At 73.6% G+C, this 228,317-nt stretch carries 101 protein-coding genes, 3 pseudogenes and 2 riboswitches (1 of these 106 only partly in view); of the genes and pseudogenes, 43 read left to right on the forward strand and 61 right to left on the reverse strand.

Annotated features, from left to right (window positions below; all coding sequences use genetic code 11):
* The 12 genes in view from ACH4DX_RS07120 to ACH4DX_RS07175 are tightly spaced (at most 35 nt apart) and all read left to right on the forward strand, a layout consistent with a single transcriptional unit that may run on beyond the window.
* Nucleotides 1-249, forward strand: the 3' portion of a protein-coding gene (locus tag ACH4DX_RS07120) for an O-antigen ligase domain-containing protein (protein ID WP_398154329.1). It extends 1,062 nt beyond the left edge of the window; the window shows 249 of its 1,311 coding nt (coding positions 1,063-1,311); the start codon falls outside the window, past its left edge; the stop codon is at nt 247-249.
* Nucleotides 250-284: 35 nt separating this feature from the next.
* On the forward strand, nt 285-1,562 hold the full coding sequence (locus ACH4DX_RS07125; protein ID WP_398154747.1) for a glycosyltransferase family 4 protein: 1,278 nt from the start codon (nt 285-287) through the stop codon (nt 1,560-1,562).
* Nucleotides 1,559-2,833 carry a class I SAM-dependent methyltransferase gene (locus ACH4DX_RS07130; protein WP_398154330.1) on the forward strand — a complete coding sequence of 425 codons (1,275 nt, stop codon included), beginning with the start codon at nt 1,559-1,561 and terminating at the stop codon, nt 2,831-2,833. The genes ACH4DX_RS07125 and ACH4DX_RS07130 overlap by 4 nt, the downstream gene beginning before the upstream one ends.
* A 13-nt stretch (nt 2,834-2,846) precedes the next feature.
* On the forward strand, nt 2,847-3,641 hold the full coding sequence (locus ACH4DX_RS07135) for a glucose-1-phosphate cytidylyltransferase (protein WP_398154331.1): 795 nt from the start codon (nt 2,847-2,849) through the stop codon (nt 3,639-3,641).
* Nucleotides 3,638-4,285, forward strand: coding sequence for a PIG-L deacetylase family protein (locus ACH4DX_RS07140; protein ID WP_398114197.1), 648 nt, complete (start codon nt 3,638-3,640; stop codon nt 4,283-4,285). Before ACH4DX_RS07135 ends, ACH4DX_RS07140 begins: the two co-directional genes overlap by 4 nt.
* Nucleotides 4,286-4,288: 3 nt before the next feature.
* Nucleotides 4,289-5,314 carry an NAD-dependent epimerase/dehydratase family protein gene (locus ACH4DX_RS07145; protein ID WP_398154332.1) on the forward strand — a complete coding sequence of 342 codons (1,026 nt, stop codon included), beginning with the start codon at nt 4,289-4,291 and terminating at the stop codon, nt 5,312-5,314.
* On the forward strand, nt 5,311-6,615 hold the full coding sequence (locus ACH4DX_RS07150) for a DUF4910 domain-containing protein (protein WP_398154333.1): 1,305 nt from the start codon (nt 5,311-5,313) through the stop codon (nt 6,613-6,615). The genes ACH4DX_RS07145 and ACH4DX_RS07150 overlap by 4 nt, the downstream gene beginning before the upstream one ends.
* 5 nt (nt 6,616-6,620) lie before the next feature.
* Nucleotides 6,621-7,931 carry a hypothetical protein gene (locus ACH4DX_RS07155; RefSeq protein ID WP_398115998.1) on the forward strand — a complete coding sequence of 437 codons (1,311 nt, stop codon included), beginning with the start codon at nt 6,621-6,623 and terminating at the stop codon, nt 7,929-7,931.
* Nucleotides 7,928-8,875 carry a glycosyltransferase family 2 protein gene (locus tag ACH4DX_RS07160; RefSeq protein WP_398114200.1) on the forward strand — a complete coding sequence of 316 codons (948 nt, stop codon included), beginning with the start codon at nt 7,928-7,930 and terminating at the stop codon, nt 8,873-8,875. Before ACH4DX_RS07155 ends, ACH4DX_RS07160 begins: the two co-directional genes overlap by 4 nt.
* Nucleotides 8,872-10,074, forward strand: a complete 1,203-nt coding sequence (locus ACH4DX_RS07165; protein WP_398114201.1) for a polysaccharide pyruvyl transferase family protein — start codon at nt 8,872-8,874, stop codon at nt 10,072-10,074. The genes ACH4DX_RS07160 and ACH4DX_RS07165 overlap by 4 nt, the downstream gene beginning before the upstream one ends.
* Nucleotides 10,071-10,622 carry a dTDP-4-dehydrorhamnose 3,5-epimerase family protein gene (locus ACH4DX_RS07170; RefSeq protein ID WP_398154334.1) on the forward strand — a complete coding sequence of 184 codons (552 nt, stop codon included), beginning with the start codon at nt 10,071-10,073 and terminating at the stop codon, nt 10,620-10,622. The genes ACH4DX_RS07165 and ACH4DX_RS07170 overlap by 4 nt, the downstream gene beginning before the upstream one ends.
* A 7-nt stretch (nt 10,623-10,629) precedes the next feature.
* A complete protein-coding gene (locus ACH4DX_RS07175; protein WP_398154335.1) occupies nt 10,630-11,955 on the forward strand; it encodes a glutamate-1-semialdehyde 2,1-aminomutase in 1,326 nt (441 codons plus the stop codon).
* Between the two features lie 147 nt (nt 11,956-12,102).
* Here the strand turns inward: ACH4DX_RS07175 and ACH4DX_RS07180 are convergent, their stop codons facing one another.
* The 3 genes from ACH4DX_RS07180 to ACH4DX_RS07190 form a co-directional block, all read right to left on the reverse strand.
* Nucleotides 12,103-12,786 (reverse strand): phosphatase PAP2 family protein, encoded by a 684-nt coding sequence (locus tag ACH4DX_RS07180; protein ID WP_398154336.1) that lies wholly within the window; start codon nt 12,784-12,786, stop codon nt 12,103-12,105.
* Nucleotides 12,787-12,935: 149 nt separating this feature from the next.
* Nucleotides 12,936-14,045 carry a hypothetical protein gene (locus ACH4DX_RS07185; RefSeq protein ID WP_398154337.1) on the reverse strand — a complete coding sequence of 370 codons (1,110 nt, stop codon included), beginning with the start codon at nt 14,043-14,045 and terminating at the stop codon, nt 12,936-12,938.
* Nucleotides 14,042-15,142: a hypothetical protein gene (locus tag ACH4DX_RS07190; protein ID WP_398154338.1), complete on the reverse strand. Its 1,101-nt coding sequence runs from the start codon at nt 15,140-15,142 to the stop codon at nt 14,042-14,044. The genes ACH4DX_RS07185 and ACH4DX_RS07190 overlap by 4 nt, the downstream gene beginning before the upstream one ends.
* A 180-nt stretch (nt 15,143-15,322) precedes the next feature.
* On the opposite strand from ACH4DX_RS07190, the gene ACH4DX_RS07195 reads away from it, so the two are divergent.
* The gene (locus tag ACH4DX_RS07195; RefSeq protein WP_398154339.1) at nt 15,323-15,553 is read left to right on the forward strand and encodes a hypothetical protein; all 231 of its coding nucleotides are present in this window, start codon (nt 15,323-15,325) and stop codon (nt 15,551-15,553) included.
* A 27-nt stretch (nt 15,554-15,580) separates the two neighbouring features.
* Here ACH4DX_RS07195 and ACH4DX_RS07200 read toward each other — a convergent pair whose 3' ends face one another.
* Nucleotides 15,581-16,609 carry an ArsR/SmtB family transcription factor gene (locus tag ACH4DX_RS07200; RefSeq protein WP_398154340.1) on the reverse strand — a complete coding sequence of 343 codons (1,029 nt, stop codon included), beginning with the start codon at nt 16,607-16,609 and terminating at the stop codon, nt 15,581-15,583.
* Between the two features lie 137 nt (nt 16,610-16,746).
* On the opposite strand from ACH4DX_RS07200, the gene ACH4DX_RS07205 reads away from it, so the two are divergent.
* Nucleotides 16,747-17,151 (forward strand): peptidase inhibitor family I36 protein, encoded by a 405-nt coding sequence (locus ACH4DX_RS07205; protein ID WP_398114214.1) that lies wholly within the window; start codon nt 16,747-16,749, stop codon nt 17,149-17,151.
* A 180-nt stretch (nt 17,152-17,331) separates the two neighbouring features.
* On the opposite strand, the gene ACH4DX_RS07210 is transcribed toward ACH4DX_RS07205, so the two are convergent.
* Nucleotides 17,332-18,579 carry an MFS transporter gene (locus ACH4DX_RS07210; protein WP_398154341.1) on the reverse strand — a complete coding sequence of 416 codons (1,248 nt, stop codon included), beginning with the start codon at nt 18,577-18,579 and terminating at the stop codon, nt 17,332-17,334.
* Nucleotides 18,580-19,053: 474 nt separating this feature from the next.
* On the opposite strand from ACH4DX_RS07210, the gene ACH4DX_RS07215 reads away from it, so the two are divergent.
* The 6 genes from ACH4DX_RS07215 (at nt 19,054) to asnB (ending at nt 26,088) form a co-directional block, all read left to right on the forward strand.
* Nucleotides 19,054-19,794 (forward strand): TauD/TfdA family dioxygenase, encoded by a 741-nt coding sequence (locus ACH4DX_RS07215; RefSeq protein WP_398154342.1) that lies wholly within the window; start codon nt 19,054-19,056, stop codon nt 19,792-19,794.
* Between the two features lie 128 nt (nt 19,795-19,922).
* Nucleotides 19,923-20,357, forward strand: coding sequence for an aspartate 1-decarboxylase (gene panD / locus ACH4DX_RS07220; RefSeq protein ID WP_398114220.1), 435 nt, complete (start codon nt 19,923-19,925; stop codon nt 20,355-20,357).
* Nucleotides 20,357-21,727, forward strand: a complete 1,371-nt coding sequence (locus ACH4DX_RS07225; RefSeq protein WP_398154343.1) for a DUF6002 family protein — start codon at nt 20,357-20,359, stop codon at nt 21,725-21,727. The genes panD and ACH4DX_RS07225 overlap by 1 nt, the downstream gene beginning before the upstream one ends.
* 9 nt (nt 21,728-21,736) lie before the next feature.
* The gene (locus tag ACH4DX_RS07230; protein ID WP_398154344.1) at nt 21,737-23,020 is read left to right on the forward strand and encodes a GNAT family N-acetyltransferase; all 1,284 of its coding nucleotides are present in this window, start codon (nt 21,737-21,739) and stop codon (nt 23,018-23,020) included.
* Nucleotides 23,017-24,108: a hypothetical protein gene (locus tag ACH4DX_RS07235; protein ID WP_398154345.1), complete on the forward strand. Its 1,092-nt coding sequence runs from the start codon at nt 23,017-23,019 to the stop codon at nt 24,106-24,108. The genes ACH4DX_RS07230 and ACH4DX_RS07235 overlap by 4 nt, the downstream gene beginning before the upstream one ends.
* 150 nt (nt 24,109-24,258) lie before the next feature.
* Nucleotides 24,259-26,088: an asparagine synthase (glutamine-hydrolyzing) gene (gene asnB, locus ACH4DX_RS07240; RefSeq protein ID WP_398154346.1), complete on the forward strand. Its 1,830-nt coding sequence runs from the start codon at nt 24,259-24,261 to the stop codon at nt 26,086-26,088.
* Between the two features lie 42 nt (nt 26,089-26,130).
* Here asnB and ACH4DX_RS07245 read toward each other — a convergent pair whose 3' ends face one another.
* Together ACH4DX_RS07245 and ACH4DX_RS07250 are read right to left on the reverse strand one after the other, a co-directional pair.
* On the reverse strand, nt 26,131-27,327 hold the full coding sequence (locus ACH4DX_RS07245; RefSeq protein ID WP_398154347.1) for a winged helix DNA-binding domain-containing protein: 1,197 nt from the start codon (nt 27,325-27,327) through the stop codon (nt 26,131-26,133).
* Between the two features lie 109 nt (nt 27,328-27,436).
* Nucleotides 27,437-28,060 (reverse strand): TetR/AcrR family transcriptional regulator, encoded by a 624-nt coding sequence (locus ACH4DX_RS07250; RefSeq protein WP_398154348.1) that lies wholly within the window; start codon nt 28,058-28,060, stop codon nt 27,437-27,439.
* Between the two features lie 118 nt (nt 28,061-28,178).
* On the opposite strand from ACH4DX_RS07250, the gene ACH4DX_RS07255 reads away from it, so the two are divergent.
* Entirely contained in the window at nt 28,179-28,904 is a 726-nt protein-coding gene (locus ACH4DX_RS07255; protein WP_398154349.1) for an alpha/beta fold hydrolase, read from the forward strand.
* A gap of 79 nt (nt 28,905-28,983) precedes the next feature.
* On the opposite strand, the gene ACH4DX_RS07260 is transcribed toward ACH4DX_RS07255, so the two are convergent.
* Complete coding sequence (locus ACH4DX_RS07260) at nt 28,984-30,435, reverse strand: S8 family peptidase (protein ID WP_398154350.1); 1,452 nt, start codon at nt 30,433-30,435, stop codon at nt 28,984-28,986.
* A 415-nt stretch (nt 30,436-30,850) separates the two neighbouring features.
* Complete coding sequence (locus ACH4DX_RS07265; protein ID WP_398154351.1) at nt 30,851-33,907, reverse strand: LuxR C-terminal-related transcriptional regulator; 3,057 nt, start codon at nt 33,905-33,907, stop codon at nt 30,851-30,853.
* 176 nt (nt 33,908-34,083) lie between these two features.
* Between ACH4DX_RS07265 and ACH4DX_RS07270 the strand changes: the two genes are divergently transcribed.
* Both ACH4DX_RS07270 and ACH4DX_RS07275 read left to right on the forward strand, forming a co-directional pair.
* Complete coding sequence (locus ACH4DX_RS07270; protein ID WP_398154352.1) at nt 34,084-34,665, forward strand: ATP-binding protein; 582 nt, start codon at nt 34,084-34,086, stop codon at nt 34,663-34,665.
* 129 nt (nt 34,666-34,794) lie between these two features.
* Entirely contained in the window at nt 34,795-35,469 is a 675-nt protein-coding gene (locus ACH4DX_RS07275) for a TetR/AcrR family transcriptional regulator (RefSeq protein ID WP_398114241.1), read from the forward strand.
* Nucleotides 35,470-35,528: 59 nt separating this feature from the next.
* Here ACH4DX_RS07275 and ACH4DX_RS07280 read toward each other — a convergent pair whose 3' ends face one another.
* The 3 genes from ACH4DX_RS07280 to ACH4DX_RS07290 all read right to left on the reverse strand — a co-directional run bounded on the left by ACH4DX_RS07280 (nt 35,529) and on the right by ACH4DX_RS07290 (nt 39,222).
* Entirely contained in the window at nt 35,529-36,740 is a 1,212-nt protein-coding gene (locus tag ACH4DX_RS07280; protein ID WP_398154353.1) for an alpha-hydroxy-acid oxidizing protein, read from the reverse strand.
* 113 nt (nt 36,741-36,853) lie between these two features.
* On the reverse strand, nt 36,854-37,879 hold the full coding sequence (locus tag ACH4DX_RS07285; protein ID WP_398114243.1) for a cytochrome d ubiquinol oxidase subunit II: 1,026 nt from the start codon (nt 37,877-37,879) through the stop codon (nt 36,854-36,856).
* Between the two features lie 5 nt (nt 37,880-37,884).
* Nucleotides 37,885-39,222, reverse strand: coding sequence for a cytochrome ubiquinol oxidase subunit I (locus ACH4DX_RS07290; protein WP_398154354.1), 1,338 nt, complete (start codon nt 39,220-39,222; stop codon nt 37,885-37,887).
* Nucleotides 39,223-39,425: 203 nt separating this feature from the next.
* On the opposite strand from ACH4DX_RS07290, the gene ACH4DX_RS07295 reads away from it, so the two are divergent.
* The 3 genes from ACH4DX_RS07295 to ACH4DX_RS07305 all read left to right on the forward strand — a co-directional run bounded on the left by ACH4DX_RS07295 (nt 39,426) and on the right by ACH4DX_RS07305 (nt 42,259).
* The gene (locus tag ACH4DX_RS07295) at nt 39,426-40,370 is read left to right on the forward strand and encodes a LysR family transcriptional regulator (RefSeq protein WP_398154355.1); all 945 of its coding nucleotides are present in this window, start codon (nt 39,426-39,428) and stop codon (nt 40,368-40,370) included.
* A gap of 309 nt (nt 40,371-40,679) precedes the next feature.
* Nucleotides 40,680-41,003 (forward strand): 2Fe-2S iron-sulfur cluster-binding protein, encoded by a 324-nt coding sequence (locus ACH4DX_RS07300; RefSeq protein ID WP_398154356.1) that lies wholly within the window; start codon nt 40,680-40,682, stop codon nt 41,001-41,003.
* Nucleotides 41,003-42,259, forward strand: a complete 1,257-nt coding sequence (locus ACH4DX_RS07305; RefSeq protein WP_398154357.1) for an NAD(P)/FAD-dependent oxidoreductase — start codon at nt 41,003-41,005, stop codon at nt 42,257-42,259. The genes ACH4DX_RS07300 and ACH4DX_RS07305 overlap by 1 nt, the downstream gene beginning before the upstream one ends.
* Here ACH4DX_RS07305 and ACH4DX_RS07310 read toward each other — a convergent pair.
* Both ACH4DX_RS07310 and ACH4DX_RS07315 read right to left on the reverse strand, forming a co-directional pair.
* Nucleotides 42,237-42,677, reverse strand: a complete 441-nt coding sequence (locus ACH4DX_RS07310; protein WP_398116001.1) for a hypothetical protein — start codon at nt 42,675-42,677, stop codon at nt 42,237-42,239. The two genes, ACH4DX_RS07305 and ACH4DX_RS07310, sit on opposite strands and share 23 nt — an antisense overlap.
* Nucleotides 42,602-44,176, reverse strand: a complete 1,575-nt coding sequence (locus ACH4DX_RS07315) for a carboxylesterase/lipase family protein (protein WP_398154358.1) — start codon at nt 44,174-44,176, stop codon at nt 42,602-42,604. The genes ACH4DX_RS07310 and ACH4DX_RS07315 overlap by 76 nt, the downstream gene beginning before the upstream one ends.
* Nucleotides 44,177-44,546: 370 nt before the next feature.
* On the opposite strand from ACH4DX_RS07315, the gene ACH4DX_RS07320 reads away from it, so the two are divergent.
* Both ACH4DX_RS07320 and ACH4DX_RS07325 read left to right on the forward strand, forming a co-directional pair.
* Nucleotides 44,547-45,719 carry a trypsin-like serine peptidase gene (locus tag ACH4DX_RS07320; protein ID WP_398154359.1) on the forward strand — a complete coding sequence of 391 codons (1,173 nt, stop codon included), beginning with the start codon at nt 44,547-44,549 and terminating at the stop codon, nt 45,717-45,719.
* A 102-nt stretch (nt 45,720-45,821) separates the two neighbouring features.
* Nucleotides 45,822-45,908: riboswitch (ZMP/ZTP riboswitch) on the forward strand.
* A 90-nt stretch (nt 45,909-45,998) separates the two neighbouring features.
* The gene (locus ACH4DX_RS07325; protein ID WP_398116003.1) at nt 45,999-46,835 is read left to right on the forward strand and encodes a bifunctional 5,10-methylenetetrahydrofolate dehydrogenase/5,10-methenyltetrahydrofolate cyclohydrolase; all 837 of its coding nucleotides are present in this window, start codon (nt 45,999-46,001) and stop codon (nt 46,833-46,835) included.
* 51 nt (nt 46,836-46,886) lie between these two features.
* Here the strand turns inward: ACH4DX_RS07325 and ACH4DX_RS07330 are convergent, their stop codons facing one another.
* The 6 genes from ACH4DX_RS07330 to cobN form a co-directional block, all read right to left on the reverse strand.
* A complete protein-coding gene (locus ACH4DX_RS07330) occupies nt 46,887-47,540 on the reverse strand; it encodes a DUF5825 family protein (RefSeq protein WP_398114257.1) in 654 nt (217 codons plus the stop codon).
* Between the two features lie 71 nt (nt 47,541-47,611).
* Nucleotides 47,612-49,531, reverse strand: coding sequence for a RiPP maturation radical SAM C-methyltransferase (locus ACH4DX_RS07335; protein WP_398154360.1), 1,920 nt, complete (start codon nt 49,529-49,531; stop codon nt 47,612-47,614).
* Nucleotides 49,532-49,635: 104 nt separating this feature from the next.
* Nucleotides 49,636-49,764, reverse strand: coding sequence for a hypothetical protein (locus ACH4DX_RS07340; protein WP_263972716.1), 129 nt, complete (start codon nt 49,762-49,764; stop codon nt 49,636-49,638).
* 22 nt (nt 49,765-49,786) lie between these two features.
* Nucleotides 49,787-51,604, reverse strand: coding sequence for an alpha/beta hydrolase family protein (locus tag ACH4DX_RS07345; RefSeq protein ID WP_398154748.1), 1,818 nt, complete (start codon nt 51,602-51,604; stop codon nt 49,787-49,789).
* Between the two features lie 59 nt (nt 51,605-51,663).
* Nucleotides 51,664-52,920 (reverse strand): MFS transporter, encoded by a 1,257-nt coding sequence (locus ACH4DX_RS07350; protein WP_398154361.1) that lies wholly within the window; start codon nt 52,918-52,920, stop codon nt 51,664-51,666.
* A gap of 421 nt (nt 52,921-53,341) precedes the next feature.
* Entirely contained in the window at nt 53,342-56,968 is a 3,627-nt protein-coding gene (cobN, locus tag ACH4DX_RS07355) for a cobaltochelatase subunit CobN (RefSeq protein ID WP_398154362.1), read from the reverse strand.
* 29 nt (nt 56,969-56,997) lie between these two features.
* Nucleotides 56,998-57,143: riboswitch (cobalamin riboswitch) on the reverse strand.
* A 55-nt stretch (nt 57,144-57,198) separates the two neighbouring features.
* Here cobN and ACH4DX_RS07360 point away from each other — a divergent pair.
* The 3 genes from ACH4DX_RS07360 to ACH4DX_RS07370 are packed head-to-tail and all read left to right on the forward strand — an operon-like array spanning nt 57,199 to nt 60,919.
* On the forward strand, nt 57,199-58,806 hold the full coding sequence (locus tag ACH4DX_RS07360) for a cobalamin biosynthesis protein CobG (protein WP_398154749.1): 1,608 nt from the start codon (nt 57,199-57,201) through the stop codon (nt 58,804-58,806).
* Nucleotides 58,803-59,435, forward strand: a complete 633-nt coding sequence (locus ACH4DX_RS07365) for a precorrin-8X methylmutase (RefSeq protein WP_398154363.1) — start codon at nt 58,803-58,805, stop codon at nt 59,433-59,435. The genes ACH4DX_RS07360 and ACH4DX_RS07365 overlap by 4 nt, the downstream gene beginning before the upstream one ends.
* The gene (locus ACH4DX_RS07370; protein ID WP_398154364.1) at nt 59,432-60,919 is read left to right on the forward strand and encodes a precorrin-2 C(20)-methyltransferase; all 1,488 of its coding nucleotides are present in this window, start codon (nt 59,432-59,434) and stop codon (nt 60,917-60,919) included. The genes ACH4DX_RS07365 and ACH4DX_RS07370 overlap by 4 nt, the downstream gene beginning before the upstream one ends.
* A gap of 48 nt (nt 60,920-60,967) precedes the next feature.
* Here the strand turns inward: ACH4DX_RS07370 and ACH4DX_RS07375 are convergent, their stop codons facing one another.
* On the reverse strand, nt 60,968-61,792 hold the full coding sequence (locus tag ACH4DX_RS07375; RefSeq protein ID WP_398154365.1) for a cobalt-precorrin-6A reductase: 825 nt from the start codon (nt 61,790-61,792) through the stop codon (nt 60,968-60,970).
* 18 nt (nt 61,793-61,810) lie between these two features.
* On the opposite strand from ACH4DX_RS07375, the gene ACH4DX_RS07380 reads away from it, so the two are divergent.
* Complete coding sequence (locus tag ACH4DX_RS07380) at nt 61,811-63,004, forward strand: cobalt-precorrin-5B (C(1))-methyltransferase (RefSeq protein ID WP_398154366.1); 1,194 nt, start codon at nt 61,811-61,813, stop codon at nt 63,002-63,004.
* Nucleotides 63,005-63,029: 25 nt separating this feature from the next.
* Here ACH4DX_RS07380 and cobM read toward each other — a convergent pair whose 3' ends face one another.
* The 6 genes from cobM to ACH4DX_RS07410 form a co-directional block, all read right to left on the reverse strand.
* On the reverse strand, nt 63,030-63,779 hold the full coding sequence (gene cobM / locus ACH4DX_RS07385) for a precorrin-4 C(11)-methyltransferase (RefSeq protein ID WP_398154367.1): 750 nt from the start codon (nt 63,777-63,779) through the stop codon (nt 63,030-63,032).
* Entirely contained in the window at nt 63,776-65,152 is a 1,377-nt protein-coding gene (cbiE, locus tag ACH4DX_RS07390; protein ID WP_398154368.1) for a precorrin-6y C5,15-methyltransferase (decarboxylating) subunit CbiE, read from the reverse strand. Before cbiE ends, cobM begins: the two co-directional genes overlap by 4 nt.
* A 231-nt stretch (nt 65,153-65,383) precedes the next feature.
* Complete coding sequence (locus ACH4DX_RS07395) at nt 65,384-66,580, reverse strand: NAD(P)/FAD-dependent oxidoreductase (protein ID WP_398114276.1); 1,197 nt, start codon at nt 66,578-66,580, stop codon at nt 65,384-65,386.
* Between the two features lie 213 nt (nt 66,581-66,793).
* Complete coding sequence (locus tag ACH4DX_RS07400; RefSeq protein ID WP_398154369.1) at nt 66,794-67,009, reverse strand: MbtH family protein; 216 nt, start codon at nt 67,007-67,009, stop codon at nt 66,794-66,796.
* A 9-nt stretch (nt 67,010-67,018) separates the two neighbouring features.
* A complete protein-coding gene (locus ACH4DX_RS07405) occupies nt 67,019-84,580 on the reverse strand; it encodes an amino acid adenylation domain-containing protein (RefSeq protein ID WP_398154370.1) in 17,562 nt (5,853 codons plus the stop codon).
* Nucleotides 84,580-91,197: an amino acid adenylation domain-containing protein gene (locus tag ACH4DX_RS07410; protein ID WP_398154371.1), complete on the reverse strand. Its 6,618-nt coding sequence runs from the start codon at nt 91,195-91,197 to the stop codon at nt 84,580-84,582. Before ACH4DX_RS07410 ends, ACH4DX_RS07405 begins: the two co-directional genes overlap by 1 nt.
* Nucleotides 91,198-92,419: 1,222 nt before the next feature.
* Here ACH4DX_RS07410 and ACH4DX_RS07415 point away from each other — a divergent pair.
* Nucleotides 92,420-92,776 (forward strand): DUF779 domain-containing protein, encoded by a 357-nt coding sequence (locus ACH4DX_RS07415; RefSeq protein ID WP_398123933.1) that lies wholly within the window; start codon nt 92,420-92,422, stop codon nt 92,774-92,776.
* Between the two features lie 72 nt (nt 92,777-92,848).
* The gene (locus ACH4DX_RS07420) at nt 92,849-94,138 is read left to right on the forward strand and encodes a phosphodiester glycosidase family protein (protein ID WP_398154372.1); all 1,290 of its coding nucleotides are present in this window, start codon (nt 92,849-92,851) and stop codon (nt 94,136-94,138) included.
* A 356-nt stretch (nt 94,139-94,494) separates the two neighbouring features.
* On the opposite strand, the gene ACH4DX_RS07425 is transcribed toward ACH4DX_RS07420, so the two are convergent.
* The 13 genes and pseudogenes from ACH4DX_RS07425 to ACH4DX_RS07485 form a co-directional block, all read right to left on the reverse strand.
* Nucleotides 94,495-94,689 (reverse strand): hypothetical protein, encoded by a 195-nt coding sequence (locus ACH4DX_RS07425; RefSeq protein ID WP_398123931.1) that lies wholly within the window; start codon nt 94,687-94,689, stop codon nt 94,495-94,497.
* Nucleotides 94,690-94,823: 134 nt separating this feature from the next.
* Nucleotides 94,824-95,725, reverse strand: a pseudogene (locus ACH4DX_RS07430) (phosphatidylinositol-specific phospholipase C/glycerophosphodiester phosphodiesterase family protein).
* 594 nt (nt 95,726-96,319) lie between these two features.
* Nucleotides 96,320-96,994: an ABC transporter ATP-binding protein gene (locus tag ACH4DX_RS07435; protein WP_398123929.1), complete on the reverse strand. Its 675-nt coding sequence runs from the start codon at nt 96,992-96,994 to the stop codon at nt 96,320-96,322.
* Nucleotides 96,987-97,904: an ABC transporter ATP-binding protein gene (locus ACH4DX_RS07440; RefSeq protein WP_398154750.1), complete on the reverse strand. Its 918-nt coding sequence runs from the start codon at nt 97,902-97,904 to the stop codon at nt 96,987-96,989. The genes ACH4DX_RS07435 and ACH4DX_RS07440 overlap by 8 nt, the downstream gene beginning before the upstream one ends.
* 44 nt (nt 97,905-97,948) lie before the next feature.
* Complete coding sequence (locus ACH4DX_RS07445; RefSeq protein WP_398123928.1) at nt 97,949-98,881, reverse strand: ABC transporter permease; 933 nt, start codon at nt 98,879-98,881, stop codon at nt 97,949-97,951.
* Nucleotides 98,874-99,866 (reverse strand): ABC transporter permease, encoded by a 993-nt coding sequence (locus ACH4DX_RS07450; RefSeq protein ID WP_398154751.1) that lies wholly within the window; start codon nt 99,864-99,866, stop codon nt 98,874-98,876. Before ACH4DX_RS07450 ends, ACH4DX_RS07445 begins: the two co-directional genes overlap by 8 nt.
* On the reverse strand, nt 99,863-101,452 hold the full coding sequence (locus ACH4DX_RS07455; RefSeq protein WP_398154373.1) for an ABC transporter substrate-binding protein: 1,590 nt from the start codon (nt 101,450-101,452) through the stop codon (nt 99,863-99,865). The genes ACH4DX_RS07450 and ACH4DX_RS07455 overlap by 4 nt, the downstream gene beginning before the upstream one ends.
* Nucleotides 101,453-101,593: 141 nt before the next feature.
* Nucleotides 101,594-102,700, reverse strand: coding sequence for an acyl-CoA dehydrogenase family protein (locus ACH4DX_RS07460; RefSeq protein ID WP_398154374.1), 1,107 nt, complete (start codon nt 102,698-102,700; stop codon nt 101,594-101,596).
* On the reverse strand, nt 102,697-103,878 hold the full coding sequence (locus tag ACH4DX_RS07465; RefSeq protein ID WP_398123924.1) for an acyl-CoA dehydrogenase family protein: 1,182 nt from the start codon (nt 103,876-103,878) through the stop codon (nt 102,697-102,699). Before ACH4DX_RS07465 ends, ACH4DX_RS07460 begins: the two co-directional genes overlap by 4 nt.
* On the reverse strand, nt 103,875-104,852 hold the full coding sequence (locus tag ACH4DX_RS07470; RefSeq protein ID WP_398154375.1) for an NADPH:quinone oxidoreductase family protein: 978 nt from the start codon (nt 104,850-104,852) through the stop codon (nt 103,875-103,877). Before ACH4DX_RS07470 ends, ACH4DX_RS07465 begins: the two co-directional genes overlap by 4 nt.
* 110 nt (nt 104,853-104,962) lie before the next feature.
* Nucleotides 104,963-105,598, reverse strand: coding sequence for a helix-turn-helix domain-containing protein (locus ACH4DX_RS07475; RefSeq protein ID WP_398154376.1), 636 nt, complete (start codon nt 105,596-105,598; stop codon nt 104,963-104,965).
* A gap of 102 nt (nt 105,599-105,700) precedes the next feature.
* Nucleotides 105,701-106,459, reverse strand: a complete 759-nt coding sequence (locus ACH4DX_RS07480) for a PIG-L deacetylase family protein (protein ID WP_398123921.1) — start codon at nt 106,457-106,459, stop codon at nt 105,701-105,703.
* 45 nt (nt 106,460-106,504) lie between these two features.
* Entirely contained in the window at nt 106,505-107,806 is a 1,302-nt protein-coding gene (locus ACH4DX_RS07485) for an alpha/beta fold hydrolase (protein WP_398154377.1), read from the reverse strand.
* Nucleotides 107,807-107,943: 137 nt separating this feature from the next.
* Between ACH4DX_RS07485 and ACH4DX_RS07490 the strand changes: the two genes are divergently transcribed.
* The 4 genes from ACH4DX_RS07490 (at nt 107,944) to ACH4DX_RS07505 (ending at nt 112,129) form a co-directional block, all read left to right on the forward strand.
* Entirely contained in the window at nt 107,944-108,699 is a 756-nt protein-coding gene (locus tag ACH4DX_RS07490; RefSeq protein ID WP_398154378.1) for a (Fe-S)-binding protein, read from the forward strand.
* Between the two features lie 80 nt (nt 108,700-108,779).
* Nucleotides 108,780-110,276, forward strand: a complete 1,497-nt coding sequence (locus ACH4DX_RS07495) for a lactate utilization protein B (protein WP_398154379.1) — start codon at nt 108,780-108,782, stop codon at nt 110,274-110,276.
* Entirely contained in the window at nt 110,273-110,914 is a 642-nt protein-coding gene (locus ACH4DX_RS07500) for a lactate utilization protein C (RefSeq protein ID WP_398154380.1), read from the forward strand. Before ACH4DX_RS07495 ends, ACH4DX_RS07500 begins: the two co-directional genes overlap by 4 nt.
* 51 nt (nt 110,915-110,965) lie before the next feature.
* Entirely contained in the window at nt 110,966-112,129 is a 1,164-nt protein-coding gene (locus ACH4DX_RS07505) for a betaine/proline/choline family ABC transporter ATP-binding protein (RefSeq protein WP_398154381.1), read from the forward strand.
* Between the two features lie 27 nt (nt 112,130-112,156).
* Here ACH4DX_RS07505 and ACH4DX_RS07510 read toward each other — a convergent pair whose 3' ends face one another.
* From ACH4DX_RS07510 to ACH4DX_RS07520, 3 genes are all read right to left on the reverse strand, one after another.
* Entirely contained in the window at nt 112,157-113,140 is a 984-nt protein-coding gene (locus ACH4DX_RS07510; RefSeq protein WP_398154382.1) for an ABC transporter substrate-binding protein, read from the reverse strand.
* Between the two features lie 5 nt (nt 113,141-113,145).
* The gene (locus ACH4DX_RS07515; protein WP_398154383.1) at nt 113,146-113,823 is read right to left on the reverse strand and encodes an ABC transporter permease; all 678 of its coding nucleotides are present in this window, start codon (nt 113,821-113,823) and stop codon (nt 113,146-113,148) included.
* 82 nt (nt 113,824-113,905) lie between these two features.
* A complete protein-coding gene (locus ACH4DX_RS07520) occupies nt 113,906-114,586 on the reverse strand; it encodes an ABC transporter permease (RefSeq protein ID WP_398123913.1) in 681 nt (226 codons plus the stop codon).
* A 124-nt stretch (nt 114,587-114,710) separates the two neighbouring features.
* Here ACH4DX_RS07520 and ACH4DX_RS07525 point away from each other — a divergent pair, with 124 nt between their 5' ends.
* Nucleotides 114,711-114,845: a hypothetical protein gene (locus tag ACH4DX_RS07525; protein ID WP_398154384.1), complete on the forward strand. Its 135-nt coding sequence runs from the start codon at nt 114,711-114,713 to the stop codon at nt 114,843-114,845.
* 128 nt (nt 114,846-114,973) lie between these two features.
* On the opposite strand, the pseudogene ACH4DX_RS07530 reads toward ACH4DX_RS07525, so the two are convergent.
* The 3 genes and pseudogenes from ACH4DX_RS07530 to ACH4DX_RS07540 form a co-directional block, all read right to left on the reverse strand.
* Nucleotides 114,974-116,102: pseudogene (locus tag ACH4DX_RS07530) on the reverse strand (GDSL-type esterase/lipase family protein).
* A 34-nt stretch (nt 116,103-116,136) separates the two neighbouring features.
* A complete protein-coding gene (locus tag ACH4DX_RS07535) occupies nt 116,137-116,709 on the reverse strand; it encodes a TetR/AcrR family transcriptional regulator (protein WP_398123911.1) in 573 nt (190 codons plus the stop codon).
* 154 nt (nt 116,710-116,863) lie between these two features.
* A complete protein-coding gene (locus ACH4DX_RS07540; protein WP_398154385.1) occupies nt 116,864-118,318 on the reverse strand; it encodes a glyceraldehyde-3-phosphate dehydrogenase in 1,455 nt (484 codons plus the stop codon).
* A gap of 179 nt (nt 118,319-118,497) precedes the next feature.
* Here ACH4DX_RS07540 and ACH4DX_RS07545 point away from each other — a divergent pair, with 179 nt between their 5' ends.
* Nucleotides 118,498-119,889, forward strand: coding sequence for an NADP-dependent succinic semialdehyde dehydrogenase (locus ACH4DX_RS07545; protein WP_398154386.1), 1,392 nt, complete (start codon nt 118,498-118,500; stop codon nt 119,887-119,889).
* A gap of 31 nt (nt 119,890-119,920) precedes the next feature.
* Nucleotides 119,921-120,928 (forward strand): PHP domain-containing protein, encoded by a 1,008-nt coding sequence (locus ACH4DX_RS07550; RefSeq protein ID WP_398154387.1) that lies wholly within the window; start codon nt 119,921-119,923, stop codon nt 120,926-120,928.
* A gap of 93 nt (nt 120,929-121,021) precedes the next feature.
* Here ACH4DX_RS07550 and ACH4DX_RS07555 read toward each other — a convergent pair whose 3' ends face one another.
* The 13 genes and pseudogenes from ACH4DX_RS07555 to ACH4DX_RS07615 form a co-directional block, all read right to left on the reverse strand.
* Nucleotides 121,022-122,227, reverse strand: coding sequence for a cytochrome P450 (locus tag ACH4DX_RS07555; protein ID WP_398154388.1), 1,206 nt, complete (start codon nt 122,225-122,227; stop codon nt 121,022-121,024).
* 60 nt (nt 122,228-122,287) lie between these two features.
* The gene (locus ACH4DX_RS07560) at nt 122,288-122,500 is read right to left on the reverse strand and encodes an MbtH family protein (protein ID WP_398154389.1); all 213 of its coding nucleotides are present in this window, start codon (nt 122,498-122,500) and stop codon (nt 122,288-122,290) included.
* 16 nt (nt 122,501-122,516) lie between these two features.
* On the reverse strand, nt 122,517-140,180 hold the full coding sequence (locus ACH4DX_RS07565) for an amino acid adenylation domain-containing protein (protein ID WP_398154390.1): 17,664 nt from the start codon (nt 140,178-140,180) through the stop codon (nt 122,517-122,519).
* A gap of 1,462 nt (nt 140,181-141,642) precedes the next feature.
* Entirely contained in the window at nt 141,643-143,415 is a 1,773-nt protein-coding gene (locus ACH4DX_RS07570; RefSeq protein WP_398154391.1) for a serine protease, read from the reverse strand.
* Between the two features lie 312 nt (nt 143,416-143,727).
* Nucleotides 143,728-144,444 (reverse strand): TetR-like C-terminal domain-containing protein, encoded by a 717-nt coding sequence (locus ACH4DX_RS07575; protein ID WP_398114284.1) that lies wholly within the window; start codon nt 144,442-144,444, stop codon nt 143,728-143,730.
* 211 nt (nt 144,445-144,655) lie between these two features.
* Nucleotides 144,656-146,146: a rifampin monooxygenase gene (gene rox, locus ACH4DX_RS07580; protein ID WP_398154392.1), complete on the reverse strand. Its 1,491-nt coding sequence runs from the start codon at nt 146,144-146,146 to the stop codon at nt 144,656-144,658.
* 320 nt (nt 146,147-146,466) lie between these two features.
* On the reverse strand, nt 146,467-147,225 hold the full coding sequence (locus tag ACH4DX_RS07585; protein ID WP_398154393.1) for a thioesterase II family protein: 759 nt from the start codon (nt 147,223-147,225) through the stop codon (nt 146,467-146,469).
* 80 nt (nt 147,226-147,305) lie between these two features.
* Entirely contained in the window at nt 147,306-148,073 is a 768-nt protein-coding gene (locus tag ACH4DX_RS07590; protein WP_398154752.1) for a thioesterase domain-containing protein, read from the reverse strand.
* Nucleotides 148,074-148,160: 87 nt separating this feature from the next.
* Nucleotides 148,161-158,852, reverse strand: a pseudogene (locus ACH4DX_RS07595) (type I polyketide synthase); the annotation flags it as partial.
* A gap of 13 nt (nt 158,853-158,865) precedes the next feature.
* Complete coding sequence (locus tag ACH4DX_RS07600) at nt 158,866-174,696, reverse strand: SDR family NAD(P)-dependent oxidoreductase (RefSeq protein ID WP_398154394.1); 15,831 nt, start codon at nt 174,694-174,696, stop codon at nt 158,866-158,868.
* 4 nt (nt 174,697-174,700) lie between these two features.
* The gene (locus ACH4DX_RS07605) at nt 174,701-194,581 is read right to left on the reverse strand and encodes a type I polyketide synthase (RefSeq protein WP_398154395.1); all 19,881 of its coding nucleotides are present in this window, start codon (nt 194,579-194,581) and stop codon (nt 174,701-174,703) included.
* Between the two features lie 124 nt (nt 194,582-194,705).
* Entirely contained in the window at nt 194,706-209,636 is a 14,931-nt protein-coding gene (locus ACH4DX_RS07610) for a type I polyketide synthase (protein ID WP_398154396.1), read from the reverse strand.
* A gap of 53 nt (nt 209,637-209,689) precedes the next feature.
* Nucleotides 209,690-223,543, reverse strand: a complete 13,854-nt coding sequence (locus tag ACH4DX_RS07615; protein WP_398154397.1) for a type I polyketide synthase — start codon at nt 223,541-223,543, stop codon at nt 209,690-209,692.
* Between the two features lie 1,697 nt (nt 223,544-225,240).
* Between ACH4DX_RS07615 and ACH4DX_RS07620 the strand changes: the two genes are divergently transcribed.
* Nucleotides 225,241-225,486, forward strand: coding sequence for a hypothetical protein (locus tag ACH4DX_RS07620; RefSeq protein ID WP_398154398.1), 246 nt, complete (start codon nt 225,241-225,243; stop codon nt 225,484-225,486).
* Nucleotides 225,487-225,520: 34 nt separating this feature from the next.
* On the opposite strand, the gene ACH4DX_RS07625 is transcribed toward ACH4DX_RS07620, so the two are convergent.
* Together ACH4DX_RS07625 and ACH4DX_RS07630 are read right to left on the reverse strand one after the other, a co-directional pair.
* Complete coding sequence (locus tag ACH4DX_RS07625; RefSeq protein ID WP_398154399.1) at nt 225,521-226,651, reverse strand: aromatic acid exporter family protein; 1,131 nt, start codon at nt 226,649-226,651, stop codon at nt 225,521-225,523.
* Nucleotides 226,652-226,869: 218 nt separating this feature from the next.
* Nucleotides 226,870-227,766 carry a SigB/SigF/SigG family RNA polymerase sigma factor gene (locus ACH4DX_RS07630; protein WP_398114300.1) on the reverse strand — a complete coding sequence of 299 codons (897 nt, stop codon included), beginning with the start codon at nt 227,764-227,766 and terminating at the stop codon, nt 226,870-226,872.
* 200 nt (nt 227,767-227,966) lie between these two features.
* Between ACH4DX_RS07630 and ACH4DX_RS07635 the strand changes: the two genes are divergently transcribed.
* The gene (locus ACH4DX_RS07635; RefSeq protein WP_398114302.1) at nt 227,967-228,140 is read left to right on the forward strand and encodes a CsbD family protein; all 174 of its coding nucleotides are present in this window, start codon (nt 227,967-227,969) and stop codon (nt 228,138-228,140) included.
* The last annotated feature ends 177 nt before the right edge of the window (nt 228,141-228,317 follow it).

Genomic DNA, 228,317 nt, shown 5'->3' on the forward strand with positions numbered 1-228,317 from the left:
GCGCTGGTCATGGTCACTCTCGGCGGCGTCGCGCTGCTGCGGCCGCCGTCGCTGGAGCGGGCCTGTGCGATCTTCCTGATCAGCTACTGCGCGATCTCCTCGTACACCGAGGCCGGACTCGGCGACGCCTCGCCGTACCTGCTGCATCTGGCCCTGGCCGCCGCACTCCTCGCGGTACCCGCCGCGGCCCCGCCCCCGACGGCGGCCGCAGCCCCTGGACGACGTATCCCGCGATGGGCACGGAGGTGACCTCGAGCATGCACGGCACACACGACCCGCAGGAACTGAGCGTCCTGGTGGTGCACAACCGCTACTCGTCGGCGCAGCCGAGCGGCGAGAACGTGGTCGTCGACGAGGAGGCGGCGCTGCTGCGCGCGGCAGGACACCGGGTCGACGTCTTCGAGCGGCGCAGCGACGACATCGCCGCCAGATCCCTCCTCGGCAAGGCCGCGGTGCCGCTCCTCGTGCCGTGGAACCCCGCGGTCCGCACGCGGCTCGCCGCCCGGCTGCGCGCCGAGCGGCCGGACGTGGTGCACATCCACAACGTCTTCCCGCTCCTGTCGCCCGCGGTGCTGGCCGCCTGCGCCGACGCCGGGGTGCCCGTGGTCGCCACGCTGCACAACTACACCCAGGTCTGCCCGCCGGGCACGCTGCACCGGGACGGCAGGGAGTGCACCGAGTGCGTCGGGTCGCGCGCGTCGCTGCCCGCCGTCCGGCACGGCTGCTACCGGGACTCACGCCTCGCGACGGTGCCGCTCGCGGTCAGCCTGTCGGTCAACCGGCGGCGGTGGTGGTCCGGCGTGGAGCGGTTCTTCTGCATCTCCGCGGCGCAGCGCGACATCCTCGTGCGGTCCGGCATGCCGGCCGAGCGCCTCGCGGTGAAGCACAACTTCGTGCCCGACCCGGGCGCGCGCCGCGAGGGCGCGGGCGAGCACCTGCTCTTCCTCGGCCGGCTCGCGGAGGCCAAGGGCGTGCGGCTGCTCATGGCCGCGTGGGACGAGATCGCCGCGAGCGGCGGTGTGGGCGTGCCGCTCGTGCTCGCGGGGGCGGGGCCGCTCGCGGACGAGGTGAGCGCCTGGGCCGCGGGCCGTGACGACGTGCGCTACGTCGGCCTGTACGACGCGGAGCAGTGCCGCCGAGCCCTCGCGCGATCGGTCGCCGTGGTGGCTCCCTCGATGGCCAAGGAGACGTTCGGCCTGGTGGTCGCCGAGGGGATGGCGGCCGGGGTCCCGGCCGTCGCCGCCGCGCACGGCGCCTTCGTCGAACTCGTCGACGACGGCGTGACCGGGCTCCTGCACCGGCCCGGCGATCCGGCCGCGCTCGCCTCCTGCCTGCGTGCGATCACGGCCGACCCGGTCCGCAACCGGGAACTCGGCCGGGCGGCCCGGCGCCGCTACGAGAAGGGTTTCAGCCCGGCCGTCGGCCTCGAGCGCCTGGTGGACGGGTACCGCACCGCGATCGCGGGTCGGCCCGGCGGCGGGGACGTCCCGCCGCCGGCAGGGAACAGAGGCACTGGCTCGCGGTGGGGGTACCGCGCGAGCAGAGATGGGGGAAGCAGATGACACGATGCCGACTCTGCGGCTCGGCGGCGCTGGAGAGCGTCGTCGACCTGGGGGCGACTCCGCCGTGCGAGAGCTTTCTCGCCGCGGACCGCCTCGACGAGCCGGAGGCGACGTACCCGCTGCACCTGCGGGTGTGCACCGACTGCTGGCTGGCGCAGATCCCGCCGCTGATCACGCCGGAGGAGACGTTCAGCGAGTACGCGTACTTCTCCTCCTTCTCGACCTCCTGGGTGGAGCACGCGCGCACCTTCGTCTCCGACGCCGTGCAGCGGGTGGGTCTCGGCTCCGACGCCTTCGTGGTGGAGGTCGCGAGCAACGACGGGTACCTGCTGAAGCACGTGGTGGACCGCGGGATCCGCTGCCTCGGCATCGAGCCGTCGGTGAACGTCGGCGCCGCGGCGCGGGACGCGGGCGTACCCACGCTCACGAAGTTCCTCGACCCGGACACCGGCGCGGCCGTCCGCGCCGAGCACGGACCGGCGGACCTGGTCGTGGCCAACAACGTGTACGCGCACATCCCCGACGTGGTCGGCTTCACGAAGGGGCTGCGCGCCCTGGTCGCCGACGACGGCTGGGTCTCCATCGAGGTGCAGCACCTGCTGACCCTGATCCAGGAGAACCAGTACGACACGATCTACCACGAGCACTTCCAGTACTACACGGTGGCGTCCGCGATCCGGGCCCTCGCGAGCGGCGGACTCGCCCTCGTGGACGTCGAGTTGCTGCCCACGCACGGCGGCTCCATCCGGCTGTGGGCCCGGCCCGCCGAGGTGGCGGGCGAACCGTCCGACGGGGTGTCCCCCGCTTCAGTGGAGCCGGCGGCGGGGGGAAGGGTCACCGACGTGCTGGCCCGCGAGAAGGCCGCCGGGTTGCAGGAGCTCTCCGGGTACACGGAGTTCTCCGCCCGGGTGGCCAAGGTGCGCAGGGACCTCCTGAAGTTCCTCGTACAGGCGGCCGAACGCGGGGAGACCGTCGTCGGCTACGGCGCCCCCGGCAAGGGCAACACCCTGCTCAACCACTGCGGCATCCGGCCCGACCTGCTCCCGTACACGGTCGACCGCAACCCCTACAAGCACGGCAGGTTCACCCCGGGCACCCGCGTCCCGATCCTGTCGCCCGAGCGGATAGCCGCCGACAGACCGGACTACGTGCTCGTCCTCCCGTGGAACCTGAGGGCCGAGCTGGTCGAGCAGCTGTCCTTCGTGCACGAGTGGGGTGGCCGCCTGGTCTTCCCCATCCCGGAACTGAGCATCGTCGAGGTCACGTCGTGAAGGAGAGCGCAGCATGAAGGTCGTACTGTTCTGCGGCGGCTATGGGCTGCGTATGCGCAGCGGAGCGTCCGACGACATACCCAAGCCGATGGCGATGGTCGGTCCGCGGCCGCTGATCTGGCACGTCATGCGCTACTACGCGCACTTCGGGCACACGGAGTTCATCCTGTGCCTCGGGTACGGGGCGCACCACATCAAGGACTTCTTCCTCAACTACGAGGAGACCACGTCCAACGACTTCGTGCTCCGCGGCGGGCGCACGGAGCTGCTCTCCACCGACATCGCCGACTGGACGATCACGTTCGCGCAGACCGGCATCGAGTCGCCGATCGGGGAACGCCTGCGCCGGGTGCGCCACCACCTGGACGGCGACGAGATGTTCCTCGCCAACTACGCCGACGTGCTCACCGACGCCCCGCTGCCGGAGATGATCGAGCAGTTCTCCCGGCGTGACGCGGGCGCGTCGATGACGGTGGTGCCGCCGCAGTCCTCCTTCCACTGCGTGGACCTGGGCGAGGACGGCCTGGTGGGAGGCATCACCGCGGTGAGCGAACTGCCGCTGTGGGAGAACGGCGGCTACTTCGTGCTCCGCCAGGAGGTCTTCGACCACATACCGGAGAACGGGGACCTGGTCGCCGACGGCTGCGCCGAACTCGCCAAGCGGGGCCGCCTGTTGGCGTACCAGCACCGGGGCTTCTGGAAGCCGACCGACACCGTCAAGGAGCGGGCCGCCCTCGACTCCGCCTACGCCGTGGGCGACCGCCCGTGGGCCGTGTGGGAGCGGGACACCGCAGGGGTGCGCGGGTGATCCGGCTCGGGTCCCGGCGACTCGACGGGATCGCCGCGGTGGGCGCGCACTGCGACGACATCGCCATCGGCGCGGGCGGCACGCTGCTGACGCTGTGCCGCGCGCGGCCCGGCATCCGTGTCGACGCGCTCGTGCTCTCCGGCGGCGGCGGTGAGCGCGAGCAGGAGGAGCAGGCCGCGCTCACCGCCTTCTGCCCGGGCGCCGACCTGCGCCTGACCGTGCTCAAGCTGCCGGACGGCAGGTTGCCCGCGCACTGGGACGAGGCCAAGGCCGCGGTCGAGGAACTGCGGGAGCGGACCGATCCCGGCCTGGTCCTCGCCCCGCGCACCGAGGACGCGCACCAGGACCACCGCGGCCTGGCGAAGCTGATGTCCACCGCGTTCCGCGACCACCTCGTGCTCGGCTACGAGATCGTCAAGTGGGACGGCGACCTGGGCCGCATGACGGCGTACCAGCCGCTGACGCCGGAGATAGCCGAACAGAAGGTGCGGCTGCTCCAGGAGCACTACCCGTCGCAGCGGCACCGGCCCTGGTACGACCGGGAGGCCTTCATCGGCCTCGCGCGGATCCGCGGCATCGAATGCCACGAGCGCTACGCCGAGGCGTTCGCGGCCACCAAACTCACGATCGACCTGGGGGATTGAACCTTGCGCGTACTACTGACCGGGCACCAGGGCTACTTGGGCACCGTGATGGCCCCGGTGCTCACGGCCGCCGGGCACGAGGTCGTCGGCCTCGACTCCGGCCTGTTCGCCGACTGCGTGCTCGGCCCGCCGCCCGCCGACCCGTCCGGGCACCGCGTCGACCTGCGCGACGTCACGGCCGAGCACGTGGCGGGGGTGGACGCCGTGGTCCACCTGGCCGCGCTGTCCAACGACCCCCTGGGCGCGCTGGCACCGGACCTCACCTACGACATCAACCACCACGCCTCGGTGCGCCTCGCCCGCCTCGCCCGCGAGGCGGGAGTGCGGCGCTTCCTGTACGCGTCGACGTGCTCCGTGTACGGCGCCGCGGGCGGCGGCGACCTGGTGGCCGAGGACGCCCCGCTGCGCCCGGTGACTCCGTACGCGGAGTCGAAGGTGCGGGTGGAGGACGACCTGCACGCCCTGGCCGACGGCGACTTCACCCCCGTGTATCTGCGCAACGCCACCGCCTTCGGCTTCTCGCCCCGGCTGCGCGCCGACATCGTCCTGAACAACCTGGTGGGCCACGCGCTGCTCTCCGGCGAGGTCCTCGTGCTGTCCGACGGCACGCCCTGGCGGCCCCTCGTGCACGCCGCCGACATCGCACGGGCCTTCGCGGCGGCCCTGACCGCGCCGCGCGACGCGGTGCACGACCGGGCGTTCAACATCGGCAGCGAGGTCAACAACGTCACGGTCGCCGAGATCGCCGCGCAGGTCGCGGAGGCGGTGTCCGGCGCCGACGTGGTGATCACCGGGGAGACGGGCGCGGACCCGCGGTCGTACCGGGTGGACTTCTCCCGGTTCCGCGCGGCGATCCCCGGCTTCGACTGCGAGTGGACGGTCAAGCGGGGAGCGCTCGAACTCGCCGACGCCTACCGGAAGCACGGGCTGACCCGGGAGGGCTTCGAGCGGCGCTTCACCCGCCTCGCCGTGCTGCGCGCGGCATCCGACGCCGGTGCCGTGGACGACACCCTGCGGTGGCGCCGATGACCGCGGTGGGCCGGGACGCGCTCGGCGAGAGCGCGGTCGGCGCGGAGATGCACGCCCTGGTGGAGCGGCTGTACCCGCTGTGCCGGAGCATCACGGGGGACGGGGTGCGCGCCACCCTGGAGATCGTCGGTGAGTACGTTCCGCTGCGCGTGCACGAGGTGCCGACCGGGACCCAGGTGCTCGACTGGACGGTGCCGCAGGAGTGGAACATCCGGGACGCCTACATCGCCGACAGCGCGGGCAACCGGGTCGTCGACTTCGCCGCGTCCAGCCTGCACGTGCTCGGCTACAGCGTGCCGGTGTCGCGGACCATGCCGCTCGCCGAGCTGCGGGACCATCTGCACACCCTGCCCGAGCACCCGGCCTGGGTGCCGTACCGCACCAGCTACTACCGTCCCGAGTGGGGGTTCTGCCTGGCCCAGGAGACGCTGGACGCGCTGCCCGACGGCACGTACGAGGTGTGCGTCGACTCCACCCTCGCGGACGGCCACCTCACCTACGCCGAGCACGTGGTCCCCGGGCAGGTCCCCGACGAGGTGATCGTCTCCTGTCACGTCTGCCACCCGTCGCTGGCCAACGACAACCTGGCCGGTGTCGCGGTGGCGACGTTCCTGGCCCGGGCCCTCGCCCGTGGGACGCCGTACTACACCTACCGGTTCATCTACGCGCCGGGCACCATCGGGGCGATCACCTGGCTCGCCCGCAACGCGGAGCGGATCGACCAGGTCAAGCACGGCCTCGTGCTCGCCTGCGCCGGGGACCCGGGGCAGCTGACGTACAAGCGGAGCAGGCGCGGCGACGCGGAGATCGACCGGGTGCTGCGCCACGTCCTCTCCGCCTCCGGACGCCCGCACCGCATCACGGAGTTCACTCCGTACGGCTACGACGAGCGGCAGTACTGCTCCCCCGGGTTCGACCTCGGCGTGGGCTCGCTCAGCCGTACCCCCTACGCCGGCTACCCCGAGTACCACACCTCGGCGGACAACCCCGACTTCGTCTCCCCGGAGGCGATGGCGGACACCCTCGCCGTCTGCCGCGAGGCATGCGCCGTGCTCGACGGCAACCGGCGGTACGTCAACCTCAGCCCCTACGGCGAACCGCAGCTCGGCCGCCGCGGGTTGTACGACTCGCTCGGTGGCCGCAGCGACGCGAAGCAGGCGCAGCTTGCCATGCTCTGGGTGCTCAGCCTCTCCGACGGCGAGCACGCCCTGCTCGACGTCGCCGAGCGGTCGGGCCTGCCGTTTCACACCGTCGCCGCCGCGGCGGACGCCCTGCGCACCGCCGGGCTGATCAAGGGATGACCACGGTGCCCACCGAGGGGGAGAAGCCGACGGCGCCCGCGGACGCGTCCGCCACGTCCCCGCGGACCGCCAAGCGGGCCATGGTCGGCCGCCTTTCCTGGGGCCTCGCCGACCAGGCGGCGTCCAGCATGACCAACTTCGCGGTGGGCATCTACGTGGCACGCTCGCTCGGCCTCGCCGCGTTCGGCGTGTTCAGCCTGGCCTGGCTGACCTACGGCGTGGTACTCAACATCGCCCGCGGCCTCGCCACCGATCCGCTCGTGGTGCGCTTCAGCGGCGTCCCCGACGCGTCCTGGCGCACGGCGGCGGCCCGCGCGTCGGGGGCCGCGCTCGGCGTCGGTGCCGCCGTCGGCACGGTGTGTCTGGTGGTCGGCCTCGGCGTCGGGGGCGACGTGGGGTCCGCGTTCGCCTGCCTCGGCGTCGCGCTGCCCGCGCTGCTCCTCCAGGACGCCTGGCGGTTCGCGTTCTTCGCCGCCGGGCAGGGGCGCAAGGCGTTCGTCAACGACCTCGTGTGGGGCGTCGCGCTCGTCCCCGCCATGGTGGTGGCGGCCCGTGTCGGCAGCGTCGGCGCCTTCGTGCTGGCCTGGGGCGCGTCCGCCGCGGTGGCCGCGGGGTACGGCTGCGTGCAGTCCCGCATCCGGCCCCGGGTGGGGCGGGCGCGCGGGTGGCTGCGCGAGCAGCGCGACCTCGGCTACCGGTACCTGGTCGAGAACGTCAGCCTCAGCGGCGCGAGCCAGCTGCGGGCGTACGGGCTCGGCGCGATCGTCGGCGTCGGCGCGGTGGGCGCCGTCCGGGGCGCCGAGCTCCTGCTCGGCCCGTTCCTCGCCCTGCTGATGGGGCTTTCGCTGGTCACCGTCGCGGAGGCGGCACGCGTGCTGCGGCGGGCACCGGAGCGCCTTCGCACGTTCTGTCTCTACCTCGGCGGCGGGCAGGCCGCCGCCGCGCTGCTGTGGGGCGCGGCGCTGCTCCTCGTGCCGGACCGGGCCGGTGAGCTGGTGCTCGGCGGCGTCTGGACCTCCGCGTCGGAGCTCATCGTGCCGGCCACGCTCGGCGTCGCGGGCGCGGGGCTCGGCAGCGGCGCCGCGGCGGGCCTGCGCGCGCTCGCCGCCGCCCGGCGCAGCCTGCGCTGTCAACTGTTCGCCTCCGCCTGCTACGTCGGCGGCGGGCTCGGCGGCGCGGCCGCGGGCGGCACGGTCGGCTCGGCCTGGGGCGTCGCCGCCGCGACCCTCTGCGGCTCGGCCGTGTGGTGGCTGCACCTGCGGTCCGCCCTGCGCGAGCGCCACCGCCATCCCATCCCCGAAGTGAGGACCTCATGAACGCCCATCCCCGGCTGAGTGTCGGACTGCCCGTGTACAACGGCGAGGAGTACCTCGCCGAGGCGTTCGACGCCCTGCTCGGCCAGACCTACGAGGACTTCGAGCTGGTCGTCTCCGACAACGCGTCGACCGACGGGACCCAGGACATCTGCCGCCGGTACGCCGCGAAGGACTCCCGGATCCGCTACCTCAGGCTGCCCCGCAACGTGGGTGCCGCCCCGAACCACAATTACGTGTTCACCGAGTGCCGCGGCGAGCTCTTCAAGTGGGCGTCGCACGACGACCTGTACGCACGGGACCTGCTGCGCCGCTGCGTGGACGCACTCGACGAGCGTCCCGACGTGATCCTCGCGCACGCCGACCAGGCGGTCATCGACGGCGACGGCAAGGTGAAGGTCCCCTACGAGTACACGCTCGCCACCGCCTCGCCGCGCGCGCCCGAGCGCTTCCGCAGCATGCTGTTCGAGCCCGGCGGCGACGACTTCTACGGGGTCGTGCGCGCCGACGTGCTGCGCCGGGTCAAGCCGCACGACAGCTACCACCACGCGGACCGCACGTTCGTCGCGGAGATCGGCCTGCACGGGCCCTTCCACCAGGTGCCGGAGCTGCTCTACTTCCGCCGCGACCACCCCACCCGCGCGGAGCGGGCGAACCCCTCCAAGCGCTCCCGGTGCGTCAACCTGGACCCGCGCCGGGCGGGTCTGCTGCACCCGACGCCCCGGCTGCTCGCCGAGTACGTGTGGGGCTTCGTCGCGGCGATCCGGCGGGCGCCGCTGTCCGCGGCCGACCGCAGTGCCTGTTACCGCCACCTGGCCGCGTGGGCGGCGAGCAGGTCCCGGCCCGGCGCGGGCGAGCGGGTCGAGGACCGGGCCCCCGTCGACCCGGACAAGCTCACCGTCTCCGTCGACGACCTCGTCGCGGGGCGTGCGGGGCGGCGGGCATGACGTCCCCCACCCGGGTCGGGGTGTTCGGGCTGCTCGGCTCCGGCAACCTCGGCAACGACGGGTCGCTGGAGGCCGTGCTCGGCCACCTCCGCGCCGCGCACCCGGAGGCGGTGGTGGACGCGCTGTGCGGTGGGCCCGAGGTCGTCGCGGCCCGGTACGGCATCCCCGCGAGGCGCCTGCACTGGTACCGCGGGGAGTACCGGACCGCGTCGCGTGCGGGCGCCGTCGCGGGCAAGGGCATCGGCAAGCTCGTCGACGTCTTCCGCACCGCCGCCTGGGTGCGCGGGCACGACGTGGTGATCGTGCCGGGCATGGGCGTCCTGGAGGCCACGCTTCCGCTGCGGCCCTGGGGCTTCCCGTACTCGCTGTTCCTGCTCTGCGCGAGCGGCCGCCTGACCCGCACCAAGGTGGCGCTGGTCGGCGTCGGCGCCGCCCCGATCCGCGACCGGCCGACCCGGGCCCTGGTGCGCTGGTCGGCGCGGCTCGCCGCCTACCGCTCGTACCGTGACACCCTGTCCCGCGACGCGATGCGGGAGACGGGCGTGGACACCGCGCGCGACGAGGTGCACCCGGACCTCGCGTTCGCCCTGCCCGCGCCCGCGGCGGCACCCGTGCCGTCGGGCACGGTCTGCGTCGGCGTCATGGACTTCCACGGCGGCAACGACGACCGCGCCCGCGCCGAGGAGATCCACCGGCGCTACCTCGAGGGGACGACCGCCTTCGTGCGCGCCCTCGCCGACGAGGGCCGAACGGTCCGGCTGCTCACCGGCGACGCCTGCGACGCGCCGGTGGTCGAGGCGATCCTCGACGCGGTGGACTCACCCCTGGTCACCGCCGCCGGAGCGGGCTCACTGACCGACCTGATGAAGGAGACGGCGGCCGCCGACGCCGTGGTGGCGACCCGCTACCACAACCTCGTCTGCGCCCTGAGGACCGGCACGCCGACGCTCGCCCTCGGCTACGCGGCGAAGAGCGACGCCCTCATGGACCGGATGGGCCTCGGCGCGTACTGCCACCCGGCCCGCGACATCGACGCCGACCGCCTCCTCGAACAGTTCCGTTCCCTGGAGGAACACGCGGCGGAGTGCCGCCGGACCCTCACCGAGCGCAACGCGGCGGCGGCCCGGCAACTGGAGCGCCAGTTCGCCGACTTGACCGCGGCCCTGTTCCCGTCGACCGCCCCGCAGGAGATCCGATGAGAGCGACCGAAGTCCCCACGATCGACGGCGCGTACCTGTTCGAGCCGACGCCGTACGCCGACGAGCGCGGCTTCTTCTGCCGCACCTTCGACGCCGACGTCGTCCGCTCGGTGGGCCTCGACCCGGGCGCCTTCCTCCAGGACAGCGTGTCCCGCTCGGCCCGGGGCGTGCTGCGCGGCCTGCACCTGCGCGCCGGCGCCGGCGAGGCCAAGCTGGTGCGGTGCTCGTACGGGAGGATCTTCGACGTCGTCGTGGACCTGCGGCCGGACTCGCCCACCTACCTGAGCCGTGCCTTCTTCGACCTGTCCGGCGACACCCAGGCGACCCTGTACATCCCCGCGGGGTGCGCGCACGGCTTCCAGGCGCTGACGGAGACCGCCGACACCTCCTACCGCATCGACCGCCCGCACGATCCGGCCGAGGACGTGACCATCGCGCACGACGACCCCGAACTCGCCATTCCGTGGCCGCTGCCGGTCACCTCGATGTCACCACGGGACCGCGAGGCGCCGAGCCTCGCCGAAGCCCTCGCGCGGGAAGGGAGCTGAGGGCCGCGTGGACACCGAGGAATTCCTCCTGCCCCGGTCGCGCCTCGCGAACGAGCGGCTGCACGCGCTCGTTCCCGGCGGCGCCCACACCTACGCCAAGGGCGACGACCAGTACCCCGAGGACCTGGCCCCCGTCATCAGCCACGGCCGCGGCGCCCATGTGTGGGACGTCGACGGCAACCGCTACGTCGAGTACGGGTCGGGGCTGCGGTCGGTCAGCCTCGGTCACACCCACCCCCGTGTGATCGAGGCGGTGCGGCGGGAACTCGACCGCGGGAGCAACTTCGTCCGGCCCTCCATCGTGGAGGTCGAGGCCGCGGAACGCTTCCTGGCCACCGTGCCGACCGCCGAGATGGTGAAGTTCGCGAAGAACGGCTCCGACGCCACCACCGCCGCGGTGCGCCTCGCCCGCGCCGCCACCGGGCGCCCGCGGGTGGCCCTGTGCGGCGACCACCCGTTCTTCTCCGTCGACGACTGGTTCATCGGCACCACACCGATGTCCGCGGGCGTTCCGGACGCGACCACCGGGCTCACCGTGGCGTTCCCCTACGGGGACCTGGCCGCCACGGAGGAACTGCTCACGCGGTACCGCAACGAGGTCGCCTGCCTGGTCCTCGAACCCGCCACCCACACCGAACCCCCGCCCGGCTACCTCGCGGGGCTGCGCGACCTCGCCGACCGGCACGGCTGCGTCCTGGTCTTCGACGAGATGATCACCGGACTGCGCTGGTCGGAGGCGGGCGCCCAGGGCCTGTACGGCGTCGTCCCCGACCTCTCCACGTTCGGCAAGGCACTGGGCAACGGGTTCGCCGTGTCCGCCCTCGCCGGGCGCCGCGACCTCATGGAGCGGGGCGGCCTCCGGCACTCCGGGGAGCGGGTGTTCCTGCTGTCCACCACGCACGGCGCGGAAACGCACTCCCTGGCGGCCGCCATGGCCGTGCTCACCACGTACGTCGAGGAGGGCGTCACCGCGCGGCTGCACGCCCTCGGCGAGCGGTTGGCCGCCGGTGTCCGCGACGCCGCCACCACCATGGGCGTCGGTGACCACCTCGTCGTCCGGGGCCGGGCCAGCAACCTGGTCTTCGCCACCCTCGACGAGAACCGGCAGCCGTCGCAGGAGTACCGCACCCTGTTCCTGCGCCAACTCCTCTCGGGCGGGGTGCTCGCCCCGTCGTTCGTGGTGAGCAGCGCACTCGACGACACCGACATCGAGCACACCGTCGACGTGGTGGCGCAGGCGTGTGCGGTGTACCGCAAGGCACTGGACGCCGGCGACCCCTCACCCTGGCTGGCGGGACGCCCGGTGAAGCCCGTGTTCCGCCGCTCGGTGTGACACGGGTCGGCGTGGCGCAGGCCGATGTGGCACAGGCCAAGGTGGCTCGGGCCGAGGTGGCTCGGGCCGAGGTGGCTCGGGCCGAGGTGGCACGGGCCGACGCGGCACGGACCGACGGGGCGCAGGCCGGCCTGAGGTGACGCCGCGTCAGCGGGGTGTACGCGGGCGGGTGTCGGCCGCCCGGTCGACGAGCCGGGCGGTCGCGGGCACCACCGCGAGGGCGGTGCACCAGCCGCCGAGTACGTCGGTCGGGTAGTGGGCGCTCAGGGCGACCTGCGCCCAGCCCATGGCGGCGCCCGCCAGCAGGGCCGCGGCGAGCACGAGCGCCGTGCCCGCCGCCCTGCCGAGGCCGAGGACGCCCGTCGCGAGCAGCGCGAGGACGAGGGCGAGCGCGGTGGCGAAACCGGTGTGCCCGCTCGGGAAGGACAGGTTGTCCGCGCCGTGGATGGTGCGTCCCACCGCGTGCTTGAGCAGCGTCGTCGTCACCACTGTCGCGCCGGTGCCGACCACGACGAGCACGGCCGCGCGCAGGCGCCGCAGCAGCAGGCAGCCCGCCACGGCGGCCACGACCAGGAGTGCCGCTCCGGCGGGCTCCCCCCAGAAGTCCGTGGCCAGCGCGGCGTGCCGCCACGGCGTCCGCACGCTGTCCGCCGTCGGCCGGACGAACCACCTGTCCACCGTGCCGGACTCGCCGTCGCCCGCGTACGCGACGCCGAGCACGACGACCACGAGCGCGGCGAGGGCCCCGACCACCGCGAGGCACGCGCGCAGCGACGAGGGCAGCGCCGCGGACCTCGTCGGCCGTTCGGTCGTATGCCGGTTGTTGACCACGCGGCCACCCTAACCACCCTCAGGTCGCGGTGGCCCGCCGTCGGTCCGCGCGGCCGAACTCCGTGACCCCGCAACGGAGTCGGGGCCGGACGTGCTAGGCCCGGGTGCCCGGACGGCCGGGAACCGTCACCGGTGCGGTTCTCGTCCTCTCAGCCGAACCGCAGGACGCGCGGGGCGAAGGCGCCCTCGGGGCCGGCCGCGCGGCCGACCGACCACACCGTCTCCGTGCCCGGCACCGGCGTGAGGCGCAGCACCCAGGAGTCGCCCTCCCCCGCCACCGCCGGTTCGCTGTGCTCGGTGAACGACCGGCCGTCCCAGGCGAGGAAGTCCGGCCCGGGGACGAGGGGCGGGGAGCTGCCCGGCGGGCCCCACTTCTGCGAGCGGGCCACCGAGACCCAGCCGAGCGCGCCGGACGAGGTGGGCGCCAGTGAGTGGATGGAGCCGAAGTCGGTGGGCAGGGTCACCCGGCTCCACTCCTTGCCGTCGAAGCGGACCAGGAGCGGTGGGATCGGCCGCCCCGGCGGGCCGCCGACGAATCCGGCCGTGCCGCCCGCCCAGACCTCCGTCGGCGACACCGCGAGCACGCTGCTGACGCCCGACCGCGGGAATCCGTCCACGACGGTCTGCTGCCACGTCTGCCCGTCCCAGTGGGACACGGTCGCACCGGAGTCGGTGGCGCCCGCGGCCCAGACGTCGTCCGGCGCGAGGATGTGCAGGCCGAACACGGATCCCGGCGGCACCGGCACGTCCCGCCACTCGCGGCCGTCCCTGCGCAGCAGCACCTGCGCGCCGTCCCGCGAACCGATCAGCCAGGTCTCACCGCCGCCGGTGACGACCTTGGTCAGCACGACACCGCGCGGCGCGGGGCCGGTGCGCCAGGCGGTGCCGTCGTGGTGCAGCAGGCGGGCGCCGCCCGCCGCGTCGCGGCCGACCGCCCAGACCGCGGTCGGCGAGGTCGCGGCGACGGACAGGAGTTCGCCCTGCCAGCCCGCCCCGGGCAGCTTCTGCCGCTGCCAGGCCTTTCCGTCCCAGCGCAGCACCAGCGGGAAGCCCGGTGCCTCGCGGCCGACGGCGTCGGCGCCCACGGCCCACGCCCGGTCGGGGCCGAACGCCACGGCCTCGTTCAGACCGGCCTGCGGGCGTACCTGGGACGGGACCGGGACGTGTCGCCAGGAGGTGGTTCCCGCGGCGGCCGAGGTCATGAGGGCCACGACGGTCAGGGCGGCGGCGAGGGCCGCGGCGAGGAGGCGGCGTGTCATGGCCTGCCTCCGAGGCGCTCGCTCATCACGTTCGGTTTCGAGCCGTAGATCTCGGCGGTTCCGAAGGACAGCAGGGCGGACCCGGCCCTCGTCAGCGCACGCGGCCTGACGTCGATCGCGTTCGGGCGTTCCGGGCCGTAGGAGAAGGTGGCGCGGGAGCCGTCCACCCGCGCGTACCTCGACTGGAACCCGCGGTCGCTGCGCACCGGCAGCCACAGCGCGCCGTCCGGGCCGCGCACCAGCGCCTCGGTGTGGGTGTCGCCGAGCGGCGGGCGGTCGGTGCGCCAGGTGTGCCCGTCCCAGGTCATCAGGTAGGTGCGGGGCACGCCGTCGGTGTGGTCGCTGCCGCCGACCGTGGCCCGTCCCCGCGGTTCGAGCAGGATCGTGTGCACGTTGCTGTCCGGCGGCAGCGGCACCTTCGCGTCCCGCCACGCCGTGCCGTCCCAGCGCAGGACGGCGGTGCCGGTGCTGGTGTCCGCCCAGGCCCAGGCGTCGTCGGCGGTACGCGCGGTGACGCCCGCGACGAAGTGCACCCCGTCCGGGGCGGACTGTACCGTCCAGCCGGAGCCGTCGTAGCGCAGCACCTTCAGGCCGGTGTCGTCCTCACCGACCACCCACGCGGCACCCGGTACCGCGGTGAAGTCCTGATGGATCCACAGGGGCCGCGGCAGCGGGAGAGCGCTCCACTCTCCCCGGGCCGACCGGCGCAGGATCTCGCCACGGCCCGCGCGGTTGTGGAGGATCCACACCTCCTGCCCGACGAACTGCACCTTGCCGAGCCAGCCCGACTCCGCGGCGCCGGGAAAGGTGGTGTCCCGGCTCCAGGCCCGCCCGTCCCAGCGGTACAGCATCGGGCGCACCCAGTCGGCGGTGTGCTCGTACCCGGTCGCCCACGCCTCGCCGGGACCGCGGGCGGCGAGATCGGACACGGTCACCGGCGGGGCCGCCGCCGGAACGGGAAGCGCCGACCAGCCCGGCGTCGCGGCTGCGGGCGGTGTCACAGCCGCTGTCGCGGGCGGCGACGCCACCGCGGTCGGCGGGCCGACCACGGCACATGTGATCACAAGGAGGACGACGACCGCACGGAGACCGTTCACTGGACCCCCCAGAGCGCGAAGGTCGCACAGGCTATGACGTTCCCCCAACGGGCGAACAGGTGCTATCCGGCCGAACGTTCGGGGCCCGCCGCGGTTCGCCGCCCGAGCGGTCGGCGTGAACGAGGTGCCGCCCGCCGCTCGGGTACGTGCCCCGCACACGCGTACGCGTACCGTCGCGGCATGGAGCTACGCACGCTGCGCTACTTCGTGGCGGTCGGCTTCCTCGGGGACAGCACCGACGCGGGCGCGATCCGCCTCGCCGACGCCTACCGCCGACGGCACCCGCACGTCGAGGTCCGCAAGGGACTCACCGCGGTGCCGCTGACCGACATGCCGCCGTGGCCCGCGGGTGACACCGATCCCCTGATCCGCTCGTTCGCCGAGATCGCGGTCGCCGCGTACGGGAACTGAGCGCGCCCCACCGCCGGTCGGGGGCGGTCACCACGGAGGGGCACCGGGGCCGCGGCCGCGGCGCAGCAGGGCCGAGCCCAGGGGGGTCAGCGAGTGCCGCACGGACTGGCCGTGCCGCACCGAACGCACCAGGCCCGCGTCGCGCAGGACCGCGGTGTGCTGGCTCACCGACGACGGCAGGACGCCCACGCGCCGGGCGAGTTCACCGGTCGACGAGGTGTCCACGAGCGCTTCCAGGACGGCCGCGCGGGTGTGGCCGAGCAGTGCGCCGAGGGAGCGCGGGTGGCCGTCGCGCCCCACTGGCGGGTCCGGCGGCCGGTGCTCGACCGGATGGACGAGTACGGGCGTGGCGTCGTGGTGCAGCAGCGTCACCCCCGTACCCAGACAGAAGAAGGACGGCACGAGCAGCAGTCCCCTGCCGTCGAGGCGCAGGTCGCGCGACACCGGGTAGTCCACTTCCAGGACCGGTCTGCGCCAGCGCATGCTGGGCGGCAGCAGCCCGAGCATCCCCTCGGTGCCCTCGCTGAGCAGCGCCCTCGCGAGCCGTGCGTGGCCGCGGCCCACCTCGTCCCTGACGGCCTCCCAGTGCGGTGCGACCGCCGCCGCGTGGTACGCCGTCATCGCCGCGCCGAGCCCCTTCAGCGCTGCCGTGTCCCCGTGTCCGAGTGCCGCGGCCCACCGCGAGGGCCTGCGGTCCTGCGCCAACGCGGTCAGGTCCCTGCGCAGGGCCGCGCGCGGGCTGCTCAGTACGAGGTCGACGGCCTCCTCCAGGCGGGCGGCGGGCGCGGCGGGGGTGAGGAAGTCGGGGAAGTAGCCCTGCGGTGGCACCAGCGACGCCAACGCGCCGAAGGCGCGCGGCAGCGCGGCCCGTGCCTCCCGTCGCCAGCGGGCGTACGGGAGCCCGCCGTCGCCCCGCTGGAGCCGGTGCAGGCTCAGCACCGTCTCCCAGGCGGGCAGCGGTCCCGGGGCCAGCTTGGTGCGCCCGAGGTCGGCGCCCGTGAAATGGATGCGCAGCACGCCGTCCCCCTCGTCGTACGAGCGCGTCTCCGCCCCCATTGTCGGCACCCGGGAGCCGGAGCGAACCCTCTTTTCAGCCAGGACTGAAAAGCTGGCGGCGGGGGGCGGGTGACGGCAGCGTGTCGGGGTGACGGACCGGCAACCGACGCAGTTCGGGGGGGACAAGCATGACGAGCGTGACGAGCACGAGGAACAGCAGGATCGCTGCCATGGCGGCAGGGGGCGTACTGGCGCTCACGGCGGCGCTCGGCTCGGGAGCGGGCGCGGCGTCGGCGGGCGAGCGGGCGTGGGCCGGGTGCGAGCGGGGGGAGATCTGTGTGTACTCGGGGCCCGGGGGCACCGGTACGCGCTGCGACTGGTACCCGGACGACCCCGACTGGCTCACGGGCGCCGAGACCTGCACCATCCGTGTGCGGTCGATCTGGAACAACGGGGAGGCCGGCGGGTTCGATGACGTCAAGTTCTACTTCGACACGGACTACCGCAACTATTACGCGTGCGCGCGCAACCAGTGGCGGGGGGAGACAGGGCCCGACGCCGGTGTGAAGCTCCGCTCGCACCGATGGTCGAAGACCTGCTGACCGCCCCGCACGGAGAGTGACCGCCCGGCGTCGGGGGGGCGAACGCCGGGCGGTCCGCCAATCGCGGGGAGGGGCGGCGATTGGCCGCCCTCACCGTAGACCCATATGACCTCATGTGCCCCCGTCAGGAACCACCCTATTTTGGTTCACGAACTGACATTTGCTCAGACCACGCAGTGTTCACGCCGCCGAGCGCTCCCGTGCGCCCGCCGGATCGGCCGCGCGCCGCAGCGCCGGGCGGCACAGTCGTGCCACCGGCAGGGAGCAGAGAAGGAAGACCAGGGCGAGGACGCCCCAGCCCGTGGCGCCGGCGCCGGTGACCAGGGTGGTGACGAGGGCGGGGCCGACGGCGACGACCCCTCCTTCCGTACTGGCGGCGACCGCCTGGTACTGGCCCTGGGCCCCGGGGGCCATGAGGGAGAGGGAGAGGCCCCACCGGGCGGCGACGTAGTACAGCTCGCCCACCACGTGCAGACCGAGGCCGCCCAGGATCAACAGGCAGGCGACCAGCGGGTTCACGGGCCAGGCCGCCGCGGCGAAGACCAGGCAGCAGCCCGCGAGGGCGAGGCCGGCCCGCCGCGACGAACGCACGGCGCCCACGAGGCGCTGCCCGCTGCGGGTGACCCGGATCTGGAACAGGGCGATCAGCAGGGAGCTGACGAGCACCGCGAGCGGTGCGATCCACACCGGCGCGACGGTGTCCTCCTTGAGCCACAGCGGCAGCCCGCTGGACAGCAGCGCCCAGCACAGGGCGAGCAGCGCGGTGCTGCTCATGATGGTGACGAAGGGCAGGTTGCGCAGCGCCACCGTCCCGGCGGGCCTGCGCGCGGCGGGCACGGGCGGCACGTGCGGCAGCCGCACGAGGACGAGCGCCGACGCCACGAACGTCAGGCTGTTGACGACGACGGCGCCGTGGTACGGACCGGCGTCCGAGCGGGAGAGCACCCAGGCCGCCGCGCCCGCCCCGGCCGCGTACAGCAGATGCTGCACCACCCGGGCCCTGGCGAGTACCGGCATGCACGCGCCCTCCGGCATCAGCAGGTACACGAACGCGACCTTGGTGCCCTTGGCCGCGGTCTCCATCGAGGTGAACAGGGCTGCGGCCACGAGCAGCGGCCAGAAGCTGTGCAGGAACAGGAAGGTGAGGGAGAAGGCGGCGCGCAGGACTGTGACGGCGAGGAGCACCTCGCGGGCCCCGAGGCGGTCGGTGAGCGTGCCGATCGGCAGCGCGACGAGGAGGCCGATGCCGCCGCCGATGCCCATGGCGAGGCCCATGGAGGCCGCGGGCAGGCCCTGGATCGCCGTCAGGTAGACCGCCCACATGCTGAACCAGAGGCCGTCCCCGAACGCGGTCACGCCTTCGCTGAGCAGGAGGCGGCGAACCGTCGGCCGGTCGCCCGTGACTTCCTGCGCGGGTTTTTGGCTCAATGAATGCGCCCTTTCTCCATCGTCCGCGCATGGCGATACCGCCGCCACCGCGATGTCTGCCGCAACCCCGGGAGCACGAGGTCATTTTCACGCCTTCCCCGTCGCATTGTTACGTCCGCGGGAAGGCGTCATCGCGTACACGGCCACAAATAACGGAGCGCGGGTACCCAGCGCCTCCGGCAGCAAACAGGACTACTTTCCGTTCGCATTTCTGGCCCCCAAGTTACTGTGGAGTACCTCGCTGAGCAGTGCATTCTACGGAATTGAGGATTCCGAAATGACTGCGTGCATACGCCTGGTGAGAATATGAGGGCAGCTTGACAGGAGCGCGTTAAAGCCCGCTATCGTGGCGACGCAGCACAGAATTGACAGGAAATGATCAGGCGTTCGGCAGCCGGTCATCCGCCCTGACATCCCCCCACCCCTCGCTGCGTGCCACGCAGTGCGCAGCCCTGCGTTCTCACCGGAGCAGAAATGGCACACTCTCCGATCAGCATTCTTTCCCAGGTCGATTTCAATGGTGAGCCGCTCACGGACGAGCTGCTCATGAAGACGTTCCACCAGCTCATGGACGAGCACGGATACGTCCTGATGTGCAACGTCCCCGACGAGTTCGACCCGGTGCGCTTCTGCCGCCGGCTCGGCAGGTTCGTACCCAACTACACCGGCGCCGTCGTCGGCGACGTGCGCCCCGAACCCGGCATGGACGACGTCTACCACGCGGGCAACACACGGCCGCTGACCCCGCATTCGGAAGGGTACGACTTCGCCGTCGTCCCACCGCGCTACATCGCCCTGTGGTGTGTCACCCCGGCCGAGGGCCCCGGCGGTGAGACGACGCTCGCCGACACCAGGCCCTGGGTCGAGTCCCTGACCCCCGCCGAGCGCGAGCGCATGACGGCGCGGACCTACGACTGGAAGACCACCGAGGGCGTACAGCGGCTCGGCCTCGACCTCAAGACCCGCCACCCCCTCCTGGAGGAGAACGAACGCGGGCTCATCGTGCGCTTCAGCTGCAACAACCTGATCCGCGACGACGACGACCCGGCCGTGGAGCTGCAACAGCGGTGGCACACGGCCTTCGACCGCGAGCACGTGGCCGTCGACTACACCGAGCGCGACATGCTCGTGTGGGACAACTGGCGCCTGCTGCACGCGCGCAACGCGTTCAGCGACCGCAGCCGTCATCTGCGCCGCATCCAGATCGCCGCCTGACGCGCCGCCGCCCCACCCCCCATCCAGCTGTCCCCCAGCTGTCCCCCAGCTGACCCCTTCACCCAGCTGCTCCCCAGCTGCCCCCTGATCCAGCTGCCCCCAGTTGTCTCCCCCCAAGGAGAAACCACGTGTACCGCACCATGCTGCACAGCAAGGTCCACAGGGCCACCGTGACCCAGGCCGACCTGCACTACGTCGGTTCCCTGACCCTCGACCGCGATCTGATGGACGCAGCCGATCTGCTGCCGGGCGAGAAGCTGGACGTCGTCGACATCAACAACGGCAACCGGCTGAGCACGTACGTCATCGAGGGTGAGCGCGGCAGCGGTGTCGTCGGCATCAACGGCGCCGCGGCCCGGCTGATATCGCCCGGCGACCTGGTCATCCTCATCGCCTACAAGACCGTCCCCGAGGAGGCGGCGCGGCGGTTACGGCCGCACATCGTCTTCGTCGACGAGAACAACCGCCCCCTGGACATCGGCACCGACCCCGCCCACGTGCCCGACTCCCCGGCCGCCTCCCCGCTGCTGCGCGGTGACACCCTCGCCCAGGAGGCCGTCTGATGACGACCACCTACTCCCGGCCGGAGACCACCGCGCCCCGGGCCGGCGAGGAGAACCTCAGCCCCGTCCTCGTCCGGTACTACGACGAGCTCTCCCGCACCCTGGACGCCACCGCCGTGCGCAGCCGGAGCGACGCCTTCAGCCCCGGCTGGCAACTGCCGCCCCTGACACCCGCCCTGGAGGCCTTCTTCGCCCCGGGCGTGATCAGCGCCCAGGACCTGGGGACGCACCGCGACACCCGTCTGACGTTGTTGAACCTGATGCACAACCCGGCCACCCGGACCACCAAGACGCTGGCCTCCCTCATGATCGTGGCCCGTGCGGTCACCCACATCCAGCGCACCGGCGAAGCCGTCATGATCATCACCCCGTCGAGTGCCAACAAGGCCACCGCGCTGCGCGACGCCGTCCGCCGGGCCCACGAGACCGGCCTCACCGACCCCGCGCACCTGCGCATCGTGTGCGTCCTGCCCACCTCGTCCAGCCACAAGGTGTGGCGCTCGCCCCTGACCGACGACGCCGGCCTGCGTGCCAGGAACCCGCTCGCCGTGCGCGACAGCGCGGGGTCCCAGGAAGTGAAGGAGCTCGCCCGCGCGGTGGCGGACCACGAGGCCGACGCGGTGTTCGCCCGGCACGGGATACGCCTGTGGCACACCCTGGACCTCGACAACTACGTCGTCGCGGACACCGCGAGGGCCCTGTTCGAACGCGACCGGCTGCCGTCCGTCCCGCGGGTCCACGCCCACGCCGTGTCCAGCGCGTTCGGGCTGCTCGGGCACTTCTACGGCCAGCAGCAGCACACCGGGCGCGCATGGCCCGACACCGGTGCCCAGTACTTCCTCGTACAGCACCTGGACACGGCCGACATGGTGGCCAGCTACTACCACGGCGCCTTCGACCACCGCCCCGCGTGGCAGCACGGCGACGGCGTCTACACCCAGGACGCGGACCCGCACTTCCCGCAGCGGACCTACGCCCCCGACGAACGGCTCGACCCCACCTTCTACACCCGCACCCCCGCGACGTCCCCGCGCATGAACGAGATCATCCGCAAGCAGGGCGGCGGCGGCATCGTCGTCTCCCTCGCCGAGTGCCTCGACCGGTACCCGCACATCCGGCGGCTCCTCGAGCCCGCAGGCGTCGATCTGCCCGCCGATCCGCGGCAGTTGCGGGAATGGTCCCTGGTGATGGCGGTGACCGGCGTCCTCAACGCCGTCGACCGCGAACTCCTCGACCTGCCGGAGGTGCTCGTCCACGGCTCCGGCTCCTACCACGCCGACCACTACCGGCCGCCGGAGAGCCACCACCTGCACCCGGTCGCCGGCTACGACAGCCTGCGCGACCTCGTCCACGCCGCGGCCGGCAGCTGAGGGCACCGCATGACCACGCAGCACGACGCCGCGCGCCCCGCGCTCGCGGCCCCGCCGTCCGGTGCCGCGACACGGCACGGCGGCGGGGCCGCCCCGGCGCCCCCGTTCCGGCCCGCGCGGGCCCGGCTCGCCTACTGGTGGAACAACACCCCCTCAGCGGCGGGGCGCTCCGTCCGCCGCGCCGCCGACAGCCTGCCGGGCACCGTACCCGCACTCGTCTCGCACGCCCGCAGCGGCGGGGTGAGCATCGCCTACGCCGGGCTCGGCATCGGCCGCACCAACATCCTCCAGCTCCTCGAACAGCAGCGAGCGCTGCTCGGGGCGCCGACGAGTCACCGCACGGCCGCACACGTGCACCGGCGCGACCTCGCCGCGGGCCGCCTGCCGGACGCCGATCTGGTGGTGCTCGGCGCCGAGGAGCACACGCTCCGCGGGCTGCCCGGCCACGGCGCCGTGCTCGCGCCCTTCCGCCTCCATCTCGTCGTGGACGTACCGGCGACGCAGGAGGAGTTGCAGCGGCTGATCTCCAAACGCGAACGGGGGCAGTTCCGACGCGATCAACGCGCGCACGACTGGGACCTGGACGAGGACCCCTCGCCGGAGGCCCTCGCGTTCTTCTACGAGCGTCTGCACACGCCGACCATGCGGCGGCGGCACGGCGAACGCAGCCGCACCGAACGCTTCGACGTCGCCCGCCACGCCGTGCTCCCCCGCGGCACGCTCTTCTTCCTGCGGCAGGCGGACACCCGGGTGGCCGGGGTCCTGTGCCACTGGTCGAAGGACCGCCGCACCCTCACCACCCGGCTCCTCGGCGTCCTCGACGGCCTGGACGAGCACTACCGCAGCGGCGCGTTCAAGGCGCTCTACCACCACCTGCTGCGGTGGGCCTGCGACCGGGGCGTGCCCCGCGTGGACTTCTTCGGCACCGAGGCGTTCCTCAGCAAGGGCATCTTCCAGTGGAAGCGCAAGCTGGGTGCCCGCCCCGAACTGCCCCCCAACCACTTCTCCACCAAGCGCGTCCGGGTCCAGGCCACCCGGGACACGCCCGCCGTCCGCGACTTCCTGGTGGCCAACCCCCTGCTGCGGACCGGCCCGCAGCGCCGGGGCCACGGCGCCGGGGTCCTCACGCCGGTCTACTTCACCGACGACGACCGCCCGCCCCGCCTGGACCTCAGCTCCCGCTGCCCCGGCCTGCCCGCACCGGAGATCGTCCACCTGGACACCTTCCTGAAGGACGCGCTCCCGACGGCGGCGGCGCGGCGGCACCCCGAGTCACCGGGAGTCCTGCCGTGAACCAGGACCACGACATCGTCGTCCTCGGCACCGGCGCCTTCGCGGGCGCCCTGGTGCGGGCCCTCGCCCAGCGCGCGAGCGGCCCCACCCGGGTGCACCTGGTGAGCCAGGACCGCGAGCGTGCCGAGCACCTCGCCGGGGTCGCCCAGGCGCACGCCGTCATCGCGGGGCGGCCCGTCCGGTTCTGCCGGCACCGGCTCGACGTGCGCGGCGGCGCCGATCTGCGCCCCCTGCTCGCCCGCCACCGTCCCCGAGTCCTCGCGATCTGCACCTCCGACCTGTCGCCCGCCGAGACCCGCGGGCCCGCCTCCGCGTGGACGGACCTCGTCCGTGCGGCCGGGTTCGGCGTGACCCTGCCCCTCCAGGCGGCGACCGCGCTGCGGGCCGCGACCGCCTGCGCCGAGGCGAGCCCGGACACGGCCGTGGTCAACGCCTGCTTCCCCGACGCCGTCAACCCGCTCCTGCACGCGGCGGGCCTTCCCGTCCTGTGCGGCCTCGGCAACGTCGCCACGCTCGCCGGACTGCTCCGCCGCGATCTGCTCCTCGCCGACGAGTCACGGCTCAAGGTCCTCGCCCACCACGCCCATCTGCACAGCCCGCCCACACCCGCCGAGGAGGCGCGGGCCTGGCTCGACGACAAGGCCCTGACCCCGACCCACGAGATCCTCGAACGGGGCCGCCGCCACCCCCGCGCCGACCTCAACGAGATCGGCGCCAACGCCGGCGCCGACGTCGTCGACGCCCTGACGCACCCGCGCGACCACTACGCAGGACACGTACCGGCACCCAACGGCCTCCCCGGCGGCTACCCGGTCACCCTCACCGGCCACAGCATCGCCCTGCGGCTGCCACCGGGAACGTCCGAACGCCAGGCGGTCGCCCGCAACGAGCAGTGGTCGGGGCTCGACGGGATCACGGTGGACCGGCGCGGCAAGGCGCAGTTCACGCCCGCGGCCCTGCACGCCCTGCGGGACCGCTGGCCCGACGCCCCCGCGACCTTCACGGCACAGGACGTCGACGACCTGCGCACGCTCCAGCTCGCCCTGCGCGACGATCTGCGCGGGCTGCCCGCCGCGTCCGCTCCCTGACACCGGCGACACCGGCGGGCACCCGCTCCCCGTGCCGGGAGCCGACCGACGCACCGGCACCTCAGTCCCTGGCACACAGCATTCGCCACACCGCCTTTGACACACAGCCACACAGCGGCCGCCGGTCCGGCTGCCGCGGAAAGGACGCGCATGTGCGGCATCGTCGGCTGGATCGACTTCACCCGCGACCTCGGCCGGGAACAGGCCACCCTCCAGCGCATGACCGACACCATGGCCCTGCGGGGCCCGGACGACACCGGCACCTGGCTCGGCCCGCACACGGCACTGGGCCACCGGCGCCTGTCCATCATCGACCTGGAGGGCGGCACCCAGCCCGCCGTCGCCGCGGCGGGACCGCACCGGGAGCCCGTGGTCCTCGTCTACAGCGGCGAGGTCTACAACTTCCGCGAACTGCGCGAGGCCCTCAAGCAGCGCGGTCACCGCTTCACCACCCGCTCCGACACCGAGGTGGTGCTGCGCTCGTACCTCGAGTGGGGCGCCTCCTGCGTCGACCACTTCAACGGCATGTTCGCCTTCGCCGTGTGGGACGCCGCGCGGGAGGAAGTCCTCCTCGCCCGCGACCGCGTGGGCATCAAACCCCTGTACTACTACACCTATCCCGGCGGCATCCTGTTCGCCTCGGAGCCCAAGGGCATCTTCGCCAACCCGCTCTTCCGGCCCGTCGTCGACGAGGACAGCCTGCCCATCCTCTTCAACGCCCGGCTCGCCCTGCCCGGCGAGACGCCTCTGCGCGGGCTGCGCGAGCTGCGCCCCGGGCACGTCCTGCGCTTCTCCCGCGGCGGCGCCCACGAGTACCCGTACTGGCGCCTGGTCAGCCGCGAGCACCGCGACGACCTCGACACGACCGTCGCCACCGTCAGGGACCTCATGGAGGACATCGTCGAGCGGCAGCTCGTCGCCGACGTGCCGCGCTCGGCGATGCTGTCCGGCGGCCTCGACTCCACCATCATGTCCGCCCTCGCCCACCGGGACCTGTCCGCCGCCGGCGAGGGGCCGCTGCACACCTTCGCCGTGGAGTTCGCCGGTGACGAGCGGGACTTCAAGCCGACGGAGCTGCGGCCCGAGCGCGACGCCCCCTATGCCCGGCTCGCCTCCCGGTACCTGGGCACCCACCACCACAACATCATGCTGCACACCGACGACGTGCTCGCGGCCCTGCCCGCCGCCCGCCGCGCCCGCGACCTGCCCTCGCTCGGCCAGTTCGACACCTCGATGCATCTGCTGTTCAAGGCCATCCGCGGCGAGTCGACCGTGGCACTGTCCGGCGAGGCCGCCGACGAGATCTTCGGCGGCTACCCCTGGTACCACGACGAACGCCTGGTGTGGCGCGACCGCTTCCCCTGGATCGGGGACGCCCCGCGCCTCGCCGACGCCTTCGCCCCCGACCTGCACCGCCGCGTCCGGCCCGCCGACGCGGAGAACGACCGCTACCTCACCCTGAAGGCGGAGGTCCCCCGGCTGCCCGGTGAGGACGGTCTCAACGCGCGCATGCGCGAGGTCATGTACTACAGCCTCAAGGGCCCGCTCGCCTACCTCCTCGACCGCAAGGACCGCATGAGCATGGCGGTGGGCCTGGAGGTGCGGGTGCCGTACTGCGACCACCGGCTGATCGAGTACGTGTGGAACGTCCCGTGGGACATGAAGAACGCCGACGGCCGGTGGAAGAGCCTGCTGCGCCTCGCCTTCGCCGACGTGCTGCCGCAGGAGACCCTCGACCGCCCCAAGAGCGGCTACCCGGGAACCCATGACCCGGCCTACGACGCGGACGTCATGCGCTCCATCGACAAGATCCTCAGCGATCCCTCGTCACCGCTGCACGGAGTCTTCGACCCCGAGCGCGTCGAGGGCCTCACCCGGGCCGGATCGAAGACGATGACCTGGCTCAACTCCAGCCATCTGCTCCTGCCCATCCTGGAGGTGGACACCTGGATGCGGGAGTACGGGGTCACGCTCGCGTGAGCGCCCGAGCAGGTCCGGCCCGCTTCCCGAACGGGTCCCGCGTCACCCGGGGGCCACTTCCACGCGCTCGCTCCCGCCGTCGGAGAGGAACGCCGCGAGGGCCTGCCCCTCCTCGGTGACGGCGGCGTGTTCGGTACGGGAGAGGCGCCGCAGCGGGGTGACCGACACCGTGCCCGCGTCGCACCGGCCGCCCCGGCTGCTCGTGCTGCCCGTGCCGCTCCTGCCTCCCTTGCCGCTCCTGTCGCCCTTGCTGACAGTCCAGGTCGCCGCGACCCGGCCGTCGACCAGGACGACACGAGCGCCGTCGACCGACAGGTGGCGGTGGGCGTCGTCGATGATCCGGGTGCGGTCGTCGTAGCCGAGGATCGCGTTGTCGAACGCGGGCAGGAAGCGCACCGGCGCGGGCACGTCGGGGTCCGGACGCGGCGCGTCGGGGAGGTCGAGCAGCTCACGGCCCCGCTCGTCCCGGAAGGCGACCAGCTCCCCGCGCGTCGCCGCGACCGCGGCCGGCAGCCCGGCGAGACCGCTCCAGGCCCGCAGATCGGCCGTGGCCGCCGGGCCGTAGGCGGCCAGATAGCGGCGTACGAGGACCTGCCCGACGGGGTCGGAGCCGTCGTCGGGCAGTGGGTCGACGTCGCGCCCCAGCCACAGGGCGAGCGGGAGGTTGCGCACCCCGTCCTTGGTGCGCCACAGCCCGCGCGGCGGCACCTGGGCCATGGGCAGGACACCGGCGATCAGCATCTCCCCCAGGGCGCGGGGGGCCGCCCCGGGCCAGCGGTCGGCGACCGCCCGGACGAGCTCGGCCATCGTGCGGGGCTCGCCGTCGGCCAGCGCCTCGCGGCCCGCCGCCGCCAGTTCGTCGAGGTCCACGCCTTCCAGGTCACGGCGGTAGACGCCGAGCACCCGCTGGCGCAGCATCGCGTCGTGCCGGGACCGCCAGGCCAGGACGTCGTCGGCGGTGACGAGGTGCACCGTGCGGCGCATCAGATGCGTACGCACCACGCGCCGCTCGACGAGCAGGTCGCAGAGCGAGTCCGGCGCGAAGCCCCGCAGCCGTGACCAGAGGCCGGTGAACGGCTCCTGGGGCTCCTGGGCCTGTAGGCCCCCGAGGTGGGCGACGGCGTCGACGACCGGTGTGTCCGCGCGGTCCAGGAGCAGCTGGCGGGCCAGGGTCGCGCGGTTCAGGGCGCGGGTGTCGAGCACGGTCCCCGGCTCACCGCCGGGTGCTTGGGGGCGCATGGGACTCCTGAGGGGCTCGCGGTTCGACTCGTCGGTGGCTCGCGCCGGGGAGCCTTGGCCTGCCCCGGCGGTGTCCACCGTCCCAGGCATTGCGGTCAGGTTCTGTCCGCTACCCGCCGTGGCGCTGCTCGGCGGCGGGCCGGGGCGGCAGCCGCAGTCCCGTGACGAGGAGCCCGACCAGGCGGCGCGTGTCGTAGCGGGGGTTGCCGCCCGCGCCCGCGCACAGGCTCGCGACGCCGCGCAGGAGTTCGTAGGCGTCCTGGCCGGAGCGGATCTCGCCGGCGGCCGCCGCGGCGCCGAGGAGGCGGTCGCACTCGGGCAGGAGCCGGTCGAGGAAGTAGGTGTGCAGGGGGTCGAAGCAGGGGTCGTCGGACTGGAGCACCGCGGCGAGTCCGTGTTTGGTGACGACGAAGTCGACGAAGAGGTCGATCCAGCGCGCGAGGGCGTCGTGCGGGGACGCCTCCGCCGCGAGGAGTTCGGGTCCCGCTTCGGCGAGGGCCTCCACCTGGTGCCGGTAGACGGCGACGATCAGGTCCGCCCGGGTCGGGAAGTGCCGGTAGATCGTGGCGGTCCCGACGCCCGCCCGCGCCGCGATGTCGCGGATCGGCGCCTCCACGCCCGACGCGACGAAGACGGCGGCGGCCGCGTCGAGCAGCGCCGCCTCGTTGCGCCGCGCGTCCGCCCGCTTGGGCCGCCGCGCCGTACGCGCGAGATCCCGTCCACCGGCCTCCATCCGCACTCTCCCCTCGCCCCGCCCACATGAACGGGACGGCGTTCCGTATCGTCATCTCAAGCGGGACAGCGTCCCGCTTTTCTCGTCATCCCGCACTCTGCGAAGGATGGAACGAAGTATGCCGACTTATCTTCTGGTGCACGGCGCCTGGCACAGCGGACGGTGCTGGGACCGGGTGGTGCCGCTGCTAGAGGCGGCGGGCCACCGGGTGCTCGCCCCGTCGTTGACCGGCTACGGCGACAAGGCGCACCTGCTCGGCCCCGAGGTGGGCCTGGACACGCATATCGCCGACGTGGTGGGGCTGATCATCGAGCAGGACCTCACCGACGTGGTGCTCGTGGGGCACAGCTACGCCGGTCTCGTCGTCTCCTCCGTGGCCCATCGGGTTCCGGACCGGATCGCACACCTGGTCCACCTGGACGCGATGGTCCCGGAGGACGGCGAGACGGCGGTCGACGTCCTGCCCGCCACCCGGGCCCTCGTCGACCTGGCCCGCCGGTCCGAGAGCGGGTGGCGGGTGCCGCCGCCCGCCGAACTGCCGCCGCCCGCGGGCCTGTTCGGCGTCACGGACCCCGCGGACGTCGCCTGGCTGCGCTCGCTGCTCTCGGACCAGCCGGTGCGCTGCCTCGAGGAGCCCGTGCGCCTGGACAACCCGGCCGCGCGCGCCGTCCCGCGCGCACACATCCACTGCGTCGTGGGCGTCCCGGAGGGCATCACCCGGCGCCCCGTCCCGGCGGTCCAGCCGAACGGCTCCCCGTCCCGGGTGTGGGAGCTGCCGACGGGCCACGACTGCATGATCACAATGCCCGCCGAACTCTCCGGGCTGCTGCTCGGGCTCGCCTGAACCGCCGCCCCGGTCCCGGGTACGCACGGAGGGGCCCGGTGCCGTGACGGCACCGGGCCCCGAGCCGTACGACCGCCGATCAGGAGCCGAGTGCCGTCAGGGTCGCCGTCGCGTCCGCCAGGCCCGCGCCGCACCCTCCGGAGCAGGACCCGGCAAGGGGGCGGGCGTTGCTCTTGACGGTGGACTCGACCTGGGCCGGGGTGATGCCGGGCCTGGCCTGGTACATCAGCGCGGCCAGGCCCGCGATGTGCGGTGCGGCCATGCTGGTGCCCTGGTACGGGACGTAGTTCTCGCTGCCGACGCCGCGGGTGCCGGAGTTCAGCGTGGACAGGATGCCGTTCGCGGTGTTCGGCGACGTCTCGCCGCCGGGGGCGGTGACGTCCACGACACTGCCGTAGTTGGAGTAGGACGCCCTGTTGCCCTCGCGGTCACCGGCCGCGACGGCGATGACGTTCTTGCAGCTCGCGGGGTTGAAGTTCGCGGCGTTGGCGTTCGAGTTCCCGGCCGCGACGACCACCGTGGTGCCGCGTCCCACGGCGGCGTCGATGGCGCTCTGGGTGCCCGCGTCGCACGCGCCGCCGCCGCCCAGGCTCATGTTGATGACGTCGGCGGGGTACGGGTTGTTCGTCACGCCGCGTACGGTGCCGCCGGACGACCAGGTGATGGCGTCGATGATGTCGGCGGTCGTGCCGCCGCACTTGCCGAGCACGCGCACGGGCTGGATCTTCGCCTTGTGGGCGATGCCCGTGATGCCCTTGGCGTTGCCGCCGACGGCTGCGACGGTGCCGGCGACATGTGTGCCGTGCCAGGAGTTGTTGGTGTCGCGGGCGGGGACGGGCTGCCCGTTGGCGTCCGTGCCGCACTCGCCGCGGTTCATCCAGTCGCCGGGGTCCGCGGCGCTGCTGTCGCGGCCGCCGCCGTCCTGGGCCATCCAGGGGTCGGAGACGAAGTCGTACCCGGAGACCACGTTGGCGGCCAGGTCGGAGTGCGCGACGTAACCGGTGTCGATCACCGAGACGTTGACGCCCGCGCCCGTCACGCCCTTGGCCCAGGCCCCAGGGACCCTCATGCCCGCACGGCTCTCGAACAGGTCCCACTGCTGGGAGTACAGGGCGTCGTTGGGGTCGGCCGCGGCGTACATACGGCCGTCGGGAACCACATAGGCGACGTCGGGGTCGGCCGCGAAAGCGCCCATGACCTCCTTGACGTCCTTGCTGTCGAGCTTGTCGCCGAGGTCGACGAGAGCCGCGCCGGTGCCGAGGCGCCGGTCGAAGTCGAGGCTCTCGCCGACGTCCTTCGCCTTGGCGCGGACGTCCTTGTCCGCGTCGGTGTTGGACTTCGCCTCGTCGGTACCTGCCCGGTAGCCGACGATGACGCGCTCGGTCGGTACCGCCTTCGCCACGGAGGCGCCGGGTGCGTCGGCGCGGTCCGGGCCCGGGGCTGCGAGGACGGTGGTGACTCCGGTGCCGAGGACGGCCGCGGCCGTCGCCGCGGCCAGGAGGGATATGCGTGTGCGTGTGGAACCCTTCAAAAAGCTGCCTTTCACGGGCCGGTCCAGGACGCGCCGGACCAGCGGTTCGTACCGTGCATGACAAACGTCCCGCGCCTGCTGAAGGGTGGAACCGGGGTGTGTGGGGGTTCAGCAGGCGCGGTGGTGCGCGGGCGACGCACGGTTCGGGTGCCGGGTCATCGGCGCCCGAGCCGTGCGCGGTGACGGCAGAGCCCCCCGCCTCGCCGTCAGGTGGGCGAGGCACTTGGCTGGATCCCTGCTGCGTGCCGTTGCACGACACCGGTCGGCCGAACGTGCGTCCGTCAGGCATGGCCCGCGTCAGATGAACGTTCGACCAACCGGATGGCAGGGAACTTATGGCCGAGCGGACACCGCGCCTATCCGGAGGCCCCAACCTACGGATACGCAATTAACCAGCGCTTCCCGCCGGGTTGGTCTAGTCCTGACCTGGGGTTTTGATGGTCATGCCGGTGCCGGGGCCGTCAACGGCGCTTGGCTCCGGGGTGATTGCACGCTTCTCGGCCGCGGCGGCTTCGGAGGTTCCAGCGGCCTTGGCGGCCTCGGCTTCAGCGACTTCGATCGTTGCAGCCGCTCCGGTCGCCTCGGCCGCTCCGGTCGCCTCGGCCGTCTCGTTCACCTCGGCCGTCTCGGCCGTCTCGGCCGCCTCGTCGGAGTAGCTGCCGACGATCGCCAGTTCCTGCCGGGTCGCGGTGCCGAGCTTGCGCATGGCCCGGGCGACATGCTGTTCGACGGTGCGGGGCGACAGGTGCAGCGTGGTGGCGATCTCGCGGTTGGTCAGGCCGTTGCCCGCCAGCTCCGCGACCTCGCGCTCCCGGGGCGAGAGCTGGTCGCGGTACGAGGGCCGCCCCGGCCTGCGCCGGTCCTTCTCCTTCTCCGGCTGGTGGGCACGGGACACCGCGCGTACCCGGGCGGCGTCCCAGGCCGCACCGAGGTCGCCGAACTGCCGGGCGGCGAAGGCGAGTTCCGCCAGGGCCCGGTCGCGGCGTCCGCCGTGCGCGCCGCCGTCCGCGGCCCCGGGGCGCGCGCCGCCCCCTTCCGTGCCCGCGCCCCCGTCGTCGCCGTACGTCCCGAGGTCCACGAGCTCCAGGCCGCAGCGCCCGGCACCCTCGGCCGTCAGGGCCCTGGCGTAGGGCCGGGGCAGCGCGGCGAACGCGGCCCCCGCCTCCTGGTAGCGGGTCACGGCCTGCTCCAGGTCGCCCGTGGCTTCGGCGAGCACGGCTCGGGTCCACACCAGGGACGCCTCGGCGGCGGGGGACTTCAGGCCGCGCAGACCCCGGGCGAAGGCGTCCACGATGCAGCGGGCCCCGGGCGCGTCACCGTCGCGGGCCAGCGCCTCCACGGCCCACGGCGCGAGTTCCGCCGCCCATACGAAGACGCCCTTGGCCAGGATGTTCGCCCATGCGGTACGGGCCTGCTCCGCGGCGCCCGCGAAGTCCTGCCGTGCCAGGGCCAGCCGGATGAGGGCTCCCGCGAGTGTCGCTCCGAGGGGCGCGGCGGCGTGCTCGGCCAGGGGCGCGTCCTTGCCGGACAGCCATGACGCCGCCGGGCCCCAGCCGCCCCTGGCGAGGTTCAGCAGGCCGAGGACGGTGCGGGCGTCGGCGGAGATGACGGGCATGTCGTCTGTCTCCCTGACGAACTCCGCACAGCGTTCGCCGAGGCCCTCCCACCGTCCGGTGGCCCATTCCAGCAGCAGCCGGGTGCCGAGTGCCGTCCGCTCGGTGTAGGGCGCCCCGCTGCGGGCGGACAGTTCGAGGCCGTCGGCGAGGAGTTCGCGCGCCCGGTCGTAGTAGCCGAGCCAGACCGCGGAGTCAGCGGCGTTGCACAGGCCGCGCGCCACGTGCCTGCGGCAGCGGGGGTCCGGGCTGTCGAAGGGCAACGCCTGCAACAACTGCCAGCCTTCGGGGTTGCCGTAGCTGAGGGCGAGGCCCGCCCGGTTCGCGGCCACCGCGGTCTCCACGACCTCGTCGCCGCTGTCCGCGCTCGCCGCCTCGGCGTCCCGCATCCAGGCGAGGTGGACCTCCAGGGAGTTCCCCGGCCAGTAGGGCATCGCGAGCGCCGACATGGCCCGGGCCGCCAGCTCCGGCCGCTCCTCGCGCAGCTCCGCTGCCGACTGCTCCAGTTCGGCCCAGCCGTGGGTGCTCATGCCGACCTGGTTGCACAGGAGCAGCCCCAGGTCCAGGCGCATCTCGCCGCGTACGGCCGTGGGCAGCCCCTCGTCCCGCACGATCTGCGTCAGGACCTCGACCGTCTGGTCCGAGCGCAGGCCGACGACGGCGCTGCCCGCGAGCACGGGGGCGAGGCGCGCCCGCGCGTGCTGCGGTACGAGGGGGGACGCGAGGGTGCCTTCGAGCAGGGTGATGGCGTCCTGGTGGCGGCCCTCGGCGGCGGCCTGCCTTGCCGCCTCCTCGACGGCCCGCAGCCAGGCCACCACCCGGCCCCCGGCCCGGTGGTGGCGGGCGAGGGCCGCCCAGGGCACCGGCTGCCGGCGTTGCAGCACGGCCGCCGCCCGGCCGTGCAGCTCCTGGCGTACGGGCCCCGGTACCGTCTCCAGGACGGCCGCCGCCGCGAGCGGGACCGGCAGGGCGTAACGGTGCTCGGCGTCCTCCACCAGGGCGGCCCGCGCGAGGGCGCCGAGCAGCGCACCCTGGCCCGCACCTCCCCCAGCCGGAGCCACCGGGGCACCCTGTCCGCCGTCCTCCGGCCCTGGGAAGCCCTCGCGCTCCGGCCCCGGGGCGCTCGGCGCACCCGCGCCACCGTCCTCGGGCCCCGCCACCTCCAGCAGGTCCTCGGCGGTCGCGGGCTCGCCGAGGACCGCCGCTGCCCACACCACGCGCCGCGCGGGCCCCGGCAGGGCGTGCGTGCGGCTCAGTATCAGCTCGGCGAGGCGGACGGGGACGCCCGCCGCGTCGACGTCGGCCGGGGTGCAGCGCCTTCCCGCGCTGTCCCGCAGGACGGCAAGGACATCCGTCACCACCCGCGCCACGCCGCCCGACCGCTCGTGCAGCCGCGCCACGGCCTGGGGCGTGCACCCCTCCCCCAGGACCTCCTTGGCCGCCTCCTCCACCTGCCCGGCGTCCCACGGCCGCACCACGTGACGCAGCACGACGAGGTCGTCCCCGTACCGGAGCGGGGCAGGGCCGAGCGGCAGACCGGGGCACGCCAGTTCCTCGGGGCGGTAGGTGACGACGACGGCGAGCCGCGGCCACGGGTTCCGCAGGAGACCCCGTACCCGGGCCAGCTCCTCGTCGTCGGCCCGGTGCACGTCGTCCACCAGGACCAGCGCGGGCCGCTCGGTGTCGATCACCGGCGGCTTTCCCTCGCCGCACCGCCAGGTCGCCACCGTGCCCGCCGCTTCCGGCAGCCCGGCCAGGCGGCGCAGCAGACGGCTCTTGCCGGTGCCCGCGGCTCCGCCGACGAGCACGAGCACGGGGCCGGCGCCCTTTTCGGTCAGCGTCCGCCGGATCCGACCCACCCAGAATGCCTCACCCTGTGTGACCACATCGCTCCCGACCGCTGTCCACCAGGCCTTCCGGGTTTCTTTGCGTATCCGTATTTCGCCCGGCACTGATTGTTTTTGGCCCCTGCCGGTTGTCAGCGTGAGAGGCACCAGCGTTGCGACACCGCGGGCCAAGCAAGCGGGAGGACCGCATGATCACCGCCCAGCACGAGCACCAACCCCGAACGGGCACCGGTGCGGCCCCGGCCGACGCCATGGCGTTCCCGGGGCGGAGGGGCGCGCAGCGTGAGGCGCTCACCAGCCTGCCCGCCACGGCGGAGGCCGCCCCGGCCATGCGCCGCTTCGCGACGACGTCCGCGCGCGCCTGGCACCTCGGCGCCGACGCCCGCGAGGCACTGACGCTCGTCGTCACTGAGCTGGTCACAAATGTCATACTGCACAGCGGCAGCCCCCGTGTCACCCTGCGGCTCCGGCTCATCCCCGACGCCCTCCAGATCGAGGTCCACGACACCGGCTGCTGGCACCGCAGCGTCACGCGGCGCACCGGGGCAGGCGGCCCCGGCCGCGTGGACAGCCTCGGCCTCGTGGAGAGCCCCGACCGCGCGAACGGCACCGACCGCGTGCACAGCACCGACCCCGCCGAGGACCCGGCGGACCTCCTCCACGCCGAGTCCGGGCGCGGCCTCGCCCTCGTGGAGGCCTACACGGCCCACACCACGATCCGCCCCTCCCGCACCGGCACGACCGTCCTTGCCGAGCTGCCCCTCACCTGAACCGCGACGACCGCGACGATCAGGGGTCCGGCGAGAAGCACTCGTCAGTAGCCCTCGGCAATAGCCCTCGTGATAGCTTCTCACTAGAACATGTGCCTATAGCTGACGAGGGAGGGAAAGCGGCCCGCCATGGCGACGACGAGCAGCACGACGACCCCGCGCGAGCGCTACCGCGCCCAGATCCGGGCGGAGATCAAGCAGCACGCCCGGGAGCAGATCGCCACCGCCGGAGCCTCGGCGCTCTCCCTCAACGCGATCGCCAAGCAGATGGGGATGAGCGGCCCCGCCCTCTACCGGTACTACCTCAACCGCGACGAGCTGATCACCGAACTCATCAGGGACGCCTACCGCAGCCTCGCCGACGCCATCCGCGCGGTCTCCGGACCCGGCACCGGGCTCGGCGTCCTCGCGCATGCCCTGCGCCGCTGGGCCCTGGACGATCCCCAGCGGTACTTCCTCATCTACGGCACCCCGGTCCCCGGCTACCACGCGCCCGACGACACCACCGCCATCGCGGACGAGATCATGACGGCGCTGCTCGACGCCTGCCCCCCGGCGCTCCCCGGCGCCCCCGCGTCCCCGCTCGACGCCCACCTCGAAGAGCACCGGACCTGGGCCGTCGAGCACCCCGCACCCCCCGCCGCCCTGCGCCGGGCGCTGTCCTTCTGGACCAGGCTGCACGGCGTCCTGTCCCTGGAGCTCGCCGGGCACTTCACCGGCATGGGGTTCGACGCCGCCCTGCTGTTCGCGGCGGAGCTGGACGACCTGCTCGCCGATGCGGGCGGGCCGTCCGGCCCCCGGTGACCCAGCCGCTCACGGCGACGCACCCGTGCACGGTGCCTCATCCGTGCACGGTGCCGCGCTCATCGGTGCTCGCGGCCGCCCGCACCGCAGCACACGCGGCGCAGCGCGGACGGGACGAGGTCCGCGACGGCGGGGTAGCCGTCGACCGCCATGGTCAGGTCCGCTTCGGCGAGCAGTGAGCGCAGCACGTGCACGACGCCGTCCGTGCCGTTCAGGGCCAGACCGTAGACGTAGGGGCGGCCGACGCCCACGGCCGTGGCGCCGAGGGCCAGGGCCTTGACGACGTCGGCGCCGGAGCGCACCCCGGAGTCGAAGAGGACGGGCAGTCCGTCGACGGCTTCGACGACCTCGGGCAGGACGTCGAGCGCGGGCAGCCCGCCGTTGGCCTGGCGGCCCCCGTGGTTGGAGACGTAGACGCCGTCGGCGCCGAGGTCCTTGGCGCGCCGCGCGTCGTCGGGGTGGCAGATGCCCTTCAGGATCAGCGGCAGCGTGGTCAGGGACCGCAGCCAGGGAAGGTCGTCCCAGGTGAGGGGCTTGCCGAAGATCCGGGCCCAGGTCAGGGCGAGGTCACCGGGGTCGTTCTCGCGTCCCGGGGTGCGCAGGGCGCGGAAGGCGGGGTCGCTGGTGTAGTTGGCCAGGCAGTGGCCGCGCAGCTGCGGGAAGTTGGCGGTGGCCAGGTCACGGGGGCGCCATCCCGATATCCAGGTGTCGAGGGTGACGACGATGCCCGCGAAGCCCGCTTCCTCGGCGCGGTGGACGAGGCTCTCCGCCAGGGCCCGGTCCGTCGGGGTGTAGAGCTGGAAGTAGCCGGGGGTGTCGCCCAGTTCGGGCGCGACCTCCTCCATCGGGTCGGCGCTCAGCGTGGAGGCGACCATGGGCACGCCGGTGCGGGCGGCGGCACGGGCGGTCGCCTGGTCCCCGTGCCCGTCCCGTGCGCAGATGCCGAGGACTCCGACGGGCGCCATGAACAGCGGCGAGGGCAGTGTCGTACCGAACAGGTCGACGGACAGGTCACGCCGTTCGGCGCCCACGAGCATGCGCGGGACCAGGCCCCAGCGCGCGAAGGCGGCGCTGTTGGCGTCCTGGGTGCACTCGTCCCCGGCACCGCCTGCCACGTACGACCACACCCCGGGTGGCATGGCGTGCCGGGCCCGTTCCGCCAGCTCGCGGAAGCCCATGGGGTGTTCGGGGGCGATGCCGAACAGGCCGTTCAGATAGATCTCGTTCTGGTAGTTGCTGTAGGGCTGCGGTGCGCCGGCGGGGTGGGACATCGTGATCACGGCCTCTCTCAGCGGCTGCGGGGCGGTCCCCGATGCGTGTGCCGCACATCGGGTGGTGCCCTTCTTACACGTTCGGGCACCCGCCGCCAGGGCGCAGAGTAACTTCAGAAGTAGCTGGGGTGGCGGCGGCCCGTGCGGCCCCGGAAGGCCCACCAGCTCCACGACTGGTACGCGAGGACCACCGGGACCACCAGGACCCCGAACCCGCTGAGGATCCTCAAGGTGGCGTGGTCGGTGACGGCGTGGCCGATGTCGAGCCCCGTGCCCGCCGAGCTGATCAGGAGGTACGGGTAGTGCCCCGCCCCCACCAGGAGCACGGGGAGGGCGGTCGCGCAGCAGGTGGCCGCGAACGCCCGGACGCGGTGCCCGTGGACGAACGACCACCAGGCTCCGGCGAGCGCCGCCGCGAGCAGGGCGGCGACGACAGCCGAGGTCACGCGGTTCGTCATGGCGGCGCCCGCCCCGAACAGCGTCAGGAGCAGCGCGAGCGCGCCGACGGCGGCGACTCCGCGCAGCAGCCGCGCCCCCACCCCGAGTGCGTGCGCGGCGAGTTCGGGTCCGGAGCGCAGCGCGACGAAGCCCGCGCCGTGCGCCGCGAACAGGAGCGCGGTGGTCACGCCGCAGGCCAGCACGAACGGCGAGAACACGGCACCGAAGCCGATGTGGAAGCTTCCGTCGGCCCGCCGCGGCACGCCGTGCAGCAGCAGCCCGACGACGAGCCCCCAGCACAGGGCGGGCAGCGCGCCGCCGAACACGATCAGGGCGCCCCACACCCGGCGGGCGCGGGCCCCGCCGGAGCGGCCGCGCAGCTGGATCGCCGCGTTGCCGAGGACGAGGCCGACGAGGATCGCCACGATCAACGGGTAGAGGCCGGAGAGCAGGGTGCCCTCCAGGTGCGGGAAGGCACCGAACAGGACGCCGGTGAAGGCGACGAGCCAGACCTCGTTGCCGAGGAAGAACGGCGCGATGGCGTCGAGGGCGCCGTTGCGGCCCCCGTGCTCCTTTGCCGCGCCGTCCCGGCTGCCGAAGCAGGGGTGCAGCATCTGCACGCCGTAGTCGTAGCCGCCGAGCACGAAGTACCCGGCGAGAAGCAGGCCGAGGAGGGCCAGCCACAGGGTCTCCAGACTCATCTCGCTCACCTTTCCGTGGCAGAGGGGGACGTGGGTGCCTGCGACGGCGGCCCGGCGGACAGGCCGACGGGGAGCGGCCCGGTGGCCACAGGCGATTCGGTGGCGGGGAGCGGCTCGGTCGTACCGAGCTGTGTGGCGTCCGGGCCACGCCGGGCGAAGCGCGTGATCAGCGTCCAGTTCGTCACCGCGAGTGCGACGAAGACGGCGACGAAGACGGTGCACGACACGGCCACCGCCGTCGTGCTCACACCGGAGAACGCGTCCTCCACCGTCAACTGTCCGTAGACCAGCCAGGGCTGCCGCCCGACCTCGCGCACCACCCAGCCGCCCACGGAGGCGACGAAGGGGAAGGGGACCATCGCCACCAGGACGTACAGGACGAGGCGGCGGCGCAGCAGCCAGTCCCTCCACAGCAGGACGACGGCGATGAGCGTGATGGTGGACACGGTGTTGCCGATGACGGTCATCACGTCCATCGAGATCCGCACCGTGTCCTGCCAGGGCACGTAGTCGCCGGGCCCGTGCTCCTCGACGAGCCGCGCCTGCGCCTCGGCGACGCCGCTGTTCCTCAGCACCGCGTCCTTCATGGGCTGGGTCCGTTCGATCACGGGCCGCTGCATCTCGCCGACGACGACCACGAAGAAGGAGGCGACCGCGGCCGTCCAGAGCCCGAGGCGCAGGGACCCGCGGAACAGTTCGGTCTCCGTGGTGCGCCCGAGGAAGTGGTGGGCGCTCACTCCGGCGACGAAGACGCCGCCCGTCGTCAGCGCGGCGAGCGCGACGTGGACGAGCGCCACCAGGGCACTGGAGTTGCTCAGGAGCGCCCCGAAGTCGGTCAAGTAGGCGGCCCCGTCGCGGACTTCGTAGCCGACGGGATGCTGCATGAAGCCGTTGGCAATCATGATCCAGTACGCGGAGGCGTACGCGGTCAGGGCGACGAGCCAGATGAGCGTGACGTGTACGCCCTTGCGCAGGCGGCCCCAGCCGAAGATCCACATGCCGAGGAAGGTGGACTCGGCGAAGAAGGCGATGAGGGTTTCGAGTGCCAGCGGGGCGCCGAAGACATTGCCCGCGAACTTGCTCAGGCCGCTCCAGCTCAGGCCGAACTGGAACTCCATGACGAGGCCGGTGACGATGCCGACCGCGTAGTTGATGACATAGAGCTGGCCCCAGAAGCGCGTCCTGCGCTCCCCGACCGCTCTCTTGACGGGATCACGGGTGAACGCGGCCCTGGTGTGCATGATCGCCACAAGGGGGACCAGCCCCATGGTGAGGATCACGAACAGCCAGTGGATGCCGGTCGTGGCCGCGAACTGGAGCCGGGCCAGATCCGCAGCGCTCATGGTGCGACCTTCCTGCTTCGACAGTCGACGAGGGAATGGGGGGCGTTGGGGGGGGCCGGCCGCATCGCGTGTGCAGGTGTCGGACGCGGTGGTCCGGAATCTGCGCGGTGACCCGTGGACGACCGTAGGGAAGTTCGCTTATGCGTTCCAAGACCGGTTTCGCTATGTAACGATGACTGTGCGGGCATGAGTGGAGGTGGACCGTGGATCTCTTGCAGTTGCGTTACTTCCAGGTCGTCGCCCGGTACGAGCACATCAGCCGGGCCGCGGAGGAGCTGCGCGTCGCCCAGCCCTCCCTCAGCCGCACCATCGCGCGTCTGGAGGCCGAGCTCGGCTCCCCGCTGTTCGACCGGCAGGGCCGCCGCATCCGGCTCAACCCGTACGGCGCGATCTTCCTGCGGCACGTCGACCGCGCCCTGAGCGAGCTGGACGACGGCCGCAGGGCGCTGCGCGACGCCCGTGACACCGGGCTCGGCCGGGTGAGCGTCGCCTCCGAGACCCTGCTGACGATCACTCATCTCCTCGGCAGCTTCCGGGCCGCGCACCCCCGCGCCGACGTCCGGCTCTTCCAGTCGACGGCGGAGGAGATGGACCGCAGGCTGCGGGCCCGCGAGGTCGACTTCTGCGTGGCGTCGCAGCCGCTGACCGGCACCGGCCTGAAGTCCGTGGAGCTGGCCCGCGAGGAGGTGCTGCTCGCGGTGCCGCGCGGGCACCGGCTCGACGGACGGGAGAAGGTGACCGTCCCCGAGATCGCCGACGAGCCCTTCGTCACCACACGCCGCGGCCACTGGCAACGCACCCTGCTCGACCGGCTGTTCGCGGCCGAAGGCCTCACCCCGCAGCTGTCCTGCGAGGGCGACGAGCCGGGCGCGAGCCAGGACATGATCAGCGCGGGCCTCGGCATCGGCCTGATCCCGGCGATCTCCCGCCGCGTCGGCACCGACGTCGCGGTCCCTGTCGCCTGGGTGCACATGGACGCGCCGGGCTGCCACCGCGTCCTGTCCCTGGTGTGGAACGGGGACGGCTATCTCTCCGAAGCCGCCCTCAGGTTCCAGGAGTTCTGCACCAGCAGGCCCTTCATGACCCACCGCCTGCCCGACCCCCGGCGCGGCCGCGCCCGCCGCGCCACCCCCTCGGAAACCTCGTAGCCCCGTAGCCCCCTGGCCCGACGGTTCGATGGCCCGATGGTCCGATAGCCCGACCCGGATTTCCTCTGCTACGCTCCGCCGCACCGCCATTCCCCGGGCCCCGGACTTCGCGTGTCCCCACGGCCCACGACTGGCGGCGAGCCGTCAGGGGTGTCGCGTCCCCCAACGGCAACGATCACTTCCGCACTTCCCTGCGCATTTCCCTCCCTTCGCACTTCCCTTCCTTCGCTCTTCCCTTACTTCACCTGTCCAGCGTCCGTGCCGCGGCGCGCTCCCGCGTGCGGCCGGGCGCCGTCGAGGAGTTCCTCCATGCCCAACATCACGTACATCACCGCCGAAGGCACCGAGCGTGCGATCGACGTCCCGGTCGGGACGAGCGTCATGCGCGGTGCGGTCCTCAACGACGTCCCCGGGATCGTCGCCCAGTGCGGCGGCAACGCCCAGTGCGCCACCTGCCACGTCTACGTGGACGAGGCCACCCTCGACAAGCCGGAGCCGCCGCGGCCCGACGAGGACGACATGCTCGGCTTCACCGCCGCCCCCCGGAGGGAGGGCAGCAGGCTGAGCTGCCGCCTCCAGGTCACCGAGGACCTCGACGGCCTCGTCGTCCGCCTCCCGGAACGGCAGTACTGATGAGCACCGGCGCACCGCCCGCTTCCGTCGTCGTCGTAGGAGCGGGACAGGGCGGCCAGCAGACCGCGGTGTCCCTGCGCGAACACGGCTACCAGGGACGCGTCACCCTCATCAGCGGCGAGGACGCGCTGCCCTACGAACGTCCGCCGCTGTCGAAGGCGTACCTAGAGGACGGCGCGTACCTCCGCGGCGACGAGCAGCTGTGGCTGCGGCCCGCCACGTACTACGTGAACCAGTCGATCGATCTGGTCGCGGGCACCGTGACGGGGATCGACCGGACGGCGCGCGCGGTCCGCCTCGCCGACGGGTCCTCGTACGGGTACGGCCATCTCGTCCTCGCCACCGGGGCCCGCGCCCGCACGCTCGGCGTGCCGGGGGCCGGGCTGCGCGGCGTGCACACCCTGCGCACCGCGCGGGACGCCGCCGCGCTCGGGGCTTCGCTCGCCGCCGCCCGCCGCGCGGTGGTGATCGGCGCCGGGCTCATCGGGCTCGAGTTCGCCGCCGTGGCCCGGGAGTCGGGGTGTGCGGTGACGGTCGTGGAGGCACAGAGCCGCCCCCTAGCCCGCGTCGTGTCGGCGCGGGCCGCGGCGCACTTCACCCGGCTGCACCGGGAAGCGGGCACCCGCGTGCTGTTCGGCCAGAGGGTGGCGGCGCTGCACGGGAGCCGCCGCGGGGAGGTGACGGCGGTGGAGACGGCCGCCGGGCTGCGGCTGCCCGCCGACCTCGTCCTGGTCGCGGTGGGCGCCGTCCCGCACACGGAGCCGGCCGCAGCGGCCGGTCTGCCCGTGGACGACGGCATCACCGTCGACGCGCGGCTGCTGACCGCCGATCCGCACATCTCGGCCGTCGGTGACTGCGCGTCGTTCCCCGCGCCCCGCACCGGGGAGCGGCTGCGGCTCGCATCGGTGCAGAACGCCGTCGGCCACGGCAGGCTCGTCGCCGAGCGGCTGACGGGGAGCCTGCGCGCCTACGACGAACTGCCCTGGTTCTGGAGCCGTCAGTTCTCCACGACCCTTCAGATCGCCGGGTTCGACAAGGCGCCCGACCGCGAGGTGGTGCTCGGTGAGCACCCCGACGCGTTCTCGGTGCTCCTCTTCCGGGGGAACGAGCTGCGGGCCGTCGAGTCCGTGAACCGCCCCGGCGACCACATCGCGGCCCGCCGCCTCCTCCACCGGCGGATCCCGCCGACCCCGGCCGAAGCGACCGCACCGGGCTTCACGCTCAAGGGATACCTCACGGGGGCGTCGGCCGGGTGATCGCGGCGAGGGCGGCACGGAGTTCCGTGTCGCCCTGCCGCGGCGGGCCGTCCCTGCGGACGGCGATGTGACCGTCCGGCCGGACGAGCAGCGCCCCGTGCGGGCCGAGACCCCAGCGGACGGCGTGTTCTTCGGGGAGGTGCTCGACGCGCACCGGCCAGGGTCCGGTGACGAACCGCTCCCAGCGGGCCGGGTCCGGGGTGAGCAGCGTGAACCACTCGCCGCAGGCGTCGAGCGTGGAACGTCCGGACGCGGCGCGGCCGGGCCCGGGCCCTCCCCCAGGCTGGGGTTCGGGGCCTTCGGGCGTGAGCCAGAGGTGCGGCGAGGTGCACCCTGACGCGCTCAGGGCCGCCGGGCCGCCCGGCCGGTCTCCGCGCCCGGGACCGGTTCCATGGCGGTGAACTCGTGCCGGGACCAGATCAGCCGGGACGCCTCCTCCGGGTAGGGGGCGGTGTGGGACGTGGCGTCGAAGACGTGGGTCAGCCGGTCCCGTGCCCCGTACGGGGGCCAGCCCGGGTCGCCGGTCGCGGCGAAGGCCGTCCACGCGCCCGCCATCCGCGCCGACAGGGCGGCGGCCGCGGGCGGGGGCTCCGCGCCCAGGAGCAGAGTCCCGATGTCGCTGCGCAACGTGCCGAAGACGAGCGGGACGTCGAGCCCGTGGCAGGCGCCGGGCGCGCCTCCCAACCCGGGGGCTTCATAGGTGAGTTCGTACAGGTACGCGGTGCCGGCGCCCTCGGCGTGCGCCTCGGCCAGGTGGAGGCTCGGCATGCGGAACAGCCAGTCCGAGAGGACCAGGTCGGCGAGGGCGGTGGGGTCGGCCGCGGCGGGGCCCGCGCGGTAGGCGGCCCGGCCCGCGTCGTCGGGCGCGAACCACGCGAGGGTGGCGGCGGCCTCCTCCTCCGTCACCCGGCCGAGGCGCCCCGCGAGCACGGTGAACAGGCGCGTCTCGTCCCTGGTGTGGCCGCAGAGCAGCTCCACACCGGCGCTCCGTCCCGCCCGCAGCGCCTCCCAGGGCACGCACGGCAGCACGTCACCGTCGACCACGGGGGCGAAGGGCATGCGGGCCCGCGCGGCCCGGCCCCAGCGGGGCTCGTGGCGGGAGATGCCGCCCAGCACGGTGTCGGCCGCGTCCCGGAGCGCGGCGGGGGTCGCCGCCGCCACCTCCGCGAGGGTGGGCGCGACCGCGAGCTCCGCCGCGACGGCGGACCCGATGTCCGCGGCGAGGTCCGTGCCGTAGAAGGGACCCGGCACGCTCTGTGTCACCGCCCTGCGGAAGAGTCCCGCCGCGCGGGGCATGGCGAGCAGGGCGGCGATGGCGCCCGCCCCCGCCGACTCCCCGAAGACGGTCACCCGGCCGGGCTCGCCCCCGAACGCGGCGATGTTCTCCCCCACCCAGCGCAGCGCGGCGACCTGGTCGAACAGCGCGCGGTTGGGCACCGCGCCCTCGAACTGGCCGTAGCCCTCCGCACCGACCCGGTGGTTGAACGTGACGACGACCGTGCCGCGGCGGGCGAGCTCCGTGCCGTCGTAGGCCGGTCCGTCGGAGGTGCCGATCATGTAGACACCGCCGTGTATCCACACCAGGACGGGCAGCCCGGCCCCGGCCGCCGGATCCGGCGTCCACACGTTCACCGTCAGCCAGTCCCCGGTCCCCTCGGCCAGGCCGTCGGGCTCCGCGGCCATGCCGAGCGCGAGGGACTGCGGCGGGCTCTCGCCGAAGGTGTCGGCCCGCCGTGTCCCCTCCCAGGGCGGGGCGGGCTCCGGCGGCGCCAGGCGCAGCGCACCGACCGGCGGCCGCGCGTACGGGATCCCGCGGAAGACGGCGACCTCGCTCCCCCACTGCCCTTGGAGCGTGCCGCCCTGCACGCGGACGACGGGCGGCCGCGGCGCGCCGGGCGGGGTACCGGGAGCTGTCACGTCATGGGCCCCTTTCCTGCCGGGGATTCAGCGTAGGCGGCGCAGGACCGTGACACCACGGGGCGCCAGGGGCAGTTCCCGCGGCGTGCCGGGGACGTGGGGCGGGAGCCCTGTTCGGCCGTCCGCCACGGCTCCGCCATGCGGCAGGGAGTTCCGGGTGGGGTCGCCGCGGCGCTCGGTCGGGGCGACCGGCCGCCCCACTCGCCCATCTCTGACCGGCACACGTCTCACTTTTTGTCATGTACAGACCTATCCTCAGGGGTCGTCAGTGCCCCGTACGGAGTCGGCGTCGGCCTCCCGAGCGCTCGGAGAAGCCGACGCACACCGGCACGCCCGTGCGCGGCAGCTCGCCCCCACCGAGGAGACATCTGTGTTGAAGCGCCTGTTCATGGCCGCCGCCCTCGCGGCCGCGGCCACCCTGGTACCCGCCGCGCCGACGTCGGCGGGCGACGCCGCCCCGGCACGCGCCGAGGCCTCGCCGGTCCCGGCCGTCGGCGAGGAAAGAGCCGTCGACATCGCCCTCAAGTCCGCCGGGAACCGGACACGGCACGAGATCCGGCACCCCGGAGCGGCCTACGTCAAGGTCCACTTCGCCCGCCTCGCGCTGGCGCCCGGCGACCGCCTGACGGTGGCCGACCCGGCCGGACGCGAGGTGCACACCTACCGTGCCGACCCCACCCGGGGGGCCGCACCGCGCGGCGACGCGAGTTTCACCCGGCACGGCCGTGCCGGCTTCGCCGCGATGTCCGTGGACGGGGACACCGCCGTGGTCACCCTGCACACCCGTAGGGGGCGGGATTCGGCCGCGCGCATCGACCGGTACTGGCGCGGCTACACCGGGGCGGAGATCGACGCCAGGAACCCGCGGAGCGTGTGCGGTGCCGACGGCCGCCGTGACGCGGTCTGCTACCGGACCAGCCATCCGGCGCAGTACGCGGCGTCGCGCGGGGTGGCGCGCATGCTGAAGAACGGCAACGGCTGGTGCACCGCCTGGCGCGTGGGCCGGGGCAACCACATGATGTCGAACAACCACTGCGTGAAGAACCAGGCCGAACTCGACACCATCGAGGTGCAGTTCGACTACGACTGCGCCACCTGCGGCGGCAACGACCCGCGCCCCGGCACCAAGGTCGGCGCGAAGGCCCTCCTGCGCACCTCGCCGAGCCTGGACTTCACGCTGTTCGACGTCGACGACTTCGACCGGATCACCCAGTTCGGCACGCTGTTCCTGGAGAACCGCGCGCCGGTCGCGGGCGAGGCGACCTACATAGCGGGACACGGTGACGCCAGGCCCAAGCGCATATCGATCTACGAGGAGCGCGACGGCGGCGCCCTGTGCGGGATACGGAACGCACAGCTCGGCACCGAGGACGTCGGGTACAACTGCGACACATCGGGCGGCAACTCCGGCTCCCCCGTCCTCGCCTCCTCCTCGCACAAGGTGATCGCCCTGCACTGGGGCGGCTCCTGCCCGAACAACATCGGCACCCGCATGGACAAGATCTACCCCCAGGTCCAGGACCTGATCGACAACCGCCCCTAGCCCCCTGCCCCCGTGCGCGGCCCCCGGCGGGAACACTCCGGCCGGGGGCCGCGGCGGCGGCCCGCCCGACCGCCGGGTCACAGCGCGGTGGGGCTAGAGTGGTCTGCGGGCCGTGACTGGCGCTTGGGTGGAGTACCACCGGGGAGCGGTCTGACACAGATGTCGATGCCGTGCGCCTGGGCGACTGGTCAAGCACGCCTGGAGGCGGCCATGTCCCCCACCACGTACGGCACCCCCGCGACGGTCCCCACGGCCCCCGGCTCGGGCTCGGCCCGGCTCATGGACGGCACCGCTCTGGCCCGGCGCGTCGTCGAGGAGACCGCGGCCCGCGCCGCGGAGCTCACCCGTCGCACGGGCGCCGCGCCCTGTCTCGCGACCGTCCTCGTCGGCGAGGACCCCGCATCGGTCACCTATGTGCGCATGAAGCAGAACCGCTGCACGAAGGCGGGCATCGCCTCGCGGCACCTCGCGCTGCCCGCCGCGACCACGACGGGGGAACTCGTCGACACGCTGCGGGCGCTCTCCGAGGACCCCACGGTGCACGGCATCCTGCTCCAGCACCCGGTCGGCGACCACATCGACGAGCGGGCCGCGTTCGAGGCGATCGCGCCGGAGAAGGACGTCGACGGCGTCACGCTCAGCTCGTTCGCCGCGATGAGCTTCGGCAGGCCGGGCTTCGTGTCGTGCACGCCGGGCGGCATCGTGCGGCTCCTCGACGCTCACGACGTGGACCTCTCCGGCAAGAACGCCGTCGTCGTGGGCCGCAGCGCGATCCTCGGCAGACCCGTCGGGATGCTGCTGCTCGCCCGCGACGCCACCGTCACCTACTGCCACTCCCGTACCGCGGACCTGTCCGCGCACCTGCGCGAGGCCGACGTCGTCGTCGCGGCCGTCGGCAGGCCGCGGCTGATCCGCGGCGCGGACATCAAGCCCGGCGCCGTGGTCGTCGACGCCGGATACAACGCGGGCAACGTCGGGGACGTCGACTTCGAAGGCGCCCGTGAGCGGGCCTCCCTGATCACGCCGGTCCCCGGTGGCGTGGGGCCGATGACGATCGCGGTGCTCCTGGCCCAGACGGTGGACGCGGCCGCACGGCAGCTCGGGGCGCGCGCCTAGGTGCGGGCGGCCGGCCCGGGACCTCGGGCCGCGTCCCGGGCCGGCTCCCCCTCAGATGGCGATCGACTGCTGGAGCCAGCGGCTGACGCGGTAGGGGAGCCACCAGGCGTACTCCCCCACGTCCAGGACGAGTTGCTCGGAGCGGAAGTCGTCGAGGGCGGCCTGCGGCACGGTGTCGGCGCGGGCGCCGTGGTCGAGCAGGTCCACGGCCCTCTCGTACTCGGGTTCGTCGGCGGTGAAGCGGCGCAGCTCCCCCCAGCGGCGGTCGCGGATCTGGAGGAAGCCCGGGCCCTTGCGCCACAGGCACTTGCACAGGTAGTGCCCGCGCCGCCAGGAGCGCAGCGACTCCTCGGCGCTCTTCGGGCCGAGCAGCGCGGCGGGTGGCTGGAGGTGGCTGAGCACCCGCCAGGTCTCCCCCGCGTCCGGGGCGAGCCGCAGGTCCCACTCGACCATCACGGCCCGCGCTGTCAGGTCGCGTACGAGGCTCAGGGCGTGCAGGACCGCGGCCGGTTCTTCGGTGGCGGTGAGGTCGACGGGCGCGGGCAGCCGCACCCTGCGGGCGCCGAGCTCCCACAGGCGCGCGGCCTCGCCCTTGGCAGGACCGGGCAGTGGCACCTCGCCGAGGAACATGCCGGGCAGCTCGCACGCGGCGGGGTCGTAGTCACGCCAGGCGAGGAGCGTCGGCGTGGTGAGGGTGGGGGTCATCGGACTCCTGGTGGTTCCTGGGGGGCCTGGGGTGCCTGAGGTTCCTGGGGTGCCGGGATCTCCCGGGCGGGTCAGGCCGGTTCGGGGACGGCGGCGCCCGCTTCCGCGGGTTCGGCGTGGATGTGCCGCATGAAGTCCAGGCGGAGCAGGTCCTCGTTGACCGCGGCCGGGGCGATGTGGACGTACTGACCCGCGTCCGCGAAGACGATGCCGAGGGCGAGCCAGGAGTCGAGGAGTTCCTGGACCTGCTCCTCGTCGCGGGCGGCGCCCGGCACGCGCGCGGCGGCCTTGCGGGTGAGGGCCGAGGTGCTGTGCGGCTGGTCGAGGAGGCGGAAGACGGCGAGCTCGAAGGGGTCGGTCAGCTCCATGGCCCGCCAGTCGAAGGTGCGTCTGCGGCTCACGAGGACGATGCGCTCGCCGTGGTCGTCGTGGGTGAGGCGGGCGTCCGTGTGGTGCTTCTTCCAGTCGGCGAGTGCCGCGTTGAGGGCACCGACCGTGGGCTCGCCGATGCCGCGGGCGGGCGCCTCGAAGACGTACGCCATGTCGTACAGCTCTTTTTCGGGCAGGTCGTAGGTGAAGCGGTAGTGGGCCTCGGGGCGCAGTCCTGTGAAGCCGAGCTCGGGGCGCTCGAAGTAGGGGCTGAAGCGCTCGATCGCGATCCGGGCGGACAGGTCGACGGGCGGGTCGAGGTGTTCGAGGGCGGGGATCTGCGCGATGACCGGGTCGTAGTCCTCGGCGCTCTCACCGGGGAAGCCGTGCAGATAGTTCCAGGCGACGGAGAGGCCGGTCTCGGCGCCGTCGCGCAGCATCCGGATGTTCTGGCAGCCGCTGACGCCCTTGTCCATCAGGTCCAGGACCCGGCTGTTGAGGCTCTCGATGCCGGGCTGTACGTAGATCAGTCCGGCGTCGGCGAGGGTGCGCAGCTGGCTGCGCTTCATGTTGGCCTTGATCTCGATGTGCAGGCGCAGGTCGTAGCCGCTGTCGATGATGCGGGGCAGGACGGTCGTCAGATAGCGCATGTCGAGGATGTTGTCGACGACGTACATGTCGAGGACGCGGTGGCGGCGGGCCAGGTCCATGATCTCTTCGTAGAAGGTGTCCGGGCTCTTGGAGCGGAACTCCATGAACGAGCCGTTGAGCCCGCAGAAGGTGCAGTGGTGCTTCTCGCCCCACCAGCAGCCGCGGGCGCCCTCGACGACCAGTTTGGGCTCCACCCAGTTGCGGGCCACCGACGCGGCGAGGCGCTCGAAGTAGCCGCTGTAGTCGGGGGGCAGGATCGCGGCGGGCGGCAGCGGCTTGGTCGCCATCGCGTTGGCGACGCTCTTCCCGGCCGCGTCGCGGTGGCAGAGGCCGGGGATGTCGTCGAGCGGGGTCCTCTCGGTGAGCGCGGTGAGCAGGCCGGGGAAGGCGGCTTCGCCCTCGCCGCGTACGACGTGGTCGACGAAGGGGAAGTTGCGGTGCACGGCGGCGCCCTGTTCGCCGTCGCAGTTGGCGCCGCCCATGACGGTCACGATGTGCGGGGCGAGTTCCTTGACCCGGCGGGCGGCCGCGAGTGCGGCGGTGTTCTGCTGGAAGGTGGAGGTGAAGCCGACGACGTCGGGTCCGTCCGCCACGATCTGCCGGGCGATCATGTCCACGAACTCGGGGACGGTGCGGTGCAGTTCGCGCGTCATCCTCATCCGCGCCGACTTCAGCTTGCCGGTCATGGTGGCGGTGAACTCGTCGTCGCGCCAGGCCGGGTCGTCGTAGAGGGCGGAGGAGAAGACCCAGTCCCCGCAGCCCATGAAGTACGAGGAGAGCGCGTAGTACTCGTAGTCGTCGCCGGTGAACTCGGTGCGCTCGGTGATCCAGTCGGTGAACATCAGGTTGGCGTGCAGGACCTCGGCACTGGCGCCGGGGACGCGCTCGTCCACACTCCGTTTGAGGATGCCGAGGGCCAGCGACGGCAGGTCGATGGGCGACCAGGGCATGTTGACCAGCAGTACGCGCATGGGCGCTCTCTCCTGACGGTGGTGAGGGCCGGCCGGACCCGGGGGTCCCGGCGGTGGTGCGGGCCGGCCGGACCCGGGGCGCCCCGGGTCCGGCCGGTTGAGGATCAGTCCTCGACGCTCTCTTCGCCGTCCTCGGCGTTGCGGAACGGGACGGTGACCGTGATGCCGACGCTCGGCTTCCGGTTCGTCTCGTCCTCCGCGAGCGGGTCGTTGTGGATGACGTCCTTCTGCATGGGCTCTCTCCTCTCGGTGATCTCAGTGCGTGACGGTGTGGTGCGCAGACCCCTCTCCAGGTGGAGCGGGGCGTCCTTGGGGGGTGGTGCGGGCGGTGCGGCGCAGCTCCCGGTCGAGGAAGAGCACGGCGCGGCGCAGCACGGCCACGTGGTCGCCGCCTTCGTAGCCGTCGTGCCCGGAGTCCAGCCACAGGGACTCGTACCGGGCACCGTTCGTGTCGAGGGCGGCGAGGTAGGAACGGACCTGGGCGGCCGGGCACTTGGTGTCGTGCGTGGCGGCGACGACCAGAAGCGGGTCCTGTACGCGGTCCGCGTACCGGATCGGGGAGCTGTGGGCGTAGCGTTCGGGCACCTGCTCGGGGGTGCCGCCGAACAGGCGCTCGTCCAGGGCCCGCAGGGCGGGGGTGGCCGACGCGTGGGCGGCGGCGTAGTCGGCGACGGGTTTCACCGCGACGCCGGCCCGCCACAGGCCCGGCCTGGTGCCGAGGGCGAGCAGGACGAGGTAGCCGCCCCAGGAGGTGCCCCACAGGCCGGTCGCGTCCGGGCGGATCAGGCCGCGCGCGGTGAGGTCGGCGTGCACGGCGGCGAGGTCGGCGACCTGGGTGTGGCCGACGCCGTCGCCGAAGGCGCGCTGCCAGCGGGGTCCGTAGCCGGTGGAGCCGCGGTAGTTGACCCGGGCCACGGCGAAGCCGGAGGCGACCAGGGAGTGCACGGTGCCGTCGTAGGCGTCCCGGTCGTGGTCGGCGGGGCCGCCGTGCACCAGGAACACGGCGGGATGCGGGCCGCGGCCGTCGGGGAGGCTGAGCAGGGTGTGCACCGCGCCGTCGGGTCCTGGCGTGCGGACGTCCCGCAGGGTGCCGGGGACTCCGCCCGCGACGGTGCCGAGCGGCGGCAGCCCGGTGCCCGCGGTGGAGGTCATCCGCGGCGGGTGCGTGCTGTCGGTCCACAGGGTGTGCAGGTCGCCGCCGGGGCGCGGGGCCGCGTCGAGGAGGGTGCCGGGCGGGGCGGGCACGGGGTCGAGGGTGCGGTTCGCCAGGTGGGCGCGGTGCAGCAGGGACCGGCCGTGGCGGTCCTGACGGATCAGCGCCGAGCGCCCTTCGGGGTACCAGCGGGCGGTGATCTGGGTGTCGAAGGCACACCAGTCGTGGGTGGTGGTGCCGGTCGCGGGGCTCCAGGTGGCGAGCAGATAGCGGTCCCCGCGCTCCCGGACGAGGAGCAGCGCGGGCGGCCCCGCGGGCGCGAACCCGAGCGCCCACAGCCTGCCGTGCGGGCCGTCGCCGGGCAGCTCGGCGACCAGGGTGCCCGCGCTGGTCAGGACGGTGACGGCACGCGGCGAGTCGGCGGCCCGCGTGAGGGCGAGGAGGTCGCCGGCGGGGGTGAGTCCGGCGAGGGCGGCGGGCCCGTCGACGCGCGTCACCTCACGGCCGGGGCCGCCGCGCCACCCGATGTGGACGGTGGTGCTGTCGTCCAGGCCGACACCGACGGCGACGAGTGCTTCGCCGGTGCGGGCGGGGTGGCGGGGGGTGGCGTGCGGGGTCGCGCCGGAGGGGGCGGCGGTGGCGGGTGCCTCGAGGGTCGCGCCGTACGGGACGGCGAGGCCTCGCGCGGTGCCCTCCGGCACGCCGGTGAGGCCGGGCCGGTCGGGGCCGCCGGTGAAGGGCTGGAAGCGCCAGTGCCCGACCCCCCGGGCGTCCTCGGCGAACCACCAGACGTGGGCGTCCCGGTCGATCGCGCCGTGCAGGGTGCCGCCAGGCCTGTCGGTGACCCGGCGGGCGCGGCGCGTCGCGGCGTCCCAGGTGAAGACCTCGCAGCGGCCGTCGGCGTCGGAGGTGAAGACCATCCGGTGCGGCTGCGCGGCGCACACCTCGGGCAGGGCGGCCCGGTACACCTGGAAGCGGCTCACGCGGCGGCCTCCGCGAGGGCGGCCCGCCGGGTGGTGTGCACGGCGAGCAGGACGAGCAGGGCGGCGCAGCCGAGCGCGGGAGCGGCGGTGTCCACCCGGTCCGCGAACAGACCGGCGAGTACCGGGGCGAGCGCGGCGGCACCGCCGGAGGCCGTCGCGAGCACCGCGCCGACCCGTGCCTGCACCGCGGCTTCGGTCACGAGGAGCACCCGCGCCTGGAGGACCACCGCGGGCAGCGGCACGAGCAGGCAGATCGCGCCGAGCAGCACCCCGTACGTCCAGGGCCCGGTGGCGGTGGCGAGTACCGCGGTGAGCGGTACGAGCAGCCAGGTCACGGCGGTGAGGAGGCGGGCGGCGCCCACCCGGGTCGCGACCCGGGGCGCGGCGAGCGAACCGGCGAGCCCCGCGGCGCCGGAGACCGCGAGGACGGCGCCGAGGGACAGCGCGTCCGCGCCGGAGCGGTCGAGGGCGAACACGGCGGCGTAGTACAGCGCGACGGCCACGCCGTTGACGAGCGCGATCCACACCAGGACGAGCCGGAGCAGGGGCTGTTGCCGCACCAGGCGCAGGCCGGCCGCGGCCTCGCGGAGCAGTCCGTCGCCGGAGGGCTCGGCCGGGGCCTTCAGTTCGGCGCGCATGCCGCGTACGCAGACGGCGGCGACGGCGTACGAGAGGGCGTCGGCGACGAAGGGCAGCGCGCGCGAGAGCTGGTAGGCGGCGCCGCCGAGGGCGGGGCCGAGGATGAGCGCGCCCTGGTCGGCGGCGGCGAGCCGGGCGACGGCGCGGGGCTGGTCGCCGGGCGGGCAGATCAGGGCGACGGTGCCGCGCGACGCGGCTTCGTGGCAGGCGGTGGCGAACCGTTCGACGAGGACCGCGGCCAGGAGGTGCCCGAGCGTGAGGTGGCCGAGGGCGAGCAGCAGGGCGACGGAGCCCATGGCCAGGGCGGAGATCGCGGCGGACCAGAACATGATGGTCTTGCGGGCACCGCGGTCGGCGGGGATCGCGGCGAGCGGGCCGAGCAGGATCCCCGCGGCCAGCGAGAGCCCGGCGACCAGGCCTGCGGTCTGCGCGGAGTGGCCGAGGGAGAGGAGCAGCAGCGGCAGGACGATGCCGGACGCCTGGGTGCCGAGCGCGTCGGCGGCGTTGGCCCACCAGAAGAGGCGGAAGTCACGGGGAGAGGTGCCCCGGGGCGGCCGGGACGGCGGTAACTCGCCGTCGCGGTCCGGTATGTCCGCCTGCGCCTGTGGCTCCACGCATCCCCCTCACGAACATGAAGCACCTGTGCAGACATGTGCAGAAAGTGAAACGAGCGGGATCGTAGCCAGGCCGCCGAGCGGGCTACAAGGCGCCAACGGCGGTGACCGAAAAGCGCGCTGCCGCGCGGCGCGGGGCGGAAGGCAAAACGCAGGCCAAGAGGAAGCCAAGGGGAAGCCGAGGGGAGGAAAGAATTCCGCCAGGCGTCATGGGACTGCTGAGACGCGTGGGGCAGATGTGACGTGAGGGGCATCGCATGGGACATGACAAGACATCAGGGCTATCGGACATGGGGGCACGCACCCGCAGCCGCGCCGGGGGCCCGGGGCGGCTGCGGGAACGATGAAAGCGGCGGGAGGATGGCTGGTTCCCGCTCCCCGACGCGTCCTTCGTCCGGGAGCGGGACGGGGAACCGGAGGCTCAGTCCTCGCCCTCGAGGTCGCCCTCGGTCTCCAGGTAGGCCTGCCGCAGCGCTTCGAGCACCGCGGGGTCGGGCTTGGCCCACATGCCGCGGGACTCCGCTTCGAGGAGGCGCTCGGCGATCCCGTGCAGCGCCCAGGGGTTGGCCTGCTGGAGGAACGCGCGGTTCTCCGGGTCGAGGACGTAGGTCTCGGTGAGCTTGTCGTACATCCAGTCGGCGATCACGCCCGTGGTGGCGTCGTAGCCGAAGAGGTAGTCGACGGTCGCGGCGAGCTCGAAGGCGCCCTTGTACCCGTGGCGGCGCATCGCCTCGATCCACTTGGGGTTGACGACCCGGGCCCTGAAGACGCGCGAGGTCTCCTCGACGAGCGTGCGGGTGCGGACCGTCTCCGGCCGCGTCGAGTCGCCGATGTACGCCTCGGGGGCCGTGCCGCGCAGGGCCCTGACCGCGGCGACCATGCCGCCGTGGTACTGGAAGTAGTCGTCGGAGTCGGCGATGTCGTGCTCGCGGGTGTCGGTGTTCTTCGCGGCGACCGCGATGCGCTTGTACGCCGTCTCCATCTCCGCGCGCGCGGGCCGGCCTTCGAGCTCACGGCCGTAGGCGTAGCCGCCCCACACCGTGTAGACCTCGGCGAGGTCGGCGTCGGTGCGCCAGTCCCGGGAGTCGATGAGCTGGAGCAGACCCGCGCCGTACGTGCCGGGGCGGGAGCCGAAGATGCGGGTGGTGGCGCGGCGTTCGTCGCCGTGCTCGGCGAGGTCGGCCCGTACGTGCGCGCGTACGTGGTTGACCTCGTCGGGCTCGTCGAGGGCGGCCGCCATCCGCACCGCGTCGTCGAGCAGCCCGATGGTGTGCGGGAAGGCGTCGCGGAAGAAGCCGGAGATGCGCAGCGTGACGTCGATGCGGGGGCGGCCGAGCTCCTCGTACGGAACGGGTTCGAGGCCGGTCACGCGGCGGGACGCGTCGTCCCAGACCGGGCGGACGCCGAGCAGCGCGAGGGCCTCGGCGACGTCGTCGCCCGCCGTGCGCATGGCGCTCGTACCCCACAGGGAGAGGCCGACGGACGTGGGCCAGCTGCCGTTGTCGGAGCGGTAGCGCTCGAGGAGCGAGTCGGCGAGGGCCTGACCCGTCTCCCAGGCGAGGCGCGAGGGCACGGCCTTGGGGTCGACGGAGTAGAAGTTGCGGCCGGTGGGCAGCACGTTGACCAGGCCGCGCAGCGGCGAGCCCGACGGGCCCGCGGGCACGAAGCCGCCGTTCAGGGCGTGCACGGCGTGGTCCAGCTCCGCGGTGGTCGCCGCCAGGCGCGGCACGACCTCGCGGGCGGCGAACTCCAGGATGGCGGTGACCTGTTCGCCGTGCCCCTCGGGCACGGAGTCCGGGTCCCAGCCGAGCTCCTCCATCCGCTCCACCAGGGCGCGGGCCTTGGCCTCCGCCTCGTCGGCGGTGGTGCGGGTCGCCGCGGACTCGTCGAGGCCGAGCGCCTCGCGCAGTCCGGGCAGGGCGGTGGTGCCGCCCCAGATCTGGCGGGCGCGGAGGATGGCGAGGACGAGGTTGACGCGGTCGCCCGCCGCGGGCGGTGCGCCGAGCACGTGCAGGCCGTCGCGGATCTGGGCGTCCTTGACCTCGCACAGCCAGCCGTCGACGTGCAGCAGGAAGTCGTCGAAGCCGTCGTCGTCGGGCCGGTCGTCCAGGCCGAGGTCGTGGTCCAGCTTGGCGGCCTGGATGAGGGTCCAGATCTGGGCCCGGATCGCCGGGAGCTTGGCCGGGTCCATCGAGGAGATCTGGGCGTACTCGTCCAGGAGCTGCTCCAGGCGCGCGATGTCGCCGTAGGAGTCGGCGCGGGCCATCGGCGGGACCAGGTGGTCGATGAGCGTGGCGTGCACCCGTCGCTTGGCCTGGGTGCCCTCGCCCGGGTCGTTGACCAGGAACGGGTAGATCAGCGGCAGGTCACCGAGCGCGGCGTCCGGGCCGCAGGCCGCGGACAGGCCCGCGTTCTTGCCGGGCAGCCACTCCAGGTTGCCGTGCTTGCCCAGGTGGATCATCGCGTCGGCGCCGAAGCCGCCGTCCTCGGCGGCAGCGGCGATCCAGCGGTAGGCGGCCAGATAGTGGTGCGAGGGCGGCAGGTCCGGGTCGTGGTAGATCGCGATCGGGTTCTCGCCGAAGCCGCGCGGCGGCTGGATGAGGATCAGCAGATTGCCGAAGCGCAGGGCGGCGAGGACGATGTCGCCCTCCGGGTTGCCGCTGCGGTCGACGAACATCTCGCCGGGCGCGGGACCCCAGTGCTCCTCGACGGCGGTGCGCAGTTCCTCGGGCAGGGTCGCGTACCAGCGGCGGTAGTCGGCCGCGGGGATCCGCACCGGGTTGCGGGCCAGCTGCTCGTCGGTGAGCCAGTCCTGGTCGTGGCCGCCCGCCTCGATCAGCGCGCGGATCAGCTCGTCGCCGTCGCCGGACGCCAGTCCTGGCACCTCGGCGTCCCCGAAGTCGTAGCCCTCGTCGCGCAGGCGGCGCAGCAGGGCCACGGCGCTCGCGGGGGTGTCGAGGCCGACCGCGTTGCCGATGCGGGAGTGCTTGGTCGGATACGCGGAGAGCACGAGCGCGAGGCGCTTGTCGGCGGCAGGGATGTGGCGGAGCCTCGCGTGCCGTACGGCGATCCCGGCGACGCGGGCGGCGCGCTCGGGGTCGGCGACGTACGCGGGCAGGCCGTCGGCGTCGATCTCCTTGAAGGAGAACGGGACGGTGATCAGACGCCCGTCGAACTCGGGCACCGCGATCTGGCTCGCGGCGTCGAGCGGCGAGACGCCCTCGTCGTTGTCCTCCCAGGCGGCCCTCGACCCGGTCAGGCACAGGGCCTGGAGGATGGGCACGTCCAGGGTGGTCAGCGCGCCCGCGTCCCAGGACTCGTCGTCGCCGCCCGCGGACGCCTCTGCGGGCTTGGTGCCGCCCGCCGCGAGGACCGTGGTGACGATGACGTCGACGGTCCGCAGCTGCTCGATCAGCTCCGGCTCGGGGGCGCGCAGCGAGGCGACGTACAGCGGCAGCGGCCTGGCGCCCGCGTCCTCGACGGCGTCGCACAGCGCGTGCACGAAGGCGGTGTTGCCGCTCATGTGGTGGGCGCGGTAGTAGAGCACGGCCACGACGGGGCCCTCGGCACCGGCGCGGGGCGTGCGCTCCAGCGGGCCCCAGCTGGGCGCGGCGGCGGGCGCGTCGAAGCCGTGCCCGGTGAGCAGCACGGTGTCGGAGAGGAAGCGGGCGAGCTGCTCCAGGTTCGCCGGGCCGCCGTGCGCGAGGTAGGCGTGCGCCTCCGCGGCGATGCCGACGGGCACGGTGGACGCGGCCATCAGCTGGGCGTCGGGCGCCTGTTCGCCGGTGAGGACGACGACCGGGCGGCCGTCGGCGAGCAGCTGGTCGAGGCCGTCCTGCCAGGCGCGGATGCCGCCGAGGAGGCGTACGACGACGAGGTCGACGCCGTCGAGCAGGCCCGAGAGGTCTTCGAGGGGGAGCCGCGCCGGGTTGGCGAAGCGGTAGCGGACCGGTCCTGCCGCCGCGCGGGCGCTGAGCAGGTCCGTGTCGGAGGTCGACAGGAGCAGGATGCGGGGGGACGGGGCGGCGTCCCCGGATGCGGGCAGCATGCGGTGTCTGGCCTTCCTCGGGGTCCGCGCCCCGGGCGGTGTCTGACGGCGGGAGTTCCTGACTCGCCCGGCCCCTGGGGGCCGGACTCACAGTGGCGGGACCGCGCCGGATTCACACCGGGCTTCCTCCCCTGTCGCCGTCTGGCGATGGCGGACCGAATGATCCACCGAGGAGCATAGTAGGCCGCGACCGGGCACCAGGAGAAGGTGCACCCGGTGTGATCGTAGGTATGCTCGCCGCCGTGACCACGGCTCCCCCTCCCTCATCGTCCCAGGCCACAGCGGCCGCACGGGACCGCGGTGACGCCTGTCCCGGCGCGCTGCGGCTGCATGGGGCGCACGACGGCGCACTTGCCAGGGTCCGTGTTCCCGGCGGTGTGCTGACCGTCCGGCAGGCGGAGGCGCTCCTCGGCGCGGCCGAGGAGCTCGGCGACGGTGAGTTGCATCTCACCTCGCGCGGCAACGTCCAGCTGCGGGGGCTGCGCGACGCCTGCGGCGCGGAGCTCGCCGGGCGGCTCGGCGCGGCCGGGCTGCTGCCCTCCGCCGCGCACGAGCGAGTGCGCAACATCGTGGCCTCGCCCCTGTCCGGCCTCGACGGGCACGGCCTGCGGGACGTGCGGCCCTGGCTCGTGTCCCTCGACGCGACGCTGTGCGCCAGCGAGGCGGCGCCCGCCCTCTCGGGCCGGTTCCTGTTCGCTCTCGACGACGGCCGCGGGGACGTGGCCGCGCTCGACGCGGACGTGACGCTGCGCGCGGCCGCGGACGGCGGCGCGCTGCTCGGCCTCGGCTCGGGCGACGCGACCCTGCACGTCTCCGGCCCGGACGCGCCCCGCGCCGCCTTGCTGGCGGCCGAGGTGTTCCTCGCCACCGTGCGCTCCTGCGGCACCGAGGCCTGGCGCGTGGACGAACTCGCCCTCGCCGACGGCGCGTTGCTGCGGCGGGTCGGCGACCGCTTGCTGGCTGAGGGGATCGCGCACACCGGGTGTGCGGGAGGCTCGGGGGCGGCGGGCGCGTGCGGCGATGCGGTGTCCGGTGACGCTTCGGTGCCCGGCGGTGCCTCGGTGCTTGGCGGCGGTGCGGTGCCCGGCGGCGGCCTGGTGTCCGGCAGCGCATCGGTACCCGGCGGCGACCCGGTGCCCGACAGCGGTCCGGTGCCCGGCGACGGCCCGGTCCCCGACAGCGCCTCGCCACCCGACGGCAGCCCGGTACCCGACAGCGCCTCGCCACCCGACGGCGGCCCAGTCCCCGGTGTCGTAGGCGACTTCGCCGCGCTCTCCGTGCACGCTCCGCTCGGGCGGCTCTCGGCGTCGCAGTGGCGTGAGTTGGCCCGTGTCGCCGCCCTCTCCCCCGCGGGTGAGCTGCGGTTGACGCCGTGGCGTGGCGTCGTCGTGCCCACACCGGGCCTGGGCGCGGACCGGGTCGAGGAGGCGCGGGCGGGCCTGTCGGCCGTCGGCCTCGTCACGGAGAACGGCTCCCCCTGGCTGCTGGTCGGCGCCTGCATCGGCAGGCCCGGATGCGCCAAGTCCCGCACGGACGTGCGGGCGGACGCCGCCCGTACCCTCGCCGAGGTCCCGTCCGACAGCCTGCCCCTGTACTGGTCCGGATGCGAACGGCGCTGCGGGCACCCCCGGGGCGACCACATCGACGTGGTCGCCGCGGACGGCGGCGGAGGCTACCGCCTCTCGGTGGCCACCACCGCCGCCACCGCCGCGACCGCCACAGCCCCCGCCGGGGACCCCACCCCGCGCACCGTCGACCTCGACGACCCCTCCCGACTCGCCACCGCCCTGGCGGCGATCCCCTCACGACGACCGAGAGCAGCGAGAAGAACACCGTGACGACCTACGACTACGAGAAGGACGGCGCGGAGATCTACCGCCAGTCCTTCGCCACCATCCGCGCGGAGGCGGATCTCGCGGCACTCCCCGCCGACGTCAGCCAGGTCGCGGTCCGGATGATCCACGCCTGCGGGATGGTCGACCTCGTACAGGACCTCGTGTTCAGTCCGGGCGTGGTGGCCCGCGCCCGCACCGCCCTGCGGGCCGGCGCGCCCGTCTTCTGCGACGTCCAGATGGTCGCGAGCGGGGTGACCCGCAAGCGGCTGCCCGCGGACAACGACGTGCTGTGCACCCTGTCCGACCCGGCCGTGCCGGACCTCGCGGCGAAGCTGGGCACCACCCGCAGCGCCGCCGCGATGGAGCTGTGGCGCGAGCGCCTCGAAGGTTCCGTGGTCGCCGTCGGCAACGCGCCCACCGCGCTGTTCCGGCTCCTGGAGATGATCCGGGACGGCGCGCCGCGGCCCGCCGCCGTCATCGGTGTGCCGGTCGGCTTCATCGGCGCGGCCGAGTCCAAGGACGCCCTGGCGGCACAGTCCCTGGGTCTGGAACATCTGGTGGTGCGGGGCCGTCGCGGCGGCAGCGCCATCGCCGCCGCCGCACTGAACGCGATTGCGAGCGAGGAAGAATGAGCGCCAAGCTGTACGGGGTCGGGCTCGGCCCCGGCGACCCGTCCCTGATGACCGTGCGCGCGGTCGAGGTCATCGCCGAGGCGGATGTGATCGCGTACCACAGCGCCCGGCACGGCCGGTCCATCGCCCGCTCGATCGCGGCGCGGCACCTGCGCGCCGACCACATCGAGGAACGCCTCGTCTATCCCGTCACGACGGAGACCACCGACCACCCGGGCGGCTACCGGGGCGCCATGGAGGAGTTCTACACCGAGGCGGCGGCCCGCCTCGCCGCGCACCTCGACGCGGGGCGCACCGTCGCGGTCCTCGCGGAGGGCGACCCGCTCTTCTACGGCTCGTACATGCACATGCACAAGCGGCTCACCGGGCGCTACGACACCGAGGTGATCCCCGGCGTCACCTCGGTGTCCGCGGCCGCGGCCCGCCTCGGCACCCCGCTGGTGGAGGGCGAGGAGGTCCTGACGATCCTGCCGGGCACCCTGCCCGAGGAGGAGCTGACCGCCCGGCTCGCCGCGACGGACGCGGCGGTGGTCATGAAGCTCGGCCGCACCTTCCCCAAGGTGCGGCGCGCCCTCGAGGGTGCGGGCCGCCTGGGCGAGGCCCGGTACGTCGAGCGGGCCTCGATGGCCGGGGAGCGCACCGCCCCGCTGGCGGACGTGGCCGAGGACTCGGTGCCGTACTTCTCGGTGGCCGTGCTGCCGAGCCGGATCGGCGCGCAGCCGCAGGAGCGGGCCCTCGGTGAGGTCGTCGTGGTCGGGACCGGTCCTGCCGGGCCGCTGTGGCTGACGCCCGAGACGCGCGGCGCCCTGGCCGCCGCCGACGACCTGGTCGGCTACACCACGTACCTGGACCGGGTGCCGCACCGTCCCGGTCAGGAGCGGCACGGCTCCGACAACCGGGTGGAGTCCGAGCGCGCCGAGTTCGCCCTCGACCTGGCCCGGCGCGGACGGCGGGTCGCCGTCGTCTCCGGCGGCGACCCCGGGATCTTCGCCATGGCCACGGCCGTCCTCGAGGTCGCCTCACGGCCCCCGTACACGGACGTGCCGGTACGGGTCCTGCCCGGGGTGACCGCCGCCAACGCGGCCGCCGCCCGCGCGGGCGCCCCGCTCGGCCACGACTACGCCACCATCTCCCTGTCCGACCGGCTCAAGCCCTGGGAGGTCATAGCGGAGCGGCTGCGCGCGGCCACCGCCGCCGACCTGGTCCTCGCGCTGTACAACCCCGGCTCCCGCAGCCGCACCTGGCAGGTCGGCAAGGCCCGCGAGCTGCTCCTGGAGCACCGTGCTCCGGACACCCCGGTGGTCGTCGCCCGCGATGTCGGCGGCTCCGGTGAACGGGTACGGATCGTCCGCCTCGCGGACCTGGACCCGGCCGAGGTCGACATGCGCACCGTCCTGCTCGTCGGCTCGTCGCAGACGCGGACCGTGCGGCGCGGGGACGGCGAGGAGATCGTCTGGACACCGCGCCGCTACCCGGAGGCGTGAGGGTCCGGTGCCCGGGGCTCGGGTGGTGCGGCGCCGGTGCCCGGCGGCTCAGGGGGACGGGGTGGGCCCCGTTCCCCGCGGCGCCCGCAGCGGGTCCCGGTCCGTGCCCGGCAGCGCGCCGGCGCCGCCGAGGTACGCGGTGATCCAGCGCGTCGCCGCCGCCGGGTCCGCCACCACCAGAACGCCCTCGGGCACCGGCGGCCTGCGGACCACGACCACGGGAAGTCCGGCCTCGCGGGCGGCGGTCAGCTTCGGCGCGGTGGCCGCCCCGCCGCTGTCCTTCGTCACGACGACGTCGACGGCGTGGTCGCGGAGCAGCGCGCGCTCCCCCTCGAGCGTGAAGGGGCCCCGGTCGAGCAGCACCTCCATGCGCGCCGGGTGCGGGGCCTCCGGCGCGTCCACGGAACGCACGAGGAACCACAGGTCGTCCAGGTCCGCGAACGCGGCGAGGCCCATGCGTCCGGTCGTCAGGAACACCCTGCGGCCGAGTGCGGGCAGCAGCTCCGCGGCCTCGGCGAGCGAGCCCGCCTCGTGCCACACGTCGCCTTCGACCGGGTCCCAGCCGGGCCTGCGCAGGGCGAGGAGGGGGACGCGGGCGGCGGCAGCGGCCCGCGCCGCGTGGAAACTCATGGTGCGCGCGAACGGGTGGGTGGCGTCGACGAGCAGGTCGACGCGGTGCGCGCGCAGCCAGTCGGCGAGCCCGTCGGCGCCGCCGAAGCCGCCGATCCGCACCTGTCCCACGGGCAGCCGGGGGCTCGCGACCCGGCCCGCGAGGGAACTGGTCACCGCGAGGCCAGGAAGCCCGGGCGGGCCGTGCAGCAGCTCGGCCAGGTGCCGGGCCTCCGTCGTTCCGCCGAGAATCAGTACGTGCACGAGAGTCCGGGTCCGTTCATGAGTGACAAGTCAGTAGGTGGCGGCCCCACGCGGCCCGCAGGGGACGCGGCACCGGGAGCCGCAGGGGCGAAGGGCGCCCGCGCCGCGAAGGGCGGCCGCGGCGCCCAGCTGGAGCACACCGGTCTGCGGCCCGGCTGGACGACCGGTGCCTGCGCGACCGCCGCCACGACCGCCGCGTACACCGCCCTGCTGAGCGGTGACTTCCCCGACCCGGTGACCATCACGCTGCCCCGGGGGCAGACGCCCGCGTTCGCGCTCGCGGCCGAGGAGCTGACCGGCGCGTACGCGATGGCGGGGGTGGTGAAGGACGCGGGCGACGACCCCGACGTCACGCACGGCGCGCTCGTGCGGGCCACGGTGCGGCTGCTGCCGCCGGGGTCCGGGGTGGTCTTCAGGGCGGGTCCCGGCGTCGGCACGGTCACGCGTCCCGGTCTGCCCCTGCCCGTGGGCGAACCGGCGGTCAACCCCGTGCCCCGGCAGATGATGCGGGACCACGTCGCCGCCGTCGCCGCCCGCCACGGCGGCAGCGCCGACGTCGAGGTCACCCTCGCCGTGGACCACGGCGAGGAGATCGCCCGGTCGACCTGGAACCCGCGGCTCGGCATCCTCGGCGGCCTCTCCGTGCTCGGCACCACCGGCATCGTGGTGCCGTACTCCTGCTCGGCGTGGATCGACTCCATCCGCAGGGGCGTGGACGTGGCACGGGCGGCCGGGCGCACCCATGTCGCGGGGTGCACGGGTTCGACGTCGGAGAAGACGGTCGTCGCCGAGCACCGGCTGCCCGAGGACGCCCTCCTGGACATGGGCGACTTCGCGGGCGCGGTCCTGAAGTACGTCCGCCGCCATCCCGTGGACCGCCTGACGATCTGCGGCGGGTTCGCCAAGCTGTCCAAGCTCGCGGCGGGGCACCTCGATCTGCACTCCGCGCGCTCCCAGGTCGACAAGGGCTTCCTCGCCGCCCTCGCCCGGCGCGGCGGCGCGGACGAGGCCCTCGCGGCCGCGGTGGCGGACGCCAACACCGGACTCGCCGCGCTCCAGCTCTGCCAGGGGGCCGGGGTCGCGCTCGGCGACCTGGTCGCGGTGGCCGCGCGGGACGAGGCGCTGGCCGTGCTGCGCGGGGCGCCGGTCGCGGTGGACGTCATCTGCATCGACCGGGCCGGGACCGTGGTGGGCCGCAGCGCGGTGGCGTGAGCGCCCGGCCGCCCCTCCCCAGCGCTCAGCACACGTGCCGCTCGCGCTCCGGCGAGTACAGGTGGCTGTCGCGGAACTGCTCCGCGCCGAGGGTCCTGCCCACCATGATGACCGCGGTGCGCAGGATGCCCGCTTCCGTCACCTTCGCCGCGATCTCCTCGAGGGTGCCGCGCAGGACCACTTCCTCGGGGCGGGAGGCGTAGGCCACGACCGCGGCCGGGCAGTCGGCGCCGTAGTGCGGGAGCAGTTCCTCCACCACGCGGTCCACGTACCTGACGGCCAGGTGCAGCACGATCAGGGCGCCGCTGCGGCCGAGGGTGGCCAGGTCCTCGCCCTCGGGCATGGCGGTCGCGCTGTGGGCGATCCGGGTGAGGACGACGGTCTGGCCGACGGTCGGCACCGTCAGCTCCCGCTTCAGGGCGGCGGCAGCGGCGGCGAAGGCGGGCACACCGGGCACGACCTCGTAGGGCACCCCCGCCGCGTCCAGGCGCCGCATCTGCTCGGCGACCGCGCTGAACACGGACGGGTCGCCGGAGTGCAGCCGGGCCACGTCCTGCCCCTGCTCGTGGGCGCGCACCAACTCGGCGGTGATCTGGTCCAGGTCGAGCTGCGCGGTGTCCACGAGCCGTGCGTCCGGCGGGCATTCGGCCAGCAGTTCGCGCGGCACCAGGCTGCCCGCGTACAGGCACACCCGGCAGGCGGCGAGCGTCCGGGCGCCCCGCACGGTGATCAGGTCGGCGGCGCCGGGTCCCGCACCGATGAAGTACACGGTCATGTGGCTGCTCCTGCGCGGTCGGGGGGTCCGTCGGGGGTCTGGGCGGGCGGGGCGGAGGGCGCGGCGGGGGTCGCCGCGGGCGATGCGTCCGCGGACTCTGCGGGCCCCGCGGAGGATGCGTCCGAGGGCTCTGCGGGCCCCGCGGGTTTCTGCGCCGACCACTGTGTCACCGGCATCGACTGCCGCCACCCCGTGAAGCCGCCCACCGGCACGGCGTGGGCCACGGCGATGCGTACGAGTTCGCCGCCGTGGCGGCGGTGGGCGTCGGCGAGCAGCGCCTCGGACTCCAGGGTGACGGTGTTGGCGACCAGGCGGCCGCCGGGGGCGAGCGCCGCCCAGCAGGCGTCGAGCAGGCCGGGCGCGGTGAGTCCGCCGCCGATGAACACGGCGTCGGGCCGCGGCAGCCCGGTGAGGGCGGCGGGCGCGGCGCCGGTGACGACGCGCAGGGCGGGCACGCCGAGCCGTTCGGCGTTACGGGTGATGCGTTCGGCCCGTACGGGATCGCGCTCCACGGTGACCGCGCGGCAGGTGGGGTGGGTGCGCATCCACTCGACGGCGATCGAGCCCGAGCCGCCGCCGACGTCCCACAGGAGCTCGCCGGGGGCGGGGGCGAGCGCGCCGAGCGTGGCGGCGCGTACGTGCCGCTTGGTGAGCTGGCCGTCGTGCTCGTACGCCGTGTCGGGAAGCCCCGGCACGGCACCGAGCCGGGTGGCGCCGGGGGCGCGGTGGCAGGTGACGGCGACGATGTTGAGGGCGTCGCCGGGGGGCTCGCTCCAGGTGTCGGCGGTGGACTCGGCGGTGGTCCGCTCGCGCGCGCCGCCGAGCTGTTCGAGTACCCGCATCCGGCTGGGGCCGAAGCCGCGGTCGCGAAGGAGGGCGGCGACGGTGCCGGGGCCCGCGGCGTCCGCGCTGAGCACGAGCAGTCTGCGGCCCTCGTGCAGGGCGGCGGTGAGGCGTCCGGCGGGGCGCCCGACGAGCGTGACGACCTCCACGTCCTCCTGCGGCCAGCCGAGCCGTGCGCAGGCGTGGGACACGGAGGAGGGGTGCGGGAGCACCCGTACCGCGGTGGCCCCGAGTTCCTCGGTGAGGGCCCGCCCGATGCCGTAGAACATGGGGTCGCCGCTGGCGAGGACGGCGACCCGGCGTCCCGCGTGCGCGGCGAGCAGCGCGGGCACGGCGGGGCGCAGCGGCGAGGGCCAGGTGATCCGCTCCCCGGCGCACCGCGACGGCAGCAGATCGAGCTGCCGCCGGCCGCCGATCAGGACCTCGGCGTCGAGCAGGGCCGCGCGGGCGGTGTCCGCGATCCCCTGCCAGCCGTCGGCCCCGATGCCGACGACGGTCAGGGCGGCCGGTCCTGGTCGTGCGGGGCTCACTGGTCGACACCTCGGGCTTCGGGGGCGGGGAACGTCTCGTATCGAGACGCTCGGGGAACACACTCAGGGGGCATGCCCGGGAACGTCCCAGGAACATGCGCAAGGGAAAAGCACTCTACTGGGCGTTGACCAGCACGCCTTCCCTCGGGTTCCCCCGGGCTCCGGCCGGTCCCCTCCCCCGGTACGTCCCCGGTCCCTCCCCGGGCGCCCGCGGGCGCCCGGGGGCCGCGCTCAGGCTTCGCTCATCTCATCCATCAGGTCAAGGAGTTCCTCGGTGACGAAATCCTCGATCGGGCATGCGCCCGAGAGCGTCGAGAAGTAGCGGTCGGACAGGTCGGCGCTCGTGGCGATGGCGCGCAGCATCTCCAGGTGGTGCTCCGGCGGGTTCAGCTCGGCCGTCTTGAGCGTGCTCTTGTAGTCCGGTACGAGCATCTCGGTGCGCTCCTCGGCGAACTCCCCGAGGGCCTTGTCCAGGCGCTCGGGGTCCTGGAGGCCGTCGCCCACGCACTCCACGAGGAGCTGGGCCTGGAGGAAGGCGTCGGTGATGCCGCGAGCCGTGATGGAGTCCTTGTGGTGTCCCGCGTCACCGATGAGGGCCCAGCCGGGCCCGGCGGCCTTGCGGAAGAAGTTCAGCTGGTTGCCGGTGCCGAAGAGGCGCTCGACCTGCTCGCCCTTGTCCATCTCGGCACGCACCTCGGGCGCGGTCCGCTCGGCGCTGTCGAGCAGGGCCTTGAGTCCCTCGCCCTTGAGTGCCGCGAACTCGGCCTGCGGGAAGTAGGCCGCCACCAGCGTCGCGCCGTCGTTGGTCGGTACGGTGCCGACCCAGCTTCCGGGGGTGTGGTAGAGCCGGAACTCGGCGGGCAGCCCCGACCAGTAGCTGTAGTAGCAGCAGGTGAGGGTCGCTGCCTCGATGTCGTGCGGTGCCTTGACCTTCGCCGCGACCGTCGACCGCATGCCGTCGGCGCCGATGACGAGGCGGGCGCGTTCGACCGTCTCGGTCCCGCCGGAGCTCAGCCGGACGCCCACGACCCGGTCGTCCTCGAAGACGAGGTCGGTGACCGAGCAGTTCTCGCGCAGCTCGGCCCCGGCGTCGACGGCGGCCCGCGCCAGGATCTGGTCGAGGTGGAAGCGCCGCGGCGCGTAGGCCGCCTGCTGGCCGTCGACGGGCCAGGAGACGCCCTGGACGCGGATGTCACCGGCGGTGTACGTGGCCCTGTCCAGGGGCGGGCAGCCGGTGGCGACCACCTCGGGCAGGACCCCCCACCGGTCGAGGAGCGCGACGCCCGGCTGGTGGATGTACAGCGTCGACAGTGTGTCCTTGGGGAACTTGCTGCGTTCGACCATGAGCACCCGGTAGCCGGCCCGTGCGAGCTGTAGTGCCGCCGGAGATCCAGCACACCGCGCCCCGACCACAATCACGTCGTACACGAAATAACTCCTTGTCCTGCACCGACTCTCGCCGGCCGGGTCTGTCTGGGTTACGGGGAGGGCGGGAGGGGGCGTGGGGCCGGGGGGGGGGGGGGGCCCGCCCCCCCCCCCCCCGGGGGGGGGGGGGGTGGTGGGGGGGGGGGGGGGGGGGGGGGGGGGGGGGGGCGCGGGGGGGGGGGCGGCCCCACGCCTCCCTCCCCTGGTCAGGCGGTGCTACGCGGTGGCCATGGCCTCGCGCAGGCTCCTGGGCCGCAGGTCGGTCCAGTTCTGCTCGACGTGCTCCAGGCACTTCTGGCGCTCGTCGGGGCCGAAGACGGACGTCCAGCCCGCGGGGACCTCGGCGAACGAGGGCCACAGGGAGTGCTGGTCCTCGTCGTTGACCAGCACATGGAACGTGCCGTTTGTGTCGTCGAACGGGTTCGTGCTCATGAGGGGCTCCTAGGCCTTGAGGTAACGGTTGATGACGTCGCAGATCTCAGCCGTGTGCTTCGGCCCCGTCATGCCGAAGTGGGTGGCTTCGATGTCGTACGACCGAACACTGCCCTGCACGTAGGGATCCCACATCTCCGCCGACGGTTCCGAGTTGACGGTCGCGTTGAAGAACGCCACCTCGCCCCGGTAGACGGGCTGGGTGTACTCCCTGACGAGACGGACGTGTTCGACCATCAGCGAGGACCCGTTGTGGATCAGGGCCTGCCGCTCGGCCTCGTCCCCGCCGCCCGGCAGATAGCCGCTGAGGAACTCGCGTGCCTCCGTCGGGTCGAGGACCACGTCCTTCTCCGCGAACACCGCCGCGGGGACGGCGTCCAGGATGGCGACCAGCGGTACTTCGTGGCCGCGCGCCTGGAGTTCGGCGGCGACGGCCTGGGAGAGCGTGCCGCCCATGGAGTGGCCGACGAAGTGGAACGGCCCTTCCTGCTGTACGCCGAGGATCTGCTCCACGTAGTCCTTGACCATCTCGTCGAAGGTCGCGGGCACCGACGTGCCGTCCCAGCCGCGCGCCTGGATGGCGTGCACGGGCCGGTCGCCGAGCTGGACCGCCATGCCGAGGTAGGACCAGGACAGGCCGATGCCGGGGTGGATGAACCAGACAGGGGCCTTGCTGCCGCCGGTCTTCAGGGGCAGCACCACACCGAACGGGTCGGTGTGGCCACCGGTGTCGCCGCCGGTGAGGTGCTCGGCCAGTCCGGCGACGGTCGGGGCCTGGAAGACGATCCGCATCGGCACGTCGAGCATCAGGACCGTACGGATACGACTCACCAGACGCGTCGCCCGCAGTGAATGTCCACCCAGGTCGAAGAAATTGTCGTCGATACCGACCCTCTCCACCCCGAGCACATCCGCGAACAACCCCGCAAGAACCTCTTCCTGCGGCGAACGCGGCGCCCGATAAACCGCCGACCCCGTCAACTCCGGCGCCGGGAGCGCCCGCTGGTCCAGCTTGCCGTTGGGCGACAGCGGCAGCCGCTCAAGGACCACGAACGCAGCCGGCACCATGAACTCCGGCAGCCTCCCCGCCACAAACTCCCGCAGGCCACTCGTGGTCACCTCCCCGGCATCCGGCGCCGGGACCACATAGGCGACGAGCTGCTTGCTGCCCGCGCTGGACCGCGCGACGACCGCCGCCTGGGCCACCTCCGGGTGCGCGGCCACCGCCGCCTCCACCTCGCCCGGCTCGATACGGAACCCGCGGATCTTCACCTGCGAGTCCGCACGCCCCACATACTCCAGCTCACCACGCGCATCCCAGCGGGCCAGGTCACCCGTGCGGTACATCCGCGCACCCGCCGGGCCGAACGGGTCGGCGACGAAGCGTTCGGCGGTCAGCGCCGGACGGTTGTGATAGCCGCGGCCCACACCCGCACCGGCCATGTACAGCTCACCGTCCGCACCCGGAGCCGCCGGGGTCAGACCCGGGCCCAGGATGTAGGCCCGCAGGTTCCCCAGCGGACGACCGATCGGCACACCCGAGGTGTATACGCGTTCGGCGTCCAGACCGTGAGCCGTCACATAGAACGTCTCACTGGGCCCATAGCCGTTGACGATGCGTGCCTCGGGCCAGTTCGCCCTGATCCGCTCCACCAAAGACGGCGTCAAGGCCTCACCGGCGAACACGAGCGACTTCGGCTGCACCCGGTCACCGAGCTGATCGACGAGTTCCGCGAAGGCGGAAGGCACCGAGCTGATCACGTCCACCTCCCAGCTGTCCCGCTCGGCCAGGGCGAGCACATCGCGCACGATCTCGACGCTGCCGCCCGTGGTGAGCGTGGAGAACAGCTCGAACGCGGCGACGTCGAAACCGATCGAGGTACTGGTCAGCATCCGCCAGCCCGGCTCCACGCCTACGTGCTCGACCAGGCCGTCCAGGGCGTTGACCAGGTTGGCGTGGGTGATGCTCACGCCCTTGGGCAGGCCCGTGGAACCCGAGGTGTACACCTGGTAGAGCAGGTCGTCGGCCAGCAGCTTGCGGGTGCGCTCGGTCGCGCCGAGGTTGCCCGCAGGCTGTGCGGAGACGTCCGCGCCGAGGTCGTCGAGCAGCAGTCGCTCGGCGGCCGTCCGCCGGGGCAGGACCGCGGCCGCGGTGCCGTCCGTGATGATCAGGCGGGGTTCGGCGGTGGCCAGGATGTGCTCCAGGCGCGTGCCGGGGTAGCCCGGGTCGATCGGCACGTAGGCGGCGCCGGTCTTGAGGACCGCCAGGATCGCCACCACCAGCTGCGGGGTGCGCGGCAGGACCACGGCCGCCAGGGTGTCGGCGCCCACGCCCCGCGTGCGCAGGTGGCGGGCGAGCCGGTTGGCGCGCTCGTTCACCTCCGCGTAGGTCAGCCGCTCGTCGTCGCAGACCACCGCGGTGGCCTCCGGGGTGCGCGCGGCCTGCTCCTCGAACAGGCCGATCACGGTCTCGCCGTGCACCTCGGTCGCCGTGTCGTTGAAGCGGTTCAGGACCAGGTCGCGCTCGTCCTCGTCCAGGACGTCGAGAGCGGCGAGCGGCGTGTTCGGGTCGTCGGCGAGCTGCTGGAGCACGCGTCCGAGCCGGGCACCGATCCGCTCGATCTCGGCGGCCGTGAACATGTTGTCCTGGTACTGGAGGCCCAGGCGCAGGTTCGGGTCGGCGGTGCCCGCCAGCATCAGCGGGTAGTGCGTGCCGCTGAGCATGCGGATGCCGGTGACGGTGACGCCCGCCGACGTGTGGGCCTCGGTGAGTCCCTCGCGGTCGACCGGGAAGGACTCCAGGATCACCATCGAGTCGTACAGGTTGCCCAGGCCGACGGCCTCGTGGATCTCGCTGAGGCTGTGGTGGTGGTGGTCCATCAGCACGGTCTGGTGCTCCTGGAGGCGCACGAGGACCTGCGCCAGGGTCTCCTTCGCCGAGTAGCGCACGCGCACCGGGAGGCTGTTGATGAACAGACCCACCATGTCGTCGGCGCCCGGCAGCTGCGGCGGCCGGCCCGCGACGGTGGTGCCGAACACCACGTCCTCACGCCCGGTGAGGTTGCCGAGCAGCACGCCCCACACGCCCTGGATGAGGGTGTTGAGGGTGATGCCCAGCTCACCGGCCCTGCGGGTGAGCGCCCGTGAGGTCTCCGCGGCCAGCGGGAGCTCCAGCTGGCCGAGTCCGCCGCCCTGTTCGGTGGCGGCGACGGAGGCCAGCATGGTCGGCTCGGTGACGCCCGCCAGCTCCTCGCCCCAGACCCGCACCGCCTCGTCGTGGTCCTGCTCCGCGAGCCAGGCCAGGAAGTCACGGTAGGAACGCACCCGCGGCAGGCCGGACGCGTCGCCCTCGGCCTCGTACAGCAGGATCAGGTCGCGCATGAGGTGCGCGAGCGACCAGCCGTCGTACAGGGCGTGGTTGACGGTCAGGACCAGCTCGGAGTGGTCGGGGTCCATCTGGACCAGGGTCATGCGCAGCATCGGCGGGTTCGCCGGGTCGAAGTGCGCGCGGTGGTCGGCCGCGAGGAGCTTCTCCAGCTCCTCACTGCGCCGCTCCTCGTCGAGGTCGCGCAGGTCGACGGTCTGCCAGGGCAGTTCGACGTGGTCCAGGACGAGCTGGACCTGCTCGCCTGCGGCGTTGGTCACGAACGCGGTCGCCATGTTCGGGTAGCGGCCGAGCAGTGCCTGGCCCGCGACGCGCATGCGCTCGGGGACCACGGTGCCCGACAGGTGCAGGACGAGCTGGATCTGGTAGGCGTCGAAGGACGACTCCGCCATCACGCTGTGGAAGAGGATGCCGGATTGGGCCGGGGTGAGCGGCCACACGTCGTTCAGACCGGGGTAGCTCTCCTCCCACGCCTCCAGGTCGCGCTGGCCCACCCGGACCAGCGGGACGTCCGAAGGCGTCAGACCGCCCGCGCCGGGCGCGGCGGCGTGCCGGGCCAGGCCCTGGAGGGCGGTGCCCCACAGGTCGGCGAGCTCCTGGGCCTCCTCCTCGGTGAGCAGACCGGCCGGGTAGCCGATCTCGGCGCTGAGCTGCGGGCCCTGCTCACCGTCGAGGACATAGGAGTTGATCTCGATCGGGGCGATCGCCGGCATGTCCGCGTCCAGCTCGGGGGACAGCCCCTCCGCGTCCGCGGCGATCGTCCAGCCCGTCCCGTCCGTGTGCTGCGGCTTGGTGTCCGCGCCGAAGCGGCCCAGGTAGTTGAAGGAGATCTGCCCGATGGCGTGGGTCGCGAGGACCTTCGCGGTCTCGGGGTTGAGGTAGCGCAGCATGCCGTAGCCGATGCCCTTGTCGGGGATCGCGTTCAGCTGCTCCTTGACCGCCTTGACCACACCGCCCGCGGACCGGCCGCCGGTGAACGCCTCCTCCAGGTCGAAGCCGCCCACGTCGAGGCGGACGGGGAACATGCTGGTGAACCAGCCCACCGTGCGGGACAGGTCCGCGCCGGGTGCCGCCGTCTCCTCACGGCCGTGGCCCTCGAGGCGGAGCAGCGTCGAGGACGCCTCGTGCTCGGGCACGCCGCGGGCCCTGCGCCACTTGGCGACGGCCACGGCGAGCCCGGTGAGCAGGCCGTCGTTGACGCCGCCGTGGAACGCGGCGGGCAGCGTGGTCAGGAGCGTCTCGGTGGCCGCCACCGGCAGCTGCACCCGCAGGGTCCGCACCGTGGAGCGCAGATCGAGCGCGGCGTCGAAGGGACGCGAGCCGATGACCGGGTCGGGGCCCTCGACCACCGTGCGCCACAGCTCCAGCTCCGCCACCCGCTCGGGGCGTGCCGCCTCCTCGGTGAGGGCGTGCGCCCACTGCCGCGCGGAGGTGGCCACCGGTGCCAGGGCCGGGGTGCGGCCCGCGCGGACCTGCTCCCAGGCCTCGGCCAGGTCGGGCAGCAGGATCCGCCAGGACACGCCGTCCACGACCAGGTGGTGCAGGACCACCAGCAGGCGTCCGGCCTGCTCGGGGCCCGCGTCGCACCACACGAACCTGGCCATCCGACCGGCCCTCGGGTCCAGTTCGCCCGCGGCCGTGTCGAGCTCGGCGCGGGCCTGCTCGCGCCAGCGGTCCTGGTCCCAGGTGCCGTCGCAGGAGATGCGGCGGATGAGCGCGGCCACGTCGACCGTGCCCGGCTCGCCGACCTCCAGACTCGGCTCGGGGGCCATCAGGCCCGGCTCGGCGCCCGTGATCAGACGCGCGCGCAGCATGTCGTGGTGGTCGACGACCGCGGTCAGCGTCGCCGTCAGCTCCCGCGCCTCGATGCCGACGGGCAGTTCGAGGACCATCGACATGGTGAACCGGTCGTAGCCGCCGCCCAGTTCGGTGATGTAGCGGGCCACGGGCAGGAGCGGCATGGTGCCGACGCCGCCGCCCTCCAGCTCCTCGAGGACGACCGTGTTCCCGCTGCTGGCGCGGGCGGACTCGGCGAGGTCGGCGACCGTGCGGTGCTCGAAGATCTGCCGCGGGGTGACCTCGATGCCCTGTGCCTTGGCGCGCGAGACCACCTGGATGGAGCGGATGGAGTCACCGCCGACGGCGAAGAAGTCGTCGTCGACACCGACCTGCTCCACGCCGAGGACCTCGGCGAACACCGCGGCCAGGATCTGCTCCTCCGCGGTGCGCGGCGCCCGGTACTCGCCGCCGCTCACCTCCGGCTCGGGCAGCGCGGCCTTGTCCAGCTTGCCGTTCGGCGTCAGCGGCAGCTCGTCGATCAGGACGAACACCGAGGGCACCATGAACTCCGGCAGGCGGCCGGTGGCGAACTTGCGCAGCCCGTCCACGGAGACACCCGTGGTGAGGTCGAAGTCGTCGTCGGCTCCCGCGTCCCGGTTGCCCGTGGGCACCACGTAGCCGACCAGCTGGGTGCTGCCTCTGACCTTGCGGGTCAGGACGACGGCCTGGGCGACGCCGTGGTGCTCGGCGAGGGCCTTCTCGATCTCGCCGGGCTCGATGCGGAAACCGCGGACCTTGACCTGGTCGTCGCTGCGGCCCAGGTACTCGAGCTGCCCGTCGTTGCCGCGGCGCACCACGTCACCGGTGCGGTACATGCGCGTACCCGCCGGGCCGTAGGGGTCGGCCATGAACGTGCCGGACGTCTGGGCGGACCGGCCGACGTAGCCGCGGGCCAGGCTCGGCCCCGCCACGTACAGCTCACCCGGTGTGCCCGGCGGGACCGGGGCCAGGCGCTCGTCGAGGATGTAGAGCCGGGCGTCGGTGATGGCCGTGCCGATGGGGGCGCGCTCGGCCGTCAGCGGGGTGCTCGCGGTGGCGCACACCGTGGTCTCGGTGGGGCCGTAGGCGTTGATGAGCTTGCGGCCCGGCGACCACTCCGCCGCCAGGGCCGGCGGGCACGCCTCACCGGCGACGGTGAGGACCCGCAGGTCGGTCAGGCGCTGCGCGGAGCCCGCGGGCATGGTGCCCACCACGCTCGGCGGCACCGTCACATGGGTGACGCCGCGGGTGGCCAGGGTGTCGGCGAGGTCCTCGCCCGCGACCTTCTGCTGCGTGGGCACGATGATCGCGGCGCCCGTGGTGAGCGCCATCACCAGCTCCCAGAACGCGGCGTCGAAGCTCGGCGAGGCCTGCTGGAGCACGCGTGCGGTGCTGTCCAGGTCGAAGTGCGCCGTGTGCGTGGCGCTCAGCGCGGCCAGACCGGTGTGGGTGACGCTCACGCCCTTGGGGCGGCCCGTCGAACCGGAGGTGTAGATGACGTACGCCGGGTTGTCCGCGCGCAGGCCGGTGACGGGGTCGGTGTGCGGCAGGCCCTGGAGGTCCTGTGCGAACGCCGGGTCGTCGATGGCGACCAGGCGCGTCGGCAGGCCCGCGGGCAGGTCCCCGGCCGCCGACGCGGTCGTGAAGACCACCTCGGGGCGCGAGTCCTCGACCATGTAGGTGATGCGGTCGGCGGGGTAGTCGAGGGCGATGGGCAGATAGGCCGCGCCGGCCTTGAGGATGCCGAGGGCCACCGCGACCTGTTCGGCCGAGCGCGGCATCGACACGCCCACCGGCTGCTCCGGGCCGATGCCCCGGGCGATCAGCCAGTGCGCGACGCGGTTCGCCCGCGCGTCGAGCTCCTCGTACGACCAGGCCTGGTCGACCGACTCCACCGCGAGCGCGCCCGGTGCCTGGCGTACCCGGGCCGCGAACAGCGCGGGGAACGTGGCGACGTCGACGGTGGGCTCCGACTGCTGTGCCTCGGCGAGGAGCAGTTCGCGCCGCTCCTGCGCGGTCAGCAGGTCGGCGGTGCTGATGCGCTGGGTGGGGTAGGTGACCGCCGTGGTGAGGAGCTGCTCCCAGCGCGCGATGAGCGTCTCGATCGTGGAGGCGTCGAACAGCTCCGTGGAGTACTCCGCGACCACCGAGATGCCGGCGGGCGACGTGCGGTCGGTGAACGTCTCGCTGAGGCTGAGCATCAGGTCGTAGCGGGCCGTGCCCGTGCCCACGCCCTCACCGCGCACCCGCAGGCCGGGCAGCTCGAACTCGGCCTCCTCGTTGTTCTGGAGCACGAGGGCGATCTGGAACAGCGGGTGCACCGACGCCGACCGCTTCGGGTTCAGCTTCTCCACCAGCGTCTCGAACGGGATGTCCTGGTGGGTGTACGCGGCCAGGCTGGCCTTGCGCACCTGTCCGAGGAGCTCCGCGAACGTCGGGTCGCCCGAGGTGTCCGTGCGCATCACCAGGGTGTTCACGAACAGGCCGATCAGGTCCTGGAGGCTGTCGTCGGTACGTCCCGCGATACCGCTGCCGATCGCCACGTCGGTGCCCGCGCCCATCCGGGTCAGGAGCGCCGCCATCGTCGCCTGGAGCACCATGAACGGCGTCGCCCCCGAGGCGCGGGCCATCTCCGCGACGCCCTCGTGCAGCGCGGCGGGCAGCGTGAACTGGAGCAGGTCGCCGTCGTAGTTCAGCACCGCCGGACGCGGCCGGTCGCTGGGGATGGTGCACTGCTCGGGCAGCCCCGCCAGGTGCTTGGCCCAGTACGCGTACTGCTTGCCGAACAGGCTGTCCGGGTCGTTGTCGTCGCCGAGGAGCTCGTGCTGCCACAGGGTGTAGTCCGCGTACTGCACGGGCAGCGGCTCCCAGGCGGGGGCCGCGCCCCCGGCGCGGGCGGTGTAGGCGGTGGCCAGGTCCTGCGCGAGGGGCGCGGCGGACCAGCCGTCCGCCGCGATGTGGTGGACGACCATGGCCAGGACGAACTCGCCGGGTTCCGTGCCGAACAGCCACGCCTTGAGCGGCATCTCCGCGGCCAGGTCGAAGGTGTGGCGGGCCGTGGCCCTGATCGCCGCTTCCAGGCCGTCCCCGCTCGCCACCGGCTCCACGGCCAGGTGGATGCGGACCTCCTCGGGGTCGAGGATGTTCTGGTACGGCTTGCCGTCGACCTCGGGGTAGGCGGTGCGCAGCGACTCGTGGCGCGTGATCACGTCGTTGAGCGAGGCTTCCAGGGCGGCCACGTCCAGGTCACCGCTGAGGCGCAGGACGAACGGCATGTTGTACGTCGCGGACGGGCCCTCGAACTTGTGCAGGAACCACAGCCGCTGCTGGGCGTGCGACAGCGGCAGCCGCTCGGGGCGTGCCTCGGCGCGGACCAGGGGTATGCGGGTGAGGGCGCTGCCGTCCAGGTGCGGCACGATGCCGGCGACCGTCGGGTGCGAGAACAGGGTCCGCAGTTCGACCTCGGCGCCGAGGGCGGAGCGGATGCGGCTGATGAGCTTGGTGGCGAGCAGCGAGTGTCCGCCGAGGGTGAAGAAGTCGTCGTCGATGCCGACCCGCTCCAGGTCGAGGACCTCGGCGAACAGCTCGCACAGCAGCTCTTCCTGCGCGGTGCGCGGCGCCCGCCCCGCGGCCTGTCCCGCGAAGTCCGGCGCGGGCAGGGCCCGCCGGTCCAGCTTGCCGTTCGCCGCGAGGGGCAGGGACGCGATCGCCACGACCGCGGCCGGCACCAGGTGTGCGGGCAGCCGCTCCTGGAGGTAGCCGCGCAGCGAGCCGACGAGGCCGCCGATCCGTGCGGCCGCCGCGGGGGCGTTCGCGAGGAGCCGGTCACTGCGGCCCGAGGGCAGGTACGTGCCCGTGAACTGCCGTGCGCCGAGGGGGCCGTCGGTGAGCACCAGCGCGTCGAAGCACTCGGCGGCCGACGCCGACCACGTCATGAGGACGCTCCAGCCGCGCGCGGCGGCCCAGTCGTGCACGTCCTGCGGGTCGAGGGCGGGGCCGCCCGCCGCGGGGGCCTCCAGGACCCCGGCGCCCACGGCGAGTTCCAGCTCACCGGTCAGGCGGGCGTTGGGGATGCCCGTGACACGGACCGGACCACCCTGGGCGGCGCACGGCTGCACCAGGTCGGCCAGGGCGTGGGCGTCGCGGCCCCAGGCCAGCTGCGGCACCTCGGCGAGGTCGCTCTGGTCGGCGGCCTGCTTGTGCAGGACGACTTCGTAGCGGTGCCGGGTCAGCTCGTTGTGCGCCGCGCCCAGCTTGAGGCGGATGTCCGCGCCTGCCGCGCCGTGCCGCTCGGCCCACTGCGTGAACCACTCGGGGTCGAGGACCAGTTCGGGCTCGGTGAGGACGGCCCTGGCGATGGCCGCGCCGGCCTCCGTCGGGGTGGACGCGGGGTGCTGGGTGTACTGCACGCCCGTGCTGAACAGCGGCAGCGTCGCCGCGTTGCGGACGTCGCCGACCACGATCCGGCCGCCGTCGGAGAGCAGCTCGAAGGCCTGCGCGAGCACCTGGTCGAGGTATTCGGCGTGCGGGAAGTACTGGATCACCGAGTTGAGGACGATGACGTCGAAGTGGCCCTTGGGCAGGCCGGTGACGTCTTCGGCCTGCGCGTGCCGCAGCGTCACCTTGTCGGCGAACCCGGCCTGCTCGGCCTCGCGGGTCAGCCGCTCGATGACGGCGGAGGAGAGGTCGCTGGCCCAGTAGTGCTCGACGTGCGGCAGGGCGTGCGCCATCAGCAGACCCGAGCCGACACCGAGTTCGAGGACCTGGCGCGGCTTCCAGCGGATGATCTGCTCGACCGCCGCGTCCCGCCAGTGCCGCATCTCGTCCAGCTCGATGGGCAGTCCGTCGTAGCTGGAGTTCCAGCCGAAGAAGTTCTCGCCCCACTCGACGCTCTCGCCCGAGTAGACCTGGTCGTAGATCTTCTCCCACTCGTCGACCTGCTGCTCGGCCTGCTCGGTGTCCTCCAGACCGTCCAGGTCGGGAACGACGTAGGCCACGAGCTGCTTGTCACCTGAGCCCACGCCGCTCTGGGCGACGACCACGGACTGGGCGACGCCCGGGTGCGTGGCGAGGGCCCGCTCGACCTCGGCGGGCTCGACCCGGACACCGCGGATCTTGACCTGGTCGTCGTCGCGGCCCGCGTACTCGATCTGCCCGTCGGCGTTCCAGCGCGCCAGGTCGCCGGTGCGGTACATCCGGGACCCCGCGGGGCCGTGCGGGTCGGCCACGAAGCGCTCGGCGGTCAGCGCGGCGTTGCCCAGGTAGCCGCGGGCGATGTTGCCCCCGACGTACAGCTCCCCCACGACGCCCGGCGGTACGGGTGCGAGGCCCGGGCCGAGGATGTAGGTGCGCATGTTCCCGAGCGGCACACCGATCGGGGTGTTGTCCGTGGTGCCGGTGGCCTGCCACTCCTGGCCCGCCCGCACGGCGAAGGTGGTGGCGTAGAAGGACTCGGTCTGGCCGTAGGCGTTGACGATGCGGACCTCGGGCAGCGCCGTGCGGATGCGGTGCACGAGCGTCGCGGGCAGCGCCTCACCGGCGAAGACGACCGTCTCCAGGCCGGAGATGGCGGCCATGCGGTCGCCGAGCTCGGCGAAGACGGAGGGCACCGTGCTGATGACGGACGCCGACACCGACTCGCGCTCGGCGAGCACGAGGGCGTCCCTGACGACCTCGACGGTGCCGCCGTGCGCCAGCGTGGTGACGGTCTCGAAGACCGACACGTCGAAGTTGATGGACGTTCCTGCGAACATCCGCGTGTCGGCGTCGATGCCCACCCGGTCGGCGAGCCGCGTCACGCCGTTGACGACGTTCGCGTGGCTGATCACCACGCCCTTCGGGGTGCCGGTGGAGCCGGAGGTGTACATCACGTACGCGGCGTGCTCCGGGCGCAGCTCCGCCACCGGCAGGTTGCCGCCGTCGGCGCTCTCCAGGTCCACGTCGCCGAGGAACAGCGTCGGGACGTCCGTCCCGGGCAGTACGCCCACGGTGTCGGCGTCGGTGAGGACGAGCTGCGGCGCGGCGCTCGCCAGGATGTGGTCGAGGCGCGTGCTCGGGTACTTCGGGTCGATCGGCAGGTAGGCGCCGCCCGCCTTGAGAATGCCGAGCATGCCGGTGACGAGGTCGGCGGAGCGCGGCAGCGCGAGGCCCACCACGGTCTCCGGGCCGACCCCGCGTCCCGCCAGGTCGCGGGCGAGGCGGTTCGCGCGGGCGTCGAGCTGCGCGTACGTGTACGAGACCTGGCCGAAGGTCACCGCGACCTTGTCCGGGGTCGCCGCCGCCTGCCGCTCGAACAGACCGGGGACGGTCAGGTCGGGCGTGGCCGCCGCGGTGTCGTTGACCCCGGCGGTGAGCTGGTGGCGCTCCTCGGGCGCGAGCAGGTCGAGGGACCCGGCGCGCACCTCGGTGTCCATGGCGAGCTGCGCGAGGACGTGGCCGAAGCGGGTGGCGATCTCCTGCGCCCGCTCGCGGTCGAGCAGGTGGTGCTGGTGCTGGAGGCTGACCTTCAGGTGCGGCTCGGCGAAGGCCATCACCACCAGCGGGTAGTGGGTGCTGCTCATCGGGCTGATGCCGGTCACCGCGATACCGGCGGCCGAGTACGCCTCGCTGAGGGCGGCGCTGTCGATCGGGTACGACTCGAAGACCACCATGGTGTCGAAGAGCGTGCGCAGACCGGTGGCCTGGTGCAGGTCCAGGAGGCCGTGGTGGTGGTGGTCGAGGAGCGCGCTCTGGCGTTCCTGGAGCTCGCCGAGCACCTCGCCGAGGGACTGGCCCGCGGCGCACTTCACCCGTACCGGCAGGGTGTTGATGAACATGCCGACCATCTCGTCCACGCCCGCGACCTGCGGGGGGCGGCCGGAGACGGTGGCGCCGAAGACCACGTCCTGGCGGCCCGTGAGGCCCCCGAGGAGGAGCGCCCAGGCGCCCTGGACCAGGGTGTTGAGGGTCAGGCCGAGTTCGCCCGCGCGCCGGGAGAGGGCACGGGACTGCTCGGAGGTGAGCGGCACGTCGACCTGGCCGACGCCGCTGGGCTCGGCCTCCGTGCCCTCGGTGCCCGCGGGCACCAGGAGCGTGGGCTCGTCGACGCCGTCGAGCTCCCGCGCCCAGGCGTCCACCGCGGCCTGCCGGTCCTGGCGGGAGAGCCAGGTCAGGAAGTCGCGGTAGGTGCGGGCACGGCCGAGGCCCGAGGCGTCACCGGCGGAGCCGTACAGGCGCAGCAGGTCCTGGATGAGCAGCGGCACCGACCAGCCGTCGAAGAGGACGTGGTGGGCGGTGAAGACCAGGTCCCACTTGTCCTCGCCCAGGTTGATCAGCGTCAGGCGCACCAGGGGCGCGTCGGCCAGGTCGAAGTGGGTGTGGTGCTCGGTGTCCAGGAGCTGCGCGAGCTGCTCCTGCCGGGCGCTGTCGGCCAGGGCGCTCAAGTCGTGCTCGTGCCAGGGCAGTTCGACGGCGCTCTGGACGATCTGCACCCGGTCGCCGGCGTCGTCGGTGACGAACGCGGCCCGCAGGTTCGGGTAGCGGTCGAGCAGTGCCTGTCCGGCCGCGCGCATCCGGGGCGGCTCGACGGCACCGGTGAGGTGGAAGACGAACTGCATCTGGTAGGCGTCGAAGGTGGCGCCCGCCAGCTCGGCGTGGAAGAGCAGGCCGTTCTGCATCGAGGTGAGCGGCCAGACGTCGGCGAGGCCGTCGTACGTCTGCTCCCAGCCGTCGAGCTGGTTCTGGGTGACCTGCACGAGCGGTACGTCGGACGGCGTGAGGCCGCCCGCGTCCGGCTGCGCGGCGTGCTTGGCGAGGCCTTCGAGGGCGGTGCGCCACAGCGCGGCGAGCTCCTCCACCTCGGCCCGGGTGAACAGGCCCGAGGGGAAGTCGAGGCGGGTGGCGAGGCGGGGGCCCTGCTCGCTGTCGGTGACGTAGGCGCTGACGTTCAGCGCGGCGAGGGCCGGCATGGAGCCGTCGGGGTCCGCGAGGAGTTCGGTGGTGCCCTCGGTCTGGTTGAAGCCGAGGCCGCGGAGGTTCTCCGGCATGTTGGCCGAACCGGCGTAGCGGCCGAGGTAGTTGAAGGACACCTGGCCGGTGGCGTACCGCTTCAGGATCTCGCTGGTCTGCGGGTTGAGGTAGCGCAGGAGGCCGTAGCCGATGCCCTTGTCGGGGACGGCGAGGAGTTGCTCCTTGACGGCCTTCACCGCCGCGCCGGCCGCGGCGCCGCCGTCGAGTGCGTCGTCGATGTCGATGCCCGCGACGCCGAGGCGTACGGGGAACATGCTGGTGAACCAGCCGACGGTGCGGGACAGGTCGGCGCCGGGCGCGGCGGCTTCCTCACGGCCGTGGCCTTCGAGGCGCAGCAGCAGCGAGGACGCCTCGCTCTCGGCGATGCCGCGCTGCTTGCGCCACTTGGCGACGGCGAGCGCGAGCGCGGCGAGGAGCCCGTCGTTGACGCCGCCGCGGTAGGCGGCGGGCAGGCTGGTGAGGAGCGCCTCGGTGGCCGTCTCTGGCAGGTCCATGTGGACGTACTCGACGGTGGCGATGGTGTCGACGGCCGGGTTGAGGGGCCGGCTGCCGAGTACGGGGTCGGGCCCGGCGACGATGGAGCGCCACAGCGCGAGTTCCGCGGCGCGGTCGGCGGACTTGGCCTGCTCCACCAGCGCGTGGGACCAGCGCCGTGCGGAGGTGCCGACGGGCTCCAGGTCGGGGGTGCGGCCGTCGCGGATCTGCTTCCAGGCCTCGGTGAGGTCGGGCAGCAGGATGCGCCAGGACACGCCGTCGACGGCGAAGTGGTGCAGGGAGATGACGAGGCGGCCCGCGTTCTCGGTGCCCGCGTCGAACCACACGAACTGCGCCATGACGCCGGCTTCGGCGTCCAGGCGGTCGGTGGCGGCGTCCAGTTCGGCGGCGGCCCGCTCGCGCCAGCCCGTGTCCCAGGCTTCGGTCCAGGTCACGCGGTGGATCAGGGAGGCGACGTCGACGGTGCCCGGCGCGGTCACCTCGAGGCCGGTCTCCTGTCCTGTGACCAGGCGGGAGCGCAGCATGTCGTGGTGGTCGAAGACCGCCGAGAGCGTCGCGGTGAGCCCGGCCTCGTCGATGCCGACGGGCAGGTCGACGGTCATCGACATGGTGAACCGGTTCAGGCCGGTGCCGATGTCCATCAGGTAGTGGCCGACGGGCAGCAGTGGCATGAACCCGGCGCCGCCGCCCTCCAGCTCCTCCAGGACCACGCGGGCCTGGCCTGCGCTGACGGCGGTCTCCGCCAGGTCGGCGACGGTGCGGTGCTCGAAGATCTGGCGCGGGGTCACCTCGACGCCCTGTGCGCGGGCGCGGGAGACGACCTGGATGGAGCGGATGGAGTCACCGCCGACGGCGAAGAAGTCGTCGTCGATACCGACCCGGTCCAGACCCAGGACCTCCGCGTACACCCCGGCCAGGACCTCCTCGGCCGGGGTGCGCGGGGCACGGTAGGCGGTGCCGGTGAACTCCGGCTCGGGCAGCGCCCTGCGGTCCAGCTTGCCGTTGGGCGCGAGCGGCAGCCGGTCCAGCATCACGAACAGCGACGGCACCATGAACTCGGGCAGCCTGCCGGACACGAACTTCCGCAGCTCACGGGACGAGACGGTGGCGGTCAGGTCGACTTCGAGGTCGCCGAGGCTCTCGACGGTGCCGAGGCCCGCGTCGCCCGCGCCCTGCGGCACGACGTAGCCGACGAGCTGGGTGGACCCGCGCCCCTGGTGGGTGACCACGACGGCCTGCGCCACACCCGGGTGCGCGGTCAGCGCCGCCTCCACCTCACCGGGCTCGATGCGGAAGCCGCGCACCTTGACCTGCGCGTCGTCACGGCCCACATACTCCAGGACACCGTCCGACGTCCACCGCGCCAGGTCACCGGTACGGTACATCCGCGATCCGACCGGACCGTAAGGGTCGGCCACGAAACGCTCGGCGGTCAGCCGGGACCGGCCGAAGTAGCCGCGCGCCACATTGCCCGCCACATACAGCTCACCCACGACACCGACGGGCACGGGCTTCAGGCCCGCACCGAGGACGTAGGTGCGCATGTTGCCCAGCGGGGAACCGATCGGCGCACTGGCCGTACCGGTCCACGTCTCGTCGGCGGTGAAGGTGGTGGCGTAGAACGACTCGGTCTGACCGTAGGCGTTCACCACGCGCACGCCGGGGATGACGGCGCGTACGCGCTCCACGAGCGACGCGGGCAGGGCCTCGCCCGCGAAGACGACCGCCTCGGCCTCGATCTTGCCGCCGACCTGGTCGAGGAGTTCGGCGAACACCGACGGCACGGTGCTGATGACGCCACCGCTCCAGCCGCCGCGCTCCCCAATCACCAGGACGTCGCGGACGACCTCGAGGGTGCCGCCGACGGTGAGGCAGGTGATGGTCTCGAAGACGGAGACGTCGAAGTTGACCGAGGTGCCCGCGAGCATCCGGGTCCCGGCACTGATGCCCACCGAGTCGGCGAGGCGGAGGACGCCGTTGACCACGTCGCGGTGGGTGATGGTCACGCCCTTGGGCAGACCCGTGGAACCCGAGGTGTACATCACGTACGCGGCGTTCGCGGGCCGCACCGCGGCGAGCGACACGTCCGGGCCGGGAGCGTCGAAGTCGACGTCCTCGACGTACAGGTGCGGCACGTCCGACGCGGGCAGCACGCCCGCGGTGTCGGCACTGGTCAGCACGAGCTGGGGGCGCGCGTCGGACAGGATGTAGTCGAGGCGGGTGCTCGGGTACTTGGGGTCGATCGGCAGATAGGCCGCGCCGGTCCTGAGGATGCCCAGCATGCCGACGATCAGGTCGGCGGAGCGCGGCAGCGCCAGGCCCACGATCGTCTCGGGGCCCGCGCCGCGGCCGACGAGCTCCCGCGCGAGGCGCTCGGCCCGCGCGTCGAGCTCGGCGTACGTCAGCTCCAGGTCGTCGAAGAGCACGGCGGTCGCGTCCGGCGTCGCGGCGACCTGCCTCTGGAGAAGACCGGCGACGGTCAGCTCGGGCGTCGCCGCCGCGGTGTCGTTGAAGCCGCGCAGGACGAGTTCGCGCTCGTCCGCCTCCAGGACGTCCGTCAGCGCGACGGGGCGGTCCGGCTGCTCGGCGAGCTGCTCGATGAGGCGCACGAAGCGGGCCATGACGGCCTCGATCGTGGACCGGTCGAACAGGTCGGTGGCGTACTCGAGGAAGATCAGCAGACCCGGTTCGTCGGGGTCGTTGAAGAAGTTGAACTCCAGGTCGAACTTGGCCGTGGGCGTCGCCATCGGGCCGAAGTGCGCCTTGACGCCCGGCAGGTCGAACTCGATCCAGCCGCGGGTCTCCCAGGTGAACATCACCTGGAACAGCGGGTGGTAGGCGGTGGAGCGCTCCGGGTTGAGGATCTCCACCAGGCGCTCGAAGGGCGCGTCCTGGTTGTCGTACGCCGTCAGGGCCTTGTGCTGCACCTGGGCGAGGAGCTGCTCGAAGGACGGTGTCCCCGCCAGGTCGGCGCGCAGGACCCAGGTGTTGACGAAGAAGCCGACCAGCTCGGCGAGGTCGTCGTCGGTGCGGCCCGCGATGGTGGAGCCGATCGCGATGTCCTCACCGGCGCCGAGCTGCTGGAGCAGCACCGCGAGCGCGGCCTGGAACACCATCGGCGTGGTGACCTCGGCGCGCTTGGCCAGGTTCTCGACCTTGGTGAGCAGGGCGTCGTCGAGGGTGAGGCCGAAGCCGTCGCCGTTGCGGCTCGCGGCCGGGGGGCGCGGGCGGTCGGTGGACAGGCGCATCGGCTGCGGCACGCCGGTCAGCTCGTCGCGCCAGTAGTCGAGCTGCGCGGACAGGACGCTGTCGGGGTCGTCCTCGTCGCCGAGCAGCTCGCGCTGCCACATGGTGTAGTCGACGTACTGGACCGGGAGTTCCTCCCAGTCCGGGGCGTCGCCGCGGACGCGGGCGGTGTAGGCGGTGGCCAGGTCGCGGGAGAGCGGCTCGATGGACTCGCCGTCGCTGGCTATGTGGTGGATCAGGAGCAGCAGCTGGTGCTCCTGCTCGCTGACGCGGAACAGGGTGCCGCGGACCGGGATCTCCTCGGACAGCGTGATCGCGTAGTTGGCGGCCTTCTTGATCGCCTCGTCCAGCTGGTCCTCGCCCACCTCGAACAGCGGGATGTCCAGGCGGACGTCCTCGTCGGGGAGCACGTGCTGGGCGGGGACGCCGTCGGCGTTCTCCACGATGAGGGTGCGCAGGCTCTCGTGCCGCGTGATCACGTCGCGGACCGCCCGGACGAGCGCCTCGACGTCCAGTTCACCCGTGAGCCGGATGAGGAAGGGGACGTTGTACGTCGCGGACGGACCCTCGAACTTGTCGATGAACCACAGTCGCTGCTGTGCGAAGGACAACGGGATCATTACTTGGCACTCCTGTTCATCTTGCGCAGGGCAGGGCGGCTTGCAGCCGATGCGTTCTTCACCGTGCGCGCCAGATCGGCGATGTCGTTGGCCTTGAAGACCGCTCGGATGGGCACGCTGGCCCCAAAGGTCTTGCTGATCCTGCTGGTGAGGCGGGTGGCGAGCAGGGAGTCACCGCCCAGTTCGAAGAAGTCGTCGCTCATGCCGACCCGCTCGACCTTCAGTAGCTGCGCGATCAGCTCGCACAGCTGCTTCTCCTGGGTGGTGGTGGGTGCCACATAGGCGCGGCCCGTGGACTCGGGCTCGGGCAGCCTGGCCTTGTCGACCTTGCCGTTGGCCGTCAGGGGCAGCTCGTCGAGGGGCATGAACACCGCGGGGACCATGTACTCGGGCAGGGTCTGCGACGCGAAGGTGCGCAGCTCCTCGACCGACAGGGCCCCGGCACCGGTGTCGCCGCCGTCGGCCTTGACCGGTACGACGTACGCCACCAGCTGCATGCCCTGGCCCGGGGCGCTCTCGTGCGGGAGGACCACGGCCTGCGACACCCCGGAGTGCTTCTCCAGGACGGCCTCGGTCTCGCCGGGCTCGATGCGGAAGCCGCGGATCTTGACCTGGGTGTCGGCGCGGCCCTGGAAGGCCAGCTCGCCGTCCTCGGTCCAGGCGACGACGTCGCCGGTGCGGTACATCCGCTCGCCGGGCTCGCCGAACGGGCTGGCCACGAAGCGCTCGGAGGTCAGCGGGAACCGTCCGAGGTAGCCGCGGGCGAGGCCGGCGCCGGTCAGGTACAGCTCACCGGCGACGCCCGGTCCGACCGGGTTCATGCGGTCGTCGAGGACGTGGGCGCCCATGTTGTCCATGGCCCGGCCGATCGGGATCGGCTCGGTCACGTCCTCGGCGCGGGTCATCGGGCGGCAGGTGGCGTACGAGGTGGTCTCCGTCGGCCCGTACACGTCGTAGACGGTGATGCCAGGGCAGGCGCGCAGGACCCGGCGTACGGCGGTCGGGGAGACCACCTCGCCCCCGGTCCAGACCTCCTTCAGGCCCGCGAAGGCGTCCGGCTGCTCCTCGGCTATGACCCGGAACAGGGCGGAGGTCACGAAGAGCCCGGTGAGCTGCTGCTCCTGGACGAGCTTGGCGAGGGCGGGGGCGTCCAGGTGTCCCTGCGGTGCCACCACGACGGTGCCGCCGCTGAGCAGCGGTACCCACATCTCGTAGGTGGAGGCGTCGAAGGCCAGCGGGGCCTGCTGGAGTACCCGGGTGTGCGCCCCGCCCCGGAAGCGGCGGTCCACGACGAACGCGGCGACACCGCGGTGGCTGACGCCGACGCCCTTGGGCAGGCCGGTCGAGCCGGAGGTGTAGAAGGCGCAGGCGAGCTGCCCGGGGTGGCCCGCGGTGTCCGGCACCGGCCCGGTGGCGGCCTCGGCGAGGGTGGCGAGGGTCGCGCTGTCGTCGAGGACGAGCAGCGGCCAGTCGCCTTCCGGCAGTTGCGGGGCGATCCGCTCGTCGGTGACGAGGACGGCCGGCGCGGCGTCGCCGAGCATGAACCGCAGGCGCTCGGCGGGGTAGTCGGGGTCGATCGGCAGGTAGGCGCCGCCCGCCTTGAGGATCGCGGTGACGGTCACGATGTACTCGGCGGAGCGCTTGAGCGCCACTCCGACCATGGCGTCCTGCGCCACGCCGCGCTCGCGCAGCACGTGGGCGAGGCGGTTGGAGCGCTCATCGAGTTGACGGTACGTCAGTTCCGTGCCGTCGAAGACGATGGCGACGGCGTCGGGGGTCTGGGCCACCTGCCGCGCGAACAGCTCCCCGAGGGTGTGCTCGGGAACCTCCGGGACCTCGTCCGCCGCGAGGCCCGCGAGTGCCTGCTGCCCTGCGGGCTCGGCGGCCATGTCGCTGAGGCGCATCCCCGGGTCGGCGGCGACCTGCTGGAGCACGCGGCCGTACAGGTCCGCCATCTCCTGCGCCTGCTCGCGGCTGAAGAGGTGGTGCTGGTACTGGAGGCTCAGGCGCAGGTAGGCGCCGTCGGGGTAGACGAACACGGCGACCGGGAAGTGGCTCGCGGTGAAGGACCTGATGCCGGTGACGGTGATGCCGGCCGCCGCGCTCGCCTCGCCGATGCCCTCGCGGTCCAGGGGGAACGACTCGAAGCCGATGAGGCTGTCGAACAGGGCCGGGAGTCCGGCGGCGCGCTGGATCTCGGCGAGACCGTGGTGGTGGTGCTCGAACAGCGTCGCCTGCCGCTCCTGAAGGCCCGTCAGCATCTGGGCGACGCTGTCACCGGGCGCGTAGGGCACGCGCACCGGGAGGGTGTTGAGGAACATGCCGACGATGGAGTCGCCGCCGGGCAGCGTGGCGGGACGTCCGGCGACCGTGGCGGCGAGCACCACGTCCTGCCGGTCGCTCAGACGGCTGAGCACGACGCCCCAGGCGCCCTGCACCAGGGTGTTCAGGGTGACGCCCACCTCGGCGGCGCGGCGCGGCAGCTCGCGGGCGTCGTCGGCGGGCAGCGGGACGTCGACCTGTCCGATGCCCGCGCTGTCGGCGTCCGGGTCGGCGTCGGGCGCGACCAGGGTCGGCTCCTTGAGGCCCGTGAGCTCCCGCGCCCACACGTCCGCCGACTCCTGGGGGTCCTGCTGGGCCAGCCAGGCCAGGTACTCGCGGTAGCTGCGGGCCCGCGGCAGGGCCGAGGCGTCGCCCTCGGTGGCGTACAGGCGCAGCAGGTCGCGGGTGAGCAGGGGCAGGGACCAGCCGTCGAAGTGGGTGTGGTGGGAGGTGAGGACCAGCTCGTGGCGGTCGGCGGCCAGGGTGAGCAGCGACATGCGCAGCATCGGCGGCGTGACCGGGTCGAAGTGCACCTTGAGGTCGCCGGCGAGGAACTGCTCGTACGCCGAGTCCCGCATGGCCTCGCCGAGGCTGCTGAGGTCGAGGTACTGCCAGGGCACCTCGACGCCGTCGACGACGAGCTGGATGAGTTCGCCGTCGGGGCCGGGGACGTAGGCGGTGCGCAGCACGGGGTGCCGGTCGAGGACGGCCTGGGCTGCGGTGCGCAGCCGGGCGTGGTCCACGGGGCCCGAGAGCTTCAGCACGTACTGGACCTGGTAGGCGTCGAACTCGGCGCCGGTCTCGCGCGACATCATCGAGTGCACGAGGAGACCGAGTTGCAGCGGCGAGACCGGCCAGATGTCGGAGAGGCCCGGGTAGCGCTGCTGCCACTCGTCGATGTCGGCCTGGGCCACCGTCACCAGCGGCACGTCGGAGGGCGTCAGGCCGCCCGCGCCGGGCTGCTCGGCGTGCCGGGCGAGGCCGCGCAGGGCCTGCACCCACAGGTCGGCGAGCTCCTGCACGTCCGCGGCCGGGAGGATGCCCTCGGGGGCGGTGAACAGGGCGCCGAGGCGGGGGCCTTCGGGGGTGTCGGTGACGTGGGCGTTGATGTCCAGCTCGGCGTGCGCGGGCATCCGCGGGTCGTGTCCGGCGTCCAGCTCGGCCAGCTCGGCGACGCCCGCGTCCTGGGTGAAGCCGAGGCCGCGCAGGTCCGCGGGCATGTCGGCGCCTGCTGAGAACCGGCCCAGGTAGTTGAAGGAGATCTGCCCGCTGCCGTGCCGCTCCAGGACGGCGGCGGTCTCGGGGTTGAGGTGGCGCAGCAGGCCGTAGCCGATGCCCTTGTCGGGCAGGGCGAGGAGCTGCTCCTTGACGGTCTTGACGACCGTGCCCGCTGCCGCGCCGCCGGCGAAGGCGTCCTCCAGGTCGGTTCCCGTGACGTCCAGGCGGACGGGGAAGACGCTGGTGAACCAGCCGACCGTGCGGGACAGGTCGGCTCCGGGGGCGGCTGCTTCCTCGCGGCCGTGGCCCTCCAGGCGGATGAGCGAGGACGCCTCGTCGACGCCGCGCGCGGCCCGCCACTTGGTGACGGCGAGGGCGAGGGCGGCCAGGAGCCCGTCGTTGACACCGCCGTGGAAGGCGGCGGGCAGCGTGGTCAGGAGCGTCTCGGTGACGTCCGCCGGGAGCTGCACCCGGGTCTCGGACAGGGTGGCGACCACGTCCACGGCCGGGTCCAGGCGGCGCGCGCCGAGCACCGGGTCCGGGCCCTCGACGACCGCGCGCCACAGATCCAGCTCCGCGGTGCGCTCGGGACGGCCCGCCTCCTCGACCAGGGCGTGCGCCCAGCGGCGTACGGAGGTGCCGACGGGGGCGAGTTCGGGGCTGCGGCCTTCGCGGACCTGGCGCCAGGCGGTGGCGAGGTCCGGCATCAGGATGCGCCAGGACACGCCGTCGACGACGAGGTGGTGCAGGGCGACGAGCAGGCGCCCGGCCCGCTCGGGGCCCGCGTCGAACCACACGAACTGCGCGACCGCGCCCGCCGCCGGGTCGAGGCGTCCGGCCGCGGCGTCGAGTTCGGCGAGCAGCAGCGTGCGCCAGGCCTCGCCCTGTTCGTTATGTGCGCCTTGTGCGTCCCAGAAGGCGTCACAGGTGACGTGGCGTATGAGGCCGGCGGCGTCCACGGAGTCCGGGGCGCCGACGACGAGTCCGCCGCCGTCGGCCTCGGTGAGGCGGGCGCGCAGCAGGTCGTGCCGCTCGACCACGGCGCCGAGGGTGGCGGCGAGCTGAGCCTGCTCGATGCCTTCGGGCAGCTCCAGGACCATGGCCTGGAGGAAGCGGTCGAAGCCGGGGCCGCGCTCCATCAGGAAGCGGGTGACGGGCAGGTGCGGCAGGAAGCCGACGCCGCCGCCGTCGAGTTCGTCGAGCACCACGACGTCCTGGCCCTGCGAGTCGGCGACCGCCTCGGCGAGCGCCGCCACCGTGCGGTACTGGAAGACCTGCCGGGAGCTGACCTCGACACCGCGGGCGCGGGCCCGCGAGACGACCTGGAGCGACTGGATGCTGTCGCCGCCGAGGGCCAGGAAGTCGTCGTCGACGCCGACCCGGCCGGCCGAGAGCACCTCCGCGAAGGCCTCGGCGAGGACCTCCTCGACGTGGGTGCCGGGCGCACGGTAGGCCGCGCCGCGGAACTCGGGCTCCGGCAGCGCCTTCTTGTCGACCTTGCCGTTCGGCGTCAGCGGCACCTCGTCGATCACCATCACCACACCGGGCACCATGAACTCCGGGAGCCGCGCCGCCGCGAACGCCCGCAGTTCGGCCGCGCCGAACCCGGCGGCCAGCGCCAGGTGCCCGGTGCCGCTGCCGCGCTCGGCCTCGTGGGACTCCTCGTCGGGCACCGCGACGACGTACCCGACCAGCTGCTTGCCGCGGCCGTCGGCCTCGTGGGCGACGACGACGGCCTGCCGCACCCGCGGGTGCGCGGCGAGGGCGGCCTCCACCTCACCGGTCTCGATGCGCAGCCCGCGCACCTTCACCTGGTCGTCACTGCGCCCCAGGTACTCCAGCTCGCCGGCGGCGCCCACCCGCACCACGTCACCGGTCCGGTACATCCGGCCGCCCGCGGCGTCGAAGGGGTCGGCCACGAAGCGGGTGCTGCTCAGCGCGTAGCGGCCCAGGTAGCCGCGGGCCAGGCTCGGGCCCGACACGTACAGCTCACCGGCCTCGCCCTCGGCCACGGGGGCGAGACGGTCGTCGAGGACGTGCACGCGCGTGTCCGTGATCCGCGTGCCGATGGGGGCACCGCCCTCGGACAGGGGCTTGCTGAACGTGGCGCAGACGGTGGTCTCGGTGGGGCCGTAGGCGTTGACGAACCGGCGGCCCCTGCCCCACTCGGCGACCAGGGCGGGCGGGCAGGCCTCACCGGCGACCACGACGAGCCGCAGCTCCGTGAGCGCCGCCGAACTGCCCGCCGGGAGGGTGGTGAGCACGCTCGGCGGCAGTGTGGCGTGCGTCACGGAACGCTCGGCCAGGGTCTGCGCGAGGTCGTCACCGACCAGGCGCTCCTGCGCGGGCAGCACCAGGGCCGCGCCCGTGGTCAGCGCCATCACCAGCTCCCACACCGCCGCGTCGAAACTCGGCGAGGCGAATTGCAGCACCCGTGAGCCGGGCTCCACGCCCAGGCCCTCGAGCATGGCGGTGCGCAGCGCGGCGAACCCGCTGTGGGTGACCGTCACGCCCTTGGGGCGTCCCGTCGAACCCGAGGTGTAGATGACGTACGCGGCGTCCGCAGCTCGCAGCGGAGCCACGCGGTCGGCGTCGGCGGGGTTCGTGGCAGCGGCGGCCGCCCAGGCGGTCACCGTCTCCGGCGCGTCGACCGCCACGACGTCCGCGCCCAGGCCCGACGGCAGCACTCCCGCCGCGTCCTGGGTGGTCAGGACCACCGCGGGCGCCGCGTCCCCGACCATGTACGCGATCCGGTCCTTGGGGTAGTGCAGATCGACCGGCAGGTACGCCGCGCCCGCCTTCAGCACCCCGAGCACCACCGCGACCTGTTCGGCCGAGCGCGGCATCGCCACCGCCACCAACCGCTCAGGACCCACGCCGCGGCCGATCAGCCAGTGCGCGACACGGTTCGCACGCTCATTCAACTCCCCATAGGACCACGCGTGGACAGCCGACTCCACGCCCAGCGACCCCGGCCCCTCGGCCACCCGCGCCTCGAACAGCGCGGAGAAGGTGGTCAGGGGTCGCGGCGTCCCGGCTGATGACTCAACAGCGGAAGAGACTTGACGGTCGGTCACGAAAGCTCCAGAAGCTCAAAACGGTGTGCGGGAGTCGAGTGGCGTCGGCGCGGCGAGGAACGCGGGGCCGATGAGGCAAAGAACCCCGCACGGGTGTCCCTGCCGCTGCCGGAGGCGCGGGGCTGACCGGTGGCGGCATCCACCGCGTCTGTCACCGGGGCCTGCGGCGCGTCGTTGCGCAGCGTGAACTCAAGTCGTGCGGCGGCAACCAGTTGTTCGACAGCGGGCAGGGGGCTTCCCCGCGCGCTCCGGGTCGTCGGCGCCGGGGAGCACCGGCACCGCTGTCGACGTCACGGCTCGCTGCCGCGCGCCCGGTTCTCGAATTCCCCCCGGCCGACGATGGCGGCTCCGCGCCATTGAGCTCCCCCTTCAATGAACTGTGCTCAAAAGAACCCAGCGCGATCACCCCCACAGTGGTGATCCACGGCCCAGCAACCCGATCACCGGATGATCGCTCTGGCTCTTCTCACTCGAGGACACGGCGACGCGAGTGCGTGCCCTGGGGCCGATGCCCCCGCATCCCCGTCGCGTGTTCCTCACGCCTCTGCCGAACGGGCGATCACTGGGCGCCCGTCCCGTTGGATTTCGGTTCGTCCCGGCCGCTCACCCCGTTCCTCGAGCGACCCTCGAACACCAGCAAAGACTCCGTCCTGCGGGCCGTGGAGTCAAGCGCGTTCAGAACCCGGCCGAACTGCTGACGAAATCTTAAACCGCACCATGGTTACGGGACTTGGACGCCCTGCCCCGAAGGATGTGAACAACAGGTGGGCGGGGGTTCGTCAACCCTTCTCACATATTCGCCGAAGGGGCCGACGACCATTGCGGGAAGGCGCACCCGAGGAATATCGCGGACCGGGTCCACACAAACAGGGGAGCCGTTCTGCCGAGTTATCGGGAACACGCGTCAACGTTCCCTATGGGCGGCAGAGTTCTTCTGGACAGAACACTGGACAGAACAACGGACCGCATATTCGGCACACCGCGGTGACAGAACTCGGAAGACGGCTTGCCGCAGTCCGGCGGTGAGCCTATGAGGGTGCCGCTCCCCCGGGCAAGGCGTGGCACCGGGTGTCCCGTCGGCAGGACACTGGATACCCTATGTACGTTTTATCACCTCATAGCATCCCAGGCTCTCCGTTCGCTGCAACGTCCTCGCAACGTCGGGGGCGCTTCCCTGGTCGGCGCAGGCACGACTCGCCCACGGACGGGAGACCCACGAGCCATGGCCGACACCCCGCGCGTGGAGCTGACGCCGGCCGCCGCCGATCTGCTGCGGCAGCTGCGGCAGGCCCACGGCCCGCTGATGTTCCATCAGTCCGGCGGCTGCTGCGACGGCAGCGCGCCGATGTGCTACCCCGACGGAGAGTTCCGCACGGGTGACTCCGACGTTCTGCTCGCGTCGCTCACCGTGGCGGGGGTGTCGGAGCCAGTACCGTTCTGGATGTCCAAGACCCAGTTCGAGGTGTGGAGCCACACCCGGCTCATCGTCGACGTGGTGGCGGGCCGGGGCAGCGGCTTCTCCCTGGAGGCGCCCGAAGGGGTGCGTTTCCTCATCCGTTCCCGGCTGGTCGGCACCTAGCCACCCCCGTCTGGTCAAGTCCTTGGGGCACTGGGAACGTTGTGCGGCCCGACTCCTGTCAGAGGGGGACTCGTGACACCTCGTACGCAGCACGGTGGACGGTTCAGAACCGGCTCCCTGCGGTGGGCGGGCGCCAGAGGTGCGCTGCCCCTGTGCACGGCTCTGACCACGCTGGCCGGTGTCGCCCTCACGGGGGCGGCATCGGCCGGTGCCGTTCCCGGCGGTGCCGGCGCGCCGCCGGGAAGCATCCGCGTCGCCCCCGGTGTGGCGTACCGCGACTACGACATCCCGGCCGCGAACGGCACCGCCCACGCCCATGTCCTCAACGTGAACCTGCGGGACCCGCGCGTGCGCGTCGGCCTGCTCCACCCGGGCGCGGTCGGTGCCCGGCAGGCGGTGTCCGCGATGGCGGACCGGGCGGGCGCGGTCGCCGGTGTCAACGGCGACTTCTTCAACATCACGGAGACCCAGCACCCCGGCGTCGAGGCCACGGGCGCGCCCGTGGGTCCCGCCGTCGCCGCCGGTCTGCCACTGAAGGCGGCCGTTCCCGACGGCCAGCGGTTCGGGCCCGCGCTGCCGCCCGGCACCACCACCGAGGACGTCCTCGGGGTGGGCACCGACGGCAGGGCACGCCTGGACCGCATGAGCCTGGACGGCCACATCGACTCCCGGCAGGGGCGGCAACCGCTGCGCGGACTCAACCAGTACGCGCTCGCAGAGGGTTCGATCGGCGCGTTCACCAGCCTGTGGGGCAGCACCTCACGGGTGCGCGCGACCTGCGGCACCGACACGGACCGGGGCGCGCCGTGCAGCAGCGACACCTACGAGGTGACGGTGCGGCAGGGCAAGGTGGCCGCGCGGGCCGACACCCCGGGCCGCGGTGCCATCCCCGCCGGCACCACGGTCCTCGTCGGCCGCGAGGCGGGCGCCCAGGAGCTGCGCAAGCTGTCGGTCGGCGACTCGGTGCAGGTGCGGCACCGCCTCGTCGCCGCCGCGTCGCGGGTGCCGTACGGCTTCGCGCTCGGCGGCTATCCCGTGCTGCGTGACGGCGCGCCGCTGCCCGGGCTCGACGCCCGGGTCTCCGCCGTGCGCACCGCCGCCGGTGTCTCCGCCGACGGCAGGCGTCTCTTCCTGCTCGCCCTGGACGGCGCCGCCGAGTTCCGCACCGGTCTGACCATCGCCGAGGTCGCCGCAGCCCTGCGCGCTCTCGGCGCGGACGACGGCTTCAGCCTGGACGGTGGCGGTTCGAGCACCCTGGCCGCGCGGGCACCGGGGGCGCCCGCGGTGTCGGTGCGCAACCATCCGAGCGGCGGCGCGGAACGGCCCGTGCCCAACGGCATCGCGGTGTTCTCGGGCAAGTAGCCCACGCGCAAGCAGCTTCCGGGCCAGCAGCTCTCCGGACAGTAGTTCTCCGGCAGGTGCTCCTCGGGCGGGCGGCGCCTCATCCTGTGTCCCGCACCGCCACCAGGCCGTCGAACACTCCTCGGCGCCGAACAGGTCGGGGGTGGTGCCGCCGCCGCGGGCGCGGCCCCGGTTGCTCCGGGCGATGCGTGGCATGGGGCGGAGCCAGGGCCGAGCCCTTGAAGTGTCCATGTATGTACGGGAGTTGTTCACGCGCCGGACACGATCACGGTCACGGCCGGTGCGGGGGCTCCGGGGGCGTCAAGGCGTCAAGGCGTCAAGGCATCAAGGCGTCAAGGCGTCAAGGCGTCAAGGCGTCAAGGGTGGATACCGCTGACGATGTCCGCCGTCGCCGTCATGCCGTTGTGGATGGTGGGCGCGACACTCGTGCTCGCGAGATAGAAGCCGAGCAGCCCGCACACCACGGCGTGCGACACCTTCATGCCCCCGTTGCGCAGCAGGATCACCGCCACGATCGCGAGCAACAGCCCCACGGAAATCGAAACAGCCATCACGGACCTCCTCCGCCACGCCGGAAACACGCCTTTCGGCCGCAAGTGTGGCGTAGCAGAGGGTTTGCCCGGGTGACCGGCGTGTCTGCCGGACGAGTGGTTTCCGGGGAACCATGGCGTACGGGCCGTTACCTTTACCTGCCGCGCGCGTCGAGGAACGCCTCGAGTCCCGCGAGGTCGTCGGTGTTGAGGTGGTCGACACCGGCGGCGAGGAGTTCGGCCCACACCGCGTCACGGGCGGGTCCGGGCAGATCGGGGGTGGCCCAGAAGCGGACGCGCTGCCCGCGCCGGTGTGCCGCCGACACGATGCCGCGCAGCTTCTCGCGTTCGGCGGGCGGGATCGGGCCGACGCCCCGCCAGCTGAAGTTGAGCGACCAGTTGTCGCTGATGAGCGGGATGAAGGAGGCGGGGCCGCGGTGCCGAGATCGGCGAGACGGCCGTCGTAGAAGGCGCGCCGCACCCGCTGCCCCGCCATCGGCACCCGGGCCGCGCGGTCGCCGGAGACCACGGCCGTGACGGCGGAGCGGTACACCTTGCCGTGGGCGTAGGTGGTGAACAGGTGCCGGTAGCGGCGCAGGAGCAGATCCAGTGCGTGGTACGTCGACACGCCCTCGGTCTTGATGTCGATCAGGAGCTGGAACTGGCCGTGCCCGCGCGGATGCACGGAGCCGTGGTGCCGCCGGACACGGGCGGCGAGCGGGTCCAGGTAGAGCGATTGGAGGGTACGGGCCGGGTCGAGGTCCTCCGGGTCGTGGGCGACAAGGAGCTTGCCGCCGACGAGGAAGATGTCGGCCTCGACGCTGGTGAAGCGGTGGTCGAGGGCGTCCAGGAGGGGACGGGCGTGCTCGTAGTCGTTGTGGGCGTGCGCCTGGGCGAGCGGGCGGGGGCGGGGGCGCCGTGCTCCCGCGGCCGCCGTGCCCGGGGACCGCGTGGTCGGGGCGGCCGGGGTCGCGGCGTGGGCCAGGCCGGGTGCGGCGACGGCGGTCGTGACGGCGGCACCGAAGGTGGTCAGGGCTCTGCGACGGGTGAGGGCCATGGGGTGACTCCTGGAGGACAGGGAGGGGTGGGGACAGCGTGAGTATGGGGCTCCGGTCGCGCCACGAAAACTCCCCGTCCTGGGAGTTGGCGCTCTCGACGCCGTGCGTTCACCGCGTGCGGCGACGATGGTGGCGGCCACGCGGCGCGTGCTGCTCGCCGGCCATACGAAGTCCACCCGCGACGGCCTGTACGCCTTGGCGCCGTTGTCCGACTTCGACCCGGTGGTCGTGGACGACGGCCCGGCACGGCAGGAGGTTCGGGCGGTGCGGGAGCGGGGGGATGGAGGTGCTCGTGGTGGAGCGGGGCTGACCCGTCGGCCCGCCGGGACGCCGGGGCCCCCGGCGTCCCGGCCGAGGCGTACGACGGAGCCGCCTGCCCGGTTCCCCCGTGGGCAGACGGCTCGCATCGGATGTCCAGAGACCGGAGCCGGGGCAGGCGACACGGTGCTCCACCGCTGAGCTACGCCGACCCGAGGTCGACGACGGGATGCGAACCCGCGACCGCCCGTTCCCGAAACGAAGCAGCCCGCCCCTTCGCACCTGGACGCCTCCACCGTAGCGGGGAGAGCGCACCGGGGCACCGGATTGTTCCGCTACCCGGCGGCGTCGGCCGCGCCCGCCAACTCGCCCCACTGAACCGTGCGTTCGCACCAGCGCTCAAGGAGCACCCGGTCGTGCCCCACGGCGAGGAGCCCCGCGCCGCTGTCGGCGCGGTACTCCTCGACGGCGGCCACGAGTGCGGCGGTCGTGGAGGCGTCCAGCATGGCCGTCATCTCGTCGCAGATCAGCCAGCGGGGGCGCAGGACCAGGGCGCGGGCCAGGCAGGCGCGCTGGAGCTGGCCGTCGCTGACCTCGTGCGGGCGGCGCCCCAGCAGGTCCGCGCCGAGGCCGACGGTGCGGGCGAGGTCCGGCACCCGCTCCGGGACGTCGCCGGCGCGTCCGGTGGCCCGCAGCGGTTCCGCGATCAGCTGGGTGAGGGTCAGGCGCGGATCGGCCGACAGGCGCGGCTGCTGGAAGACGACGCCGAACGCGGTGCGCTGGGCGCGTGGTGCCCGGTGCCGCCAGCCTCGGGCCGGTTCGCCGTCGACGACGACCTGGCCCCGGTCCGGCCGGTGGAGCAGCGCGGCGACCCGTGCGAGCGTGGACTTGCCGCAGCCGCTGGGGCCGAGCAGGCCGACGGACTCGCCGGGCGCGATGGTGAGGCTGACGTCGCGGACGACGGGTGCGCGGCGGTCGTACCCGGCCGTCAGGGAGCGCAGTTCAAGCACGGGGGGCCTCCAGCGCCGCGGTGACCGGGTGGTGGCAGGCGACGCCGGTGGCGGCGAGCGCGGGGAGCGTCCCGCACGCCGTGTCCGCGCGGGGGCAGCGGGCGGCGAAGGCGCAGCCGTCGGGCAGCGCGGACAGCTCGGGCGGCATGCCGGGTATGGGGGCGAACTCCCGCTCCGGCAGGGCGTTCAGGAGGCCGCGCGCGTAGGGGTGGCGCGGTCCCGGGTCGCCGAAGAAGGCGTCCGCTCCGGCGATCTCGACGACGCGGCTCGCGTACATCACGGCGACGCGGTCGGCGACGCGGTCGGCCGCCGCGAGGTCGTGGGTGATCAGGAGCAGGGCGCGGTCGTCGCCGACGTGGCGGCGCAGTTCGTCCACGGTGCGGTCGACGAGCTCGCGGTCGAGGCCGGTGGTGGGCTCGTCGGCGAGGAGCAGCGGGGCGTCGCCGATCAGGGCGAGGGCGGTCGCGGCGCGCTGGGCGAGGCCGCCGGACAGCTCGTGCGGGTAGCGGTCGAGGTGGCCGAGCGGGAAGGAGGCGCGCTCGGCGGCGGCAGCGGCGGCCTCGCGCAGGTCGGGCCTGCGGACCCCGGCGAGTTCCCGCAGGGTCTCCTCCAGCTGGGAGCGCACCGTGCGTACGGGCGTCAGGTGCGCCGCCGGGCTCTGGGGTACGAGGCCGACGCGCCGGCCTCGTACGGTGCGGGCCAGGGTGCGCTCGTCGGCGGTGAGCAGGTCGGTGCCGTCGCCGAGGAGTGCGGCGCCCGCGGTCTCGGCGTTCTCGGGCAGCAGGCCGAGCAGCGCCGACGCGAGCACCGACTTGCCGCAGCCGCTCTCGCCGACGAGGGCCAGGCACTCCCCCGCCGCCAGGTCGAAGCGGGCGTCGGTGACGGCGGCCACCTGGGCGCCGCCGCGCATGCGGAAGCGCACGGAGAGCCCCCGTACCGAGAGGACGGGCCGGGTCACAGCATCAGCTCCGATCGTCGGCGCGGGTTGATCCGGTCCCGCCAGGCGCCCGCGAGGCCCGCGATCGCCAGGGTCGGCACGATGATGAACAGGCCGGGGAAGAGCGTCGGCCACCAGTCGCCCGCGAGCAGCGAACTGCGGGCGCCCTGCACCAGGGTGCCGAGGCTCGCCTGGTGTGTCGGCAGGCCGAGGCCGAGGAAGGACAGGGCGGACTCGTGCCAGATGGCGTGCGGGACCATCAGGACGGCGGCGAGCCCTGCCTGGGGCAGCACGCCCGGCAGCAGGTGCCGCACGGTGACGCGCCACCGGGACGCCCCGCCGGAGATGGCCGCGTCGACGTAGGGGCGCGAGCGCAGCGAGAGGACCTCGGCGCGCACGATGCGGGCCGTGGAGAGCCAGTGGGTGAGCGCCACGGAGATCACCACGGGCCATACGCCCGGCCGGAACATCGCCACGATGAAGATGCCGAGCAGCAGGTGCGGAACCGACGAGAAGACGTCGACGAGCCGCATGACGACCCGGTCCACCCAGCCGCCCGCGGACGCGGCGACGGCGCCGACGGCGGTGCCGATGACGGTGGCCACGACGGCGGCGACCACCCCGACGAGGAGGGAGACCCGCAGCCCGTAGACGCAGCGCAGGAGCAGGTCGCGGCCCACGTCGTCGGTGCCGAAGGGGTGTTCGACGGAGGGCGGCAGGAGCTTGTCGGCGAGGTGGACGGCCTGTTCGTCGAGGTCCGCGAGGGGCGGCACGATCAGGACGGCGAGGACGACGGCGACGACGATCACGGCCGAGCTCCCCACCCGCCAGGCCCGGGTCGAGCGGGACGCCTTGCGGCTGCCCGCGACGGACCGCCCCGCCACCGGGCGCCAGACGGTGCCCTTGTCGGCCGTCGTCGCGGCACCGGCAGTCGTTCCGGTCTCAGCCATCGAATCCCACCCTCGGGTCGGCGAGCCCGTAGAGCAGGTCCGCGAGCAGGTTGCCGAGCAGGACCGCCACCGTGGCTAGGGCGGTGAGCGCGGCGAGCAGCGGGAAGTCCACGGACGTCGCGGCCTGCACGGTCGCGGCGGCGATGCCGGGCCAGCTGAAGACGGTCTCCACGAGCAGGGCGCCGGTGATCAGTTCGGGTACCCGGGAGCCGATGAGCGTGAGCACCGGCAGCATGCCGGAGCGGAACGCGTGCTTCAGGAGCACGGTCCGCTCGGCGAGACCGCGGGCACGGGCGCCCCTGACCGGGTCGTCGCCGAGTGCGTCGCCCACGCCCTGGCGTACGTACAGGACGAACCAGGGCAGCTGCGAGACGGCGAGCACGCCGGCGGGCAGCACGAGGTGCCGGGTCACCTGCCCGGCCGTCACGGCCACGCTGGAGGTGTCGGTGAGCCCGCCCGCGGGCAGCACGCCCAGTTCGAGGGCGAAGAACCACACGGCGAGCAGGCCGAGCCAGAACGGCGGCGCGGCCTCCAGGGTGTAGGCGAGGGAGGTCACGCAGCGGTCGAGCCAGCCGCCGGGGCGGCGGGCGGCGAGTACGCCGAGTGCGGAGCCCACGAGGACGGCGAGGACGAACGCCGTCGCGGCGAGCAGCACGGACCAGCCGACGCGTTCACCGATGGCGTCCGCGACGGGCTGGCGCAGCGTGCTGGAGTCCCCGAGGTCGCCGTGCAGGGCGGCGGTGAGCCAGTCCCACCAGCGGGATACCAGCGGTTCGTCGACGCCGAGGTTGGCGCGGAGCTGGTCCAGGTTCTCCTGGGAGGAGGTGAGCCCGGCGGTGCCCGCGTACGCCTTGACGGGGTCGAAGGGCGAGGCCTCCGCGACGGCGAAGACGCCGAAGGTGACGACGAGCAGGACGGGGACGGCGAACGCCGCCCGCCGTCCCACGAGCCGCGCCATCGGGCCCCAGGGCAGCCGCCCGGTCACTTCTTCGGCTGCCAGTCCTCGACGTTCCACCAGGGTCCCGAGGCGAGGCCGTGGTCGTGCGGCTCCACCTGGGTGGAGAGGTCGCCGTAGGACTTGTTCACGACGTACAGGTGGTCGATGTGGGTGAGGAAGGTGTAGCCCGGGTTCTGCACCAGTTCGCGCTGGACGGTGTCGTAGGCGGCCTGCCGCTTCGCGTGGTCGCCGCTCCTGCGGGCGTCCTCCAGGGCCTTGTCGACCTCGGGGTTGTCGTAGTGCGCCATGTTGTTGAAGCCGTCACCGGCGAGGGAGGACTTCAGGAGCGTGTACTGGTCGAAGTCGGGGTCGGCCGGGGAGCCGCCGCCCGCGAGGACCGCGTCCTTGGGCATCCGGGGCTCGATGACCTCCCAGGTGCCGGACTGCACCTCGACCTCGATGCCGAGCTTCTTGGCGTCGGAGGCGTAGGCGAGCGCGTGGTCCTGGCGGAGCTTGTCGCCGGAGAGGTACCAGAGCGGGAACTGCGCCCGGACGCCGTCCTTCTCGCGGATGCCGCCCTTGCCGGGCTTCCAGCCGGCGTCGTCGAGGATCTTCTTGGCCTTCGCCGCGTCGAACCGGCGCTCGGTGCCCTCGGTGAACCAGGGGCTGTCCGTCGGGACCGGGCCGTAGGCCTCCTTGCCCGCGCCCTCCAGGATGGAGTCGACCATGGCCTTGCGGTCGACGCCGACGTCGAGCGCGCGCCGCACGGCGGTGTCGCCCGCGACCTTGTTGCCGGTCGGCAGGGTCACGACGCGGTAGTCGAACGTCTTGGCGGCGTACGTCTTCTTGTCCGCGTCGGACGTGAAGGTCTTGGCGAGGTTCGGCGGCAGGATGGCGCCGTCCAGGTCGCCGGTGCGCAGGCGGGTGGCGCGCAGGTCGTCGTCCTTGACGATCGCCATCGTGAAGTTCTTGATCTTCGGCGCGCCGCCCCAGTAGTCCGGGTTGGCCTTGAAGACGAGCTTCTCGCCCTTGGACCACTTCACCAGCTCGTAGGGCCCGGTGCCGATCGGCTCGGTGGTGAAGGCGCCGCTGTTCACGTCCTGCTTGCCCGCGACGTGCTGGGGCGCGATGGGCAGGACGGTGCGCTCGGCGAACGGGGCGTAGGGGTACTTGAGGTGGAAGACGACGGTGTCGTCGCCCTTGGCCTCGACGCTCTTGACGGCGTCCAGCTCGGTCTTGGAGGCGTTGTTGGTCTTCTTGTCGAGGATCGTCTCGTACGTGAAGACGACGTCCTTGGCCGTGAACGGCTTGCCGTCGCTGAACTTGACGTCCTTGCGCAGCTCGTAGGTGTAGGTCGTGCCGTCGTCGCCGACCTTCGGCAGCTTCGCGGCGAGCGCGGGCTTGAGCTCCATGTCCGCGTCGTGCGTGAGCAGACCGTCGAAGATCTTGGAGTTGCCGTCCTTGCCGTAGCCGAGGAGCGGGCTGAGGGTCTCGGGTTCGTACGCGATGCCGACGACCGCCGACGTACCGGAGCCGCCCTTGCCGTCGTCCGGTGACGAACAGGCCGACGCGGCGACCGCCAGTGCGGCGGTCGCCGCGACCGCGCCCGTGGTCCGTATGGATCGGGCCCTCATGCTCCACACCCCTACTGAAGATCAAACCTTCTTGCGAACAGCTCGCAATTATGCCTCATGTAATGGGTGCGGGAGGGAGGGGTGTCCTACGACTTGCGGAGCAGGCCCAGGTCAGGGCGGTGCGGAAGGGGCGTGGGGGCCTCAGGGTGCAGGCAGCGCGACCAGCTCCGCGAGGGCCTCCTTGTGCTGTCCGGCCGTGCCGAGCCCGATCGAGTCGGCCTTGGCGCGCTTGAGGTAGAGGTGGACGGGGTGCTCCCAGGTCATGCCGATGCCGCCGTGCAGCTGGAGCGCCTCCTCGGCGGCGCGCACCGCCACGGGGGCGGCGTACGCCTGCGCGACGGACGCCGCGAGGTTCGGCTCGTCGCTGCCGGTGGCGAGGGCGTCGGCGGCGTGCCGGGCGGCGGCGCGGGTGTTCACCACGTCGAGCCAGCTCTTGGCGAGCCGGTGCTTGAGCGCCTGGAAGGAGCCGACGGGCCGGTTGAACTGGTGCCGCTCCTTGGTGTACCGGACGGTCTGCGCCAGGCACCATTCGGCGATGCCGAGTTGCTCGGAGGCGAGCAGCCCGGCCCCGGCGCGCAGACCGAGGCGCACCGGGGTGTCCGCGCCCGCCGCGAGCCGCCGGGCCGGGGCCCCGTCGAAGGTGACCGCGGCCAGTGGACGGGTGCGGTCCAGGGACGTCCGCGGGGTGACGGTGACGCCGTCGCGGCCGGTTTCGGCGGCGAACAGGCCCTCGGCGGTCGGGACGAGCAGGATGTCGGCGACCGCCGCGTCGGCGACCCCGGTGACCTCGCCGTGCAGCGCCCCGCCCACGTACCGCACCGGCGCGCGGGTGCCACCCGGCGCGGTGGCGAACGGCACCGCGAGCACGGCGACCGTGCGGCCGGACGCCAGGGCGGCGAGCAGTTCGGCGGCGTCGTCCGGGCAGGCGAGCAGCGTCTCGGTGGCGATGACGGCGCTCGTCAGGAACGGCACCGGCGCCACCGTCCGGCCGAGTTCCTCGAGGACGACGGCGGCCTCCCGGTGCGTGGCGCCCTGTCCGCCGTGGGACTCGGGCACGAGCAGCCCGGCGAGGCCCATGCCCTCGGCGAGCATCTTCCACAGCTCGCGGTCGTGCGGCTGCTCCGACTCGGTGCGGGCGAGGACGGTGGCCGCGTCGCAGCGGTCGGCGAGCAGGGAGCGCACGGCGGACCGCAGCGCTTCCTCCTCCTCGGTGTAGAGCAGGTTGGTCTGTGCGGGCTCCACCGTCATCGGGTCAGGTCCTTCCAGGCGACGTCCTTGTCGGTACGCGGTTCCTGCGGCAGGCCGAGTACGCGCTCGGCGACGATGTTCAGGAGCACCTCGCTGGTGCCGCCCTCGATGCTGTTGCCCTTGGCACGCAGGTAGCGGTAGCCGGCCTCGCGTCCGGTGAAGTCGACGAGGTCGGGCCTGCGCATCGTCCAGTCGTCGTACAGCAGGCCCTCGTCGCCGAGGAGTTCCACCTCGAGGCCGCTGATCTCCTGGTTGAGCCGGGCGAAGCCGAGCTTCATGCCGGAGCCCTCGGGTCCCGGCTGTCCCGCGACGAGCTGCTGGCGCAGCCGTTCGCCGGTGATCCTGGCGACCTCCGCCTCCACCCAGAGCGTCAGGAGGCGCTGGTGCAGGTCGTGGGTGCGCAGTTCGGGGCGCTCGCGCCAGGCCCGCGCGACCGGGGCGATCATGCCGCCCTCGCGCGGGATCCGCATGCCGCCGATGGAAACGCGCTCGTTCATGAGGGTGGTCTGCGCGACCTTCCAGCCGTCGCCGACCGGGCCGAGGCGGTGGCTGTCGGGGATGCGCACGCCGGTGAGGAAGACCTCGTTGAACTCGGCCTCGCCGGTGATCTGGCGCAGCGGCCGCACCTCGACGCCCGGGTCGGTCATGTCGCAGAGGAAGTACGTGATGCCGCGGTGCTTGGGCAGCCCGGGGTCGGTGCGGGCGATGAGGATGCCCCAGCGTGCGGTGTGCGCGCTGGACGTCCACACCTTCTGCCCGTCCACGATCCAGTCGTCGCCGTCACGGACGGCGCGGGTGCCGAGCGCCGCGAGGTCCGATCCGGCGCCCGGCTCGCTGAACAGCTGGCACCACACCTCGTCGCCGATCCACAGCGGCCGCAGCAGGCGGCGCTTCTGCTCGTCGGTGCCGAAGGCCAGGATGGTGGGGGCGGCCATGCCGAGGCCGATGCCGATGCGGCGCGGGTCGTTGTCGGGCGCGCCCGCCGCCTCGAGCTCGGCGTCCACCACGGCCTGGAGCGAGCGCGGGGCGCCGAGACCGCCGAGGCCCTCGGGGTAGTGGACCCAGGCGAGCCCGGCGTCGAAGCGCGCCCCGAGGAACGCGGTGCGTCCGGTGGTCGCGACCGGGTGCGCCGCGAGCAGGTCGCGGGTGCGGCGGCGGAGTTCGGCGGCGCCGGTCACGCGGCGGCCTCCTCGGTGAGCGCGGGCAGGACGGCCACACGGCCCGTGGTGGTCCCGTCGGCGACGCGCTGCACGGCCTTAGCGGCCCCGCCGAGCGGCACGCGCTCGCTGATCAGCGGCTTGATGGCGCCCTTGGCGGCGAGCTGACCGAGGTGGTCGTGGCACTCCAGGACCGCGCGGGGGTCCTTGGTGTTGTACAGGCCCCAGTGCAGCCCGAGGATCGAGTAGTTCTTCACCAGGGCGTGGTTCAGGGCGGGCGTCGGGACGGTGCCGCTCGCGAAGCCGACGACGAGGATGCGGCCCTCGAAGGCCACGCACTTCGCGGACTTGGTGTAGGCGTCGCCGCCCACGGGGTCGAAGACGACGTCGGCGCCGCGGCCGCCGGTGGCCTCCTTCACGGCGCCCACGATGTCGTCCGCGAGCCGGTCCACGACCAGGTCGCAGCCGAGCCGCCGGGCGACCTCGGCCTTCTCGGCGCCGCCGACCACACCGATGACGGTGGCGCCCGCGGCCTTGCCGAGCTGCACCGCCGCGCTGCCGACGCCGCCCGCCGCCGCGTGCACGAGCAGGGTCTCGCCCGCGGTGAGCCGCGCCCGCCGGTGCAGGCCGAACCAGCCGGTCTGGTAGCCGATGTGCAGGGTCGCGGCCTCCGCGTCGTCCAGGGCCTGCGGCGCGGGCAGCAGGGCCGCGGCGTCCGCGAGGGCGTACTCGGCGAAGCCGCCGTGCGGCAGGGCCGGGGTGGCGATGACGCGCCGTCCGTCCTCGGTCTCGCCGCAGATCTCCACGCCGGGCGTGAACGGCAGCGGCGGGGTGATCTGGTACTGGCCGCGGCACAGCAGCGCGTCCGGGAAGTTGACGCTCGCGGCGCGGACCCTCAGGAGCACCTGGCCCGCGCCGGGCTTCGGCAGGTCCCCCTCTTCGAGCCGCATCACCTCACCGGGCTCGCCGTTGCGGTGTACGTGCCATGCGCGCATGCGGGGCCTCCACGCTGTAGTCGACCGTGCTCCGGACGCATACTAAGCGGTCGCTTGCCCAAAGGGGAACCGTGCGCGGGGGGAGGGTCCCGATCCCGCCACCCGCCCCGTCACTCCTCCTGGCCGCGCTTGGCCGCGGGCCGCGCGCGTACGTGCATCCGCTCCCCCTGCGGCCCGAACAGGCTGAGGAACTCCACCGGCCCGTCCCCCGCGGACCCGAACCAGTGCGGCACCCGGGTGTCGAACTCCGCGGCCTCGCCGGGGCCGAGCACCACGTCGTGCTCGGCGAGCACCAGACGCAGCCTCCCGGAGAGGATGTACAGCCACTCGTACCCCTCGTGGGTCCTGGGGTCGGGCTCGGCGGAGCGGGCGGGCTCGATGACCTTGTACGCCTGGAGCCCGCCGGGCTGCCGGGTCAGCGGCACCATCGTGCGCCCGTGCCGGACGATGGGCTTGGCCCGCACCCGGGGGTCGCCCACCGGGGGCGCGCCGACGAGCTCGTCGAGGGGCACCTGATGTGCCCGGGCGATGGGCAGCAGCAGTTCGAGGCTCGGCTTGCGGCCCCCCGATTCGAGCCGCGACAGCGTACTGACGGAGATCCCGGTCGCGGCGGAGAGCCCCGCGAGGGTGGCCCCCCGCTCCTTGCGGATCTTTCGGAGCCGGGGCCCGACGGCGGTGAGCACCTTGTCGGTCCCACCGTCGCCGGGCAGGTCGTCGGGGCTGAGGTTCTTGTCGGCGCTTCCCATGCCCCCATTGCAGTTTCAGCAACCGCACATGTCAATCCAGCACGGCAAGCGCGCAGCAGGGGATTCCTGCTCCGGGGCGCGGCCCCATGACCCCCCGCACGCCTACCTCCCGAACACCTCGAAGGCCACCGCGGGAGTCCCCCCGAACCGGGGGGCGAGCTGCTCGGCGTACCCGGCGAGGAACGTACGGCAGTACGTCTCGGGGTCCTCGTCGGTCAGCGCCGCAAGATACGCCCGGTGCTCCAGCAGGGACCGGATGCCCCGCTCGAGACCGGCGGTGGCGTCCACCGCGTGGGTGGGGGTGTCGGTGCCGGCCACGGCCACCCACCGCACCCCGTCCCAGGGTTCGAGCCCCTGCTCGGTCAGCTCGGGGAAGATCCACCGGTTGCCCGCGTCCGACGCGGCGTCGAGCGTCGCCCGCCCGACGGCGACGTGGTCCGGGGTGTTCCAGGCGACGCCGCCCCAGGTGTCGCGGTGGTTGAGGGTGATGACGAGCTCGGGCCGGTGCCTGCGGACGGCGGCGGCGATGTCGCGGCGCAGCGCCGTGCCGTACTCGATCACGCCGTCGCGGTGGTCGAGGAACTCCACGGTGCCGACGCCGACGACGGCGGCGCTCGCCCGCTGCTCCCGCTCGCGCAGCGGCCCCGCCTCGGCGGGCGCGAGGGTGTCGATGCCCGCCTCGCCGCGGGTCGCGAGGAGGTAGGCGACCTCGCGCCCCGCGTCGGTCCACGTGGCGACGGCGCCCGCGCAGCCGTACTCCAGGTCGTCCGGGTGGGCGACGACGGCGAGCGCCCGCTGCCAGTCCTCGGGCATGGGGGCGAGCTGGGCGGGCGCCGCGGCACTGTTCTGCTGGTCGGTCATGGGCGGCAGCCTAGGGCGTACGGGGTGCCCGCCGCCCGGGACCGGTCAGAGTTCGCCGCGCGCCAGACCGAGCAGCCGGTCGAGGACCCGGGAGCCACCGGCCCGCAGCCCGTCGTGTTCGAACTCGTCCGTCACCCAGGTCCGAAGACCGCGGATCGTGCGGGCGGTGCGCAGGGAGTGCGCGGTGTCGACGTACATGTCGTCGTGGTAGACGGCCGCGGCCACGGGGACCTCGTTGGCGGCGAGGCGCGCGGGGTCGTACAGCCCGGGCCAGTCGGTGCGTTCGGCGATCAGGTCGGCCGTCTCGCGCAGCGGGCGCAGGGCCGGGTCGCAGTCGAACATCCAGCGCTGCACGGCCTCGCCGGTGAACAGGGGCGCGGTGCCGTCGGCGAGGCTCTTGCCCGCGTCGAAGCGCGGGAACTCGGCCCGCACGCGCTCCGCCGACCAGGCGGTGGGCCGCCCGTCCTGGGCGTAGATCGCCTCGTGCAGGACGGCGTACAGCGGCGCGGACGCGTACGACAGGATCGCCTGGGCGGCCTCCTGGAAGGCGTCCGACAGGGCGTGGCCCGCCGGGGTCCGCACGAAGGCGTCCTCCAGGAGGTAGTGCAGGCGGTGGCTGCCGTCGCCGGTGCCGAGCAGGATGCCGAGGGACTGGAAGGCCTCGGGGGTGAGGCGGTAGCCGCCGGGGAGCACGGGCTCGTGCTCGGCCGCGTACTCCACGACGCGGGCGGCGCGCTCGGCGTCCTGCGGGTAACGCGCGTAGTGCGCGAGGGTCTTGCGCTCCATGCGGGGGTACGCGGCGCGGTACACGTCGTCCGCGTGCCCGTCGAGCGAGGGCAGGCCACCGGTGATCAGGGCGGTCGCGAGCCCCTCGGGCGCGGTCGACAGATAGTGCGTGGCGCAGAAGCCGCCGAAGCTCTGGCCGAGGACCGTCCACGGCGCGCCACCGGTCACCTCGGTGCGGATCGCCTCGCAGTCGCGCACGATCGCGTCCGCGCGGAAGTGGCCGAGGTAGGCGGCCTGTTCGCGCGGGCCGCCGCGCAGGGGCAGCGTCTGCCGGTTGGCGGGCGTGGAGCTGCCGGTGCCGCGCTGGTCGAGCAGCAGCACCCGGTAGTCGCGCAGGGCGCGGCCGAGCCAGGCCTGCTTGCCGCTGAAGCGCTGCGCGCCGAAGCCGGGGCCGCCCTGGAGGTACACCAGCCACGGCAGTCCGGCGTCCGCGCGGCCCGCGGCGACACACTCCCGCGCGAACAGCTCGATCCGCTCACCGTCCGGCACACCGTGATCCAACGGCACACTGAACCAGCGGTCGGTGAGCACGACTCCGGGCTGACGGTACGACTCGCTCAAGCCAACTCCTAGGCAGGGGGTATCGGCCCGTCCGGCGTTCGAGGACGGACCCTCGGGGCGGCGGGGGTCCCCCGCGGCGCCTTCGCCAGATTACGCTGCGGGCACGGGCACCCGATGATCGACAGGAGGCACCGGCGATGCGCATCGCGCTGTTCCTGACGTGCGTCAACGACACGCTGTACCCCGGCACGGGCCGCGCCGTGGTGAAGCTCCTGACCAGACTGGGTGTGGACGTGGACTTCCCGGCGGCGCAGACCTGTTGCGGGCAGGCGCACTACAACACCGGGTACCGGCACCGGGCCGAGCCGCTCGCCCGGCACTTCTGCGAGGTCTTCGGTGCGTACGAGGCCGTCGTGACGCCGTCGGGATCGTGCGGGGCGATGGTGCGCGAGCTGTATCCGCGGATGGGAGAGCGGGCCCGCGCGGAGGGCCGGGGAGACACGCTGGCCCGCGCTCTCGCCCCCGTGGTGCCGAAGACGTACGAGCTGACGGAGTTCCTGATCGACGTGCTCGGCGTGACCGACGTCGGCGCGTACTTCCCGCACTCCGTCACCTACCACCCCACCTGCCACGGTCTGCGCTCCCTCGGCCTCGGCGACCGGCCGGGGCGCCTGCTCTCCGCGGTGCGGGGACTGACCCTCGCCGAGCTGCCCGGCGCCGAGGAGTGCTGCGGCTTCGGCGGCACGTTCGCCGTGAAGAACGCCGCCGTGTCGGCGGCGATGGGCGCCGACAAGGTGCGCGGCGCCGAGTCGACGGGCGCGGAGTTCCTGTGCGCGGCGGACAACTCCTGCCTGATGCACATCGGCGGCACGATGAGCCGGCTGCGTACGCGGATGCGGCCCGTGCACATCGCCGAGATCCTGGCCTCCACGCGGGCGGAGCCCTGGCGGTGAGGGGCCCCGAGAACGAGGGAGAGCGAGGACGAGGGGGAACGAGGAGCCCCGGACGTGAGCGGACTCGGGGAGCCGAGGTCATGGGCGGGACGTTCGTGGGGATGCCGGCCTTCCCCGAGGCGGCGCGCGAGGCCGTCGGCGACGCCACCCTGCGCGCCAACCTCCGCCACGCCACCCACACCATCCGTGACAAACGCGCGAGGGCCGTCGCCGAACTCGACGACTGGGCGCGGCTCCGCGAGGCGGGCAAGCAGATCAAGGACCACACCCTGCGCCACCTCGGCCGCTGTCTGGAGCAGTTGGAGGAGGCCGTCACGGCGGCGGGCGGCACCGTCCACTGGGCCGCCGACGCCGACGAGGCCAACCGCATCGTGACCGGTCTGGTCGAGGCCACCGGTGAACGCGAGGTCGTCAAGGTCAAGTCGATGGCCACCCAGGAGATCGGCCTCAACGAGGCCCTGGCCACCGCGGGCATCCGCGCCTACGAGACCGACCTCGCGGAGCTGATCGTGCAGCTCGGCGACGACCGGCCCTCGCACATCCTCGTCCCCGCCATCCACCGCAACCGCGCCGAGATCCGCGACGTCTTCCGCGCGGAGATGGCCCGGTGGGGCCGCCCCGCCCCCGAGGGCCTCACCGACACGCCGGCCGATCTCGCCGAGGCGGCCCGGCTGCACCTGCGGGAGAAGTTCCTGCGCGCCAGGGTCGGCATCTCCGGCGCGAACTTCATGGTCGCCGAGACGGGCACCCTGGTGGTCGTGGAGTCCGAGGGCAACGGCCGGATGTGTCTGACGCTGCCCGAGACCCTGATCTCCGTCGTCGGCATCGAGAAGACGGTGCCGACGTGGCGGGACCTGGAGGTGTTCCTCCAGACGCTGCCGCGCTCCTCGACGGCCGAGCGCATGAACCCGTACACCTCGACGTGGACCGGGACCACGGACGGCGACGGGCCGCGCGCCTTCCACCTCGTCCTGCTCGACAACGGCCGCACCGACACCCTCGCCGACGAGGTGGGCCGGCAGGCGCTGCGCTGCATCCGCTGCTCGGCGTGCCTGAACGTGTGCCCCGTCTACGAGCGCGCGGGCGGGCACGCGTACGGCTCGGTCTACCCCGGGCCCATCGGCGCCGTCCTCGGCCCGCAGCTGCGCGGCACGGGCACCGCGCTCGACGCCTCGCTCCCCTATGCCTCCAGCCTGTGCGGCGCCTGCTACGAGGTGTGCCCGGTCGCCATCGACATCCCGGAGGTCCTCGTGCACCTGCGGGAACGCGTGGTCCAGGGCGGTGAGTTCACCCGGCACGGCGCGAGGGTGACCCTCAGACCGGCGAGGGGGCACGCGGCCGAGCGGGCCGCCATGCGCGCGGCGGGCCTGGTGTTCGCCCGGCCGGGGCTGCTGCGGGCCGGTCAGCGCCTGGCCGCACGCACCCGCGGGGCGCACCCCCGGACGCTGCCGGGCCCCGGGCGGGCGTGGAGCGCGACCCGGGACCTGCCCGTGGTGCCGGAGGAGTCCTTCCGCGACTGGTGGCGGCGCACCCAAGAACGCACCGGACCCACCGGCGACCGGGAGGCCGGCGCGTGAGCAGCAGGGAGATCATTCTCGGGCGGATCGCCCGGGCCCTCGGGCCGGTCCCCGACGAGCCGTACGAGGCGGCCGTCGACCGCGGTTACGCGGACGCGCACGGCGACCTCACCACCGGGCGGACCGTCGACCTGCTCGCCGAGAACCTCGCCGACTACCGGGCCCTGGTGCACCGGACCGACCGCACGGGGCTGCCGGAGCTCCTGGCGCGGCTCCTGGCCGCGCGGGGCGCCCGAACCGTCCTGGTGCCGCCGGGGCTGCCGCCCGACTGGCTGGCCGCCGCCGATGCCGTGCGCGTCCCCGACCGCGCGGGGAGCACGCCCGCTCAGCTGGACCGGGCCGACAGCGTGGTCACCGGCTGCGCGGTCGCCGTCGCCGAGACCGGCACGATCGTCCTCGACGGCTCCCCCGACCAGGGGCGCCGCCGCATCACCCTCGTACCCGACCACCACATCTGCGTCGTCCGCGTGCCCGGCCAGGTCGTCGCCTCCGTACCGCGGGCACTACGACGACTCGACCCCGCGCGGCCGCTCACCTGGATCTCCGGCCCCTCCGCGACCAGCGACATCGAACTCGACCGCGTCGAGGGCGTGCACGGTCCGCGCACCCTGGAGGTCGTGCTCGTCGAGGGCCTCTGAAGCCCCTACCGAGCGTGTGCGGGGACGATCACGCGCGGTTAGCGTGAGGGGATGATCCGGTTCGAGCAGGTGACCAAGCGCTACCCGGACGGCACGACCGCCGTGGACGGCCTCTCCTTCGAGGTCGCCGAGGGCGAGCTCGTCACCCTCGTCGGCCCGTCCGGCTGCGGCAAGACGACCACCATGATGATGGTGAACCGTCTGGTCGAACCGACGTCGGGGCGCATCTACGTGGACGGCGAGGACATCGCCGGCGTCGACCCGGTGCGGCTGCGGCGCCGCATCGGCTACGTCATCCAGCAGGTCGGCCTCTTCCCGCACCGCACCGTCCTCGACAACACGGCGACCGTACCGTCCCTCGTCGGCTGGAAGCGGGCCAGGGCGCGGGAGCGCGCGGCCGAACTCCTCGACCTGGTGGGGCTCGACCCCAGGACGTACGGCCCTCGCTACCCCGAACAGCTCTCCGGCGGTCAGCGGCAGCGGGTCGGCGTGGCCCGCGCCCTCGCCGCCGACCCGCCGGTGCTCCTGATGGACGAACCCTTCGGCGCCGTGGACCCGGTGGTGCGGGAGCGGCTCCAGAACGAGTTCCTGAACCTCCAGCGCACCGTGCGCAAGACCGTCCTCATGGTCACGCACGACATCGAGGAGGCCGTGCGGCTCGGTGACCGCGTCGCCGTGTACGGGCGGGGCCGCATCGAGCAGTTCGACACCCCGGGCGCCGTCCTCGGCACGCCCGCGACGCCGTACGTGGCCGAGTTCGTGGGCGCGGACCGGGGCCTGAAGCGGCTCTCGGTGACCGCGATCGAGGCCGACGACCTGGAGCAGCCGCCCGTCGCCCGCCTGGACGAGTCCGCCGCGCGGGCCGCCGCCCGGCTGCGCGGGGACGACGCCCGCTGGGCGATGGTCCTGGACGCCGGTGGCGATCTGCACGGCTGGGTCGGCGTCGACGAGGTGGCGCTCGCCGGGGCGGACGCCACCGTCGGGGACCTGGCCCACCGCATGAACGCGTGGGTGCCCGTCGGCACCCCCCTGAAGCAGGCGTTCGGCGTGATGCTCCAGCACGACGCGGGCTGGGTCGCCGTCGTCGACGGCGCCCGCTTCGTCGGCGTCCTCACCCCGGCGAAGCTGCACGAGGCGCTGCGGCGGTCCGTGGACGCCGATGCCCACGGTGTGGGGCGCGGGGACGTGGAGTTCGATTCGGTGGCGGACGCCTAGGGCCTTTCCCGCGCGGGACTTCCGGCGTCAGAGCAGGCCCTTGTCCTGCAAGTACGTCTTCGCCACGTCCTTGGGCAGTCTGCGCCAGCTGTCCACCTGGCGGTTCAGGTCGGCCAGGTCCTCGGTGGTGAGGACGGTGTTGAGGCGGGACAGGGCGTGGGCGACGCCCTTGCCGCCCGCGCGGGAGCGGTTGACCACGGGGACGATGTGGTCGGCGTTCTGGAGGTGCTTGTCGTCGGCGAGGAGGACCAGGCCGAACTCGTCGAGGGTGGCGTCGGTCGTGGTGGTGAGGACCATCTGGTCCCGGCCGCTCTGGACGGCCTTCTTGGCCTGCGTGGTGCCGACGCCCTTGGGGTCCACGCCGGTCACGTCGATGCCGTACACCTTCTTCAGGCCGGGTTCGCAGTAGGGCCGCTGCACGCACTCGTCGCCCGCGGCGAGCCGTACCCGCAGACGGGACCTGCCGAGGTCGCTGAGGGTCTTCAGACGGTGCTCGCGCGCGTAGGAGGCGGCGACGGCGAACGCGTTCTGGTCCACGGCGCGGCCCGCGTCGAGGACGGTGAGGCCGCGCGGCGCGGCGAGGTCGCGCAGGGCCTTCATGGTGGCGGCGAGGTCGGGTGAGCCGACGGGCTTCGCGTCGGCGCCGTTGGCCTTGGCGTTGAGCCAGTCCGCGAAGGTCGCCGCGTACTCCGGGACGACGTCGATCTGCCCCGACTCCAGGGCCGGTTCGTAGAGCTCGCGGTTGGCGACGGTCAGGATCTCGGTGCCGTGGCCCGCCCTGTCCAGGAGCAGGGCGTACATCTGCGCCAGCAGGTCGCTCTCGGTGAAGCCCGCGGAGCCCACGACGAGGTGCTCGCTGTCGCCGGGCGGCGCGGTGACCTCGCCCCGGTTCTCCAGGGAAGGACCCGAGCCGCAGCCCGCGGCGAGCAGGGCGAGGGCGGCGGCGAGCACGCCGTTCCTGGCGCGCCGGGCCCCGCGTCCACGCCAGGACCCGCGTCGTCGGGTGCGCATCCCGCTCACCCCTTCCCGTGCCGGCGGGCCCGCCCGGGCGCGAGCCGCTCCGCGATCTCGAACAGGCCCTCCACGAGCAGCGCGAACACCGCCACGAGCACCGCGCCCGCCACCACCTGCGGCGTGCTGGCCAGGTTGAAGCCCGCCGTGATGATCCGGCCGAGGCCACCGCCGCCCGCCAGTGCCGCGATGGTCGCGGTGGCGACGAGCTGGACGGCGGCGAGCCGCACCCCGCTCATGATCAGAGGCAGGGCGAGCGGCGCCTCCACCCGCCACAGGAGCTGCGGCCCCGTCATGCCCATGCCCCGCGCGGCCTGTACGACGCCGCGGTCGACGCCGCGCACGCCCACGTACGCGTTGGTGAGCAGCGGCGGCACGGCGAACAGGACGAGGGCGACGACGGTGGGGCCCTCGCCCCACTTGCCGAGGGGGGTCAGGAGCAGGAGCACGAGCACCGCGAAGGTCGGTACGGCGCGGCCGACGTTGGAGATGTTCACCGCGAGCGCGCCGCCCCTGCCGAGGTGGCCGAGGACCAGCGCGACGGGCAGCGCGACGAGGCAGCTGATGAGCAGGCACACCGCGGTGAGGACGAGGTGCTGGGTGAGCCGCTGCCAGATGCCGCCGTCGCCCGCCCAGTGCGCGGAGTCGGCGAGCCAGTCCCAGGCGTCGGAGAGGATCTTCATGGGCGGGCCGTCCCGCCGCGGACCTTCTTGGGCGGGCCGTCCCGCCGCGGATCGTCGTGAGCGGGCGTCCCGCCGCGGATCGTCATGAGTGCGCCGCCCTCGTCCACGGCGTGAGCAGGCGTTGCACGCCGAGCAGCAGCAGGTCGGCGAGGACGGCGACGACCACGCAGAGCACGGAGGCGGTGAGGACCTGGGCCTTGAAGTAGGTGTTCATGCCGGAGTAGATGAGGTTGCCGAGTCCGCCGAAGCCGACGATCGCCCCGACGGTGGCCAGCGAGACGGCCGAGACGGTGGCGATGCGCAGGCCCGCCATGGCCGCGGGCAGGGCGAGCGGCAGCTCGACGGTCAGGAGCAGCCTGATCGGGCCGTAGCCCATGCCGCGGGCGGCCTGCCGGGTCTCCTCGGGCACCGCGCGGAGGCCCGCGAGGATGTTGCGGACGAGCAGCGTCAGCGAGTACAGCACGAGGCCCGCGACGACCAGCGTCGAGGACAGGCCGTAGACCGGGAGCAGCAGCGAGTACATCGCGAGTGAGGGGATCGTGTACAGGATCGTGGTGAGGGCGAGGACCGGCCCCGCCGCGAGGCCCCAGCGGCGCGCGAGCACGGCGAGGGGCAGGGCGATCGCGAGGGCGAGGACCACGGAGAGCGCGGTCAGCTCCAGGTGTTGCAGCACGGCGTCGACCAGGATGTCGCGGCGGGTGCTCAGATATGTGCCACAGATCCACTCGTTGCGCGCGAGGCAGTCGTCCGGAGGCGCGGTCACCCGTCCATTCCAGCGGGCCCGGCGCGAGGCGGCACGTGGTGGTGGCCCGTACGGGGACACTTCGGGCGCCCGGACCCTCCGTCCGGCGGGGGCGGGGTCTGTCGCCGGGGCGCTCGCCCGTCCTATGGACTCCGAGGGCAGTGTCTACGCAGCCGAGGTCTCCTATGTCGAGGTCGGCAGCAAGCTGACGCCGCCGCGCGAGCTGGTGAGCCTGCGCAAGTGGCGGCGTGTGCGGGGCGACGCCGACACGCGGGGATGACCCCGACAGGCGGGGTCGACGCCTACACGCGAGGGTGACGCGGCACGCGAGGGTGACGCCCGCACGGGTCGTGGCGCCGCCCCGAAGGGGTCCCCGGGGTTCGGACCCGCTCCCGCCGCGCCCGCGGGTCAGGAACCGCCGCCCGGGCGGGGGGCGTGGGCGGCGAAGGGGCCCCCGGTGCCGAAGGCCGCCGCCGCGAAGCGTTCGCCCATGCGGTGGTGTGTGGTCGCGTCGGGGTGCAGGGCGTCGGGCAGCGGCAGTTCCGCACAGTCGCTCTCGCCGTACAGCTCACGGCCGTCGAGGTAGTGCACGTTCGGGTCCTGCTCCGCCCGCTGCCGGACGATGCGGGCCAGCTCCTCGCGGATGACGGTCAGGGTCAGCTTCCCGCTCGCGCGCTCCGCGGGGTCGCCCGCGGCCGTGAAGCGCAGGCGCCCCTCGCTCAGCGCGCTGAAGTCCGGCGCGCTGGGGCCCGGTGTGTCCTCGTGGATCGGGCACAGGATGGGTGACACGACCAGGAGCGGCACGGTGGGGTGGCCCTCGCGGACGGTGTCGAGGAAGCCGTGCACGGCCGGGGTGAAGGCGCGCAGGCGCATCAGGTCCGTGTTGACCACGTTGATGCCCAGCTTGACGCTGATCAGGTCGGCGGGCGTGTCCCGCAGGGCGCGGGCGGTGAAGGGGTCCAGGAGCGCGCTGCCGCCGAAACCCAGGTTGACGAGGTCCACTCCGGCGAGCGCGGCGGCGCGTGCGGGCCAGGTGCCGGTGGGGGTCGCGGCGTCGGAGCCCTGACTGATCGAACTGCCGTGGTGCAGCCACACCGTGCGGCCGCGGTCGGGCACCGGTGCCACGGGCGCGTCGGTGCGCAGAGCGACCAGTTCGGTGGTCTCGTTGTGCGGCAGCCAGATCTCCACGTCCTTGACCCGGCCGGGCAGGCCGGTGAAGCGGACGGTACCCGGCTCGCCGGGCGTGTGCTCCGCGGTGCCCGCGGTCATGTCGATGGTCAGCGTGTTGCCGCCGGCCACGCGGGCCCGCGCGGTCAGGGTTCCGTCTGGGCAGCGTGTCCAGTTCGACGGTGGTGGCGCGGGTGCGCAGCGCGAGGCGGACACCGGCGGGCTGGGACTCGGCCAGGGCGAGTTGCCCGTCGGAGCACTGGGCGCGGGCCCGCGCGGGCAGCCGGTGCGGCAGCACGCCGAGCGCGGTCCGCTCCAGTTCCAGGGCGCCGCGCAGGAGGTCGGCGGTGAGGGGTGTGGTGTGCAGCATGGTGGCAACCTGCCGATCGGGCTCGGGACGGTGGTCAGGGCGTCGTCGGCCAGTTCCGCAGCAGCGCGTCCAGCGCGTCCACGATCCGGGTCCAGGACTCCTGCGAGTCGGGGGCACTGTGGCTGAAGCCGCCCGCGGACTCCAGGCTGACGTAGCCGTGGAAGACGCTGCCGAGGAGCCGGACCGCGTGTGTCTGTTCGGGTTCCGCCAGGTCGTAGCCGCGCAGGAGCGCGCGGGTCATCCGCGCGTGCCGGACACCGGCGCTCGCCGCCGCGGTCCTGGGGTCCAGGGGCAGCCGGGCGGCGGTGTACCGGCCGGGGTGCTCGCGGGCGTAGTCGCGGTAGACGTCGGCGAAGGCGGCGAGCGCGTCCTTGCCCGCCCGGCCGGCGATGGCGGCGGCGCACCGGTCGGCGAGCTCCTCCAGGGCCAGCAGGGCGATCCTCGTCCTGAGGTCGTGGGAGTTGCGCACGTGCGAGTACAGGCTCGCGGCCTTCACGTCGAAGTGCCTGGCGAGCGCCGAGACGGTCACCTGGTCGAAGCCGACCTCGTCGGCCAGCTCCGCCCCGGCCCGGGTCAGCCGCTCCGCGGTGAGTCCTGCGCGTGCCATGTCCGCCCTCTCCCTGTCCTGAAGCCATTATGCGTTTACCTAAACCCTTTAGGCAAATGACTTAGTCAGTTAGCCAGGATGCTCGTGTGCGGACACACGGAAGAGGGGCCCTCCGGGAGGACCCCTCTTCCGTACGTGACTGTTCGCCCGGCGCTCAGACCGCCACGGCGGGGTACGTCGGGTACTCGACCCCCGAGACGTGCTGGACGACGCGGATGACCTGGCAGGAGTAGCCGAACTCGTTGTCGTACCAGAGGTAGAGGATCGCGTTGTCGCCGTCGACCTTGGTGGCGCCCGCGTCCACGATCGACGCGTGCCGGGAGCCGACGAAGTCCATGGAGACGGCGTCGGGCGCGGTGGTGAAGTCGATCTGGCGCTTCAGGGGGGAGTTCAGCGAGACGTCGCGGAGGTGGTCGAGCACCTCCTCGCGGGTGGTCTCGCGGCCCAGGCGCAGGCTCAGGATGGCGATCGACACGTCCGGGACGGGCACGCGGATCGAGCTGCCCGTGATGGGGGCCTTCAGATCCGGCAGGGCCTTGGCGACCGCGGAGGCGGCACCGGTCTCGGTGATCACCATGTTGAGCGGCGCCGAGCGGCCGCGGCGGTCGGCCTTGTGGTAGTTGTCCAGGAGGTTCTGGTCGTTGGTGAACGAGTGGACGGTCTCCACGTGACCGCGCAGCACGCCGTACTCGTCGTCCATGGCCTTCAGCGGCGGGACGATGGCGTTGGTGGTGCAGGAGGCGCAGGACAGGATCTGCTCGTCCGGCTTGATCGTGTCGTGGTTGACGCCGTGCACGATGTTCGGGACGTCGCCCTTGCCCGGCGCGGTCAGGACGACCTTGTCGACGCCGGGGCGCAGGTGCTGCGAGAGGCCCTCGCGGTCGCGCCACTTGCCGGTGTTGTCGATGAGGATGGCGTCCTTGATGCCGTACGCGGTGTAGTCGACCTCGGACGGGTCGTTCGCGTAGATCACCTTGATGGCGTTGCCGTTGGCGACGATGGTGTTGGTCGCCTCGTCCACGGTGATGGTGCCCTGGAACTGGCCGTGGATGGAGTCGCGGCGCAGCAGCGAGGCGCGCTTGACGAGGTCCTCGGCGCCCCGGCCGCCGCCCTGGCGGACGACGATGGCGCGCAGCCGCAGACCGTTGCCGGACCCGGCCTTCTCGATCAGGAGGCGGGCGACGAGGCGGCCGATGCGGCCGAAGCCGTAGAGGACGACGTCGCGGCCCGCGGCGCGCTCGATCTTGTTGGCACCGGTGGCGCCCGCGACGGCCTCCGCGGTGAACTCCGCCACCGACAGACCGCGGTCGTCGGCCCGGTACGTCGCGGCGAGCATGCCGATGTCGATCTGGGAGGGGCCGAGGTCGAGCGCGGTGAGCGCCTCCAGGAAGGGCAGTGTCTCCGTGACCGACAGCTCCGCGCCCGCGATCTGCCGGGCGAAGCGGTGGGTCTTGAGGATGCTGACCACCGACTTGTTCACCAGGGAGCGGCTGTGCAGCAGGACCGTGACGTCCCGCTCGCGGTGCAGCTTCCCGATGATCGGGATCATCGACTCCGCGATTTCCTCGCGGTGCTTCCAATTGGTGAACGAGTCGTCATTGACAGTCACAGGAGTATCTTTCGAGCTAGGCGGCGCTCATATGCTAACCCCACTGCTTTCCGGGCCTTCAACGGGTGCCCCGGTTCCTGCGTGGGCCCGCTCCTCGGCGGGTACGCGGCAGGCCCCGCGTTGCGCGGCGGCGCACCCGGGGCCAAGGTCGTAGTCAGGCGCACAAGGAGGCCAGAGGCATGCCCATCGCAACGGTGAACCCGGCGACCGGTGAGACCGAGCGGACCTTCGAACCGCTCGGCGCCAAGGAGATCGAGGAGTGCCTGGCCCGCGCGGCGGCGGCCTTCGAGCACTTCCGCACCACCCCCTTCTCCGAGCGCGCGGCCCTGCTGCGCCGCGCGGCCGACCTCCTCGACGAGGACACCGAGGACGTCGCGAGGACCATCACCACGGAGATGGGCAAACCCCTGGCCGCGGCCCGGGCGGAGGCGGGCAAGTGCGCGAAGGCCATGCGCTGGTACGCGGAGCACGCCGAGGGGCTGCTGGCCGACGAGCACCCCGACGAGGGCGACGTACGCGACTCCGGCGGGGCCCGCGCCTTCGTGCGCCACCGCCCGCTCGGCGTGGTCCTCGCCGTGATGCCGTGGAACTTCCCGCTCTGGCAGGTGGTGCGGTTCGCCGCGCCCGCCCTGATGGCGGGGAACGTCGGGCTGCTCAAGCACGCGTCGAACGTGCCGCAGACCGCCCTGTACCTGGCGGACCTGTTCCGGCGGGCGGGCTACGACGAGGGCTGTTTCCAGACGCTGCTCGTCGGCTCCGGCGCCATCGAGGACATCCTGCGGGACGAGCGGGTCGCCGCGGCCACGCTGACCGGCAGCGAGGGCGCGGGCCGTTCCGTCGCCTCGATCGCGGGTGACGAGATCAAGAAGACCGTCCTGGAACTGGGCGGCAGCGACCCGTTCGTGGTGCTGCCCTCCGCCGACGTGGACGCCGCCGCGCGCACCGCGGTCACGGCGCGGGTGCAGAACGCGGGCCAGTCCTGCATCGCCGCCAAGCGGTTCATCGTGCACGAGGACGTGTACGACGCGTTCCTGGAGCGGTTCGCCGCGGGCATGCGGGAGCTGACCGTGGGCGATCCGACGGACGAGGGCACCGACGTGGGTCCGCTCTCCAGCGAGCAGGGCCGCGAGGACCTGGAGGAGCTGGTCGACGACGCCGTGCGCGGCGGCGCCACCGCCGTCTGCGGCGGGCGGCGGCCCGCGGGGCTCGACCGCGGCTTCTACTACGAGCCGACCGTCCTGACCGGCATCATCACCGGGATGCGCATCCACCGCGAGGAGACCTTCGGCCCGGTCGCCACCGTGTACCGCGTCGCGGACCTGGACGAGGCCCTGGCCGTGGCCAACGACACCTCCTTCGGCCTCAGCTCCAACGTGTGGACCCGCGACGGGGCCGAGCAGGAGCGGTGCGTGCGCGACCTGCGGGCGGGCGGCGTCTTCTTCAACGGCATGACCGCCTCGCACCCGGCGTTCCCCTTCGGCGGCGTCAAGCGCTCCGGCTACGGACGTGAGCTGTCCGGCCACGGCATCAAGGAGTTCTGCAACATCACCACGGTGTGGCACGGGGCGTGAGCGTCCCGCCGGACGGAGGGCGGTGGCCCGGATGGAGCCCGTCGAGGCGCTGAACCGCATCGCCTTCCTGCTGGAGCGCGCCCGGGCGCCGACCTACCGGGTGCGGGCCTTCCGCACGGCGGCGGCCGCCGTCGGCGCGCTGTCCCCCGACGATCTCGCCGAGCGGGTGCGCACCGGCTCCCTGGAGAAGCTCAAGGGCGTCGGCCCGAAGACGGGCCAGGTGGTGCGCGAGGCACTGGACGGCGAAGTACCGGGTTACCTGGTCCGCCTGGAGGAGGAGGCCGACGAGCCGCTGGTGTCCGGCGGCGAGCACCTGCGGTCCCTGCTGCGCGGCGACTGCCATCTGCACTCGGACTGGTCCGACGGCGGCAGCCCCATCGAGGAGATGGGGCGGGCGGCCGCCGCGCTCGGCCACGAGTGGGCGGTGCTGACCGACCACTCGCCCCGGCTGACGATCGCCCGCGGCCTCTCCCCCGACCGGCTGCGCGAGCAGCTGCGGGTGGTGGCCGAACTCAACGAGACCTGGGCGCCGTTCCGGCTCCTCACCGGCATCGAGTGCGACATCCTGCTCGACGGCGGGCTCGACCAGGAGCCCGAGCTGCTCGACCGGCTCGACGTCGTGGTCGTCTCCGTCCACTCCAAGCTGCGCATGGACGCGCCCGAGATGACCCGCCGCATGATCAAGGCCGTACGCAATCCGCACGCGGACGTGCTCGGCCACTGCACCGGCCGCCTCGTCACGGGACGTGGCCGCCCCGAGTCCGCGTTCGACGCCGACGCGGTCTTCGCCGCCTGCGCCGAGTCCGGCACCGCCGTGGAGATCAACAGCCGCCCCGAGCGCAAGGACCCGCCGCGCCGGCTGCTGCGCCGGGCGGTCGAGGCGGGCACCCTGTTCGCGATCGACACCGACGCCCACGCACCGGGGCAGCTCGACTGGCAGGCCGTGGGCTGTGCTCGCGCCGAGGAGTGCGGGGTGCCGCCCGAACGCGTGGTCACCACCTGGAGCGCCGAAGACCTGCTCGCCTGGACCGGCCGGTGACCCGCGCCCGCTCTGACCCGCCGGCACGCGAAGAAGGGAGGCACCCGCCGGATGTGTGCCGGCGGGTGCCTCCCCGGTGCGCGAAGCCGCCTGTCAGCCGGTGAGCAGGGGCAGCTTGGAGGTGCCGATCAGATCAGGGATCGGCAGGAACTCCGGTGGGTTGTCCGGGTCCGTGCGCAGGGTCGGGCAGCGGTCGAGAAGAATGTTCACCGCTGTCCTCGCCTCCAGCCGGGCCAGCGGGGCACCCAGGCAGAAGTGGATGCCGCGGCCGAACCCGAAGTGGGGGTTGGACGTACGGTCGGGGTCGAACACGTGCGGCCGCTCGAAGACCCGCTCGTCGCGGTTGGCCGCGCCGAGCCACAGCGTGAGCAGCTGCCCCTGCGCCACCGGCACCCCGGCGAGTTCGGTGTCCGCGGTGGCGACGCGGTAGGAGCCCGCGATGGGGCTCAGGAACCGCAGCGTCTCCTCGGTCACGGCTGCGGCGCGCGCGGGGTCCTTGCGCAGCCGCTCCCTCTCCTGCGGATGGGCGTCCAGGCAGAGCAGCATGTTGCCGAGCAGCGCCGTGGTGGTGCCGTGGCCGACGATCAGCAGTTCGTTGGCGAAGTCCACCACGGCGTCGTCGCTGAGCCGGGCGCCGTCGACCTCCGCGTGGACGAGTTCCGAGAACAGGTCCTCGCGGGGCCGCTTCCTGCGGTCGACGGCGTGCTGGTGCAGGTACGCGAGCATCTCGGGCACCCGGCGCAGCGCGGCCGCCGTGTCGGCGTCGTCGGGCTGCCCGGAGTCGTCGTCCGCGGCCATGACGCCCGCGGCGGCGAACATCTGGTCCACCCACTTCTTGAACAGACCCCGGTCGCTGTGGGGGATGCCGAGCAGCTCGGCGATGACGATGACCGGCATCGGATACGTCAGGTCGTCGACCAGCTCGAAGCCACCGGCCTCGACGTCCGCCGCGTCCAGGAGTTCATGGGTGACCTCGATGATCCGCGGTTCGAGCCCCGCCACCATCCGCGGGGTGAAGGCCCGGCTGATGATCTTGCGGAGTTTGGTGTGGTGCGGCGGGTCGGACTGGAGCAGGCTGCCGCTGTTGAACTCCCCCGCGTCCTCGGTGGCGCCGAGGAACTGCGGGGCGATGTTGTTCGAGTAGCGCCGCGGGTCGCCGTACACCTCGACGGTCTCGGCATGGCCGTACACGTGCACCATGCCGTTCCCGTCGGCCTCGACGGGCTGTTCCGCCTGTTTCTCCCACATCCAGAAGTGGCCTGGGTCCAGTCCCCAGCGGTCACCGAGTCCGTTCGTCACCTGTTTGTCGCCTCTCCGTACTTGTGGGGGGGTGAGGGGGTGTGCGGATGTTCCCGGCGCTCAGGCGGGTGTCCTCTCGCGCAGGCTCTTCGGGCGGAGGTCGGTCCAGTTCCTCTCGATGTGGTCCAGGCACTTCTTGCGGCTGTCGGCGCCGAAGTCGATCCGCCAGCCGTCCGGGACGCCGGCGTGCGAGGGCCACAGCGAGTGCTGGTCCTCCTCGTTCACCAGGACGTAGAACGTGCCGCTCGTGTCGTCGAACGGGTTCGTGCTCATGAGGGGCTCCCTGTGCTCACAGATAGCGGTTGATGATCTTGCAGATCTCGGCCGTGGGCTCCGGCGAGTTCAGCCCGAAGTGGGTGGCCTCGATGTCGAACTCCCGTATCGCGCCCTCGATGTAGGGCTGCCACTGGCCCACGTACGACTCGTCGGGATTCAGGGTGGCGTTGAAGAACAGCACGTCTCCGCGGTACTGCGGCGTGGGGTAGTCACGCATCATGCTGACGTGGTCGACCATGAGCGCGGCACCGTTCTCCGCGAGGGACTGGCGGTCGGCCGCGGCCTCGCCGCCCGGGTCCGGCAGGTAGCCCAGGAGGAACTCCCTGGCCTCGGACAGCTGGAGGTCGTTGTCCCCGCTGTTGCGCGCGAACCAGACGCTCGGTACGGAGTCCAGGAGGGCGAGCAGCTCCACCTGGTGTCCGCGGCGCTGTAGTTCCGCTGCGACGGCGTGCCCGAGGGTGCCGCCGATGGAGTGGCCGACCAGGCGGAAGGGGCCCTGCGGCTGTACGCCGAGGATCTGCTCCGTGTAGTCGGCCACCATGTCCTCGACGGACGTGGGCCGCGGTGAGCCGTCGAAGCCCCGCGCCTGGATGGCGTAGACGGGCCGGTCCCCCAGTTGTACGGCGAAGCCCAGGTAGGACCAGCACAGGCCGATGCCGGGGTGGATGAACCACACCGTTCCCTCGGAGCCGCCGGTCCGCAGGGGCAGCACCACTCCGTACGGGTCGGTGTGGCCGGCGGTGGACTCGTCCCCGGACATCAGGTACTCCATGAGTCCGGCGACGGTCGGGGCCTGGAAGACGATCCGCATCGGCACGTCGAGCATCAGGACCGTACGGATACGACTCACCAGACGCGTCGCCCGCAGCGAGTGCCCACCCAGGTCGAAGAAATTGTCGTCGATACCGACCTTCTCCACCCCGAGCACATCCGCGAACAACCCCGCAAGAACCTCTTCCTGCGGCGAACGCGGCGCACGATAAACCGCCGAACCCGTCAACTCCGGCGCCGGGAGCGCCCGCTGGTCCAGCTTGCCGTTGGGCGACAGCGGCAGCCGCTCAAGGACCACGAACGCAGCCGGCACCATGAACTCCGGCAGCCTCCCCGCCACGAACTCCCGCAGATCACTGGTGGTCACCTCCCCGGCGTCCGGCGCCGGGACCACGTAGGCGACGAGCTGCTTGCTGCCCGCGCTTGACCGCGCGACAACCGCCGCCTGAGCCACCTCCGGGTGCGCGGCCACCGCCGCCTCCACCTCGCCCGGCTCGATACGGAACCCGCGGATCTTCACCTGCGAATCCGCACGCCCCACATACTCCAGCTCACCACGCGCATCCCAGCGGGCCAGGTCACCCGTGCGATACATCCGCGCACCCGCCGGACCGAACGGATCAGCCACGAAGCGTTCGGCGGTCAACGCCGGACGGTTGTGATAGCCGCGGCCCACACCCGCACCAGCCATGTACAGCTCCCCGATCGCACCCGGAGCCGCAGGGGTCAGACCCGGGCCCAGGATGTAGGCCCGCAGGTTCCCCAGCGGACGACCGATCGGCACACCCGAGGTGTACTCACGTTCGGCGTCCAGGCCGTGAGCCGTCACATAGAACGTCTCACTGGGCCCATAGCCGTTGACGATGCGTGCCTCGGGCCAGTTCGCCCTGATCCGCTCCACCAAAGACGGCGTCAAGGCCTCACCGGCGAACACGAGCGACTTCGGCTGCACGCGGTCACCGAGCTGATCGACGAGTTCCGCGAAGGCGGAAGGCACCGAGCTGATGACGTCCACCTCCCAGCTGTCCCGCTCGGCGAGCGCCAGGACATCGCGCACGATCTCGACGCTTCCACCCGTGGTGAGCGTGGAGAACAACTCGAACGCGGCGACGTCGAAACCGATCGAGGTACTGGTCAGCATCCGCCAGCCCGGCGAGACACCCACCTGCCTCACCAGACCGTCCAGGGCATTGACCAGGTTGGCGTGGGTGATGCCCACGCCCTTGGGCAGGCCCGTCGAACCCGAGGTGTACACCTGGTAGACGAGGTGGTCCGGGTGCAGCGCGCGAGTGCGCTCGCTGTCGTCCAGGTCGGTGCCGGGACGGCCGGAGACGTCCACCCGGTCCACGTACAGCAGCGGCGTGTCCCTGGTGTCCCGGCCGTCGAGCACAGCGGCCGCCGCGGTGTCGGTGACGATCAGCCGCGGTGCGGCGGTGGCCAGGATGTGCTCCAGGCGCGTGCTCGGGTAGTTCGGGTCGATCGGCACATAGGCGGCACCGGACTTGATGACGGCGAGCAGCGCGACCACGAGGTCGGGCGTGCGCGGCAGGACCACGGCCACGGTGTCGTCGGGGCCGACGCCGCGGCCCGCGAAGTCACGGGCGAGCCGGTTGGCGCGCTCGTTCACCTCCGCGTAGGTCAGCCGCTGGTCGCCGCAGACCACCGCGAGGGCCTCCGGCTGCTGCGCGGCCTGTTCCTCGACGAGCTGGGTGAGGGTCCGCTCGGGCAGTTCGCGCGCCGTGTCGTTGTAGCGGTTCAGGACCAGGTCGCGCTCGTCCTCGTCCAGGATGTGGAGGGCGGCGAGCGGCGTGTCCGGGTCGTCGGCGAACTGCTCCAGGATCCGCCCGAGCCGGGTGGCGACGCGCCGCACCTCCGCCGCCGTGAACAGGTTGTCCTGGTACTCGATGCCCAGGCGCAGATGCGGGTCCGCGCTCGCCCCCAGCGACAGCGGGTAGTGGGTGCCCGACTGCGGGCGGATCCCGGTGATGGTGATCCCGGCCACGCTGTGGGCCTCGTCGAGCCCGGCCCGGTCGACCGGGTAGGACTCGAAGACCACCAGGGTGTCGAAGAGGGGGCCGACGCCGGCGCTCTCCTGGATCTCGGCGAGAGCGAAGTGGTGGTGGTCGAGGAGCGCGCCCTGCCGTTCCTGGACCTCGGTGAGGAGCCCGCTCAGGGTCTGCCCGGGCGCGGTCGGCACCCGCACCGGCAGGCTGTTGATGAACAGGCCCACCATCTCGTCGACGCCCTGGACCTGCGGCGGACGCCCCGACACCGTGGCGCCGAACACCACGTCCTGGCGGCCCGTGAGGTGGCTGAGCAGCACGCCCCAGACGCCCTGGACCAGGGTGTTGAGGGTGATGCCCAGCTCGGCGGCGCGCCGGGTGAGGCGGCGGGCGGTGTCGGCGTCGAGCTCCACATCGGCGCCCGCCGGCCGACCGCCGGTGTGCTGGGCCGCGTGCGGGGCGACGAGGGTGGGCTCCTCCACGCCCGCCAGTTCCGCCGCCCAGGCCCGTGCGGACTCCACGCGGTCCTGGCGGTCCAGCCAGGTGAGGAAGTCGCGATAGCCGCGCACCCGCTCCAGCTGCCCCGCGTCGCCCTGGGACCCGTACAGCAGGATCAGGTCCTGCATCAGCAGCGGCAGTGACCAGCCGTCGTACAGCGCGTGGTGGGCGGTGAACACCAGCTCGTGGCGTTCGCTGTCCAGGCGGATCAGCGACATGCGCAGCATCGGCGGGGCGACCGGGTCGAAGTGCGCGGCGTGGTCCGCGGCGAGGAACTCCTCCAGGGCGGCGTCCCGCTCGGCCTCCGGCAGCCGGCTGAGGTCGATCTCCTGCCACGGCAGTTCGGCGCGCTCAAGGACGAGCTGGACCTCCTGGCCCGCCGCGGTGGTCACGAACGCGGTGCGCAGGTTCTCGTGCCGGTCCAGGAGCGCCTGGCCCGCGGCCCGCATCCGCCGCGGGTCGACAGCGCCCGACAGGTGGAAGGCGAGCTGCATCTGGTAGGCGTCGAACCCGGCGCCGGTCAGCCTGCTCTGGAACAGCAGGCCGGACTGCGTGGCGGTCAGCGGCCAGACGTCCACCACGCCGGGGTACTGCTTCTCCCAGCCCTCGATGTCGCGCTGCCCGACCGTCACCAGCGGCACGTCCGACGGTGTCAGGCCGCCCGCGCCCGGCTGCGCCGCGTGCCGTGCCAGGCCTTCGAGGGCGGTGCACCACAGGTCGGCGAGCTCCCGCGCCTGTCCTTCGGACAGCAGTCGGCCGGGGAATCCCAGCTGGGCGGTGAGACGCGGGCCTTCGGCGGTGTCGGTGACGTACGCGGTCACCTCCACCGTCGCCAGGACGGGCATGTCGGCGTCCGGTTCCGCGAACAGCCCTTCGGCGCCCGCGGCCACGGTCCAGCCGAGGCCGCGGAGGTTCTCCGGCATGTCGTCGGCGGCGAAGCGGCCCAGGTAGTTGAAGGAGATCTGCCCGGTGTCGTGGGCCGCGAGGACCTCCGCGGTCCCGGGGTTGAGGTAGCGCAGCATGCCGTAGCCGATGCCCTTGTCGGGGATCGCGTTCAGCTGCTCCTTGACCGCCTTGACCACACCGCCCGCGGCGGCGCCACCGGCGAGGGCCTGGTCGACGTCGAAGCCGCCGACGTCGAGGCGCACCGGGAACATGCTGGTGAACCAGCCCATGGTGCGTGACAGGTCGGCGCCGGGCGCCGCGTACTCCTCGCGGCCGTGGCCCTCCAGCTTGATCAGTGTCGAGGACGCCTCGCTCCCCTCGACACCCCTGACCGCGCGCCACTTGGCCACGGCCAGGGCGAGACCGGCGAGGAGGCCGTCGTTGACGCCGCCGTGGAACGCCGCGGGCAGGGTCGTCAGGAGCGTCTCGGTGGCGGCCGTGGGCAGGTCGACCCGTACGGTCTCCACGGTGGACCGCACGTCCACCGCCGGGTCGAGGGCACGCGGGCCGATCAGCGGGTCGGGGCCTTCCACGACGCCGCGCCACAGCGGGAGTTCGGCCTCCCGCTCCGGGGTGCGCGCGGCCTCCGCGAGGGCGTGCGACCAGCGGCGCACCGAGGTGCCGACGGCGGCGAGCTGCGGGGTACGGCCCTCCCGCACCTGCTCCCAGGCCTGGGCGAGGTCCGGGAGCAGGATGCGCCAGGACACGCCGTCGACGGCCAGGTGGTGCAGGACGATGATCAGGCGTCCGGTGACGGGGGCGGCTGCGGTGTTCGCGGCGCCGGTCGCGTCCGTGGTGCCGGTGTTCGCGGCGCCCGCGTTCGCGGCTCCGGTCGCGTCCGTGGCGTCGGCGGTGCCCGTGGCTCCGGTCGCGTCGAACCACACGAACTGGGCCATCACGCCGGCCGCCGGGGCCAGGCGCCCGGTGGCGGCGTCCAGTTCCGCGGCGGCCAGCTCGTGCCAGGCAGGCGCGTCCCAACTGCCGTCGCACGGCACCCGGCGCACCAGTGCCGCCACGTCGACGGTGCCGGTGCCGGTGACCTCCAGGCCGCCGTCGCCGTCGGTGAGCAGCTTCGCGCGCAGCACGTCGTGACGGTCGACGACCGCGGACAGCGTGGCGACGAGGCCGGGCCCGTCGATGTCCCGCGGCAGGTCCACCACGGTGGACATCGCGAACCGGTCGTAGCCACCGCCCAGTTCGGTGATGTGCCGGGCGATGGGCAGCAGTGGCATGGTGCCCACGCCGCCGCCCGCCAGCTCCTCAAGGACCGTGCCGGTCCCGGTTCCGTCCTGGGCGGCCTCGGCGAGGTCGGCCACCGTGCGGTGCTCGAAGATCTGCCGCGGGGTGATCTCGACGCCCTGTGCGCGGGCGCGGGAGACGACCTGGATGGAGCGGATGGAGTCACCGCCGACGGCGAAGAAGTCGTCGTCGACGCCGACCCGGTCCAGACCCAGGACCTCGGCGTAGACACCGGCGAGTATTTCCTCGGCCGGGGTGCGCGGGGCGCGGTAGGTGCCGCCGGTGAACTCCGGCTCGGGCAGCGCGGCCCGGTCCAGCTTGCCGTTGGGCGCGAGCGGCAGTCGGTCGAGGAGCACGAAGACCGCGGGCACCATGAACTCGGGCAGCCGGTCGCCGACGAAGGCGCGCAGCTCCTTGGCGGACACGCCGGCCGTGAGGTCGATGCTGTCGGTCGCACCGGACTCGGTCGCGCCGACCGGCACCACGTAGCCGACGAGCTGCGTGCTGCCGTTGACCTGCCGTGTGGTCACCACTGCCTGGGCGACGTTGCGGTGCCGGGTCAGGGCGGACTCGATCTCGCCGGGTTCGATGCGGAAGCCGCGCACCTTGACCTGCGCGTCGTCACGGCCCACATACTCCAGGACACCGTCCGACGTCCACCGCGCCAGGTCACCGGTACGGTACATCCGCGATCCGACCGGACCATAGGGGTCGGCCACGAAACGCTCGGCGGTCAGCCGGGACCGGCCGAAGTAGCCGCGCGCCACATTGCCCGCCACATACAGCTCACCCACGACACCGACGGGCACGGGCTTCAGGCCCGCACCGAGGACGTAGGTGCGCATGTTGCCCAGCGGGGAACCGATCGGTGCGCCGGCCGTACCGGTCCACGTCTCGTCGGCGGTGAAGGTGGTGGCGTAGAACGACTCGGTCTGACCGTACGCGTTCACCACGCGCACGCCCGGAATCGCCTCCCGCACCCGCTCCACGAGCCCCGCCGGAAGCGCCTCACCGGCGAACACCACCGCATCCGCCTGGATCTTCCCGCCCACCTGGTCCAACAGCTCTGCGAACACCGACGGCACGGTGCTGATCACACCACCGCTCCAGCCGCCGCGCTCCCCGATCACCAGGACGTCGCGGACGACCTCCAGGGTGCCCCCCACCGCCAGCGTCGTCACCGCCTCGAACACCGACACGTCGAAGTTCACCGACGTCCCCGCGAGCATCCGGGTCCCGGCGCCGATACCCACCGCGTCGACGAGCCGCAGCGCGCCGTTGACCACGTTGTGGTGGGTGACCGCGACGCCCTTGGGGGTGCCGGTGGAGCCGGAGGTGTACATCACGTAGGCGGTGTGGTCGGGGTGCGCGCCGTTCGGGAGCGTGTGGTGCGGGGTGCCGGTGAGGTCGACGTCACCGATGAACAGGTGCGGGACGTCGCTCACGGGCAGGACGCCGACGGTGTCCGCGTCGGTGAGGACCAGCTGCGGGGCGGCGTCCTCCAGGATGAAGTCAAGGCGGCTGCTCGGGTACTTGGGGTCGATCGGCAGATAGGCCGCGCCCGCCTTCAGGATGCCGAGCATGCCGACGACGAGGTCCGCGGAGCGCGGCAGGGCCAGGCCCACGACCGACTCCGTGCCGACGCCCCGGCCCGCCAGCTCGGCGGCGAGGCACGTGGCCCGGGCCTCCAGGTCGGCGTACGTGAGGTGCAGGTCGCCGTGGACCACCGCGACGGCGTCGGGGGTGGCCGCGGCCTGCCGGGCGATCAGGCCGGGGACGGTGAGGGCGGGCGTCTGCGCGGCGGTGTCGTTGAAGCCGCGGAGCACCAGGTCACGCTCGTCGGGTTCGACGAGTTCGACGGATCCGATGCGCCGGGCGGGCTCGGCCGCGAGCCGGCCGAGGAGCCGTACGAAGCGGTCCGCGACGGTGCGGGCGGTGGCCGCGTCGAACAGGTCGCTCGCGTACTCCAGCGAGCCCACGACGCCGAGGCCGGGCAGGTCGCCCATGTTGAAGAACAGGTCGAACTTCGCGGTCTCGCTGCGCAGCCGCTCGAACTCCACCTGCACCCCGGGGAGTTCGAAGTCCTCGCGGCTGAAGTTCTGCCAGGCGAACATCACCTGGAACAGCGGCGAGTAGGCGGTGGAGCGGTCCGGGTTGAGGTCCTCCACCAGGCGCTCGAAGGGCACGTCCTGGTTGTCGTACGCCGCCAGGGACTTGGTGCGCACCTGGTCGAGGACGTCGGTGAAGGCCGGGTTGCCGTCGAGTCGGGCGCGCAGCACCCAGGTGTTGACGAAGAAGCCGACCATGTCGGTCAGGTTCTCGTCGGTGCGGTTGGCGATGGGCGAGCCGATGGTGATGTCGTCACCGCCGCCGAGGCCGTGCAGGAGCACCGCGAGCGCGGCCTCGAGGACGATCGACACGGTGGCGCCGCGCTCGCGGGCCAGTTCCTCGACGGCCGCCGCGGTCTCCGGGGAGAGCGCGAAGTCGACCGCCTCGCCGCGGTGGCTCGCCTGCGGCGGCCGCGGCCGGTCCGTGGGCAGCTGGAGCGGCTGCGGCACCCCGGCGAGTTCCTCGCGCCAGTAGCCGATCTGCGAGGACAGCAGGCTCTCGGGGTCGTCCTCGTCGCCGAGCAGATCGCGCTGCCACAGCGTGTAGTCGATGTACTGGGCGGGCAGCTCCGCCCAGCGGGGTGCCTGCCCGGCGAGGCGGGCCGTGTAGGCGGCCGCCAGGTCACGGGCCATGGGAGCCATCGACGAGCCGTCGCTCGCGATGTGGTGGGTCATGAGGATCAGTACGTGGTCCTGCTCGGCGAGGCGCAGCAGGACCGCCTTCACGGGGATCTCCCCGGCCAGGTCGAACCGGTGGGCCGCGAACCCGGCGATGGCGTCCGGCAGGTCGCCGGGCGCGACGTCCACGACCGGCACGTCGACGCGGGCCGCGGCGGCGGGCAGGACCCGCTGGTGCGGCACGCCGTCGCCGTCCTCGGCGAACACGGTGCGCAGGCTCTCGTGCCGGGTGATCACGTCCTGCACCGCGGCGCCGAGGGCGTCGGTGTCCACCTCGCCGGTCAGGCGCAGCGGGAAGGGCGCGTTGTACGTCGACGAGGGGCCCTCGAACTTGTCGATGAACCATAGGCGGCGCTGGGCGAAGGACAGGGGTACCAGGTCCGGGCGGGGTTCGACGCGGGTCAGGGGCGGCCGCACCCGGTCGCCACGGCCGAGGTGGCCGACGAGGTCCACGACGCTCGGGGCGGCGAAGATGACCCGGATGGGCAGTTCGACCCCGAGGACGGCGCGGATGCGGCTGACCAGACGGGTGGCGAGCAGCGAGTGTCCGCCGAGGGTGAAGAAGTCGTCGTCGATGCCGACCCGGTCCAGGCCGAGGACCTCGGCGAACAGGCCGCACAGGAGCTCTTCCTGCGGGGTGCGCGGCGCGCGCCCGGTGGCGACCGCGGCGAAGTCGGGCGTGGGCAGTGCCTTGTGGTCCAGTTTGCCGTTGGCGGTCAGCGGCACCTCGGCGATGGCCACCACCGAGGCGGGCACGAGGTGGGCGGGCAGCCGCTCCTGGAGATAGCCGCGCATGCCGCCGACGAGGGTGCCGATGCGGCCGGCCGCGGCCGGGTCGCTCGCCAGGGTGCGGTCGGCTCGGTGCGAGGGCGTGAAGCCGCCGGTGAGCGGGGCCTCGGGCACCGTGCCGTCGGTGAAGACGAGGGCGTCGAAGCACTCGGGGGCCTGCGCCGACCACGTCAGGAGCAGACCGAAGCCGTGCTCGTCCGCCCAGTCCCGCAGGTCCTGCGGGTCCACGGCGGGTCCCGACACCGCGGGCGCGTCCATCACCTGCGCCTCGACGGCCATGGCGACCTCACCCGTGAGACGGGCGTTGGGTACGCGCGCCACGCGCAGGACGGGCCCGTTCTCCGCGGTGCGGCACAGCTGGGTCAGGCCCCGCAGGTCACCGGCCTGGCGGCCCCAGTGGACGACGGGGGTGCCGCTCAGGTCGACGAGGTCGGCGGGCGCCTTGTGCAGGGTGATCTCGTAGCGGTGGCGCGTGAGTTCGTTGTGGGCGGCGCCCGGCTTGAGGCGGATGTCCGCGCCGGCCGCGCCGTGCCGCTCGGCCCACCGCGTGAACCACTCCGGGTCGAGGACGAGCTCCTGCTCCATCAGCATGGAGCGGGCGATGGCCGCGCGCGCCACCGAAGGGGCCGCCTCCGGGTGGTGGGCGCGCTGCACTCCGGACCGGAAGAGCGGGAGCGTGGCGGCGTTGCGCACGTCGCCCACCACGATCCGCCCGCCGGGGGCGAGCAGCGTGAAGGCCTGGGCTAGCACCTGGTCGAGGTAGTCGGCGTCGGGGAAGTACTGGATCACCGAGTTGAGGACGACGGTGTCGAAGTGTCCTTGCGGCAGCCCGGTGACGTCGTCGGCCATCTGGTGGCGCAGGGTGACCTTGTCGGCGTAGCCGGCCTGCTCGACCTCGGCGGTGAGGCGCTGGACGACCTGCGAGGACAGGTCGGTGGCCCAGTACTCCTCCACCCCGGCGAGGATGTGTGCCATCAGCAGGCCCGATCCGACGCCGAGTTCGAGGACCCGGCGGGGGTTCCAGCGGGTGATCTGTTCGACGGCGGCGTCCCGCCAGTCCCGCATCTCGTGCAGGGCGATGGGGCGTCCGGAGTAGCTGGAGTCCCAGCCGGTGAAGTCCTCGCCCCAGACGGTGTTGGCCGCGGAGTAGACCTGGTCGTAGATCTGCTCCCACTCGTCGACCTGCTGCTCGGCCTCCTGGCTGTGGTCGGTGCCGTCGAGCAGCGGCACCACGTAGCCGGCGAGGCGCCGCTCGCCCGCGGTGTCCTCGCTGACGGTCACCACGGCCTGGGCGATGCCGGGGTGGCCGACGAGGGCGGCCTCGACCTCGCCCGGCTCGATGCGGAAGCCCCGCACCTTGACCTGGGTGTCGGCGCGGCCCCGGAAGACCAGGCGGCCGTCGGGCGTCCAGGCCACGACGTCACCGGTGCGGTACATGCGCTCACCGGTCCCGCCGAAGGGGCAGGCGACGAAGCGTTCGGCGGTCAGGGCGTGCCGGTTCAGATAGCCGCGGGCCAGGCGCTCACCGGCGACGTACAGCTCTCCCGGCACTCCGGGGAGCACCGGTCGCAGCGCCGAGTCGAGTACGTACACGCGGGTGTTGTCCAGGGGGCGGCCGATGGGGACGACCGCGCCGATGTCGTCGGGGGTGGCCATGGGGTGGACGGAGGCGGCCATCGTCGCCTCGGTGGGGCCGTAGGCGTCGACGACCCTGATGCCGGGGCAGGCGGCCATGACCCGCTCCACCGCGGCGGGCGGCACGACGTCGCCGCCGGACCACACCTCGCGTACGCCGGTGAAGGCCTCGGGCATCTCGTCGGCGACGACCTTGAACAGGCCGGCGGCGACGAGGAGCGCGGTGACCCGCTGCTCGGTGATCACCTGGGCGAGCGCGGTCGCGTCCAGGCGCCCCGGCGGGGCGACGACGACGGTGCCGCCGTTCAGGAGCGGCACCCACAGTTCGTAGGTGGAGGCGTCGAAGGCCTGGGCGGAGTGCATGAGGACGCGCTCGTGCCGGTCGCCCTCGTAGGCGCGGTCCGCGGCGAGGCCGACCACGCCGCGGTGGGTGACGCCGACGCCCTTGGGGGTGCCGGTGGACCCGGAGGTGTACATCACGTACGCCAGCTGGTCCTCGTGGCCGCGGCTCGCCGCGACCGGCGGGCCCGCCGGGGCGTCGGCGATCTCCCGCCGGACGGCGGGGTCGTCGAGCACCACGTACGGGCAGTCGCTCCGCGGCAGTCCGGCCACGATCGCGGCGTCGGTGAGGACGAGGGCGGGGGCGGCGTCGCTCAGCATGAAGGCGAGGCGCTCGGCGGGGTACTCGGGGTCGACGGGCAGATAGGTGCCGCCCGCCTTGAGGACGGCGACGACGGCGACGACCTGGCCGGCGGAGCGCGGCAGGGCGAGGCCGACGACGGAGTCCTGGCCCACGCCCCGTGCGGTCAGGAGCTGCGCGATCCGGTTCGCGCGCTCGTCCACCTCCCGGTACGTCAGGGACTGTGTGCCGTCCTGGACGGCGACGGCGTCCGGTGTCCGGGCGGCCTGCGCCTCGAAGGTCCGCGGGACGGTGCGGCCGGCGGCCGGCACGGCGGTGTCGTTCCAGTCGACGAGGATGCGGTCGCGCTCGCTCCGGTCGAGGAGGCCGAGGGCGGCCACCGGGGTGTCCGGGTCGGTGACCAGGAGGTCGAGGATGTGGCCGAGCCTGACGGCGATGTCGGTGACGCGCTCCCGCGCGAAGAGGTGGTGCTGGTACTGGAGGGCCACCTTCAGGTGCGGCTCGGCGAAGGCCATCACGACCAGCGGGTAGTGCGCGCCGCTGGACGGGCTGACGCCGGTGAGTTCGATGCCCGCGGCCGTGTTGGCGTCGGTGAGGGCGACGGCGTCGATGGGGAACGACTCGAAGCCGACGATGCTGTCGAAGAGGACGTGCAGGCCCATGGCCTGGTGGATCTGGAGCAGTCCGTGGTGATGGTGGTCCATGAGGCGGCTCTGCCGCTCCTGGAGGTCGCCGAGCAGGTCGCGCAGGGTGGCGGACGGCGTGCAGTCGACGCGTACCGGCAGGGTGTTGATGAACAGGCCGACCATGTCGTCCACGCCCGTCACCTGCGGCGGGCGCCCGGAGACGGTGGCTCCGAACACTACGTCCCTGCGGCCGGTGAGCCCGGCGAGCAGGACCGCCCAGGCACCCTGGATCAGGGTGTTCTGGGTGACGCCGAGCTCCGCGGCCCGGCGGGCCAGTTCGCGGGCCGCCCCCGAGGAGAGCGGCACGTCGACCTGGCCGATGGCCTCGGCCTCCGCTTCGACGGCGCCCGTGGACAGCAGCGTGGGCGCCTCGATGCCGGCGAGTTCCTCGGCCCAGGCGCGGGCGGCCTCGTCGCGGTCGCGCCGGGACAACCAGGCGAGGAAGTCGCGGTAGCTGCGGGCCCGCGGCAGCTGGGACGCGTCGCCCGCCGAGCCGTACAGGCGCAGCAGGTCCTGCATGACGATGGGCACCGACCAGCCGTCGAAGAGGACGTGGTGGGCGGTGAAGACGAGTTCCCACTTGTCGTCGGCCAGTTTGACCAGGGACATGCGTACGAGCGGTGCGGCGCTGAGGTCGAAGTGGGTGGCGTGTTCCGTGGCCAGGTGCTGCTTCAGGCGGGTGTCGCGCTCCGCTTCGGGCAGGTCGCTGAAGTCGTACTCCTGCCAGGGCAGTGCGACGTGCTCGGCGACGACCTGGACGCGTTCGCCCGCGGTGTCGAGGACGAACCCGGCCCGCAGGTTGGGGTAGCGGTCGAGGAGGGCCTGGCCCGCGGCGCACATCCGCCGCGGGTCGACCTCGCCCGCGAGGTGGAAGGCGAGCTGCATCTGGTAGGCGTCGAAGTCGGCGCCCGCGAGTTCGGCGTGGAACAGCAGGCCGTCCTGCATGGCGGTCAGCGGCCATACGTCGACGAGCCCCGGGTAGGCCTCCTCCCAGCGTTCGAGTTCGGCCTGGTCCGTGCTGACCAGCGGTACGTCCGAGGGGGTCAGGCCGCCCGCGCCGGGCCGCGTCGCGTGCTCGGCGAGGCCTTCGAGGGCGGTGCGCCACAGCGCGGCGAGCTCCTCGACCTCGGCCGTGGTGAGCAGGCCGCCGGGGAAGTCGAGGCGGGCGTCGAGGCGGGGGCCTTCGGCGGTGTCGGTGACGTAGGCGCTCACGGCGAGGGTCGCGAGGGCGGGCATGGCCGGGTCGGGGGCGGCCATGAGTTCCGTGGTGCCTTCGACCTGGGTGAAGCCGAGGCCGCGGAGGTTCTCCGGCATGTTGGCCGCGCCGGCGTAGCGCCCCAGGTAGTTGAAGGAGATCTGGCCGGACGCGTGCCGGGCGAGGATGTCGGCGGTCTCCGGGTTGAGGTGGCGCAGGAGGCCGTAGCCGATGCCCTTGTCGGGGACGGCGAGGAGCTGTTCCTTGACGGCCTTGACGGCCCGGCCCGCGGCGGCGCCGCCCGCGAGCGCCTCGCTCAGGTCCGTGCCCGTCACGTCGAGGCGTACGGGGAACATGCTGGTGAACCAGCCGACGGTGCGGGACAGGTCGGCGCCGGGCGCGGCGGCCTCCTCACGGCCGTGGCCTTCGAGGCGCAGCAGCAGTGAGGACGCCTCGGTCCCGGTGATGCCGCGCTGCTGGCGCCATGCGGCGACGGCGAGCGCGAGGGCGGCGAGCAGGCCGTCGTTGACGCTGCCGCGGTAGGCGGCGGGCAGGGTCGTCAGGAGCGTCTCGGTGGCGGCCACGGGCAGGTCGATGTGGACGGACTCGACGGTGGACATCACGTCCACGGCGGGTTCGAAGGGGCGGGAGCCGAGGTCGGGGTCGGGTCCGGAGACGATGGAACGCCACAGGGCGAGTTCCGCCGTGCGCGTCTCGGACGCGGCCTCCTCGACCAGGGCGTGCGCCCAGCGCCGTGCGGAGGTGGCGACCTCGGCGAGTTCCGGTGCGCGGCCGTCGCGCACCTGCCGCCAGGCGTCGGCGAGGTCGGGCAGCAGGATGCGCCAGGACACGCCGTCGACGGCGAAGTGGTGCAGGACGAGGAGGAGCCGTCCGGTCGTCGCGGCGCCCGCGTCGAACCACACGAACTGCGCCATGGTCCCGGCCTCGGCGTCGAGCCGGTCCGCGGCGGCCTCCACCTCTTCGGCGGCGCGCCGGTGCCAGTGCTCGTCCCAGGGGTCCGTCCAGGTCACGCGGTGGATGAGGGAGGCGACGTCGACGGTGCCGGGGGCACCGACCTCGAGGCCGTCGCCGGTGCCGCCGGTGGCTCCGGTGCCGTCGGTGCGGATCAGGCGGGAGCGGAGCATGTCGTGGCGGTCGACGACGGCGGACAGGACGGCGTTCAGGCCCGCCTCGTGGATGCCCGCGGGCAGGTCGACGGTCATCGACATGGTGAACCGGTCGTGGTCGCCGCCCAGTTCGGCCAGGTAGTGGCCGATGGGGAGGAGCGGCATGAAGCCGACACCGCCGCCCTCGAGCTCCTCCAGGACCGGCCCGGCGGCACCGCCCTTCGCCGCCTCCTCCGCCAGGTCGACGACGGTGCGGTGCTCGAAGATCTGGCGCGGGGTCACCTCGACGCCCTGTGCGCGGGCGCGGGAGACGACCTGGATGGAGCGGATGGAGTCACCGCCGACGGCGAAGAAGTCGTCGTCGATACCGACCCGGTCCAGACCCAGGACCTCCGCGTACACCCCGGCCAGGACCTCCTCGGCGGGAGTGCGCGGGGCACGGTAGGCGGTGCCGGTGAACTCCGGCTCGGGCAGCGCCCTGCGGTCCAGCTTGCCGTTGGGCGCGAGCGGCAGCCGGTCCAGCATCACGAACAGCGACGGCACCATGAACTCGGGCAGCCTGCCGGACACGAACTTCCGCAGCTCACGCGAGGACACGGTGGCCCTGAGGTCGACTTCCAGCTCGCCGAGGCTCTCCACCGAACCCAGTCCCGACTCCTCCGCGCCCTGCGGCACGACGTAGCCGACGAGCTGGGTGGAACCACGCCCCTGGTGGGTGACCACGACGGCCTGCGCCACACCCGGGTGCGCGGTCAGCGCCGCCTCCACCTCACCGGGCTCGATGCGGAAGCCGCGCACCTTGACCTGCGCGTCGTCACGGCCCACATACTCCAGGACACCGTCCGACGTCCACCGAGCGAGGTCACCGGTACGGTACATCCGCGATCCGACCGGACCATAGGGGTCGGCCACGAAACGCTCGGCGGTCAGCCGGGACCGGCCGAAGTAGCCGCGCGCCACATGACCCGCGACGTACAGCTCACCCACGACTCCCGGGGCCATGGGCTTGAGGCCGGGGCCGAGGACGTAGGTGCGCATGTTGCCGAGGGGCGAGCCGATGGGTGCGCTGGCCGTGCCGGTCCAGGTCTCGTCGGCGGTGAAGGTGGTGGCGTAGAACGACTCGGTCTGACCGTACGCGTTCACCACGCGCACGCCCGGAATCGCCTCCCGCACCCGCTCCACGAGCCCCGCCGGAAGCGCCTCACCGGCGAACACCACCGCATCCGCCCGGATCTTCCCGCCCACCTGGTCGAGAAGTTCGGCGAACACCGACGGCACCGTGCTGATCACACCACCGCTCCAGCCGCCGCGCTCCCCGATCACCAGGACGTCGCGGACCACCTCCAGGGTGCCCCCCACCGCCAGCGTCGTCACCGTCTCGAACACCGACACGTCGAAGTTCACCGACGTCCCCGCGAGCATCCGGGTCCCGGCACTGATGCCCACCGAGTCGGCCAGGCGGAGGACGCCGTTGACCACGTCGCGGTGAGTGATGGTCACGCCCTTGGGCAGACCCGTGGAACCCGAGGTGTACATCACGTACGCGGCGTTCGCGGGCCGCACCGCGGCGAGCGACACGTCCGGGCCCGGAGCGTCGAAGTCGACGTCCTCGACGTACAGGTGCGGCACGTCCGACGCGGGCAGCACGCCCGCGGTGTCGGCGCCGGTAAGGATCAGTCGCGGGGATGCGTCTTCGAGGATGTGGTCGAGGCGGGTGCTCGGGTACTTGGGGTCGATCGGCAGATAGGCCGCGCCGGCCTTCAGGATGGCGAGCATGCCGATGACGAGGTCGGCGGAGCGGGGCAGCGCCAGGCCCACCACGGTCTCGGGGCCCGCGCCGCGCGCGGCCAGCTCGCGCGCGAGCCGCTCGGCACGCGCGTCCACCTCGGCGTACGTCAGCTCCTCGTCGCCGTGGATCAGCGCGGTGGCGTGCGGGGTGGCGTCGGCCCGCCGGGCGAGGAGTGCCGGGACGGTCAGCTCGGGCGTCGCCACGGCGGTGTCGTTGAAGCGGCGCAGGACGAGTTCGCGCTCGTCCGCGGCGAGGACGTCGGTGAGGGCCACCGGCTTGTCCGGAGCGTCCGCGAGCTGGTCGAGGACGCGGAGGTAGCGGTCCACGACGGCTTCCGCCGTGGACCGGTCGAACAGGTCCGTGGCGTACTCGAGGAAGACGACGAGCCCCCCGGTCTCATGGTCCGAGAAGTAGTTGAACTCCAGGTCGAACTTCGCGGTGGGCGTGGAGAGCACCTCTAAGCGCACCTGTAGCCCCGGCAGCTCGAAGTCGTGCCACAGGCCCGACTCCTCCCAGGTGAACATCGTCTGGAACAAGGGGTGGTAGGCCGTGGAGCGCTCCGGGTTGAGCACCTCCACCAGGCGCTCGAACGGCGCGTCCTGGTTGTCGTACGCCGCGAGGGCCTTGCCCTGCACCTGGTCGAGGAGTTCCGCGAACGTCGGGGTCCCCGACAGGTCGGTCCGCAGCACCCAGGTGTTGACGAAGAAGCCCACGAGGTCGATGAGGTCCTCATCGGTGCGGCCCGCGATGGTGGAGCCGATCGCGATGTCCTCACCCGCCCCGAGGTGCTGCAACGTCACCACGAGCGCCGCCTGGAAGGCCATCGGCAGCGTCACGTCGGCGGCGCGCGCGACCTCCTCCACGCGGGACAGGAGCTCCGGGCCCACGGAGAAGCGCACCCCGTCACCGCGGTGGCCGGCGACGGGCGGGCGCGGCCGGTCCGTGGGGAGGCGCAGCGGCTGCGGAACCCCCGCCAGCTCCTTGTGCCAGTAGCCGAGCTGCTGGGACAGGAGGCTCTCGGGGTCGTTCTCGTCCCCGAGCATCTCGCGCTGCCACAGCGTGTAGTCGGCGTACTGCACGGGGAGTTCCGGCAGTTCGGGTTCCGCGCCGTCGCAGCGGGCGGTGTAGCAGCTGAACAGGTCGCGTGCGAGCGGGCCCACCGACTCGCCGTCGGCGGCGATGTGGTGGATCAGGAGGAGGAGGTGGTGCTCGCGGTCGCCGGTGCGGAACAGCGTCGCCCGCAGCGGCAGTTCCTCGGTGAGGATCAGGGGGTGGTGGGCGACCTGCTCCGCGGCGCTGCGCAGGTCCTCCGGCGCCACCTCCACCAGCGGCACGTCGAGGCGCAGGTCCTCGGCGGCGACCACTTCCTGCCCGGGCACGCCGTCGGCGGTCTCGACGATCAGGGTGCGCAGGCTCTCGTGCCGGACCACCACGTCGCGGATGGCCGCCACGAGTGCGTCCGTGTCCAGCGCGCCGGTGAACTTGACCATGAACGGGACGTTGTAGGTCGCCGACGGTCCCTCGAAGCGATCGATGAACCACAGGCGACGCTGCGCGTAGGACAACGGGATCATTTGCTTGCCACTCCTGTTCAGCTTGCCCGGACGAGAACGGCTCCGGACTGGGGTGATTGCTCTGGCGACGCGGCTTCGACCGCGCTGCCAGTGATTGCGGTTACCGGACGAGGCACCTGGTCCTTGAACTTCTTCGACCAGCGCTTCTCCATGCACATGCTCAAGAAAGATCTGATGGCTTTTGCGGACGAGGAATTGTGTTACCGCCCTTTACCGTCCTTCATCGCCCTTCACTGCCCTTCACTGTCCCGCACTGTTTCCATCAATGGCGAATCAATAAAACAAGTGACATCAGCCGAGTGCGGCCGTCCACGCGGTTCCACGCGATTTCTTCATCGGAGTACGGAGGCACTCGGGGGTGGGCGGAGGCAGGGCGAACTTGGGCCGCTCCCGAACAGGACCGACAGCACGGACAGCACGGGGAGCGCCGACGAGCCACTGGCCAGACAGCGCACATCGCGCAAAAACTGCTGGTCAAGCGGCACTTGCATGGTGGTGCACCCGGTTTCGCCTGTCCGGATCCCACCTGTCACGGGCGACGCCCCGCCTGTCGAAAAGACGCGCGTCGCGGCGTTTTCACGCAGCCCCTGGCCGAATTCATGCGCCCCCCTCCACGACCTCCCCTCCCCGTCCGCCGATCCTTTCCGCCACGGTCCGGGGACCGTAGCACCCGCCCATTGCCGCTCGACAGGCTCGCCCTTCGGCGCCCCCCGCGCATTCCCTTCTCATTGCCGACCGCCCCTCGCCGGAACATGGCTGTGTCCAGCACGTTCTTGGCTCAGGACCTTTCTCGAAGACCCCGACAGGGGGTGGCCCCGCCCTATGTCCTGTTAACGAGACAGGGGCGGCACAGAGCGCGCCGACGCCTCCTGGCGCTTTTTCGGGGGGCAATTTCTCGCCCCGGTAAGGCACCGGCGCACAGCTAGGGCGCATCGCATCGCGTCCGCCCTGCTCCAAGGCTTCGGCGCTCGCTCGTCGTACCCATATGAGCGATTTGACCGAGTGCAGTCGCTAAGTACGGACAGATACCGATCACGAACCGATCAGCTATCGACTACAGCAGCCGAACCGTTGGCAAAGTCAGCCACGGACAGCACGCCGATCGCTGGGAAAACCGCCCGAGCGGATGGAGTCAACTCGCTTGTGCGCGGGCGGTGTTGTGGCGCCCTGGCCTCTCAATGGGGCCGGGGCCCGGCCGCGTTCTGAGGCGCCCGGAGGCGGCCACAGGTATTTGTATGGTGCATTCTCGCGAGGACGACCGGGACCTCCTTGATCGAATTCTGCGAGCACGCACGGACGTCACGCCCTGTCGCCGCAAGGCAACACCCGGATTTCCAGGACGGGGGCGCCGTGACGACGTCATGACGCAACGCGTTGACCCTTCGGCAACGGCACCCCCGTACGGACAGTGGGAGCAGCCCGGCACTCGGCCGGGTTCCTGCTCGGGAGGTCCGATGAACCGTCAGTCGAATCGCCGCGCCACGCGCCTTGCGCCGGCCGCTGCCGTGGTGTCGGGTGCTGTGCGCGCCCTGCTCGCCAAGGCGCTCGACGTCCTGTGGCCGTCGGCCTGACACCCCCGCGGGTGCGGGTCGGGTCGGGTCAAGGCAGTCCGTGCAGCGGCAAGGGCTCGAACTCCCAGACCGGGCGCCGCCCTTCGGTGACCGCGACGGTCTGCGGGTGCTGCGCGTAGGACCGTTGCAGTTCCCGCCGGGCGGGACCGTCGAACTCGTCGGCGCGGCGCGTCCGGCCGAGGGCGCGCAGATCGGCGGCGTGCGCGACGGTCAGCAGCAGCGTCAGCGGATGCCGGGAGCGCAGCACGGCGTCGGCGCGCTCCCTGGCGGCGCCGCTCAGCTCCGCGGCGCCGTAGCGCGACCTCCAGCGGGGCGGGCTGCTCCGGAAGGTCCACCCGCCGGAAGGCCTCCGCCAGGGGCCGGGCAAGGCGTGCGACGACGTCCGCCACCGGCACCCCCTCGCCGCGGTTGTCCTCGTCCAGCGGTACCCGGTCACCGTGTCCGTGGTCGATCCCGACGCGCCAGTAGACGCGGGGAGACCGGGCGTAGTACACGGGTTCGAGTTCGACGGTGACGACGGGGCGGCCGTCGCCGCGGGCGGGGAACGGCCGGGCCCCGGCCGCTCCGGCGGGCCGCAGGGAGTCCGGCACCGAGGCGTCGGCGACCAAGGGCCGCAGGAAGAGGCTCACTTCGCCCGTCCGCTCCCGGACCCAGGCGAGGAGCCGCCGGGCGGCCTCGTCGTCCGGCTCCGTCTGCTGTCCGTACCGCGCCACCAGGTGCAGATAGCGGAGGTACACGGCCGCGGGTGTCGCGTCCGGTCCGTAGAGCAGCCCGTGGCCGTCGCGCCAGCTGCGCGGCGGTGGCTGCGCGTCGGCGCACAGGTCCTCGCCCGACGCGGCCCGGAGCGTCTCGGTGACGGCACGGGCCGAGGGGGGCGGCCGCAGCGCGGCCAGGAGTGCCAGGGCCGTGCTCCGGTCGCGGGGGCTCCACTGGTCGCCGGAGACGACGAGGCCGCCGGGCAACTTCCGCTGTACGGCGACCCAGTCGCGGGCGTCGCGCGCGGCACGGTGTGCGTGCCAGACGTCGTGGGCGGCGAGCACCCGGCGGGCGAGAGCACCGAAACGGTGCAGGGCCGTGGTGCTGACCAGGAAGGACGTGCCGGTCCTCCGGTCCCTGGCCCGGGCCAGGGCCACGACGCCGCCGGTGACCGGGTCGACCGCGGGGCCCCCGCAGGCCCCGCTCGGCAGGACGCCGGTGACCCGTACGCCGTACGGCCCCTGACCGGTGACGCGCCGGGCGTCCGCCTCACAGGCCCGTGCCGTGCCGCCCTCCGCGGTGCGGCGGTAGCCCGCGACGACGAAGCGTTCCGGCAGCCGGGCGGGCCGGTCGCTGAGCCACACCGACGGGTGCGGCTCCTCGGCGGTCAGCCGCACGAGCGCCAGGTCCTGGTCGGGCGGCACCCGCGCGAGCGGATCGTCGTCGACGAGCCACGCCTCCAGGCGTGCCGGGCGCGGCTCGCCCGCGGCCAGGCCATCGCCCTGCACGCGGAAGGGCGTCGCGGGATCCTGTCCGAGGTGCGGGGCGAGGACGTGCGCGCAGGTCAGGATCCAGCCGGGGGCGACGAAGAAGCCGGAGCCCCACATGCCGTCGCCGCCCTCGGGCCGCAACTGGACGAGGGCGTCACGGGTCAGCCTTCTCAGACCGCTCTCGGCGTCGTCGGACATCGCCAGTTCGTGACTCCCCCGCCTCTCCCCGCCTCTCCCCGCGTCGCCCCCGGTCGCTCCGTCACGCCGTCGCACCGGGCACTTGGTCACGCCCTCGCTCCGGTCGCGCCGTCGCCCCGTTCGCCGCGTCACGACGGCAGCCCGGACGCCGTACCGACGTCCGCCCGGCCGTCCGCCCGCTGTCGGGTCGCACCCCGAGGCTACCGGTCGGGCGGGCGCCGCGGGAGCGTACGCACAGTGCCGTCACCTCGGGGCGGAACGGTCACGTCAGGTGCGTGCGGCCGCGGTCGGCGCCGCGCGGGGAGCGTTCCGTCACCGGTCGGCGGGGCGGCGCAGGCCGATGTACTCCCCCATGGCCGCGGCCCCGTGCTCGAAGACCGCCGTGGGGTCCGGCGCGATGTCCATGATGTGGCTGTTGACCTCGAAGCCCACCATGCCGTGGAGCTGCGTCCACACCACGAACATGCGGGCCATCACCGGGCGGGGCAGTCCATCGAGGAGGCCCGCGGCGAGCGCGTCGACGTTCTGGCGCATCCCGTCGGTCAGCGGCGCCTCCCCCGGCCGGTCACCGGTGAGCTCGCCCGCCTTCTGGGCGTCGCGCAGGACGGCCACCATCGCGAGGACGATGCGGGCGACCGCCTCCATCGTCTCCGGCGGGGCGCTGTACCCCGGCACCGGGCGGCCCCAGAGCAGGACGTACTCCTCCGGGTGGGCCACCGCCCACTCCCGGATGCCCTGCCAGACGGCCACCCAGCGTCCCAGCGGATCGGTGCCCGCCGCCACCGCGGCCTCGGCGGCTGCCTCCGTGCTGTCCGCGAGGGCCCGGTAGGAGCCGAGGACGAGCGCGGACAGCAACGCGTCCTCGTCGGGGAAGTGCTCAGCCACCTCCTGGGCGCCGACACCGGCGTCCGCGGCCACCGCCGCGGGGTCCAGGTTGGCCCGGTGCCGTTCCGTGAGCCGCTGTAACGCGGCCGGCTTCAGCCGCCCGATCACGGCCTCCCGCTCGAGCTGTTCCTCGGTAGAAGTCATGATCGGGACTTTTCCAGATCCCCGCCCGGGTGTCGATTACCTCCGGGGTAACCGGCGGGCCGGGGAGCCGGCGCTCCACCGGTACTCGAGCGGACCTTGAGCGGCGGCGGTCGAGGACGGCACCTCCGCGGCGGTCGCGCGGGGGTGCGGGAGCGGGTGCCGGGCACGTCACCGGACGCGTCAGCTGGCGCCGGGCCCGTCGCCGGATGCGTCACCTGCCGCCGGACAGGTCACCGGACACATCGCAGGACGCGTCGCCGAACCACCGGGGCAGATGGGCGAGCAGGTCCCCCTGTTCCTCCCCGACCCACGCCACATGGCCGTCCGGGCGCAGCAGCACAGCGGGGACGTCCAGGTCCTCGGTGGCGTCGACGACGTGGTCGACCCGGTCCTGCCAGCCCGACACGGAGAGACGGCCGGTCCGGTCGAGCAGCAACCCGCGGCCCTCGTGCATCAGTGCGTAGAGGCGCCCGTTCTTCAGCTCCACGTCCCGCAGCCTCCGGCCGAGGAGTTCATGGCCCTCGCCGAAGTCGTAGCGGACCCCGACCGCGGTGATCATCCCGGTGATGTACCGGTTCACGTCCTCGAAGTCCATCAGCTTCGTGAACAGCTCCCGCAGCGCGGTCGCGCCCGCGCCGGTGCCGAGGAGCGTGATCTGCGCGCGGGTGTTGTCGATGACGGCGGCGCCCACCGGGTGCCGTTCCGCGTGGTAGCTGTCGAGGAGGCCGTCCGGTGCCCAGCCATGGACCGCGGCGGCCAGCTTCCAGCCGAGGTTGAACGCGTCCTGCACCCCCAGGTTGAGCCCCTGGCCGCCGGTCGGCGGGTGGATGTGTGCCGCGTCGCCCGCGAGGAACACCCGGCCCACGCGGTAGCGCTCGGCCTGCCGGGTGGCGTCGCCGAAGCGGGAGAGCCAACTCGGCGAGTGCACGCCGAAGTCGGTGCCCGCGAACGCCCGCAGCTGCTGCTTGAACTCCTCCAGCGTCGGTGCCGTCCGGTCCTCGGAGACGCCGTCGGCGGGCACGACGACGCGGTACCTGCCCGCGCTGCCGTCCCCCTCGGGGGCGAGGGCGAACCGCAGCTGGGTCTTGTTGACCTCCTTGACGGCCGCGGCGATCGTCGCCGGGTCCTCGGTCGCCGCCATCTCGCCGAGCAGCGTCTCCACCGTGGCGGGCTCGCCGGGGAAGCCGACGCCGAGCAGCTTGCGCACCGCGCTGCGGCCGCCGTCGCAGCCGACGAGGTAGCGCGCCCGCAGGCGGGTGCCGTCCGCGAGTTCGGCGGTCACGCCGCCGTCGTCGGAACCGTCGTCGGGGTCGCCGCCGGACTGGCTCAGGCCGACCAGTTCACAGCCTCGCCGGATCTCGACGCCGAGTTCGGCGGCCCGCTCGTCGAGCAGCCGCTCGGTGACGGGCTGCGGGGTGGCGACGCCGTACGGGTGGGCCGTGTCGAGGCTTTCCGGCCACGGTTTCACGATGCCGCCGAAGAGGCCGCCCACCTGGAACTTCTCGCTGACCGCGAGGAATCTGTCCAACAGGCCGCGCTGGTCCATCATCTCCACGCTGCGCGCGTGCAGGCCCTGCCCGCGTGACTGCCGGGTCGGCTCGGTCATCTTCTCGAGGACGACCACGTGTACGCCGGCCAACTTCAACTCGCAGGCCAGCATCAAGCCGGTCGGTCCGCCGCCGACGATGATCACGTCACTCATTGCGCCCTCATTTCCGCAGGTCCTGGCCTTGCCGGGGAATTCTGCGGCACGACGGGGGCCTTGCCGCAAGTCCCCCTGTGCGCTATACATTGATCATGGCGGGGAGCGGTTGCTCCCCGTTCTCGGCGTCGAGGACGACCTCCGCCGAGCCCCGGTTCGTTCGGGTTCCTCCGGTCCCTCAAGTTCCTTCGGCAGGCGCGAGGCGTGTCACGTCGACGGACGTGCCGCGCACGCGTCGGACGTGCTCCCAGCGGTGCGGAGGCGGGCAAGGGGCTGGACGAAGAGTTCGTCCAGCCCCCCGCTGTGTGCGTCGCCTGTGCCTAGCCGACGGCCACCGCGCCGCGCAGCGCCTCGCGGACGGTCGCTATGACCTCGGCCGCGCGCGGGCTGAGGTAGAAGTGGCCCCCCTGGAACACCTGGATGTCGAACGCGGCACTCGTGTGGGCACGCCACGCGTCGGCTTCCGGCACCGTCGTCTTCGGGTCGCCGTCGCCCACGAGGGCGGTGACCGGGCAGTCGACGGTCGTGTCCACCGGGCCGTACGTCTCGATGGCCCGGTAGTCGCTGCGGATGGCGGGCAGCACCATGCGCAGCAGCTCCTCGTCGCCGAGCACCGCGGCGTCGGTGCCGCTCATGGCCTTCATCTCCGCCACGATCCCGTCGTCGTCACGGGTGTGGACGTTCTCCTCGCGCCGCGTGGAGGGCGCGCGCCTGCCGGAGGCGAACAGCCTCGCGGGCGCGTGGCCCTGCTCCTGGAGCCTGCGCGCGACCTCGAAGGCGACGACCGCGCCCATGCTGTGCCCGAAGAACACCACGGGCCGGTCGAACAGCGGCGCCACCACGGGCGCGATGCGGTCGGCGAGCACACCGATGTCGTCCACGTTCGGTTCCATCCGCCTGTCCTGGCGGCCGGGGTACTGGAGGGCCACCACGTCGCTCTCGCTCTTGAGGGCCGCGGAGACGGGGTGGTAGAAGGTCGCCGATCCGCCCGCGTGCGGGAAGCACACCAGGCGGGCCGGAGCGCCAGGTGCGGGGTGGAACCGGCGGAGCCAGAGGTCGCTGCCGTCGGTAGCAGTCATGTCGATCGTCCGTTCTGCTGTGGTTGCGGTACTCGGCGTTCCGCCGACTTCGGGGTGACCGGGGCGAGCCCGCGCCGGGTTCAGCGGGAGTCCGCGCCCTGGCCTGCGTCCAGCCAGGAGCGTACGGCGAGCGCCGTCGACGCGGAGTGGTCTTCCATGATCGTGAAGTGGTTGCCGGGGACGTCGGCCGCCTCGTGCGGGAGCGGCCACGTGGGCTGCCAGTGGTCCTCGGTCTCCCTGGCCTGCGACTCCCCCGGCGGGAAGGTGGCGTGCACGTACAGCGTCGGCGCCTGGACCGGCTCCGGCTCCCAGTCGCCGAACACGCGCGCGTAGCCGCCCTGCCCGGTCAGCTGCGCCCCGGTCATCAGCTCGAAGGCCTTGCTGGTCGACAGGCGTTCGCGCAGCGCGGCCTCCAGGCGTGCCTCGAAGGAGTTCGTCGCGGTGTACGTGTCGAGGAGCACCGTCGCCGCCGGTGTGCTGCCCTCCTTCTCGAGCAGCGCGGTGACGGCGTTGACCATCCACCCGCCCGACGAGTAGCCGAGCAGCACGTACGGCCGCCCGCCCGCCTGCCGCAGGACGGCCTCCGCCTGGTAGCGGACGACCGCGTCCCTGGTCGCGGGCAGCGCCTCCCCCGGTGCGAAACCGGGGTGGGGCAGCACGGTCACGTCCCGCTCACCGGCGAACACGGGGGCGAACCTGGCGAAGTAGTGCGGGCCCGACGGCGCCATCGAGGGGGCGAAGCACAGCAGCGGGATTCCCGGCCCCGTCGCCAGGGTGACCGGCGCCTGCGCGGGCGCCTCGTCCGCCGTCTCGAACACCGGCCGCACCCGGGAGGCCGCCATCACCATCTGCCACCCCTCCTCGTACAGACCGAGGTCGCAGGACTGCCGGAAGAGCCCGGCGAAGGTGTCCTCGACCGCGAGGGCCGCGGGCGCGGCGGTGGTGCCCCCGGTCTCCACGGCGAGTTCGCGCCGCAGGTACGCGGCGAGCGCCGGCCCCGTCGACTGGTCGAAGACGACGGTGGCGGGCAGGCGGAGCCCGGTCGCGCCGGCGAGCCGGTTGCGCAGTTCGAGGGCGGTCAGGGAGTCGAGGCCGAGCTGGGTCAGGGCGCCGGAGACGTCGAGCTCCTCCGCCGCGTATCCGAGGACGACCGCCGCCTGGTCCCGTACGAGCAGCAGCAGTTCCTGTTCCTGCTCGGCCTCCGTCAGCCCGGCGAGGCGCCGCGTCACCCGCTCCTCGTCCGCCCCGGCCGTGGCGGACGGCGCGGTGGCGCGCGGCCGCACCAGGCCGCGCAGCAGCGCGGGCACCTCGTCGGGCCTGCCGCGCAGGGAGCCGACGTCGAGGCGCATCGGCACCACGACCGCGTCGTCAGCGGCGCAGCCGATGTCGAAGAGTTCGAGGCCCTCCTCCTCGGTGAGGCCGTGGACCCCGGAGCGGGACATCCGCGCCACGTCGGTGCCCGCGAGGCCTTCGGTCATCGTGCCCGCCGTCTCCCACAGGCCCCAGGCGAGGGAGGTCGCGGGCAGTCCCGCCGCCCTGCGGTGCTGGGCGAGGGCGTCGAGGAACGCGTTGGCCGCGGCGTAGTTGCCCTGTCCGGGGCCGCCGAGGATGCCCGACACCGAGGAGAACAGCACGAACGCCGACAGGTCCAGGTCCCGGGTCAGTTCGTGCAGGTGCCACGCCGCGTCGGCCTTCGGCCGGAACACGGTGTCGATCCGTTCCGGGGTGAGCGAGCCGATGGTGCCGTCGTCCAGTACGCCCGCCGAGTGCACCACGCCCGTCAGCGGGTGGTCAGCGGGCACGGCGGCGAGGAGCTCCGCGAGGGCGCCGGGGTCGGTGACGTCGCAGGCGGCGAGGGTGACCTCGGCCCCGAGGCCGGTGAGTGCCGTACGGAGGTCGGCGGCGCCGGGCGCGGCGGCGCCCCTGCGTCCCGCGAGGAGGAGGTGCCGTACGCCGTGCTCGGTCACGAGGTGGCGGGCGACCAGGGCGCCGAGGGTACCGGTGGCGCCGGTCACCAGGACGGTGCCGCCGGGCGCGAACCCGGCGGGGACGTCCACCCCGGACCGGCCCTCGGCCCCGGACCCGTCCTCGGTCCCGGACCCCCGCTGCGCCGCGGTCGGCCGGAACCGTGCGAGGCGCGGCACCAGTGCGTCACCGGCGCGCACCGCCACTTGCGGCTCGGCAGTGGCGAGGACGCCGGGCAGCGCCGCCAGGGACGCGTCGTGCGCGTCCACGTCGACCAGCGTGAACCGGCCGGGGTTCTCGGACTGCGCCGACCGTACGAGACCCCACACCGCCGCGTCGGCGATGCCGGGCACGTCCTCGCCGGGCCCCGTCGCCACGGCCCCGCGGGTCACGAGGACGAGGCGCGAGTCCAGGAACCGTTCGTCGGCGAGCCACTCCTGGGCGAGGCGCAGCGCGCGCCGGGCCGCGGCGCGGGCGGCGGCGACCGGGTCGGGGCCGGTGGCGGCACACGGGACGAGGACGAGGTCCGCTCCGCCGGCCTCGGCGAGCGCCGCGAGGTCGTCGTGCTCCTCGACGGCGACGCCGGACGCGGCGATGCCCGCGCCGATCTTGAGGTCGTCGGAGCCGACGACCGCGCAACCGCGGACGGGGGCGGGAGCGTGGGCGGCCGCACGGGCCGGTGCGGCCACCCACTCCAGCCGGAACATCGCTTCGCGGTGGCGCGCACCCCACTGTTCCGCGGCGATCGGCCGCAGGACGAGGGATGCGACCGTCGCCAGGGGGTGCCCCTGGGCGTCGGTCAGTTCGAGGGACACGGCTTCGGGTCCCGCCGGAGTGATCCGGACCCGTGCCGCGGTGGCGCCGGCCGCGTGCCACCGGACGCCGTTGAAGGAGAACGGCAGCCGGGGGCGACCGGTGTCCTCGACGAGACCGCCGAGCATGCAGGCGTGCAGCGCCGCGTCGAGCAGCGCAGGGTGCAGCCCGAACGACGCGGCGTCCGGGTGCTGCTCCTCGTCGAGTTCGATCTCGGCGTACACGGCGTCCTCGCCGCGCCACGCCGCCCGCAGGCCCTGGAAGGCGGGTCCGTATCCGAACCCGGCCTCCGCGAGGCTGTCGTAGAGGCCGTCGGTGTCGGCGGGTTCGGCGCCGGCCGGCGGCCAGTCGGTGGGCGCGTCGGGGCGTGCGGGGGCGCCGGTGGTGAGGAAGCCGGCGGCGTGCCGGGTCCAGTCGGCGCCCGCGCCCTGCTCGTCCGGGCAGGAGTCGATGCTCAGGGCCCGGCGTCCCGAGCCGTCGTCGCCGCCGACGGTCACCCGCAGCCGCACGCCGCCGCGTGCGGGCAGCGGCAGCGGTGCGGCGAGGGTCAGCTCCTCCACCTCGTCCAGGCCGAGCCTGCCGCCCGCGGCGAGCGCGAGTTCCGCGAAGGCCGTGCCGGGCAGGAGAATCACCTGTCCGACGGCGTGCTCGGCGAGCCACGGGTGGGTGTCCGTGCCGAGCCTGCCGGTGCACACGAGGCCCTGGCCATCGGCGAGGTCCACCGCGGCGCCGAGCAGCGGATGGCCGGCGCCCGCGAGGCCGAGGCCACCGGCCGCCTCCTCGATGCTCAGGTCACGGGGGGCGTCCAGCCAGTACCGCTTGCGCTGGAACGCGTACGTGGGCAGCTCGACCGGGCGGCCGCCGGGGAGCAGGCGCGTGAGGTCCACTCGGACGCCCCGTGTGCTGAGGCGCGCCAGCGCGGTGGTCAGCGCCGTCCGCTCCGGGCGCTCGTTCCGCAGCAGGGGTACGAAGGCCGCGTCGGGCGCGGTCTCCTGGCCGAGCGCGGAAAGGGTCCCGCCGGGGCCGACCTCCACGAACGTGGCCGTGCCCTCGGCCACCAGCGTACGTACGGCATCGGCGAACCGCACCGGCTCCCGCACCTGCCGCACCCAGTACTCGGGGGACGCCAGTTCCTCGGCACCCGCCCGCGCGCCGGTCAGCGTCGACACGACCGGGATCGAGGGGGCCCCGTACGAGACCTCCTTCAGGACCCGGCGGAACGCGCCGAGCATCGGCTCCATCAACGGCGAGTGGAACGCGTGGCTGACCTTCAGGCGGGACACCTTGCGGCCCGCAGCCCGCCACCGCTCCGCCACCGCCTCCACATCGGCGTCGACACCCGAGACCACCACCGAGGACGGGCCGTTCACCGCGGCGATGCCCACGGTCTCCGGCAGGTCGGATGCGACCTCGGCCTCGGTCGCCCGGACGGCGACCATCACGCCACCGGAGGGCAGCGCCTGCATCAGCGCGCCGCGCGCCGACACCACCTTCACCGCGTCCGACAGCGACCACACACCCGCCACATGCGCGGCGGCCAGCTCACCGATGGAGTGCCCCGCGAGCGCGTCGGGGCGCACCCCCCACGACTCCAGGAGGCGGAACAGCGCCACCTCCACCGCGAACAGCGCGGGCTGTGTCACCACCGTCTCGTTCAGGGCGTCGGCGTCCTCGCCGGACAACACCTCGCGCACCCGCGGCTCGCACTCCGCGAGGACGGCGTCCAGTGCCTCGGCGAACACCGGGAACCGGGCGGCCAGTTCACGGCCCATGCCGAGCCGCTGCGCGCCCTGCCCCGAGAACAGGAAGCCCACACCGCCCGCCACCACGGACCCCGTGACGAGGCCGGGGAGCGGCTGGTCCGCGGCCAGCGCGGTCAGGCCGTCGAGGAGTGCCGCGCGGTCCTCCCCCACGATGACGGCCCGGTGGCCGAAGGCCGAGCGGGTCGTCAGGAGGGAGTGGCCGACGTCCACCGGTGTGATGTCCGGGTGGGCCACGACGTGCTCACGCAGCCGGGCGGCCTGCTCCCGCAGGGCCTCCGCGCTCCTGGCCGAGAGCAGCCAAGGCACCGGGCCCACCGGAGTCGCAGCTTCCGGGCGGGTCGGGGCGACAGGGGCTTCCGGGTTCTCCGGGGCTTCCGAGATCTCCGGGACTTCCGCGCCTTCCGAAGCTCCCGGGATCTCCGGGACTTCCGCGGCCTCCGGGGCTCCTGGGATCTCCGGAGCTTCCAGGACCTCCAGGGCTTCCGGTGCCTGCTCGATGACGGCGTGCGCGTTCGTCCCGCTCACGCCGAACGACGACACGCCCGCCCGCCGCGGGCGTCCCGCCGCCGTCCACGGCCGGGTCTCCGTCAGGACGTCGACGGCGCCCGCGGACCAGTCGACGTGCGGGGAGCGCTCGGCGACGTGCAGGGTCTTCGGCAGCACGCCGTGCCGCATCGCCATCACCATCTTGATCACGCCGCCGACACCGGCCGCGGCCTGCGTGTGGCCGACGTTGGACTTCAGCGACCCGAGCCACAGCGGCTCGCCGGTGCGCTGCTGCCCGTAGGTGGCGAGGAGTGCCTGTGCCTCGATGGGGTCGCCGAGGGTGGTGCCGGTGCCGTGGGCCTCGACGGCGTCCACGTCGGACGGGGTCAGGCCCCCGTTCGCCAGGGCCTGGCGGATCACCCGTTGCTGCGAGGGGCCGTTCGGCGCGGTGAGCCCGTTGGACGCGCCGTCCTGGTTGACCGCCGTACCCCGTACGACCGCGAGGACCCGGTGACCGTTGCGGCGCGCTTCCGAGAGCCGTTCGAGGACGAGCATGCCGACGCCCTCGCCCCAGCCGGTGCCGTCCGCGTCGGCGGAGAACGCCTTGCAGCGGCCGTCCGGTGCCAGGCCCCGCTGGCGGCTGAACTCCACGAAGGCCCCCGGGCTCGACATCACCGTCACGCCGCCCGCGAGCGCCAGCGAGCACTCGCCGGAGCGCAGCGCCTGAGCCGCGAGGTGCAGGGCCACGAGCGACGAGGAGCACGCCGTGTCCACGGTCACCGCGGGGCCTTCGAGTCCGAGCGTGTACGACACCCGGCCGGAGGCGACGCTGGCCGCGCTGCCGAAGCCGAGCTGTCCCTCGAAGCCCTCCGGAGCACGCCGGAGCCGGGAGGCGTAGTCGTTGTACATCACGCCCGCGAACACCCCGGTCGCGCTGCCGCGGACCGACTCCGGGTCGATCCCGGCCCGCTCCAGGGCCTCCCACGACGTCTCCAGGAGCAGCCGCTGCTGTGGGTCGACGGCCAGCGCCTCGCGCGGCGACATGCCGAAGAACGCCGGGTCGAACTCGGCGGCGTCGTGGAGGAATCCGCCCCGGCGGACGCTGCTGGTGCCGGTGTGCGCGGGGTCGGGGTCGTAGAGCGCGTCCACGTTCCAGCCCCGGTCGTCGGGGAAGTCGGACACCGCGTCACGGCCCTCGGCGACCAGGCGCCACAGGTCCTCTGGCGAACGGACGCCGCCGGGGTAGCGGCAGCTCATGCCGACGATCGCGATCGGCTCGTCGTCGGCGGCGACCGTGCGGACGGCGTTCCCCGGCGTCGCGTCGGCGCCGAGCAGGGTGGTCCGCAGATGTTCCGCGAGGACCAGGGGTGTCGGGTAGTCGAAGACGAGCGTCGCGGGCAGGCGCAGCCCCGTGGCGGTGTCGAGCCCGTTGCGCAGCTCGACGGCCGTGAGCGAGTCGAAGCCGAGTTCGTCGAAGGCGCGCTCCGGCTCCACCGCGGCCGGGGACGCGTGGCCGAGCACGGCGGCGACACACGTGCGGACCAGGTCGAGGAGCGCCGGGAGCCGCTCGTCCGCCGGCAGCGCGGCGATCCGTGCGGCAAGGCCGCCGTCGGCCCGCGCGGCCTTCGCGGCTTCGGGGCGTCCCGTGCGTACCAGTGCGCGCAGCAGCGGCGGTACGGCTCCGGGGCGGGCCCGCAGCGAGGCCAGGTCGAGGCGCGTGGGCACGGCCACGGCCGAGGGGAGCGCGAGGGCGGCGTCGAAGAGGCGCAGTCCCTCCTCCGCGGACAGGCCTGCGGCTCCGGTCCCCGCCATCCTGGCGCCCATGCCGTCGTTCCCTGCCCACAGGCCCCACGCCAGCGAGGTCGCGGGCAGGCCCTGCGCCCGCCGGTGCTCGGCCAGCGCGTCCAGGAAGGTGTTGGCGGCGGCGTAGTTGGCCTGACCGGGGTTGCCGAAGGTGCCCGCGGCCGAGGAGAACAGGACGAACGCCGTCAGGTCCTGGTCCTGGGTCAGCTCGTGCAGGTGCCAGGCCGCGTCGGCCTTGGGCCGGAACACCGTGTCGACGCGCTCCGGGGTCAGCGACTCGAGCACGCCGTCGTCCAGGACGCCCGCCACGTGCACGACCGCCGTCACGGGGTGCTCGGCGAGCAGCGCCGCCACCGCGTCCCGGTCCGCCACGTCGCAGGCGACGGCGTCGACCTCGGCGCCGAGGCCCACAAGGTCGTCGCGCAGGGCGCCCACCCGGTTGCTCCGGCTCGCGAGGACCAGGCGGCGCACTCGGTGCCGGGCGACCAGGTGCCGTGCCACGAGGCCGCCGAGCGTGCCGCTCGCGCCGGTCACCAGGACCGGGCCCGCGCCGAGGTCCGCACCCTCCGACGACTCGTCGGGGCGTGCCCGTACCAGTCGGGGTGCGAGCAGTTCGCCGGAGCGCAGCGCCAGTTGGGGCTCGCCCGTCGCGGCGGCGGCGGGAAGCTCGTGGACGGTGGCCGCGAGCAGGTCGACGTCGGCGAGCAGGAACCGGTCGGGGTGTTCGGCCTGCGCCGCGCGCACCAGGCCCCACACCGGCGCGTTGGCCAGGTCGGGGACGTCCTCGCCGTCCTCTGCGGTGGTGGCCGCGACCGCGCCGCTGGTGACGAACATCAGCCGGGCGGTGGCGAGGCGGCTGTCGGCGAGCCAGCCGCGCAGCAGCGCGAGGGCCCAGTGCGCCGCCCGGGCGGGGGTGTCGGCCGCGGGCACGGGGGCGATCACGAGGTCCGGTACCCGGTCGGCGCCGAGCGTCGCGAGGTCCGGGTACGTGGTGACCGGCTCGAAGCTCTCCGCCTGGCCGAACCCGTCCCCGAGGACCGCCCAGCGCACCGGACCCGGGGTGGCGGGCGGCACGGGTGTCCAGTCCACCCGGAACAGGGAGTCGAGCCGGTCACCGCCCAGCGCGTCCGCCGTGAGGGGCCGTAGCGACAGTTCGTCGACGGAGGCGACGGGCGCGCCCGTGCCGTCGGCCAGGGTGATCGCGACGCCCGAGGCGCCGGCCGGGGACAGCCGTCCCCGCAGGCCCGTCGCGCCGCTGCTGTGCAGCCGTACCCCGCGCCAGGAGTACGGCAGGTGCAGCCGCTCGTCGGCGACGAAGCCGCCGAGGCCGACGGCGTGCAGCGCGGAGTCGAGCAGCGCGGGGTGCAGTCCGAAGGCGCCCGCACCGTCCTCGTCGGGCAACTCGACCTCGACGAACACCTCGTCGCCCCGCCGCCAGGCCGTGCGCAGGCCGCGGAACGCGGGCCCGTAGCCGAGGCCGGACGCGGCGAGGTCGTCGTAGCGGCCCTCGATGTCGATCCGCTCGGCGTCCGCGGGCGGCCAGACGCCGTCGTCGACGGCGGCGGGGGCCGCCGTGCCCGCCGTGAGGGTGCCGAAGGCGTGCCGGGTCCACGGCCGGTCGTCGGACGGGTCGTCGGGTGCTTCGTCGGCCGTGTCGTCGGCTCGTGCGTACACGTTCAGGGCGCGCCGCCCCGACGCGTCCGGCGCCCCGACGGACACCTGGAGCCGCACCGCGCCGTCCTCGGGCAGCACCAGGGGCGCCGCGAGGGTCAGCTCCTCGACGTGGTCGAGCCCGACCTGGTCGCCCGCCCGGACGGCCAGTTCCACCAGCGCGGCACCGGGTACGAGGACCACGCCGCCGACAGTGTGGTCGGCGAGCCACGAGTGGGTGGTGAGGGAGAGCCTGCCGGTGAGCAGGGCGCCCTCCTCGTCGGCGAGGGTGACGGCGGCGCCGAGCAGCGGGTGGTCGGCGGACCGCAGGCCCGCGGCGGCCACGTCCCCGGTGTGTGCGCCGACGTCCAGCCAGTACCTGGTGCGCTGGAAGGGGTAGGTGGGCAGGTCGGTGCGGCGGGCGCCGCGGCCCGCGAACACCGCCTGCCAGTCGAGGGCGACGCCCCGCACGTGCAGGGCCGCGACCGCCGAGGTGAGCGTGGCGCCCTCGGGCCGGTTCGCGCGCACCCCCGCGACGAGGAGCGCGCCCCCGCCCGCGCCGTCACGGCCCGCCGCGGTGAGCACCGCGTCGGGGCCGAGCTCCAGGAAGTGCGTGACGCCCTGCTCGCCGAGGCTGCGTACGCCGTCGAGGAACCGCACCGTGGCACGGACGTGGCGCACCCAGTGCTCCGGGTCGCGTGCCTGCTCCGGGGTCAGCAGGGCGCCGGTCAGCGTGGAGACGACCGGGATCGCCGGGGTCCCGTACGCGATGGTCCTCGCGACGGCCCGGAAGTCGTCGAGCACGGCGTCGACGTGCGGCGAGTGGAAGGCGTGGCTGACCCGCAGATAGCGGGTCCTGCCGCCGCGCTCCCGCCAGGCGCCGTCGATCGCGGCCACGGCGTCGGCGTCGCCCGCGACCACCGTGGACTCGGGGCCGTTGACGGCCGCGACGTCCACGGTGCCGCCGTGCTCGGCGAGCAGCCCGCGGACGGTGTCCTCGTCGGCGCGCAGCGACAGCATGGCGCCGCCCTCGGGCAGGGCGCCCATGAGCCTGCCGCGGGCGGCGACGAGCGTGCACGCGTCGGTGAGGGAGAACACGCCCGCCACGTGTGCGGCGGCCAGTTCGCCGATGGAGTGGCCCGCGAGGAACTGCGGGGTGAGGCCCCACGCCGTGACGAGGCGGAACAGCGCCACCTCGATCGCGAACAGCGCGGGCTGGGTGTAGGTGGTCAGGTCGAGCAGGGCGGCGGCCTCGCTGCCGGGCTCGGCGAAGAGCACGTCCCGCAGCGGCCGGTCCAGGTGCGGGTCGAGGGCGGCGCAGACCTCGTCGAGGGCCTCGGCGAACACGGGGAACTGCGCGTACAGCTCGCGGCCCGCGCCGACCCGCTGGCTGCCCTGTCCGCTGAACAGGAACGCGAGTTTGCCGCGTGAGCCGACGGTGCCGCGCACCAGGTTCGGTGCCTCGCCGCCGTCGGCGAGGGCCCGGAGACCGGAGAGGAGTTCCGCGCGGTCCGTGCCGACGACGGCGGCCCGGTGTTCGAGCGCGGTCCTGGTGACGGCAAGGGAGTAGCCGATGTCCGCCGGTGTGTCGTCCCGTCCTTCCAGGTGGGAGAGGAGGGTGGCGGCGCGCTCGCGCAGCGCCGCGGGGTCGTTGCCGGAGAGCACCCAGGGCACGGCGTCGGCCGTCACGGGGTCGACGGGGGCCAGGGGCCCGCCCGGCTCGTCCTCGGGGTCCTCGGCGGGGGCCTGTTCGAGGATGACGTGGGCGTTGGTTCCGCTGATGCCGAACGACGACACCGCCGTCCTGCGCGGCTGCCCGGTCTCGGGCCACGGCCTGCCCTCGGTGAGGAGTTCCACGGCGCCCGCCGCCCAGTCGACGTGCCGGGAGCGCTCGCCGACGTGCAGGGTCGGCGGGAGCGTGCCGTGCCGCATCGCCATGACCGACTTGATGATGCCCGCGACGCCCGCGGCGGCCTGGGTGTGACCGATGTTGGACTTGATCGAGCCGAGCCACAGCGGCCGGTCGGCGGGGCGGTCCTTGCCGTAGGTGGCGAGGAGCGCCTGGGCCTCGATGGGGTCGCCGAGGGTGGTGCCGGTGCCGTGCGCCTCGACCGCGTCGACCTGGGCGGCGGTGAGACCGGCGCTGTCGAGGGCCTGGCGGATGACGCGCTGCTGGGAGGGCCCGTTGGGCGCGGTCAGGCCGTTGGACGCGCCGTCCTGGTTCACCGCCGAACCGCGCACGATCCCGAGGACGGTGTGGCCGTTGCGCCGGGCGTCGGAGAGCCGCTCCAGGAGCAGCATGCCCGCGCCCTCGCCCCAGCCGGTGCCGTCGGCGTCGTCGGAGAACGACTTGCAGCGGCCGTCCGCGGCGAGGCCGCGCTGCTTGCTGAAGCCGATGAACGTCTCCGGGGTCGCCATCACGGTGACACCGCCCGCGAGGGCGAGCGTGCACTCGCCCGACCGCAGCGCCTGGGCCGCCAGGTGCAGCGTGACCAGGGAGGACGAGCAGGCGGTGTCCACCGTGACGGCGGGCCCCTCCAGAGCGAAGGTGTACGACACCCGGCCGGAGGCGACGCTGCCGAAGTTGCCGGTGCCGAGGAAGCCCGCCACGCCCTCGGGCACCGACCGCAGCCGCGACGCGTAGTCGTGGTACATCACGCCGGCGAACACACCGGTCCTGCTGCCGCGCAGCGACGAGGCGTCGATCCCGGCCCGCTCGAACGCCTCCCAGGAGGTTTCCAGGAGCAACCGCTGCTGCGGGTCCATCGCCAGGGCCTCGCGCGGCGATATCCCGAACACACCGGGGTCGAACTCCGCCGCGTCGTGCAGGAACCCGCCCTCGGTGCGGAACGCGCGGCCCGGGTCGTCGGGGTCGGACAGCTCGACGTCGCCCCAGCCCCGGTCGGCGGGGAACGCCGTCACCCCGTCGCGGCCGCCCGCGACCAGCTCCCAGAGGTCCTCGGGAGAGCGTACGCCGCCGGGGTAGCGGCAGCTCATGCCGATGATCGCGACGGGCTCCTGCTCGCCGTCCTCGACCTCGCGCAGGCGCCTGCGGGTGTCGCGCAGGTCGGCGGTGACCCGCTTCAGGAAGTAGCGGAGCTTGTCCTCGTTGTCCATGCTGTCTTTACTCCAGGGAACGTCAAGCAGGTGGGCGGGCGGTTCAGGAGATGCCGAATTCCTTGCCGAGCAGGTCGAAGACCTCGTCGTCCGTGGCCGCTTCGAGGTCGTCGGACGCCTGCGCGGCGGCGTCGGCACGGCTTTCCCGCCACACGGCGAGGAGCGCGGCGAGGCGGGCACCGACCCGGTCGTCCTCGTCGTCGCCCGGTGCGACCGAGGCGATGCTCGCCTCGATGCGGCTCAGCTCGGCGAGCAGCGGCGCCACCCCGTCGGGTTCCTCGACGACCAGCGCGCCCTCGATGTGGCCGACCAGGTCGAGCGGCGTCGGGTAGTCGAAGATCGCCGTGGCGGGCAGGCGGAGGCCGGTGGCGACGCCGAGCCGGTTGCGCAGCTCGACCGCGGTCAGCGAGTCGAAGCCGAGGTCGGTGAACGCGCGCCGCTCGTCGACCGCCCCGGCGCCGGGGAGCGCGAGTACGGCCGCGACGTGCGCGCACACCACGTCCACGAGCGCGGACGTCCGCTCGGTCACCGGCAGCGCCGCGAGCCGGTCGCGCAGCGCGGCGGCCGGGTCGGCCCCGCTGTCCACCGCCCTGCGGGCCGTCGTCCGCACCAGGCCGCTGAACACCGGTGGCACCGCGGGGAGTTCCCGTACGGCCCGCAGGTCGAGTCGCATCGGTACGAGGACGGCGTCGTCGCCGAGTGCCGCCGCGTCGAACAGCTCCATGCCCTCCTCGGCGGACAGGCCCGCGGCTCCGGTCCCCGCCATCCTGGCGCCCATGCCGTCGTCCCCGGCCCACAGGCCCCACGCCAGCGAGGTCGCGGGCAGGCCCTGCGCCCGGCGGTGCCGGGCCAGCGCGTCCAGGAACGCGTTGGCGGCGGAGTAGTTGGCCTGGCCCGGATTGCCGAACGTGCCCGCCGCCGAGGAGAACAGGACGAACGCCGACAGGTCCAGATCCCGGGTCAGCTCGTGCAGGTGCCAGGCCGCGTCCACCTTGGGCCGGAACACGGTGTCGACGCGCTCCGGCGTCAGCGATCCGACCACGCCGTCGTCCAGGACACCCGCCACGTGCACGACCGCCGTCACGGGGTGCTCGGCGAGCAGCGCCGCCACCGCGTCCCGGTCCGCCACGTCGCAGGCGACCGTAGTGACGTCGGCGCCGAGGCCCGTCAGCTCCTCGTGCAGCGCACCGACTCGGCCGCGCCTGCTCGCGAGGACCAGGCGGCGCACTCCGTGCCGGGCGACCAGGTGCCGCGCCACGAGGCCGCCGAGCATCCCGCTCGCACCGGTCACCAGGACCGGGCCCGCTCCGAAGCCCCGCTTCTCGGACTCGGCGTACGAGGGTGACTCCGACCCCGTCCGCGCGGTGCGGGCCCGGGTGAGCCGGGGCACGAACGTCTCTCCGGCGCGTACGGCCAGCTCGGGTTCCGCACTGACGACGGCCGGCTTCCAGCCGTCCGCGTCGTCGACGTCCACGAGGACGAAGCGGTCCGGGTTCTCCGCCCGCGCCGCCCGCAGCAGTCCCCACACGGCGGCGGACGCCAGGTCCTGGGCGTCGCCGGTGTCGACCACCACGGCGCCGTGGGTCACGAGGACCAGGCGCGAGGCGGCGCAGCGCTCGTCGGCCAGCCAGTTCTGGACCAGTTCGAGGGCGGTGTGCACCTGCCTGCGCACCTCGCCCGCGTCCACCTCCCCGGACCGTGCGCACCGCACCACGACGTGCTCCGGCAGCGTCTCGCCCGCGTCGAGCGCCGAGCGCACCGCGGCCCAGTCGGCGAACTCCGCGACCGCGCCCGCCGCACCGGCGCCCACGGCCGCCGCCGGAGCGGGCACCCAGTCGAGCCGGAACAGCGACTCGTGTCCGCGCGCCGCTCCCAGCGAGTCCGGCGACACCGCGCGCAGCACCAGCGAGTCCACCGTCGCGACCGGCGCGCCGGAGCCGTCGGCGACGGCGACGGCCACCGCGTCGGGGCCCACCGGCGTCACCCGCACCCGCAGTGTGGTCGCGCCCTCGGCGTGCAGCCGCACGCCCGTCCACGCGAACGGAAGGCGCCCGTGCTCGACCGGGGGCAGCGCACCGAAGGCGACCGCGTGCAGCACCGCGTCGAGCAGGGCCGGGTGCACGCCGAATCCGGCGACGGCGCTCTGCTCCTCGATGGCGACCTCGGCGAACACCTCGTCCTCGCCGCGCCACACCGACCGCAGGCCCTGGAACAGCGGCCCGTAGGCGAAGCCCGCGTCCGCCATGCTGTCGTAGAAGCCGTCCAGTTCGACGGCCTCCGCGTCCGCGGGCGGCCACGCGCCGAGTTCCGCGGGCGCGCCGCCGTCCTCGGCGAGGACGCCGCTCGCGTGCCGGACCCACGGCAGGTCGCCGTCCTCGCCCCGGGCGTGGACCGTCACCTGGCGGCGCCCCGACCCGTCCGGCGCGCCGACCCGTACCTGGACCTGCGTACCGCCGCGCTCGGGCAGCACCAGGGGCGTCTCCAGCGTCAGCTCCTCCACCGAGGCGCAGCCGACCTGGTCGCCCGCGCGCACCGCGAGGTCGACGAACGCCGTCCCCGGCAGCAGCACCGAACCCATGATCCGGTGCTCGGCGAGCCACGGGTGCGTCGGCAGCGACAGCCTGCCCGTGAACAGGACGGTGTCCTCGTCCGCGAGGGCGACCGCGGTGCCGAGCAGCGGGTGCCCGGCGGAGCCGAGTCCGAGCCCGGTGGCGTCGGTGGCGGGCCGCGCGCCGGTGTCGGGCCAGAACCGCTGGTACTGGAACGCGTACGTCGGCAGGTCGACGCCGTGGCCGCGGCCGGGGAAGTACGCCTCCCAGTCGATCGGTACGCCGCGTACGTGCAGCTCGGCGAGGGCGGTCACGACGGCCTCGCCCTCCGCCCGGTCGCCGCGCAGCACCGGGACGAAGGCCGCGTCCGGCAGGGTCTCCTGTCCGAGGGCCGAGAGGACACCGCCGGGGCCGATCTCGACGAGGACGTCAGCGCCGGTGGCGGCGACGGCGTCGGCGAACCGCACGGACTCGCGCACGTGCCGCACCCAGTACTCCGGCGAGGCGAGTTCCTCGGCGGTGGCGCGGGCGCCGGTCAGCGTCGACACGATCGGGGTGGTCGGCGCCTCGTACGACACGCCTTCGAGCACTCGGCGGAACGCGTCGAGGACGGGCTCCATCAGCGGCGAGTGGAACGCATGGCTGACCTTGAGGCGGGACACCTTGCGACCCGCCTCGCGCCACCGCTCGGCCGCCGCGTCCACATCGGCGGCGGCGCCGGAGATCACCACGGACGTCGGGCCGTTGACCGCCGCGATGCCCACCGTCTCCGGCAGGTCGGGGGCGACCTCGGCCTCGGACGCCTGGAGGGCGACCATCGCGCCGCCGGAGGGCAGCGCCTGCATCAGCGCACCCCGTGCCGACACCACCTTCGCGGCGTCGGCGAGCGACCACACACCGGCGACGTGGGCCGCGGCCAGCTCGCCGATGGAGTGTCCGGCCAGGACGTCGGCCCGCACGCCCCACGACTGGAGGAGGCGGAAGAGGGCCACCTCCACGGCGAACAGCGCGGGCTGCGTCACGCCGGTCTCGTTCAGGGCGTCGGCGTCCTCGCCGAACAGCACCGCACGGACCAGCGGGTCGAACGCGTCCAGTACGGCGTCCAGGGCCTCGGCGAACACCGGGAAACGAGCGGCCAGTTCACGGCCCATGCCGAGCCGCTGCGAACCCTGGCCCGAGAACAGGAAGCCGACGCGGTGCTCGTCGGTGACGCCCAGGACGACTCCGCCGCCCGGCCGTCCCTCGGCGGCGTCGCCGAGCCCGGCGAGCAGGTCGTCCAGGTCCCTGCCGACGACCGCGAGCCGGTGTTCGAACCTGGTCCGCGAGGTCGCGAGCGCCCGGGCGACGGCCGCCGGGTCCAGGCCGGGCCGCGCGGCCACGTGTTCACGGAGCCGCACCGCCTGGTCGCGCAGGGCGCTCCCGGTGCGGGCGGACAGCAGCCAGGGTCCGGGCGACGCCACGGGTGCCCGCGGGGCGTCCGGGGCCTGCGTTGCGTCGGTGGCCTGCCCTGCGTCCGGGGCCTGCGGTACGTCGGTGGCCTGCGGCGCGTGAGCGTCCTGCGGCGCGTCGGCGTCCTGCGCGGGTTCGGAATCCGCGCTCTCGATGATCACGTGCGCGTTGGTGCCGCTGAAGCCGAAGGACGACACACCGGCCCGCCGGGGCCGGTCGGCCCGCGGCCACGGCTGGGCCTCGGTCAGCAGCCGCACGGCGCCCGCCGACCAGTCGATGTGCGGCGAGGGCTCACCGACGTGCAGCGTCTTCGGCAGCACGCCGTGCCGCAGCGACATCACCGTCTTGATGACGCCGCCGACGCCCGCGGCGGCCTGGGTGTGCCCGATGTTGGACTTCAGCGAACCGAGCCACAGCGGCTCGCCCGCACGGTCCCGCCCGTAGGTGGCGAGCAGGGCCTGTGCCTCGATGGGGTCGCCGAGGGTCGTGCCGGTGCCGTGGGCCTCGACGGCGTCCACGTCGGACGGCGACAGGCCCGCACCGGCCAGCGCCTGCCGGATCACCCGCTGCTGGGAGGGGCCGTTGGGGGCGGTCAGGCCGTTGGACGCGCCGTCCTGGTTGACGGCGGAGCCCCGTACGACGGCGAGGACCTGGTGGCCGTTGCGCCGGGCGTCGGAGAGGCGTTCCAGTACGAGCATGCCGACGCCCTCGCCCCAGCCGGTGCCGTCGGCGTCGGCGGAGAAGGACCTGCACCGGCCGTCGCGCGAGAGGCCCTGCTGGCGGCTGAAGTCGACGAAGGCACCGGGTGTCGCCATGACGGTGACGCCGCCCGCGAGCGCGAGGGAGCACTCCCCCGACCGCAGTGCCTGCGCCGCCAGGTGCAGTGCGACCAGCGACGACGAGCACGCCGTGTCCACGGTCATCGCGGGCCCTTCGAGGCCGAACGTGTACGACACGCGCCCCGACGCGACGCTGCCCGCGTTGCCCGTGCCGAGGAAGCTCTCGGAGCTCTTCGACACGCCGTGCAGCTGTGCGGCGTAGTCGTGGTACATGACGCCCGCGAACACGCCGGTCGCGCTGCCCCGCAGCGACTCGGGGTCGATGCCGGCCCGCTCGAAGGCCTCCCAGGAGGTTTCCAGGAGCAGTCGCTGCTGGGGGTCCATCGCCAGCGCCTCGCGCGGGGATATCCCGAAGAACGCCGGGTCGAACTGGTCGGCGTCGTGGAGGAAGCCGCCCTCGCGGGTGTAGGAGCTGCCGTCCCGCTCGCCGGTCGGGTCGTAGAGCGCCTCCACGTCCCAGCCGCGCCCGGTGGGGAACGGTGTGATGCCGTCGGCGCCGTCGAGAACCAGTCGCCACAGGTCCTCCGGCGAGCGGACGCCACCGGGGTAGCGGCAGCTCATGCCGACGATGGCGATCGGCTCGTCGGCCGGGGCCGCGGCCGTGCCGGTGGGCGCCGCGGCGACGGGCGCGTCCGCGGACTCCGCGCCGATGTACGCGGCGAGTGCCGCGGGCGTCGGGTAGTCGAAGACGAGGGTGGCGGGCAGGCGCAGGCCCGTGGCCGTGTTGAGCCGGTTGCGCAGGTCGACGGCGGTCAGCGAGTCGAAGCCCAGCTCGGTGAACGCCTGGCCGGACGCGACCGCCTCGGGGCCCGCGTGCCCGAGCACCGCGGAGGCCTGGGTGCGGACGAGGTCGAGCAGCACGTGCTCGCGCTCGTCCTCGGTGAGCGCGGCGAGGCGGTCGCGGAGCGCCGCGGCGGGGTCGCCGCCGGTCCCCGCGGCCCTGCGGTGCGTCGTCCGTACGAGGCCGCTGAGCAGCGGGGGCACCGCCGGGAGTTCCCGTACGGCCCGCAGGTCGAGCCGCATCGGTACGACGACGGGGTCGGTCCCGCGGACGGCGGCGTCGAACAGCGCGACGCCTTCCTGCGCGGACAGTCCCGTGGCCGCGGACTGCGCGACCCCGGCCCCCATGCCGTCGGCCCACAGGCCCCAGGCGAGCGAGGTCGCGGGCAGGCCCTGGGCGCGCCTGCGCCGGGCCAGGCCGTCGAGGAACGCGTTGGCCGCCGCGTAGTTGCCCTGACCGGCCGCGCCCAGCGTGCCCGCCGCCGATGAGAACAGCACGAACGCGGACAGGTCCAGATCCCGGGTCAGCTCGTGCAGGTGCCGGGCCGCGTCGACCTTGGGCCGGAAGACGGTGTCGACCTGGTCCGGGGTGAGCGAGGCGATGGTGGCGTCGTCGAGGACACCCGCGGTGTGCACGACGGCGGTCACGGGGTGCTCGGCGAGGAGCGCGGCCAGCGCGTCGCGGTCCGCGACGTCGCAGGCCGCGAACGTCACCTCGGCGCCCTGCGCGACCAGTTCGGCCCGCAGTGCGTCGGCGCCGTCCGCCGCGGGGCCGCGCCTGCTGGCGAGCACCAGACGCCCGACGCCGTGGGCGGCGACGAGGTGCCGGGCGATCAGGCTGCCGAGCCCACCCGACGCGCCGGTCAGGAGCACTGTGCTGGCGGGGCCGAACGCCGGTCCTGTGTCTGTCGCCTCCGGTCGCACCCGCGCCAGCCGGGCGACGAGGACCCGCCCGTCCCGTACGACGGCCTGGGACTCACCGGCCGCCAGCGCGGCCCGCAAGCCGTCGGCGTCGGCGGCGCCGGAGTCGGTGTCGGTGTCGGTGTCGGTGCCGGTGCCGGAGTCGGTGTCGTCGGTGTCCACGAGGACGAAGCGGTCCGGGTCCTCAAGCTGGGCGGACCGCACCAGGCCCCACACCGCGGCGGACGCCAGGTCCGGCACGTCGTCGTGGGGGTCCACCGCGACGGCGCCACGGGTCACGAGGACCAGGCGCGACGCCGCGCACCGGTCGTCGGTCAGCCAGCCCCGCACCAGTTCCAAGGCGTCTAGGGTCGCCCGGCGCACGGCGTCCATGTCGTGCGACCCGGGGCAGCGCACGACGGCGTGGTCCGGCAGCGACGCGCCCGCGTCCAGCGCCGACCGCACCGCGGCCCAGTCCGCGAACTCCGCGACCGAACCCACCGAAGCCGTCGAACCCACGGAAGCCACGGAAGCCACCGAACCGGCGCTTCCGGCCGGCACGGGGGCGGGCACCCAGTCCAGGCGGAACAGCGCATCCCGGCCCTGGTGCGGCAGTGTCCCCGCTACGGGCCGCAGGACCAGCGAGTCGATCGTGGCCACCGGGGCACCGGAGCCGTCCGCGACCGCCAGCGACACGCTGTCCGTGCCCGTGGGCGTCAGCCGCACCCGCAGCACGGTCGCGCCCGAGGCGTGCAGTCGCACCCCCGACCACGAGAAGGGCAGCCTGCCGGGGCCCGCGGCCCCGTCCGTCAGCGCTACGGCGTGCAGGGCGGCGTCGAGCAGCGCCGGGTGCAGGCCGAACCCGTCCGCGCCCGCGCCGTCGGGCAGCGCGACCTCGGCGAACACCTCGTCACCGGCGCGCCATGCGGCCCGCAGCCCCTGGAACAGGGGGCCGTAGCCGAAGCCGCCGTCGGCCATGCGGTCGTACAGGCCGTCCAGGTCCACGGCCCGCGCCCCGGCCGGCGGCCAGGCACCGGCCTCGGCCGCGGGTGCCTCGGTGCTCTGCGCGAGCACACCGCTCGCGTGCCGCACCCACAGGTCGCCCTCGTCGTCCCGCGCGTGCACCGTCACCGCACGCCGTCCGGACCCGTCCGCGACGCCGACCTGCACCTGTACCCGTACGCCGCCGCGCTCGGGCACGACCAGCGGCACTTCGAGCGTCAGCTCTTCCACCAGGTCGCACCCGACCTGGTCGCCCGCGCGCACCGCGAGGTCGAGCAGCGCCGTGCCGGGCAGCAGGACCGAGCCCTGGACGACGTGGTCGGCCAGCCACGGATGGGTCGCCACCGAGAGGCGGCCGGTGAACAACTGCCCGTCGGATTCGGCCGTCTCGACGATCGCGGCGAGCAGCGGGTGTCCGGCCGCGCCGAGCCCGGCCGCGTCCAGGTCGCCTGCCGCCACTCCGGCGTCCAGCCAGTAGCGCTGGTGCTGGAACGCATAGGTGGGCAGGTCGACGCGGAGCGCGCCGCGACCGGCGAAGAAGGCTTCCCAGTCCACCGGCACGCCCCGCGTGCACAGCCGGGCCACGGCCGAGATCAGCGCGGGCTCCTCCGGGCGGTCGTTCCGCAGCGCCGGGACGAACCCGGCCTCCGCCGCGGATTCCTGGCCGAGGGCGGACAGCGTGCCGCCGGGGCCGATCTCGACGAACGTCGCCACGCCCTCGCCCGCGAGCGTGCGGACGGCGTCGGCGAACCGCACCGACTCCCGCACGTGCCGCACCCAGTACTCGGGGGACGCCAACTCCTCGGCCGTCACGCGGGTGCCGGTCAGCGTCGACACGATCGGCACGGTCGGGGCCTCGTACGCCACACCCTCGAGGACCTGGCGGAACTCGTCCAGCATCGGGTCCATCAACGGCGAGTGGAAGGCGTGACTGACCTTAAGGCGCGACACCTTGCGGCCCGCCGCACGCCACCGCTCCCCCACTATCTCCGCGTCAGCAGCAACACCCGAAACCACCACCGAAGACGGACCGTTGACCGCCGCGACACCCACCGTCTCCGGCAGGTCGGCGGCAACCTCGGCCTCGGACGCCTGGATGGCCACCATCGCGCCACCGGCGGGCAGCGCCTGCATCAGACCGGCGCGCGCGGAGACCACCTTGACGGCGTCGGTCAGCGACCAGACTCCGGCGACATGCGCCGCCGCCAGCTCACCGATGGAGTGACCGGCCAGCAGGGTGGGCCGGATGCCCCACGCGTCGAGGAGGCGGAAGAGGGCGACCTCGACGGCGAACAGCGCGGGCTGCGTCACGCCGGTCTCGTTCAGGGCGTCGGCGTCCGCACCGAACAGCACCTCCCGCACCCGCAGATCGAACGCGTCCAGCACGGCGTCCAGGGCCTCGGCGAACACCGGGAACCGGGCGGCCAGTTCACGGCCCGTGCCGAGCCGCTGCGCGCCCTGCCCCGAGAACAGGAAACCCACGCCGCCCGCCGCCACGGACCCGGTGTCGAGGCCGGGGTGCGACCGGCCTTCGGCCAGTGCGGCGAGCCCGTCGAGGAGTGCGTCCCGGCCGTCCGCCACGACCACGGCCCGGTGGTCGAACGCGGACCTGGTGGTGGCCAGCGAGTAGGCGACGTCCAGTTCGCCGGTCGCCGGGTCGCCCGCCACGTGGTTCCGCAGCCGCGCGGCCTGCGCCCGCAGTGCCTCCTCGCTCCGCCCGGAGAGGACCCACGGCAGCACGCCGTCGACCGGCACGGGACGGTGTCCGTCGGCCGGTACGTACTCGATGATGGTGTGCGCGTTCGTCCCGCTCACGCCGAACGACGACACACCGGCCCGCCGCAGCCGACCGGTCTCGGGCCACGGCTGTGCCTCGGTCAGGAGCTGGACGGCGCCCGCGGACCAGTCCACCTTGGACGAGGGCTCGCCGACGTGCAGGGACCGCGGCAGCACCCCGTGCCGCATCGCCATGATCATCTTGATGACACCGGCCGCGCCGGCGGCTGCCTGCGTGTGGCCGATGTTCGACTTGACGGAGCCGAGCCACAGCGGGGCTCCGGTGCGGTCCTTGCCGTAGGTGGCGAGGAGCGCCTGGGCCTCGATGGGGTCGCCGAGGGTGGTGCCGGTGCCGTGGGCCTCGACGGCGTCCACGTCGGACGGGGTCAGGCCCGCGCTCGCCAGGGCCTGGCGCATGACGCGCTGCTGGGCGGGGCCGTTGGGGGCGGTGAGGCCGTTGGAGGCGCCGTCCTGGTTGACGGCGGAGCCCCGTACGAGGGCGAGGACCGGGTGCCCGTTGCGGCGGGCGTCGGAGAGGCGCTCCACGAGGAGCATGCCGACGCCCTCGCCCCAGCCGGTGCCGTCCGCGTCGTCGGAGAACGACTTGCAGCGGCCGTCGGCGGACAGGCCGCGCTGGCGGCTGAAGTCCACGAACGTCCCGGCGGTGGCCATCACGGCGACACCGCCCGCGAGTGCCATGTCGCACTCGCCGGACCTCAGGGCCTGCACCGCCATGTGCAGGGCGACCAGGGACGACGAGCACGCCGTGTCCACCGTGACGGCGGGGCCCTCGAGACCGAGGGCGTAGGCGACGCGGCCGGACGCGACACTGCCGGACGAGCCGGTGCCCAGGTAGCCCTCCACGTCCTCGGGAACGGCACGCAGCCGCGCCGCGTAGTCGTGGTACATCAGGCCCGCGAACACACCGGTCGCGCTGCCCCGCATGGTCTCCGGGGCGATCCCGGCCTGCTCGAAGGCCTCCCAGGAGGTTTCGAGGAGCAGTCGCTGCTGGGGGTCCATGGCGAGGGCCTCGCGCGGGGAGATCCCGAAGAACGCCGGGTCGAACAGGTCGGCGTCGTGCAGGAAGCCGCCCTCGCGGGTGTACGAGGTCCCGGGGTGTTCGGGGTCCGGGTGGTACAGGGCGTCCAGGTCCCAGCCGCGGTTGGCGGGGAACTCGCTGATGGCGTCGCCGCCGTCGACGACGAGTCGCCACAGGTCCTCGGGCGAGTTCACGCCGCCCGGGTAGCGGCAGCTCATGCCGACGATCGCGATGGGCTCGTCGGTCACGGCGACGGTCCTGCGCGTGGGCGCCGCGGCGACGGGCGTGCCCGCGATCTCGGTGCCGATGAACGCGGCGAGGGCGGCGGGGTTCGGGTGGTCGAAGACGAGGGTGGCGGGCAGGCGCAGTTCGGTTGCGGCGTTGAGGTGGTTGCGCAGTTCGACGGCGGACAGTGAGTCGAAGCCGAGTTCCTTGAACGCGCGGTCGGGTGCGACGGCCTGCGCCGAGGTGTGGCCGAGGACGACGGCCACGTGGTGCAGCACGAGGTCGAGCAGTGCTTCCTGCCGTTCGGTCGCTGTCAGCTCCGCGAGCGACCGCGCGAGGGCCGACCCGGTCACCGCGGCGGACTCGGCGGTCCTGCGTGCCGTGCCGCGTACGAGTCCGCGCAGGAGGTGCGGTACGGGGGTGGAGCGTGCCTGCCGGTGCAGGACGGGCAGGTCGAGGGGCACCGGGGCGAGGAGTGCGCGCCCCGTGGTGCCGGCCGCGTCGAACAGCGCGAGGCCGCGTGCGGCACGCAGGGGGATCAGGCCGCCCCTGCTCATCCGCTGCGTGTTGGCCTCGTCGAGCCGCCCCGCCATACCGCCTTCCTCGGCGTCCCACAGGCCCCAGGCCAGCGAGGTCGCGGGCAGGCCCTGGTCGCGGCGGTGCTGGGCGAGCGCGTCCATGAAGGTGTTGGCCGCCGCGTAGTTGCCCTGGCCGGGTCCGCCGAGGATGCCGGACACGGAGGAGAAGAGGACGAACGCCGACAGGTCCCCGGCCAGCTCGTGGAGGTGCCAGGCGGCGTCGACCTTGGGCCGGAAGACGGTGTCTATGCGCTCCGGTGTCAGCGAGCCGATGGTGCCGTCGTCCAGGACACCTGCGGTGTGGACGACCGCGGTGACCTCGTGCTCGGCGAGGAGCGCGGCCACCGCCTCGCGGTCGGACACGTCACAGGCGGCGAGCGTCACCTCGGCGCCTTGCGCCGCCAGTTCGTCCCGCAGTTCTTCGGTGCCCTCGGCGGCGGCACCACGCCTGCTCACGAGCAGCAGATCCCGTACGCCGCGCTCGGCCACCAGGTGCCGGGCGAACAGACGGCCAAGCGTGCCCGTGGCACCGGTGACGAGGACGGTTCCCGTACCGAAGCCGGGGTCGTCGGTCACGGACTGCGCCACTCTCGCGAGGCGCGGCGCGCTGACCGTCCCGGAGCGCAGGGCGAGTTGTGGCTCACCGGTGGCCAGGGCGGACGGCAGCGCGTCGAGCGAGGCCGCCTCGTCGTCGAGGTCCACCAGGACGATCCGGTCGGGGTTCTCCGACTGCGCGGAACGCACCAGGCCCCACACCGCCGCCTGCGCGACGTCCCGCACCTGCTCGTCGACCGACGCGGCGACCGCACCCCTGGTCACCACGGCCAAACGCGCCGCGTCGAACCGGTCGTCGGCGAGCCACGTCCGGACCGCGTCCAGCGCCCAGTACGCCACTTGGTGGGCATCGGCGGCCAGGTCGGACGCGGAGGTGCCGGGGCACGGCAGGACGACGAAGTCGGGCAGTCCCGCCGACTCCGCGAGTGTCTCCAGGTCGGTCCACTCGACCGACGGCACTTCGCCGTCGGCCGAAGGCTCCGGCACAGGCAGGGGTGTCCAGTCGACGCCGAACAGCGCGTCACCCTGTGTGCCCGCGGTGGCCTCGGCGGGTGCGGCCGGGCGGAAGACCAGCGAGTCGACCGTGGCCACCGGGGCCCCCGCCCCGTCCACGGCGGTGAGCGCCACCCTGTCCGCGCCGGTGGGCGTGAGACGCACCCGCAGCGCCGTCGCACCGGAGGCGTGCAGCCGTACGCCCGACCACGCGAACGGCAGCCTGCCGGGGGCGTCGGCCTCGATCATCAGGCCGAAGACCTGCATCGTCGCGTCGAGGAGCGCCGGGTGCAGACCGAATCCCTCGGCCTTCGCGCCGTCGGGCAGCGCCGCCTCGGCGAACACCTCGTCGCCCTTGCGCCATGCGGCCCGCAGCCCCTGGAACACCGGCCCGTACCCGAAGCCGCCCGCTGCCATGCGGTCGTAGTAGCCGTCCAGGTCCACGGCCTCCGCGCCCGCGGGCGGCCACTCGGTCAGCGGGGCCGCGCCGGGGTGCCCGCCCGCCCGCAGCAGGCCGGTGGCGTGGCGGGTCCACGGACGGCCGTCGTCGGTGTCGCCCTCGCTGGAGTGGAAGGTCAGTTCGCGCCGGCCCGACTCGTCGGCCGCGCCGACCCACACCTGCACCCGCACCGAGCCCTCCTCGGGCAGGACGAGCGGTGTCTCCAGGGTCAGCTCCTCCACCACGTCGCAGCCGACCTGGTCGCCCGCGCGCACCGCGAGTTCGACGAACGCCGTGCCGGGCAGCAGCACCGAGCCCATGATCTCGTGATCGGCGAGCCACGGGTGGGTCTGGACCGACAGCCTGCCGGTGAGCAGCACACCGTCGGTGCCGCCGAGCGTCACGGTCGCCCCGAGCAGCGGGTGCTCGGCGGCGCCGAGCCCGGCCGCCGTGACGTTTCCGGTCACCGGCAGCACGTCGAGCCAGTGACGCTCGCGCTGGAAGGCGTACGTCGGCAGGTCCACCCGCCGGGTACCGCGCCCGGCGAAGAACACCTCCCAGTCCACGCGCACGCCCCGCACGTGCAGGTGTGCCGCGGCCGTCGTGGCAGCCACGGCTTCCGGGCGGTCGCCGCGTAGTGCCGGTACGAAGACCGCGTCCGGCGCGGACTCCTGGCCGAGGGCGGACAGCGTGCCGCCGGGACCGACCTCGACGAACGTGGTGACTTCGTCGTCCACGAGCGTGCGCACGGCGTCGGCGAACCGCACCGACTCGCGCACGTGCCGCACCCAGTACTCGGGCGACGCCAACTCCTCGGCGGTCGTCGCCCTACCCGTCAGCGTCGACACGATCGGGAGGGCGGGAGTCTCGTACGCCACCTCTTCGAGGACCCGGCGGAAGTCGTCGAGCATCGGGTCCATCAACGGCGAGTGGAACGCGTGACTGACCTTCAAACGGGATACCTTGCGGCCCGCCGCACGCCACCGCTCCCCCACCGCCTCCGCGTCAGCCGCAACACCCGAAACCACCACCGAGGACGGACCGTTGACCGCCGCGACACCCACCGTCTCCGGCAGGTCGGAGACGACCTCGGCCTCGGACGCCTGGATCGCCACCATCGCACCACCGGACGGCAGCGCCTGCATCAACGCACCCCGAGCCGACACCACCTTCACCGCATCAGCCAGCGACCACACACCAGCCACATGCGCAGCCGCCAACTCACCGATCGAGTGACCGGCCAGCACATCGGGGCGCACACCCCACGACTCAAGGAGGCGGAACAGCGCCACCTCCACCGCGAACAACGCGGGCTGCGTCACCCCCGTCTCGTTCAGGGCCTCGGCGTCCGCACCGAACAACACCTCACGCACCCGCGGGTCGCACTCCGTGAGGACGGCGTCCAGAGCTTCGGCGAACACCAGGAAACGATCGGCGAGTTCACGACCCATGCCGAGGCGCTGCGCACCCTGGCCCGAGAACAGGAAACCCAACCGGCCCGGCTCGTCCGCGACCCCCGTGACGACGGCGCCGGACGGCGCGCCCTCGGCCACGGCCGTGAGGGCGTCGAGGAACTCGGAACGGTCGGCGGCCACCACCACCGCGCGGTGTTCGAGGACCGCGCGTGAGGACACCAGCGCACGGCCCACGTCCGCCACCGTCAGGTCCGGCGCCCCGGCCACGAAGGCCTTGAGCCGTGCCGCCTGCTCCCGCAGCGCCTCGGCGCTCCGTGCGGAGAGGGTCCACGGGGTGAGCGCGGCGGGCACCGGCTGCGCGGCCTCCGCCTCCTCGGTGTCGGGGGCCTGCGGGGCCTGCTCGACGATGACGTGCGCGTTCGTACCGCTGACTCCGAACGAGGACACACCCGCCCGCCACGGCTGTCCGGTCTCAGGCCACGCCCGTTCCCGCGTCAACAGCTCGACGGCGCCCGCGGACCAGTCGACGTGCGTCGACGGCTCGTCCACGTGCAGGGTCGGCGGCAGCACGCCGTGCCGCATCGCCATGACCATCTTCATGATGCCCGCGACACCGGCGGCGGCCTGGGTGTGGCCGATGTTCGACTTGATGGAGCCCAGCCACAGCGGCCGGTCGGCGGGGCGGTCCTGGCCGTAGGTGGCGAGGAGCGCCTGCGCCTCGATGGGGTCGCCGAGGGTCGTGCCCGTGCCGTGCGCCTCGACCGCGTCGACCTGTGCCGCGGAGAGCCGCGCGCTCGCGAGGGCCTGCCGGATCACGCGCTGCTGGGAGGGGCCGTTGGGGGCGGTGAGGCCGTTGGACGCGCCGTCCTGGTTCACCGCCGAGCCGCGGATCACCGCGAGGACGGGGTGGCCGTTGCGCTGGGCGTCCGAGAGGCGCTCCAGGAGCAGCAGCCCCGCGCCCTCACCCCAGCCGGTGCCGTCGGCGGCCTCCGCGAACGCCTTGCACCGGCCGTCGGATGCGAGGCCGCGCTGCCGGCTGAACTCGATGAAGGTGTCGGGGCTGGCCATCACGGTGACGCCGCCCGCGAGGGCGAGGCCGCACTCGCTGTGCCGCAGGGCGTGCACCGCGAGGTGCAGGGCGACCAGGGACGACGAGCAGGCGGTGTCGATGGTCAGGGCGGGGCCTTCGAGGCCGAGCACGTAGGAGATGCGGCCGGACACGACGCTGGCCGCGTTGCCGGTGAGGAAGTAGCCCTCGTACCCGTCGGGGACGCCGCCCTTGGCCAGACGAGCCAGATAGCCCTGGCCGTTGGTGCCGATGAAGACACCGGTCTTGCTGCCGCGCGCCGAGTCCGGGGCGATGCCCGCGCGCTCGAACGCCTCCCAGGACGTTTCGAGGAGCAGCCGCTGCTGGGGGTCCATCGCCGCGGCCTCGCGCGGGGATATCCCGAAGAACGCGGGGTCGAAGCGGTCGGCGTCGTAGAGGAAGGCGCCCTCGCGGGTGTAGCTCGTACCCGTCCGGTCGGGGTCCTCGTCGTAGAGCTGCTCCAGGTTCCAGCCGCGGTTGGTGGGGAACTCGGAGACGGCGTCGCGGCCCTCGGCCACGAGGTGCCACAGGTCCTCCGGCGTGCGTACGCCGCCGGGGAAGCGGCAGCTCATGCCGACGATCGCGATGGGTTCGACCTCGCGCTCCTCGGCCTCGCGGAGCTTGCCACGCGCCTCTTGGAGGTCCACCGTGGCTCGCCGGAGGTAGTCGAGGTACTTCTCCTCGTTCGACATTGTTTGCGGCCTTTCAGGCGAGTTCATCGGTTCAGGACCCGAGGGATTCGTCTTCATGGGTTCAGGACCCGAGTTGTTCGTCGAGCAGGGCGAGCAGTTCGTCCGCCGACGCGGTGCGCGCGTCCGGTCCGGTGGTGGCGGGCTCCGTGCGGGTGTGCGCCTCGTCCCACCTGGACAGGAGCGCGCGGAGGCGGTCGCCGACGGCGGCGCTGCGCTCGTCGTCCGGTGTCAGGAGGGACAGCGTCGCCTCCAGGCGGTCGAGCTCGGAGTCGATGGTCGGCGTGCCCGCGCCCGGAAGCCGGTCGAGTACGTGGGCGGCGAGCGCGGCGGGGTTGGGGTGGTCGAAGACGAGCGTCGAGGGCAGGCTCAGGCCGGTGGCCGAGTTGAACACGTTGCGGAACTCGACCGCGGTGAGCGAGTCGAAGCCCAGGTCCTTGAACGCCCGGCCGGGTTCCACGAGGGCGGTGCTGTCGTAGCCGAGGACGGCGGCGGCCTGCTCCCGCACCAGGTCCAGGACGGCGCGTTCGCGTTCGGGCCCCGACAGGCCGGCGAGCCGGCCCGCCAGGTCCAGTGGCGCCGTCTCCACGGCGGGGGCCGGGGCCCGGTGCGCGGCGGGCAGTTCCCGCAGCAGCGGGGCCGGCAGCGAAGGCGCGTACACGTCCCAGTCGATGTCCGCGACGACGAGCACCGTCGGGTCGACCTGGCGGACGGCCCGGTCCAGTGCGGCGATGGCGAGGTCGGGCTCGAAGGGGGCGGTGCCGCGGCTGCGCAGGATCTCGCCGAGGTGGTCGCCGACCATGCCGCCGCCGCCCCACGGGCCCCACGCGACGGAGTGGGCGGGCAGGCCCGCCGCCACGCGGCGTTCGGCGAACGCGTCGAGGTAGGCGTTGGCGGCCGCGTAGCTGCCCTGGGCTACCGCGCCGAACGTGCCGGAGATCGAGGAGAACATCACGAACGCCGTCAGCTCCAGGTCCCTGGTCAGTTCGTCCAGGTTGACCGCGGCGTCGACCTTCGGCCGCAGCACGGTGGCGAGCCGTTCCGGGGTGAGCGCGGTCAGCACGCCGTCGTCCAGGACGCCCGCCGTGTGCATGACCGCGGTGAGCGGGAACTGCTCCGGTATCGACGCGAGGAGCTTCGCGAGGGCCTCGCGGTCGGCGACGTCGCAGGCCGCGATCGTCACCCGTGCGCCGAGTGCGGTCAGTTCGGCACGCAGTTCCTCCGCGCCCTCGGCGTCCGGGCCGCGCCTGCTGGTGAGCAGCAGGTGTTCGGCGCCCTTGGTGACCAGCCACCTGGCCACGTGCGCGCCGATGCCGCCGGTGCCGCCGGTGACGAGGACCGTGCCGGTGGGGTCCCAGTCGCCGAGGCGGCCCGGCGGGGCCTGGACCAGCCTGCGGGCGAACACGCCTCCGGCGCGGAGGGCGACCTGGTCCTCGTCCTGGGTGCCGGAGAGTACGCCCGCGAGGCGGGCGGCGGCACGGTCGTCCAGCGTCTCGGGCAGGTCGACGAGGCCGCCCCAGCGCTCGGGCTGCTCCTTGCCGACGACGCGGGCCAGTCCCCACACCATCGCCTGCTCGGGGCTGACGGCGGTGTCGGACCGTCCGACGGTGACCCCGCCCCGGGTGGCGTACCACAGCGGAGCGGTGAGGCCCGCGTCGCCGAGGGCCTGGACGAGGGCGAGGGTCGCCTGCACGCCGCCCGCGTCCGGTGCGGGGTCGAGGGCGAACAGTGAGAGGACGCCCGCGACGGGCTCGTCGACCGCGAGGCGGGCCGTCAGGGAGTCCCGGTCGAGCCCTTCTCCGGCCCGGACGGGCAGCACTCGGGCGCCGTGCCGGGTCAGCGCGTCGGCGACGTCTTCCTCGCCCGCGCCGTCCCGGCTGACCAGGAGCCAGGTGCCCCTGAGGGCGGCGGTGGGCTCGGGCACCGGCAGCCAGCTCACGCGGTAGCGCCAGCCGTCGATCTCGGAGTTCTCGGACTGCGCGCGCCGCCACGACGCGAGCCGGGGCAGTACGGCGCCGATCGGTTCGTCGAGGGACACGGCGAGCTCGTCGGCGAGGTCACCGAAGTCGCCGTCCGCGACGGCCTCCCAGAACCGTGCGTCGACGGCCCCCGAGACGTCGCCCGCGGGGGCGGCGGCGATGCTCGGCCAGAACCGCTTGTGCTGGAAGGCGTAGGTGGGCAGGTCCACGTGCTGTCCCGCGGGCGCCACCTGGCGCCAGTCGAACGGCAGGCCCTCCACGTACCCCTGGGCGACGGAGAGCAGGAAGCGGTCCAGGTCGCCGTCGTCGCGGCGCAGCGTGCCCACGACCACGGCCTCCGCGCCGGCCGCCTCCAGTGTCTCGCGCACCCCGAAGGTGAGCACCGGGTGCGCGCTGCACTCCACGAACACGCCGACGCCCCGGTCGAGGAGACCGCGCGTGGCCTCCTCGAAGCGCACGGTGTTGCGCAGGTTGCGGTACCAGTACTCGGCGCCGACCTCGGTGCCGGTCAGCCACTCGCCGGTGACCGTGGACAGCATCGGCACGCTCGCCGACAGCGGCTCGACCCCGGCGAGCACGGTCGCGAGCTCGTCCTGGATGCGCTCGACGTGCGGGGTGTGCGACGCGTAGTCGACGGGGATCCGCCGTGCCCGCACGTCCTCGGCGGCGCAGGACTCCACCAGTTCGTCGAGGGCGTCGGCGTCGCCCGCCACCACCACGGAGCCGGGGCCGTTGACCGCGGCGAGGGAGATCCTTCCGTCCCACCGCGCGATCCGCTCGTGGGCCTGCTCGACCGTCCCCGGCAGGGACACCATGCCGCCCTGGCCGGACAGCGCGAGGATCGCCCTGGAGCGCAGCGCGACGACCTTGGCGGCGTCCGCGAGCGAGAGGGCGCCCGCGACACAGGCCGCGGCGATCTCTCCCTGGCTGTGCCCCACGACCGCGTCCGGCTCCACCCCGTACGAGCGCCACAGTGCCGCGAGGGACACCATCACCGCCCACAGCGCGGGCTGCACCACGTCCACGCGCTCCAGCTCGGCCGCGTCGGCGAGGGCCTCGTGCAGGGACCAGTCGACGTAGGGCGCGAGCGCGTCGGCGCAGGCGTCGAGGGAGGCCCGGAACACCGGTGAGGACTGCGCGAGGGCCGCCCCCATGTGCAGCCACTGCGACCCCTGGCCGGGGAAGACGAAGGCGACCTTGCCCGCGGTCCGTGCCGTTCCCGTCGCGACCCGGGCCGACTCGACGCCCCGTGCCACCGCCGTGGGCCCTTCGACGAGCGCGGCGAGGCCTGCGAGCAGGCCGTCGCGGCCCTGGCCGACGACGACCGCCCGGCTCTCGAACGTCGAACGCGCGTCGGCGAGGGTGGTGGCGACGTCGAGCGGGTTCAGCTCGGGGTGCGCCACGAGGTGGGCGCGCAGCCGGTCGGCCTGCGCCCGCAGCGCGTCATCGTCCTTGGCCGAGACGAGGAACGGCACCAGGGCCTTGCCCGGGTCGGGTGTCCGCGCGGGGGTCTCGGCGGCCGGGGCCTGCTCGATGATGGCGTGCGCGTTGGTGCCGCTGAATCCGAACGACGACACGCCGAACCGGCGGGGCCTGTCGGTGTCCGGCCAGTCACGGGCTTCGGTGAGGAGCGCGACGTCCCCGGCCGTCCAGTCGACCTCCGCGGTGGGCTCGGTGACGTTCAGCGTCTTCGGCAGGACGCCGTGACGCATCGCCATGACCATCTTGATGATGCCCGCGACACCGGCGGCGCCCTGGGTGTGGCCGATGTTGGACTTCACCGACCCGAGCCACAGCGGCCGGTCGTCGGGCCGGTCCTTGCCGTAGGTGGCGAGCAGGGCCTGGGCCTCGATGGGGTCGCCGAGGGTGGTGCCGGTGCCGTGGGCCTCGACGGCGTCCACGTCGGACGGCGTCAGGCCCGCGCTCGTGAGCGCCTGCCGGATGACGCGCTGCTGCGACGGGCCGTTGGGCGCGGTGAGGCCGTTCGACGCGCCGTCCTGGTTGATCGCGGAGCCCCGTACGACGGCGAGGACCTGGTGCCCGTTGCGCCGGGCGTCGGACAGCCGCTCCAGGACGACCGTGCCGACGCCCTCGCCCCAGCCGGTGCCGTCGGCGTCCGTCGAGAACGGCCTGCACCGGCCGTCGGTGGAGAGGCCGCGCTGGCGGCTGAACTCGATGAACGAGCCGGGCGTCGACATCACCGTCACGCCGCCGGCGAGCGCCATGGAGCAGTCACCCGTCCGCAGGGCCTGCACCGCCATGTGCAGGGCCACGAGCGACGACGAGCACGCCGTGTCGACCGTGACGGCGGGGCCTTCGAGGCCGAACGCGTAGGCGACGCGCCCGGACACGACGCTCGCGGCGTTGCCCGTGCCGATGAACCCTTCCACGGTCTCCTCGCTCGTCGCGAGGAGCATGGTGTAGTCCTGCACGTTCGAGCCGGTGAAGACGCCGATGTCACGGCCCCGCACCGAGCTCGGGTCGATCCCGGCCCGTTCGAAGGCCTCCCAGGAGGTCTCCAGGAGCAGCCGCTGCTGGGGGTCCATGGCGAGGGCCTCGCGCGGGCTGATCCCGAAGAACGCCGGGTCGAACAGGTCGGCGTCGTAGAGGAATCCGCCTTCGCGTGCGTACGAGGTTCCTGTGTGGTCCGGGTCGGGGTCGTACACGTTCGCCAGGTCCCAGCCGCGGTTGGCGGGGAACTCGCCGATGGCGTCGACGCCGTTCAGGACGAGCTGCCACAGGTCCTCGGGCGAGTTCACGCCGCCGGGGAAGCGGCAGCTCATCGCGACGATCGCGATTGGCTCGTCGAGGACCGCCCCGGCCGTGCGGGCGGGCGTCGTCGCGGCGACGGGTGCGCCCACGATGTGGGCGTCGAGGTGTGCCGCGAGGGCGGCGGGGGTCGGGTAGTCGAAGACGAGCGTGGCGGGCAGGCGCAGTTCGGTTGCGGCGTTGAGGCGGTTGCGCAGTTCGACGGCGGTCAACGAGTCGAAGCCGAGTTCCTTGAACGCGCGGTCGGGTGCGACGGCCTGCGCCGAGGTGTGGCCGAGGACCACGGCCACGTGGTGCAGGACCACGTCGAGCAGTGCTTCCTGCCGTTCGGTCGCCGTCAGCTCCGCGAGCGAACGGGCGAGGGCCGACCCGGTCGCGGAGCCGGACTCGGCGGTCCTGCGCGCCGTGCCGCGTACGAGTCCGCGCAGGAGGTGCGGTACGGGGGTGGAGCGTGCCTGTCGGTGCAGCACGGGCAGGTCGAGCGGTACCGGGGCGAGGAGCGCCCGCCCCGTGGCGCCGGCCGCGTCGAACAGCGCGAGGCCGCGTGCGGCACGCAGGGGGATCAGGCCGCCCCTGCTCATGCGCTGCGTGTCGGCCTCGTCGAGCCGCCCGGCCATGCCGCCTTCCTCGGCGTCCCACGGACCCCACGCCAGCGACGTGGCGGGCAGGCCCCGGTCGCGGCGGTGCTGCGCGAGCGCGTCCATGAACGCGTTCGCCGCCGCGTAGTTGCCCTGGCCGGGTCCGCCGAGGATGCCCGCCACCGAGGAGAACAGGACGAACGCCGACAGGTCCTGGTCGCGGGTCAGCTCGTGCAGGTGCCAAGCCGCGTCGACCTTGGGCCGGAAGACGGTGTCTATGCGCTCGGGGGTCAGCGAGCCGATGGTGCCGTCGTCCAGGACACCTGCGGTGTGCACCACGGCGGAGATCCGGTGCTCGGCGAGGAGCGCGGCCACCGCCTCGCGGTCGGCCACGTCGCAGGCCGCGAGCGTCACCTCGGCGCCCTGCTCCACCAGTTCGTCCCGCAGTTCCTCGGCGCCCTCGGCGGCGGCACCCCGCCTGCTCACCAGCAGCAGATCCCGTACGCCGCGCTCCGCGACCAGGTGCCGGGCGACGAGGCCGCCGAGCGTGCCCGTGGCACCGGTCACGAGGACCGCGCCCGTACCGAAGCCGGGGTCGTCGGTCACGGACTGCGCCACTCTCGCGAGGCGCGGCGCGCTGACCGTCCCGGAGCGCAGGGCGAGTTGCGGCTCACCGGTGGCCAGGGCGGACGGCAGCGCGTCTAGCGAAGCCGCCTCGTCGTCGAGGTCCACCAGGACGATCCGGTCGGGATTCTCCGACTGCGCGGAACGCACCAGACCCCACACCGCCGCCTGCGCGACGTCACGCACCTGCTCGTCGACCGACGCGGCGACCGCACCCCTGGTCACCACGGCCAAACGCGCCGCGTCGAACCGCTCGTCGGCGAGCCACGTCCGGACCGCGTCCAGCGCCCAGTACGCGACCTCGTGAGCGGCGCTCACCGGGTCGGACGTGGAAGTGCCGGGGCAGGGCACGACGACGAAGTCCGCGAGGTCCGTGAGGTCGGTGAGGTCCGTGTCCTGCGATTGGACGAGCGTCTCCAGGTCGGTCCACCGAGCCGTTGGAACATCCCCCTCGGCCGTCGGCACCGGCACCGGCACCGGCACCCAGTCCACGCCGAACAGCGCGTCACCGAGGTCGTCCCCGGTCAGCTGCGCCTGCGAGACCGGGCGAAGGACCAGGGAATCGACCGTGGCCACCGGGGCACCGGTCCCGTCCGCGACGGACAACGACACCCCGCCGGACACGCCGTCGGGCGCCTGCGCGGGCGCCAACCGCACCCGCAGCACCGACGCGCCCGAAGCGTGCAGCCGCACACCCGACCACACGAACGGCAGCCCCTCGGGCCCGTCGAAAGCGCCGTCCGCCGGGCCGTCCACCAGGCCGGCCGCCTGCGACGCCGCGTCGAGCAGCGCCGGGTGCAGCCCGAAGCCGTCCGTGCCCACCCCCTCGGGGAGCGCGACCTCGGCGAACACCTCGCCGCCCTTGCGCCAAACCGCCCGCAGCCCCTGGAAGACCGGCCCGTAGACGAATCCGCTCTCCGCCGTACGGTCGTAGAACCCGTCCAGGTCCACGACCTCCGCGCCCGCGGGCGGCCACTCGGCCAGGGAGAGCCCGCCGGTGTTCCCGCCGGAGCTCCCGCCCGCCCGCAGCACACCGGTGGCGCGCCGGGTCCACGCCCGGTCGTCGTCGCCCGTACCGGTGTAGAAGGTCAGCTCACGCCGACCCGCCGCGTCGGCCGCCCCCGCCCACACCTGCACCCGCACCGAGCCGTTCTCGGGCAGGACGAGCGGTGCCTCGACGGTCAGCTCCTCGACGAGGTCGCAGCCGACCTGGTCGCCCGCGCGCACCGCCAGCTCGACGAACGCGGCCCCGGGCAGCAGCACCGAACCGTGGACCACGTGGTCGGCGAGCCACGGGTGGGTTTTGACGGAGAGGCGACCGGTGAGGAGCACACCGTCCGTGCCGCCCACCGCGAGCGTGGCACCCAGCAGCGGGTGCTCCGCGGCGCCGAGCCCAGCCGCCCGGACGTCACCGATCGCGGGCAGCGTGTCCAGCCAGTAGCGCTGCCGCTGGAACGCGTACGTGGGCAGTTCGACCCGCCGCGCGCCGCCGCCGCCGTCGAAGCAGGCGGCCCAGTCCACCCGGGCGCCCCGCACATACGCTTCCGCGACCGCGCCGATCAGGGACGTCTCTTCCGGGCGGTCGTTCCGCAGTGTCGGTACGAAGGCCGCTTCCGGTGCGGATTCCTGGCCGAGGGCGGACAGCGTGCCGCCGGGGCCGACCTCCACGAACGTGCCCACGCCCTCGTCGGTCAGGGTGCGGACGGCGTCGGCGAACCGCACCGAGTCGCACACGTGCCGCACCCAGTACTCGGGCGAGGCCAACTCCTCGGTGGACGCCGGGCGGCCCGTCAGCGTCGACACGATCGGGACGGTCGGGGCCTCGTACGCCACACCTTCGAGGACCTGGCGGAAGTCGTCGAGCATCGGGTCCATCAACGGCGAGTGGAACGCGTGACTGACCCGGAGCCGTGTCACCTTGCGGCCCGCATCGCGCCACCGCTCCGCCACCGCCTCCACATCGGCGGCGACACCCGAGACGACCACCGACGTCGGGCCGTTCACGGCCGCGACGCCCACGGTCTCCGGCAGCTCCGAGGAGGCGACCTCGGCCTCGCTCGCCTGGATCGCGACCATCGCGCCGCCCTCGGGCAGCGCCTGCATCAACGCGCCACGCGCCGACACGACCCGCACGGCGTCGGCGAGGGACCACACACCGGCGACGTGCGCGGCGGCCAGCTCACCGATCGAGTGCCCCGCCACCATGTCGGGCCGGACACCCCACGACTCCAGCAAGCGGAACAGGGCCACCTCGACGGCGAACAGCGCGGGCTGCGTCACGCCGGTCTCGTTCAGGGCGTCGGCATCCTCGCCGAACAGCACCTCCCGCACCCGCGGGTCGAACGCGTCCAGTACGGCGTCCAGGGCCTCGGCGAACACCGGGAAACGAGCGGCCAGTTCACGGCCCGTGCCGAGCCGCTGCGCGCCCTGCCCCGAGAACAGGAAACCCAGCCGGTGCGGTGCGGCCTCGCCGACCACGACTCCCGGCGTGTCGCGTCCTTCGGCGAGCGCGGTCAGCGCCGACTGGAAGTCGGCGGGTTCCGTGGCCGTGATCACCGCGCGGTGCGTGAGGGCCGACCGTGTCGTCGCGAGCGAGTGGCCCACGTCGAGAGGCGACTGGTCGTCCACGAAGGACAGGAGCCGCTCGGCCTGGCCGCGCAGGGCACCCGCGTCACGGGCGGAGAGGACCCACGGAACCGGGCCTCCGGCGTGCGCCGGCGCCGGGGCTCCCGCGGGTTCTGCCTGCTCGGCGTGCGTCGGTTCGGGGGCCTGTTCGATGACGGTGTGGGCGTTGGTGCCGCTGACTCCGAACGAGGACACACCCGCCCGCCAGGGACGGTCCGCGAGGGGCCACGCACGCTGCTCGGTGAGGAGCTCCACCGCTCCCGCGGACCAGTCGACGTGTGAGGAGGGCGCGTCGACGTGCAGCGTCTTCGGCAGGACGCCGTGCCGCATCGCCATGACCATCTTGATGATGCCCGCGACACCGGCGGCGGCCTGGGTGTGACCGATGTTCGACTTGATCGACCCCAGCCACAACGGCCGGTCGGCGGGCCGGTCCTTGCCGTAAGTGGCAAGGAGCGCCTGCGCCTCGATGGGGTCACCCAAGGTTGTGCCCGTGCCGTGGGCCTCGACGGCGTCCACGTCGGACGGCGACAGACCCGCACTGGCCAGCGCCTGACGGATCACCCGCTGCTGCGACGGCCCGTTGGGGGCGGTCAGGCCGTTGGACGCGCCGTCCTGGTTCACGGCGGAACCCCGTACGACCGCGAGGACCTGGTGGCCGTTGCGCCGGGCGTCCGACAACCGCTCCACGAGGAGCATGCCGATGCCTTCGCCCCAGCCCGTGCCGTCGGCGCCGTCGGCGAACGCCTTGCAGCGGCCGTCCGGTGCGAGGCCGCGCTGCCTGCTGAACTCCACGAACGCGCCGGGCGTCGACATCACGGTCACACCGCCCGCGAGGGCGAGGGAGCACTCGCCGGAGCGCAGGGCCTGTACCGCCATGTGCAGGGCGACCAGGGACGACGAGCAGGCCGTGTCGACGGTGACGGCGGGCCCTTCGAGGCCGAACGTGTACGACAGGCGGCCGGAGATGACACTCGCCGCGCTGCCCGTGCCGACGAATCCCTCGACCTGCTCCCGTGCGGCCATCAGCAGGGCCGCGTAGTCCTGGCCGTTGGTGCCGACGAACACACCGGACCGGCTGCCGCGCACGGTGTCCGGGTCGATGCCCGCGCGCTCGAACGCCTCCCAGGAGGTTTCCAGTAGCAGTCGCTGCTGCGGGTCCATCGCCGCGGCCTCACGCGGGGATATCCCGAAGAACGCCGGGTCGAAGTCCATCGCGTCGTCCAGGAACCCGCCCGCACGCGCGTAGGTGGTGCCCGTCCTCTCGGGGTCCGGGTCGTAGAGCGAATCCACGTCCCAGCCGCGGTCGGCGGGGAATTCCGACATGGCGTCCCCGCCCGCGGCCACGAGGTGCCACAGGTCTTCCGGTGACGCGACCCCGCCGGGGAACCGGCAGCTCATCCCGACGATCGCGATCGGCTCGTCGGACCCGGTCACGGCCACGGCGTGGTCGGCGGCGGCGACGTCGAGCACCTCGCCGAGGAGTTCGGCGCCGAGGTGCGCCGCGAGCGCGGCGGGGGTCGGGTGGTCGAAGACGAGGGTGGCGGGCAGGGCGAGGTCGGTGGCCGCGTTGAGCCGGTTGCGCAGCTCGACGGAGCTGAGCGAGTCGAAGCCGAGGTCCTTGAAGGCGCGGTCGGGCGCGACGGCCCCCGCCGAGCTGTGGCCGAGCACCGCGGCCACCTGGCCGAGCACGAGGTCCAGGAGCGTCTTCTCGCGTTCGGCGGCGGTCAGCCCCGCCAGGGACCGGGCGAGCGCGGACCGGCCCGCCGCGGGTGCGGCGGTCCTGCGGGCCGTGCCGCGTACAAGTCCGCGCAGGAGGTGCGGTACGGGCTGCGAGCGTGCCTGCCGGTGCAGCACGGGCAGGTCGAGCGGTACTGGGGCAAGGAGCGCGCGCTCCGTGGCGCCCACCGCGTCGAACAGCGCGAGGCCCTCGGCCGGGCGCAGCGGGATCACTCCGCCCCTGGCGAGGCGTCGTACGTCGGTGTCGTCGAGGCTGCCCGCCATACCGCTGTCGGCCCACAGGCCCCACGCCAGCGACGTGGCGGGAAGCCCTTGGGCGCGGCGGTGCTGCGCGAGCGCGTCCAGGAAGGTGTTGGCCGCCGCGTAGTTGCCCTGGCCGGGCGCGCCGAGGATGCCGGACACGGAGGAGAAGAGGACGAACGCCGACAGGTCCCCGGCCAGCTCGTGGAGGTGCCAGGCGGCGTCGACCTTGGGTCGGAAGACGGTGTCTATGCGCTCCGGTGTCAGCGAGCCGATGGTGCCGTCGTCAAGGACACCTGCGGTGTGGACGACCGCGGTGACCTCGTGCTCGGCGAGGAGCGCGGCCACCGCCTCGCGGTCGGCCACGTCGCAGGCGGCGAGCGTCACCTCGGCGCCCTGCGCCGCCAGTTCGTCCCGCAGTTCCTCGGCGCCCTCGGCGGCGGCACCCCGCCTGCTCACGAGAAGCAGATCCCGTACGCCGCGCTCCGCGACCAGGTGCCGGGCGAACAGACGGCCAAGCGTGCCCGTGGCACCGGTGACGAGGACGGTACCCGTACCGAAGCCGGGGTCGTCGTCCGCTGTGGAGCGTCCGGCTCTGGCCAGGCGGGGTACGAGGACCTCACCGGAGCGCAGGGCGAGTTGTGGCTCACCGGTGGCCAGGGCGGACGGCAGCGCGTCGAGTGAAGCCGCCTCGTCGTCGAGGTCCACGAGCACGATCCGGTCGGGGTTCTCCGACTGCGCGGAACGCACCAGGCCCCACACCGCTGCCTGCGCGAGGTCGCGTACGTCCTCCTCGGCCGTGGTGGCCATGGCGCCCCTGGTCACGACGGCGAGGCGCGCCGTGTCGAACCGCTCGTCGGCGAGCCACGTCCGGACCGCGTCCAGCGCCCAGTGCGCGGCCTCGTGGGCGGCGCTCACCGGGTCGGACGCGGAGGTGCCGGGGCAGGGCACGACGACGAAGTCCGCGAGGTTCGTCAGGTCTGCGAAATCGGTGAGATCTGTGCGATCCGTGTCCTGCGGCTGGCTCAGGGTGTCCAGGTCTGTCCACGTGGTCGTCGGTGTGTCGCCCTCGGGCAGGGGGGCGGGCACCCAGTCGACGCCGAAGAGCGAGTCCCGGTCCTGCCGTGTCAGCGTCGCCGCCACCGGGCGGAGGGTCAGCGATCCGACCGTCGCCACGGGGGCGCCCGCCCCGTCGGCGACCGTCAACGACACCAGGCCGGAGTCCGCGTCCGCCGCTTCGTCCTGCGCCACGGGTGCCAACCGCACGCGCAGCGCCGTCGCGTCCGCGGCGTGCAGGCGCACACCCGTCCACGCGAACGGCAGCGTGCCGGAGGCGTCGCCCTCGGCCAGCATTCCGGTGGCGTGCAGTGCCGCGTCGAGGAGCGCCGGGTGCAGTCCGAAGCCGTTCGTGCCCACTCCCTCGGGGAGCGCGACCTCGGCGAACACCTCGCCGCCCTTGCGCCAGACCGCCCGCAGCCCCTGGAAGACCGGCCCGTAGACGAATCCGTTCTCCGCCGTACCGTCGTAGAACCCGTCCAGGTCCACGGCCTCCGCGCCCGCGGGCGGCCACTCGGCCAGGGAGACCTCGCCGGTCCGGTCGCCCGTACCGAGCACACCGGTGGCGTGCCGGGTCCATGAACCGGCGTCGTCGGCAGCACCGGCGCTGGAGTGGAACGTCAGCTCGCGCCGGCCCGACTCGTCGGCCGCGCCGACCCACACCTGTACCCGCACCGAGCCGTCCTCGGGCAGGACGAGCGGCGCCTCCAGGGTCAGCTCCTCCACCACGTCGCAGCCCACCTGGTCGGCCGCGCGCACCGCGAGGTCCACCATCGCCGTGCCGGGCAGCAGCACCGAGCCCCGGATCAGGTAGTCGGCCAGCCACGGGTGGGACTGGACCGACAGCCTGCCGGTCAGCAGTACTCCGTCCGTGCCGCCCACCGTCACGCTCGCACCCAGCAGCGGGTGCTCCGCCGCACCGAGCCCGATCGCTCCGGCGTCACCGGTCGCGGGCAGCGTCGCGGGCCAGTAGCGCTGCCGTTGGAACGCGTACGTCGGCAACTCCACCCGCCGTGCGCCACGCCCGGCGAAGAACGCCTCCCAGTCCACGCCGACGCCGTGCACGTGGAGGTGCCCCGCGGCGGTCGTGGCGGCCACCGCTTCCGGGCGGTCGCCGCGCAGTGCCGGTACGAAGACCGCGTCCCGTACGGACTCCTGGCCCAGGGCGGACAGCGTGCCGCCGGGACCGACCTCCACGAACGTGCCCACACCCTCGTCGGCCAGCGTGCGCACGGCATCGGCGAACCGCACCGACTCACGCACATGCCGCACCCAGTACTCCGGCGACGCCAACTCCTCGGCCGTCACACGGGCACCGGTCAGTGTCGAGACGATCGGGACGGTCGGGGCCTCGTACGCCACACCCTCAAGGACCTGCCGGAAGTCGTCGAGCATCGGGTCCATGAGCGGCGAGTGGAACGCGTGACTGACTTTCAGGCGCGACACCTTGCGGCCCGCAGCCCGCCACCGCTCCCCCACCGCCTCCACATCGGCCGTGACACCGGAGACGACCACCGAGGACGGGCCGTTCACCGCCGCCATCCCCACCGTCTCCGGCAGATCGGCGGCAACCTCGGCCTCGGACGCCTGGATAGCGACCATCGCGCCACCGGTAGGCAGCGCCTGCATCAGACCGGCGCGCGCCGACACCACCTTCACCGCGTCAGCCAGCGACCACACACCAGCCACATGCGCCGCCGCCAACTCACCGATCGAGTGACCGGCCAGCACATCGGGACGCACACCCCACGACTCAAGGAGGCGGAACAGCGCCACCTCCACCGCGAACAACGCGGGCTGCGTCACCCCCGTCTCGTTCAGCGCATCGGCGTCGGCGTCGGCATCCGCACCGAACAACACCTCCCGCACCCGCGGGTCGAACGCGTCCAGCACGGCATCCAGAACCTCGGCGAACACCGGGAAGCGACCCGCCAGTTCGCGGCCCATGCCCAGGCGCTGCGCACCCTGGCCCGAGAACAGGAAACCCAACCGGCCCGGCTCGTCCGCGACCCCGGTGACCACGGCGCCGGTCGTACGGCCCTCGGCCACGGCAGTCAGGGCGTCGAGGAACTCGGAACGATCCGCGGCCACCACCACCGCGCGGTGGTCCAGCGCCGACCGTGTCGTTACCAGCGAGTAGCCGATGTCGACGAGCGATGTGTCCTCGGCGACGACAGACAGGAGCCGCTCCGCCTGGCCGCGCAGGGCGGTCCCGTCGGCAGCGGACAGGACCCACGGGACCAGGTCGCCGTCCCGCGCCGGCTCCGGTGTCTCCGGCAGCCCAGTCGGCGGCGCCTGCTCGATGATGGTGTGGGCGTTCGTGCCGCTGAACCCGAACGACGACACACCGGCCCGGAGCGGCTCGCCGGTCTCCGGCCACGGCTGGGGCTCCGCCAGGAGTTCGACGGCGCCCGCGGACCAGTCGACGTGCGGCGACGGCGCGTCGACGTGCAGCGTCTTCGGCAGGACGCCGTGCCGCATCGCCATGACCATCTTGATGATGCCCGCGACACCGGCGGCGGCCTGGGTGTGACCGATGTTCGACTTGATCGAGCCCAGCCACAGCGGCCGGTCGGCCGGGCGGTCCTTGCCGTAGGTGGCGAGGAGCGCCTGCGCCTCGATGGGGTCACCCAGGGTCGTGCCCGTGCCGTGGGCCTCGACCGCGTCCACGTCGGACGGCGACAGACCCGCACTGGCCAGCGCCTGCCGGATCACCCGCTGCTGCGACGGCCCGTTGGGGGCGGTGAGGCCGTTGGACGCGCCGTCCTGGTTCACGGCGGAACCCCGTACGACCGCGAGGACCTGGTGGCCGTTGCGACGGGCGTCCGACAACCGCTCCACGAACAGCATGCCGACGCCCTCGCCCCAGCCCGTGCCGTCGGCGGCGGCGGCGAACGCCTTGCAGCGACCGTCCACCGCGAGCCCGCGCTGGCGGCTGAACTCGATGAACGAACCCGGCGTCGACATCACCGTCACACCGCCCGCGAGGGCGAGCGAGCACTCACCGGAGCGCAGCGCCTGCACCGCCAGGTGCAGGGCGACCAGGGACGACGAGCACGCCGTGTCCACCGTGACGGCGGGCCCCTCGAAGCCGAACGTGTACGACAGGCGGCCCGAGGCCACGCTGGCCGCGTTGCCGGTCGCCACATAGCCGCCGACGTCCTCGGCGGCCCCGCCGAGCACCACTCCGTAGTCCTGCATGTTCGAGCCAACGAAGACGCCGACGCGCTCGCCGCGCAGCGCGGCCGGGTCGACCCCGGCCCGCTCGAACGCCTCCCAGGAGGTTTCGAGGAGCAGCCGCTGCTGCGGGTCCATCGCGAGGGCCTCGCGCGGCGAGATCCCGAAGAACGCAGGGTCGAACTCCGCCGCGCCGTCGAGGAAGGCACCCATGCGGCTGTAGCTGGTGCCCGAGCTCTCGGGGTCCGGATCGTAGAGCGACTCCAGGTCCCAGCCGCGGTCGGAGGGGAAGTCCGCGACGGCGTCCCCGCCCGCCTGGAGGAAGTCCCACAGGTCCTCGGGGCTCGCCACGCCGCCGGGGTACCGGCAGGACATGGCCACGATGGCGATCGGTTCGTCGGTCGCACCGGCGACCGTGGCCGGGGCGGCGGGTGCGGCGGCCGCGGCGCCGGACAGCTCGGTCCGCAGGTAGGCGGCGAGGGCGGTCGCGTTGGGGTAGTCGAAGACCAGGGTCGCGGGCAGCGCGATGCCGGTGGCGTCGCGAAGGCGTGCGCGCAGCTCGACGGCCGTCAGCGAGTCGAAGCCGAGCTCCTTGAACGCCCGCGTCGGCGAGAACGCGTCACCCGACACATGGCCGAGGACCGCGGCGGCCTCGTACCGGACGAGGTCGGTGAGCTGCCGCTCCTGCTCGGCTTCGTCGAGCCCGGCGAGGCGCCGCGCCAGGGCCGACGTGCCGCCGTCGGCCGACCGGGCGCCGAACGCCGCACGGACCTCGGGCAGTTCGCCGAGGAGCGGGCTGGGGCGCTGCGCCATGAAGGTGCCCGCGAACCGCGTCCAGTCTACGTCGGCGACGACGACGTTCTCGTGGCCGCGCTCCACGGCCGTGGCCAGGCCCGCGAGTGCCACGTCCGGGTCCATGGTCGCCAGGCCCCTGCGCCGCAGCTGGGCCGCGGCGTCCTGGCCGGAATCGGCCACCATGCCGCCGCCGCCCCACGGGCCCCACGCGACCGCTGTGGCGGGCAGGCCCGCGGCCCGGCGGTGCTCCGCGAGTGCGTCGAGGTAGGCGTTGGCGGCGGCGTACGCGCCCTGCTTGCCGCTGCCCCACACTCCGGCAATGGACGAGAACAGCACGAACGCGTCCAACTGCCGGTCGCCGAGCAGGTCGTGCAGGTTGCGGGCGCCATCGACCTTGGCCGCCAGTACGTCGGCGAACTCGGCCAAGTCCTGCGGGTCCAAGTCAGCGAGCGCCGCCGAGCGCTCGATACCTGCCGCGTGGACGACCGCCGTCAGCGGAAACTCCTCCGGCACGGCAGCGAGTACCTCCGCCAAAGCGTCCCGGTCGGCGGCATCACAAGCCGCGATCGTGACCCGGGCACCCAATGCGGTCAGCTCCGTACGCAGCTCCTCCGCACCCTCCGCCGCAAGCCCGCGCCTGCTGGTCAGCAACAGGTGCTCGGCACCCTTGCCCGCCAGCCACCGGGCGACATGCCCACCGAGCGAACCGGTACCCCCGGTCACCAGAACCGTGCCGCGCGGCGACCAGGCATCACCGGACGCCCCGGTCAGCAGCGCGGGCACCAGTCTGCGGCCGAGGATGCCGGTGCCGCGCAGGGCGACCTGGTCCTCTCCGGCCGTACCGGCGAGGACGGCGGCGAGGAGGTCTCCGGTCGCCTCGTCCCACGCCTCGTCCGGCGCCGCCGTGTCGTCCGGCGCCGCGTCGTCCCCCACCTCGGGCAGGTCGACGAGTCCGCCCCAGCGGCCGGGCTGCTCCAACGCCGCGACCCGGCCAAGACCCCACAGCATCGCCTGCTCGAACCCGGCGACCACATCGCCCGCACCGGCCGACACAGCACCCGACGTCAGGCACCACAACGGCACCTCCACGTCGCCAAGGGCCTGCGACAGGGCGATCGTTGCGGCGACACCGGCAGGCACCGCCGCAGCACCCGCGTCACCCAAGTCGCCCGCGTCGCCCGCGTCGGCGAACCCCAGCAGCGACACCACCCCACTCAGCGCCGACAGGTCACCCAACTGCGCGCCGACGCCGCCCGCTTCGAGACCCGCGTACCGAACCTGTACGTCGTCCGCACCGTTCCGGGACAGCGACTCACGCACCCACTCGGCACGTCCCTCACCGGTCGGCGCGACCACCAGCCACGTACCGTCGAGACGCCGGCTCCCGGCGGTCAGTGGCCGCCACTCGACCCGGTACCGCCAGCCCTCCACGGCGGATCGGCCCTGCTGCTCCTTGCGCCACGCGGACAGGCGGGGCAGCACGGCACTCAGCGGGTCGTCGGACGACACCTCAAGGGTGCGGGCCAGGTCGGCGATGTCGCCGTCTTCGACCGCCCCCCAGAAGCGGGCCTCCACCGGGGACATCCGCTCGATGCCCATGTCGACGGCGGCAGCGTCCAGCCAGTAGCGCTCGCGTTGGAACGCGTACGTCGGCAGGTCCACGCGCCGGGCACCGCTGTCCGCGAAGTACGCGCTCCAGTCGATCGGCACACTCCGTGCGTGCAGCGCGGCGACCGTGGTGACGAGGGCGCTCTCCTCGGCCCTGTCCGAGCGTAAGGCGGGCAGGAAGGCGGCGTCGGGCGCGCTGTCAGGGCCGAGGGCGGACAGCGTGCCGCCGGGGCCGACCTCCACGAACGTCGCCACGCCCTCGGCGGCCAGCGTGCGCACGGCATCGGCGAACCGCACCGACTCCCGCACGTGCCGCACCCAGTACTCGGGCGAGGCGAGTTCCTCGGCGGTCGTCGCCCTACCCGTCAGCGTCGACACGATCGGGACGGTCGGGGCCTCGTACGCCACACCCTCAAGGACCTGACGGAACTCGTCCAGCATCGGGTCCATCAACGGCGAGTGGAACGCGTGACTGACCTTCAAACGGGACACCTTGCAGCCCGCCGCACGCCACCGCTCCCCCACCGCCTCCGCGTCAGCCGCAACACCCGAAACGACTACCGAAGTCGGGCCGTTGACGGCAGCGATACCCACCGTCTCCGGCAGATCGGAGACGACCTCGGCCTCGGACGCCTGGATCGCCACCATCGCACCACCGGGCGGCAGCGCTTGCATCAGCGCACCCCGAGCCGACACCACCTTCACCGCATCAGCCAGCGACCACACACCAGCCACATGCGCCGCCGCCAACTCACCGATCGAGTGACCAGCCACCATGTCGGGGCGCACACCCCACGACTCCAGCAAGCGGAAGAGGGCCACCTCCACCGCGAACAGCGCAGGCTGCGTCACCCCCGTCTCGTTCAGCGCGTCGGCATCGGCATCGGTGTCCGCGCCGAACAGCACCGCCCGCACCCGCGGGTCGCACACCGTGAGGACGGCATCCAGGGACTCGGCGAACACCGGGAAACGGGCGGCCAGTTCTCGGCCCATGCCCAGGCGTTGCGAACCCTGGCCCGAGAAGAGGAAGCCCAGCAGCCCCGGGGTGGCGGAAGCCGTCACCAGGCCTGGTGTCTGCCTGCCCTCGGCCAGTGCGGTTAGGGCGGTCAGCCGGGCTCCGGGGTCGTCCGCGACGATCACCGCGCGGTGTTCGAGGGACGCTCGCGTGGTGGCGAGGGAGAAGCCGACGTCCACGGGGTTCAGGCCGGCCACGGCGGAGCGCAGCCGCTCGGCCTGGTGCCGCAGCGCCTCCTCGGTCCTCGCCGAGAGGACCCACGGCACCAGGCCGTCGGCCAGGGGCACCGGGCCGCTCACCTCAGGCACCGGGCCGCCGGCCACGGGCTCCGGGTCGGGAACCTGCTCCTCGGCTGTCGGGGCCTGCTCGATGATGGTGTGCGCGTTGGTGCCGCTGACTCCGAACGACGACACACCCGCCCGCCACGGCTGTCCCGTCTCCGGCCACGACCGGGTCTCCGTGAGGAGCTCCACCGCTCCCTCGGACCAGTCGACGTGCGAGGAGGGCTCGGTGGCGTGCAGCGTCTTGGGGAGTACGCCGTGCCGCATCGCCATGACCATCTTGATGACGCCCGCGACACCGGCGGCGGCCTGGGTGTGACCGATGTTCGACTTGATGGAGCCCAGCCACAGCGGCCGGTCGGCGGGCCGGTCCTGGCCATAGGTGGCGAGGAGCGCCTGCGCCTCGATGGGGTCACCGAGGGTCGTGCCGGTGCCGTGCGCCTCCATCGCGTCCACGTCGGACGGGGTCAGACCGGCGGCGGCGAGCGCCTGGCGGATGACGCGCTGCTGGGAGGGGCCGTTGGGGGCGGTCAGTCCGTTGGACGCGCCGTCCTGGTTGACGGCGGAACCCCGTACGACCGCGAGGACCTGGTGGCCGTTGCGGCGGGCGTCCGAAAGGCGCTCGACGAGGAGCATGCCGACGCCCTCGCCCCAGCCCGTGCCGTCGGCGCTGTCGGAGAACGCCTTGCAGCGGCCGTCCGGTGCGAGGCCGCGCTGCCGGCTGAACTCGATGAAGGAGCCCGGCGTCGACATCACCGTCACACCGCCGACGAGCGCGAGTTCGCACTCGCCCTTGTGCAGCGCCTGCACCGCCAGGTGCAGGGCGACCAGGGACGACGAGCACGCCGTGTCGACGGTGACGGCGGGCCCTTCGAGGCCGAACGTGTACGACAGGCGGCCGGAGATGACACTCGCCGAGATGCCGGTGCCCGCGAATCCCGCGACCTCTTCCTGCGCGGCCAGCAACAGTGCCGCGTAGTCCTGGCCGTTGGTGCCGACGAAGACGCCCGAGCGGCTGCCGCGCAACGCGTGCGGGTCGATGCCCGCCCGCTCGAACGCCTCCCAGGAGGTTTCGAGGAGCAGTCGCTGCTGGGGGTCCATCGCCGCGGCCTCGCGGGGGGATATCCCGAAGAACTCCGAGTCGAACCGCGGTGCGTCGTAGAGGAAACCGCCCTCACGCGCATAGGTCGTACCGGAGTGGTCGGGGTCCGCGTCGTACAGCGACTCCAGGTCCCAGCCGCGGTCGGCGGGGAACCCGGACACCGCGTCGACGCCGGACTCGACCAGGCGCCACAGATCTTCGGGCGACTCGACCCCGCCGGGGAAGCGGCAGCTCATGCCGACGATCGCGATCGGCTCGCTGTCCTTCTCCTCGACCTCGCGAAGCCGTTGCTTGGTCTGCCTCAGGTCCGCGGTCAGCCGCTTCAAGTAGTCGAGGACCTTGTCGTCGTTCGACATGCGCTTGCTACCCCTCCGGGTGAGAGTCCGTGCCCGTGTCGGTCGGTGAGAGTCCGTACCGGTTGGTCAGGACGGTGGTGTTCCATACCGGCACATCCGGTTGATGGCAGTCCGTACCAGCTGGTCAGGACTTTCCTAGTTCCTCGTCGATGATGTCGAAGACGTCGTCGAGGGTCGCCGAGTCCAGGTCGTCCACCGCGGCCTCCGGTTCGCTCTCCTCCCAGGTGGACAGGAGCGAGCGGAGCCGCAGCCGGATGTCACCGGCCAGCACGTCGTCCGGGTCGAGCTTGGCGATGGTGACCGTCAGCTTGTTGAGTTCGTTCAGGACCGCGGCGGCGGGTGTGCCGCCGTCGGCGAGCACCGTGGTCCGCAGGTGGGCGGCGAGTGCCGCCGGGTTGGGGTGGTCGAACACCAGGGTCGCGGGCAGCCGCGCGTCGACTTCGGCGTCGAGCCTGTTGCGCAGCTCCACCGCGGTCAGCGAGTCGAAGCCGAGTTCCTTGAACGCCCGGTCCGCCGCCACGGCGTCCGGGCCCGGGAAGCCGAGCACGGCCGCGGTGTGGGTGCGCACGAGCTGCACCAGGGCGCGGTCCTGCTCCGCCTCGGTGAGGCCCGCGAGGCGCTGGGCGAGCGGTACCGGGCCCGGGCCGCCGGACCGCGCGGAGCGGCGGGCGGGGGTCGGCACCAGGCCGCGCAGCAGCGGCCGCACCTGCTCCGGGTGGGCGCGCAGCGCGGCCAGGTCGAGCGCGGCGGGCACCGCCGCCGCGGCGCCGGTCGTCTGTGCCGCGTCGAGCAGCGCCATGCCGTCCGCGGTGGACAGCGGGTTCATGCCGCCCCGCGCCATCCGCTGCACGTCGGCGGCGCCGAGGTGGCCCGTGATGCCGCTGGCCTCGGCCCACAGGCCCCAGGCGAGGGAGGTCGCGGGCAGGCCCGCGGCCCTGCGGTGCTGGGCCAGCGCGTCGAGGAACACGTTGGCGGCGGCGTAGTTGCCCTGGCCGGGGCTGCCGAACACGCCCGCGGCGCCGGAGAACAGGACGAACGCCGTGAGGTCCGTGTCCCGGGTCAGCTCGTGCAGGTGCAGCGCGGCTTCGGCCTTGGGGCGGAACACCGTGTCGACGCGCGCCGGGGTCAGGGACTCCAGGACGCTGTCGTCGAGGACGCCCGCCGTGTGCACGACGGCGGTCACGGGGTGCGTGGCGAGGAGCGCGGCGAGGGCGTCGCGGTCGCCGACGTCGCACGCCGCGACCGTGACCCGCGCGCCCAGTGCGGCCAGTTCCCCGCGCAGTTCCTCCGCGCCCGGTGTGGCGGGGCCGCGCCTGCCGGTCAGGACCAGGTCCCGGACCCCGTGGCGGGTGACGAGGTGCCGTGCCGTCAGACCGCCGAGCACTCCGAGGCCGCCGGTGATGAGCACCCTGCTCCCGGCGGTGAACGCCGCCTGCCCGGGCGCGTCGGCGGGCGGGGCGAGCCGTGCCAGCCTCGGGACCGTGGCGGTGCCGTTCCTGACCGCGATCTGCGGCTCCCCCGTGGCCACCGCGGCGGGCAGGCCGCGCAGGGACTTCTCGTACCCGTCCGCGTCGCCGGTCTCGGCCACGTCGACGAGGACGAACCGCGCGGGGTGCTCCGACTGCGCCGAACGGACCAGGCCCCAGGCGGGGGCCCGCACCAGGTCCGGTACGCCGTCGTCGGGTCCCGCCGCGACGGCGCCGCTCGTCAGGAGCACGAGCTTGGCGTCGGCGAACCGGTCGTCGGCGAGCCACTTCTGGAGCAGTTCGAGGGTGTGGTGCGTCGCCTCGCGGGGGGTCGTCGCGTCCTCGCCGGGCGTCACGGCCACCTGCCGGGGTACGGGCGCCCCCGCGTCGACCGCGGCGATGAGGGCGGCCAGGTCGCCGTACTCGTCCACCGGTTCACCGGCCGCGGTGAGCGCGCGGGCGACGCGGGCGGTGTCGCCGCCGAGCACCGCCCAGGGGCCGGTGCCGGGGGCGGCGTCGGGCATCGGCGCCCAGGTGACCTCGAACAGTGAGTCGCGGTGGGCGGACCGCGCGGCGTCGAGCCGGTCGGCGGACAGGGGGCGCAGGCTCAGCTCGTCGACGGCGGCGACCGGTTCGCCGGAACCGTCGGCGACGAGCACCGCCACGGCGTCCACGCCGACCGGCGTCAACCGCACCCGCAGCGCCGTCGCCCCGGTCGCGAGGAGCCGCACCCCGGCCCACGAGAACGGCAGCCCGTCCGAGCCGACCCCGAGCCCGACGGCGTGCAGCGCGGCGTCCAGGAGCGCCGGGTGGAGGCCGAAGTCCTCGGCGGTGAGGCCGTCGGGCAGCGCCACTTCGGCGAACACCTCGTCGCCCTTGCGCCAGGCCGCGGTCAAGCCCTGGAAAGCGGGGCCGCGGTCGACTCCGGATGCGGCGGCGGTGGCGCGGTGCGGGTCCAGGTCGACGGGTTCGGCCTCGCCGGGCGGCCAGGCCACGAGGTCGCCGGTGACGGGGGGCGCCTCCTCCGTCAGGGTGCCGGTGGCGTGCCGGGTCCAGGTCCCGCCCTCGTCGCCCCGTGCGTCCACGGTGAAGGCGCGCGCGCCCGACGCGTCGGGCCCGTCGAGGCTGAGCCGTATCTGGACGCCGTCCCGCTCGGGCAGCACCAGGGGCGCTTCGAGGACCAGGTCGTCGAGGGACGCGCAGCCGACGTGGTCACCGGCGCGCAGCGCCAGGTCGACGTAGGCGGCGCCGGGGAGCACCGCGGTGTCGAGGACGCGGTAGTCGGTGAGCCAGGGGTGGGTGCGCAGGGACAGCCTGCCGCTGAACACGAGGCTCTCGGAGTCCGCGAGTTCGGTGACGGCGGCGAGCAGGGGGTGGTCGACACGGCCGAGGCCGGCCGATGTCACGTCGCCGGACGCGGTGGCGGCCGCCGTGGGCCAGAAGCGCCGGTGCTGGAACGGGTAGGTGGGCAGGTCGATGTGGTGCCCGCCGGGCAGTTCCCACTCCACCCGGCCACCGCGTACGAAGAGGCCGGCCGCCGAGTGGAGCAGCCGGGCCGGGCTTCCGTCGCCGCGGCGCAGCGATCCGGTCACCACGCCGTCGGGGCCCACGAGTTCGCCGAGGCCGGAGGTGAGGACGGGGTGCGGGCTCACCTCGACGAAGGTCTTGGAGCCCGCCGCCACCAGTGCGGAGACGGAGTCGGCGAACCGCACGGGCTGCCGCAGGCTCCGGTACCAGTAGGCGGCGTCGAGTTCGCGGGTGTCCAGCCAGCCGCCGGTCAGCGGCGAGAAGTACGGCAGGTCACCGGCGCGCGGTGTCACGTCGGCGAGGCCTTCGAGGAGTTCGCTCTCGATCCGCTCGACGTGGTGGGAGTGCGGGGCGTAGTCCGCGAGGACCCGCCGCGCCCACACCCCGCGCTCGGCGCAGACCTCCACCAGCTCGTCGACGGCGGCGCTGTCACCGGAGACGACGACCGAGGCGGGGCCGTTGACGACGCCGACCGCGAGCCGCCCTTCCCAGGGTGCGAGGAGTTCGTGTACGGCGTCCACGTCGAGCGCGAGCGACACCATGCCGCCCTGTCCGGCGATGGCGGTCAGTGCCTTGCTGCGCAGGACGGCGAGGCGTGCCGCGTCCTTCAGGGACAGGGCGCCCGCGACGCACGCCGCCGCGATCTCGCCCTGGGAGTGGCCGAGTACGGCGCTCGGCTCGACGCCCCACGACCGCCAGGTGGCGGCGAGGGACACCATCACCGCGAACAGCGCGGGCTGGACGACGTCGAGCCGCTCCATGTGTTCGGGGTCCCGGATCGCGTCGAGCAGGGACCAGTCGGTGTACTCGCCGAGTGCCTCGGCGCACTCCCGCATCCGCGTTCGGAACACCGGCGAGTGCTCCAGGAGTTCCAGGGCCATGCCGACCCACTGCGTGCCGTGGCCGGGGAACACGAACACTGTTCCGGTACCGCGGTCCTCCGCCACGCCGGTCGTGACGTTCGGCGCCTCACGGCCTTCGGCGAGTGCGGTGAGCCCGGCGACGAGCTCCTCCCGGTCCTGGCCCACCACTACGGCCCGGTGGTCGAACACCGCGCGGGACCGCAGGGTGTGGGCGACGTCGGCGACGGAGAGGGACGGCTCCCGTTCGCACTCCTGCCGGAGCCGGGCGGCCTGGTCACGCAGCGCCTCGCCGGTCCGCGCCGAGAGGACCCACGGCACGGCGCGGGGGCCGGCCGCCGCCTGCTCGGCGGGCTCTGCGGGCACTGCCGGTTCGGCGGGTCCGGTCGCTTCCGCGGGTCCGGCGGGCGGCACCTCGGGGGTGTGCTCGATCGTCTCGGTGGCCTGCTCGATGATGGCGTGCGCGTTGGTTCCGCTGAACCCGAACGAGGAGACACCGGCCCGCCAGGGCCGGTCCACGGCGGGCCACGCGCGCTCCCGCGTGAGCAGTTCGACGGCGCCCGCGGACCAGTCGACGTGCGGTGACGGCTCGTCGACGTGCAGCGTCTTCGGCAGGACGCCGTGCCGCATCGCCATGACCATCTTGATGACGCCCGCGACACCCGCGGGTGCCTGGGTGTGACCGATGTTCGACTTGACGGAGCCCAGCCACAGCGGCCGGTCCCCGGGCCGGTCCTGGCCGTAGGTGGCGAGGAGCGCCTGCGCCTCGATGGGGTCACCCAGCTTCGTGCCGGTGCCGTGGGCCTCGACCGCGTCCACGTCGGACGGCGTCAGGCCCGCGGCGGCCAGCGCGGCCCTGATGACGCGCTGCTGGGAGGGGCCGTTGGGGGCGGTCAGGCCGTTGGACGCGCCGTCCTGGTTCACCGCCGAACCGCGGACGACGGCGAGCACCTGGTGGCCGTTGCGCCGGGCGTCCGACAACCGCTCCACGAAGAGCATGCCGACACCTTCACCCCAGCTGGTGCCGTCGGCGGCGGCGGCGAACGCCTTGCACCGGCCGTCGAGGGAGAGCCCGCGCTGGCGGCTGAACTCGATGAACGCCCCCGGCGTCGACATCACCGTCACACCGCCCGCGAGAGCGAGCGAGCACTCACCGGAACGCAGCGACTGCACCGCCATGTGCAGGGCGACCAGGGACGACGAGCAGGCCGTGTCGATGGTGACGGCGGGGCCTTCGAAGCCGAACGTGTAGGACAGGCGGCCGGACACCACGCTGGCCGCGTTGCCGGTCGCCTGGTAGCCGCCGACGTCCTCGGCGGCCTCATCGAGGACGAGGCCGTAGTCCTGCGCGTTCGAGCCCACGAACACGCCGACGTTCGCACCGCGCAGCGATTCCGGGTCGATCCCGGCCCGCTCGAACGTCTCCCAGGACGTCTCCAGGAGCAGTCGCTGCTGCGGGTCCATCGCGAGGGCCTCGCGCGGCGAGATCCCGAAGAACTCCGCGTCGAACCCGCTCACGTCCGAGAGGAACGCGCCGGACCGCAGGTAGGTGGTCCCCACCGCGTCCGGGTCGGGGTCGTACAGCGCCTCGACGTCCCAGCCGCGGTCGGCCGGGAACTCCGTGACCGCGTCCCCGCCCGCCCGGAGGAATTCCCACAGGTCCTCGGGGCTCGCCACGTCGCCGGGGTACCGGCAGGCCATGGCCACGATGGCGATCGGTTCGTCGGTCGCACCGGCGACAGCTGCGGGGGCGGACGCGGCGGGTGCGGCGTCCGCACCGCACAGCTCCACGCGCAGGTAGGCGGCGAGGGCGGCGGCCGTCGGGTAGTCGAAGACCAGGGTCGCGGGCAGCGCGATGCCGGTGGCGTCGCGGAGGCGTGCGCGCAGCTCGACGGCCGTCAGCGAGTCGAAGCCGAGCTCCTTGAACGCCCGCGTCGGCGAGAAGGCGTCGGCGGACACATGGCCGAGGACCGCGGCGGCCTCGTACCGGACGAGGTCGGTGAGCTGCCGCTCCTGCTCGGCCTCGTCGAGCCCGGCGAGGCGCCCCGCGAGAGCCGACGTGCCGGCCCGGTCTGCGGGGGCGGCGTCGAACACGGCGCGGACCTCGGGCAGTTCACTCAGGAGCACGCTCGGGCGCTGCGCCATGAACGTTCCTGCGAACCGCGTCCAGTCGACGTCGGCGACGACGACGGTGCCGTCCCGGCGCTCCAGGGCCGTGGCCAGGCCCGCGACCGCCACCGCCGGGTCCATGGTCGCCAGGCCCCACCGGTCCAGCCGCGCGGCCTGCTCGGGGGTGGCGACCATGCCGCCGCCGCCCCACGGGCCCCACGCGACGGCCGTGGCGGGCAGGCCCGCCGCGCGTCGATGATCGGCGAGGGCGTCGAGGTAGGCGTTGGCGGCGGCGTACGCGCCCTGTCCGCTGCTGCCCCACACTCCGGCGATGGACGAGAACAGCACGAACGCGCCCAGCTGCCGGTCGCCGAGGAGTTCGTGGAGGTTGCGGGCGCCCTCGACCTTGGCCGCCAGTACGTCGGCGAACTCGGCCAGGTCCTGCGGGTCCAGGTCCGCGAGTGCGGCCGAGCGCTCGATGCCCGCCGCGTGGACGACCGCCGTCAGCGGAAACTCCTCCGGCACGGCAGCGAGTACCTCCGCCAAAGCATCCCGGTCGGCGGCGTCACAAGCCGCGATCGTGACCCGGGCACCCAGCGCGGTCAGCTCCGTACGCAGCTCCTCCGCACCCTCCGCCGCAAGCCCGCGCCTGCTGGTCAGCAACAGGTGCTCAGCACCCCTGCCCGCCAGCCACCGGGCGACATGCCCACCGAGCGAACCGGTGCCCCCGGTCACCAGAACCGTGCCGCGCGGCGACCAGGCATCGCCGGACGCCCCGTTCCGGGGGCCGGTGGGCGCGGACACCAGACGGCGGCTCAGTGCCTTGCCGTCGCGCAGGGCGATCTGGTCCTCACCGTTCGTCCCGGCGAGGGCAGAGGCCAGCAGGTCACCGGTCTTGTCGTCCCACGTCCCGTACGGCGCCGCCTCGTCCCCCACCTCGGGCAGGTCGACGAGTCCGCCCCAGCGGCCGGGCTGCTCCAACGCCGCGACCCGGCCAAGACCCCACAGCATCGCCTGCTCGAACCCGGCGACCACATCACCCGCGCCAGCCGACACAGCACCCGACGTCAGGCACCACAACGGCACCTCCACACCATCGAGGGCCTGCAAGAGAGCAACCGTTGCCGCGACACCGGCGGGCACCATCGCAGCACCCGTGTCACCCAAGTCGCCCTCGTCGCCCTCGTCGCCCTCGTCGCCCGCGTCGGCGAACCCCAGCAGCGACACCACGCCACTCAAGGCCGACAGGTCACCCAACTGCGCGCCGACGCCGCCCGCTTCGAGACCCACGTACAGAACCTGTACGTCGTCCGCACCGTTCCGGGACAGCGACGCACGCACCCACTCGGCACGCCCCTCACCGGCAGGCGCGACCACCAGCCAGCCACCGTCGAGGCTCCCGGCCCCGGCGGCCACCGGCCGCCACTCGACCCGGTACCGCCAACCGTCGGCGGTGGACCGGTCCAGCTGCTTCCTGCGCCACGCCGACAGACGGGGCAGCACCGCACTCAGCGGGTCGTCGGACGACACCTCAAGGGTGCGGGCGAGATCCGCGATGTCGCCCTCCTCCACGACCTCCCAGAACCGGGCCTCCACCGGTGACATCCGCTCGGTGGACGGGTCGGCGGCCGGGGTGTCCAGCCAGTAGCGCTCGCGCTGGAACGCGTACGTCGGCAGCTCCACCCGGCGTGCGCCACGCCCGGCGAGGAACACCTCCCAGTCCACCTCGACACCCCGTACGTGCAGGTGCCCGAGGGCCGTCGTGGCGGCCACCGCTTCCGGGCGGTCGCCGCGCAGTGCCGGTACGAAGACCGCGTCCGGTACGGCCTCCTGGCCCAGGGCGGACAGCGTGCCGCCGGGACCGACCTCCACGAACGTACCCACACCCTCGTCGGCCAGCGTGCGCACGGCATCGGCGAACCGCACCGACTCACGCACATGCCGCACCCAGTACTCCGGCGACGCCAACTCCTCGGCAGTCACACGGACACCGGTCAGTGTCGAGACGATCGGTACGGTCGGGGCCTCGTACACCACACCCTCAAGGACCTGACGGAAGTCGTCGAGCATCGGGTCCATGAGCGGCGAGTGGAACGCGTGACTGACCTTCAAACGTGACACCTTGCGGCCCGCCGCACGCCACCGCTCCCCCACCGCCTCCGCGTCCGCGACGACTCCTGAAATCACCACGGATGACGGGCCGTTGACGGCAGCAATGCCCACCGTCTCCGGCAGATCGGCAGCAACCTCGGCCTCGGACGCCTGAATCGCCACCATCGCGCCACCGGACGGCAGCGCCTGCATCAGCGCACCCCGAGCCGACACCACCTTCACCGCATCAGCCAGCGACCACACACCCGCCACATGCGCCGCCGCCAACTCACCAATCGAGTGACCAGCCACCATGTCGGGGCGCACACCCCACGACTCCAGCAAGCGGAAGAGGGCCACCTCCACCGCGAACAGCGCAGGCTGCGTCACCCCCGTCTCGTTCAGCGCATCGGCATCCTCACCGAACAACACCTCCCGCACCCGCGGGTCGAACGCGTCCAGCACGGCATCCAGAACCTCGGCGAACACCGGGAAACGATCGGCGAGTTCGCGGCCCATGCCCAGGCGCTGCGCACCCTGGCCCGAGAACAGGAAACCCAGCCCTTGTGGCGTGGCCTCGCCGACCACGGCACCCGCGCCGCCCCTGCCTTCGGCGAGTGCGGTCAGCGCCGACTGGAACTCGGCGGGGTCCGCCGCGACGACGACCGCGCGGTGTTCGAGGGCCGCCCGCGAGAACACCAGCGCGCGGGCCACGTCCGCCACGGCCAGGTCCGGTGATCCGGCCACGAAGGACCTGAGCCGCGCGGCCTGCTCCCGCAGCGCATCCGGGGTCTTCGCCGACAGCGACCACGGGACGACCGTGCCGGCGGGCAGCGGGTCCGGGGCCTGCTGCTGCTCGGGCCCGGCGGGCTGCGGGGCCTGCTCGATGATGGCGTGGGCGTTCGTACCGCTGAACCCGAACGACGACACACCCGCCCGCCACGGCCGGTCGGCGGCAGGCCACTCGCGCTGTTCGCTGAGCAGCCGCACCGCTCCCGCCGACCAGTCCACGTGCGGCGAAGGTTCGTCGGCGTGCAGTGTCCTGGGGAGTACGCCGTGCCGCATCGCCATGACCATCTTGATGACGCCCGCGACACCGGCGGCGGCCTGGGTGTGACCGATGTTCGACTTGATCGACCCGAGCCACAACGGCCGGTCGGCGGGGCGGTCCTGGCCATAGGTGGCGAGGAGCGCCTGCGCCTCGATGGGGTCACCCAGCTTGGTGCCGGTGCCGTGCGCCTCGACCGCGTCCACGTCGGACGGTGCGAGGCCGGTGGCGTCGAGGGCGGCCCTGATGACGCGCTGCTGGGAGGGGCCGTTGGGGGCGGTCAGGCCGTTGGACGCGCCGTCCTGGTTGACGGCGGAACCCCGTACGACCGCGAGGACCTGGTGGCCGTTGCGGCGGGCGTCCGAAAGGCGCTCGACGAGGAGCATGCCGACGCCCTCGCCCCAGCCGGTGCCGTCCGCGTCGGCCCCGAAGGCCTTGCACCTGCCGTCGACCGATAGGCCGCGCTGGCGGCTGAACTCCACGAACGCGGCGGGTGTCGACATCACCGTCACACCGCCCGCGAGCGCGAGTTCGCACTCGCCCTTGCGCAGGGCCTGCACCGCCAGGTGCAGGGCGACCAGGGACGACGAGCACGCCGTGTCGACGGTGACGGCGGGGCCCTCCAGGCCGAACGTGTAGGACAAGCGGCCGGAGATGACGCTCGCCGCGCTGCCCGTGCCGAAGTAGCCGTCGACGCTGTCCGGCGCGGCCGCCATCAGGGTCGTGTAGTCCTGGCCGTTGGTGCCGACGAAGACACCCGAGCGGCTGCCGCGCAGCGCGTGCGGGTCGATGCCCGCCCGCTCGAACGCCTCCCAGGAGGTTTCGAGGAGCAGTCGCTGCTGGGGGTCCATCGCGAGGGCCTCGCGCGGGGATATCCCGAAGAACGCAGGGTCGAAGTCCGTCACGTGGTCGAAGAAGGCGCCCCTGCGGGAGTACGTCGTGCCGACGCCCGCCGTGTCCGGGTCGGGGCTGTACAGCGCCTCGACGTCCCAGCCGCGGTCGGCCGGGAACTCCGTCACGGCGTCCTCGCCCGCGAGGAGGACCTGCCACAGGTCCTCCGGGCTCGCCACGCCGCCGGGGTACCGGCACGCCATCGCCACGATCGCGATCGGTTCGTCCGTCACACCGGCGACGGCGGCGGGGGTGGTGGCGGCGGGTGCCGCTCCGGACAGCTCTGCCCGCAGGTGGGCGGCCAGGGCGGCGGCCGTCGGATAGTCGAACACCACGGACGCGGGCAGGGCGACGCCGGTGGCCTCGCTGAGGCGGGCGCGCAGCTCGACGGCGGTCAGCGAGTCGAAGCCCAGTTCCCTGAAGGCACGGGTCGCGGAGAACGCGTCGGCGGTCGCGTGCCCGAGGACCGCTGCGGCCTCGGCCCTGACGAGGTCGGTGAGCTGCCGCTCCTGCTCGGCGTGGCCGAGTCCGGCGAGGCGCTGCGCGAGCGCCGACGTGCCGCCGGCCTGCCGCGCGGGGGTGGCCTGTGACGCGGCGCGGACCTCGGGGAGTTCGCTCAGGAGCGCGCTCGGCCGCTGGGCGGTGAAGGTGGCGGCGAACCGGGTCCAGTCGACGTCGGCGACGGTGACCTTGCCGTCGCCGTGTCCGACGGCCGAGCCGAGGCCGGCGAGCGCCGCCTGCGGACTCATCGTGGCCAGGCCCAGGCGCTTCAGGTGCGCTTCCTGCCCGGAGTCCGCCACCATGCCGCCGCCGCCCCACGGGCCCCATGCGACGGCCGTGGCGGGCAGGCCCGCGGCGCGGCGGTGGTCGGCGAGGGCGTCCAGGTAGGCGTTGGCCGCGCCGTAGGCGGCCTGGCCGCCGCTGCCCCACACTCCGGCGATGGACGAGAACAGGACGAACGCGTCCAGCGGGGTGTTGCCGAGCAGCTCGTGCAGGTGCCGTGCGCCCTCGGCCTTGGCCGCGAGGACCTCGGCGACACCGGAGAGGTCGTGCGGGTCGAGGTCGGCGAGGGCCGCCGGGCGTTCGACGCCCGCCGTGTGGACGACGGCGGTGAGCGTCGGGACGCCGTCGAGCAGCTCCCGCACGGACTCCCGGTCGGCCACGTCGCAGGTGGCGAACGTGACGCGCGCGCCGAGTCCGACGAGTTCGGCCTCCAGTTCCTCCGCCCCGGGGGCGGCCCGGCCGCGGCGGGCGGCCAGGACGATGTGCTCGGCGCCGTGCGCCGCCAGCCAGCGGGCCACATGGCCGCCGAGGGCGCCGGTGCCGCCGGTGACCAGGACCGTGCCGCGCGGCGACCAGCTCTCCCCGGAGGTGTCGCCGAGCGGGGCGGGCGTCAGGCGGCGGCCGAGGATGCCGGTGCCGCGCAGGGCGACCTGGTCCTCTCCGGCCGTACCGGCGAGGACGGCGGCGAGGAGGTCTCCGGTCGCCTCGTCCCACGCCTCGTCCAGCGCCGCGTCGTCCCCCACCTCGGGCAGGTCGACGAGACCGCCCCAGCGGCCGGGCTGCTCCAACGCCGCGACCCGGCCAAGACCCCACAGCATCGCCTGCTCGAACCCGGCGACCACATCACCCGCACCGGCCGACACAGCACCCGACGTCAGGCACCACAGCGGCACCTCCACGTCACCAAGGGCCTGCGCCAGGGCGATCGTTGCCGCGACGCCCGCGGGCACGGCCGCACCGCCCGCGTCGGCGAACCCGAGCAGTGACACCACACCGCTCAGCGCGGACAGGTCACCCAACTGCGCGCCGAGTCCGCCTGCTTCGAGATCCACGTACCGAACCTGTACGTCGTCCGCACCGTTCCGGGCCAGCGACGCACGCACCCACTCGGCACGCCCCTCACCGGCAGGCGCGACCACCAGCCAGCCACCGTCGAGGCTCCCGGCCCCGGCGGCCACCGGCCGCCACTCGACCCGGTACCGCCAACCGTCGGCGGTGGACCGGTCCAGCTGCTTCCTGCGCCACGCCGACAGACGGGGCAGCACCGCACTCAGCGGGTCGTCGGACGACACGCCGAGGGTGCGGGCGAGATCCGCGATGTCGCCCTCCTCCACGACCTCCCAGAACCGGGCCTCCACCGGCGACGTCCGCTCGGTGGGCACCTCGGCGGCGGGGGCGTCGAGCCAGTAGTGCTCGCGCTGGAAGGCGTACGTCGGCAGGTCGACGCGGGTGGCGCCGCTGCCGTCGAACAGCGCGGCGAGGTCCACGGGGACACCGCGTACGTGGAGGTGGGCGATGGCGGTGGTCAGGGCGGTGGCTTCGGGGCGGTCGCCGCGCAGCGCGGGTACGAAGGCGGCCTCCGGGGCGTTGAGCTGCCCGAGGCCGGACAGCACGCCGCCGGGACCGATCTCCAGGAAGACGTCGACGCCCTGCTCGCGCAGCTCCACGACCGCGCCGTGGAACCGTACGGACTCGCGCACGTGCCGCACCCAGTAGTCGGGGGACGCCAGCTCCTCGGCGGTCACGCGGGCGCCGGTCAGCGTCGACACAATCGGTACGGTCGGGGCCTCGTACGCCACACCCTCAAGGACCTGACGGAAGTCGTCCAGCATCGGGTCCATGAGCGGCGAGTGGAAGGCGTGACTGACCTTCAGGCGGGACACCTTGCGGCCCGCAGCACGCCACCGCTCCGCCACCGCCTCCACGTCGGCCGTGACACCGGAGACGACCACCGAGGACGGGCCGTTCACCGCCGCCATCCCCACTGTCTCCGACAGATCGGATGCGACCTCGGCCTCGGACGCCTGGATGGCCACCATCGCGCCACCGGAGGGCAGGGCCTGCATCAGCGCGCCGCGCGCCGACACCACCTTCACCGCGTCCGACAGCGACCACACACCCGCCACATACGCGGCAGCCAGCTCACCGATCGAATGACCCGCGAGGACGTCGGGGCGAACCCCCCACGACTCTAGGAGGCCGAACAGCGCCACCTCCACCGCGAACAGCGCGGGCTGCGTCACCCCCGTCTCGTTCAGGGCGTCGGCGTCGGCGCCGAAGAGGACTTCGCGTACGGCCGGGTCGAACTCGTCCAGTACGGCGTCCAGGGCCTCGGCGAACACCGGGAACCGCGCGGCCAGTTCACGGCCCATGCCGAGCCGCTGCGCACCCTGGCCGGAGAACAGGAAGCCCAGCCGGTGGGGCTTCGCCTCGCCGAGTACGACGCCGGGGCCGCCGCGTCCCTCGGCGAGCGCGGTGAGCCGGTCGGTGGTGGTGGCCCGGTCCTCGGCGAGGACCACGGCGCGGTGCTCGAACAGGGACCGGGTGGTGGCCAGCGAGAAGCCGACGCCCGCGGCGTCGTAGTCGGCGGCGGCCGCCACGGTGGACCGGAGGCGGTCGGCCTGGGCGCGCAGCGCGTCGGGGGTGCGGGCGGACAGCACCCACGGGGTGACGGGGGCGGGGGCCGGCGGAGCCGGGGCCACTGCGGACGCTGCGGGCTCCGGAGCGGTGCTCGACGCCGCGGCTGACGGAGCGGCAGACTGCGTCGTAGCTGACGGAGCGTCGGCCTGTGCTACGGCTGACGGAGCCTCGGCCTGCGCCGCGGCTGACGGAGCCTCGGCCTGTGCCGCGGGTAACGGGGCGGCGGGTTCCGTCGCGGGCTCGGGGGCGGGGGCGGGCGGCGCCTCCTCGAGGATGACGTGGGCGTTCGTGCCGCTGACGCCGAACGAGGACACACCGGCGCGGCGCGGCTCACCGGTCCCCGGCCACGGTCTGCCCTCGGTCAGCAGGGCCACGGTGCCCGCGGACCAGTCGACGTGGCTGCTCGGCTCGTCGACGTGCAGGGTCCGCGGCAGCACGCCGTGCCGCATCGCCATGACCATCTTGATGATGCCGCCGGCTCCGGCGGCCGCCTGGGCGTGGCCGATGTTCGACTTCAGCGAGCCCAGCCACAGCGGCCGGTCGGCTTCCCGCTCCGCGCCGTAGGTGGCGATGAGGGCCTGCGCCTCGATCGGGTCGCCGAGCGTGGTGCCGGTGCCGTGCGCCTCGACGGCGTCCACCTGCGCCGGGGTGAGCCGTGCGCTCGCCAGGGCCTGGTTGATGACCGTCTGCTGGGAGGGCCCGTTCGGCGCGGTCAGGCCGTGCGACGCGCCGTCCTGGTTCACCGCGGAGCCGCGGACGACCGCGAGCACGGGGTGCCCGTTGCGCTGGGCGTCGGACAGGCGCTCCACCAGGAGCATGCCGACGCCCTCGCCCCAGCCGGTGCCGTCGGCGCTGTCGGAGAACGCCTTGCAGCGGCCGTCCACGGACAGGGCGCGCTGCCTGCTGTACTCGACGAACGTGCGCGGCGTCGACATGAAGGTGGCGCCGCCCGCGAGCGCCAGCGAGCACTCGTCGCGGCGCAGCGCCACCATCGCCAGGTGCAGGGCGACCAGGGACGACGAGCACGCGGTGTCCACCGTCACGGCGGGCCCCGTGAGGCCGAGCGTGTACGCGATCCGGCCGGACGCGATGCTGCCCGCGCTGCCGTTGGCGAGGAAGCCCTCGAACCCCTCGGGGGCCTCGGGCAGCCGCATCGCGTAGTCGTTGTACATGACGCCCGCGAACACACCGGTCCTGGTGTCCCGCACCCGCGCGGGGTCGATGCCCGCGCGCTCGAACGCCTCCCAGGACGTCTCCAGGAGCAGGCGCTGCTGCGGGTCCATCGCGAGGGCCTCGCGCGGGCTGACGCCGAAGAACGCCGGGTCGAAGCCCGCGGCGCCCTGGAGGAAGCCGCCGTGCCGGGTGATGGAGGTGCCCGCGTGGTCCGGGTCCGGGTCGTGGAGCGACTCCACGTCCCAGCCGCGGTCGGAGGGGAACTCCACCACGGCGTCGCGGCCCTCGGCGACCAGCTCCCACAGGTCTTCCGGCGACTCGACGCCGCCGGGGTAGCGGCAGCTCATCCCGATGATGGCGATGGGCTCGTTCTCCCGCTCCTCGACCTCGCGCAGGCGACGGCGTGCGGTGCGCAGATCGGTGGTGGCCCGCTTGAGGTAGTCGCGGAGCTTGTCCTCGTTCTGCATCTGGCGTGTGCTCCTTACGGCGGTGCGGGCGAGATCGTTGCGGTCCGACCCGGTCACGAGGTCTCGAGTTCGTTGTCGAGGTAGCCGAAGAGTTCGTCGTCGGTGGCCGCGGAGAGGTCGTCGGACTCCGCGTCCTCGGCGGCGTCGTCGGCGCGCGCGTCGCTCCACCGTGCGAGGAGGGCCCGCAGCCTCAGGTCCACCTTGGTGGCGGTGCCGTCGTCGCCGAGGGCGAGCAGTGTGCTCTCCAGGCGGTCCAGCTGGTCGAGTACGCCGGTCTCCGCCTCGGCCTCGGCGCTCGGGAACAGCGTCAGGACGTGCCGGGTGATCGCGGCGGCCGACGGGTGGTCGAAGACCAGCGTCGACGGCAGCCGGATGCCGGTGGCCGCGGTGAGCCGGTTGCGCAGTTCCACCGAGGTCAGCGAGTCGAAGCCGAGGTCCTGCAACGCACGGCCCGGGTCGACCTGGGTGCCGGCGGAGTGGCCGAGCACCGCGGCGACCTGTGCGCAGACCAGGTCGAGCACGGTCTGCTCGCGGTCGGCCGCGGACTGTCCCGCGACGGTGTCGGTGAACGTCGCGCTCGCGGTGGCGGGCGCCGCCGTGACGCGGCGGGCGGGGGTGCGGACCAGACCCCGCAGTATCGGGGGCAGGGTGCCGTCCGCCGCCTGCCCGCGCAGCGTCGCGGTGTCGAGGAGCACCGGCACGAGTGCGGCGCGGTCGTCGTCCGTCGCGGCGTCGAGCAGGTCGAGCGCGGTTCCGGTGGGCAGTTCGAGGATGCCGGAGCGGCCGAGCCTGGCCCGGTCGTCGGCGTCGAGGCCCGCCGTCATGCCGCTGGCCGCGGCCCACATGCCCCACGCCAGGGAGACGCCGGGCAGGCCGTGTGCGTGGCGGCGGCGCACGAGTGCGTCCAGTGCCGCGTTCGCGGCGGCGTAGCTCGCCTGGCCCGCGCTGCCGAGGATCCCGGCCGCCGAGGAGAAGACGACGAACGCGGACAGGTCGGCGTCCCGGGTCAGCTCGTCCAGGTGGAGCAGGCCGTCGACCTTCGGGGCGAGTACGCGGTCGACCCGCTCGGGGGTCAGTGCCGCGAGGACGCCGTCGTCGACGACGCCCGCCGCGTGCACGACGGCGCCGAGCGGCCGGTCGAGGGAGGCGACGAGCGCGGCGAGCGCGTCCCGGTCGGACACGTCGCAGGCCGCCACCCGCACCTCGGCGCCGAGGGCCGCCAGTTCGGCGCGCAGTTCCCGCGCGCCGTCGGTGGCGAGGCCCGCGCGTCCCGTCAGGACGAGGTGGCGGGCGCCCCGTGCGGTGACCAGGTGCCGCGCCACCAGGGCGCCGAGCGTGCCGAGGCCGCCGGTGACCAGGACCGTGCGGTCCGGGTCGAGCGGGGCGGGCACGGTCAGGACGACCTTGCCCGCGTGCCGTCCCTCGCTGAGGTGGCGGAACGCCTCGGGTGCGCGGCGCACGTCCCAGGCACGCACCGGCAGGGGGCTGAGGGCGCCCGCCGCGAACAGCGCGAGCACCTCGGCCAGCAGGTCCTGGAACCGGTCGGGGTCCGGCTGCGCCTGGTCGAACGTGGCGTACTTGACACCGGCGGGCAGGTCGTCGGGCTCGGGCACGTCGGCCCTGCCCAGCTCGATGAACCGGCCGCCGTCGGGCAGCAGCTCCAGGGAGGCCCGTACGAACTCCCGCAGGGCCGGGGAGTCGTCGGTGTACTCCGGGTTGCGCGCGGGGCCGTCCGTGGGACCGGGCAGGGCCACGGAACCGTCCGAGGGTGCGCGCAGCTGCGCTGAGCCGTCCGCGGGGTTGGGCAGGTTCGCGGAGGCGTCCGCGAGCCCCGGCAGGTTCGCTGAGCCCTCCGCGAGCCCGGGCCGGTTTACGGAGGCGTCCGCAGGCCCCGGCAAGTTCGCGGAGCCGTCCGCAGGCCCCGGCAGGCCTACGGTGCCGTCCGAAAGCTTCGCCCGCTGGGCGGAGCCGTCCACCAGTTCACGTACCAGCGAGTTGAGGACCACCCGCACGCCCCGGCCGCCGGTCTCGGCGGCGAACCGTGCCGCGAAACCGGTGTCGAGCGACGACGCCAGGTGGGTGTCGGGCACGCCCGCCGCCCGTACGGCGTCCCATTCGGCGGGGCTCGCGGTCGCGAACACCTCCGCGCCGCGGTGGCGGGCGAGCTGCACGGCCGCGAGGCCGATGTCGCCCGCCGCGTCGTGCACGAGCACGGCCTCGCCCCGGCGCAGGTCCGCCAGGTCGTGCAGGGCGTAGTGGGCCGTGAGGAACGCGAGCGGCACGGATGCGGCGCGGGCGAAGGACCAGCCCGCGGGCATCGGGGCGAGCAGCCTGCGGTCGGCGACGGCGAGCGGCCCGACGCCCGTGGTGGCCATGCCGAGGACACGGTCGCCCACGGCCAGGTCGGTCACCGCCGCGCCGACCTCCGTCACCACGCCCGCGATCTCGCTGCCCGGTTCGCCCTCACCGTGGTGGGCGCCGAGCGCGACGAGGACGTCACGGAAGTCCAGGCCCGCCGCGCGCACGGCGACACGTACCTGGCCGGGCGCGAGGGGCGCGGTGGCCTCGGGGTGCGGCACGAGGGCGAGTTCGCGGAGGGAGCCGCGCGCCGCGGCGTCCAGGCGCCACGGGCCGTCGGCGGGCGGTACGAGCAGGTGGTCGGCGGTGGCACGGGCGAGCCTGGGCGCGGTCACTTGTCCCGCCCGCACCGCGGACTGGGGTTCGCCGGAGGCCAGCGCGGTCCGTACGGCGAGCGCGGACTCCGCGGTGCCGTCGAGGTCGACGAGCGCGAACCGGCCGGGGTTCTCGGTCTGCGCCGACCGCACGAGCCCCCACACGGCGGCCTGCGCGGGGTCGGGTGCCTCGGTGTCGACGGCGCCGCGGGTCACGAACACCAGGCGGGTGTCGGCCGTCCGCTCGTCGGCGAGCCAGTCCTTGGCCAGTGCGAGGGCCCAGGACACCGCCGCCCGCACCGACTGCGCCTCCGTTCCGTCCGGTCCACCCTGACCGTCCGTTCCACCCTTTCCATTCGTTCCGTTCGTTCCGTACGTGCCCGTCGGCCGGGGGCAGAGAGCGAGCAGATCGGTGACGTCGGCGAGGGCTCCGAAGTCGGTCACGGCCGGTATGTCGAGGCCGAGGTCGCCTCGGCCGTTCCTCTCCGCTCCGAGCACGGCGAGCGCGACCGGCCTCTCCTCCGTCGCCCCGTCGGCGGCGGCCCACTCCAGCGAGAACAGGGCGTCGGCGGTCCGTGGCGTCGCCTTCCGGAGCTCCACCGGCCGCATCACCAGGGACTCGACGGTCGCGACGGGCCTGCCCGCCCGGTCCGCGACGGCCAGCGACATCTCGTCCTGCCCGGTCGGCGTCCAGCGCACCCTGAGCGTCGAGGCGCCGACGGAGTGCAGCCGCACCCCGGTGAAGCTGAACGGCAGCCGGGGCCCGCCGCCCGCCTCGTCGAGGGCGCGGAGGACCGGCGCGTGCAGGGAGGCGTCCAGGAGGGCGGGATGCACGCTGAAGCCTTCGCCGCCGGTGCCTTCCGGCAGGGACACCTCTACGTACACGTCCGAACCGAGGCTCCAGGCGGCGCGCACCGCCCGGAACACCGGGCCGTAGCTGTAGCCGAGTTCGGCGAGGCGTTCGTAGATGCCGTCGGCGTCCATCGGCGTCGCGCCCCGCGGCGGCCACACGGACAGCTCGGCCGCCGGGTCCCCATCTGCCCTGCGGGTGCCCGACGTGAGGGTGCCCGACGTGCCGGTGCCCGACGTGAGGCTGCCGGTCGCGTGCTCCGTCCACGGCGCGTCCCGGTCGGCGTCGTCGGCCCGCGAGTGCACCCGGATGCTCCGCCTGCCCTCGGTCTCCGCGCCGACCGTGACCCGCAGGTCCCGGCCGCCGCGCTCGGGCAGGACGAGCGGGGCGTGCAGGGTCAGTTCCTCGACCGTGTCGAGGCCGCAGTGGTCCGCGGCGTGCAGGGCGAGGTCCAGGTGCCCGGTGCCGGGGAACAGGATCTGGTCGCCGACGCCGTGGTCGGCGAGCCAGGCCTGGGTCCGCGCGGACAGCCTGCCGGTGAAGACGACCCCGTCGGAGTCGGGCAGCGCGACCGCGGCGCGCAGCAGCGGGTGACCGCCCGTGGCGACACCGAGGGCCGCCGTCGCGCCGTCTCCGGCGGGGGCGACGGCCGCGCTCAGCCAGTACCGCTCGTGCTGGAAGGCGTAGGTGGGCAGGTCCACGCGGTTGCCGCGGCCGCCGGTGACGGCTGTGAGGTCGAGGGGTGCGCCGTGTACGTACAGCTGTGCGGCGGCGAGGGCGAGGGTGTCGGGTTCGGGGCGGTCGGAGCGCAGCGTGGGCACGAACACGGCGCCGGGGGCGCTGTCCTGGCCCATCGCGGTGAGCGCGCTGCCGGGTCCGACCTCCACCATCGTCGTCACGCCCTGGGCGACGAGGGCCGTGACGCCGTCGGCGAACCGTACGGGCCTGCGCACGTGCTGGACCCAGTGGTCCGGCGCGGTGAGTTCCTCGGCGCCGACCGGCGCGCCGGTCAGGGTCGACACGATCGGCAGCGTCGGCGGGTGGGCGGTCGTACCGGCCACGACGCGGCGGAACTCCGCGAGCATCGGCTCCATCAGCGGCGAGTGGAACGCGTGGCTGACCCGCAGCCGGGTCACCTTGCGGCCCTGTGCCCGCAAGCGGTCGGCGAGCTCCATGACCTCCGCTTCGCTGCCGGAGAGCACCAGCGACTCGGGGCCGTTGACGGCGGCGATGCCGACGTGCTCGGAGCACTCCGGTGCGATCTCGTCCTCGGTGGCCCGCACCGCGACCATGGCGCCACCGGCGGGCAGCGCCTGCATGAGCGCGCCGCGCGCGGCGACGATCGTGCAGGCGTCGGCCAGGGAGAACACGCCCGCGACGTGCGCGGCGGCCAGCTCGCCGATCGAGTGCCCCGCGAGGGCGTCGGGCCGCAGGCCCCAGGACTCCCAGAGCCGGTACAGCGCGACCTCGACGGCGAACAGCGCGGGCTGGGCGTACTCGGTGCGGTCCAGGACGGCCTGGTCGGCCCCGAAGACGACGTCGCGCAGGGGCACGTCGAGGAGCGCGTCGAGGTGGGCGAACACCTCGTCGAGGGCGTCGGCGAACACGGGGTGGGCCGCGTACAGGTCCCGGCCCATGCCGACGCGCTGGGAGCCCTGGCCGGAGAACAGCACGGCGAGCCTGCCGCCGTCGGGGGCGCCGCGGACGACGGCCGGGTCGTCGGTGCCCGCGGCGAGGGCGTCGAGACCCGCGCGCAGCGCGGGGGTGCCGGTGCCGAGGACGACCGCGCGGTGGTCGAGTGCCGCCCGGCCGGTCGCGAGGGTGGTGGCGACGTCCACCGGGTTCAGTTCCGGCCGTGCGTCGACGCTCGCGGCGAGGCGTACGGCCTGCTCGCGCAGCGCGGCGGTGTCGCGGGCGGACAGCGCCCAGGCGAGGGCGCGGCCCTCGGCACCACCGGCGGCGGAACCGGAGCCCTGCGCCACGGCGGTGAAGTCCTGCGCCACGGAGCCGGGGTCCTGCGCCGCGCCCGCGGAGCCCTGCGTCACGGCGGCTTCCCCCTGTTCGAGGATGACGTGGCCGTTGGTGCCGCTGACGCCGAACGCGGAGACGGCGGCGCGCCGCGGCCGGCCGGTCTCGGGCCAGGGCCGCTGCTCGGGGAGCAGTTCCACGGCGCCGGTCGTCCAGTCCACGTGCTCGGACGGGCGGTCGAGATGGAGGGTGCGCGGCAGCACGCCGTGCCGCATCGCCTGCACCATTTTGATGATGCCCGCGACGCCGGAAGCGGCCTGGGTGTGGCCGATGTTGGACTTCAGCGCGCCGAGGAGCAGCGGCCGGTCGGCGGGCCGGCCCTGGCCGTAGGTGGCGAGGAGTGCCTGCGCCTCGATGGGGTCGCCGAGGCGGGTGCCGGTGCCATGGCCCTCGACGGCGTCCACCTCCGCGGCGGAGAGGCCCGCGTTCGTGAGCGCGGCCTGGATGACCCGCTGCTGCGCGGGTCCGCTCGGTGCGGAGAGGCCGTTGGACGCGCCGTCCTGGTTGGTGGCGGAGCCCCTGACGACGGCGAGCACCTCGTGGCCGTTGGCCCTCGCGTCGGAGAGCCGTTCGAGGAGGAGCAGACCGGCGCCCTCGCCCCAGCCGACGCCGTCGGCGGCGTCGGCGAAGGGCTTGCACCTGCCGTCGGGGGCGAGGCCCCCCTGGAGGCTGAACTCGGCGAAGGGCACCGGCGACGCCATGACCGCAGTGCCGCCCGCGAGGGCCATGGAGCACTCCCCCGACCGCAGCGCCTGCACCGCGAGGTGCAGGGCGACCAGGGACGACGAGCACGCGGTGTCCACGGTGACGGCGGGCCCGCGCAGGCCGAGGGAGTAGGCGATCCGGCCGGAGACGACGCTCAGCGCGTCGCCGGTGAGCCGGTAGCCGTCCATCTCGGGTGCGGCCTGCTCCAGGGTGCCGGCGTAGCCCTGCGGGGACGCGCCGACGAAGACGCCGGTGAGGCTGTCGCGTACGGAGGACGGGTCGATCCCGGCGCGTTCGAAGGCCTCCCAGGCGAGTTCGAGCACCTGCCGCTGCTGCGGGTCCATGGCCAGGGCCTCGCGCGGGGCGATGCCGAAGAAGGCGGCGTCGAAGCCGCCCGCCTCGTCGAGGAAGGCGCCCTCCAGGGTGGTGCTGCGGCCGTGGGCCCCGGCGTCGGCCGGGTAGAGGCGGTCGGTGTCCCAGCCCCGGTCGTCCGGGAAGGCCCCGATGGCGTCGCGCCCGTCGAGGACGAGCGACCACAGGTCCTCGGGGCCGCGCACGCCGCCGGGGTAGCGGCAGCTCATCGCCACCACGGCGATCGGCTCGTCGGCGGCGCGGTCCGCGGCGCCGGTGACGGCGGTCCCGGCGGGCGCTTCGTCCGGCCGTTCGCCGAGCACCACGGAGTGCAGTCGGGTGGCGAGTGCCTCGGGCGTCGGGTGGTCGAAGACGACGGTGGCGGGCAGCCGTACGCCGGTGGCGGCGTTGAGGCGCTTGCGGAGCTCGATGGCGGTGAGGGAGTCCACGCCCAGTTCGCGGAACGCCCGGTCCGGTGTGACGGTGTCGGGTCCCTCGTGGCCTAGGACCGCCGCCGCGTGGCCGCGGACCAGGTCGAGCAGGAGGCGGTGCCGGTCGGCGTCGTTGAGCCCGGTGAGGCGTTCGGCAAGGGCGCCGCCGGCGGCGGCGGGCTGCTCCGCGGCGTCCTCGGCGGCGAGCGCGACGACGTCGGGTATCTCGCTGATGAGGGGCCGTGCGCGGGCAGCCGTGAAGCCGGGGGTGAAGCGGGCCCAGTCGACGTCCGCGACCGTCAGGGTGGTCTCGCCCGTCGCGAGGGCGGTGGCGAGCGCGCCGACCGCGAGTTCCGGCCGCATGGGTCGCAGGCCGCGGCGGCGCAGCTGGTCGTCGAGGTCGCCGGTGACCATGCCGCCGCCCGCCCACATGCCCCAGGAGAGCGAGGTGGCGGGCAGTCCTTCGGCGCGGCGGCGCTGGGCGAGGCCGTCGAGGAAGGCGTTGGCGGCGCCGTACGCGCCGAGTTCGCCGCTGCCCCACACCGCGGACCCGGAGGAGAACAGCACGAACGCGTCGAGTTCGCGCCCGGCGCACAGCTCGTCCAGGTGGGCGGCGCCGACGGCCTTGGCCCCGAGGGCGTACGCGAGGTCGGAGGTGCCGGTGTCGGCGAGCGGCAGCGAGGGGACGGTGCCCGCGGCGTGGAAGACCGAGCGGACCGGGGTGCCTTCGGCGTCGAGCCGGGCGAACAGGTCGGCGAGGGCGGTGCGGTCGGCGGCGTCGCAGGCGGCGATCGTGGTCCGCACGCCGAGGCCGGTCAGTTCGTCCCGCAGTTCGGGCGCGCCGGGCGCGTCCGTGCCGCTGCGGCTGGTCAGCACGAGATGCTCGGCGCCGTTGCCTGCGAGCCAGCGGGCGACGTGGCCGCCGATGGCGCCGGTGCCACCGGTGATGAGCACGGTGCCCGCGGCGCGCCACGCGGGCGCCTCGGCCGGCGCGGGGGCGGGGGTGAGGCGTCGTACGGACACACCGGAGGCGCGGATCGCCAGCTGGTCCTCGTCCGAGGGCCCGGCAAGGACGGCGGCGAGCCGCGCCGCGGTCCGCGCGTCGGGGGTCACGGGCAGGTCGACGAGGCCGCCCCAGCGTTCGGGGTGCTCCAGGCCGACGGACAGGCCGAGGCCCCAAGTCTGGCTCTGCACCGGGTGGGTGAGCGGGTCGGACCGTCCGACGGACACCGCGCCGGTCGTGGCCAGCCACAGCGGCGCGCCGATCCCGGCTTCACCGAGCGCCCGTACGAGGGCCAGCGTGCCGGAGAGGCCGCTCGGGACGGCCGGTGCGGCGGGGTCGGCCTCCTCGTCGAGGGCGAGGAGGGACAGCACTCCTTCGGGTACGACGTCCAGGGCACGCAGGGAGTCCGCCGTGCCCTCGGCCTCGACGACGTCGGCGCCGTGGGCGCGCAGCGCCTCGACGGCGGCCGCCCGCCACGGGTGCTCCGCCTCGGCCGCCGAACCGACGACCAGCCAGGTGCCGGACAGGGCCGGGGCGTCGGGGGCGGTGAGGGGCCGCCAGGTGATGCGGTGCCGCCAGGCGTCGACGGCGGACCGCTCCTGCCTGCGGCGGCGCCAGTCGGCGAGGCTCGGCAGGACGTCGGTGAGCGGCGCGTCGGCGGGCACGTCCAGCGTGGTGGCGAGGTCGCCGCGCTCGACGGCGGACCAGAACTCCGCCAGCGCGGGGTCGCCGGCCGCCGAGGGGCGGACCTGCTCGTCGAGCCAGAACCGCCTGCGCTGGAAGGGGTAGGTGGGCAGGTCCACGGGGCGCCCGGCGGGCACCACGGCACTCCAGTCGAACGGCAGGCCCTCCACGTACGCCTCGGCGGCGGACAGCAGGAAGCGGTCGAGGTCGCCGTCGGTCCTGCGCAGGGTGCCGACGACGATCGCCTCGCGCTCGGCGGCCTCCACCGTCTCGCGCACGCCGATGGTGAGTACGGGGTGGGGGCTGCACTCCACGAACACGCCGACGCCGTGGTCGAGCAGGCCGTGGGTCGCGTCCTGGAACCGCACGGTGTTGCGCAGGTTCCGGTACCAGTACCCGGCGCCGACCTCGGTCCCGGTCAGCCAGTCGCCGGTGACCGTGGACAGCATGGGCACGGTCGCGGGCCGGGGCTCCACCCCGGCGAGGGCCTGCGCCAAGGCCTCCTGGAGGCGCTCGACGTGCGGCGAGTGCGAGGCGTAGTCGACGGGCACCCGGCGGGCGCGCACGTCGTCGGCGGCGCAGGACTCCATCAGCTCGTCCAGGGCGTCGGCGTCGCCCGCCACCACCACCGAACGCGGGCCGTTGACCGCGGCCACCGATATCCGGCCGTCCCAGCGCGCCGTGCGCTCCCGCGCCCGGTCGACCGTGACGGCGAGGGACACCATGCCGCCCCGGCCCGAGAGGGCCAGGATCGCCTTGCTGCGCAGCGCGACCACCTTGGCCGCGTCGTCCAGGGACAGCGCGCCCGCGACGTACGCGGCGGCGATCTCGCCCTGGCTGTGGCCCACCACCGCGTCCGGCTCGACGCCGTAGGAGCGCCACAGCGCGGCGAGCGACACCATCACCGCGAACAGGGCGGGCTGTACGACGTCCACCCGCTCCAGCTGGGCGGCGTCGGCCAGCGCGTCGTGCAGCGACCAGTCCACGTGCGGGGCCAGTGCCTCGGCGCAGGCGTCGAGGGAGGCACGGAACACCGGCGACGACCGGGCCAGTTCGGCGCCCATGCCGAGCCACTGGGAGCCCTGGCCGGGGAACACGAACGCGACCTTGCCCGCGGGCCGCGCCACGCCCACGGCCACCCGGGCCGACTCCATGCCACCGGCGACCGCCGCGAGGGCGTCCGTACCGCCCGACACCACCACCGCCCGGTGGTCGAACACCGACCGCGAGAGCAGGGTGGCCGCCACATCGGCAGGGGCGAACCGGGCGGCCGACGGCGCGAGTTGCCCGGCGTGGGCGCGCAGGGCGTCCTCCGTACGGGCGGAGAGCACCAGCGGAACCGGCCCCGACGCCGACCGCGGGTAGGCGGGCGGGTCGACGAGGACCTGGTCCGGGGCCTGTTCGAGGACGGCGTGGGCGTTGGTGCCGCTGATGCCGAACGAGGACACACCGGCCCGCCGGGGCCGTGCGACCTCGGGCCACGCGGTGGCCTCGGTGGCCAGCGACACGGCGCCGGACGTCCAGTCCACGTGCGGCGTGGGCTCGGTGATGTGCAGGCTTCGCGGCAGGACGCCGTGGCGCAGCGCGAGCACCATTTTGATCAGCCCCGCGACGCCGGATGCCGCCTGGGTGTGGCCGATGTTGGACTTCACCGAGCCGAGCAGGAGCGGCCGGTCGGCGGGGTGCTCGCGGCCGTAGGTGGCGAGGAGCGCGTCCGCCTCGATGGGGTCGCCCAGGCGGGTGCCGGTGCCGTGTGCCTCGACGGCGTCGACCTCGGAGGCGGGGACACCCGCGTCGGCGAGGGCCTGCCGGATCACCCTGCGCTGCGCGGGGCCGCTGGGGGCGGTGAGGCCGTTGGACGCGCCGTCCTGGTTGATGGCGGTGCCCTTGACCAGCGCGAGCACGGGGTGCCCGTTGCGGCGCGCGTCGGAGAGCCGCTCCAGGAGCACCATCGTGGCGCCTTCGGCGAGGCCGAATCCGTCCGCGCTCGCCGAGAAGGCCTTGCACCGCCCGTCGGGGGCGAGCGCGCGCTGCCTGCTGAACTCCACGAACATGCCCTGCGTCGACATGGTGGTGACGCCGCCCGCGAGCGCGAGGGGGCATTCGCCGCGCCGCAGCGACTGCACGGCCATGTGCAGGGCGGTCAGCGACGACGAGCACGCCGTGTCGACGGTGACGGCGGGTCCCGCGAATCCGAACGTGTACGAGAGCCTGCCGGACGCGACGCTCGCGGTGTTGCCGGTGAGGAGGTAGCCCTCCAGGTCCGCGGGGGCCTCGTGCAGCTTCGGCGCGTAGTCCATCGCCATCGCGCCGACGAACACGCCCGCCCTGCTGCCCCGCAGCCCCGCCGGGTCGATGCCCGCGCGTTCGATGGCCTCCCAGGAGATCTCGAGGAGCAGCCGCTGCTGCGGGTCCATGGCGAGGGCCTCGCGCGGCGAGATCCCGAAGAACTCGGGGTCGAACTGGTGGACGTCGTGCAGGAACCCGGCCTCGCGCTGGTAGTAGCCGCCCGCGCGCTCGGCGTCCTCGTCGTAGCGCCCTTCGAGGTCCCAGCCGCGGTCGGTGGGGAACGCGGTGACGCCGTCGCCCTCGGCGGCGAGCAGCTCCCACAGGTCCTCGGGGCTGCGTACGCCGCCGGGCAGACGGCAGCTCATGGCCACGATCGCGATCGGGTCGTCGTCGCCGGCCCCCGTCGGCACGATCGGCTCGTCGTCGTCGGCGGGGGCGCCGAGCAGGACCCGGTCGACGTGCCGGGCGAGGCCTCGGCACGTCGGGTTGTCGAACACCGCGGAGACGGGCAGGTTCAGGCCGGTGGCCGCGTTCAGGAGGTTGCGCAGGGACACCGCGCCCGCCGAGTCGACGCCGAGGTCGAGGAGCGGCGCGTCGATGTCGGCGGCGATGTCGGCGTCCCCGCCGCGGGGGGCACCGACGACGGCGGCCACCTGGGCGCGGACCACGTCGAGCAGGAAGGCGGTGCGGTCGGGGGCGTCCGCGACCCGGTCGGCGAACGACGGCGCGGCGTCGGCCGCGGGCGCCGCGTGCAGGGGGTAGGCGGGCAGCGGCACGGCGCGTGCGTCCCGTCCCGCGAACACCGCGTCCCAGTCGGGGAGCACGCCGTGCGCGTGCAGTTCGGCGAGCGCGGCGGTCATCTGGTCGGCGCCGCCCCGGTCGCGGCGCAGCGTGCCGACGACGGCTACTTCCCGGGCTGTGCCCTCGGCCGCCTCGACGGTCTCCGCGGTCTCCTGCACGGCTCTGGTGAGGACGGGGTGCGGGCTCGGTTCGAGGAACAGGCGGTGCCCGGCGCCGAGGACGGAGCGCGTGGCGCTCTCGAAGTCGGCGGTGCGGCGCATGTTGCGGAACCAGTGGTCGGCGGTGAGCGCGAGCGGGTCGATCCGCGAGCCGGTGGTCGCCGTGTGGATCGGCACCTCGGTCGCGCGGGGCCTGATCGGGGCGAGGCCGTCGAGCAGCAGGTCGCGTACGGAGTCGACCTGACGGCCGTGCGCCGCGAGCCGGATGGCGATGCTCCTGGCCCTGACGCCGTCGGCGGCCAGCTCGGCGAGGAGTTCGGTGGCCGCGTCCTCGGCGCCGGAGACCAGGACCGAGCCGGGGGCGTGTACGGCGGCCAGGTCGAGCCCCTCGTACCGGGTGAGCCGTTCCCGCACGTCGTCGGCGCCCGCGAGGACGGACAGCATCACGCCGTGTTCGAGCAGGTGCACCTGCGCCTGGCTGAACAGGGCCACCACCCGCGCGCCGTCCTCGACGGACAGCGCCCCCGCGACCGTCGCGGCCATGATCTCACCGACGCTGGAGCCGACCACGGCCCCCGGTCGCACGCCCCAGGAGCGCCACAGCGCGGACAGGGACACCGTCATCGCCCAGAGCGCGGGCTGTCCGACGTCCGGCCGCTCCAGGGAGGGCGTGTCCGCGGTGCCGCGCAGGACGTCGATGACGGGCCAGTCGACGTGCGGGGTGAGGGCTTCCGCGCAGGCGTGCAGGTGCTCGGCGAACACCGGCGACGCGGAGAGCAGTTCGTCGGCCATGCCGAGCCACTGCGGCCCGTGTCCGGGAAACACCAGCACGGGTCCGTCCGCCGCGGGCCCCACGCCCCGGTCCCCGTGCACCGGTGCGGCGAGCCCCGGCAACGGTAACCGGCCTTCGCTGAGAGCGAGCAGCTCCTCGGCGAGCGCGGCGCGGTCCGCACCGACGAGGACGGCACGGCGGTCGAGCACCGGCCGGGTGGTGGCGAGGGAGTAGGCGACGTCGACGAGCGGCAGCTCCGGCTCGGCAGCGAGCAACGCACGCAGATCGGCGGCACGCACCCGCAGGGCGTCGACGCTGTGTGCGGAGAGGGTCAGGGGGACGGCGGGTTCGCGCGGGGCGGGCGCGTCGGGCTCGAGCGCGGGGCCTTCGGGGGCGGCGCCTCCGTCGAGCGCCGAGACGCCGCCGAGGTCGGAACCGTCGGCCGCGCCTGCGGCGAGGCTCCCGGCGGCGGTCCCCCCGGGGGCGGCCACGCGGCGGCCGGGTGCGGGACGGCCCGCCGCCAGTGCCGCCGCGGCGAGGGCGGAAACGTTGTCGGGCCACTCGGACCCGCTGCCGAGCAGGTAGCCGAAGGTGGGGGTGCGCGGGTCGTCCGCGCGGGTCAGCACGGCGAACGCGCCGTCCGCCCCGACCAGCGCGAGGTCGCACTCCTTGGACCGCACGGCGGCGACGGCCTCGGCGAGGGGGTCGCGCCCGGTCCACCGGGGGCCCGACAAACCGAGCAGACGCGCCAGTTCCTCCGCACGGCCGGCGTCGTCGGAGCGGCCGGTGCGGTCGGAGCGGCTGGCGTGATCGGAGCGGTCGGCATGGTCGGAGCGGCCGACACCGTCGGCGGGGTCGGCACCGTCGGTGTGATCGGAACCGTCGGAGGCGGCACCGCCGTCCGCTCCCTCGCCGCCGCCGCTCGGGGGCTCGCCGCCACCGGCCGGGTTCTCGCCCCCACTCGCCAGGTACACACCGACACCCACCGGGACGCGGGCGTGGACGCCCGCGTCCTCGCAGGCCGTCCACGCCGACTCCAGCTCGGCCGCCCGGTCCGCGGGCAGCGGCACACCGGTCAGCTCGGCCAGGACAGCGGGAACCCGCTCCGCCCGCACCGGCGCCGCGAGGGCGGCCCCGATGACCGCGACAGTGCCGGCGTTCACTCGCGCTGATTCGCACATGGCAGTCTCCGCCCCCGTCAGTCGTTCGTTGGAACTCAACACACGCTTGGCCCGAATTGGCCCCACTCTTTCTCGGCCAATGCGCCGAGACAACGGCCGTAAGTCAAGCCAGCGCTCAAGTAATTGTCAACCGAGGACTATTTGAGCTCGGGCACATTGCGGCCGTGTTACAGGACGGTTCCCGCCCCAGGTGAGGGAATGATTGTCAGGTACGCACGGACGCGGATCCCTCCACGCGGACGTGCGGAATTTACCGTGCCGCCTTACGGAATTTACCGACTCTAGACTCTTCACGAGAGCCGGGCCCCGAGAGTCGGGGCGCAGCGACCTCCGCCCAATGGGCACAACGAATCTTGCCCTCTGTGCGACATGAGGACGCAGCCTGGAAGGGCCCGTCGGAGCACCATCCAACAGGCACCCGACATATGCTCAACATAAGACCGTCAAATTCTGGCCAGACAACCCCCGTTAACAAGCCAGTCGATAGGGGGCACCCCCGTGAATGCCGACTGTGCGCCAACTGCGTGCCGCCTACACGTCATCTGCGTGCCGACCCCGTACCGAGACGGAACCGGCACGCCGGACCGGATCCGGTCCACGCCCCCATGCCGGACCGCCCAAGAAACCGCACGTCAGACGGGTTGGGCAGGAGATCTCCCAGCTCGGTGCACATCATGGGCGTGGCGCTGCGGCCTCGCACCCCTCCACCCGGGCGCCACCTGGCGCGCCAGTCGGCGCGCCGCCTGGTGGCGTCGAGGTGGCCGATTCATGGCAGCAATATGACCGATGCCGTCATGGCCGTGGGGGCCCGTGGAAAGGTAATGCAATAGCTCCGCCCCGAGCGCGCCAAAACGCACGTCGGGGGAGAGACAGTCGATACACGGGTCGAGTACAGCGGGACGGCTGAGGCAATGCGGTTCGGGACATGGCCGACAGACCGTTCCGGTCTTCTCGGGACAGTGGACAGAACCTGTCCGGAAGCACCGGAACCTGCTTCGTGGGTCACTGTGCCTCGGCCCCCCCTTTGTATGGACTCAACGCGGACATCGGCGCGATACAGAGGAACGGCGCGATACGGAGATCCAGGGGTACGACGCCCCGGAAAGCTCCATTGGATGCGCGGATGGATCGCGCGACGTCGGAGGGATCGCGAAAACAAGCGATCCCGTACTACGCACAACCGTATCCGAATGGCCACCGCCCGTACCAGCCTCTGTGTTTGTGGCTATCGGAAGCGAAACAACACTTACTGACTCGTGCGTAAGCAGCATTGTCCGGAGCTGGTCCCGATGGTGAACGCACCCTTGCATATGCCGACGCGAAGCACCGACGCCGGGCATCACCTGGCATCACCGCACACACTTCGCGTCCGCGACACCCGGCGCCGGAGAGGTCGAGTGGCACACGGCGGTCCGGGGAAGCGGGCGGACCCGGTGATCACTGCGCCCGTTTGGCTCTCGTGGCGCTCCGTTTCCTGCCCGTTTCGGGCCCTGACCCGCGCAATCGTGGTTCACCTCACACCTCGCACACCGGAGGGCGTCGTTCAGTGACGGCCCCGTCCCGCGATGCCCCGCGGGGGCGCTCCCACGGCGCGGCCCACGGCCCCGGCCGTGGTCCCGCGGTCGCTATCACCCTCACGGACCTGCACCATCTGCCGAAGACGGGGTACACGAGCGGACATGCAGACTCACAGCCATATCGTTCTCGCCGCCTCGGGCGGCGCCTCGCTGGCCCTGATCGCGGTCGGCGTCGTGGTGGTCGTCGGCCTCCTCGCCATGTTCGTCGCCGGCCGGCGGCGCGCCGCTCAGCGCACCCGCAGCAGCACGCCCGCCCACGGCGGCGACCCGGCCGGTGGCGAGGCCCAGCGCGGCAGCACCTGGCAGACGCCCGACGACGACCCCGACCAGGGCAACCCCCGCCCCTGACGGACCTGACCCGACGCGGCCCGGCCCGGACGCCTCAGTCGTCGGCGGTGTCCTGGAGTACGTCGCAAGTGTGCTGGAACTCCTCCATCAACCGGGTGGCCTCGACGACGAGGACTCCGTACGGACGGGAGGCGTCGGCCAGCGGCAGCTCGTACTCCCCGGCCGCGTTGAGGACCTTCTGCAACGCCTCCTGGGCGGATGCGGCCCGCCCGCGCATCTCCTCGGCCTGCTCGGTGAGGGTGTCGCTGTCGAGTTCGGCGACGACATGGGCGATGTCACGCAGTCGGCGGGCGTAGTCGGCGGACGCCTCCAGGACGGGGGCGTAGGTGTAGGTGTCCTCCGTCTCCCGCCACCGGTCGAGGCTGCGGGTGAGCGAACTCAGCTGGTACACCGCTCGCTCCAGGGCGTTCAGGACATTGCGATAGCGGTCGAAGGACAGATAGTTGCGGTGGGCGGGCAGCAGCCGCCGCGGATTGAAGGGCAGGCTGTTCTCCGCCGTGCTCAGCCCGGTGCGGGCCTGCCCGACCGCGCGCTGCGCGCGCTCCCCCGCCGCACTCCACTGGCCGGCGCGCTCACTGTCGACGTCCCCGCTGCTCAGGCCGTCGGCCATGTCGTCGAGGAGGTACTCCACCTCGGCGGCGAGAGCGTGCAGGCCCTGCTCGGCGCTGCGGTAGCGCAGCGGGGGCGCGATGCACAGGTTCACGACCAGGCCGATGCCGCAGCCGATGAGGACGAGGAGAACGATCTGGCCGAGCTGGAGGGCCCTGTCGGTGTTCGTGGTGGCCGTCGCGTAGGTGGAGAAGGCGAAGAACGCCGCCGTGGCGACCTGGGAGCGCTGCTCCCCCAGCGCCGGCCACTGGCCCAGGGTCAGCGCGATGACGGCGACCATCATGAACGCGAACAGGTCGGGCCCCGCCGTGAACCCGATCACGGCCTGCACCGCCACACCGACCACGACCGCGGCGGTGTAGCGCAGGGTCTGCCACACGGACCGGTAGATCGTGACGTTCATGGTCAGCACCGCGGAGAACGGTGCGAACGCCGGTGACGTCGCGTTCAGGAGGGCGTGCGCGACCCACCAGGACAGCGTCGCCGCCAGCACACACTTCACGATCAACAGGGCCGTGTTGCGCTCGTGCCCCGGCGCGCCGTACGCGCGCGCCACCCACGCCAAGCCCCTCCGCACCCGATCCACCACGTGTTCCGACTTCTCCTTCTGTTCCCGGGTCCCGCGCGTCGGGGACTGGAACAGCACACGTAACCACAATGGACAAGGCGAAACAGGGAGGAATCAGGATGGGACGGGCGGCGGGGTGGCGCACGGTACGGGGACCACTCGGCCGCAAGGAGTGATCGGCCGTCAGGGTTGCTGGGCCGTCAGGGTCACTCGGTCGTCAGCAGGCCCGCGCGGAGCTTGCCCACCACGCGGGAGAGCAGCCGGGAGACGTGCATCTGCGAGCAGCCGAGCGCGTCGGCTATCTGCTGCTGGGTCTGCTCCTCGACGAAGCGGAGGTGGATGAGCGTACGGTCGCGCTCGTCGAGGTCGGCGATCAGCGGGGCGAGGGAGTGGAAGTTCTCGACGAGTTCGAAGGACTGCTCGTCGATGCCGATGAAGTCGGCGAGCATCGTGTCGGACTCGTCGTCGGCGCTGCTGACCGCGGCGTCCAGGGAGACGGCGTTGTAGCCGTTGGACGCCTTCTGCGCCTCCGTGACCTCCGCCGGCTCCAGCTGCATCAGCTCCGCGAGCTCCGCCGTGGACGGCAGCCGGCCGAGGCGGGTGCGCAGTTCCTCGGTGGCCTTGGACAGTTCGATGCGTGCTTCTTGCAGACGGCGCGGCACGTGCACGGCCCAGGAGGTGTCGCGGAAGAACCGCTTGATCTCACCGGTGATGTACGGGACGGCGAAGGAGGTGAACTCGACCTCGCGGGTGAGTTCGAACCGGTCGATCGCCTTGATCAGGCCGATGGTGCCGACCTGGACGATGTCCTCCATCTCCTGCGGGCCCCGGTGCCGGAACCGGGAGGCCGCGTACTGCACCAGCGAGAGGTTCATCTCGATCAGGCAGTTGCGCACGTACTGGTACTCGTGCGTGCCCTCCTCGAGCCCGGCGAGGCGGTCGAAGAACCGCTTGCCGACCTCTCGCGCGTCCTTGGGCGCGATGGAGGAGGGGTCCGTGTACGCGCGTTCGACGAGTTCTTCTCCGGCCTGACGGGCCGCGGCCTGTTCGGCTTGTTCGGCCTGATGGGTCTGGGCCTGCTCCCGCGCCTTCACGGTGATCATTTGTGTCCGCCCCTTCGAATCGAGCTTGTTTCTTCACCCCCGTAGCGCGCCGCTTACCCGCGAAACAGCCGTACATACGTGCCATCTTTCACCGACCTGCGTGCCCGGCCGCCCTCGCGGCGTGCCACGTTTACGCAACGGCTGAGCGGCCAGGCGTACCGTCAGGACCTGATGTCGATGCCAAGGAGCGTGAGCGGACGATGAGCGCCAACGAGAAGGCCAAGGCGAAGTTCGAGCAGACCACCGGTGCCGCCGCCCAGGCCGCCGGACGCGCCGTGGGCAACGAGCGCCTCACCGCCAAGGGCCGCGCCCAGCAGATGAAGGGCGACGCACGCCAGGCCAAGGAGAAGACCAAGGACGTCGGCAAGCACTGAGCGCGCGGCGCCCGGTCGTCGTACGACCTCGTGGCACATGCCGGTGGGGCGGCCCCTTCGAAGGGGCCGCCCCACCGGCATGTGCCGCGGGCGCCCGGAAGGCAGGCCCGCCCGGGGCCCCGCTCAGGGGGGTCGGCGCCACGAGGCACGGCGTGCGAGACAACACCGCGCACAACG

This window comes from Streptomyces sp. NPDC017940 (genome assembly GCF_044328435.1).
GTDB lineage: Bacteria > Actinomycetota > Actinomycetes > Streptomycetales > Streptomycetaceae > Streptomyces.

What these genes read in the sequence shown, in the direction of transcription:
- ACH4DX_RS07130 (WP_398154330.1), top strand. Translation starts at nt 1,559, where the DNA reads ATGACACGATGCCGACTCTGCGGCTCGGCGGCGCTGGAGAGCGTCGTC.
- ACH4DX_RS07135 (WP_398154331.1), top strand. Translation starts at nt 2,847, where the DNA reads ATGAAGGTCGTACTGTTCTGCGGCGGCTATGGGCTGCGTATGCGCAGC.
- ACH4DX_RS07150 (WP_398154333.1), top strand. Translation starts at nt 5,311, where the DNA reads ATGACCGCGGTGGGCCGGGACGCGCTCGGCGAGAGCGCGGTCGGCGCG.
- ACH4DX_RS07160 (WP_398114200.1), top strand. Translation starts at nt 7,928, where the DNA reads ATGAACGCCCATCCCCGGCTGAGTGTCGGACTGCCCGTGTACAACGGC.
- ACH4DX_RS07165 (WP_398114201.1), top strand. Translation starts at nt 8,872, where the DNA reads ATGACGTCCCCCACCCGGGTCGGGGTGTTCGGGCTGCTCGGCTCCGGC.
- ACH4DX_RS07170 (WP_398154334.1), top strand. Translation starts at nt 10,071, where the DNA reads ATGAGAGCGACCGAAGTCCCCACGATCGACGGCGCGTACCTGTTCGAG.
- ACH4DX_RS07185 (WP_398154337.1), bottom strand. Translation starts at nt 14,045, where the DNA reads ATGACACGCCGCCTCCTCGCCGCGGCCCTCGCCGCCGCCCTGACCGTC.
- ACH4DX_RS07195 (WP_398154339.1), top strand. Translation starts at nt 15,323, where the DNA reads ATGGAGCTACGCACGCTGCGCTACTTCGTGGCGGTCGGCTTCCTCGGG.
- ACH4DX_RS07200 (WP_398154340.1), bottom strand. Translation starts at nt 16,609, where the DNA reads ATGGGGGCGGAGACGCGCTCGTACGACGAGGGGGACGGCGTGCTGCGC.
- ACH4DX_RS07215 (WP_398154342.1), top strand. Translation starts at nt 19,054, where the DNA reads ATGGCACACTCTCCGATCAGCATTCTTTCCCAGGTCGATTTCAATGGT.
- ACH4DX_RS07225 (WP_398154343.1), top strand. Translation starts at nt 20,357, where the DNA reads ATGACGACCACCTACTCCCGGCCGGAGACCACCGCGCCCCGGGCCGGC.
- ACH4DX_RS07230 (WP_398154344.1), top strand. Translation starts at nt 21,737, where the DNA reads ATGACCACGCAGCACGACGCCGCGCGCCCCGCGCTCGCGGCCCCGCCG.
- asnB (WP_398154346.1), top strand. Translation starts at nt 24,259, where the DNA reads ATGTGCGGCATCGTCGGCTGGATCGACTTCACCCGCGACCTCGGCCGG.
- ACH4DX_RS07245 (WP_398154347.1), bottom strand. Translation starts at nt 27,327, where the DNA reads ATGCGCCCCCAAGCACCCGGCGGTGAGCCGGGGACCGTGCTCGACACC.
- ACH4DX_RS07250 (WP_398154348.1), bottom strand. Translation starts at nt 28,060, where the DNA reads ATGGAGGCCGGTGGACGGGATCTCGCGCGTACGGCGCGGCGGCCCAAG.
- ACH4DX_RS07255 (WP_398154349.1), top strand. Translation starts at nt 28,179, where the DNA reads ATGCCGACTTATCTTCTGGTGCACGGCGCCTGGCACAGCGGACGGTGC.
- ACH4DX_RS07270 (WP_398154352.1), top strand. Translation starts at nt 34,084, where the DNA reads ATGATCACCGCCCAGCACGAGCACCAACCCCGAACGGGCACCGGTGCG.
- ACH4DX_RS07275 (WP_398114241.1), top strand. Translation starts at nt 34,795, where the DNA reads ATGGCGACGACGAGCAGCACGACGACCCCGCGCGAGCGCTACCGCGCC.
- ACH4DX_RS07280 (WP_398154353.1), bottom strand. Translation starts at nt 36,740, where the DNA reads ATGTCCCACCCCGCCGGCGCACCGCAGCCCTACAGCAACTACCAGAAC.
- ACH4DX_RS07285 (WP_398114243.1), bottom strand. Translation starts at nt 37,879, where the DNA reads ATGAGTCTGGAGACCCTGTGGCTGGCCCTCCTCGGCCTGCTTCTCGCC.
- ACH4DX_RS07290 (WP_398154354.1), bottom strand. Translation starts at nt 39,222, where the DNA reads ATGAGCGCTGCGGATCTGGCCCGGCTCCAGTTCGCGGCCACGACCGGC.
- ACH4DX_RS07300 (WP_398154356.1), top strand. Translation starts at nt 40,680, where the DNA reads ATGCCCAACATCACGTACATCACCGCCGAAGGCACCGAGCGTGCGATC.
- ACH4DX_RS07305 (WP_398154357.1), top strand. Translation starts at nt 41,003, where the DNA reads ATGAGCACCGGCGCACCGCCCGCTTCCGTCGTCGTCGTAGGAGCGGGA.
- ACH4DX_RS07325 (WP_398116003.1), top strand. Translation starts at nt 45,999, where the DNA reads ATGGACGGCACCGCTCTGGCCCGGCGCGTCGTCGAGGAGACCGCGGCC.
- ACH4DX_RS07330 (WP_398114257.1), bottom strand. Translation starts at nt 47,540, where the DNA reads ATGACCCCCACCCTCACCACGCCGACGCTCCTCGCCTGGCGTGACTAC.
- ACH4DX_RS07335 (WP_398154360.1), bottom strand. Translation starts at nt 49,531, where the DNA reads ATGCGCGTACTGCTGGTCAACATGCCCTGGTCGCCCATCGACCTGCCG.
- ACH4DX_RS07340 (WP_263972716.1), bottom strand. Translation starts at nt 49,764, where the DNA reads ATGCAGAAGGACGTCATCCACAACGACCCGCTCGCGGAGGACGAGACG.
- ACH4DX_RS07345 (WP_398154748.1), bottom strand. Translation starts at nt 51,604, where the DNA reads ATGGTCTTCACCTCCGACGCCGACGGCCGCTGCGAGGTCTTCACCTGG.
- cobN (WP_398154362.1), bottom strand. Translation starts at nt 56,968, where the DNA reads ATGCTGCCCGCATCCGGGGACGCCGCCCCGTCCCCCCGCATCCTGCTC.
- ACH4DX_RS07360 (WP_398154749.1), top strand. Translation starts at nt 57,199, where the DNA reads ATGCTCGCCGCCGTGACCACGGCTCCCCCTCCCTCATCGTCCCAGGCC.
- ACH4DX_RS07370 (WP_398154364.1), top strand. Translation starts at nt 59,432, where the DNA reads ATGAGCGCCAAGCTGTACGGGGTCGGGCTCGGCCCCGGCGACCCGTCC.
- ACH4DX_RS07380 (WP_398154366.1), top strand. Translation starts at nt 61,811, where the DNA reads ATGAGTGACAAGTCAGTAGGTGGCGGCCCCACGCGGCCCGCAGGGGAC.
- cobM (WP_398154367.1), bottom strand. Translation starts at nt 63,779, where the DNA reads ATGACCGTGTACTTCATCGGTGCGGGACCCGGCGCCGCCGACCTGATC.
- ACH4DX_RS07400 (WP_398154369.1), bottom strand. Translation starts at nt 67,009, where the DNA reads ATGAGCACGAACCCGTTCGACGACACAAACGGCACGTTCCATGTGCTG.
- ACH4DX_RS07405 (WP_398154370.1), bottom strand. Translation starts at nt 84,580, where the DNA reads ATGATCCCGTTGTCCTTCGCACAGCAGCGACTGTGGTTCATCGACAAG.
- ACH4DX_RS07415 (WP_398123933.1), top strand. Translation starts at nt 92,420, where the DNA reads ATGGCCGACACCCCGCGCGTGGAGCTGACGCCGGCCGCCGCCGATCTG.
- ACH4DX_RS07425 (WP_398123931.1), bottom strand. Translation starts at nt 94,689, where the DNA reads ATGGCTGTTTCGATTTCCGTGGGGCTGTTGCTCGCGATCGTGGCGGTG.
- ACH4DX_RS07440 (WP_398154750.1), bottom strand. Translation starts at nt 97,904, where the DNA reads ATGCGCGGCGGCGCCCAGGTGGCCGCCGTCACCGACGCCCGCTTCGAC.
- ACH4DX_RS07445 (WP_398123928.1), bottom strand. Translation starts at nt 98,881, where the DNA reads ATGGCTGAGACCGGAACGACTGCCGGTGCCGCGACGACGGCCGACAAG.
- ACH4DX_RS07455 (WP_398154373.1), bottom strand. Translation starts at nt 101,452, where the DNA reads ATGAGGGCCCGATCCATACGGACCACGGGCGCGGTCGCGGCGACCGCC.
- ACH4DX_RS07460 (WP_398154374.1), bottom strand. Translation starts at nt 102,700, where the DNA reads ATGACGGTGGAGCCCGCACAGACCAACCTGCTCTACACCGAGGAGGAG.
- ACH4DX_RS07470 (WP_398154375.1), bottom strand. Translation starts at nt 104,852, where the DNA reads ATGCGCGCATGGCACGTACACCGCAACGGCGAGCCCGGTGAGGTGATG.
- ACH4DX_RS07475 (WP_398154376.1), bottom strand. Translation starts at nt 105,598, where the DNA reads ATGGGAAGCGCCGACAAGAACCTCAGCCCCGACGACCTGCCCGGCGAC.
- ACH4DX_RS07480 (WP_398123921.1), bottom strand. Translation starts at nt 106,459, where the DNA reads ATGACCGACCAGCAGAACAGTGCCGCGGCGCCCGCCCAGCTCGCCCCC.
- ACH4DX_RS07490 (WP_398154378.1), top strand. Translation starts at nt 107,944, where the DNA reads ATGCGCATCGCGCTGTTCCTGACGTGCGTCAACGACACGCTGTACCCC.
- ACH4DX_RS07495 (WP_398154379.1), top strand. Translation starts at nt 108,780, where the DNA reads ATGGGCGGGACGTTCGTGGGGATGCCGGCCTTCCCCGAGGCGGCGCGC.
- ACH4DX_RS07505 (WP_398154381.1), top strand. Translation starts at nt 110,966, where the DNA reads ATGATCCGGTTCGAGCAGGTGACCAAGCGCTACCCGGACGGCACGACC.
- ACH4DX_RS07510 (WP_398154382.1), bottom strand. Translation starts at nt 113,140, where the DNA reads ATGCGCACCCGACGACGCGGGTCCTGGCGTGGACGCGGGGCCCGGCGC.
- ACH4DX_RS07515 (WP_398154383.1), bottom strand. Translation starts at nt 113,823, where the DNA reads ATGAAGATCCTCTCCGACGCCTGGGACTGGCTCGCCGACTCCGCGCAC.
- ACH4DX_RS07525 (WP_398154384.1), top strand. Translation starts at nt 114,711, where the DNA reads ATGGACTCCGAGGGCAGTGTCTACGCAGCCGAGGTCTCCTATGTCGAG.
- ACH4DX_RS07535 (WP_398123911.1), bottom strand. Translation starts at nt 116,709, where the DNA reads ATGGCACGCGCAGGACTCACCGCGGAGCGGCTGACCCGGGCCGGGGCG.
- ACH4DX_RS07545 (WP_398154386.1), top strand. Translation starts at nt 118,498, where the DNA reads ATGCCCATCGCAACGGTGAACCCGGCGACCGGTGAGACCGAGCGGACC.
- ACH4DX_RS07550 (WP_398154387.1), top strand. Translation starts at nt 119,921, where the DNA reads ATGGAGCCCGTCGAGGCGCTGAACCGCATCGCCTTCCTGCTGGAGCGC.
- ACH4DX_RS07560 (WP_398154389.1), bottom strand. Translation starts at nt 122,500, where the DNA reads ATGAGCACGAACCCGTTCGACGACACGAGCGGCACGTTCTACGTCCTG.
- ACH4DX_RS07565 (WP_398154390.1), bottom strand. Translation starts at nt 140,180, where the DNA reads ATGATCCCGTTGTCCTACGCGCAGCGTCGCCTGTGGTTCATCGATCGC.
- ACH4DX_RS07570 (WP_398154391.1), bottom strand. Translation starts at nt 143,415, where the DNA reads ATGTCCGACGACGCCGAGAGCGGTCTGAGAAGGCTGACCCGTGACGCC.
- ACH4DX_RS07575 (WP_398114284.1), bottom strand. Translation starts at nt 144,444, where the DNA reads ATGACTTCTACCGAGGAACAGCTCGAGCGGGAGGCCGTGATCGGGCGG.
- rox (WP_398154392.1), bottom strand. Translation starts at nt 146,146, where the DNA reads ATGAGTGACGTGATCATCGTCGGCGGCGGACCGACCGGCTTGATGCTG.
- ACH4DX_RS07585 (WP_398154393.1), bottom strand. Translation starts at nt 147,225, where the DNA reads ATGACTGCTACCGACGGCAGCGACCTCTGGCTCCGCCGGTTCCACCCC.
- ACH4DX_RS07590 (WP_398154752.1), bottom strand. Translation starts at nt 148,073, where the DNA reads ATGGTGATGGCGGCCTCCCGGGTGCGGCCGGTGTTCGAGACGGCGGAC.
- ACH4DX_RS07600 (WP_398154394.1), bottom strand. Translation starts at nt 174,696, where the DNA reads ATGAAGACGAATCCCTCGGGTCCTGAACCGATGAACTCGCCTGAAAGG.
- ACH4DX_RS07605 (WP_398154395.1), bottom strand. Translation starts at nt 194,581, where the DNA reads ATGTCGAACGACGACAAGGTCCTCGACTACTTGAAGCGGCTGACCGCG.
- ACH4DX_RS07610 (WP_398154396.1), bottom strand. Translation starts at nt 209,636, where the DNA reads ATGCAGAACGAGGACAAGCTCCGCGACTACCTCAAGCGGGCCACCACC.
- ACH4DX_RS07620 (WP_398154398.1), top strand. Translation starts at nt 225,241, where the DNA reads ATGCAGACTCACAGCCATATCGTTCTCGCCGCCTCGGGCGGCGCCTCG.
- ACH4DX_RS07630 (WP_398114300.1), bottom strand. Translation starts at nt 227,766, where the DNA reads ATGATCACCGTGAAGGCGCGGGAGCAGGCCCAGACCCATCAGGCCGAA.
- ACH4DX_RS07635 (WP_398114302.1), top strand. Translation starts at nt 227,967, where the DNA reads ATGAGCGCCAACGAGAAGGCCAAGGCGAAGTTCGAGCAGACCACCGGT.